Annotated in this window: 224 protein-coding genes and 8 pseudogenes (2 of these 232 cut by a window edge); 121 read left to right on the forward strand and 111 right to left on the reverse strand. The window is 73.1% G+C overall.

Features of this window, described 5'->3' with window-relative positions; genetic code table 11:
- The 3 genes from ACPU2J_RS00540 to ACPU2J_RS00550 all read left to right on the forward strand — a co-directional run.
- On the forward strand, positions 1-615 hold the final stretch of the coding sequence (locus ACPU2J_RS00540) for a serine hydrolase domain-containing protein (protein WP_423832428.1). It extends 1,041 nt beyond the left edge of the window; 615 of the gene's 1,656 nt are visible here — the last part of the coding sequence; its start codon lies beyond the left edge, outside the window; it ends in the stop codon at positions 613-615.
- The gene (locus ACPU2J_RS00545) at positions 612-1,979 is read left to right on the forward strand and encodes a PLP-dependent aminotransferase family protein (RefSeq protein WP_423832429.1); all 1,368 of its coding nucleotides are present in this window, start codon (positions 612-614) and stop codon (positions 1,977-1,979) included. The genes ACPU2J_RS00540 and ACPU2J_RS00545 overlap by 4 nt, the downstream gene beginning before the upstream one ends.
- A 104-nt stretch (positions 1,980-2,083) precedes the next feature.
- The gene (locus ACPU2J_RS00550) at positions 2,084-2,956 is read left to right on the forward strand and encodes a DNA-methyltransferase (RefSeq protein ID WP_423832430.1); all 873 of its coding nucleotides are present in this window, start codon (positions 2,084-2,086) and stop codon (positions 2,954-2,956) included.
- A gap of 4 nt (positions 2,957-2,960) precedes the next feature.
- Here the strand turns inward: ACPU2J_RS00550 and ACPU2J_RS00555 are convergent, their stop codons facing one another.
- Positions 2,961-4,280: a hypothetical protein gene (locus tag ACPU2J_RS00555; protein ID WP_423832431.1), complete on the reverse strand. Its 1,320-nt coding sequence runs from the start codon at positions 4,278-4,280 to the stop codon at positions 2,961-2,963.
- Positions 4,281-4,442: 162 nt separating this feature from the next.
- On the opposite strand from ACPU2J_RS00555, the gene ACPU2J_RS00560 reads away from it, so the two are divergent.
- The gene (locus ACPU2J_RS00560) at positions 4,443-4,670 is read left to right on the forward strand and encodes a hypothetical protein (protein WP_361601849.1); all 228 of its coding nucleotides are present in this window, start codon (positions 4,443-4,445) and stop codon (positions 4,668-4,670) included.
- Positions 4,671-4,803: 133 nt separating this feature from the next.
- Here ACPU2J_RS00560 and ACPU2J_RS00565 read toward each other — a convergent pair whose 3' ends face one another.
- The 4 genes from ACPU2J_RS00565 to ACPU2J_RS00580 form a co-directional block, all read right to left on the reverse strand.
- The gene (locus ACPU2J_RS00565) at positions 4,804-5,361 is read right to left on the reverse strand and encodes a hypothetical protein (RefSeq protein ID WP_423832432.1); all 558 of its coding nucleotides are present in this window, start codon (positions 5,359-5,361) and stop codon (positions 4,804-4,806) included.
- A 26-nt stretch (positions 5,362-5,387) separates the two neighbouring features.
- Complete coding sequence (locus ACPU2J_RS00570; protein WP_420082233.1) at positions 5,388-5,681, reverse strand: hypothetical protein; 294 nt, start codon at positions 5,679-5,681, stop codon at positions 5,388-5,390.
- Positions 5,682-6,025: 344 nt separating this feature from the next.
- Positions 6,026-9,280: a tetratricopeptide repeat protein gene (locus tag ACPU2J_RS00575; protein ID WP_423832433.1), complete on the reverse strand. Its 3,255-nt coding sequence runs from the start codon at positions 9,278-9,280 to the stop codon at positions 6,026-6,028.
- 1 nt (position 9,281) lies between these two features.
- The gene (locus tag ACPU2J_RS00580) at positions 9,282-9,704 is read right to left on the reverse strand and encodes a trypco2 family protein (protein WP_423832434.1); all 423 of its coding nucleotides are present in this window, start codon (positions 9,702-9,704) and stop codon (positions 9,282-9,284) included.
- Between the two features lie 195 nt (positions 9,705-9,899).
- Here ACPU2J_RS00580 and ACPU2J_RS00585 point away from each other — a divergent pair, with 195 nt between their 5' ends.
- Both ACPU2J_RS00585 and ACPU2J_RS00590 read left to right on the forward strand, forming a co-directional pair.
- Positions 9,900-10,637: a VOC family protein gene (locus ACPU2J_RS00585; protein WP_389071852.1), complete on the forward strand. Its 738-nt coding sequence runs from the start codon at positions 9,900-9,902 to the stop codon at positions 10,635-10,637.
- A 52-nt stretch (positions 10,638-10,689) separates the two neighbouring features.
- Positions 10,690-11,862 (forward strand): cytochrome P450 family protein, encoded by a 1,173-nt coding sequence (locus ACPU2J_RS00590; RefSeq protein WP_423832435.1) that lies wholly within the window; start codon positions 10,690-10,692, stop codon positions 11,860-11,862.
- Between the two features lie 19 nt (positions 11,863-11,881).
- On the opposite strand, the gene ACPU2J_RS00595 is transcribed toward ACPU2J_RS00590, so the two are convergent.
- Both ACPU2J_RS00595 and ACPU2J_RS00600 read right to left on the reverse strand, forming a co-directional pair.
- Positions 11,882-13,114, reverse strand: coding sequence for a hypothetical protein (locus tag ACPU2J_RS00595; RefSeq protein WP_420082231.1), 1,233 nt, complete (start codon positions 13,112-13,114; stop codon positions 11,882-11,884).
- A complete protein-coding gene (locus ACPU2J_RS00600; RefSeq protein ID WP_365072454.1) occupies positions 13,111-13,326 on the reverse strand; it encodes a hypothetical protein in 216 nt (71 codons plus the stop codon). Before ACPU2J_RS00600 ends, ACPU2J_RS00595 begins: the two co-directional genes overlap by 4 nt.
- A 268-nt stretch (positions 13,327-13,594) precedes the next feature.
- On the opposite strand from ACPU2J_RS00600, the gene ACPU2J_RS00605 reads away from it, so the two are divergent.
- Complete coding sequence (locus tag ACPU2J_RS00605; RefSeq protein WP_420082532.1) at positions 13,595-14,008, forward strand: hypothetical protein; 414 nt, start codon at positions 13,595-13,597, stop codon at positions 14,006-14,008.
- A 230-nt stretch (positions 14,009-14,238) separates the two neighbouring features.
- The gene (locus tag ACPU2J_RS00610; RefSeq protein ID WP_420082230.1) at positions 14,239-14,415 is read left to right on the forward strand and encodes a hypothetical protein; all 177 of its coding nucleotides are present in this window, start codon (positions 14,239-14,241) and stop codon (positions 14,413-14,415) included.
- On the opposite strand, the gene ACPU2J_RS00615 is transcribed toward ACPU2J_RS00610, so the two are convergent.
- Positions 14,384-15,661 carry a chloride channel protein gene (locus ACPU2J_RS00615; RefSeq protein ID WP_423832436.1) on the reverse strand — a complete coding sequence of 426 codons (1,278 nt, stop codon included), beginning with the start codon at positions 15,659-15,661 and terminating at the stop codon, positions 14,384-14,386. The genes ACPU2J_RS00610 and ACPU2J_RS00615 overlap by 32 nt on opposite strands.
- A gap of 226 nt (positions 15,662-15,887) precedes the next feature.
- Between ACPU2J_RS00615 and ACPU2J_RS00620 the strand changes: the two are divergent.
- A pseudogene (locus tag ACPU2J_RS00620) lies at positions 15,888-16,199 on the forward strand (alcohol dehydrogenase catalytic domain-containing protein); the annotation flags it as partial.
- 85 nt (positions 16,200-16,284) lie between these two features.
- On the opposite strand, the gene ACPU2J_RS00625 reads toward ACPU2J_RS00620, so the two are convergent.
- Entirely contained in the window at positions 16,285-16,482 is a 198-nt protein-coding gene (locus tag ACPU2J_RS00625; RefSeq protein WP_423832437.1) for a hypothetical protein, read from the reverse strand.
- Between the two features lie 252 nt (positions 16,483-16,734).
- Between ACPU2J_RS00625 and ACPU2J_RS00630 the strand changes: the two genes are divergently transcribed.
- Both ACPU2J_RS00630 and ACPU2J_RS00635 read left to right on the forward strand, forming a co-directional pair.
- A complete protein-coding gene (locus ACPU2J_RS00630; RefSeq protein WP_423832438.1) occupies positions 16,735-16,923 on the forward strand; it encodes a hypothetical protein in 189 nt (62 codons plus the stop codon).
- A gap of 45 nt (positions 16,924-16,968) precedes the next feature.
- Positions 16,969-17,799: a hypothetical protein gene (locus ACPU2J_RS00635; RefSeq protein ID WP_420082226.1), complete on the forward strand. Its 831-nt coding sequence runs from the start codon at positions 16,969-16,971 to the stop codon at positions 17,797-17,799.
- A gap of 10 nt (positions 17,800-17,809) precedes the next feature.
- Here the strand turns inward: ACPU2J_RS00635 and ACPU2J_RS00640 are convergent, their stop codons facing one another.
- The 6 genes from ACPU2J_RS00640 to ppk2 all read right to left on the reverse strand — a co-directional run bounded on the left by ACPU2J_RS00640 (position 17,810) and on the right by ppk2 (position 23,562).
- The gene (locus tag ACPU2J_RS00640) at positions 17,810-19,213 is read right to left on the reverse strand and encodes an alpha/beta hydrolase family protein (RefSeq protein WP_423832439.1); all 1,404 of its coding nucleotides are present in this window, start codon (positions 19,211-19,213) and stop codon (positions 17,810-17,812) included.
- A 260-nt stretch (positions 19,214-19,473) separates the two neighbouring features.
- Positions 19,474-19,941: an Ig domain-containing protein gene (locus ACPU2J_RS00645; RefSeq protein WP_423832440.1), complete on the reverse strand. Its 468-nt coding sequence runs from the start codon at positions 19,939-19,941 to the stop codon at positions 19,474-19,476.
- 191 nt (positions 19,942-20,132) lie between these two features.
- On the reverse strand, positions 20,133-20,624 hold the full coding sequence (locus ACPU2J_RS00650; RefSeq protein ID WP_420082224.1) for a hypothetical protein: 492 nt from the start codon (positions 20,622-20,624) through the stop codon (positions 20,133-20,135).
- A 208-nt stretch (positions 20,625-20,832) separates the two neighbouring features.
- On the reverse strand, positions 20,833-21,816 hold the full coding sequence (locus tag ACPU2J_RS00655) for a virginiamycin B lyase family protein (protein WP_423832441.1): 984 nt from the start codon (positions 21,814-21,816) through the stop codon (positions 20,833-20,835).
- 147 nt (positions 21,817-21,963) lie between these two features.
- Positions 21,964-22,590 (reverse strand): ABC transporter permease, encoded by a 627-nt coding sequence (locus tag ACPU2J_RS00660; RefSeq protein ID WP_423832442.1) that lies wholly within the window; start codon positions 22,588-22,590, stop codon positions 21,964-21,966.
- A 183-nt stretch (positions 22,591-22,773) separates the two neighbouring features.
- Entirely contained in the window at positions 22,774-23,562 is a 789-nt protein-coding gene (gene ppk2, locus ACPU2J_RS00665) for a polyphosphate kinase 2 (protein WP_420082221.1), read from the reverse strand.
- A gap of 197 nt (positions 23,563-23,759) precedes the next feature.
- Between ppk2 and ACPU2J_RS00670 the strand changes: the two genes are divergently transcribed.
- Positions 23,760-25,493 carry a GAF domain-containing protein gene (locus tag ACPU2J_RS00670; protein ID WP_423834912.1) on the forward strand — a complete coding sequence of 578 codons (1,734 nt, stop codon included), beginning with the start codon at positions 23,760-23,762 and terminating at the stop codon, positions 25,491-25,493.
- Between the two features lie 192 nt (positions 25,494-25,685).
- Here ACPU2J_RS00670 and ACPU2J_RS00675 read toward each other — a convergent pair whose 3' ends face one another.
- Complete coding sequence (locus ACPU2J_RS00675; protein WP_365072699.1) at positions 25,686-26,132, reverse strand: pyridoxamine 5'-phosphate oxidase family protein; 447 nt, start codon at positions 26,130-26,132, stop codon at positions 25,686-25,688.
- 178 nt (positions 26,133-26,310) lie between these two features.
- Positions 26,311-26,637 (reverse strand): STAS domain-containing protein, encoded by a 327-nt coding sequence (locus ACPU2J_RS00680; RefSeq protein WP_361600836.1) that lies wholly within the window; start codon positions 26,635-26,637, stop codon positions 26,311-26,313.
- Positions 26,638-26,913: 276 nt separating this feature from the next.
- On the opposite strand from ACPU2J_RS00680, the gene ACPU2J_RS00685 reads away from it, so the two are divergent.
- The gene (locus tag ACPU2J_RS00685) at positions 26,914-27,630 is read left to right on the forward strand and encodes a response regulator transcription factor (RefSeq protein WP_361600833.1); all 717 of its coding nucleotides are present in this window, start codon (positions 26,914-26,916) and stop codon (positions 27,628-27,630) included.
- On the opposite strand, the gene ACPU2J_RS00690 is transcribed toward ACPU2J_RS00685, so the two are convergent.
- Complete coding sequence (locus tag ACPU2J_RS00690; protein ID WP_423832443.1) at positions 27,627-27,842, reverse strand: hypothetical protein; 216 nt, start codon at positions 27,840-27,842, stop codon at positions 27,627-27,629. The genes ACPU2J_RS00685 and ACPU2J_RS00690 overlap by 4 nt on opposite strands.
- A 91-nt stretch (positions 27,843-27,933) precedes the next feature.
- Positions 27,934-28,818, reverse strand: a complete 885-nt coding sequence (locus ACPU2J_RS00695) for a universal stress protein (protein WP_423832444.1) — start codon at positions 28,816-28,818, stop codon at positions 27,934-27,936.
- Positions 28,819-29,165: 347 nt separating this feature from the next.
- Between ACPU2J_RS00695 and ACPU2J_RS00700 the strand changes: the two genes are divergently transcribed.
- Complete coding sequence (locus tag ACPU2J_RS00700) at positions 29,166-30,065, forward strand: helix-turn-helix transcriptional regulator (protein ID WP_423832445.1); 900 nt, start codon at positions 29,166-29,168, stop codon at positions 30,063-30,065.
- Between the two features lie 176 nt (positions 30,066-30,241).
- Positions 30,242-30,787 (forward strand): hypothetical protein, encoded by a 546-nt coding sequence (locus ACPU2J_RS00705; protein WP_423832446.1) that lies wholly within the window; start codon positions 30,242-30,244, stop codon positions 30,785-30,787.
- Between the two features lie 111 nt (positions 30,788-30,898).
- On the opposite strand, the gene ACPU2J_RS00710 is transcribed toward ACPU2J_RS00705, so the two are convergent.
- The 4 genes from ACPU2J_RS00710 to ACPU2J_RS00725 all read right to left on the reverse strand — a co-directional run bounded on the left by ACPU2J_RS00710 (position 30,899) and on the right by ACPU2J_RS00725 (position 35,036).
- Positions 30,899-32,095: a serine hydrolase domain-containing protein gene (locus ACPU2J_RS00710; protein WP_423832447.1), complete on the reverse strand. Its 1,197-nt coding sequence runs from the start codon at positions 32,093-32,095 to the stop codon at positions 30,899-30,901.
- A gap of 345 nt (positions 32,096-32,440) precedes the next feature.
- On the reverse strand, positions 32,441-32,791 hold the full coding sequence (locus ACPU2J_RS00715) for an Mth938-like domain-containing protein (RefSeq protein WP_423834913.1): 351 nt from the start codon (positions 32,789-32,791) through the stop codon (positions 32,441-32,443).
- A gap of 227 nt (positions 32,792-33,018) precedes the next feature.
- Positions 33,019-34,098, reverse strand: a complete 1,080-nt coding sequence (locus ACPU2J_RS00720; protein ID WP_423832448.1) for a hypothetical protein — start codon at positions 34,096-34,098, stop codon at positions 33,019-33,021.
- Between the two features lie 161 nt (positions 34,099-34,259).
- Complete coding sequence (locus ACPU2J_RS00725) at positions 34,260-35,036, reverse strand: type 1 glutamine amidotransferase domain-containing protein (RefSeq protein ID WP_423832449.1); 777 nt, start codon at positions 35,034-35,036, stop codon at positions 34,260-34,262.
- Positions 35,037-35,301: 265 nt separating this feature from the next.
- Here ACPU2J_RS00725 and ACPU2J_RS00730 point away from each other — a divergent pair, with 265 nt between their 5' ends.
- Together ACPU2J_RS00730 and ACPU2J_RS00735 are read left to right on the forward strand one after the other, a co-directional pair.
- Positions 35,302-36,354, forward strand: a complete 1,053-nt coding sequence (locus ACPU2J_RS00730) for an AraC family transcriptional regulator ligand-binding domain-containing protein (RefSeq protein ID WP_423832450.1) — start codon at positions 35,302-35,304, stop codon at positions 36,352-36,354.
- A 648-nt stretch (positions 36,355-37,002) separates the two neighbouring features.
- Positions 37,003-38,571: a S8 family peptidase gene (locus ACPU2J_RS00735; RefSeq protein WP_365498155.1), complete on the forward strand. Its 1,569-nt coding sequence runs from the start codon at positions 37,003-37,005 to the stop codon at positions 38,569-38,571.
- 82 nt (positions 38,572-38,653) lie between these two features.
- Here ACPU2J_RS00735 and ACPU2J_RS00740 read toward each other — a convergent pair whose 3' ends face one another.
- Entirely contained in the window at positions 38,654-39,097 is a 444-nt protein-coding gene (locus ACPU2J_RS00740; RefSeq protein ID WP_420082212.1) for a peptidase inhibitor family I36 protein, read from the reverse strand.
- 167 nt (positions 39,098-39,264) lie between these two features.
- On the opposite strand from ACPU2J_RS00740, the gene ACPU2J_RS00745 reads away from it, so the two are divergent.
- Positions 39,265-40,311 carry a DUF2804 domain-containing protein gene (locus tag ACPU2J_RS00745; protein WP_423832451.1) on the forward strand — a complete coding sequence of 349 codons (1,047 nt, stop codon included), beginning with the start codon at positions 39,265-39,267 and terminating at the stop codon, positions 40,309-40,311.
- A 3-nt stretch (positions 40,312-40,314) separates the two neighbouring features.
- Here the strand turns inward: ACPU2J_RS00745 and ACPU2J_RS00750 are convergent, their stop codons facing one another.
- From ACPU2J_RS00750 to ACPU2J_RS00765, 4 genes are all read right to left on the reverse strand, one after another.
- Positions 40,315-42,261 carry a hypothetical protein gene (locus ACPU2J_RS00750; protein ID WP_423832452.1) on the reverse strand — a complete coding sequence of 649 codons (1,947 nt, stop codon included), beginning with the start codon at positions 42,259-42,261 and terminating at the stop codon, positions 40,315-40,317.
- A 122-nt stretch (positions 42,262-42,383) separates the two neighbouring features.
- Entirely contained in the window at positions 42,384-42,824 is a 441-nt protein-coding gene (locus tag ACPU2J_RS00755) for an STAS domain-containing protein (RefSeq protein WP_423832453.1), read from the reverse strand.
- Positions 42,821-43,858, reverse strand: a complete 1,038-nt coding sequence (locus ACPU2J_RS00760; protein ID WP_420082530.1) for a cobalamin B12-binding domain-containing protein — start codon at positions 43,856-43,858, stop codon at positions 42,821-42,823. The genes ACPU2J_RS00755 and ACPU2J_RS00760 overlap by 4 nt, the downstream gene beginning before the upstream one ends.
- 95 nt (positions 43,859-43,953) lie before the next feature.
- The gene (locus ACPU2J_RS00765; protein WP_423834914.1) at positions 43,954-45,567 is read right to left on the reverse strand and encodes a PP2C family protein-serine/threonine phosphatase; all 1,614 of its coding nucleotides are present in this window, start codon (positions 45,565-45,567) and stop codon (positions 43,954-43,956) included.
- A 321-nt stretch (positions 45,568-45,888) separates the two neighbouring features.
- Between ACPU2J_RS00765 and ACPU2J_RS00770 the strand changes: the two genes are divergently transcribed.
- The 8 genes from ACPU2J_RS00770 (at position 45,889) to ACPU2J_RS00805 (ending at position 51,903) form a co-directional block, all read left to right on the forward strand.
- The gene (locus ACPU2J_RS00770; protein WP_420082207.1) at positions 45,889-46,236 is read left to right on the forward strand and encodes an STAS domain-containing protein; all 348 of its coding nucleotides are present in this window, start codon (positions 45,889-45,891) and stop codon (positions 46,234-46,236) included.
- Positions 46,237-46,297: 61 nt separating this feature from the next.
- The gene (locus tag ACPU2J_RS00775) at positions 46,298-46,735 is read left to right on the forward strand and encodes an ATP-binding protein (protein ID WP_399822833.1); all 438 of its coding nucleotides are present in this window, start codon (positions 46,298-46,300) and stop codon (positions 46,733-46,735) included.
- 230 nt (positions 46,736-46,965) lie between these two features.
- Complete coding sequence (locus ACPU2J_RS00780) at positions 46,966-47,382, forward strand: phage holin family protein (protein ID WP_365072246.1); 417 nt, start codon at positions 46,966-46,968, stop codon at positions 47,380-47,382.
- Positions 47,379-47,861, forward strand: coding sequence for a DUF3618 domain-containing protein (locus tag ACPU2J_RS00785; protein WP_423832454.1), 483 nt, complete (start codon positions 47,379-47,381; stop codon positions 47,859-47,861). Before ACPU2J_RS00780 ends, ACPU2J_RS00785 begins: the two co-directional genes overlap by 4 nt.
- Entirely contained in the window at positions 47,858-48,124 is a 267-nt protein-coding gene (locus ACPU2J_RS00790; RefSeq protein ID WP_420082205.1) for a DUF4235 domain-containing protein, read from the forward strand. Before ACPU2J_RS00785 ends, ACPU2J_RS00790 begins: the two co-directional genes overlap by 4 nt.
- A 53-nt stretch (positions 48,125-48,177) precedes the next feature.
- Positions 48,178-49,938: a diacylglycerol kinase family protein gene (locus ACPU2J_RS00795; RefSeq protein WP_423832455.1), complete on the forward strand. Its 1,761-nt coding sequence runs from the start codon at positions 48,178-48,180 to the stop codon at positions 49,936-49,938.
- 98 nt (positions 49,939-50,036) lie between these two features.
- Positions 50,037-50,990: a YihY/virulence factor BrkB family protein gene (locus ACPU2J_RS00800; protein WP_361600652.1), complete on the forward strand. Its 954-nt coding sequence runs from the start codon at positions 50,037-50,039 to the stop codon at positions 50,988-50,990.
- A 73-nt stretch (positions 50,991-51,063) separates the two neighbouring features.
- Positions 51,064-51,903 (forward strand): phosphatase PAP2 family protein, encoded by an 840-nt coding sequence (locus tag ACPU2J_RS00805; RefSeq protein WP_420082203.1) that lies wholly within the window; start codon positions 51,064-51,066, stop codon positions 51,901-51,903.
- A 38-nt stretch (positions 51,904-51,941) separates the two neighbouring features.
- Here ACPU2J_RS00805 and ACPU2J_RS00810 read toward each other — a convergent pair whose 3' ends face one another.
- Positions 51,942-52,145, reverse strand: a complete 204-nt coding sequence (locus tag ACPU2J_RS00810; protein ID WP_420082202.1) for an EF-hand domain-containing protein — start codon at positions 52,143-52,145, stop codon at positions 51,942-51,944.
- Between the two features lie 197 nt (positions 52,146-52,342).
- Positions 52,343-52,864: a DUF6924 domain-containing protein gene (locus ACPU2J_RS00815; protein ID WP_420082201.1), complete on the reverse strand. Its 522-nt coding sequence runs from the start codon at positions 52,862-52,864 to the stop codon at positions 52,343-52,345.
- Positions 52,865-52,993: 129 nt separating this feature from the next.
- Between ACPU2J_RS00815 and ACPU2J_RS00820 the strand changes: the two genes are divergently transcribed.
- Entirely contained in the window at positions 52,994-53,668 is a 675-nt protein-coding gene (locus tag ACPU2J_RS00820; protein WP_423832456.1) for an adenosylcobinamide amidohydrolase, read from the forward strand.
- Between the two features lie 54 nt (positions 53,669-53,722).
- Here ACPU2J_RS00820 and ACPU2J_RS00825 read toward each other — a convergent pair whose 3' ends face one another.
- Entirely contained in the window at positions 53,723-54,652 is a 930-nt protein-coding gene (locus ACPU2J_RS00825; protein WP_423832457.1) for an AraC family transcriptional regulator, read from the reverse strand.
- A 111-nt stretch (positions 54,653-54,763) separates the two neighbouring features.
- Here ACPU2J_RS00825 and ACPU2J_RS00830 point away from each other — a divergent pair, with 111 nt between their 5' ends.
- Together ACPU2J_RS00830 and ACPU2J_RS00835 are read left to right on the forward strand one after the other, a co-directional pair.
- Positions 54,764-55,444: an NAD(P)H oxidoreductase gene (locus ACPU2J_RS00830; RefSeq protein ID WP_365498194.1), complete on the forward strand. Its 681-nt coding sequence runs from the start codon at positions 54,764-54,766 to the stop codon at positions 55,442-55,444.
- A gap of 129 nt (positions 55,445-55,573) precedes the next feature.
- On the forward strand, positions 55,574-56,200 hold the full coding sequence (locus ACPU2J_RS00835; RefSeq protein WP_423832458.1) for a hypothetical protein: 627 nt from the start codon (positions 55,574-55,576) through the stop codon (positions 56,198-56,200).
- Positions 56,201-56,267: 67 nt separating this feature from the next.
- Here ACPU2J_RS00835 and ACPU2J_RS00840 read toward each other — a convergent pair whose 3' ends face one another.
- The 4 genes and pseudogenes from ACPU2J_RS00840 to ACPU2J_RS00855 all read right to left on the reverse strand — a co-directional run bounded on the left by ACPU2J_RS00840 (position 56,268) and on the right by ACPU2J_RS00855 (position 59,225).
- Entirely contained in the window at positions 56,268-56,765 is a 498-nt protein-coding gene (locus ACPU2J_RS00840) for a hypothetical protein (protein WP_420082197.1), read from the reverse strand.
- A complete protein-coding gene (locus tag ACPU2J_RS00845) occupies positions 56,762-57,442 on the reverse strand; it encodes a DUF998 domain-containing protein (protein WP_423832459.1) in 681 nt (226 codons plus the stop codon). Before ACPU2J_RS00845 ends, ACPU2J_RS00840 begins: the two co-directional genes overlap by 4 nt.
- A 99-nt stretch (positions 57,443-57,541) precedes the next feature.
- Positions 57,542-58,452, reverse strand: a pseudogene (locus tag ACPU2J_RS00850) (methyltransferase).
- A gap of 413 nt (positions 58,453-58,865) precedes the next feature.
- A complete protein-coding gene (locus tag ACPU2J_RS00855; protein ID WP_420082195.1) occupies positions 58,866-59,225 on the reverse strand; it encodes an SH3 domain-containing protein in 360 nt (119 codons plus the stop codon).
- A gap of 446 nt (positions 59,226-59,671) precedes the next feature.
- Here ACPU2J_RS00855 and ACPU2J_RS00860 point away from each other — a divergent pair, with 446 nt between their 5' ends.
- Positions 59,672-60,205, forward strand: coding sequence for a hypothetical protein (locus tag ACPU2J_RS00860; protein ID WP_423832460.1), 534 nt, complete (start codon positions 59,672-59,674; stop codon positions 60,203-60,205).
- A gap of 34 nt (positions 60,206-60,239) precedes the next feature.
- Here ACPU2J_RS00860 and ACPU2J_RS00865 read toward each other — a convergent pair whose 3' ends face one another.
- Positions 60,240-64,211: a hypothetical protein gene (locus ACPU2J_RS00865; RefSeq protein WP_423832461.1), complete on the reverse strand. Its 3,972-nt coding sequence runs from the start codon at positions 64,209-64,211 to the stop codon at positions 60,240-60,242.
- 177 nt (positions 64,212-64,388) lie between these two features.
- On the opposite strand from ACPU2J_RS00865, the gene ACPU2J_RS00870 reads away from it, so the two are divergent.
- From ACPU2J_RS00870 to ACPU2J_RS00895, 6 genes are all read left to right on the forward strand, one after another.
- On the forward strand, positions 64,389-64,949 hold the full coding sequence (locus ACPU2J_RS00870) for a hypothetical protein (RefSeq protein WP_423832462.1): 561 nt from the start codon (positions 64,389-64,391) through the stop codon (positions 64,947-64,949).
- Positions 64,950-65,167: 218 nt separating this feature from the next.
- Positions 65,168-65,503, forward strand: a complete 336-nt coding sequence (locus ACPU2J_RS00875; RefSeq protein ID WP_420082192.1) for a hypothetical protein — start codon at positions 65,168-65,170, stop codon at positions 65,501-65,503.
- Between the two features lie 154 nt (positions 65,504-65,657).
- A complete protein-coding gene (locus tag ACPU2J_RS00880; protein ID WP_423832463.1) occupies positions 65,658-66,032 on the forward strand; it encodes a hypothetical protein in 375 nt (124 codons plus the stop codon).
- A gap of 222 nt (positions 66,033-66,254) precedes the next feature.
- Entirely contained in the window at positions 66,255-66,863 is a 609-nt protein-coding gene (locus ACPU2J_RS00885; RefSeq protein ID WP_423832464.1) for a transposase family protein, read from the forward strand.
- 510 nt (positions 66,864-67,373) lie between these two features.
- The gene (locus ACPU2J_RS00890; protein ID WP_423832465.1) at positions 67,374-67,808 is read left to right on the forward strand and encodes a DUF6228 family protein; all 435 of its coding nucleotides are present in this window, start codon (positions 67,374-67,376) and stop codon (positions 67,806-67,808) included.
- 319 nt (positions 67,809-68,127) lie between these two features.
- A complete protein-coding gene (locus ACPU2J_RS00895) occupies positions 68,128-69,210 on the forward strand; it encodes a hypothetical protein (protein WP_423832466.1) in 1,083 nt (360 codons plus the stop codon).
- A 54-nt stretch (positions 69,211-69,264) separates the two neighbouring features.
- Here the strand turns inward: ACPU2J_RS00895 and ACPU2J_RS00900 are convergent, their stop codons facing one another.
- Both ACPU2J_RS00900 and ACPU2J_RS00905 read right to left on the reverse strand, forming a co-directional pair.
- Positions 69,265-69,777, reverse strand: coding sequence for a DUF3995 domain-containing protein (locus ACPU2J_RS00900; protein ID WP_420082187.1), 513 nt, complete (start codon positions 69,775-69,777; stop codon positions 69,265-69,267).
- The gene (locus ACPU2J_RS00905) at positions 69,774-70,124 is read right to left on the reverse strand and encodes a DUF6191 domain-containing protein (RefSeq protein ID WP_420082528.1); all 351 of its coding nucleotides are present in this window, start codon (positions 70,122-70,124) and stop codon (positions 69,774-69,776) included. The genes ACPU2J_RS00900 and ACPU2J_RS00905 overlap by 4 nt, the downstream gene beginning before the upstream one ends.
- Before the next feature lie 198 nt (positions 70,125-70,322).
- On the opposite strand from ACPU2J_RS00905, the gene ACPU2J_RS00910 reads away from it, so the two are divergent.
- Entirely contained in the window at positions 70,323-70,985 is a 663-nt protein-coding gene (locus tag ACPU2J_RS00910) for a hypothetical protein (RefSeq protein ID WP_420082186.1), read from the forward strand.
- 74 nt (positions 70,986-71,059) lie between these two features.
- On the opposite strand, the gene ACPU2J_RS00915 is transcribed toward ACPU2J_RS00910, so the two are convergent.
- On the reverse strand, positions 71,060-71,902 hold the full coding sequence (locus ACPU2J_RS00915) for a MerR family transcriptional regulator (RefSeq protein WP_423832467.1): 843 nt from the start codon (positions 71,900-71,902) through the stop codon (positions 71,060-71,062).
- Between the two features lie 222 nt (positions 71,903-72,124).
- On the opposite strand from ACPU2J_RS00915, the gene ACPU2J_RS00920 reads away from it, so the two are divergent.
- Complete coding sequence (locus tag ACPU2J_RS00920; protein ID WP_420082184.1) at positions 72,125-72,403, forward strand: Imm32 family immunity protein; 279 nt, start codon at positions 72,125-72,127, stop codon at positions 72,401-72,403.
- A gap of 26 nt (positions 72,404-72,429) precedes the next feature.
- Here the strand turns inward: ACPU2J_RS00920 and ACPU2J_RS00925 are convergent, their stop codons facing one another.
- From ACPU2J_RS00925 to ACPU2J_RS00940, 4 genes and pseudogenes are all read right to left on the reverse strand, one after another.
- A complete protein-coding gene (locus ACPU2J_RS00925; RefSeq protein ID WP_423835051.1) occupies positions 72,430-72,765 on the reverse strand; it encodes a hypothetical protein in 336 nt (111 codons plus the stop codon).
- Between the two features lie 18 nt (positions 72,766-72,783).
- Positions 72,784-72,900 (reverse strand): annotated as a pseudogene (locus ACPU2J_RS00930) (hypothetical protein); the annotation flags it as partial.
- A 662-nt stretch (positions 72,901-73,562) separates the two neighbouring features.
- Complete coding sequence (locus ACPU2J_RS00935; protein WP_423832468.1) at positions 73,563-73,691, reverse strand: hypothetical protein; 129 nt, start codon at positions 73,689-73,691, stop codon at positions 73,563-73,565.
- Between the two features lie 6 nt (positions 73,692-73,697).
- The gene (locus tag ACPU2J_RS00940; protein ID WP_423834915.1) at positions 73,698-74,528 is read right to left on the reverse strand and encodes an aldehyde dehydrogenase family protein; all 831 of its coding nucleotides are present in this window, start codon (positions 74,526-74,528) and stop codon (positions 73,698-73,700) included.
- Here ACPU2J_RS00940 and ACPU2J_RS00945 point away from each other — a divergent pair.
- The 3 genes from ACPU2J_RS00945 to ACPU2J_RS00955 all read left to right on the forward strand — a co-directional run bounded on the left by ACPU2J_RS00945 (position 74,456) and on the right by ACPU2J_RS00955 (position 77,411).
- Positions 74,456-75,034, forward strand: coding sequence for a TetR/AcrR family transcriptional regulator (locus ACPU2J_RS00945; RefSeq protein WP_423834916.1), 579 nt, complete (start codon positions 74,456-74,458; stop codon positions 75,032-75,034). The genes ACPU2J_RS00940 and ACPU2J_RS00945 overlap by 73 nt on opposite strands.
- A 104-nt stretch (positions 75,035-75,138) precedes the next feature.
- Positions 75,139-75,762, forward strand: coding sequence for a hypothetical protein (locus tag ACPU2J_RS00950; RefSeq protein ID WP_423832469.1), 624 nt, complete (start codon positions 75,139-75,141; stop codon positions 75,760-75,762).
- 584 nt (positions 75,763-76,346) lie between these two features.
- Positions 76,347-77,411 (forward strand): NAD-dependent epimerase/dehydratase family protein, encoded by a 1,065-nt coding sequence (locus tag ACPU2J_RS00955; RefSeq protein WP_420082180.1) that lies wholly within the window; start codon positions 76,347-76,349, stop codon positions 77,409-77,411.
- Positions 77,412-77,556: 145 nt separating this feature from the next.
- Here the strand turns inward: ACPU2J_RS00955 and ACPU2J_RS00960 are convergent, their stop codons facing one another.
- Positions 77,557-78,666, reverse strand: coding sequence for a sensor histidine kinase (locus ACPU2J_RS00960; RefSeq protein ID WP_365134806.1), 1,110 nt, complete (start codon positions 78,664-78,666; stop codon positions 77,557-77,559).
- Complete coding sequence (locus ACPU2J_RS00965; RefSeq protein ID WP_423832470.1) at positions 78,659-79,555, reverse strand: response regulator transcription factor; 897 nt, start codon at positions 79,553-79,555, stop codon at positions 78,659-78,661. The genes ACPU2J_RS00960 and ACPU2J_RS00965 overlap by 8 nt, the downstream gene beginning before the upstream one ends.
- Positions 79,556-79,669: 114 nt before the next feature.
- Between ACPU2J_RS00965 and ACPU2J_RS00970 the strand changes: the two genes are divergently transcribed.
- Genes ACPU2J_RS00970 through ACPU2J_RS00980 form a run of 3 tightly spaced genes read left to right on the forward strand, consistent with a single transcriptional unit; the run spans position 79,670 to position 81,701 of the window.
- Complete coding sequence (locus ACPU2J_RS00970; RefSeq protein ID WP_420082178.1) at positions 79,670-80,392, forward strand: glycosyltransferase family 2 protein; 723 nt, start codon at positions 79,670-79,672, stop codon at positions 80,390-80,392.
- Positions 80,389-81,009, forward strand: coding sequence for a TIGR04282 family arsenosugar biosynthesis glycosyltransferase (locus tag ACPU2J_RS00975; RefSeq protein WP_423832471.1), 621 nt, complete (start codon positions 80,389-80,391; stop codon positions 81,007-81,009). Before ACPU2J_RS00970 ends, ACPU2J_RS00975 begins: the two co-directional genes overlap by 4 nt.
- Positions 81,006-81,701 carry a methyltransferase domain-containing protein gene (locus ACPU2J_RS00980; RefSeq protein WP_423832472.1) on the forward strand — a complete coding sequence of 232 codons (696 nt, stop codon included), beginning with the start codon at positions 81,006-81,008 and terminating at the stop codon, positions 81,699-81,701. Before ACPU2J_RS00975 ends, ACPU2J_RS00980 begins: the two co-directional genes overlap by 4 nt.
- 130 nt (positions 81,702-81,831) lie before the next feature.
- Here ACPU2J_RS00980 and ACPU2J_RS00985 read toward each other — a convergent pair whose 3' ends face one another.
- Entirely contained in the window at positions 81,832-82,224 is a 393-nt protein-coding gene (locus tag ACPU2J_RS00985) for a hypothetical protein (RefSeq protein WP_420082175.1), read from the reverse strand.
- A complete protein-coding gene (locus tag ACPU2J_RS00990; protein WP_423832473.1) occupies positions 82,224-83,366 on the reverse strand; it encodes a molybdopterin-dependent oxidoreductase in 1,143 nt (380 codons plus the stop codon). Before ACPU2J_RS00990 ends, ACPU2J_RS00985 begins: the two co-directional genes overlap by 1 nt.
- 114 nt (positions 83,367-83,480) lie before the next feature.
- Here ACPU2J_RS00990 and ACPU2J_RS00995 point away from each other — a divergent pair, with 114 nt between their 5' ends.
- Positions 83,481-84,929: a glycosyltransferase 87 family protein gene (locus ACPU2J_RS00995; RefSeq protein WP_420082173.1), complete on the forward strand. Its 1,449-nt coding sequence runs from the start codon at positions 83,481-83,483 to the stop codon at positions 84,927-84,929.
- A 148-nt stretch (positions 84,930-85,077) separates the two neighbouring features.
- Positions 85,078-85,950, forward strand: coding sequence for a DUF4394 domain-containing protein (locus ACPU2J_RS01000; protein WP_420082172.1), 873 nt, complete (start codon positions 85,078-85,080; stop codon positions 85,948-85,950).
- A gap of 121 nt (positions 85,951-86,071) precedes the next feature.
- Here the strand turns inward: ACPU2J_RS01000 and ACPU2J_RS01005 are convergent, their stop codons facing one another.
- Entirely contained in the window at positions 86,072-86,719 is a 648-nt protein-coding gene (locus ACPU2J_RS01005) for a fasciclin domain-containing protein (RefSeq protein WP_420078445.1), read from the reverse strand.
- A 100-nt stretch (positions 86,720-86,819) separates the two neighbouring features.
- Positions 86,820-88,409, reverse strand: a complete 1,590-nt coding sequence (locus ACPU2J_RS01010) for a molybdopterin-dependent oxidoreductase (RefSeq protein ID WP_420082171.1) — start codon at positions 88,407-88,409, stop codon at positions 86,820-86,822.
- Positions 88,410-88,622: 213 nt separating this feature from the next.
- Here ACPU2J_RS01010 and ACPU2J_RS01015 point away from each other — a divergent pair, with 213 nt between their 5' ends.
- On the forward strand, positions 88,623-89,039 hold the full coding sequence (locus ACPU2J_RS01015) for a hypothetical protein (protein WP_420082526.1): 417 nt from the start codon (positions 88,623-88,625) through the stop codon (positions 89,037-89,039).
- 99 nt (positions 89,040-89,138) lie between these two features.
- Positions 89,139-89,549 (forward strand): ATP-binding protein, encoded by a 411-nt coding sequence (locus ACPU2J_RS01020; RefSeq protein ID WP_420082170.1) that lies wholly within the window; start codon positions 89,139-89,141, stop codon positions 89,547-89,549.
- Between the two features lie 192 nt (positions 89,550-89,741).
- Here ACPU2J_RS01020 and ACPU2J_RS01025 read toward each other — a convergent pair whose 3' ends face one another.
- A complete protein-coding gene (locus tag ACPU2J_RS01025; protein ID WP_361600434.1) occupies positions 89,742-89,981 on the reverse strand; it encodes a chaplin in 240 nt (79 codons plus the stop codon).
- Between the two features lie 430 nt (positions 89,982-90,411).
- Complete coding sequence (locus ACPU2J_RS01030; protein WP_423832474.1) at positions 90,412-90,918, reverse strand: hypothetical protein; 507 nt, start codon at positions 90,916-90,918, stop codon at positions 90,412-90,414.
- On the opposite strand from ACPU2J_RS01030, the gene ACPU2J_RS01035 reads away from it, so the two are divergent.
- On the forward strand, positions 90,917-91,267 hold the full coding sequence (locus ACPU2J_RS01035) for a 2OG-Fe(II) oxygenase (RefSeq protein ID WP_423832475.1): 351 nt from the start codon (positions 90,917-90,919) through the stop codon (positions 91,265-91,267). The two genes, ACPU2J_RS01030 and ACPU2J_RS01035, sit on opposite strands and share 2 nt — an antisense overlap.
- 330 nt (positions 91,268-91,597) lie before the next feature.
- Complete coding sequence (locus ACPU2J_RS01040; RefSeq protein WP_423832476.1) at positions 91,598-92,338, forward strand: AAA family ATPase; 741 nt, start codon at positions 91,598-91,600, stop codon at positions 92,336-92,338.
- A gap of 367 nt (positions 92,339-92,705) precedes the next feature.
- On the opposite strand, the gene ACPU2J_RS01045 is transcribed toward ACPU2J_RS01040, so the two are convergent.
- A complete protein-coding gene (locus ACPU2J_RS01045; protein WP_420082167.1) occupies positions 92,706-93,305 on the reverse strand; it encodes a helix-turn-helix domain-containing protein in 600 nt (199 codons plus the stop codon).
- 144 nt (positions 93,306-93,449) lie between these two features.
- Here ACPU2J_RS01045 and ACPU2J_RS01050 point away from each other — a divergent pair, with 144 nt between their 5' ends.
- The gene (locus ACPU2J_RS01050) at positions 93,450-94,436 is read left to right on the forward strand and encodes an alpha/beta fold hydrolase (RefSeq protein ID WP_420082166.1); all 987 of its coding nucleotides are present in this window, start codon (positions 93,450-93,452) and stop codon (positions 94,434-94,436) included.
- 90 nt (positions 94,437-94,526) lie between these two features.
- Here the strand turns inward: ACPU2J_RS01050 and ACPU2J_RS01055 are convergent, their stop codons facing one another.
- The 8 genes from ACPU2J_RS01055 to ACPU2J_RS01090 all read right to left on the reverse strand — a co-directional run bounded on the left by ACPU2J_RS01055 (position 94,527) and on the right by ACPU2J_RS01090 (position 100,550).
- Positions 94,527-95,156, reverse strand: coding sequence for a GOLPH3/VPS74 family protein (locus ACPU2J_RS01055; RefSeq protein WP_420082165.1), 630 nt, complete (start codon positions 95,154-95,156; stop codon positions 94,527-94,529).
- 174 nt (positions 95,157-95,330) lie between these two features.
- The gene (locus ACPU2J_RS01060; RefSeq protein ID WP_423832477.1) at positions 95,331-95,837 is read right to left on the reverse strand and encodes a TspO/MBR family protein; all 507 of its coding nucleotides are present in this window, start codon (positions 95,835-95,837) and stop codon (positions 95,331-95,333) included.
- Between the two features lie 98 nt (positions 95,838-95,935).
- A complete protein-coding gene (locus ACPU2J_RS01065; protein WP_423832478.1) occupies positions 95,936-96,706 on the reverse strand; it encodes a phosphatase PAP2 family protein in 771 nt (256 codons plus the stop codon).
- Entirely contained in the window at positions 96,699-97,379 is a 681-nt protein-coding gene (locus ACPU2J_RS01070; protein ID WP_423832479.1) for a DedA family protein, read from the reverse strand. The genes ACPU2J_RS01065 and ACPU2J_RS01070 overlap by 8 nt, the downstream gene beginning before the upstream one ends.
- Before the next feature lie 199 nt (positions 97,380-97,578).
- Positions 97,579-97,971 (reverse strand): hypothetical protein, encoded by a 393-nt coding sequence (locus ACPU2J_RS01075; RefSeq protein WP_423832480.1) that lies wholly within the window; start codon positions 97,969-97,971, stop codon positions 97,579-97,581.
- 291 nt (positions 97,972-98,262) lie between these two features.
- Positions 98,263-98,625 carry a hypothetical protein gene (locus ACPU2J_RS01080; protein WP_361600393.1) on the reverse strand — a complete coding sequence of 121 codons (363 nt, stop codon included), beginning with the start codon at positions 98,623-98,625 and terminating at the stop codon, positions 98,263-98,265.
- 187 nt (positions 98,626-98,812) lie between these two features.
- Positions 98,813-99,226 (reverse strand): hypothetical protein, encoded by a 414-nt coding sequence (locus tag ACPU2J_RS01085; protein ID WP_420082159.1) that lies wholly within the window; start codon positions 99,224-99,226, stop codon positions 98,813-98,815.
- 1,168 nt (positions 99,227-100,394) lie between these two features.
- Positions 100,395-100,550, reverse strand: coding sequence for a hypothetical protein (locus ACPU2J_RS01090; RefSeq protein WP_423832481.1), 156 nt, complete (start codon positions 100,548-100,550; stop codon positions 100,395-100,397).
- 351 nt (positions 100,551-100,901) lie between these two features.
- Between ACPU2J_RS01090 and ACPU2J_RS01095 the strand changes: the two genes are divergently transcribed.
- Entirely contained in the window at positions 100,902-102,866 is a 1,965-nt protein-coding gene (locus ACPU2J_RS01095; RefSeq protein WP_423832482.1) for an acyl-CoA dehydrogenase, read from the forward strand.
- Between the two features lie 402 nt (positions 102,867-103,268).
- Here ACPU2J_RS01095 and ACPU2J_RS01100 read toward each other — a convergent pair whose 3' ends face one another.
- The gene (locus tag ACPU2J_RS01100) at positions 103,269-104,219 is read right to left on the reverse strand and encodes an NADAR family protein (protein WP_423832483.1); all 951 of its coding nucleotides are present in this window, start codon (positions 104,217-104,219) and stop codon (positions 103,269-103,271) included.
- A gap of 178 nt (positions 104,220-104,397) precedes the next feature.
- On the opposite strand from ACPU2J_RS01100, the gene ACPU2J_RS01105 reads away from it, so the two are divergent.
- The 6 genes from ACPU2J_RS01105 to ACPU2J_RS01130 all read left to right on the forward strand — a co-directional run bounded on the left by ACPU2J_RS01105 (position 104,398) and on the right by ACPU2J_RS01130 (position 111,277).
- Complete coding sequence (locus tag ACPU2J_RS01105; protein ID WP_423832484.1) at positions 104,398-104,895, forward strand: hypothetical protein; 498 nt, start codon at positions 104,398-104,400, stop codon at positions 104,893-104,895.
- The gene (locus ACPU2J_RS01110; protein ID WP_420082154.1) at positions 104,892-105,197 is read left to right on the forward strand and encodes a transcriptional regulator; all 306 of its coding nucleotides are present in this window, start codon (positions 104,892-104,894) and stop codon (positions 105,195-105,197) included. The genes ACPU2J_RS01105 and ACPU2J_RS01110 overlap by 4 nt, the downstream gene beginning before the upstream one ends.
- A 644-nt stretch (positions 105,198-105,841) precedes the next feature.
- Positions 105,842-106,783, forward strand: coding sequence for an RNA-binding protein (locus ACPU2J_RS01115; protein ID WP_423832485.1), 942 nt, complete (start codon positions 105,842-105,844; stop codon positions 106,781-106,783).
- A gap of 391 nt (positions 106,784-107,174) precedes the next feature.
- Complete coding sequence (locus ACPU2J_RS01120) at positions 107,175-108,395, forward strand: hypothetical protein (protein WP_389072165.1); 1,221 nt, start codon at positions 107,175-107,177, stop codon at positions 108,393-108,395.
- 164 nt (positions 108,396-108,559) lie between these two features.
- Complete coding sequence (locus ACPU2J_RS01125; protein WP_420082151.1) at positions 108,560-110,701, forward strand: tetratricopeptide repeat protein; 2,142 nt, start codon at positions 108,560-108,562, stop codon at positions 110,699-110,701.
- Positions 110,702-110,710: 9 nt separating this feature from the next.
- Positions 110,711-111,277 (forward strand): flavin reductase family protein, encoded by a 567-nt coding sequence (locus ACPU2J_RS01130; RefSeq protein ID WP_423832486.1) that lies wholly within the window; start codon positions 110,711-110,713, stop codon positions 111,275-111,277.
- A 174-nt stretch (positions 111,278-111,451) separates the two neighbouring features.
- Here ACPU2J_RS01130 and ACPU2J_RS01135 read toward each other — a convergent pair whose 3' ends face one another.
- A complete protein-coding gene (locus ACPU2J_RS01135) occupies positions 111,452-112,240 on the reverse strand; it encodes an AfsR/SARP family transcriptional regulator (RefSeq protein WP_420082149.1) in 789 nt (262 codons plus the stop codon).
- A gap of 535 nt (positions 112,241-112,775) precedes the next feature.
- On the opposite strand from ACPU2J_RS01135, the gene ACPU2J_RS01140 reads away from it, so the two are divergent.
- The 5 genes from ACPU2J_RS01140 (at position 112,776) to ACPU2J_RS01160 (ending at position 117,398) form a co-directional block, all read left to right on the forward strand.
- The gene (locus ACPU2J_RS01140) at positions 112,776-114,260 is read left to right on the forward strand and encodes a M28 family peptidase (RefSeq protein WP_420082148.1); all 1,485 of its coding nucleotides are present in this window, start codon (positions 112,776-112,778) and stop codon (positions 114,258-114,260) included.
- A gap of 238 nt (positions 114,261-114,498) precedes the next feature.
- Positions 114,499-115,461, forward strand: a complete 963-nt coding sequence (gene pip / locus ACPU2J_RS01145; RefSeq protein ID WP_423832487.1) for a prolyl aminopeptidase — start codon at positions 114,499-114,501, stop codon at positions 115,459-115,461.
- Positions 115,462-115,577: 116 nt separating this feature from the next.
- Complete coding sequence (locus tag ACPU2J_RS01150; protein ID WP_420082146.1) at positions 115,578-115,973, forward strand: hypothetical protein; 396 nt, start codon at positions 115,578-115,580, stop codon at positions 115,971-115,973.
- Positions 115,974-116,149: 176 nt separating this feature from the next.
- Positions 116,150-116,419: a hypothetical protein gene (locus ACPU2J_RS01155; protein WP_423832488.1), complete on the forward strand. Its 270-nt coding sequence runs from the start codon at positions 116,150-116,152 to the stop codon at positions 116,417-116,419.
- 232 nt (positions 116,420-116,651) lie between these two features.
- Positions 116,652-117,398, forward strand: a complete 747-nt coding sequence (locus ACPU2J_RS01160; protein WP_420082144.1) for a DUF6193 family natural product biosynthesis protein — start codon at positions 116,652-116,654, stop codon at positions 117,396-117,398.
- Between the two features lie 77 nt (positions 117,399-117,475).
- On the opposite strand, the pseudogene ACPU2J_RS01165 reads toward ACPU2J_RS01160, so the two are convergent.
- Positions 117,476-117,968 (reverse strand): annotated as a pseudogene (locus ACPU2J_RS01165) (formylglycine-generating enzyme family protein).
- Between ACPU2J_RS01165 and ACPU2J_RS01170 the strand changes: the two are divergent.
- The 7 genes from ACPU2J_RS01170 (at position 117,922) to ACPU2J_RS01200 (ending at position 120,806) form a co-directional block, all read left to right on the forward strand.
- On the forward strand, positions 117,922-118,047 hold the full coding sequence (locus ACPU2J_RS01170; RefSeq protein ID WP_420082546.1) for a hypothetical protein: 126 nt from the start codon (positions 117,922-117,924) through the stop codon (positions 118,045-118,047). The pseudogene ACPU2J_RS01165 and the gene ACPU2J_RS01170 overlap by 47 nt on opposite strands.
- Positions 118,048-118,133: 86 nt before the next feature.
- The gene (locus ACPU2J_RS01175) at positions 118,134-118,538 is read left to right on the forward strand and encodes a hypothetical protein (protein WP_423832489.1); all 405 of its coding nucleotides are present in this window, start codon (positions 118,134-118,136) and stop codon (positions 118,536-118,538) included.
- A 178-nt stretch (positions 118,539-118,716) separates the two neighbouring features.
- Complete coding sequence (locus ACPU2J_RS01180) at positions 118,717-119,133, forward strand: hypothetical protein (protein ID WP_423832490.1); 417 nt, start codon at positions 118,717-118,719, stop codon at positions 119,131-119,133.
- Between the two features lie 187 nt (positions 119,134-119,320).
- Positions 119,321-119,665: a hypothetical protein gene (locus ACPU2J_RS01185; protein WP_423832491.1), complete on the forward strand. Its 345-nt coding sequence runs from the start codon at positions 119,321-119,323 to the stop codon at positions 119,663-119,665.
- Positions 119,666-120,034: 369 nt separating this feature from the next.
- Positions 120,035-120,196 carry a hypothetical protein gene (locus tag ACPU2J_RS01190; protein WP_423832492.1) on the forward strand — a complete coding sequence of 54 codons (162 nt, stop codon included), beginning with the start codon at positions 120,035-120,037 and terminating at the stop codon, positions 120,194-120,196.
- A 51-nt stretch (positions 120,197-120,247) separates the two neighbouring features.
- Complete coding sequence (locus tag ACPU2J_RS01195; RefSeq protein WP_423834917.1) at positions 120,248-120,490, forward strand: hypothetical protein; 243 nt, start codon at positions 120,248-120,250, stop codon at positions 120,488-120,490.
- A gap of 61 nt (positions 120,491-120,551) precedes the next feature.
- Entirely contained in the window at positions 120,552-120,806 is a 255-nt protein-coding gene (locus ACPU2J_RS01200) for a DUF6193 family natural product biosynthesis protein (protein WP_420082139.1), read from the forward strand.
- A gap of 94 nt (positions 120,807-120,900) precedes the next feature.
- On the opposite strand, the gene ACPU2J_RS01205 is transcribed toward ACPU2J_RS01200, so the two are convergent.
- Together ACPU2J_RS01205 and ACPU2J_RS01210 are read right to left on the reverse strand one after the other, a co-directional pair.
- Complete coding sequence (locus tag ACPU2J_RS01205; RefSeq protein WP_423832493.1) at positions 120,901-121,782, reverse strand: virginiamycin B lyase family protein; 882 nt, start codon at positions 121,780-121,782, stop codon at positions 120,901-120,903.
- A gap of 25 nt (positions 121,783-121,807) precedes the next feature.
- Complete coding sequence (locus ACPU2J_RS01210) at positions 121,808-123,472, reverse strand: ABC-F family ATP-binding cassette domain-containing protein (RefSeq protein ID WP_423832494.1); 1,665 nt, start codon at positions 123,470-123,472, stop codon at positions 121,808-121,810.
- A gap of 113 nt (positions 123,473-123,585) precedes the next feature.
- Between ACPU2J_RS01210 and ACPU2J_RS01215 the strand changes: the two genes are divergently transcribed.
- Together ACPU2J_RS01215 and ACPU2J_RS01220 are read left to right on the forward strand one after the other, a co-directional pair.
- Positions 123,586-124,242 (forward strand): TetR/AcrR family transcriptional regulator, encoded by a 657-nt coding sequence (locus tag ACPU2J_RS01215; RefSeq protein ID WP_420082137.1) that lies wholly within the window; start codon positions 123,586-123,588, stop codon positions 124,240-124,242.
- Between the two features lie 514 nt (positions 124,243-124,756).
- On the forward strand, positions 124,757-126,277 hold the full coding sequence (locus tag ACPU2J_RS01220; RefSeq protein ID WP_361596501.1) for a catalase: 1,521 nt from the start codon (positions 124,757-124,759) through the stop codon (positions 126,275-126,277).
- Between the two features lie 493 nt (positions 126,278-126,770).
- Here the strand turns inward: ACPU2J_RS01220 and ACPU2J_RS01225 are convergent, their stop codons facing one another.
- Entirely contained in the window at positions 126,771-126,932 is a 162-nt protein-coding gene (locus tag ACPU2J_RS01225) for a hydrophobic protein (RefSeq protein WP_423832495.1), read from the reverse strand.
- A gap of 292 nt (positions 126,933-127,224) precedes the next feature.
- Between ACPU2J_RS01225 and ACPU2J_RS01230 the strand changes: the two genes are divergently transcribed.
- The gene (locus tag ACPU2J_RS01230; RefSeq protein ID WP_326479435.1) at positions 127,225-127,398 is read left to right on the forward strand and encodes a CsbD family protein; all 174 of its coding nucleotides are present in this window, start codon (positions 127,225-127,227) and stop codon (positions 127,396-127,398) included.
- A 110-nt stretch (positions 127,399-127,508) separates the two neighbouring features.
- Here the strand turns inward: ACPU2J_RS01230 and ACPU2J_RS01235 are convergent, their stop codons facing one another.
- Entirely contained in the window at positions 127,509-128,417 is a 909-nt protein-coding gene (locus tag ACPU2J_RS01235; RefSeq protein WP_420082136.1) for a GNAT family N-acetyltransferase, read from the reverse strand.
- Between the two features lie 330 nt (positions 128,418-128,747).
- Between ACPU2J_RS01235 and ACPU2J_RS01240 the strand changes: the two genes are divergently transcribed.
- Complete coding sequence (locus ACPU2J_RS01240; protein WP_423832496.1) at positions 128,748-129,053, forward strand: hypothetical protein; 306 nt, start codon at positions 128,748-128,750, stop codon at positions 129,051-129,053.
- 294 nt (positions 129,054-129,347) lie between these two features.
- On the opposite strand, the gene ACPU2J_RS01245 is transcribed toward ACPU2J_RS01240, so the two are convergent.
- The 5 genes and pseudogenes from ACPU2J_RS01245 to ACPU2J_RS01265 form a co-directional block, all read right to left on the reverse strand.
- Positions 129,348-130,382, reverse strand: a complete 1,035-nt coding sequence (locus ACPU2J_RS01245) for a hypothetical protein (RefSeq protein ID WP_423832497.1) — start codon at positions 130,380-130,382, stop codon at positions 129,348-129,350.
- A gap of 698 nt (positions 130,383-131,080) precedes the next feature.
- Entirely contained in the window at positions 131,081-131,326 is a 246-nt protein-coding gene (locus tag ACPU2J_RS01250) for a hypothetical protein (RefSeq protein ID WP_420082133.1), read from the reverse strand.
- A gap of 610 nt (positions 131,327-131,936) precedes the next feature.
- Positions 131,937-132,410: pseudogene (locus tag ACPU2J_RS01255) on the reverse strand (LuxR C-terminal-related transcriptional regulator); the annotation flags it as partial.
- Between the two features lie 610 nt (positions 132,411-133,020).
- Positions 133,021-133,683, reverse strand: coding sequence for a hypothetical protein (locus ACPU2J_RS01260; protein WP_423832498.1), 663 nt, complete (start codon positions 133,681-133,683; stop codon positions 133,021-133,023).
- A 165-nt stretch (positions 133,684-133,848) separates the two neighbouring features.
- A complete protein-coding gene (locus tag ACPU2J_RS01265; RefSeq protein WP_423832500.1) occupies positions 133,849-134,238 on the reverse strand; it encodes a VOC family protein in 390 nt (129 codons plus the stop codon).
- A gap of 255 nt (positions 134,239-134,493) precedes the next feature.
- On the opposite strand from ACPU2J_RS01265, the pseudogene ACPU2J_RS01270 reads away from it, so the two are divergent.
- Positions 134,494-134,943: pseudogene (locus ACPU2J_RS01270) on the forward strand (DUF5959 family protein).
- A gap of 795 nt (positions 134,944-135,738) precedes the next feature.
- On the opposite strand, the gene ACPU2J_RS01275 reads toward ACPU2J_RS01270, so the two are convergent.
- Together ACPU2J_RS01275 and ACPU2J_RS01280 are read right to left on the reverse strand one after the other, a co-directional pair.
- On the reverse strand, positions 135,739-135,888 hold the full coding sequence (locus ACPU2J_RS01275) for a hypothetical protein (RefSeq protein WP_423832502.1): 150 nt from the start codon (positions 135,886-135,888) through the stop codon (positions 135,739-135,741).
- Positions 135,876-136,559, reverse strand: a complete 684-nt coding sequence (locus ACPU2J_RS01280; protein ID WP_423832503.1) for a DUF1963 domain-containing protein — start codon at positions 136,557-136,559, stop codon at positions 135,876-135,878. The genes ACPU2J_RS01275 and ACPU2J_RS01280 overlap by 13 nt, the downstream gene beginning before the upstream one ends.
- 151 nt (positions 136,560-136,710) lie before the next feature.
- Here ACPU2J_RS01280 and ACPU2J_RS01285 point away from each other — a divergent pair, with 151 nt between their 5' ends.
- From ACPU2J_RS01285 to ligA, 5 genes are all read left to right on the forward strand, one after another.
- Positions 136,711-137,448: a DUF6193 family natural product biosynthesis protein gene (locus ACPU2J_RS01285; protein ID WP_423832504.1), complete on the forward strand. Its 738-nt coding sequence runs from the start codon at positions 136,711-136,713 to the stop codon at positions 137,446-137,448.
- A gap of 234 nt (positions 137,449-137,682) precedes the next feature.
- Positions 137,683-138,405 (forward strand): SMI1/KNR4 family protein, encoded by a 723-nt coding sequence (locus ACPU2J_RS01290; protein WP_423832505.1) that lies wholly within the window; start codon positions 137,683-137,685, stop codon positions 138,403-138,405.
- Positions 138,406-138,635: 230 nt separating this feature from the next.
- Complete coding sequence (locus ACPU2J_RS01295) at positions 138,636-139,976, forward strand: DUF6348 family protein (protein ID WP_423832506.1); 1,341 nt, start codon at positions 138,636-138,638, stop codon at positions 139,974-139,976.
- Positions 139,973-140,494 (forward strand): hypothetical protein, encoded by a 522-nt coding sequence (locus tag ACPU2J_RS01300; RefSeq protein WP_420082124.1) that lies wholly within the window; start codon positions 139,973-139,975, stop codon positions 140,492-140,494. The genes ACPU2J_RS01295 and ACPU2J_RS01300 overlap by 4 nt, the downstream gene beginning before the upstream one ends.
- Before the next feature lie 125 nt (positions 140,495-140,619).
- Positions 140,620-142,668, forward strand: a complete 2,049-nt coding sequence (gene ligA, locus ACPU2J_RS01305) for an NAD-dependent DNA ligase LigA (RefSeq protein WP_420082523.1) — start codon at positions 140,620-140,622, stop codon at positions 142,666-142,668.
- Between the two features lie 31 nt (positions 142,669-142,699).
- Here the strand turns inward: ligA and ACPU2J_RS01310 are convergent, their stop codons facing one another.
- Positions 142,700-143,278: a hypothetical protein gene (locus ACPU2J_RS01310; RefSeq protein ID WP_423832507.1), complete on the reverse strand. Its 579-nt coding sequence runs from the start codon at positions 143,276-143,278 to the stop codon at positions 142,700-142,702.
- A gap of 441 nt (positions 143,279-143,719) precedes the next feature.
- The gene (locus tag ACPU2J_RS01315) at positions 143,720-145,876 is read right to left on the reverse strand and encodes a hypothetical protein (protein ID WP_423832508.1); all 2,157 of its coding nucleotides are present in this window, start codon (positions 145,874-145,876) and stop codon (positions 143,720-143,722) included.
- Between the two features lie 181 nt (positions 145,877-146,057).
- Between ACPU2J_RS01315 and ACPU2J_RS01320 the strand changes: the two genes are divergently transcribed.
- The 4 genes from ACPU2J_RS01320 (at position 146,058) to ACPU2J_RS01335 (ending at position 149,504) form a co-directional block, all read left to right on the forward strand.
- Positions 146,058-146,588: a hypothetical protein gene (locus tag ACPU2J_RS01320; protein ID WP_423832509.1), complete on the forward strand. Its 531-nt coding sequence runs from the start codon at positions 146,058-146,060 to the stop codon at positions 146,586-146,588.
- 63 nt (positions 146,589-146,651) lie between these two features.
- Positions 146,652-147,122 (forward strand): hypothetical protein, encoded by a 471-nt coding sequence (locus ACPU2J_RS01325; RefSeq protein ID WP_423832510.1) that lies wholly within the window; start codon positions 146,652-146,654, stop codon positions 147,120-147,122.
- Between the two features lie 310 nt (positions 147,123-147,432).
- On the forward strand, positions 147,433-147,840 hold the full coding sequence (locus tag ACPU2J_RS01330) for an NUDIX hydrolase (RefSeq protein WP_423832511.1): 408 nt from the start codon (positions 147,433-147,435) through the stop codon (positions 147,838-147,840).
- Positions 147,841-148,325: 485 nt separating this feature from the next.
- The gene (locus tag ACPU2J_RS01335) at positions 148,326-149,504 is read left to right on the forward strand and encodes a cytochrome P450 family protein (protein WP_423832512.1); all 1,179 of its coding nucleotides are present in this window, start codon (positions 148,326-148,328) and stop codon (positions 149,502-149,504) included.
- 242 nt (positions 149,505-149,746) lie between these two features.
- Here ACPU2J_RS01335 and ACPU2J_RS01340 read toward each other — a convergent pair whose 3' ends face one another.
- The 6 genes from ACPU2J_RS01340 to ACPU2J_RS01365 form a co-directional block, all read right to left on the reverse strand.
- Positions 149,747-149,914: a hypothetical protein gene (locus ACPU2J_RS01340; RefSeq protein ID WP_420082117.1), complete on the reverse strand. Its 168-nt coding sequence runs from the start codon at positions 149,912-149,914 to the stop codon at positions 149,747-149,749.
- Entirely contained in the window at positions 149,914-150,120 is a 207-nt protein-coding gene (locus ACPU2J_RS01345; protein WP_423832513.1) for a hypothetical protein, read from the reverse strand. Before ACPU2J_RS01345 ends, ACPU2J_RS01340 begins: the two co-directional genes overlap by 1 nt.
- Before the next feature lie 73 nt (positions 150,121-150,193).
- Entirely contained in the window at positions 150,194-150,574 is a 381-nt protein-coding gene (locus tag ACPU2J_RS01350; protein ID WP_423832514.1) for a hypothetical protein, read from the reverse strand.
- Complete coding sequence (locus ACPU2J_RS01355) at positions 150,571-150,885, reverse strand: pentapeptide repeat-containing protein (RefSeq protein ID WP_423832515.1); 315 nt, start codon at positions 150,883-150,885, stop codon at positions 150,571-150,573. Before ACPU2J_RS01355 ends, ACPU2J_RS01350 begins: the two co-directional genes overlap by 4 nt.
- Positions 150,780-151,232, reverse strand: a complete 453-nt coding sequence (locus ACPU2J_RS01360; RefSeq protein WP_423832516.1) for a pentapeptide repeat-containing protein — start codon at positions 151,230-151,232, stop codon at positions 150,780-150,782. The genes ACPU2J_RS01355 and ACPU2J_RS01360 overlap by 106 nt, the downstream gene beginning before the upstream one ends.
- A 392-nt stretch (positions 151,233-151,624) precedes the next feature.
- A complete protein-coding gene (locus tag ACPU2J_RS01365) occupies positions 151,625-152,065 on the reverse strand; it encodes an SsgA family sporulation/cell division regulator (protein ID WP_420082113.1) in 441 nt (146 codons plus the stop codon).
- Between the two features lie 315 nt (positions 152,066-152,380).
- Between ACPU2J_RS01365 and ACPU2J_RS01370 the strand changes: the two genes are divergently transcribed.
- Entirely contained in the window at positions 152,381-153,673 is a 1,293-nt protein-coding gene (locus ACPU2J_RS01370) for an MFS transporter (RefSeq protein ID WP_423832517.1), read from the forward strand.
- A gap of 228 nt (positions 153,674-153,901) precedes the next feature.
- Positions 153,902-155,122 carry a DUF418 domain-containing protein gene (locus ACPU2J_RS01375; RefSeq protein WP_420082111.1) on the forward strand — a complete coding sequence of 407 codons (1,221 nt, stop codon included), beginning with the start codon at positions 153,902-153,904 and terminating at the stop codon, positions 155,120-155,122.
- A gap of 127 nt (positions 155,123-155,249) precedes the next feature.
- Here the strand turns inward: ACPU2J_RS01375 and ACPU2J_RS01380 are convergent, their stop codons facing one another.
- Positions 155,250-155,516 (reverse strand): DUF3817 domain-containing protein, encoded by a 267-nt coding sequence (locus ACPU2J_RS01380; protein WP_423832518.1) that lies wholly within the window; start codon positions 155,514-155,516, stop codon positions 155,250-155,252.
- A 5-nt stretch (positions 155,517-155,521) separates the two neighbouring features.
- On the reverse strand, positions 155,522-155,959 hold the full coding sequence (locus tag ACPU2J_RS01385; protein WP_420082109.1) for a hypothetical protein: 438 nt from the start codon (positions 155,957-155,959) through the stop codon (positions 155,522-155,524).
- 89 nt (positions 155,960-156,048) lie between these two features.
- Here ACPU2J_RS01385 and ACPU2J_RS01390 point away from each other — a divergent pair, with 89 nt between their 5' ends.
- The gene (locus tag ACPU2J_RS01390) at positions 156,049-156,387 is read left to right on the forward strand and encodes a helix-turn-helix transcriptional regulator (protein ID WP_361600322.1); all 339 of its coding nucleotides are present in this window, start codon (positions 156,049-156,051) and stop codon (positions 156,385-156,387) included.
- Positions 156,384-157,094 (forward strand): permease prefix domain 1-containing protein, encoded by a 711-nt coding sequence (locus ACPU2J_RS01395; protein ID WP_423832519.1) that lies wholly within the window; start codon positions 156,384-156,386, stop codon positions 157,092-157,094. Before ACPU2J_RS01390 ends, ACPU2J_RS01395 begins: the two co-directional genes overlap by 4 nt.
- Positions 157,095-157,420: 326 nt before the next feature.
- Here the strand turns inward: ACPU2J_RS01395 and ACPU2J_RS01400 are convergent, their stop codons facing one another.
- The 3 genes from ACPU2J_RS01400 to ACPU2J_RS01410 all read right to left on the reverse strand — a co-directional run bounded on the left by ACPU2J_RS01400 (position 157,421) and on the right by ACPU2J_RS01410 (position 160,024).
- Positions 157,421-158,812, reverse strand: coding sequence for an amidase (locus ACPU2J_RS01400; RefSeq protein ID WP_423832520.1), 1,392 nt, complete (start codon positions 158,810-158,812; stop codon positions 157,421-157,423).
- Complete coding sequence (locus ACPU2J_RS01405) at positions 158,799-159,008, reverse strand: hypothetical protein (protein WP_420082106.1); 210 nt, start codon at positions 159,006-159,008, stop codon at positions 158,799-158,801. The genes ACPU2J_RS01400 and ACPU2J_RS01405 overlap by 14 nt, the downstream gene beginning before the upstream one ends.
- Before the next feature lie 722 nt (positions 159,009-159,730).
- A complete protein-coding gene (locus ACPU2J_RS01410; protein WP_361600298.1) occupies positions 159,731-160,024 on the reverse strand; it encodes a DUF1905 domain-containing protein in 294 nt (97 codons plus the stop codon).
- Between the two features lie 136 nt (positions 160,025-160,160).
- On the opposite strand from ACPU2J_RS01410, the gene ACPU2J_RS01415 reads away from it, so the two are divergent.
- Both ACPU2J_RS01415 and ACPU2J_RS01420 read left to right on the forward strand, forming a co-directional pair.
- A complete protein-coding gene (locus tag ACPU2J_RS01415; RefSeq protein WP_423832521.1) occupies positions 160,161-162,488 on the forward strand; it encodes a bifunctional serine/threonine-protein kinase/ABC transporter substrate-binding protein in 2,328 nt (775 codons plus the stop codon).
- A 208-nt stretch (positions 162,489-162,696) separates the two neighbouring features.
- A complete protein-coding gene (locus ACPU2J_RS01420) occupies positions 162,697-163,197 on the forward strand; it encodes a hemerythrin domain-containing protein (RefSeq protein WP_420082104.1) in 501 nt (166 codons plus the stop codon).
- Between the two features lie 40 nt (positions 163,198-163,237).
- Here the strand turns inward: ACPU2J_RS01420 and ACPU2J_RS01425 are convergent, their stop codons facing one another.
- Complete coding sequence (locus tag ACPU2J_RS01425; RefSeq protein WP_399819920.1) at positions 163,238-163,738, reverse strand: MarR family winged helix-turn-helix transcriptional regulator; 501 nt, start codon at positions 163,736-163,738, stop codon at positions 163,238-163,240.
- 100 nt (positions 163,739-163,838) lie between these two features.
- Here ACPU2J_RS01425 and ACPU2J_RS01430 point away from each other — a divergent pair, with 100 nt between their 5' ends.
- The 9 genes from ACPU2J_RS01430 to ACPU2J_RS01470 all read left to right on the forward strand — a co-directional run bounded on the left by ACPU2J_RS01430 (position 163,839) and on the right by ACPU2J_RS01470 (position 172,327).
- Positions 163,839-165,053, forward strand: coding sequence for a PP2C family protein-serine/threonine phosphatase (locus ACPU2J_RS01430; protein WP_420082103.1), 1,215 nt, complete (start codon positions 163,839-163,841; stop codon positions 165,051-165,053).
- 38 nt (positions 165,054-165,091) lie between these two features.
- Positions 165,092-165,652 (forward strand): MarR family winged helix-turn-helix transcriptional regulator, encoded by a 561-nt coding sequence (locus tag ACPU2J_RS01435; RefSeq protein ID WP_423832524.1) that lies wholly within the window; start codon positions 165,092-165,094, stop codon positions 165,650-165,652.
- A 169-nt stretch (positions 165,653-165,821) separates the two neighbouring features.
- Positions 165,822-167,114: a PP2C family protein-serine/threonine phosphatase gene (locus ACPU2J_RS01440; RefSeq protein ID WP_423832526.1), complete on the forward strand. Its 1,293-nt coding sequence runs from the start codon at positions 165,822-165,824 to the stop codon at positions 167,112-167,114.
- Positions 167,111-168,805 (forward strand): sensor histidine kinase, encoded by a 1,695-nt coding sequence (locus tag ACPU2J_RS01445; RefSeq protein ID WP_423832528.1) that lies wholly within the window; start codon positions 167,111-167,113, stop codon positions 168,803-168,805. Before ACPU2J_RS01440 ends, ACPU2J_RS01445 begins: the two co-directional genes overlap by 4 nt.
- Entirely contained in the window at positions 168,802-169,260 is a 459-nt protein-coding gene (locus tag ACPU2J_RS01450; protein WP_420082101.1) for a response regulator, read from the forward strand. Before ACPU2J_RS01445 ends, ACPU2J_RS01450 begins: the two co-directional genes overlap by 4 nt.
- A gap of 57 nt (positions 169,261-169,317) precedes the next feature.
- The gene (locus tag ACPU2J_RS01455; protein WP_365072684.1) at positions 169,318-169,680 is read left to right on the forward strand and encodes an STAS domain-containing protein; all 363 of its coding nucleotides are present in this window, start codon (positions 169,318-169,320) and stop codon (positions 169,678-169,680) included.
- A gap of 27 nt (positions 169,681-169,707) precedes the next feature.
- Positions 169,708-170,211: an ATP-binding protein gene (locus ACPU2J_RS01460; RefSeq protein ID WP_423832530.1), complete on the forward strand. Its 504-nt coding sequence runs from the start codon at positions 169,708-169,710 to the stop codon at positions 170,209-170,211.
- A gap of 116 nt (positions 170,212-170,327) precedes the next feature.
- Complete coding sequence (locus ACPU2J_RS01465; protein ID WP_423832531.1) at positions 170,328-171,086, forward strand: restriction endonuclease; 759 nt, start codon at positions 170,328-170,330, stop codon at positions 171,084-171,086.
- Positions 171,083-172,327 (forward strand): phospholipase D-like domain-containing protein, encoded by a 1,245-nt coding sequence (locus ACPU2J_RS01470; protein ID WP_423832532.1) that lies wholly within the window; start codon positions 171,083-171,085, stop codon positions 172,325-172,327. Before ACPU2J_RS01465 ends, ACPU2J_RS01470 begins: the two co-directional genes overlap by 4 nt.
- Before the next feature lie 32 nt (positions 172,328-172,359).
- Here the strand turns inward: ACPU2J_RS01470 and ACPU2J_RS01475 are convergent, their stop codons facing one another.
- From ACPU2J_RS01475 to ACPU2J_RS01515, 9 genes are all read right to left on the reverse strand, one after another.
- Complete coding sequence (locus ACPU2J_RS01475) at positions 172,360-172,707, reverse strand: hypothetical protein (protein WP_420082097.1); 348 nt, start codon at positions 172,705-172,707, stop codon at positions 172,360-172,362.
- A gap of 77 nt (positions 172,708-172,784) precedes the next feature.
- On the reverse strand, positions 172,785-173,888 hold the full coding sequence (locus ACPU2J_RS01480) for a hypothetical protein (RefSeq protein ID WP_423832533.1): 1,104 nt from the start codon (positions 173,886-173,888) through the stop codon (positions 172,785-172,787).
- Positions 173,889-173,904: 16 nt separating this feature from the next.
- Entirely contained in the window at positions 173,905-175,188 is a 1,284-nt protein-coding gene (locus ACPU2J_RS01485; RefSeq protein ID WP_420082095.1) for an MFS transporter, read from the reverse strand.
- A 93-nt stretch (positions 175,189-175,281) separates the two neighbouring features.
- Entirely contained in the window at positions 175,282-176,151 is an 870-nt protein-coding gene (locus ACPU2J_RS01490) for an ABC transporter permease (RefSeq protein ID WP_423832534.1), read from the reverse strand.
- On the reverse strand, positions 176,148-177,224 hold the full coding sequence (locus ACPU2J_RS01495) for an ATP-binding cassette domain-containing protein (RefSeq protein ID WP_423832535.1): 1,077 nt from the start codon (positions 177,222-177,224) through the stop codon (positions 176,148-176,150). Before ACPU2J_RS01495 ends, ACPU2J_RS01490 begins: the two co-directional genes overlap by 4 nt.
- A gap of 329 nt (positions 177,225-177,553) precedes the next feature.
- Positions 177,554-177,709, reverse strand: coding sequence for a VenA family class IV lanthipeptide (locus ACPU2J_RS01500; RefSeq protein WP_167350579.1), 156 nt, complete (start codon positions 177,707-177,709; stop codon positions 177,554-177,556).
- Between the two features lie 46 nt (positions 177,710-177,755).
- Complete coding sequence (gene lanL, locus ACPU2J_RS01505; RefSeq protein WP_423832536.1) at positions 177,756-180,440, reverse strand: class IV lanthionine synthetase LanL; 2,685 nt, start codon at positions 180,438-180,440, stop codon at positions 177,756-177,758.
- Between the two features lie 684 nt (positions 180,441-181,124).
- Positions 181,125-182,183, reverse strand: a complete 1,059-nt coding sequence (locus ACPU2J_RS01510; RefSeq protein ID WP_423832537.1) for a DUF1152 domain-containing protein — start codon at positions 182,181-182,183, stop codon at positions 181,125-181,127.
- On the reverse strand, positions 182,180-183,619 hold the full coding sequence (locus tag ACPU2J_RS01515) for a coproporphyrinogen-III oxidase family protein (protein ID WP_423832539.1): 1,440 nt from the start codon (positions 183,617-183,619) through the stop codon (positions 182,180-182,182). Before ACPU2J_RS01515 ends, ACPU2J_RS01510 begins: the two co-directional genes overlap by 4 nt.
- A 217-nt stretch (positions 183,620-183,836) precedes the next feature.
- On the opposite strand from ACPU2J_RS01515, the gene ACPU2J_RS01520 reads away from it, so the two are divergent.
- The 6 genes from ACPU2J_RS01520 to ACPU2J_RS01545 all read left to right on the forward strand — a co-directional run bounded on the left by ACPU2J_RS01520 (position 183,837) and on the right by ACPU2J_RS01545 (position 190,138).
- Positions 183,837-185,090 carry an ATP-grasp domain-containing protein gene (locus tag ACPU2J_RS01520; RefSeq protein ID WP_420082088.1) on the forward strand — a complete coding sequence of 418 codons (1,254 nt, stop codon included), beginning with the start codon at positions 183,837-183,839 and terminating at the stop codon, positions 185,088-185,090.
- Between the two features lie 5 nt (positions 185,091-185,095).
- A complete protein-coding gene (locus ACPU2J_RS01525) occupies positions 185,096-186,346 on the forward strand; it encodes an ATP-grasp domain-containing protein (RefSeq protein ID WP_420082087.1) in 1,251 nt (416 codons plus the stop codon).
- On the forward strand, positions 186,343-187,593 hold the full coding sequence (locus ACPU2J_RS01530) for an MFS transporter (RefSeq protein ID WP_420082086.1): 1,251 nt from the start codon (positions 186,343-186,345) through the stop codon (positions 187,591-187,593). The genes ACPU2J_RS01525 and ACPU2J_RS01530 overlap by 4 nt, the downstream gene beginning before the upstream one ends.
- Entirely contained in the window at positions 187,590-188,594 is a 1,005-nt protein-coding gene (locus ACPU2J_RS01535) for a peptidogalycan biosysnthesis protein (protein WP_423832541.1), read from the forward strand. Before ACPU2J_RS01530 ends, ACPU2J_RS01535 begins: the two co-directional genes overlap by 4 nt.
- A 208-nt stretch (positions 188,595-188,802) precedes the next feature.
- Positions 188,803-189,723: a CDP-diacylglycerol diphosphatase gene (locus ACPU2J_RS01540; protein ID WP_423832542.1), complete on the forward strand. Its 921-nt coding sequence runs from the start codon at positions 188,803-188,805 to the stop codon at positions 189,721-189,723.
- 115 nt (positions 189,724-189,838) lie between these two features.
- On the forward strand, positions 189,839-190,138 hold the full coding sequence (locus ACPU2J_RS01545; protein ID WP_420082083.1) for a hypothetical protein: 300 nt from the start codon (positions 189,839-189,841) through the stop codon (positions 190,136-190,138).
- A 107-nt stretch (positions 190,139-190,245) separates the two neighbouring features.
- On the opposite strand, the gene ACPU2J_RS01550 is transcribed toward ACPU2J_RS01545, so the two are convergent.
- Positions 190,246-192,015: a BCCT family transporter gene (locus ACPU2J_RS01550; RefSeq protein WP_420082082.1), complete on the reverse strand. Its 1,770-nt coding sequence runs from the start codon at positions 192,013-192,015 to the stop codon at positions 190,246-190,248.
- 245 nt (positions 192,016-192,260) lie between these two features.
- The gene (locus tag ACPU2J_RS01555) at positions 192,261-193,133 is read right to left on the reverse strand and encodes a C40 family peptidase (protein WP_423832543.1); all 873 of its coding nucleotides are present in this window, start codon (positions 193,131-193,133) and stop codon (positions 192,261-192,263) included.
- 333 nt (positions 193,134-193,466) lie between these two features.
- On the opposite strand from ACPU2J_RS01555, the gene ACPU2J_RS01560 reads away from it, so the two are divergent.
- The 3 genes and pseudogenes from ACPU2J_RS01560 to ACPU2J_RS01570 all read left to right on the forward strand — a co-directional run bounded on the left by ACPU2J_RS01560 (position 193,467) and on the right by ACPU2J_RS01570 (position 196,744).
- Positions 193,467-193,805 (forward strand): STAS domain-containing protein, encoded by a 339-nt coding sequence (locus ACPU2J_RS01560; protein ID WP_420082081.1) that lies wholly within the window; start codon positions 193,467-193,469, stop codon positions 193,803-193,805.
- Between the two features lie 391 nt (positions 193,806-194,196).
- On the forward strand, positions 194,197-195,831 hold the full coding sequence (locus tag ACPU2J_RS01565) for a protein kinase domain-containing protein (RefSeq protein WP_423832544.1): 1,635 nt from the start codon (positions 194,197-194,199) through the stop codon (positions 195,829-195,831).
- Positions 195,832-196,442: 611 nt separating this feature from the next.
- Positions 196,443-196,744: pseudogene (locus tag ACPU2J_RS01570) on the forward strand (RNHCP domain-containing protein).
- Between the two features lie 672 nt (positions 196,745-197,416).
- Here the strand turns inward: ACPU2J_RS01570 and ACPU2J_RS01575 are convergent.
- The 4 genes and pseudogenes from ACPU2J_RS01575 to ACPU2J_RS01590 all read right to left on the reverse strand — a co-directional run.
- A pseudogene (locus tag ACPU2J_RS01575) lies at positions 197,417-197,650 on the reverse strand (TIGR04222 domain-containing membrane protein); the annotation flags it as partial.
- 362 nt (positions 197,651-198,012) lie between these two features.
- A complete protein-coding gene (locus tag ACPU2J_RS01580; protein ID WP_420082077.1) occupies positions 198,013-198,594 on the reverse strand; it encodes a TetR/AcrR family transcriptional regulator in 582 nt (193 codons plus the stop codon).
- Positions 198,595-198,661: 67 nt separating this feature from the next.
- Positions 198,662-199,552, reverse strand: coding sequence for an SDR family NAD(P)-dependent oxidoreductase (locus ACPU2J_RS01585; protein ID WP_423832545.1), 891 nt, complete (start codon positions 199,550-199,552; stop codon positions 198,662-198,664).
- A gap of 141 nt (positions 199,553-199,693) precedes the next feature.
- The gene (locus ACPU2J_RS01590) at positions 199,694-200,203 is read right to left on the reverse strand and encodes a PaaI family thioesterase (protein WP_420082075.1); all 510 of its coding nucleotides are present in this window, start codon (positions 200,201-200,203) and stop codon (positions 199,694-199,696) included.
- A gap of 227 nt (positions 200,204-200,430) precedes the next feature.
- Between ACPU2J_RS01590 and ACPU2J_RS01595 the strand changes: the two genes are divergently transcribed.
- The 3 genes from ACPU2J_RS01595 to ACPU2J_RS01605 all read left to right on the forward strand — a co-directional run bounded on the left by ACPU2J_RS01595 (position 200,431) and on the right by ACPU2J_RS01605 (position 203,408).
- The gene (locus tag ACPU2J_RS01595; protein WP_423832546.1) at positions 200,431-201,219 is read left to right on the forward strand and encodes a linear amide C-N hydrolase; all 789 of its coding nucleotides are present in this window, start codon (positions 200,431-200,433) and stop codon (positions 201,217-201,219) included.
- A 168-nt stretch (positions 201,220-201,387) separates the two neighbouring features.
- On the forward strand, positions 201,388-202,131 hold the full coding sequence (locus tag ACPU2J_RS01600) for a rhomboid-like protein (protein WP_423832547.1): 744 nt from the start codon (positions 201,388-201,390) through the stop codon (positions 202,129-202,131).
- 59 nt (positions 202,132-202,190) lie between these two features.
- On the forward strand, positions 202,191-203,408 hold the full coding sequence (locus ACPU2J_RS01605) for a hypothetical protein (RefSeq protein ID WP_423832548.1): 1,218 nt from the start codon (positions 202,191-202,193) through the stop codon (positions 203,406-203,408).
- A gap of 243 nt (positions 203,409-203,651) precedes the next feature.
- On the opposite strand, the gene ACPU2J_RS01610 is transcribed toward ACPU2J_RS01605, so the two are convergent.
- The 3 genes from ACPU2J_RS01610 to ACPU2J_RS01620 all read right to left on the reverse strand — a co-directional run bounded on the left by ACPU2J_RS01610 (position 203,652) and on the right by ACPU2J_RS01620 (position 205,681).
- Positions 203,652-204,254 (reverse strand): TIGR03086 family metal-binding protein, encoded by a 603-nt coding sequence (locus ACPU2J_RS01610; RefSeq protein ID WP_423832549.1) that lies wholly within the window; start codon positions 204,252-204,254, stop codon positions 203,652-203,654.
- A 72-nt stretch (positions 204,255-204,326) separates the two neighbouring features.
- Entirely contained in the window at positions 204,327-205,241 is a 915-nt protein-coding gene (locus ACPU2J_RS01615; protein ID WP_423832550.1) for an NAD(P)H-binding protein, read from the reverse strand.
- Positions 205,238-205,681 (reverse strand): nuclear transport factor 2 family protein, encoded by a 444-nt coding sequence (locus ACPU2J_RS01620; RefSeq protein ID WP_423832551.1) that lies wholly within the window; start codon positions 205,679-205,681, stop codon positions 205,238-205,240. The genes ACPU2J_RS01615 and ACPU2J_RS01620 overlap by 4 nt, the downstream gene beginning before the upstream one ends.
- Before the next feature lie 86 nt (positions 205,682-205,767).
- Here ACPU2J_RS01620 and ACPU2J_RS01625 point away from each other — a divergent pair, with 86 nt between their 5' ends.
- From ACPU2J_RS01625 to ACPU2J_RS01650, 6 genes are all read left to right on the forward strand, one after another.
- Positions 205,768-206,361: a TetR/AcrR family transcriptional regulator gene (locus tag ACPU2J_RS01625; RefSeq protein WP_420082067.1), complete on the forward strand. Its 594-nt coding sequence runs from the start codon at positions 205,768-205,770 to the stop codon at positions 206,359-206,361.
- Between the two features lie 331 nt (positions 206,362-206,692).
- The gene (locus tag ACPU2J_RS01630; RefSeq protein ID WP_423832552.1) at positions 206,693-208,225 is read left to right on the forward strand and encodes an ATP-binding protein; all 1,533 of its coding nucleotides are present in this window, start codon (positions 206,693-206,695) and stop codon (positions 208,223-208,225) included.
- A 3-nt stretch (positions 208,226-208,228) separates the two neighbouring features.
- A complete protein-coding gene (locus ACPU2J_RS01635; protein ID WP_389072395.1) occupies positions 208,229-208,639 on the forward strand; it encodes a roadblock/LC7 domain-containing protein in 411 nt (136 codons plus the stop codon).
- Complete coding sequence (locus ACPU2J_RS01640; RefSeq protein WP_365071938.1) at positions 208,636-208,995, forward strand: DUF742 domain-containing protein; 360 nt, start codon at positions 208,636-208,638, stop codon at positions 208,993-208,995. The genes ACPU2J_RS01635 and ACPU2J_RS01640 overlap by 4 nt, the downstream gene beginning before the upstream one ends.
- A complete protein-coding gene (locus ACPU2J_RS01645) occupies positions 208,976-209,596 on the forward strand; it encodes a GTP-binding protein (RefSeq protein WP_361607102.1) in 621 nt (206 codons plus the stop codon). Before ACPU2J_RS01640 ends, ACPU2J_RS01645 begins: the two co-directional genes overlap by 20 nt.
- Positions 209,593-211,014 carry a cytochrome P450 gene (locus tag ACPU2J_RS01650; RefSeq protein WP_423832553.1) on the forward strand — a complete coding sequence of 474 codons (1,422 nt, stop codon included), beginning with the start codon at positions 209,593-209,595 and terminating at the stop codon, positions 211,012-211,014. The genes ACPU2J_RS01645 and ACPU2J_RS01650 overlap by 4 nt, the downstream gene beginning before the upstream one ends.
- 57 nt (positions 211,015-211,071) lie before the next feature.
- On the opposite strand, the gene ACPU2J_RS01655 is transcribed toward ACPU2J_RS01650, so the two are convergent.
- Positions 211,072-212,172 carry a terpene synthase family protein gene (locus ACPU2J_RS01655; RefSeq protein WP_361607096.1) on the reverse strand — a complete coding sequence of 367 codons (1,101 nt, stop codon included), beginning with the start codon at positions 212,170-212,172 and terminating at the stop codon, positions 211,072-211,074.
- Positions 212,169-213,101 carry an SAM-dependent methyltransferase gene (locus ACPU2J_RS01660; RefSeq protein WP_420082064.1) on the reverse strand — a complete coding sequence of 311 codons (933 nt, stop codon included), beginning with the start codon at positions 213,099-213,101 and terminating at the stop codon, positions 212,169-212,171. The genes ACPU2J_RS01655 and ACPU2J_RS01660 overlap by 4 nt, the downstream gene beginning before the upstream one ends.
- 384 nt (positions 213,102-213,485) lie before the next feature.
- Here ACPU2J_RS01660 and ACPU2J_RS01665 point away from each other — a divergent pair, with 384 nt between their 5' ends.
- The 4 genes from ACPU2J_RS01665 to ACPU2J_RS01680 are packed head-to-tail and all read left to right on the forward strand — an operon-like array spanning position 213,486 to position 214,620.
- Entirely contained in the window at positions 213,486-213,653 is a 168-nt protein-coding gene (locus ACPU2J_RS01665) for a hypothetical protein (protein WP_423832554.1), read from the forward strand.
- The gene (locus tag ACPU2J_RS01670; protein ID WP_423832555.1) at positions 213,650-214,168 is read left to right on the forward strand and encodes a hypothetical protein; all 519 of its coding nucleotides are present in this window, start codon (positions 213,650-213,652) and stop codon (positions 214,166-214,168) included. The genes ACPU2J_RS01665 and ACPU2J_RS01670 overlap by 4 nt, the downstream gene beginning before the upstream one ends.
- 9 nt (positions 214,169-214,177) lie before the next feature.
- Positions 214,178-214,450, forward strand: a complete 273-nt coding sequence (locus ACPU2J_RS01675) for a hypothetical protein (RefSeq protein ID WP_423832556.1) — start codon at positions 214,178-214,180, stop codon at positions 214,448-214,450.
- Positions 214,447-214,620, forward strand: coding sequence for a hypothetical protein (locus ACPU2J_RS01680; RefSeq protein WP_423832557.1), 174 nt, complete (start codon positions 214,447-214,449; stop codon positions 214,618-214,620). Before ACPU2J_RS01675 ends, ACPU2J_RS01680 begins: the two co-directional genes overlap by 4 nt.
- 20 nt (positions 214,621-214,640) lie before the next feature.
- Here ACPU2J_RS01680 and ACPU2J_RS01685 read toward each other — a convergent pair whose 3' ends face one another.
- The 3 genes from ACPU2J_RS01685 to ACPU2J_RS01695 form a co-directional block, all read right to left on the reverse strand.
- Positions 214,641-215,867 carry a PP2C family protein-serine/threonine phosphatase gene (locus tag ACPU2J_RS01685; RefSeq protein ID WP_420082060.1) on the reverse strand — a complete coding sequence of 409 codons (1,227 nt, stop codon included), beginning with the start codon at positions 215,865-215,867 and terminating at the stop codon, positions 214,641-214,643.
- 115 nt (positions 215,868-215,982) lie between these two features.
- Positions 215,983-217,014, reverse strand: a complete 1,032-nt coding sequence (locus ACPU2J_RS01690) for a hemolysin family protein (protein WP_420082059.1) — start codon at positions 217,012-217,014, stop codon at positions 215,983-215,985.
- Positions 217,011-218,275: the 3' portion of a hemolysin family protein gene (locus ACPU2J_RS01695; RefSeq protein ID WP_423832558.1), read on the reverse strand. Its footprint extends 73 nt past the window's final position; only the last 1,265 of its 1,338 coding nucleotides appear in the window; its start codon lies beyond the right edge, outside the window; the stop codon is at positions 217,011-217,013. Before ACPU2J_RS01695 ends, ACPU2J_RS01690 begins: the two co-directional genes overlap by 4 nt.

Raw genomic sequence — 218,275 nt, forward strand, 5'->3', positions numbered from 1 at the left:
CCGCGGCGGCGGCCGCCCGTCGGCGGCCCCCCGGGCACGGGCCACCCGGCACCCGCAGACCCCGGGGCCCTCGTCGGCGTGTACGTGGGGCAGGCCACGGGCCTGGTTCGGCTGACGGCCGAGGGCCCGGACCTCACGGCGGAGATCAACGGACGGCGCGTCGCGCTCCGCGCCACGGGCGACGGACGCTTCGAGGGCGACGGGCCCGAGGAGGGGTCCGTCGTGTCCCTCGGCTTCCCGGACACGGCGACCGTACCGACCGCCCCGGCAGCCCGTCTGATGGTCGACGGCGAACTGTGCGAGCGCTTCGACGAGGCGCGGCTCACCACGCCGGATCCGGACGACCTCGCCCGCTACACCGGCACCTACACCCGCGTCGACGAGGTCTCCGTCTTCGTCCGGGCCGGAGAGCTCTTCCTCCACTCCCAGGAGGACCTCCGGGAGTTCCGGTGCACACCGCTGACACGCACGATGTTCGCCTTCGAAGGAGGGGTGATCGAGTTCATGGTCGACGAGAGCGGCCGGGCCGGGGCCATCCGGGCCCGCAACGCCGTCACGCTGCACAGGACCGGTGCGCGGCCGTGCGCCGTCCCGGCGCCGGGAGGTGACCGGTGACGGCGTTCCTCACCGCTCCGCGCGGCCTGGACGCGGCACGTCACGATCCGGGGCGGGGCAGCGGGTTCCGGCTGGACACGGCGGGGCTCCACGCCTCCGTCACGGATCCCGCCCTCACCTCGATGACGCTCCTCAACGACATCGCGGGACGGTATCCGCAGGCCGTCTCGTTCGCCGCGGGCCGCCCGTACGAGGGCTTCTACGACACCGGCGACCTCCCCCGCCAGCTACGGGCCTTCGAGGAGTACCTGGCGCGGGAGCGGGGCCTCGGCCCGGAACAGATCCGCAGTGTCTTCTTCCAGTACGGCCGTACCAAGGGTGTCATCCACGAGCTGATCGCCAGGCACCTGGAGATCGACGAGGCGTTGACCGTCGACCCGGAGTCCGTCGTGGTCACCACGGGCGCGCAGGAGGCGATGGTTCTCGTCCTGCGGGCCCTGCGCCGTGACGCGAAGGACGTCGTGCTGGCCGCCGTACCCGCCTACGTCGGGTTCCTCGGCGCCGCGCGGCTGGTCGACATGGGCCTCCGGCCGGTCCGTGAGGGCCCCGACGGCATCGATCTGGACGACCTCGCCGAGCAGATCCGGCGGGCCCGGCGGGAGGGGCTGCGGCCGCGCGCGTGCTACGTCGTGCCGGACTTCGCCAATCCGAGCGGCGCGAGCATGACCCCGGAGGACCGGCAGCGACTGGTGGACCTGGCGGACGACGAGGACATCCTGCTCCTGGAGGACAATCCGTACTCCTTCTTCCACGCCGGCACCCCCAGGACGCCCACGCTCAAGTCCCTGGACCGGACGGGCCGGGTCCTCTACTTCGGGTCCTTCTCCAAGACGGCCTACGCCGGCGCCCGCATCGGCTACGTGATCGCCGACCAGCCCGTGGAGGGAGACGGCTCGGGGGCCGTCGTCCTCGCGGACCAGCTGGCACGCCTGAAGAGCATGCTGACGCTCAACACCTCGACCGTCGCGCAGGCGGCGATCGGCGGCTTCCTCGTCGAGAACGGGTGCAGCCTCGAACGCGCCACCCGAAGCGTCGCCGCCGTCTACCGCAGGAACCTGCGGGCCGTTCTCGACGGCCTGGAGGAGCGGTTCGGCGGTGGGTCCGGGCCCGGCCGGGCCGGCCCGGTCTCGTGGAACGCACCGAGCGGCGGCATGTTCGTCGTGGTCACCCTGCCGTTCGTCGCGGACGACGCGGCGCTGGAACGCTGCGCCGCGGACTTCGGGGTGCTGTGGACACCGATGCACCACTTCTACGGCGGTGCGGCCGGGTTCCGCCAGATCCGGCTCTCGTTCAGCGTCCTGTCCCCGGAACACGTGGCCGAAGGGCTCGACCGGCTCGCCGCGTTCGTCGCTTCCGGTCCCTGAGCCGGCCCGCCGTGCCACTGCCGGCCGCACCGCCGCCTGGCGCCCTCCGCCCCTCCCCGCCCCGCCACGCTCGGCCTTCGCGCCGTGACCGAACGGAACTCCGTATGCCTCCCTCCCCCCGCACCGACAGTCCCGACAGCCCCGCACTCGTCACCGTCCACACGACGGAACTCGGCACCCTCACCTGCGGTGACGCCCTCGACTGCCTGCGTTCGCTGCCGGCCGACAGCGTCCGGCTCGTCGTCACCGCCCCCTGGTTCCAGGGGCCTTACACCATCGATTCGACCGACCCCGTCTCGCCCCGGTTCGGAGACTGGCTGCTGGAGGTCATGCAGGAGTGCGAGCGGGTGCTGCTCCCGGACGGCAGCGTGGTCCTCGAACTCGGCTGCACCTGGGCGGCCGACCGCCCCGTGCGCACCGTCCAGCACTACGCGGCACTGTCACGGCTCGTCGGCGAACACGGCTGGCACCTCCTCCAGGAGCTCTACTACTACAACCCCCACCTGATGGCGGCATGGGACACCTGGGGAGGACCGGGAGCCTCACGTCTCAACGACTGCGTGAGCACCTTCTACTGGCTGGCCCGCACGCCTGACGTACCCGTGGACACCGGGCGCGCGCTCGGCTTCCAGAACACGCTGGTCGACCAGTCCGGAAATCTGCTGGCGCTGGGCGACACCTACGCCGACCTCGTCTACCTCCGCCGCCGCGCGGCCGAGGGCAAGGCTCCGGAGCCGGAGCGCAACCCGGTATCGGTCCCGCTGTACTTCGTGGAACTGCTCACGCAGCCGGGCGACCACGTGGTCGACCCGTTCGGCGGCACGGGTTCGGCGGCGATCGCCGCAGAACTGTCGGAGCGCCGGTGGACGTGCAACGACCTCTCACGGGAGGCCGTCGACGTCGCGCAGGAGCGCCTCGCCACCCTGCGGCCCACGCACCGGGCTCCGGCCGCACCCGGCCCGGCGGCGACTCGGTAGCCGTCTACATCAGAGGAGGGAAGCCGCACGTGTAGGGGTACGAGTCGTCCGGGTCGACGGAGGGGGCGCTGTGCACGTCGCGCGCTGCCAGGACGATGAGCCCGGCCACGAGCAGGAAAATGCCGACGCCGAGGAGCCACCCCACCCCGGTCGACGGGCGGGCCTGTGACGTCGGGCCACCGGTGTGCAGGAACAGTCCGATGAGCACGAGCAGCAGGCCGAACGCGGCGGTGCCCCCGGACACCCACTTCAGCCCGGCGGGACTGTCCATCGGATCCGGCTGCGGGGCGCCGACCCCGGCGCCGGGCCGGGTTGCGCCTTGGTCGACCTGCGCCGTGCCTGCTGTTTCACCGCTCCCCCGGTCATCGGGGGAGCGGTCGAGGACCTGGCCGACGGCCAGCAGCGCCGGGGTGAGCGTCCCCTCCTCGACGTGTGTGTCCTGGCCGGCTTCGGCTGCCGCGAGTTCCACCTGAAGTCCCACCAGGTCCTCCCGCAGCCGGGCGGATTCCACGCGGAGCCGGTCGCGTTCCTGCCGCAGGACCGTCGCCTCGGCGGCCGAGTCGTCCAGCAGGCCGCGGACGGTGTGGATCCTGTCCTCCTGAGCGAGCAGGTCGCGGCGGAGGCTCTCCTCCTGCGTTTGCCTGGCTCGCAACTGCTCCTCATGGCGGGCCCGTGCCTGGTCGAGCCGGCCGTCGAAGGCGGTGCGGTCGCTCCGGCGGGCGTCCTGTTCCTCGCGGAGCAGGTCCTTCAGACGGGCGGTCTCCCGCTGGTGCTGCTCTCGCCCCGTTCGGAGTTCGTCCTCGGCGGTGGCGAGGGCCTGGAGCGTCGTCTCGTGCCGGACCAGGAGGTCGTCGTAGTCGGCCTGCCGGCGGCGGTGCTCGCCGAGGGCTGCCGCCAGCCGAGTCTGGGCCCGGTCGTGGAGGAGGACCGTCTCCTCGTAGGCGTCGGCCAGCACCAGGCGCTCCGCGAACGCCGGGTGCGCCTCCCCCAGGGCCGCGGTGTGCAGGCGCAGCGACTGTGCCCGGACCTCCTCGGCGGCCCCGCAGAGCTGGATGATCGCCTCGACCGTGGAGCGGTGGGGAAGCCGGTCTCCCGACAGGTTCTTCGACAGGGCCGAGGCGCTCAGGGACACACCGGGGGCGAGGTGCTTGCTGGCCAGGTCCGCCGCCTCGATCAGGGATCGCAGGTGCTCGACGAGCGCCCGCTTGTGCGGACGGTTCCGGAAGACCTCCGGCTTCAGCGGGTTCAGCGGCCGACGGGCCGGCCGGCCCTCCCCATCCGGCGGTGTCCCGTCGCCGGTTCCCTCGTCGGCAACACCCGTCATCGCTGTTCTCCCGGTTGACCGTTGCGGAAAGAAGATCGTTGCCCTTGGCGCACCCGCTGCTGCGCCGCGACGCTCGCACCACACCCCGCGGCACGCCGCTCCCACGGCGGACGTCCGCGGTGGTGACGTCCTGCGACCTTCCCTGTACTGAGGAGAACCATCGTGCCGAGTCGTCGTACCGCGCGTGGCCGCTTTCCCGTAGATCTCGTCGTGTTCGTGGCGATCCTGGCCACCGGCGTCGTCCTCATCCTCGTCGGCCGTGTCTCCCCCGAGGCCCTCGCGGGCTACGCCTCCGCGCTCGCCGGCCTCTACGCGGCCTGGCACCACCGCCCGCAGGGCGCAGAAACGCGCCGCACCCCGCCCGAAGACCCGCCCACCTCCGAACGCTAGACACCCCAGCCCCGCTCCTCCGGGGCGAGGACACGAGTTCGGCGTCCGCTGTCCCATAGATCCACAGGTGGCGTGCCCGCCCGGACCGAACACAAGGCTCGTGATCACCGCCGGCTTCGCGGGCTCCGAAGCGTCAGCCGCCGTCCTGGCTCGCCTTGCGGCCCCGCTCCCGGTCCGGCAGGCAGCCACCGCCCGGGTGCCGGCCACTGACCGGGACCGGCGACTCCAACGCATCCTGCGCACCACCCTGCACCACCTTGACGCAGGCGCGGTCAGCCCGGTCGCGGCTGCCCTCCCGGCGGCCGTCGCCCGCGCCTTCCTGCCGTGGCACGGCACGCCGAACCCACCCGCCGCAGCGGCGGCCCCGCGCTACGGGCCCCGACTGGCGCGTGATCGCTCTGGGCTGCCCGTGCGGTGTGGTGACCCACGAGCACGGCCTCGCCTTCTCCGCAGTGTGGCTCCTCGTGGCGGAGCGAATCCTCGACCAGGGGTCCGTCTCGACGAACCGGAGGGGTTGTCGGTCCAGGATGAGATCCTTCCCCGCATGGCCGACAGCGGCCTCGGCGAGCCGAGCCAACGGCAGGCCGTCCGCCGGTCTCAGCGCCTGCTGGCCGAGGCGATCAAGCAGGCCGGCGTCGGCGAGTTCGACGGGAACGAGTACGGAGGCGGCGAGGTCGTCCTCCTGCGCCACGGCTCCGTCGATGACCCAGCGGCGTGTCAGTCGAATTCGGGGGTCCCCGTCACGTCCCCGCGCGTACGGATGCGGTAGCGGATCCGGACTCCCTCGGGCCCCTGGGCACGGATCGCACCCCAGGGAAGGGTCTGTCCGGTCTTGAGCGTGGTGAAGTTCGGATCGTCCACCACCTGGATGGAGACCGCGTTGACCTTGCGGCTGAGGGTGAGCTGGTCCCGCGGTTCGCGGATCTCGACCGATGACTTGTGGCCGACCGCCACGTGCAGCACCACCAGGCCGTTGGGCCCGATGACCTCGCTCTTGTCCCGAACCGCCATGGCGCCACCTCGTCCGTCAGGGTGCTCGCCGCGCCATCGGCGCGGTGGGTACTGCGCTGCGCCGGCGAGCGTAGCGCGCCCGCGCAGCGACGAGCGGGAGGCCGAGCCAGGGTGGCGCGCCGCCGCCCATCGCCCCTGCAGGCAGCAGCGGTCGGCGGGGGCGTGAGCCGGGGCCGTCATCGGCCCCGGGCGCTGTCACGTTCCACCGGGCAACCCCCGAGGCACCGAGATCGTCCAGCCGACCGAAGCCTCGTGGATCGAGACGCAAGCGTCGCGCCTGCGTACGGAAGGCTTGTTCCACACCACGGTGCGGGCCACCGACCGCTCATCGGGTCGCGAGCGCCCTATCCCTCCCGTTGCCGCGCGATGGTGAGGTTCTTCCGGGCGCGGATCGTGTCGGGGTGACCGGGGCGCAGAACCCGCTCCCGGTCCGCGACCACCCGCTCAAGCAGGTCGATCCCCTCTCGGACACGGCCCGCCTGGCAGTACATGATGGCCAGGTTGGCACGGCCGGTAAGGGTGTCGGGGTGATCGGGACCGAGCAGCCGCTCGAAGTCGGCAGCGACCCGCTCCCCGAGGCCGATGGCTTCCTCGAGTCGGCCCGCTCCGTGGTACGAGGCCGCCAGATTGGATCGTGCGGTGAGAGTGCCGGGATGATCGGGGCCGAGCACTCGTTCGAGGTCGGCGAGCACCCATCGTTTGAGGTCAGTGGCTTCCTGGCTCCGGCCCGCCTCCTCGTAGGCGGAGGCCAGGTTGGCACGGGCGCCGATCGTGTCGGGGTGCTCGGGCCGCAGAACCCGCTCCCGATCCGCGACCACTTGCTCCAGCAGCTCGACGGTTTCCTGGAATCGGCCTGCCTGCTCGTAGGAGGTCGCCAGGTTGCTCCGGGTGGTCAGTGTGTCGGGGTGGTCGGGGCCGAGCAGCCGCTCGAAGTCGGCGACCACCCGCTCGCCGAGTTCGATGGCTTCCCTGGTGCGGTGCGCCCGCCAGTACGAACTGGCCAGGTTGCTCCGGGTGGTGAGGTTGTCCGGGTGATCGGCACCGAGGAGACGCTCGCGGTCCGCGACCACTCGCTCCTCGACGGCTATGGCCTCTTCGGTTCGTCCCGCCCGGTCGTACGAGATGGCCAGGTTGGAGCGGGCGGTGAGTGTGTCGGGGTGGTCCGGTCCGAGCAGCCGCTCGAAGTCGGCAGCCACCCGCTCGCCGAGTTCGACGGCTTCCCTGGTACGGCCCCCCTGCTGGTACGCGCTGGCCAGGTTGTTCCGGGCGGCGATCGTGTTGCGGTGGTCGGGGCCGAGGAGACGTTCTCGGTCGGCGACGACCCGCTCGCCCAGCTCGATGGCTTCCCGGGTGCGGTTCGCCCGCCAGTACGAGAGGGCCAGGTCGGTCTGGGCGCCGAAGGTGTCGGGGTGGTCCGGGCCGAGCGATCGCTCCCGGTCGGCGACGACCCGCTCACCGAGATGTATGGCTTCCTGGTCTCGACCCGCCCGCCCGTGCGCGGTGGCCAGGTTGGAGCGGGCGGCAATGGTGTCCGCATGGTCGGAGCCCAGTTGCCGTTCGGCGCTGAGGAGATGCTGCTGCCAAAACGCGGTGGCAGCGGTGGTGAGACCTGCGTCGAGGAGGCTGCGGCCGGCACGGCTGAGGACCGGGTGGGCCCGGGAGCGCCAGAGATGACGGTCGGCGTGGTGCGCGAGAGATCCGGCATTGGCTCGCAGGACGGCGGCCAGGTCGCGATGGGGCTGGTCGATCTCGGGCCAGACGTGGAGGAGAGCGTCGGCGGCTGTCGAGGCGAGACGGGGGAATTCGGGCTCGGGGATGTCCTCTCTCACGGCGTGGGCCGTGAGGGGGTGGATCCGCACGCTGCGAGGTCCGGTACGAGATTCCTGGGACGTGAGTGCGTAGCGGTGCAGGAGTGCCAGGACGGCGTGCGTCTGTCCGGCAGCGATCTGCCCGCCGTCCGGGTGGTACTGAGCGAGGTGGTCGAGCAGGAGTGGGGTGGTCCAGAGGTTGTGGGGATGCCCGGCCGGGTCGAGGAGGGCTGCCAGGCGTAGTGCGGGGACGGCCAGACCTGTGATGTCGGCGGCTTCGACGGCGTCGAGGGAGAGCTTGACGACGGTGGCGATCCTGCGGCCGTGGTCTTCGGGGGCGACCGCTTCGGACGGTGCGGGGTGCGGGTGTGCGGCACGTTCGTTGAACAGGTCCAGGTACGCCGTGCAGGTGAGTGCTTCGTTGAGCAGGTGGGCGGATGCGAGGCCGAGCGCGAGGGGAAGGTGACCGAGCGCTTCGGCGAGGGCGGTGGCGCGGCCGTCGAGAAGATCGCCCCGGCCGTCAGCGGTGAGACGGTCCCGCAGGTAGGAGGCGGACTCCTCGGGGCCGTAGACGGGCACTTCGATACGGCGTCGGCTGCCACCCGTCCGACCGACGTCGTGGAGCCGGGTGGTGGCGAGGACCCGGCCGGTTCCGGTCCGGCTCACGGGCCACCAGGCACCGAGAGCGGTGGGATCGGTAATGCCGTCGAGGACCAGGAGCCAGCGCCGCGATGTCGTGGCCAGCCACTTCAGCAGGGCACGGGCATCGGCCTCCTGGTCTTTGCCGGTCGTCCCGTTCAGGCGGAGGTCGGCGGCGGCCTTGGCGTACTGGGCGACGACCCGCTGCACCGTGGCGGCCGACGCCCACACCACCAGCTCCGTGCCTCGTCCAAGGGCGTCAGTCGCGCAGGCGGCAGCCAGTTGGGTCTTGCCGACCCCGCCCGCGCCGGAGAGCACGGTGCTCGTAACCACCGACCCCCCGGACGATCCGGCCGCGTCGATGTCGTTCCGCAGAGCTCGGCGCGGCTGAAGGGCAACGGGCTCAGGGGGTATCTGCCCTACGACGACCGGCCACGCCTCATCCGTTGTGCCCGGGGTGCCGCCGGCGGTGGTCACTTCCTCGACCGTGTCGGACGTTCCCGGGTGCCCGTGGCGGCTGACGAGCCGGTTGAAGTCGGGCAGGCCCAGTACCTGCTCGATGGGGGCAGCGTGCAGGCGGCGCCACTCCATGGGCCGGTTGTCCTCGACCGCGACGCCCACCAACCGGCCGTGGCAGAAGATCGCCGAACCCGATGCTCCGGCCCACGGCCGCTGGCCCTCTCGACCGGGCGCGGGCCAGACCTGGCAGTCCAGCACCCAGCCGGCCGACGAGGTGGACAGCGCGGACACCTCACCGCGCAGTGCCTCGACCTGTGCGGGGCTTCCGGCATCCGCAGCGAACGCAGGAAACCCGGCCCCCTGATACGGGACCGGCCTCGTGCCGCCGGGGCGGCCCCACGCCACCGGTTTGCCGGTGGTGCTCACAGGAGCGTCGAGCCACAGCAGGGCGATGTCGGGAGCGTCCGGCGAAGGAGCCCCCTTCTGCGGATCGGGCCAGCACACCTGCGCACGGCGCCGTTCCAGGCCCCCGAACCGGGGATGGCCGATACGCGTCCGGACCTGCGTGGCCCACCGACCCCCCTCCGCCACCACGTGCAGAGCCGTCAGTGCCAGTTGTGGGCCGATCAGGTAACCGGAGCCGGACCCCTTCGGGTCGCCGGTGCCAACCCACACCAGGCGCTGTGGGTCCACGTCACAACTCCCACTGCCGCAGTCCGGCACCCTGCCCCGAACTCGGGTCGCCACCCGGCGATGCTTCGTCCCCCACGCGCGACTCTGCCGTGTCGTGGTCTGCCGCATCGGAGCCCGCGTCAGGTCGTCGGATCTTCACCCGCTCACCGCCCCGTGCCTCGTCATGGACCTGGAGCGTCAGGGTGAGGGTCTGGCGCCGCGTGCTGCCGGCGCCACCGCCTGCCTCACCACCGAACTGGGAGCCGAAGGCGCCGCCTTCGACGTTCACCTTGCCGTTGCCGTCCCGCCGGAACTCCACCTCCAGCGTCAGTTCAACCTGTTCCACCTCGAACCGGAACTGTTCACGCGTCGCCTCGCCCTGCGCTGCGTAGAGCTCCTGCCGGACCTCACGCAGTGCCTCGTTCAGCGAGATCGTCCTGTCCACGCAACTCCCCCTCGTCCGCGGGCGCGCCCGACCGCGGCGCCGTCCTGCCGTCAGTGTGTCCCACGGCCCTCGTTCAGCGCAGCGGTTCACGATCAGTCGTCATGACCCGCCTCACGCCTCGCCGCAGCAGTCTCCACGAGTCCCCGTCGGCCACCGCCGGATCAGCTGCTGGGACAACCTCCTAGGATCCGCTGCATGGCAACACGATTTGTTCAGATCAACATGAAGGCCCATGACGACTCCGCGCTCGGCCGGTTCTGGGCCGAGGTCCTCGGGTGGGGGGTGGACAGTGAGGGGCCCGGGGTGACCAACCTCGAGCCCTTGGGCTTCTCCTACCCCGACCCCTCGGCCGTCTGCATCGACCTCATCGCCCGCCCCGAGCCCAAGGTGGGCAAGAACCGGGTGCACCTCGATCTGGCGACCACTTCGGCCGCCCATCAGGCCGAGCTGGTCGCCCGGTTGAAGGGCCTCGGCGCCACGCTCGCGGACGTGGGTCAGGGCGATGTCCCCTGGACGGTCATGGCGGACCCGGAGGGCAACGAGTTCTGCGTCCTGGAGCCCCGGCCGCTGTACCGGGACACCGGGCCGATCGCCGCCGTCGTGGTCGACTGCGCCGATCCGGCGGCCATGGCCCGCTTCTGGGACGAAGCGATGGACTGGACGCTGCACGAGGTCACGGCCGACGGCGCGCGCCTGCGCTCCGCCCAGGGCGTGGGACCCTACCTGGAGTTCGTCCGCACCCCCGACACCAAGTCCGGGTGGAACCGGGTCCACATGGACGTCGCCCCCTACCGCGGCGACGACCCGGCGAAGGAGGAGGCCCGCCTGCGGGCTCTCGGCGCCTCCGATCCCGGCATCGACCAGTCCGGGATCCACTGGCGGATCCTCGCCGACCCGGAGGGCAACGAGTTCTGTCTGCTCTCCCCGCGCTGATGTCGCGCTCGACCGACGCCGGGAACCCGGCCGACGCAGCAGTCCCGGCGTCATGAACGACCCGTTGCAGGATGCCGAGTTCTTCCAGGATCCCTATCCGGCGTACGCGCGGCTTCGGGGCGAATGCCCCGTCCGCAGGATACCGACGGGCTCGGGGGGTCACTCCGCCTATCTGGTGACCGGCCATGCGGAGGCGCGGGAGGCGTTCGTCGACCCGCGGCTCTCGAAGGACACGGCGCGCTTCTTCGCCGGGCGGGCGTCGCAGCGCGATCTGCACCCGGCGGTCTCGCGGAGCATGCTCGCCACGGACCCTCCGCAGCACACCCGGCTGCGGAGGGCCGTGACCCCGGCGTTCACGGCGGGGCGCGTGGCCCGCATGCGCCCGCACATCGCCCGCGTGGTCGACGGCCTCCTCGCGCACTGGGCACCCGGGGCGGAGGCCGACCTGATGGCGGTCCTGGCCGTCCCGCTCCCGGTCACGGTGGTCTGTGAGCTGCTCGGCGTCCCGGAGCAGGACCGCGGCCGGGTGGCGCGGTGGTCGGACGAGCTGTTCGCCGCCGGACGGCCGGAACGGATCGATGCCGCGTCCCACCGGCTCGCCGATCACATGGCGGGGCTCGTGGGGTCCGGGCGGCACGAGGACGGGAGTCTGCTGCACGAGCTCGTCGGGCGGCACGACGCCGGCCTGCTCACCGAGGCCGAAGTGGTCTCCCTCGCCGTGCTGATGCTGGTCGCCGGGCACGAGACGACCACGCACTTCCTCGGCAACTCCCTGCTCGCGCTGTTGCAGCACCCGGAGGCGATGGCGCGGCTGCGCGAGGATCCGGACCGCATCCCGGGGGCACTCGACGAGCTGCTCCGCTTCGACTCCCCCATGGGCGTCGCGACGTTCCGGTACAGCACGGAGCGACTCACCCTGGGCGGTACGGAGATCCCCGAGGGCGTGCCCGTGCTGATCGCGCCGGGTGCGGCCAACCGCGACCCCGCCGTGTTCCCCGGGCCGGACCGGCTCGACCTCGACCGGAAGTCCCCGCCGCACCTGTCCTTCGGGCACGGCGTCCACCGCTGCCCCGGCGCCCCGCTCGCCCGGGCCGAGGTGGAGATCGCGCTGCGTGCGGTGCTGAGCCGCTTCCCGGCGATCCGGCTCGCGGTGCCCGCCGAGGAGCTGCGGTGGCGCCGTACCCGGCTGGTGCGCGGGCTGGAGTCGCTGCCGGTCGTCCTGTGACGGCGTACCGGCAGCGGGCTCAGACGATCGACCTGATGGTCCTGTCCGCGTAGCGCAGCGTGTCGTCGTTGGCCCTGTTCAGCTCGCGCAGCGCGCCGGGCTCCGCCGAGAGGAGGGCGCCGACGTTGATGCTGCTGACGGCGAGGAGGCAGCCGGCCACGGTGACGAACTGCCCGTACCGTTCCTGCTCGTCCGGGCCGAGCGCGTCCCAGTCCCGGGGCCGGGGTGGGAGGCCCGCCTTCCACCGGCCCAGGGCGTGGATGCCGTGGACGGTGAGGTACTCCATGACGGCCGTACCGCGGTCCAGTACGTCGATCATGGCGTCGAAGCCCTGCTGGGACGTGTCCAGTGCCGTCTCCGCGGCCTCCACCCCCGCGCGGAGCCGCTCCTCCTCGGCTTTGGTACGGCGCTTCCTCAGGACGTAGAACCCGGCGGCTCCCAGCGCCGCCACCGGGGCGGCGACCATTCCCGTCAGCAGGAGGATGCCGCCCGCCATGCCGGCGCCTCCCGCGGCCAGGGTGCCGCCTCCCAGCAGGGCCAGGGCCGCGTTGGTCGCGGCGACCCCGGAGAGCGTCGAGATGGCGGCCCCGGTGGAGGCGGTGCCGAACATCGCGGCTGCGGTGAAGGCACCGTAGGCCGCGGCCCCGCCGACCGCCGCCCCGGCCGCACCGCCGACCGCCGCCCCCCGCGCGTCGCGGATCACGCGGGCGACCCCCGCGGACATGGCCTCGATGCGGATCGCGGCCGGGATCCGCCCCGTGCCGTCGACCTCCGCCTCGTGCGGCCGCTCGGGCTCGGGGGCGCCGCCGATGTCCTGGGCCAGTGCGACGAACTCCATGAAGAAGCCGTCGCGTGCGATGTCGTGGACGGTGTTGAACGCCTCCACGTGCTCCTGGGTGATCTTCGCCCGCTGGGCCGTCCTCTCGGTGACCTCGGCGTGCCGGCGCTTGGTGTCGGCGACCTGGTCGCGCAGTTTCGCCGGGCGGCGGCCCCGTTCGTCCGCGAGGGACCTGGTCCGGTCCTCCGCCGCCTGCTTGAGCTGCTCGGGCGTGAGCCCGAGCGCGAGGGCGAGGGCGGCCAGCCGGTGCTCCCCCGGGCTGATGAGCCCGCGCTCGATCCGCGAGACCGAGACCGCTCCGCCCTTGCCGTACTCGGCGCGCGCGGCCAGGTCCTCCTGGGTCATCGGGGGCGTCAGGGCCAGCCGGTGCTCGCGGACCACGAGCCCCATCGCCTCGGCGCTGAAGTCGCTCATCGGTCCCGGTCCCCCTCGGCGTCGGGGCTGTGCCGGCGCCAGGAGGACGCGGCCTCGCGCGCCAGCTCGCGACCGGAACGCAGCGCCTGTGCGCCGTCCTGTGCGAACTGCTTGGCGGCCTTCACGACGGCCGGGTCGCGGCTGACCTTCCCCGCCGTCTCGATGTTCTGTGAGGCTGCGGCGGCCAGTTGGGAGATGTTCAGACGAGACATGACGGTGCACCTTTCGCGGCGGTGTTGCCCATGTCCGAGCAACATAGCGCCACTTAGTGTCCTGCGGAGGCACTATGCGGGAACCGGCGGTGCGCCTTCGGTCGCGGAGCCCTCCGAGGTCGCGGAGCCCTCCCAGGCCGCCGAGGCCGCCGAAAAGCAGGCGGTCGCGCTCGGCCCCGTTCCGTAGGATCACTCCATGACCGCTGATGAGCGCGTGACCCGCGCCACGTTCCGCCGTGCCCTCAAGCCGATGTCGAAGCCCCGACCGATGTCGCTGCTGCCCGGACGGATCTGGTCGGACGAGGAGTGGGAGCGCATCCAACGGGGCTGCGTCGCTCAGGACATGGACCAGAAGTGGCACGTCCTCGTGGAGGGCGACACCGCCTTCCTGCACCGGAGCTGGACCCGCTTCGGCGTCTACGAGGCGACCTTCGCACCGGTCGACGGCGGTGGCCGGCGGATCGTGAGCGCCCTGGTGGAACGTGACGGCGACCGCTACCGGAACACGGACGACGACTACGACAGCGTCATGCTGGAGCTGGTGATCAGCGCCATCGTGCTGGGCGAGCCGGCCGCGGAGCTGCGTTCCCGGTTGGTCGAGTCGACCAACCGCAAGGCGGGCACCGACGCTCCGGCCGCCGTGGTCCAACACAGCGCTCTGGGCCTGCGCTCCGACTCCTAGAGCAGGACCGCCTCCCCGCCGTCGGTTCCGTTCATCCGCGCGGACGCTGTCGTGCGTGCGGAGCGTCGGTGGCGGTACGTGCGGGCGCCGGAGGACCGATCGGGCGAAGGCGGTGTCCTCCACCCGGCCCGTCGGGTTCCTCCACCCGGTCCCCCGTTGCGCCGCTGTTCGCGGGGCACGGGGGGCGGCAGGCTGGAGGGGACCGGGGGACGCAGGAGAGGAGGAGAACGATGGAAGCGCACCGCACCGCCCCGCTCCGTGCCCGTACCACCGCCGGACCGACGCCCGCCGCATCGGCCAGAGGCGCGATGCGCACGCACGGCCAGGTCGTGGCGGACGCCTACGACTACATCGTGGATTCCTACCCCACGCAGGTCACGGCCCGTTCGGCCCGGCGCGCGGCGTAGTCGCCGGTACGGCACCGCCGCGCAGCAGGACACCCGTCGCGGTCGCGCCGGCGACGGCGAGAAGCAGCGGAATGACCACTTCCTGCTGGAAGCCGGTGAACTCCAGGGCGAGCACGATCGCCGTCACGGGCATCCGCTGGGACACCGCGAGGAACGCTCCCGCGGCCACGACGGCGTAGGACGCCAGGAGGGTGCCCGGCCAGATCAGTTCCCAGAGCCGGCCGGCCACGATGCCGAGCAGCGCGCCGTTGGCGAACGAGGGCGTCAGGAGGCCGCCGTAGGCTCCGGCCCGGAGGCACAGGGCGACGACCGCCGTACGCAGCACCAGGAGTACGGTCGCGAGCGCGAGCGTGGGGTTGCCGGTGAAGGCGACCTCGGCGGGCCCCTTCCCGTTCCCCAGCAGTTGCGGGAACGGGATCGCCAGCAGGCCCAGGGCCAGGAACGCGGCCGGTGCGGTCCACAGCAGGGCGTTGCCGCGCGGGGCCCGTGCGCTCGCGGCCGACATGAGCCGGGAGAAGCCGTGGGCGCACGCGCCCACCAGCGGTCCGGCCAGAAAGGCCCACAGCAGGAGGGAACCGCTGAAGGGCAGGTCAGGCAGCTGGTAGACCGGTTCGTCCGGCACCACCAGGCGGGCGACGAGGGTGGCCACCGCCGCGGTCAGTACGGCCGGCGCGACGGAGCGCAGGGCCCAGGTGCCCAGCAGCACCTCCAGCGTGAAGACCACGCCGCCGAGGGGTACGTCGTAGACCGCCGCGAGGCCGGCGCCGGCCGCGCAGGCCACGAGGGTGCGGCACTGGGCCGGACTGAGCCCGGTCCTGCGGACGATGCCGGTCGCGAGGACGGCGGCGAGCTGCCGCGGGGCCACCTCCCGGCCCAGGGGTGAGCCCAGCCCGATCGTCACCACCTGGAGCGTGGCGTGGGCGGTGGTGGTGAGCGCCGGCATGCGGGGCGACTCCATCCGCAGCGCCTGCCCGATGTCGACCAGGGGCCGCGCGTAGCGGTGCAGCAGCCACCATCCGAGACCGGCCACCACGCCCGCGAGCGTCACGCACACCAGTCGGCGCTGCGGCGAGGCGGCCTCGACCCCGGCGAGGAAGGTGCCGCTGTCGTACCCGAAGGCGAGGTGCTGCACCGTGTGCAGGAGCAGTGCCAGCGCGGCTCCCGCCGCCCCCGCGGCCAGCCCGACGACGAGGACCGCGGCGGCGAACCGGAGCCGCCGGACGGCGGCACTGTGATCGACCGGCATGGGGGAACAGTAGACGCAGCCGGGGATCCGGACGGGGCGACGCTCGGGCCGGGCCGGGTGAGTCTGCCGACCACGGACCGCGGACGGCGTGCCGGCGTCACCGCGCGGCCGAACAGCCCTGCGCACCGGCACGTCCCGCCGCCGGTGGGGGTCGTGCCGGGGTCGTTGCGCGTGACTCGGTGCAGGCGCGCCCGGGGTGGTGCGGGAACGAGGAAGGGCGGCGGACGTGGCGACGATGCTGGCCGGAAGGCTGACCACGGAAGGGGGCGGCTTCGCCGTCGAGGAGGTGCCCGTCCCCGAGCCCGGGCCGGGCCAGGTCCTGATCCGCGTACGGGCGGCCGGCGTCTGCCTGTCGGACGTCCACCTCATCCAGGGCATGCCGGCACCACAACCCCTGACCGGCAGCAAGGTGACGCTCGGTCATGAGACCGCGGGCGAGGTCGCCGCTCTCGGTGCGGGCGTCACGGGTCTTTCCGAGGGCGACCGCGTCGTCCTCCAGGCCGGTGAGGTCCGCGACGGTGTCTCCTGCACGCGGGGGGCCTCTCCCCGACCGTCCTCTCCGCCGTCCTCGGCTGCTTCGCCGCCTACTGGCACATGAGCTCCCAGCTCACCTGGGTGCCCGACTACCTGAGGACCGATCTCGGCTGGAACGGGACCCTCGCCGGGCGGCGGTGGCCGCGGGAGCCCTCGCGAACGGCGCGATCCTCCTCGGTCACGGGCTGGACGTACTCCCCCCGGATCCGGCCCTCCCGCGTACGCACCTCGTAACGGTCGGCCATCCGGTGGATCTGGTACTGCGCCGGGCTCTCCGTGGGGATCATGGTCCCGCTCCTTCGCGAGGGTGCGGACGGTCACGCGCGCCTGTCCTCCCGCGGTGCGGCAGCGGCGCCGTCGACCGCGTCGGCCGAAAGCACGGTCCGCCGGACGACGCGGGGACCTCCCCCCGCCGCCCTGTCCGCAGCACCTGCGGACCGGTCCCGATGGTCCTGCCGGATCGTCCGTTCGGAGGACGGGGCCCGAGTCCCGCGTCGCAAGAATGGCGTCCCCCATCAGCCGATCCGGGAGGAACCATCATGAACAGCACGATCTCCGTATCAGGCTCCGTGTCGCCCCGGCACCCCTCCATGTTCCTGGACCTGCTCGACGCGCGGGAGGACGCGGCGAGCCGGCCGAAGAAGGGCTGCGCCTTCTGCACGCTGTGCATCGCCGCCGCCGGTCCCGTGCCCTCCCCGCACCGGAAGGAGCGTAGGCCGATCCGCTGACCGGCGCCGGGCCGGGACCTCGACGACAGGACCTAGGGTGACGTCGTGCACCCGATCCGGTTCGAAGCCGCCCGACTCCGCGACGACCACGGCGTCGTCCACGCCTTCCACCACCTCCCCGGCGACGAGGTGGCCGTGTCCCGCAACTGGCCGGGGCTGTACGACGACTGGCCCGACGGGCGGACGCCGTTCTCCGAATGGGCGGTGAACAACAACAACGCGGAGGAGGTCGCCGTCTACGTCGGCCTGCTCTGGCGGCTGAGCGCCGGCCTGGCCCGCTACGCGATCCCGGCCTACTACCGCGACGACGCCGCGCGGGCACTGGGACGCGAACCGGTCCTCGTCGACTGGGAGTACGGGATCGACGCGGAGGGAACGACCGCCGAGGCCCGGGACAACGGCTTCGTCCCCGGGCGTTCGGCGGTCCGGATCCGCCCCGAGCCCACCGCGTGGGAGGTGGAGAACGCCGGTCGCGCGGGCCTGTTCCCCCTGGCCACCCCCCGGGACCTGGTGTGCGCCCTGCGCGCCGTGGTCTTCGACGCCTCCTCGGAGGTCACGGTGTTCGCCGTCCCACCGGGCCCGGAACGTTTCGAGCGCCTCGCCGCCGCGCTCCGGGGCCCCGTACGGCCGTCGCTGGGGGACGTCCTCGGGGACGACGGGATCCTCCTCGACCTCACGATCGGCTCCGACCTCGGCACGTACGACTCGCTGCTCGTCGCGTCGCGCACCGATCTGCGGGAGCGGCTGGCCGCCCTCGCCGCGGACTGCGACCGGCGGGTGGACTCCTACGAACAGGCGCTGGACCGGCTGCGCACCGTCCCCGACTTCCTGCGCGCGATGCCCGACCTCGCGGGCGTGCGGCTGGACGTCCCCTGACCGGGCCCGTTCAGCCGGCCGCCATGGTCTCCTGGAGCCAGTCGAAGACCACCTCGCAGTGCAGTTGCGGCGCCATCGGGGAGCAGTGCAGCTGGGCGCCCTGTGCCGCGGTGAGCTTGAGGTAGTCCTTCGGCGAGGTGAGCGCGTCGTACATCTGGCGCGGCTGGCCGGGGTAGAACTGCTCGCCCTCGTAGTCCAGGACCAGGGTGGGCGCCTTGATGCGGCCGACGACATCCTTGATGGTCAGGGCCTGGATGCGGGTGGCGGGCGTGTAGAAGTCCGTGAAGAGCTTGCCCTGACGGGCTTCGAGCATGGCCGGGATCGAGAACGGCTCGAAGCGCTTCTTCATCACGTCGGCCGCGTCCGGGGGGAGTTCGGGGACGACCTCCTTGTTCCAGATGTCGTTGGTCTCCTGCTTGTCCGGGGTGAGGATCTGCCGGATCTCGGGCGGGAAGCCCAGCCACGGTTCCACGCAGCCGGGCATGGCGACGAGGGCCGCGATCCGGTCCTCGAAGGCCGCGGCGCGGGGCGCGAGGTCGCCCGCCATGCTCAGGCCGGTCAGGGCGAACTTACCGGGGTCCACGTCGGGGCGGGCCGTCAGCCAGTCGACGAGGGGCGTGACGACCTTCTCCCAGGTGGGGGTGAACACCACCTGGTCGACGAAGAGCAGTTGTCCCTGGCCGGGACCGTCGTAGACCAGCGCGTTCCATCCGCGGTCGAGGGCCGCGGGGACCCCGTAGGTCCACATGTCGACGTTCTGGCCGTCGCTGCCGTTGGTGAGGATCACGGTGGGGCGCGGCGTGTCGGAGGTGTCCGGCCGGAAGAACCACACCGGCAGCGGTGTGGCTCCGTACGGCACCCGGGCCTTCACGGGGGCAGGTTCGCACAGGTCGCAGAAGGCGTCCCAGGCTCCGCGGCCCGCCTGGTACAGCTTCTCCTCGGAGCCCGGGTCGTCGGAGCCGAGGACGAAGAACAGCGCCTGGCCGTAGTACTGGGCGGCGCGCAGCGCGCGGAACCGCTTGGTCTGGCCGTCCGCCGGGGCTCCGGGCGGGGCGGCGAGGAGCTGGTCGCCGAGCTTGCGGAAGGTCTCCACGTACGTCTGCGCGCCCAGTCCGGCCTGGTTGATCGTGTTCACCGCGGTGAGGACTTCGCCGACCTCGGCGGCTCCGGCGCCCGAGGCGCCGAGCGCGAGGAGCCCGTTGAAGTTGTAGCCGGGGTCCTTGAACAGCGTCATCGCACCCGGGGTGATGCCGGTCGCGGCGGGGCTGGGGGTGACGGAGCCGGTGGTGGCCGCGGCGGGTGCCCCACCGGCGCCGCCGCGGGCACATCCCGTCACGACCGCGGCGCCTGCGCCGGCGAGGAGAAGGGCGCGACGGGTGGGGCCGGAGTGCCGTTCGCCCGATATGTGCGTCATGGCACCGGAACGTATCCCCGGCCGGGCGGGACGACATCCCGGCGGCGGGGGGCCGCAGGCCGGCCACCATGCACGGCCGGGACGCCGGCCGCGCCGACCGGCCAGGTCATGGCTGCCGCGGCCGCCCGGTCCGCACGGCGCCCGGGGCCCGGCCCGCATTGGGCCGTTCGGTGGACCGGGCCGGGTCCCGTCGGGGCCCCCGCCCCGGTCCGCCGCGTCGCCCGCCCCACCGGTCGCCGGTGGGGCGGGGACGGGGGCGGTCAGCAGCGGGGGCAGGCCTCGCGGATCACGCGCCAGGTGAAGACGGTGGAGGCCGAGGCGCCGGAGGCGTCGGTGGCGGTGACCGTCACGGTGCGGGTCCCGCTGCCGCGCAGGAAGCCGGAGATCAGCCCCGTGGAGGCGTTGATCGAGGTGCCCACGGGCAGGTTGACGGCCGACCAGGTGTACGGGGCCGAGCCGCCCGTGGCCGTCATCTGCAGGTGCACGCTGTCGTACTGGTAGTCGACCCGGTTGCCCGGGTTGACCACGGACAGGGCGGCCGTGGCGGCCTGGGACGCCGGGGCCGCGGCCGTCGGGGGCGCCGCCAGCGCGGTTCCCGCCGGGAGGGCCAGCAGGGCCGTCAGGCCGAGGGCGAGGGCCGCGGCCCTGCGCGGGACGCGTACGGACCCGCGCGCGGCTGCGTGCGGGCCCGCGGCCGCATCTCTGCCCGTACGTAAGCCCGTACTCAAGCCTGTACGTATGCCTGTGCTCAACGTGACCTCCGAACTCGTCGGGTGGCGAGGCGGGTTCCGGCGGGGTTCCCGGACTCCCTCACCCCCGGTAACGGGTATGAGTGTTCGAAGTGCGATGGGGCGTCGGAATCCTAGGCGACCGCCGCCGCGGCGTCGATGGCCCGGGAGCGGGGCTCCACGGGCGTGGTCTACGACGTCGAGCGGGGCTCCAGCGGGGTGCCGCATCCGGTGCAGAAGCGGGCGTCCGCCTCGATCGCGTGCCGGTGGCAGCGGCCGCACACCAGGTGCAGGGCGCACGGTTCGGGGGGCGTGGCGGGGGTGGACCGGCCGATGCTCATGCCGCGGCGTCTGCGGTGCACGGTCAGGACGAGCAGGCCCTCGGGTCCGGCCAGCAGTGCCCGGGAGGTACCGCGGGGCAGCAGCCCGAGGAAGCCGGGGGCGAGCTGGATCTGCGTGCCGTCGAGGGTGAGGGTGCCGCCGCCGAGGACGACGACCAGCATCACGTCGACCTCGTCCTCCGTGTACGCCTTGCCGCCGGTCCCCGGCAGGTGCCGCACCAGGTTGGCGTCGAGCTGGCGGTCGACGCCCTCGGGGCGCCACAGTGCGCCGCTCGTCCCCTTCTCCAGCGCCGCGATCAGATCCGCGACCTTCGCGAACTCCGCCTCCCGCACAGCCTCCATCGACGTACCTTTCGTGCCCGTGCCGTTCCCCACACCAGCATGATCGCCCACTCGGGGCACTGCGGGGCGCCGGCCGGCACGGCCCGGTGGCCGTGCACGACCCTCAGGATGGCCTCCGGCCCCCGTTTCCGGGGAGTTCGGGGCCCCGGACCGTACGGATGTTCCGTTCGCCGGGCCGGACGGGAAGCGGCCGTCGCGGGGCTGCCCGCTACGGGGCGGGCCGGACCGGGCCGGGCGGGAAGGCGAGTCCTGCCGGGGTGTTGAGCCCGGCGGAGGGGAGGGTGGACTGGCCACCGCCGGACTCCGGGACCCGCACCACACGGTTGTTGAAGCCGTCGGCGATGTAGAGGCTTCCGCAGCCGTCGAGGGCGAGGCCCAGCGGGTCGGAGAGTCCGCTGGTGGGGACGGTGGACTGGCCACTGCCGTCCGCGGGGATCTTGACCACCCGGTTGTTGCCGCTGTCGGAGACGTAGAGGTCCCCGGCCGCGTTGAGGGCCAGCCCGGTGGGCTGGGAGAGGCCGGTGGCCGGGACGGTGGACTGGCCGCCGCCGTCCGCCGCGACCCTGACGACTTGGTCGTTGACGAAGTCGGCGACGTACAGGTTCCCGGCGGGGTCGAGCGCCAGGCCCCACGGGTGCAGCAGGCCGGTGGTGGGGACGGTCGTCTGGGCGCCGTCCGCGGCGGACACCTTCACCACGCGGTCGTTGAAGCTGTCCGCGACGTAGAGGTCGCCGTTGCGGTCGACGGCCAGTCCCAGCGGGCGGGACAGACCGTCCGTCGGCAGGACCTGCTGGTCGCTGCCGTCGGCGGCCCCGACGACGATCCGGTTGTTGCCGGTGTCGGAGACGTACAGCCGCCCCTCGGCGTCCCACGCCAGCCCCGTCGGGCGGACTAGCCCCTCGAAGGGCACGGTGGTCTGTCCGCCGCCGGCGGGGGCGAGGGTGACCACGCGGTTGTTGCCGTAGTCGGAGACGTACAGCGGTGCCGCGACTCCTGGCCGGCCGTCCCCGGTCGGTGCCGGGCCCGCCAGGCCGTCCGGGCCCGCCGCACCCGCCGCGCCGGCCGGGAGCGCGCAGAGGACGGCGATGCCGACGGCCGCCGCCAGACGGCCCGCCCAGCCGCGCCGCCCGGTCCCCTGCCGGGCTGCCGGGAGCTCCTGCCCATGTCGCGTCGCGTCCGTCGTTCGTTCCACGGCTCACCCCACCGGTTCGCTCGGCGCGGCCCGCTGCCGTGCCCCCGGCGACCCTAGGGACCACCGCCGGGCAGGGGGGACACCACGCCGCCCGGCGTCCGTCGGCCACTCCAATGCCCCAGGGGACGGCCGCGGCGCGGCGCGGCGTCAGCTCCGGCGGTCCGGTGCCGGCGGGCGCAGCCGGCGGTGTTCGAGGACGGTCGCGACGGCGTAGGCTCCGCCGCCGGCGACGGCCAGGACCCAGGCGGGGCCGGGGACGTCCAGGGCGAGGGCGGCCGAGGAGGTCAGGGCGAGCCAGACGCCGAGCCCGTAGTGCAGCGGATTGCGGCGTACGGCCCCTTCGGCGAGGTAGAGCAGGCCGACGATCAGCCCCGATCCGGTGGGCCACAGCAGTGTGTGCACCTCCGGGGCCCCGAGGGTGGAAGCCAGGCCGGTGACGGCGAGGCCGAGCGCGGCGAAGGCGACGATCCAGGCGGCGCCGAGGAGTTTCCCGGAGAGGACCTCCGGCGCGGTGGCCGTGCGCTGGACCCGCAGCGCGGCGAGGGTCGCCAGCGTGATCCCCGCGACGAGTCCGGTCCCGAGCAGGGTCGCGGGGAGCGGGCCGGGCAGGTCGAGCAACGGGCTCTCGCCGCCGGACGCGGCGGCGGTCCCGTGGCCGAGCAGGTAGGCGAGGGCGAAGGCGGTGTAGGCGGCGCGGTTGTCGACCTGCTCCGGTCGACGGGCCGGGGGCGCGCCGGAGGCGGTGGGCGGCGCCAGTGCTGCGGTGCGGGTCACGGTACGGATCTCCCTACGGGTGGGGGACGGATGTGCGCACAGGCTCGCGCCGCGAGGTGTCCACATTCCATCTCCGCCGCGAGCCCGCACTGTCCAGTGCTGACCGCCCCCGTCCACGCCCGGGCGCTGCCCGTCACCCCGGCCCGCCCCGGTCCACCCGTCGCGCCGCCCCGTCGACCGCCGCTACCCGAGCGTGGCCGCGTGGTCGGGCACGACCGTCTGGAGCTCCTTGGGCGGCCTGCGGTATCCGGTCGACGGAGGCCGGGCCGGAAGGACGAGCGGCGGCAGGGCCACGTCCTCGTAGGGGATCGTGGACAGCAGGTGCGCGATCATGTTGATCCGCGCGCTGCGCTTGTCGTCGCTCTCGACCACGTACCACGGCGCCTGCGCCGTGTCCGTGTGGACGAGCATCTCGTCCTTCGCCCGCGAGTACGCCTCCCAGCGCGTCAGGGACTCCAGGTCCATCGGCGAGAGCTTCCAGCGGCGCAGCGGATCCTCGGCGCGGCGCCGGAAGCGCTCCTCCTGGACCGCGTCGCTGACGGAGAACCAGTACTTGCGCAGCAGGATCCCGTCGTCCGCCAGCATCCGTTCGAAGACCGGGCACTGCCGGAGGAAGAGCTGGTGTTCCGCGGGAGTGCAGAAGCCCATGACGTGCTCGACCCCGGCGCGGTTGTACCAGCTGCGGTCGAACAGGACGATCTCGCCGGCCGCGGGCAGGTGCGCCACGTACCGCTGGAAGTACCACTGGGTGCGTTCGCGCTCCGTCGGTTTCGGGAGGGCGGCGATGCGCGCCACACGGGGGTTGAGGTGTTCGGCGACGCGTTTGATCGTGCCTCCCTTGCCCGCCGCGTCACGGCCCTCGAAGACGACCACGAGCCGGGCGTCCTCCGCCCGTACCCATTCCTGCAGCTTGATCAGCTCCGTCTGGAGCCTCAGCAGCTCCGCCTCGTAGACCGCCTTGCCGAGTCTCACGGGTCCTTCTCCTCCCCGCCGTCCACCGGGTGCTCCGCACCAGTCAGTCACGGCGCGCATCCGCGCGCAACGGCACCCTCCGGGCCCCGGCGGGTCGATACGCTGACCGCAGGCCGGGAACGGACCGGCGTTCGGAGGGGAAGTGCGTGGTTGTGGGGGATCCCTTGCAGCGGGTGCCGCTGACGCGGGTACCGCGGATGCGGCTGGACGAGCTGCTGGACGAGCTCCAGGTGCGCATCGACGAGGTGCGCGGCACCCGCGACCGGGTGAACAGCCTGCTGGAGGCCGTCGTGTCGGTGGGACGGGAGCTGGATCTCGCCCAGGTGCTCCGGCGGATCGTGGAGGCGGCGGCGCTGCTGGTGGACGCCGAGTACGGGGCCCTGGGGGTGATCGGGCCCGACGGGCGCCGGCTCGCCCAGTTCCTGACGGTGGGGCTCACGGAGGAGGAGATCGCCGACATCGGGCCGCTCCCCGCCGGCCACGGCCTGCTGGGTGAGGTCATCCACCACCCCGAACCGTTACGCCTGACCGACCTCAAGGCGCACTCGTCCTCCCACGGGTTCCCGGCCCACCACCCGCCGATGCGCAGCTTCCTCGGCGTACCGATCCGGGTCCGCGACGAGGTGTTCGGCAACCTCTACCTGACGGACAAGCGGGGCGGGGTCGACTTCGACACCGAGGACGAGACGGTGATCTCCACGCTGTCGGTGGCCGCCGGTGTCGCGATCGACAACGCCCGGCTGTACGAGGGGGCGCAGCGGCAGCAGCTGTGGTTGAGGGCGAACGCGGAGATCACCGAGAGCCTGCTGTCGGGCAGTTCGCGCCCCGCGGTGCTGGAGCTCATCGCCCTGCGCGCGCAGGAGATCACCGGAGCGCGGCTCGCGCACATCGCCGTGCCGGTGGAGGGGGTCGACGGCCTGGTGGTGGAGTTCGCGTCCGGCACGGACGGCGCCGACCGGCAGGGCCTGGTGGTCCCCGTCGACGGCACGCTCTCCGGGGCCGCGCACCGGTCGGGCAAGCCGGTGACGGCCATGCGGGCGTGGGACGACGGGCGGTACCCGGCGCAGGGGCCCGAGCCCGGGCCGCACGCGCCCGGAGCGGACCGGCTCGGAGCGGACGGGCCGGGGCCGGACCGGCTCGGGCCCGCGGTGGCCGTCCCGCTCGGCACCGGGGGCGGTGAGAGCCGGGGCGTCCTGCTGCTGTCGCGTCCGGCGGGCGAACCCGCCTTCGGCGAGGGGGAGCTGGAGCCGCTCGTGGCCTTCGCGGGTCAGGCGGCGCTCGCCCTGGAACTGGCGGAGCGCCGCCGGGACGCCGAGCAGATAGCTCTGCTGGAGGAACGCGACCGCATCGCCCGCGACCTCCACGACCTGGCCATCCAGCGGCTGTTCGCCACCGGGATGACCCTGCAGAGCGCCGCGCGGCTCGTGGAGCACGAGGGGGCGGCGGAGCGGGTCGGCCGGGCGGTCGAGGACCTGGACGAGACGATCAAGATCATCCGATCGACCATCTTCGGGCTGCGGACCAAGGACCGGGAGAGCGGACCGGGCCTGCGCGCCCGCGCGGCCCGTGCCGTGGGGGACGCGGCGGCCGCCCTCGGCCATCCACCGCAGCTGAGCATGGAGGGCCTCCTCGACACGGAGGTACCGCCGCAGACGGCTGACCACGTGGTGGCGGTACTCGGCGAACTCCTCAGCAACGCGGCCCGCCACGCCGGGGCGACGCGGGTGGGAGTGGCCCTTCAGGCCGGGCAGGGCGAGATCGTGCTGACCGTCTCCGACGACGGCTCGGGCATTCCGCCGCAGGGGCGCAGGAGCGGCCTGCGCAACCTCGACGAGCGGGCCCGGAGCGTGGGCGGCAGTTTCACGGTCGAACTCCCCGAGGAGGGCGGCAGCCGACTCGTCTGGCGGGCCCCCCTCACCGAAGGCATCTGAGCCGGCGCCCGGCCCGCAGCCACCGGAGGCGGGCCGGCCGAGGAGCCCCGGTGACGGCCGGCCGGCCGTCACGGCGGGCCGGCCGACCGGCACCGGGCTCGGCAACAGGCCGCCGAGGGCGGACGAACGCTCCGGCGTCAGCCGCCGGGGCGGTGATGCGGCCGGAGCGCGGCGTTGGGAGGCGGGGTGGGGTCAGCGGCTGGTGGCCGGGACGGGTTCGGCGGGGGCGGGTTCCAGGCGGAAGCCCGTGACGAGGTCGGGGCGGATCCGCAGGACCCTGGTCATCGGCCGGCCCACCCAGGGCCGGAGCGTCTCGGCGTACCGGGCGGCGTCCTCGGTGTCGGCCACCGGCCGCGCGTAGCCCGTCACGACGACGCTCCACCCGAGGTGCGTCTCGGGGTCGATGGCGTCCGCCTCGTACGCGACCACGACCCCGGGGACGTCGGCCGGTGCCGCGAGGGACGCGAGGGCCCCTCCTTCGCTGATCCGGACGACGATGTCCCCGGCGTCGACGAGGTGGTTGACGGGCCGGACGGCGGGCAGCGCGTGCTGGGTGAAGACGATCCGGCCCAGCGAGACGGTGGCCAGGAGGCCCAGCGCCTCGGCCCGGTCGAGTTCCCGCATGTACCGCACCGGCATCGTGCCCTCCAGCCGGACGGTCCGGCCCCAGCGTCGCTGATCCATGAAGTGTGCCTCCGTCCGGTCCCGCCCGGTCCTCACTGTTTCGGTACCCCAGCCTCCCCCGCCCCGGCCCGGCGGGGACAGGGCCGTACGTCCCCTCTCCGGCCCCGGCCCCGGCCCCGCCCCGGCTCCCCGCTCACGAGACGACGAACCGCAGGCCGCGGTCGGCACCGAGCACTCTCATGGACTTGGCCACGAGGGGTGGCACGTCGCAGAGGAGGAGACGGGTTCCGGCCCTGCGGCAGCGGCCGTCGAGCCGTACGAGGAGTTCGATGCCCGCGCTGTCGCAGAAGGAGAGCCCGTACAGGTCCAGGACCAGGTTGCGGCAGTCGGTGTCGGCGAGTTCGCGCAGCCGGGGCTGTACCTGCCGGGCCGTGTAGAAGTCGAGCTCCCCGGCCAGTGCGACCCGCAGGTCGCGGTCGTCGCGTGCCACGGTCCTCAGGTCGATCAAGGCGGTCGTCATGCGTCCTCCGCGCTGCGGGCGGCTCCGTCGAACCGCGCTGTTCCCCGTGCGGGAACAGTCCATCGGGTCCCGTGCGCCTCGCGATAGGCCCTGCGGTCCTTCCGGCAGGGCCGAAGGTCCCTTTCCCGGGCGGCCGGCCGGTGCGCACCGGCCGGTACCCAGCGGCCGAAAACCGCCTGCGACCAGGGCCGATCGGCCCTGGTCGGCCGGGCCTTCCGGCGGGCAGGATGCGGATGTCCGTCCTGCCCGGACGGTGCCAGGCGAAGGAGTTGCGCGATGACCGCCAGCAGTGCCCCCTCCCCCGGGACGGAACCGATCCGCGTGTTCCTGCTCGACGACCACGAGGTGGTCCGACGCGGGGTGCACGACCTGCTGGACGCCGAGCCCGACCTCACGGTGGTGGGTGAGGCCGGCACGGCCGAGCAGGCGCTGGTCCGCATCCCGGCCCTGCGCCCGCAGGTGGCGGTCCTGGACGTCCGGCTCCAGGACGGCGACGGGGTGAGCGTGTGCCGTGAGCTGCGCTCCCGGATGCCGGAGCTGGCGTGCCTGATGCTCACCTCGTTCGACGACGAGGAGGCGCTCCTGGACGCCGTGATGGCGGGCGCCTCCGGCTACGTCCTCAAGCAGATCACCGGCACCGACCTGGTGACGGCCGTACGGACGGTGGCCTCCGGGCAGTCGATGCTGGACCCCGGGGCCACTTCCCGGCTGATGGCCCGCATGCGCGGGGACGTGCCCAAGGAGGAACAGGCGCCGGGTCTCCCGGGATTCACCGACCGTGAGAAGGAGATCCTCCTCATGGTCAGCGAGGGCCTCACCAACCGGGAGATCGGTCAGCGGTTGTACCTCGCGGAGAAGACGGTCAAGAACATCATCTCGCGGCTGTTCATCAAGCTCGGGGTGGAACGCCGGGTCCAGGCCGCGGTGATCGCCAGCCACGCCCTGACCCCGCCCGGCCGCCAGCCCCTCCCCGGCCCGCCCCCTGCCCCTTAGCCCCCCCTGCTTCGCGCCTCTGCGGAACCACGCCGCCCGCCGGCCCACGCAACTCCTCGCTGCAGCCGCACCTCGTCGACAGAGCGCAGCTCTGCGTAGAGGGAGACGTCGGTGTACGCGCAACGGCCGAGCTCCAGGAGGCGGCGGGTCATGCTCAGGGCGGGCACGGGGTCGGGGCTCTGGAAGACGGGATAGGCGATGTCGTTGGACATGGCGGGACTGTGCCACGGCCCGTCACCGCAGGTCATTCGCATTGTCGGCCCGTCCTGCGCACGGATCCGTCCGTGAGGTGAGCAGCAGGGCTCAGGCGTGGGGAACGACGGCGACGGGGCAGGTCGCGTGGTGGAGGACGGCGTGTGCCGTCGAACCGGTACGCGCGCCCAGCGCCGACGCGCGGGCCCGCCGGCCGACGACGAGCAGCCGGGCGGCCGCGGCGGCGGCCAGCAGGGCGTGCCCGGCGCTGTCCTGCTCCACCCGTGCCTCGACCTCCACCTCGGGGTACTTCAACCGCCAGGGCTCCAGGGCCTGTTCCAGCGCGGCCCGCTCGTACGGCTCCAGTCCGCCCAGGCGGCCGGCGATCCACATCGATCCGGGGCTGTAGCCGTACACCGGGGGCAGGCTCCAGGCCCGGACCGCGCGCAGCGGCGCCCTGCGGGCGGCGGCGGCCTCGAAGGCGAAGCGCAGCACGTAGGCGGACTCCTCGGCGCTCCCCTGCTGTCCGACGACCACCGCGCCCCCGCCCGTCGCCGCACCGCCGCTGCGGTCGCGTACGGAGACGACCGGACACGGGGCCGAGCCGATCAGCCGCTGCCCGGTGGAGCCCAGCAGGAACCCGGCCAGTGCGCCGCGCCCGCGGGTCCCGAGCACCAACGTCTCCGCGTCCCGCGCGGCGTGCAGCAGGGCCGGTACGGGCGCGTCGGGCACCAGCTCCGCCGTGACCGTGAGCCCGGGGTGCCGGCAGGTCACCTCGGACATGGCCTCGTCCAGGACCTCCTGGGCGCGACGGTCCCCGCTCGCGCGCTCCTCCCTCGCCCGGTCCTGGGCGACGGGCAGCGAGAGCGGCTGCCACAGCCAGGCGTGGACCAGGCGCACGCGCAGGTCGCGGCGTGCGGCTTCGCGGGCCGCCCAGTCGGCCGCGGCCCGGCTCTCGGGGGATCCGTCGACCCCGACGACGAGGGTGCGTTCCACAGGTCTGTCCTCCGTACTGGTGCACGCGGCACCGGGATGGTCCGGCAGGGACGGGTGGCGCGCCGGCCGGGGGAAGGACCGGGCGCCACCGGCTCCACTCTTCCCGGGGCGCACGGGGGCGGCCAAGGGCCGAGGGTCCCTGCCGGAGGGACCCTCCTCCCCTGCCGGGTCCTGTCGGGGTCACGGCCTCATGCCTGGTTCTCCGCAACAGTTCTGACGCAGCGTCCGCCGGCGAGCGTTCCTTGGTCGTCACGCGCGTTCCACCGACCGGTACGCGACGCGATCAGGCCGGAATTCCCGCAGCCCCCGGGGCGGTTCCTCCGCCACGCTGGGCGCGGAGGTGACCCGTGCACCACTACGTCTCGGACCCGGACCTCGGCTGGGAGCTGGCGCGGGCCCGGCCGGACCGGCGGCTGCGTCCCGGGGTCGTGCAGTACCGGGGGTACCGGCTGTCGCTGGCCAGGCCGCGCACCAGGCTGGAAGTGCCGGACGGAGCGGTGACGTTGGTGCTCGGCTTCGAGAGCGGGCTGCGCGTCCACGACGTGACCGCGGAAGCCGGCCCGGCCGACGGCGGGATGCCCCTGCGGCACGGTTCCTCGCTGGTGTCCGCGCTGCGCACCCGGGCCACGCTCGGCCGACACGGCGGGCGTCTGCACGGGATGGAGGTGACCCTCGCCCCTTGGGCGGCGTACACGCTGCTGGGAGTGCCCATGCACGAATGGGCCGAGCGGATCATCGACCCCGCCGAGCTGGTCGGCCGGCGGGTCGAGCTGCTGGCCGAGGCGCTGGCCTGTCTGCCCACGTGGGAGTCGCGGTTCCGGCTGCTGGACGACGTGCTCCGCTCCTGGTGGGAGGAGGGGCCGGTGTGTTCTCCGCGGGTGGTCTGGGCCTGGCGGGAGCTGCACCGTTCGGGAGGGGCCGTGCCCATCCGCCGGCTGGCCGAGCAGACGGGCTGGGGATGGCGGCAGTTCGACAGCCGGTTCCGCCGCGAGATCGGCCTGACGCCGAAGGCCGTCGCCCGCATCGTCCGCATGCACCGCGCGCTGCGCCTGCTCAGCGCGGGGCGTTCGGCGGCGGAGACCGCGATGGCCTGCCGGTTCTCGGACCAGGCGCACATGAGCCGCGAGCTGAAGCGGATGACCGGGTTCCCGCCGTCGCGGCTGCTCCCCGCCCGCATGCCGGTGGCCGCCAACCCCCTGCACGAGCGGATCCACGGCCGGGTCACGAGCTTCGACTACCCGCAATGACGCCGGGCGCGACCGCGGTCATGGCGCTGTGCAGGGCGCCTGGTGGGCAGTGCGAAAACCTTCAAGACGCCGCTCCCGAGCGGCCGCCAGGATGTGTCCGCGGCGGAGCGGGTGCGGCAGGCCCGCCCGCCGGTCGGAAGTCCTTCACGGCAATTGTCGACTCGAGGGGAAGACCAGTGGGGAAGCAGAAGTTCCTGGCAGTGGCGTGCGCGGCGGCGGCGATGGCGGGGGCCGGATGGGCGGCCGGTGCGCCGGCAGCCGCCGCGCAACCCGCCCAGCGCGGCGTGGTGGCGTCCTTCGACGGCACGGCGATCGACCTCTCCCGGGGGTGGGGTGCCGCGCGGGCGTGCGGTGTGTGGCAGGGGGCGGTCGCCTGCTTCCGGAGCGTCGAGGAGCTGGACCGCAAGGCCGCCGAAGAGGCCCGCAGCCGCCTGGCGAGCGGGGCCCTCGCGGCCTGTTCGACGCCCCTGCAACTGGGCGAGCACAACGACCTGAGGGGCCGTGTGCTGCGGTTCTACGACCGCGGGTTCTGGCAGAACCTCGGCGGCTACGGCTTCAACGACCAGACCTCGTCCTACCGGACCGGCGCCTGCACGGCCCACCTGGCCGAGCACAACGACGGCCAGGGCTACTGGTATCCGGGCAACACCGGGCCCAACCACTACGAGAGCGGCATGCGCAGCGGCTGGAACGACCGCGTCAGCTCGATCAAGATCGACTAGCCGGGCGGCACGGGCGGCGCCGGCCGTGCTCCGCAGCACGCGGGGCACAGTCGGCGGTGCGCACGGTGTCCGCGGGATCCAGGGGACCGCGGGGCCCCTGGATCCCGCGGCTCACTTCTCCTTGAGGAGGGCGCAGGCGAAGTTCTCCTGCACGGTGCGCAGGCGCGCGAGCAGTGCGGGCTTGTTGGCCTTGTTGGTCTGGGTGTTGATGGAGAAGGTCAGCGAGCGGGTGCCGTCGGGGGTGGTGGCCGCGAGCTGGGTGTAGCCGGGGAAGTTGCCGGTGTGGCCGTAGAGGACCCCGCAGCGCGTGGTGTACTGGAAGATCGCGAGCCCGGCGGCGTTGGTGCCCGGGCCGGCCGGCTCGGAGGAGTCCCCCGGCCGGAAGGTCAGCTGCTGTTCACGGGTCTCCTCGGAGAGCAGCTCCGGGCCGCCGTACGCGCGGATGAACGCGCCCAGCTCCCTCGGCGTGGACACGATGCCGCCGGAGGCCCAGACCCCGGAGGCTCCGACGGCCTCGCTGACGTCCTCGGGCGCGGCCGGCGGCGTGACGTTGTAGCCGTGCAGGTAGGGGCGCGGGAGCCGGTAGCCCAGGGGCAGGCTGGTGCGGCGCAGCCCGAGGGGGCGGTAGACCAGATCCCTCAAGAGGTCCTCGTAGCGGGCCCCGGTGACGGCCTCGGCCATCAGCGCGACGGCGATGTTGTCCGAGTTGGAGTACTCGTACAACGATCCGGGGGTGAACAGGAGCGGCTTGTCGGCCACGAAGCCGAGGAGCCGACGCGGGTCGAAGAGGTGCCGCGGATCGGCGGTGAGGATCTCCAGGAAGTCCGGGGCGGCCGAGTAGTCCGGCAGGCCGCTCGTGTGCTGGAGGAGCTGGCGGAGGGTCACCGCGTGCCAGGCCTCCGGCTGCGCGGGCAGGCGTTCGCCGATGGTGTCGTCGAGGGAGAGCCGCCCCTGGTCGACGAGGCGGAGGGCGACGGCACCGCTGAAGGCCTTGGCGATGCTGGCGATGCGCATGTGGTCGTCGGGGTGCGGGGGGCGGCCCGTCTCGATGTCGCCGACACCGGCGGTGTACACCTGCGTACGGTCTCCGCGGGTGAGCAGGGCGATCACACCGGGCGGGCCGTCCTCCTGGGCGACGAGCCGGTCCAGCTGCTGCTGGAGCTTCCGGTCCTGGTGCGGGTGCCCGCCGGACGGGCCGGGGTCCCCGGCGGCCTGCGCGGGCTGCAGCAGCCCGCCGAGCGCGGCGGCGGTCAGGACGGTGGCGGACAGGACGCTGCGGAGGCGGCGTCCGCGGGCGCGGGTCGGCACGTGCGTCTCTCCTGGTGTGCGGTGGCCGGCGGGACCGGTGACGGCACCCGGCCGGTCCGTCGGCTCCGCCCGGTGCCGCGGCCTCAGGGGTTTCGCCCGGGAGGCGTGCGGGTCGGGGCGGAGGCGCGCGGCCCGTACGGGACGTACGGGCACGGCCCGAGGACGCGGTGGGTGCCGTGCCGGGCTTGGCGGCACGATGGACCATTGCGGTCACAGCACTAGCAGCCCGTACGCCGGGGGCGGCCCGCGGCGCGCGCTGCCGCCCCCGGATGTCCTCCGGTCAGGCGTGGCGCGGTGACGGATCCCCGCCGCGGGAACCATGGGAACCGCGGGCTCCCGTGCGCGTCAGCAGGTGGAGTGGAAGAGCCCTCCGACGGGACGGGTTCCGGCCGTCAGCGCGTTGTAGATCTCGACGGCCTCCGGGGTCGCGGCGGCGTGCACCTCCGCCCCCGCCTCGCGCAGCAGTTCCACCGTCTCGGGGGCGATCTGCAGTCGCGACTGCATGCCGAGACCGAGGACGACGACCTCGGCGCCCTGCGCGAGCAGCTCCCGCACGTCCCCGGGCCGGATCCCGGGGACGTGGCGGGTGCCGTGCAGGCCCCAGTCCCAGGGGTGGCCCCCGCCGGGGTGGAGGACGAAGTCCTTGCCCGGGGGCATGCCCTCGACCTCGGTGCGCCCCCATTCCAGGTGGAGGATCCGCGGTGAGCGGCCCGGTCCGGGTCCGGGTCCGGGTCCGGGTTCGTGCCCGGTCGGGGGTCGGCGGCGTCGGTCGTACGGTCGTCCATAGGGTGTTCGTCCCTGCGGTCGGCATGCGTCATCGCGTCGGCATCCCCTCGTGGTGGCGCGTCACCCGCACCGGGCGTGCGGGGGGTGGTACGGCGGGTGGCCCGGGCGGGCACCGGCTCAGGCGCCGTGGACCGGGCTCAGGCGCCGCGGGCCCGGCGGGCCCGGTGGGCGGCACGGTCGCGCCAGTGGCAGAACGCCGCCGCCGGATCGCTCCAGTACCTCCAGGGCAGGGCGTCCACATGGCCGTCGACCAGCCGGAACTGCGCCAGCGCCGCGTCGTGGCGCTTCTGGCGGACCAGGAAGTAGGCCAGCAGGTGACGGACCTCCGCGGTGTTCGGGTGGCCCGGCGGGGCCGCGGCGACATCGGCCAGGGCGGCGTCCACCAGGGACATGACGTGGGGCGAGCGGAAGTCGGCCGTACGGGCGCCGGTGTCGCGGTGCTCGTACCACGCGATGAGCGGCATGGCGGAGAGCAGGCTGCCGAGAGGTGCGGAGGCGGCCGCCTCCTGGGCGAAGGACATGGCGCGCCCTTCCGAGCCCCGCCACTTCGCGCACCAGTACTGCAGCGCCGCGTAGTGCGAGGCGTAGTGGTGGGGGTCGCGGGCGGTGATCTCCTTCCAGATCTGCCGCATGTCCTCGGACGAGTATCCGAGTCCCAGGGCCACCCATATCTCGTTGGCGTACGGGGTGGGGTCGTCCGGGTTCAGTTCGACCGCGCGGGCGTTCGCCTCCGGGGCCCGGACGAGGGTCGCGTGGAACCCGGCGAACTGCTCGGCGCTGGTGTCCTTCGCCCAGCCGCCGCCCCGCTGCTTCCAGGCCAGATCGACGGTCGCCTTGGCGCGTACGAGCGCGACGTCCGGGTCGTCCGGCCCGGCGGCCGCCTCCCAGGCGTCCAGCCAGCCGCCGGGGCGCGCGGCGCGGTGGGAGCCGAGGGCGGACGCGTAGGAGGAGCGCCGCGCCCAGTCGCGGCGCTCGCGGGTGGCGGCCATCAGCCGGGCGGCCGGTTCCCAACTCCCCCGGGCCGCGGCGGCCTCCGCCGACTCCAGTTCGGGATCGGGCGCCGCACGCCCGGTGTTCTGCCGGGACTGCGGCAGGAGGCCGGCCTTCCGGCCGGCCCGGGACGAACCCCCGCTCGTGTCGTCACCGGTGGTGCGGCGGTAGAAGACGACCGCCACGGTGATGGCGAGCGCGATGACGACGAGACGTGCGACTTCCAAGGTGCGGGCCCCCGGTGAAGAATGTTCGAATACGGACAAGCCTTGGAGTGTCACCCGGAATCGCCCTCCTCGCAACTGCGTTGTCGCAGGTGGCAGGGGCACCGGGCACCGCGGGACCGCCGGGGGCGGTCGCCGGCTCGTCCTGCACGGTCCGGCAGGGCTCACCCGGCCCGGCGGGCCGCGGGTCCCGCGGCGTGGGTGCGGACCAGGTCGAGGTATTGCGCGGCCAGGCGGTGGCAGTCGCCGGGCCAGCGCGCGGAGACGTAGTTGCCGTCCCGTACGGCGAAACCGCGGCCGGGGCGGGCGGCGGTGTCGCGCAGGGGCAGCACCGGGCCCGCGAGGAAGTGGCGGGGGTCGGCGAGCGCCGCGGTGACCTCCTGCTGCACGGTGGTGCGGTACGTCCGGTAGTAGCGGCCCAGCCAGAGCCGGGTGAGGTTCCAGCCCGTCAGCTCCAGCAGCGACGTCAGGGCGGTGGTGCGCCGCCCGTGCAGGACCGACCGGCCCGTGGCGGGATCGGTCGCCCGGGCGGCGAGCAGTACGCCGTGGCAGACGGCTCCCACCGGCAGCCCCCGGGTGAAGACGTCGGCGAAGAGCCGCTGGGCCGTGGTGTCCTCCAGCAGGGTCCGCATGCCGGTGGCGTGCCCGCCCGGAACGAACAGGCCGGTGACGTCCGCGGGGTCGACGGCCTCGTACGCGACGGGGGCGAGGAAACGGGGGTCCTCGGTGAGGCGGCGGTAGGCGGCCAGTTCGGCGCGGCGGGTCATCAGCCAGGGCGACAGCCAGGAGAAGCCCAGGTCGGTGAGCCGGGGGTCGGCGAGCGCGACCTTCCCGTCGGGGGTGGCGAACCGCACGTCGAACCCCGCGTCCTTGAGCGCGGCCCAGGGCACCGCCGCCTCGGTGGGGTTGTAGTCGCCCGCGGGCAGCAGGAACAGGATCACGGCGTACTCCTCTGAACGACGGGGCGGGGGACGGTCGGCGGTGTGTCGCCCCGCGGTCTGCCCGAAGCCCGCCCGGCGCCTCCCCGGCCCGTCGTCGGCCCCCGGGGTCCGAGGGCCGACCCTACGGGCGGGCGCGGGGGCCGTCATTGACCCCGGCGGCCAGGACGTTGACCCCCCGGGCCCGTCGCGGCGCCCGGCACTCGGGCCCCCCCCCGCCCGTCGGCCGCCCTTGACGGGGCCGGACCGCGCCCCTTGACTGGCGGCCGTGTCCCGCCTCGAGTCCCCCTCCGTCACCGCCAGCTACGCCCAGGCCGTCCTGGACGCCGCCGCCGAGGACTCCGGTGCGCCCGTGCCGTGGGAACTCCCCGCGGAGCGGCTGGAGTCCGCGGAGATGCACGCCCTGTGGGACGCGGTGCTCGGTGCCGGGGGCGCCGCCCCGCACGCCGGACTCCTCATGGGCGACCGGATGCGGCCCGGCGCCCTGCACATCCTGGGCCACCTCCTCCTGACCTGTGCGAGCCTCGCGGACGCCGCGGCGGCGGCCGAGCGCTACCACCCCCTGGTGAGCCAGATGGGCACGGTGACCCTGCACCGGCACGGCGGGGCGCCCGGCACCGGCCGCGTCCGCTACCGGCAGGTGCCGGGCGCGCAGGCCATGCGCCCCCAGCAGGTGGAGGCCGTCGTCGGCTGCATCGTGCGGGCGGGCCGCTGGATCGCGGGCGACGACTGGACGCCGGTGGCCGTGTCCTTCTCCCATTCCCGCACCGGTCCGGCCGAGCCCTACGCGCGCGTCCTCGGCTGCCCCGTCGCCTTCGACGCCCCCGAGACGGCCGTGACGGTGACCGACGAGGACCTCGACCGGCACCGTCCGGTCCACGATCCGGCGCTGCACGCCCTGCACCGGGCGTACGCCGACGGTCTCCTGGACCGGCTGGGCGCGGCCGCGACGGTGTCCGGGCGCGTCCGGGACTGGCTGGCACACGCCGAACTCGGGGACGTGGGCGCCGAGGGTCCGGCCCGGGAGCTCAGTCTGAGCGTGCGGAGCCTGCGCAGGGCGCTGCACGCGGAGGGCACGTCCTGGCGCGCCCTCCTCGACGCCGCCCGGCACGACCGGGCCCGGAGGCTGCTGGAGACGACGGCGCTCCCGCTGGACCGGATCGCCCCGCTCGTCGGCCTGAGCGGGGCGACGGCCCTCGTGCGTGCCTTCACGCGCTGGGAGGGCATGTCGCCCGGCGCCTACCGCGTCCGCCGGCCGGGCCCGCACGGCTTCCGCGGGGTCCGCCACGCACCGCCGCCGCGACGCGGGGAGGGCCCGTAGCGGGCCGCGCACACGAAAATTTCACAACTCGGCCGCGGGCGGCGGTGACGGGCCCTGCACGGCTCCCCCGCGCCGCCGCGCTCAGGGGTCCTGCCGCCGCCCGGATCCGTCCGCCGCCAGCGGTCCCCGCCCGGCCGGCGCCCCGGCCCCGCGCGAGGCGGACGTCGGCCGCGAGAGCCAGTATGGCGTGATCCCGCCGGTCCCCCCACCCGGTGGAACCCGCCGCTCCAACGGGCGTTCCGCGCGGGGTCGCTGGCCGCGGCGATGACCTCCGGGCGGCGGCGCGCGGTCGGCCGCCGTCAAGACCCGTGCGGCGTCTCAGCCGGTCCGGCGCGAAACAGAGCCCCGCGGGCCACGACCGCGCCAGGCCCCCGGACGGGAGGGGAGGCCGCGCGGCACGGGGCCCGGCCGTACGAACGATCTCTCCGGCCGTGCCCGCGTCATGTGCGGCGCGGCTTTGCTGATTAATGACCGGAGCATGGCAAGGATGTTACGCGCCCGTCGTCCTCTTGTGGCTCGGCCTGGGGTGGGTCAACCTACCCAGGGCGAGGCCCAGTTGACGGCTTGTCATGCACACGCCTGCGCTCTGCCGTCGGCCTGCCCCGCCCCGATCCCCGACGTGCACCACCCACAAGGAGGACCCCCCACATGTCCGTGATGCGTCACACCCGCAGAAGGCTCGCCGGCATCAGCGCGACCGCGGTCGCGGCCCTCGCGCTCGGCGCGGCCGCGGCCCTGCCCGCCTCCGCCGACAGCGGCGCCCAGGGCGTCATCGAGAACGCGGGCGCCGCCGGAACCATCTCCGGCAGCTACATCGTGACCCTGAAGGACTCCGCGGCCCGTTCCACCGCCGACAGCGGCAAGGCCGTCGCGAAGCGCTACGGCGCGCAGATCGACCGGACGTACAGCGCCGCGCTCAACGGATACTCCGTCAAGGTGTCCGAGGCGCAGGCCAAGAAGCTCGCCGCCGACCCCGCGGTCAGCTCCGTGGTGCAGGACCGCGTCTTCACCGTGGACGCCACCCAGCCCAACCCGCCGTCCTGGGGCCTCGACCGGATCGACCAGCGGGCACTCCCGCTGAACCAGAGCTACACCTACCCCGACAAGGCCGGTGAGGGCGTCACCGCATACATCATCGACACCGGTGTCCGCATCACCCACCAGGATTTCGGCGGCCGCGCCTCCTACGGCTTCGACGCCATCGACAACGACAACACCGCGCAGGACGGCCACGGCCACGGCACGCACGTCGCCGGCACCGTCGCGGGCAACGCGTACGGCGTCGCGAAGAAGGCCAAGATCGTCGGCGTGCGCGTCCTCGACAACAACGGTTCCGGCACCACCGCGCAGGTCGTCGCGGGCATCGACTGGGTGACCCGCAACGCCGTCAAGCCGGCCGTCGCCAACATGTCGCTCGGCGGCAGCGCCGACTCCGCGCTCGACACCGCCGTCCGCAACTCCATAGCGTCCGGCATCACCTACGGCCTCGCGGCGGGCAACGAGTCCACCAACGCCTCCACCAAGTCCCCGGCGCGCGTCGCCGAGGGCATCACCGTCGGCGCCACCACGAACACCGACGCCAAGGCCAGCTACTCCAACTACGGCACGGTCCTGGACATCTTCGCGCCGGGCTCCTCCATCACCTCGGCGTGGGCCACCGGCGACACCGCCACCAACACCATCTCGGGCACCTCCATGGCCACCCCGCACGTGGTGGGTGCGGCCGCCCTCTACCTGTCGCAGAACACCTCCAGCACCCCGGCACAGGTCCGTGACGCCCTGGTGGCCGCCGCGACCCCGAACGTCGTGACCAGCCCCGGCACCGGCTCCCCGAACCTGCTGCTCAACGTGGGTGAGGGCGGCACCGTCCCGCCGGGCAAGCGCTTCGAGAACGCCGCCGACTACGCCATCGCCGACAACGCGACCGTCGAGTCCCCGGTCACCGTCAGCGGGGTCACCGGCAACGCCCCGGCGGCCCTGACCGTCGCGGTCGACATCAAGCACACCTACATCGGCGACCTCAAGGTGGACCTGGTCGCGCCCGACGGCAGCGTCTACACCCTGCACAACCGCAGCGGCGGCAGCGCCGACAACATCATCAAGAACTTCACCGTCAACGCCTCCTCCGAGGTCGCCAACGGAGTGTGGAAGCTCCGGGTGAACGACAACGCGAACCTCGACACCGGAAAGATCGACTCCTGGGCGCTGCAGTTCTGAGCGCGCGGAGCGGCAGTGCGTGACTCCTGATCCGCGATGAACAGGCGGGGGCGACCACGGGGCGGTCGCTCCCGCCGCACGTTCACGGGAGCCGGCAGGTGTGGAAGCGGTTCGACCGGACGTTCCCGAAGGACGCGGGCAGCTCCGCGATGCCCTGGCCCGGCAGGACGGTCCGGCTCTGCCCCTGGTAATCCGTGCGGTTGTACACGGTGACGCACCGGCCGTACCGCCCGCCGTCCCGGCTCCGGCCGACGGAGCCGTTCCACACCGAGGCCCCGCCGTTGAAGCCCACGTACGCCGTCGTCTCCGGGTACGTGCGCATGTCCTGCGCGACGAAGCTCGCCACCCCCGTGTACCCCGCTCCGGTCCAGCCGCACAGCCAGCCGGCCGGGCAGGGGTCCGCGGGCACCGGGGCCGCGGGCACGGCGTGGGCGGTGCCGGGGAACAGGCCGAGTGCCAGGCAGGCCACGGCGGCCGCCGTCCACCGCCCGGGGCACCCGGGCCGCATGCGTACGGTCGTGGCCACGCTCACCACCCCTTCCGGTGGTCCGCCGGGACGGCGACTCCCCCGCACCTCCATCGCACCTCCGTCGCCCCTTGATCGCACCAGGACCCCGCCGGCCCAGGCGGGGGCCGGCGGCGGGGACCGCACACCCCTCGACCGCCGCGCGCACTCCCCCGTAGGGTCCGCGCATGGCGACGTACGAACGTGAGATCACCGGCCCGGTCGGGCTGTGCCTCCCGGACGGCCGGCTCGATCCGGCCGCCGTCGGCTGGTCCCGCCGGCCCCTGCACCGGTCGGCGATCCCCGGCTGGGGACGCACCAAGCGGTGGGAGTACTGGTGCGTCACGACGCCGACCCACCTGGTCGCGCTGACCGTCAGCGACCTGGACTACCTGTCGCTCGACTCCCTCTACGTCCTGGAGTTCGGGACCGGCCGGCCGCGCGGCTTCGAACGGACCTCGATCCTGCCCGGCCGCGGCGCCCGGTTGCCCGACACCGTCGCCGGCCACGACGGCACCGGACCGCTCGTCGTGGGGCCGGAGCTGCCCGGCCGCGGCCGGGTCCGCATCGAGATCGGGGCGGAGCCGGGTGGGACCAGGCTGCGGGCGCGCTGCCTCGGGCCGGGTCGGGTGCCCGTGGAGGTGGACCTGTTCGCCGCGCTGCCCGAGGGGCACGAGACCCTCTCGGTGGTCGTGCCGTGGAGCGACCGGCGCTTCCAGTACACCTCCAAGCACACGGCGCGCCCCGCGTCCGGCACCGTGACCGTCGGCGGCGAGGTCCTGCCGTTCGGGGAGGGGGCCTGGGCCGTTCTCGACCACGGGCGCGGGCGCTGGCCGCGGCGCGTGCGCTGGAACTGGGGTGCGGCCTCGGGCCGTACGGACGGCCGCACCGTGGGGATCCAGCTCGGCGGCGAGTGGACGCGGGGCACGGGCTCGACCGAGAACGCGCTGTGCGTCGACGGCCGCCTCACCAAGATCGGGCAGGAGCTCGTCTGGCGGTTCGAGCCCGGCGACCCGCTGGCCCCGTGGACCATCGACGACGGCAGGGCCGGGCAGGTGGACCTGCGCTTCACCCCGTTCCACGTACGGCGCGTCCGCACCGACGCCGGGCTGCTCGGCAACCGCACCGACCAGTGCTTCGGCCGCTACTCGGGCACCGTACGCGACGACGGGGGCCGGCGGATCGCGGTCGACGGGCTGCTGGGCTGGGCGGAGGACGTCCGCATGCGGTGGTAGCCGTCAGTCCCGCCCCCCTCCGGCTCCGTCGAGTGCGGTGACGGTGCCGCCGCCGTCCAGGCTCCCCCGCAGGGACACCGGACCGTCGGGACCGGTCCACGGAGCGGCGAGGGTGCGGCCGGCGGTGTCGGTACGGACGGCTCCGTCGGCCGCGATGCCGGTGACGTGGCGGCTCCCGGCGGCCAGCAGGTACCAGCGGCCGGCCGGTGAGCGCCAGCGGAACCCGGCGAGCAGGTGCTGCCCGAACCGTCCGCACGCGGCGGTGGAGCGGGCCCGTGCCACCTCCTGCGGGGCCGCGGCCCCGACGCGGAGCCGGACCTCGACGTCACCGGCGCCGGTCCAGCCGGAGGCCCGCGTGCAGGACCAGACCGCACGGCCGGCGCCGTCGGGCAGCTGGGCGGCGGCGAAGTCCCAGACGTTGACGGCCCGGTACCCGCCGCTGCGCAGTGCACCGAGCCCGCAGGCCAGCGGCGCCCAGGCCGCGCGGGCCTCGGGGCCGGTGACCTCGCGGGGCTGGCGGGCGGGGGCGCCGGGGCCGTCCGGCAGCGGGGTGTAGGTGAGGTGCGCCGGGGAGGGCGCGCCGAGGTCGGTGAGGACGAAGGAGTGCTTCTCGACGATGCGGGCCGAGGAGGTCAGTTCGAGGACGGGCCAGGAGGTGCAGCCGGCTCCGGCCGGGGGCACGGCGGCCGGGGCGGTGACGCCGTCGGCGGCGACGGCGAGCGGCCGGCCGCCGTCGTCCGTCCGCAGCAGGTCGCGGGTGGCCGCGGTGGCGATCCAGGGGGCGAGGAGGTAGCGGGCCGAGGCCCCGTCGGCCGTCCGGGACAGGGTGAGCGCGGCGGCGGTGGTGACGCCCGCGTCGTCGGTGCGGGTGATGTCGAGGGTGCGGCCGCCGGACCCGGCGGCGGCCTCGGTGTAGCGCACGACGCGGTCCCCGTCGCGCAGGAACACCACCGCCCGGCCGTCCGCTTCGCCGGCGTACAGCAGTTGGGGCGGCCGGGCGGGCGGCTCGGCCGTGGTGCCGGGTGTCGCGGTGACCGGGACCCGGCCGGGTGCGGCCCAGGTGCCGAGGGCCCGCGCGAGCAGGGCGCGGTCGCCGGTCCGCGAGCCGCGGGCGGGCCAGGCCGTGAAGTCGACGCGCGCGGTGTCCGCCCAGGCTTCGGACGACACCCGCTGGAGCCGGGCGGGGTCGAGCACCCCGGCGGCCGCGGGGCCGGCGGCCGGCCGCATGTCCGGGTCCGGGGGCACCGCACGGACGGAGAGCACCCCGGCGGTCAGGGCCAGGGCGCCGAGACCGGCCCAGCAGGCCCGGGCCCTGCGGCGCCGGCGCAGCAGGTCGGTGGGGCGGGCGCTGACCACGCTGGCGTCGAACTCCGGCCGGCGCAGGGCCCGGAGGAGCTCCTCCCCGACGGGAAGGGCGAGGGCCTCCCGTACGGCGCCGGCCGGGTCGGCGGCCCCGGCGCGGCCGAGGAGGCGGACGGCCTCGTCGGGGGCGAGGTCGTCCAGGCGGTGCAGGACGAACGCCGCCCGCACGGCGGCCCCGACGCCGCCCAGTGCCTGCGCCGCCTCGTCGATCCCGCCCGCGGGCGGCCAGAGTCTCAGCCCCCACACGAAGGGCGGGGCGGGCGGCCGGCCGAAGCGAGCGCGGACGGCCCCCATCGTGCCGGTGGCTCCCGAGGGGGCGAGGGCGGCGCGCAGGACGCGGGTGCGGACCAGCGTGAGATGCGGGTCGGCCGTGTCCGGGACGCCGTCGTCCGGGGCGGGCCCGGCCGGTGTGCCGGGGCGGGGCAGCGCGTGCTGGACGGCCTTGTGGGCCAGCAGGACACGGGTGTGCCGGCCCAGCGGGTCCGGGAGCGTCAGGTAGGCGAGCCGGACCAGTCGGGGGTAGTGCTCGACAAGGACCGCCTCGGCCTGTTCGACGGCGGCCGAACCGAATCTCTGAGAGGTGCTCACACCCGTGTCGAACGAGTGAATCCTGCGATGGTCACACACCGTGCTCCCGCGCGCCGTCCGCTGCGCGCCGTGCTCCCGCGCGCCGCGCCCCTGGGCCGGCCCGTACCGCGCGGCCGGCGGGCTCAGGCGCGCGGCTCCGGGCTGCCGGAGGGCGCGGTGGGCCGGTTCTCCTCCGTCGGGCCGCCGCGCCGGCCGGTGGCACCGGTGCGGCGCAGGGAGTGCCCGCCGGCTCCCGGCGCGGTGAGGTGCTCCAGGGTGCCGGTGATTTCCAGCAGGCGGTTCAACTGCACGGTGCGGCCGTCGAGGTGGAGCCCCGCGCCCGCCTTGTCGGTGCGCCGCCGGACCATCAGCAGCGCCGCCAGGCCGCTGGAGTCGACGGCCGACAGCCCCCTGCAGTCCAGCCACAGGTCCCGCACCCCGGGATGCGCGGCGAGCAGCCGGTCCACTGCTTCGACCAGGCGGTCGGCGTGACGGTGGTCGAGGTCGCCGCTCAGTTCGACGCGCACGGCCTCGTGCGAGGAGGCGTACGTCAGGCCGAGCGGGGCGGAGGGCAGGCGTGTCATTCAGCGGTCCAGGCAGGGGTGAGAGGGGTTCGGGTCAGGCGGGCGGCACCCGCCCTCAGGGTGGCGGCGGTACGGGGGAAATCATGCAGTTCGCGCTCCAGGAGGTCCAGGGTGGGCAGCAGGGAGGCGGCCGGTACGCCGCGGGCCTCGAGGACCTCCGCGGTCCACAGCAGGAAGCCGGAGAACAGTTTCTCGTCCCCGGTGTAGAGGGCCGCGGCGAGGAACTCCACGATGTGGGAGAGGTCCTCGGCGGTGCGCTCGCGCTGCGCCTCGGTGTAGCCGCGCATCGCCGGATAGGCCTCCTCCAGCTGCGAGAACACCGCCCGGACCAGTCGCTGTCTGCTCCGGGCGACCAGGGTGTACTCCTGGTCGTTCAGGTGCGGCAGGTCGTCGATGGCCTGGTGGCCAGGCCGGGGCCGCGGCAGCGGGCCGCGGGCCAGCCGCTCGGCCGCGGCCCGCGCGTCGGGGGCCCAGGCGTCCGCGCCCAGCAGGCGGGCGTACCGGCCTCCGGGACCGAAGGCGGCCCCTCCGACGATCACGGGGGTGCCGACGGCCTGGCAGGCCGTGATGGTCGCGTGCGCGGTGGGCAGCCGGGTCGCGAGGGAACCGGAGAGGGCGACGGCGTCGGGGCCGGTGCGGTGCAGGTGCGCGACGAGGTGGTGGGCCGGCACCTGGGCGCCGAGGTAGTCCACGTGCCAGCCCCGGATCCGCAGGGTCTCGGCCAGGAGCCGGGCGGGCAGCGCGTGCCACTCGCCGTCCACGCAGGCCACCGTGACCCGGCCGCGGGTCGGTTCCCTGCATGCCTTCGGGTGCAGGACGACGGCGGCGACGGCGCGGTCGTTGATGGCGGTCGCGGCATGTTCCTGGGCGACGGTGATGCGGTTGGCCGCCCACTCGCGGCCGACGCGGCCCTGGACGGCGGCGATGACGTCGAGCAGGATCTCCTCCGCGGCCGTGCCCGCGTCGAGTGCGCGCAGCAGTGTCGCGACCGTGGAGGCCTCGTCGAACGCCATCACCGACTCCCAGACCCGCACGCGGAGTTCCTCGGTGTCCGGGGCCGCGGCCGGTACGGGGGCAGGGACGGTGGTGCGGGCAGGGGCCGCGACCGCCGCCCGGGTCTCGTACGGGCTCACGCGGTGAACCGCCCGCGGGTGTGGCCGTCGACTGCGCTGAGGTGGTTGGTGCGCGGCGCCGAGATCACCACGACGGCCATGTCGTCGTGCCGGCCCGGCCCCACCCACTGGGAGGTGAGCATCTGGAGGTGCTCCACGACGGCTTCGGCGGGCATGGCCGCGCACTCCGACAGGGCGCGGCGCAGCCGCTCCTCCCCGAACATCGCTCCGCCCATCGGGCCTCCCCGTGCCTCGCTGATCCCATCGGTGTACAACACGCAGGTATCCCCGGGAGCGAGGGTCACACGTGCCGTCTCGGTGGTGATCTCGGGCAGTGCCCCGACCAGCGTGCCCTTCGTAGGGACCTCCTCCACCCGGCCGTCGGAGCGCAGGATCAGCGGAGCCGGGTGTCCGGCGCTCGTCAGCCGCAGCCGGACGGCGTTCCCGTCCCGGGTCGCGGAGGCCAGCACCATGGTGGCGAAGCGGGTGTTCTCGGAGTTGAGAAGCGAGGTGTTGAGCAGGCTGAGCATGCGGTGGTGGTCGTCGGCCATCGGCAGGAGAGCGTGCAGCGTGTTGCGGATCTTCCCGGTCATCACCGCGGCTTCCAGCCCCTTGCCGCACACGTCCCCGAGGACGACCAGGGAGGCATCGCCCTCGTCGGCGGCGGGGTGCACGTCGTAGAAGTCGCCGCCGACGCGCTCGTGGTCCTTGGAGGGCCGGTAGCCGCCGGCGTACTCCACCCCGGACACCTGGTGCAGGGCGGGGGGCAGCAGCTCGCGCATCAGGGTGTCGGTGATCGACGCCTGCTCGGCGTAGAGCCGCGCGGCCGACATCGCGGCACCGGCGCGGGCCGCGAACAGGCGCGCGAACACCTCCTCGCCCTCCGTGAAGGCCTTCTCGCCGGCGGCGCGCAGCAGCACCAGGGCGCCCGCGGGCACGCCGTGTCCCGGCAAGGGGGTGATCACGATCGAACCGAGCGCCTCCATGCCGTCCGGCACCAGCCAGGCGGGCGCGGCGGACGGGTCGATCCACCGGGAGGGGACGGGCGGGAAGCCCTGGAGCGCCTCGGCGAGCCCCGGTACGTCCTCCGGGTCGACCGCGGCGCGGAACACCGACGTACCGCGGCCGCGCAGGCAGGAGACGACGGGCAGTTCGGCGCCGGCCGCGGGGGCGATGACCAGCGCCGCGTCGGCGAGGTGGTCGGCCGCCATCTGGGCGGTGACGTCCATGCACCGGTCGAGGTTCAGGGAGGACAGCAGGAGGTTGGAGGAGCGGACCAGGAACTCGGTGCGTTCGCGTTCGGTCCACAGGGCCTCGCGGGCAAGCCGGTGGTCGGTGTCGTCGACGAGCCACCACACGACCGTGCCGTCGCCGCGGGGGGTCGGATGCGCCTCGTACGAACGGTCGTTCACGGGCCCCTGGACGGGCGCGGACCCTGCGGGCGGGCGCTGCGCGGGCAGCGGAGCGGTGAACCGTGCGTGCGCCGAGACCAGCCAGCCGGGGACCGCGTCCGCCAGGGCAGCGCCGGGGCGGGCGTCGGGGAAGACGAGCCCGGCCGCCTCGTTGACGTGGACCAGAACCGATTCGGCGTCGGCGAGCAGCACCGGGTAGGGGGCCTGACTCCACGACAGGCCACCGGGGGGCGAGCCGGGGGATGGGCTCGGCGTCGTCTCGGTGGAAGGAACCAAACGTTGAAGGCCCGCTGCGCGGACCCCTCACCTCTTCATCGCGTCGGTCACGTCAATGACGTCGGTCACGTCGCTCGCATCGGAACGGCCTCGGTACAACAGTTGTCCTCCGGCAACCATCCTCCATGAGACGTCCACAGTGCAACCGCGCACCCTGGGGACGGATGAGCGAAGACTCACACGTCCGGGTGAGCGGGTGGCGGACCGGCCGCCCGACCGGGTACCCGGTCACCGGGCCCGCCACCGATGTAGGAGGATGTCCCGGTGATCGGAGAGGAAGCGGTCGTCAGCACGACCACCACACGTGACGCGACCGTCATCAGCCTGCGCGGCGAGGTCGACGAGGACAACGCCCCCCTGCTGGCCAGTGCCCTCGCACAGGCCCTCGCGAGCGGCCCGCCGCGCACGGTGGTGGACCTGTCCGGTACTCCCTTCGTGGACTCCTCCGTCCTGCACGCGCTGCTCGACGCCCGGCGGGCCCACGCGGCCGCCGGTGTGCCGCTCGTCCTCGCGGGCCCGCTGCAGACCGCCGTGCGACGGCTGTTCGAAGTCACCGGATCGGCAGGGGCGTTCCGCATGGCGGACAGCCTGGCGGCCGCGATGACATGCTGACCACCACCCCCCGTCCCCGAACGGGTCGACACGGTACGGACCGTGCGGCCATGGGCAGGCGATGAGTATGAACCCACCCCCGCCGTCCGAAGCGCCCCACGGGTCGCATCGGCACCACGAGGACGGCGCCGGCCGCCGGCCCGCCGGGCCGCCCGACTCGGCGGCGACGGCTCGCGAGCGCGTCCGCGAGCTGCTGGTCCTCGCGGGTGTCAGCCTCGACAGCGTCACGGCCGCGGACGCGCTGCTCGTCACCTCCGAGCTGGTCACCAACGCGATCCGCCACGGCGACGGCGTCACCGCGTTCCACGCCGACATCGCGGGCGGAGTCCTGCGCCTGTCCATCGCCGACGCCAGTCCCCGCCTCCCGGCCGCCCGTACGGGCACGGTCGAGCACCCCGGCGGCTACGGCTGGCCGCTCATCCAGCGTCTGGCGGAGCACGTCGACTGCAGCGCCCGGCCCGACGGCAAGACGATCACCACCGCCCTGCGCCTGAACTGACCCGGGCCGGGCCTGCCCGGCTCGGCCCGATCGTGCCCGCCTGCCCTGCCCTGCCCGCCGGGGCTCGCCCCGACGGCCCGGCGGGCCCCTCCCCCGCCCTGCGCCCGGCCGCGGCCGGGCCCCCGCCTCCGGTCGCGTTCCGTGATCGCCGCAGCCCACGGGTGAGCCCCGGGGCACGGGGTAGGCGCGCGTGTGACACCCACCGCAGTCGGAGGAAGGTGAGGAACACGATGAGCGCAGGAGGAAGCCGCCCCGCGGCCGGCAGCGACGCATCGGTGGGCGAGCTGGTCTCGCGGGCGTCGCAGCAGGTGTCGGAGCTGGTGCGGGAGGAGATGCAGCTGGCGCGGGCGGAGATGACCCGCAAGGGCAGGCGTTTCGGCAGGGGCGGAGGCCTCATCGGTGGCGCCGGGCTCGTCGGAGTCCTGGCCGCGCAGGCGCTGGTGGCGGCGGGGATCGCCGCCCTCGCGCTGGTCCTGCCGTTCTGGGCGTCCGCCCTGGTGGCAGCCGTGGCGCTGGGCGCCGTGGCCGCCGTACTGGCCGTGACGGGCCGCAAGCAGGTCGCCGCGGCCGGCGCTCCCGCACCCGAGCAGACCATCGACAGCGTCAAGGCCGACGTTGCCCTGATCAAGGAGAAGGCACACCGATGAACGACCGGACCCAGGGTGAAGGATCCGCCACTCCCGAGCAGCTCCGCGAACAGGTCGAGCACACCCGTGAGGAGCTCGGCCGGACGGTGGAGGCGCTGGCGGCCAAGGCCGACGTCGGGGCACAGGCCCGCGCGAAGGCGGCCGAGGTCCAGGAGAAGGCGGCCGAGATCAAGGAACAGACCGCGCAGAAGACGGCGGAACTGAAGGAACAGACGGCGGAGAAGGCCGCGCTCGTGACCGGACGGATCCGGGAGAAGGCGGCTCAGGTGGCCGGGGCGGTCAAGGACAGGACCCCCGACCCGGTCCTCGACCGGGCCGAACGGATCGCGCGGGCCGCCGCCGAGCGGACTCCGGACGAGGTGCGTACGGCGGCGGACGACGTCGTGCTCGTGGCGCGGTCCCACCGCACTCCCCTGCTTGTCGGGGCCGCAGTGATCGTGGTCCTCCTGCTCGTCCGACGGAGCCGGAGGCGGAAGTGAACACCGCGAAGATCGCCTACCGGCCCGTCGGCCTGACGCTGGGTGCCCTCAGCGGCCTGGCGGCCGGCGCGCTGTTCAAACAGGTGTGGAAGATCGCCGGTCACGACGACGAGGCCCCCCACCCCACCGACGAGAACCGTGCCTGGCGGGAGGTGCTGCTCGCGGCGGCCCTGCAAGGTGCGGTCTTCGCCGTGGTGAAGGCCGCGGTCGACCGGGCGGGCGCCGCGACCACGCGCCGCCTCACCGGCACCTGGCCGGGGTGATCAGGCCGCCCGGCGGGCGCATCATCGGGGCGTGACGGGCAACAAGGCCCTCCATGACGACGGAGAACGCTGGGCCCGCGAGACGCTTCCGGCCGGTATGGCTGCTGGCACTCCAGACGGCCTCGATGGTGCTGCTGGGCCTGTGGGTGACCCGTACCGGGGCCGGCCACTGGCCGCTCACACTGGAAGACGGCCTCACCGAGGCCTTCGCGACGCACCGCACCCCGGTGGGCAACGCGATCTCGGCGGGGCTGTCGCTGCTTGCGAACACCGAGACCGTCGTGGCGGTGACGCTGGTCTGTGTGGCCGTACTGCTGGCACGGCGGCCCGCGCCCCGGTGGGCGGAGGCGGCCTTCCTCGCGGCCTCCGTCGCCGTCCAATCGGCGATCTTCCTCGCCGTCACCTCCGTCGTGGAGCGGCCGCGGCCCGACGTACCCCACCTGGACGGGGCGCCGCCCACGTCCAGTTTCCCGTCGGGGCACGTCGGCGCGTCGGTCGCCCTGTACGGGGGGCTCGCGGTCCTGGTGCTCGCCCGTACGCGGGGTTCCCGGCGGTACGTCACGGCCGCACTGCTGCTGCTCGTCCCGGCCGCGGTCGGGCTGTCCCGGATGTACCGCGGCATGCACCACCCGTCCGACGTGCTGGGCGGCCTGCTCAACGGCGCGCTGACCCTGCTCGTCCTGGGTTCCGTGTTCCTGTCCGGCCGCACCAGTGACGACGACGGGGACGGGGACGACGGCCGGACCGAACGGGCCGCTTCGGGCCCACGGCCCGACGGCGCGACCCCGGACGGGGCGAGCGGCGGCCGCAGGGTGGTCGTCGTACGGCATCCCCACGGCTGCCCGGACGAACGGACCGCCGAGGTACGCGCCCGGCTCCACCGCCACGGCTTCACCGAACAGAGCTGGACCGACACCTCCACGGAACGGCCCGCCGGGAACCTCGCCGAGGAGTGCGCGGCCGGCCGTACGGACCTGGTCGTCGCCTGTGGCGGCGACGGCACCGTACGGGCCTGCGCCGACGTCGTCGCCGGCACCGGTGTCCCGCTGGCACTCGTACCCTGCGGCACCGGCAACCTGCTCGCCCGCAATCTGGGCCTCCCCACCGACCCGGCGACGGCCCTCGACGAGGCCCTGGACGGCGACGACTTCGGCATCGACGTCGGCCGGGTCGAGGGCGACGGTCTCGCGGCGGGCCGGTTCACCGTCATGGCGGGTGCCGGATTCGACGCCGCCATGGTCCGCGACGCCTCCCCGGCCCTCAAGTCACGCCTGGGGTGGCCCGCCTACGCCCTCTCGGCGGCCCGGCACCTGGGCGATCCCCGCATGCGCGTGACCCTCCGCATCGACGGCGGGCGCAGGATCCGGCGCCGCGCCCGGATGGTCGTCATCGGCAACGTCGGCACGCTCCAGGCCGGGGTGGAGCTGCTCCCGCGGGCCCGCCCGGACAGCGGCCGGCTGGAGGTCGTGCTGTTCGCACCGCAGGGTCCGGCCGGCTGGCTGGCCGCGGCCGCGCACCTGGCCTCCCGGCTCGTACGGCGTCCGGCCGCGACGGCCGGACCGGCGACCACGGACGGACGGGTTTCCGCCGCCGCGGGATCGCTGGAGTACTTCGCCGCCACCCGGGTCCAGGTCCGCTTCGCACGGCCCCAGAGCCGCGAGGTGGACGGCGACACCGTCGGCGAGGGCACCGGGCTCACCGTCACCGTCGAACCGGGCGCCCTGCGGATGAGGCTGCCCCGGCCGCCCGGCGCGGACGCGCCGTCGCCCGTACCCGCCGGCGGTGCGCGGCCCGCACACGCCGCCCACCGCTGACCGCCTACCCCGCCCACTCCGCCGACCCGATCCTCACCGTGCCGCGCTCGATGCCGGGGTGCCGGGGCGGGCTGCGTACACCCCCAGGAAGGGGACCCATGGGAACCGCCACCAAGGTGCCGCAACGACGCGACGTGCGCGGTGACGAGCTGTCCGGCGACGAGGCCTGGGAGGCGCTGCGCCGGTACGGCGGCTGGCGGCTGGCCCGTGACTCCTTCGTTCGCTTCCGCTACGCCGACGGCTTCAGCCACTCCCGCGCCCTGGCCCTGCAGACCGTGCTGTCGATCGTCCCGCTGGCCATCGCCGCGATAGGCCTGTCCAGCGTCCTGCACACCGAGGACATCGGGCGGGTGGCCGAGCTGACGATCAGCCGGATGACCAGCGGCCCCAGCCGGGAGGTGGTCGACGAGGCGCTGCGCGAGAGCCGTCGGCACGCCGGAGACGGCGGCCAGGCGGCCCTGTGGCTGGGCCTGTTGTTCTCCCTCATGAACGTCACCACGAGCCTGTGCCAGGTGGAGCGCGGGGCCAACCGCATCTACGGCAACGAGCGCGACCGGCCCTTCCTGCGCAAGTACGCACGCGGCCTCGTCATGGCGGTGCTGGCCGGGCTCCCCCTGGGACTGAGCTTCGTGGTCACGGTCCTCGGCTCCGACCTGACCCGAGCGTTCGCGGAGGTGTACCACCTCGGCCCGGACACCATCAGGGCCTGGGACGTCCTGCGCTGGCCCGTCGGCGTCCTGCTGGCCGTCCTCGCCACCAGTGCGATCTTCCGCCTCTCGCCGCGCCGCGCCCAACCCGGCTACACCTGGCTCGCCTTCGGAGCCGTGGTCCACCTGGTGCTCTGGCTCGGCGCGACCTGGGGGCTGAGCCTGTACGTGGGCGCGAGCAGCTCGTTCACCAGCGTGTACGGGCCCCTCAGCGCGATCGTCTCCCTGCTGCTGTGGTCCTACCTCACCTCGCTGGCCCTGTTCCTCGGCCTGTCCTTCGCGGCGCAGCTGGAGGCCGTCCGCGCGGGCACGCGGGACCCGGTCACCCGGGACCCGGGCGTCTGACCCCGCCCGCACCCACTCCCCACTCCCCACTCCCCACTCCCCCCGATCCCCTCGCGAAAGAAGGTCGCCCTCCATGGCACAGCGCACGGCCCGTGCCCGCCGTCTCACCGCCGTCCGGGAGCTCCTCGCCCGGCAGTCGGGGCCCGACGCGGCCTTCGGCCGCAGAATGGTGCTGGCCGTCGCGGCCACCGCGGCGGCGGCCGTGCCGTTCGCCCTGGCACTCGTACTCGTCGAGTCACGCTGGGAGCCGCTGTACCGGCTCGACCGGACCACGGCGGAGCGGCTGCACCGCACCGCTCTGGAACACCCGTCCTGGGTGCGCGTCCTGGACTTCTTCACCGGTGTGGTGTGGGACCCGGTGACCATGCGCCTGCTGGTGGCGGCGCTGGTGGTGTGGCTCCTGACGCGTCGGGCGTGGCGGCTGGCGGCCTGGGCCGGCGTCACGGCGACCGCCGGGGCGGCGATCGGGTTCCTCGTCAAGAACGTGGTGGAGCGGGCCCGTCCGCACCTGCCGGATCCGGTCGCGCACGCGCCCGGCTTCTCGTTCCCGTCCGGCCACGCGATGGCCGCCACCACCTCGTGCGCGGTCCTCCTCCTGGTCCTGCTCCCCCTCGTACCGCGCGCCTGGCGGCCGCTGCCCTGGGCTCTCGCGGTCACGGCGGTGGTGGGGGTGGGCTACACCCGGGTCGCGCTGGGGGTGCACTGGGTGAGCGACGTGGTCGGGGGCTGGCTCCTCGGGATCGCCGTGGTCACCGCGACGACCCTCGCCTTCGAAGCCTGGCGAGCGGACACCGGCCGCCCCCGCACGGCCGTGAACGACGGCCTGGAACCCGAGCTCACCACCACGCCCGACCCGGAAGCCACCCCGCAGAACCCGCCACCCCCTCGGCCGGACGGTCACCGCATTGAGTGACGGAGGGCCGGACGATCGCGCGCCGTCCGGCCCAGCCGCTACTTCAGCAGGGTGCGGAACTCCTCGAAGTCGAGGACCCCGTCGTGGTTCGCGTCGGCCTGCATGGCCTTCTCGACCTCTTCGGCGAGCTGCTCCTGGGCACCCTCGGCCTTGAAGCCCTCCACCAGTTCGGCCACGCTGATCCGCCCGTCGCCGTCCGTGTCGATCTCGTCGAACAGCGACTTGAGCTCGGCCTCGTTCATGTCACATCCCTTTCGCGTTCACAGGCCCCGAGGGCCACATGCCCCACCACCCTGCCACACCGTCACCACCCCGCCGACTGCCTTGCTCTCGGACGGCCCGGCTCCCGCGGGTGTCCCAGAAGGCCGGCGAGGGCCACGGACGGCAGGCGGACACCAGCGGATCGGGACACATGAAAGTCCGTGGGCAGCGTCAGCGCTCACGCGCCTCGACTACCCCCACTACCCCGTTCCGGTACTCGGCCGGCGAATCCCCGGAAGACTCCCTCGGGGTCGTCCCGGGCCACGTCCGCGAAGTCACCGAAGTCCAGATTGGCGATCATCAGGTTCGCGTTCATCTCGTGCATCCCGTACGGCACCACGCGGAACGAGCCGCCGCGCTCCTCGAACTCCTCGTCACTGTCGCACTGTTCCCTCGTCCTCAGGGACAGCGCGAGCAACGTGACGGGCCGCTCCCTCATCGAGGCGCGGTCGGCGAGATGGGCCACGCCCAGCCACTCGGCATGTGCGGACGCCTCGGAGAGGACCTGCGCGGGCGTGAGGCCGGCCCACTTCGGATCGTCGACGATGTGAACGTACGGCTCGAAGTCGTCCTCCTCGCCCCACGTCATCAGCAGCGCTTCCTTCACGGCCGACCACGCCTGCTCATCCCCGTAGTGGGTCCTGATGATCAGCGCGGCGTCCTTGTCACGGTCCGCCGGCCACTCCACGCGGCCACCCATCACGTTCTCCCCCTTCGTCCGCGTAGATCACCACCCCACGCGCGTCACATCCACCGTACTCACGGCCGCTGCACCACCCCCGGAGCGTCGTAGGATCGGTCGGTCCCGCCCCGCAAGGAGTCTCGTTCGGTGCCCGCTTTTCTTTCTCCGCGTCGTCCCGAAGCCGGGCTGCTGCCTGTGCAGGTCCTCAGCCGCACCGAGGGCGGAGAACGCCTGCACGGCCTGCTGTGGCGTGCCGGCCCGGGCTGGCGGATGATCAGCAGCGCCGTGCTCGGAGGGGGCATGGGGGAACGCCGGTGGATCCTCAACGCCCAGGTCTCCCACGGCTACCGGCGCACCGACCCGGACCGCCACCTCGCCGCCCTGGCCCTTGACGCAGGCGCGCACGGAAACGGGGTGGGACTGATGACGGCCGCCGACGTCCGAGCGTACGGACACGCCTGCGACGGCGGCGTCGAGGCCACCGCCACCGCCGGGCTGGGGGTCCGCGGGTGGGCCGCGGCCCCGGCGGAAGACCCGGCCGCGGTGGTGCCCGGCACGGTCAACATCGTGGTCGCGCTGCCCGTGGCGCTGACCGATTCGGCCCTGGTCAACGCCGTGGCCACCGCAACGGAAGCCAAGGTCCAAGCGCTGCTGGAGGGCGGCTACAACTGCTCCGGCACTCCCACGGACGCCGTCTGCATCGCCGCACGGGCCCCGGCCCCGGACACCGCGGTCCACGCCTTCGCCGGGCCCCGCTCCCTGTGGGGAGCACGCCTGGCCCGCGCCGTCCACCAGGCCGTAGGCGCCGCCGCGCGGCCATGACACGTCTCCGTCCCCAAGGCGAGGTGTCCACGGTTTCCAGTCGCAGTCCTGGATTCACGCCGCCCGGGCGCGGAAGGTGCTGGGGCTGAGGCCCTTCTGGCGTTTGAAGGCGGCGCTGAAGCCGAAGGCATCGGCGTAGCCGACGTTCCTGGCGATCTGGGCGATGCTGAGATCGGTGTCGGCCAGGAGCGCCTCGGCGTCGTCCATGCGGCACTCGGTGAGGTAGGCGAGGGGCGGGCGGCCCATCAGTTCGGTGAACCGCCGGGCGAACAGGGCCCGGGACACGCCTGCCTGGGCGGCCAGCGAGGCCACCGTCCAGCTCTCGGCGGGCCGCCCGTGGAAGGCGTGCAGGGCGGGGCCGAGGACCGGGTCGGCGAGGCCGCGGTACCAGCCCGGGGCATCGGCGCCCGCCCGGTCGAACCAGGCGCGCAGCGTGCAGACCAGGGCCCAGTCCAGGAGCCGGTCCATCAGTGCCTGCGAACCGGCGGAGAGCCGGGCGGCGTCGGCCGCGGAACTCTCCAGCCAGGCGCAAACCTCGGCGTCCTCGGTGATGACCAGGACCGGCGGCAGCGCGCGCAGGAGCCGTTCGTGCCGGTGCCCCGAGGCCCGGTACGCGCCCACGATCAGCGCGGTCGCGCCCTCCGGGCCCGTGCCCCAGTGGATGCCGTCGAGTTCCTCGCCGGCGCACGCGGCGTCCGCGGTGAAGCAGTTGATCTCGTAGGCCGGGTGGGGGCGCTGGACGGTAGCGGCCTCGTCGGCGAGGCGGAACCGCGCGGGCCCCCGGATGACGGCCGTGTCGCCCGCGCCGATCGCCCGCTCCGTGCCGTCGGCGAGCAGCAGCGTGCCGCCGCCGCGCAGCACGCTGACCATGGTGAGCGGAGCGGCGTCGGCGAAGGTGATGCTCCAGGGCGCGGTCAGGACGGCATGGCTGACGACCGAGCCTTCGGCCCGGATGCCGCTCAGCAGTGAGCTCAGGGGATCCACGGCCCCATCGTAGACGTTCTCCTATGTTCTGGAGAGTTTCTCCCATGGATCATCTACGGCGCTCTGCCTTTACTGGACTCACTGCACAAGATCGAGCCTTCGGGAGACACCGTGCCGCAGCACAGCAGTGACGCCAGGACCGCCCTCGTGGTCGTCGCTCACCACCGCAGCGATTCCCTGACCGCCCACACCGCCCGCCGCGCGGCCGCCCGGCTGGAGGCCGCCGGATACCGCATCGACCTGCTCGACCTGCACGCCGAGGGGTTCGACCCGCGGATGAACGTGGAGGACCAGCCGGACTGGGGCAACCGGGAGAAGCCGTACTCGGACGAGGCGCACGCCCATATGCAGCGGATCCTCGATGCCGATGTCGTCGTCGCCGTCTTCCCGGTGTACTGGCAGAGCGTGCCCGCCGTCCTCAAGGGGTGGATCGACCGCGTCTGGAACTACGGGTTCGCCTACGGCCGCAGCAAGCCCCGTCTGGCGGGCAAGCGCATGCTGTGGCTGGCGCTGGCGGGCGCCACCGCGGACGACCCCATCGCGGGGGCGATGCAGTCCGCCCTCGAAGCCAACCTGAGCGACGGCATCGCGTACTACTGCGGTTTCTCCCGTTCCGCCGTGGGCCTGCTCCTGGACGCGGAGGAGCGCCCCCAGCGCATCGACGCCGAGGGCCGGCTGCTGGTCGGCGAAGCGGCCGCCGGCGCCGAGCGGGACGCGCAGTACGCCGATTTCGACCGTCGGGCGGAGAAGTTCGTGGACGAGTTCCTCGCGGACGAACTCGTCGCGGCCTGACGGCCCCTCCTCAAGGCCCGGAGCGTGATCGCCGCACGCTCCGGGTCATACTTCCCGGGTGAAGACCGGATCCGAGGGAGCAGCGCGGCGTTGGCTGGCTGACCAGGGTGTCAGCCAGGTGCCCGACGGGTGGGTGAGCGACGAGAAGCCGGACACGTTGCTCACCGCCAGGTGGCGCACGCGTGGGCCGGTGATGTGTTCGCCGCGGACCTGGATGCGGCCGATCGGGTGCGGCTGGCCTCCGCGAACGAGGGTGCGGAGGGTCCCCTGCCGTCCGACGTGCTGTGGGACGGCTACCGTCGGCGGCTGGAGGCGGACCGGGACGCCGAGGCCGTCACCTACTCGCTGTGGGTGGACTGGTTCGAGGACCCTGCCACGTCCGCGACCGCCTTCGCCGAGGTCCTCGGTGACGACATCGGCCGGGTGGTGGCCGAGCCGTCCGAAGCCGTGCTGCTTCGGGCCCGTCGGGTGCTGGAGTGTTCGGGGCCGGTGTCCTGGACGGTGAAGGAGTCGACGTACCGCACCGCCGTGCGGCTTCCCGCCCTGCACGCGGCCGTCTTCCGCGGCCTGCTGGCGGGCTTCCACGACGTGTACGGCGACCTGGAACCGGCTGCCGCCCTGGCTCTCCTCGGCCCGCTGGACCTCCCCGCGGACACCCGCCACCCGGCCGAACTGCGCAAGGTCCTCGCCTCAGGTCACAAGAACCACTACCGCAGCCCGGGCGTCTGGGACGAAGCGGTTCGCTCCTGCTCCTGAGGCGGCGGACCGGAGACGAATCCCGCCGGCGTACCGCCGGGAACTCTTCCCGGTGTTGCCCGGCGGGTCAGGCGCCGTCTCCGGGAGCACCGTCCCGTACGGCGTCCAGCGCGGTCCGCAGGCCGACGGCGGCCAGGAGTTCCATGGGGAGTTCCTTGTCGGCCTGGCCGATGGCCAGGCCGAGCCAGCGGTCTCCTCCGGGGAGCGGCCAGGCGTGCAGGCTCGTGGTGACCGCGCTGAGCGTGCAGAACGGCTCGGGCATGTCCTCGTGTCCGGCCCAGAGGTCGATGACGAGCGGGTCGCCCCAGCATGCGGTGTACGCCGCGAGCAGGGCGTCCCGGCAGGCGCCGAGCTCCGCGTCCACCTGCTCCCAGACGTCCATGTCCTCCGCGTCCCAGAAGTCCCTGCTCCGGTGCAGGACACGGATCAGGTGCTCGGGGCCGCCGTCGCCGGTGGCGTCCTGGAACACCCCCTCGGGGAAGGGCTGCCCGGCGAGGTCGTCGATCAACGGCAGGTAGGCCTCGGGCGGCGCGGCCGCGGCGGATCCGCAGTCGTTGCTGTTCATGGGCGGAGCGTAGAAGACGGTGGCCGGCAGACCGCAGGCGGCACGTGCACCGCTGTCGGACGGGTGTGCACGTACCGGCCGAGGAGGCCCAGCAGGACCACTTCGCAGCCGAGCAGGAGGCGTTCCACCAGGCCGATCAGCTCCCGGCCGCCCGGACCGGCCGAGTAGGCCATCAGGACGGCGCCCGCAAGCGCCGCGCACGCCAGTGCACGCAGCCACCGGGCCGTGCCCCGGGCGTGGTCATCGACCTCGAACCGCCGGGCCAGGAGGAGTCCGGCGGCCGGCAGCGCGACGAACGCGGCGATCGAGGCGTAGCGGTGGACGAGGGCCGGCCCGCCCACGTGTGCCACCAGCGGGTCGGTCGGGACCACCGCGGCGACGACGAGCCCCACGCCCCACACCGCCAGCAGTACGGACGGCAGGCCGCGCACGGAGGCGAGCCGTGCGCGTGCCACCACGAGCAGGGCCAGGGAGGCGATGCCCAGCACGGCCATCGTCGTCTCGATCGGGCCTCCGCGGTCGAGGGCGGCGAAGTCGCTGACGGTCAGGGACCAGGGGCTGAGGCCGGGGTCCGTGTCCGAGGGCGCCCACACCGCGGCGGTCACCGACAGCACCACCGCGGTCCACACGGCACGGGCGAGGAAGCGGCCCGGGGAGCGGGTTCTCGTGGTCTTCACGCACCGATGCTCGGTCGAGGGCCGTGCCACGGCACCCGGGCCGACCCCGAAAGTTCCCTGACCCGAACCCCGGCCGGAGTCAGGGGACTCGGGGACCGGTCACCCGGTGACGGCGACGGCGACGGCTTCGATCAGCGAGTACGGGGCGGCATCGGGGAGCGGGCTGACCGTGGTGACGCGCAGCCCGGCCCGGCGGCACAGTTCCCCGAAGTCCGCACGGGTGCGCTCCCTTCCGCCGATGTCCACCATCATGTTGAGGTCGCTGAGGTACACGCCGGCGTCCTCCGCACCGACGACCTCGGCCCGTACCGGCTCCACGATCAGGACGACGCCGCCGGGCGGCAGTGCCCGCCGGCAGTGGCGCAGGATCGCGACCGCCTGGGCGTCCGTCCAGTCGTGCAGGACGCTCTTCACCAGGTACACGTCGGAACCGTGCGGGACGGAGTGGAAGAAGTCCCCGGCCACGAGGGAGCAGCGCTCCTCCAGCCCGTGACGTGCCAGCGTCTTCGCGGCCTCCGCCAGGCCGTCGGCGGTGTCGAAGACCACGCCGGTGAGGTCCGGGTACGTGGCGAGGAGGGCGGCCATGAGGGTGCCGCTGCCCCCGCCGACGTCGGTGACCCGGGCGTACCGGCCGAAGTCGAAGGCCCGGGGCAGGACGGTGGCGGTGTCGGTGACGACCTGGCTCATGGCCGTGTTGAAGTCGGCGGACAGCTCGGGATACCGGGCGAGGTGGCTGAAGAAGTCCGTGCCGAAGACGGTGTCGAAGGCGACCTCTCCCGTACGGATGCTGCCGTCCAGGTGTTCCCTGCGGTACGCGCGACGTCGGCGGCGGTGCGCGGGCCGTCGCCGATCAGTTCGACGATTCCCAGCCGGACGGCCGCGCCCAGCGTGTGCGCGGCCATGGTGCCGAATGCGAGCCGGACAACGAGTTCCCGGCCGGTGGCCGCCGTCCGTGCTTCCGCAGGCCGATCTGGGAGGTGAACCTGCTCCGGAGACGTTTGCGGCTCCACCCGCAGGAAGCAGCGAGGTCGCCGACCCGTACGCGGCCCCGCCCGGCCACGATGGTGTCCCAGGCGGCGGCCACCTCGGCCGCCAGGGGTGGGGCCCCGGCGGCCCGCCGCCTCAGGAATCGTTCCGTCAGCGCGAGCCGTTCCTGCCAGGACCCGGTGGCGGCGAGTTCGGGCGGGGGTGCGTCCAGCAGGGCGTGGGCGGCTCGGGGCGACAGCTCCACCTCGATGCACGCGACACCCTCGCCACGGACTCGGGTCGAGCCCGGCGACATCGCTGCGACCATTCCGTCGGGTTGCACCCCACCGGACCGACCGCCGGCTCAGCGACTCGGGCTGGCGGCGGAAACGGTGATGGTGACGGTGGTGGCGGTCAGATCGGGATGGGCCGAGTGGCCCACCGGTGCCGGACGTTGTCAGTCGAGCTGCATCGGCACGTTGATGTACTGAGCGGCGACCCAGCCCTTCTTGCCCTTGTGGGCACCGGACTTCACCGTGACGTAGCCCCAGGCTCCCGGCTTGCCGTTGTCGCCCTTGTTGCACTGCCAGTACACATCGGTGCCCTTGGCGAGCAGGCCGGTGGCCGTGTAGCCGGTGCCGGGGCCGGTACGGAAGTTGACGGCCGTGTACACGTCGGTGTTGATCTTGATCTGGTGGGTGCAGGCCCCGCTGCCGATGGTGGCGGCGCTGGCGGAGGAGGCGGCGAGGGCGGACCCTCCGAGCAGCAGCGCACCGGCGGTCGCCACGGTGGTGAGGCGGCGGGCGAACATGTTCATATGCAATTTCCTCCTGGCACAGTAGCGTCGAATCCGATCACGTGGACCACCCCCTTCCCCCGGCGCGATACACCCAAGGGGAGAGAGGAGAGAAGATCGAAAACGCGATCAACGCGATCGGTTCGTCATCTTTCCACTCATGATCATACGCACAACTGCACAGTTGATGATCAGCCAGGTGCGGAGACGGCAGCCGAAAGGCGCCCGCACCCCGCCCCCTGCATGCGTGCCGGGCGAGATGCGAACCCACGCGATCGCCTGCCGCCGACGCTCAGCGCAGTGGTTCCGTTCGCAAAGACACCCTGGTCCGACGGAACCGGGGACAGCCGGAGCCGGACAGCGGTCCGCGTCCCGGCCGAGCCGCCCGGACGCGCCTTAGGGCACTCCTGGTGCCGAGGGGCGGGAGCGCACCAGAATGGAGCGACGCGAGAGGAGGGGACGACATCGTGGATCCGATCACACTGGCAGGTATCACCGCCGTTGCCCTGAACGAGGGAGTCCGGTTCCTGTACGACCAGGCCGGCGAGGTCCTGCGGAACTTCCGCGAACGGCGCGCGGCAGCAACCTCGTTGCCCGCGGAGCTGTTCGAGGGGGCTCAGGCAGAACTCGTCGCCGACCCGGAGCGGGTCGCCGTACTCGAACCCGAACTGCGTCTGCTCCGGCGCGACCTGGGCGAGTACGCGCACGGCGTGGACCCCGTCGACCCGCGAGACGCCGAGCTCCTCGCGCTCGTGGACGGGCTACGGCGCACTCTGGAGGCGGTCTACGGCGCGCCCATCCTCTTCCGTGGCGAACAACAGCGGCCGGAGGACGGGCCCCGGATCCGCGGTGGGGTCGAGGTGAAGGAGGTACGCGGCTACGTGGCGGGCGTCCGCGCCCGCTCGGCCGCGTCGGGAGAACTCACGGGTTCGGTCCGCGTCGACAGTGTCGAAGAGGGCGGCCGGGCCGTCGGGGTCGATCTCGGGGGCGACCCGGGCTGATCTCGACGAGGCAGCCGCACAGCCGCCGGGGTGCTCAGTGCCCGGACTCGGCCGTCCCCGCCGCCGCGAGGAGCTGCTCCTCGATCTCCGCGCCGGGAGTGATGACGGCCAGCGCGGCGAGCAGGTCCACGTGGTCGAGGTGGGGCAGGCCCGGCGAGCCCACGATCTCCTCCAGCGCGCGCCGGGCGCCGGCACTGTCCGGGCCTCCGCGCAGCACCGTCACGGCCAGCGTCTCGGCCACGTCCCCGAGCGATCCACCGTGCGTCCGGGCGGCCTCCGGCCGGAGCAGCCGCAGATCGTCGTAGCGGCCCCGGCGGGCCGCCGTACCGGCCAGCTCGGTGAAGGCCCGGATCCGGTGCCCCGGGTCCGAGATCTCCCTCGCGGCGGCGACCGCGTGGGCGAACCGGGCTCCGGCCTCCCCCTCGTCGCCGATGTCGTGGAAGGCCTCGGCGAGTTCGGCTGCGGCCTGGACACTGCGGCGCAGCAGGACGTCTGCCTCGGCACGGATCTCGACGTCGCGCGGGCGATGACCGACGGGGTGCTCGAAGCCCGCGCTGAACATCGCCCTCTCGAGTGCCCTGTTCCACTCCCGCGAGGCCGCGGCGCTGCCCTCGGGCCACTCCAGTCCGACGGCCTGGAGCAGACACCAGACCGCCCCCTCCTCGTCGGCACCTCCGGGGATCCAGACGTCCTCGGGCAGCCGGGCCAGACTCCCGAGGATCCCCTGCACGGTCCGGCGCAGTGCGACGCGACTCTCCTCGAAGGCCTGCCGGTCCTCGCCGGCCCGACGGACACGCATCGTCAGGGCCTGCTCGTACGGAGAGGGCTTGCCCGCCGGATCCGCCGGGTCGGCCGGATCCGCCGGGGCGGTGGCGCCCTCCGCCTGCCGGAGCAGGGTCAGTTCCGTGTGCTCGGCATGGGCGGCAAGCCGGTCCCGTACGTCGCCCAGGTTCATCAGGCCGACCTCGCCGCCAGTCGTCGGCGTACGGGTCACCCTGGCGGCCTCGGCGGGCAGCCGCGCCCGCAGCAGGTTCTTGACGAGGCGGTCGGCGTCCTGCTGTCGGCGCCGGTCGCGGGGCAAAGCGCTGAACCAGGCGGCAGCCTCGGCCCCGAGGGTCTCGGCGCGCCGATGGTCACCGCGCAGGTGGGCGGCCCAGGCCAGCGCCGCCCGGGCGGGGCCGGACACCACCGGCTCGGGCCTGCGACGGCCCGCGGTGCGGGCCAGGGTGTCCGCCAGGCGTGGGCGGTCCGCGTCGGCGAGGACCCGGTACGCCTGCGCGCACAGGCTGTGGGGGATCCGGTCGGCGGCTTCCCGTGCCGCGGCGACCAGGGCACTCCGGGGGCCGGGCCGCGTCTCGTCGCGGGCCATCCACGCGAGGGCCCGTACGTGTTCGGCGGGATGGTTCGTGCCGAGCCGGTCGGCCTCCCGGCGCGCCCGGTCGCCCTGCCCGGCGGCGGCCAGGAGGCGTACGACGGCCAGGCGCAACCCGACGCCGCACCAGCCGTGGAAGCCGTCGACGTGTCCGGCGTGCAGGTCGTACTCGTAGGCGGGCAACTCCTCGACCAGGGCGTCGAGCAGCCCGGGAGCCGTCGGGTCGCCGATGCGGACCATGGTGGCGGTGTGGTGCAGCAGGCCCCGGATGTCCCGGCGGGGGTCGGCCAGTGCGGCACGGCCGGCCGCGCGCGCCCTGGCGGCACCGGCCGGGCCGAGCCGCGCGGCCTGGACGATCCGTGCCAGCAGGACGGCGGCGTCACTCAGCTCTCCGCCGGCGCGCGCCGTGCGGTCGGCGAGTTCCGGGAGGCGCCCGTCGAGTTCGCCCCGTGCCGCGTGCACCAGCAGGACGGAGTCGGCGACGTCCGGCTCGACCGGCGGCGACGCCCAGGGACGCGCATCGTCCGGCTGCGGCAGGTGACCCGCCGCGATCAGCGCACCCAGCCGGCCCAGCCCGCCCGGGTCCGTTCCCATGGGGCCGGTGAGCGCCGACAGAGCCGCCCGCGTGAGGATCCCTTCGACGGCTCGGGCCCTCGCGACGTTCTCACGGATGCGCAGGGCCGGCGGCACGGCCGCCTCCGGTCCGGCCTCCTCGAGCAGGAACGCCGCCAGATGGCCCAGCAGGTCGTCGTCGGCGACGTCCATCACGGCACCCGCCTGCTCGGGCCTGAGGCGGGGCAGGAGCGGGGCGAGCAGCGCCGCGACCGCCGGAGCCCAGCGCTGTCCGGCCACGCGGCGGCCTCCGGCCGCGATCTCCTCCAGGGGTGCGGTGGCCTCGTCGGGCGCCCGGGCGCCCAGGGCGGCGACGATGAGCAGCAGCCACAGCAGGGCGGTGTCCCGCGGATGGGTACGCGCCTTGGCGACGCCCGCCGCGGCTCCCCAGCGCAGCGCGGCCTGCACCGGGGTCTCCTCGTCCGCCTCCGCGCCCGCCCGCACCAGGCGGAGCGCCAGCTCTGCCGACCGGGGGTAGGCGTGGGCGGCCAGGGAGGCCCGCAGCGCGCGGTGCAGTGTGACCAGGTGCAGCTCCCGGCCGGGGGCGACCGCGCGCTGCGCGGCGAGGTAACCGGGGGACGAGGCCAGGGTGTACAGGCGGTCCTGGAGCGTCCGGCTCCGGCCGGGACGGCCCGTGGTGCATTCCGCGGCGGTCAGCAGGTGGTCCGTGAGGTGCTGCAGCAGGTACGGGTCGTCACAGCCGTCCCACGCGTCGGCCCAGGAGGTGAACGCGTGGTCGGCGATGCGCCGGTGTCCCTCGCCGGCGTCGAGGTGGGGATCGTCCCCGGACAGCAGGAACTCCTCGAAGGAGCGGTGGAACAGCGTCCACGGGCCGCGCCGGTCACGGCCGCGCAGGTACTGGCCGAGGACCCGGACGGTGTCGAGGACCTCCTGTTCCGTGCGGTCGAGGAGGTCGGCCAGGCGGCCGGTGGTGAATCCGTCCTCCCGAGCGGCGACCAGCAGGTCGAGGACGGGCCTGAAGGCGGTACGCCAGCGCTCCTCCGCGTCCGCGCTGCCGACCGGCCGGAGCTCCCGGCGCATGAACTCCCGGTAGACGCCGTCGAGCCCGTACGGGAGCGCAGCAGCGGCCAGTTCGTCCACCGTCCGGGCTCCGTCGGCCACCTCCTGGGTGAGGTGGAGCACGTACAGGTAGTTGCCCTCGCCGGCCGCTGCCAGCCTGCGGGCCGCCGCCTCGCGGGCTTCCCGGGGCGGCCCGGCGCCCCGCGGGCCGCGTAACCGCTGGCGTGCGTAGGCGAGGAGGTCGGCGTCGGGGTGCGGTGCGTCGTCGACGAGGTCGAGCAGGACGGCGTCCGGCAGGTCCCGCACGACCGCGGTGATCCGGGGGTCGTACCGTGTGGTGAGCACGAACCGCAGCGGGAGCCGGTCGACGCCGCTGAGGACGAGTTCGGCGATCGTACGGCTGCCCCGGTGGGTGAGGGCTTCGTCCAGGGCGTCGACGACGGCGACCGGCCGCTGCGCCGGGGCGAGGAGCTCCAGCGGGCGGCAGACCAGTTGTTCGAAGGCTTCGTCCGCGGTGACGTGGGAGAGGGAGAGCGAAACCTGTGCGCCGATGACGCTCGCGTGCGGGTGGACCGTGCCGGCGGTGGCCGTGCCCTCGATCCGCAGATGACCGGGCTGCCCCGGATGCCCAGGCTGCCCCAGTGGTCCCAGTGGCCCCGCGGGCCGCAGGGCCCCCGCCTGCCCCGACCGCTCCCCCGCCACGCGGACCAGGGCATCGGCGAAACCGGGCACGGTCGTACTGAACTGCTCGGCGAACGACGCGGCGAAGCGGACCGGGTCGACGCTGCCGCGGCTGGTGGTACGGCAGCGGTGGACCGCGGTGCCCGCCACCGGGTCGCGGCCCCACAGGTGGTCCACGACGGCGGACTTTCCCGTACCCGGCCCACCGGTGAGGAAGAGGTACGAGGACCCCGACGCGGCCCAGTCCCGTACGGCGGCGACGAGCCAGCCCCGCCCGACGAACTCGGTGGCGGCATCGGTCGACGGCGGATCGGCTGCCATGGCCGAAGCGTAGACGCGCCCGGCGCCCGTGAGAACCCGCGTGGGGTCGGCCCGACCCGGCACGACCCGGCCCGGTGCCCTTGGCCGGACACTCCTCGTGCTGCGGGAGTAGGCCGTGCGAGGATCCGGCCCAGGATTCCCCGGCCCACTCTCACGGAACGCCGCTCGCCCTGGGGCGTGTTCACCTCCCCGGCCGACCCGTGGCCGGCCTCGGAGACGACCGCGCTCGCGCAGCGGAACGGCATGGTCCTGCGCCTGGACGGCCGGGAGATGCGGGATCCGGCGTCCGTCTTCCGCACCTTCGCGCGAGAGTTGTCGTTCCACGGCCACGGCCACGGGAAACAGGACCTCGCGATTCTGATCGAGCACGCGGACGGACTGCTGGAGGCGGTGTTCCTCGGGCTGTTCGTATCGGTCCTCGCCCAGGCGGCCTGGAACTCCAACCTGCGCCTGGACGGCGACGGCGAGCTCGACGGGTGGCGGCCCCGCATCGCGCAGCACTTCGTCTTCCTCCTCGACCACACCTCACCCGCTGCCTTCGCGGAGAAGGCAGCCCGCGGCACGGACGTGGCGGTGGCACTCTCGGACGGCCGCCTGCTGGCCGCCCTCACAGACGCCGGCCGGCCCGGCGAAGACCCCGCGTCCGCGCCCTGGACGGCCGGCCCCCTCTCCTTCACGGACACGGAGATCCTGAACGGCATGACCATCAAGGCCATCACGGAGCCTTCGCCAACTTGAAGTCGCAGGTCGAAGGACTGGTGTGGTTGGCGCTCGGGATGCTTGGGCTGGTCACAGGCGGCTGTCTGAGGTGTAGATCGTCTGTCTGGTTCTGCGGCAACCCGTACGACTGAATGCGGACAGTAGTCCGTTTTGGTCATGGTGCGACGGTGCTGCGCCCTCTATTGTCCGGGCCAGGCCGCTGGCCTATTGCTCGACCAACATGACAGGGGACTCACATGCGTCTGGGTACAGCCCTCGCCGCAGTCACCGCCGCCTTCGCACTCGTCCTGTCGGCCGCGGGTTCCTCCTCCGCGGCGACGGGAGACTTCCTCTACGTCTCCCTTGACCTGAACAACGTCCAGATCCAGCAGGAGCTCAGCAACCCTGATAGCGGGGTGTGCATCGATCTTGAGGGCACGGCCAACCTGCCCGCCCTCCTCGGCCGAAATCTCACCACCAGTGTCGCCACCGTCTTCCAGGACTCTAACTGCGACGGCGACACCTTCTGGGTCGTCGGCCAAGGCGCCTTCGTCCCGCTGACCGCTCGGTTCCGCTCCGTCGTCTTCAGCTGAGTTTCGCCCATCGGGCCTTCTTCAGAGGCAGGCTGGGCCTGCCTCTGAAGAAGGCTTCCGCTCGGGCACGTGGAGCAGCTGCCGGGGATGCCCGGCACGACGTCTACCGGCGATCTCGGTCCCTTGCGGACCGGCGGTCTCCTACGATCCGTGCATGCTGGATCCCGAGCTGCTGGAACGGATCACCGCGCGGCGCGCGGAACTGGACGAACTCGAAGAACAGCTGGCCACCCAGCTGGCCCGAGTACGGGCCGAGCGAGACGAACTCGCCACCGCTGAACGCGTCCTTGAACGGATAACTGGGCAGCTCGCCGAGGAACGCGCCTCGGCCGGGCCGATGCCCGGGCAGGTAAGGCCAAGCTGGAACCGCTGCGCGGCAAGCTGGTCAGACTCGTCGATCGCGGCTGGCTGCGCAAACTCCCCGACGGCCGCTTCATCAACCGCCGCCTGTGACCAGGAACACCGCCACTCGGAGCGGCACCGAAGGGGCGTAACCGGGTGGCCCCCCGAGCCCGTTGGAATTGTGTGACGAATACCGAAGACCGCGCCGAGGACACCTGCCCGATCGTCTATCAGTGCCGTCTGCCGCTGTCCACGCGCACCGTCAACCACCTCGCCGATCTGCCCAGGCGCCATCTGAAGGCGATCCGGTCCAGGTGGCGCATCCTGCCGCCGGGGAAGATCGCGGTCATCGTGCTGGCCGTACTGCGCCACGACCAGCGCCTGGCCGACATGGCCGGGCGGCAACGACGTGTCCGAGTCCAGCGTCCGCCGCTGGCGCGACGAGCTGATCGGACTGCTCGCCGCCCGGGCCCCGCGCCTGGACCGCGCCCTGAAGAAGGTTGCCAAGCAGGGCGGGGAGCTGGTCTTGATCGACGGCACCCTCATCCGCACTCGCCGCCGCACCGGCAAGGCCGACCGACGGAACTACTCCGGCAAGCACCGCAGCCATGGCCTGCACCTCCTCGCCCTGACCGACGAGAACGGCCGTCTGATCTGGATATCCGCCGCCCGGCCCGGCCGCACCCACGACAACACCGCCGCCCGCCACGACCACACCCTGGCCCACCTGCGCGCCGCCGACCTCGGCGCGCTGGCCGACCTCGGCTTCCGCGGCCTGGACAACGACATCCTCAACCCCGTGATCGTCACCGGCTACGCCGCCAGCCGCACCCACAAACTCACCCCAGGCCAGAAGGACGCCAACCGCGTCCTCGCAGTCGGACGCGCACCGGTCGAGCACGCCTTCGCCCACCTCAAGAACTGGCGGATCCTCACCAAGCTCCGCACCGACCCCGCCAGCGCCACCCAGCTCCTGCGAGCCCTGCTCGTCCTGACGAACCTCGAAGTCAACCGCTGACGGATGATCTTCTCCGTGGGCTCCTGCCCACGACCAGCCTGAGTACCCCGAGCGCCGGTCACACCAGCCCTTTTGAGCTGCGCCTTCAAGTTAGCGGCAACTCACGGTGTTCCGGGACCACCTCGGCTGCTCGATCCACGAGGCCATGGACGTCCTCCGGTCCCGCTCCGCGCACCTGAACCGCACACATCGCAACGGCTGCACGGGTGGCGCCCCACGATGACGGACATCTCGCGAGGTGGATCCTTCAGAAGGGGGGATCCATGAGATCCCCGGGGGCAGGGGCGGACTCCGGCCGGGCGGCACACTGATCGGCGACCGGAGAGCCACGCGCGGTGGCCGACCCGGTCGTCGGCCGCCATGGCCTCACGCATCACGGCCTCGGCCCGTTCGGCGTGACCGTGGTCGCGCAGTGCTCCGGCGTAGAGGCCCACCTGCACCGCCGTGGTCACCGGAACAGTGCGGGGAAAGCACTTGGTCATCGCACCCCACGACTTCTAACCTGCTCGAATGATCGAAGACAGCCCTGTGGTGCGGGTGGGAGACCCCGGATCACACCCGGTCCACCTGCTCTTCTCCGAGCCGACACGACCGTTCGACGACGAGCCCACCCTCGACATCCTCGTGAGGGCACGCGGACAGCGGGTGAGCGTCGAGACCCTGGTGCGCACGTGGGACGGCGACGGCCTCGACGTCTTCCTCTTCTCGTTGGCCGAGGACTTCCGCGGCTGGGACGGAGCGCGCGCGTGGCGCTCTCTGGAGCGCGGCCTGACCATCTCAGCGGAACACCACTCGGGCGGCTACGTCCACCTGACGTGGGGCATCCACGACCGGCCTCCGTCCGAGGAGTGGCACTTCGAGACCACGACCGTGCACGCGGCCGGCGAGGAGATGCGCAACCTCGCAGCCGAGGTCCGCACGTTCCTCACGAGCAAGGTCGGGTAGCCGAAGCAGCACCAGGTGAGGCAGCGGGGACGAGTACGGCAGGAGGCCCCCGGCCTCGACATCGGCTACCGCCAGTCCCCCGCCCCCGGTGAACGAAGCCGAGCAGCCGTGTCCACGCGACAGCGCCACGCACCACTCACGAGTCACGCCGGGGGCAGACACCCGGGAGGGACCCCGAGCCTCGGTCGGCGCCCCTCCCGGGTGTCTGCCGCGTGAAAAACCGTTGCCGTGGCCGGTAGTTGGGTACTGTCCCTTCGGTCCGCTGGATCACGTCAGCCGAAGATCGCACGCTGGCCGTGCACAGGACGCTGGGAGACACGTGCTGGGCGACGACGAAGTCCTCAAGGCCGTGCAGAGCCACATCGAAAGTCGAGGCAAACCCCTCGCAGGTCCCTTGCCGGGCGCTTCCGCCCTCACCTGGCACTCGCTCCTCAAAGGGCAGATCGTACGCAGCATCGAGTCCCGCTCGGAGAAGAAGCGCCTCCACCGCGGGCCTCTCGACCTCTCCGACCGCCCGGTCTACGACACGCTCGGCGACCACCGCGTGCCACCTCCCCGGGACCCTGCCAAGCCGTACAGCCGGAAGCTGGTTCGGCGGGGGTCGATCGACGACCGCCTGTGCGAGTGCGGCAACGGCGTCGTCCGCTGCCGGCGCTGTGAAGGCGAAGGCACGATCCGCTGCGCGCCGCGCCAACGCTGCCACAGCTGCCGGGACACCACCTGCTGCCTGCTGTGCGGTGGCGACGGCCGCTCGGCCCTGAAAACCCCCGGGAAACAGGCCGGACCCCCTGCGCACACCGCAGCGGATACCGCCGACCGCGGCCGATGCCTGGAGTGTGGTGAGCCCGGTGTCGCCTGCGTGACCTGCCGCGGCCGCGGCCGCGTCACGTGTCCCACCTGCCAGGGCGAAGGGTCCAAACCGTGCCCCGACTGCGCCCAGGACGGCACGGTCACCCACACGCACTGCGCGGGCACGGGCAGGACCGTCGAATGGACGGAAGGCATCATCACCCGAACGCCCAGCACCGTAGAGGTCAGGCTTCCGGTGTCCGGACCGCTCTCCTGGGCGCGGAAACTCGCAGATCAGCATGCGGCGTGGACACCGACGACACTGGCTGACGACGATCCTGAGCGCGCCCGCGTCGAGAAGGACTTCGGAGCAACCCTGCAACCGCTTCTCCGGACGCACGACCAGGAGATCGCGCGCCGGACGGAACTCGCCTACGTGCGGTTCGCGAAGGTGGCAGTGCATGAGCACCCGCACAGGATCTACTACGTCTTCCCCACGCACGGCCGTCCCACGGTCGTCGGGCGCCCCTCGCCGAAACGCCTCTGGCAGATCGCGGGAATCGCCGCTTTCGTGATCGTGCTCCTTGCCCTCCTCAACGGACTCCTCGCCTGACCATCGGAAGGGACACGGGCGGACGCAGGGGAGGCGGCACAAGCATCAGAGCGCTCAAGGCCCGGACGCGGGTGGTGGTTCCGCGTCCGCGTGCCTGCCGGCGCGAAGGGCGGCGAGGCCGAAGGCCAGACCTCCGGCGATGAACCAGGGGTTCCACAGGGCCAGCGTCCAGAACCGCTGCCCCTCGCTCACGGAAGCGTCCAGCGGCGCGGCACCGGTCAGCAGCATCACCTCGACGCCGACACCACGCATCAGCAGGACGGCGCCGACGCCCCATCCCAGCCACCTCACCAGCGCAGCGGGGCCTCCCCGGAAGTCAGAGCGGATCAGCAGCCGGGCGAGGACGGCGCCGAGGACGCAGAGCCCTCCCACGCCCCACAGGCCGGCGACGACGAACCACAGCGGACGCTCGGTGGCCAGCGGCCCGGCGGAGACGCTCAGCCCCACATCACCGCCCAGGCCCCAGTAGAAGTGCAGCACCGCGAAGGCGACCGCCCACCCGCATGCGATACGCCCCCACAGCATGGACCGGGCGGGACCGCCCGTCCCCTCCCGCTCGCGCTTCATCCCTGGCCCTCCCGAGCCTCGCGTGCGCCGGCGCGCGGGCCGCCCGGGTCCTGCGGCACCACGATGAACGCCGTGCCCTTCGCGAGGTCGATGCTGGAACGCGGAGGCGCCCCGTCGCTCTCGTCGTCCCGCCGCAGCAGCTCCACCCGCCGCTGCTCCAGCTCTGCCGCCTTGTTGCCGTTCACCGTCGCCGTGAACTCGTCGAAGGCCACGCTCGACAACGACCGACCCGTGCGCCTGCGGACCCACGGCAGCAGACCCAGCCCCGTGAGCCACCGCCACGTACCCTCCACCAGCGCGCACAGCACCAGCAGACACACGAACGCCGGTAACGACGCAGCCCACATCGCCACAGCTGCCCCCCATTCACCTCAACACAGCCGACACCCGAAGAAACGGCGCGAGGGGCGATGCCGTTCCCACCGCACGCGCGCAGCGGCACAGACGGTGGGTGCGGCGCCTGCCGGGCGGTCTACGATCACGGTTCGGCGATCACGCGGGACGCCGTACGAGGACCGGACGAACCGGACGGACTGGGGGACGCAATGGCGATCGAGAGGCCTGGCCGGCCGGAGGACCTGCCGGCGGCCGAGGTGCTGTGGGCACGCTGGGCCCTGGTGGCCGTGCTGGAGGCCACGGCGAAGGCAGAGGCGCAGGACGTCCGCCGCGGTGGAACGTGGATCGACGGCGAGGGTCTGCACCTCGACGACCGCGGCTGCACCTGGTGGACGTTCGAGCAGCTCGGCGAGGGCCGCTACCTGCTGTACGGCCAGGACGAGTCCAGTGCCGTGAAGTGGCACGAACCCACGATCGACATGCTGGCGCAGGCACCGGACTGGCTGCCTTTCGAGCGTCTGCGGAAGATGCTGGAGGGCTGGGAACTGGGCTGCGTGTACTGGTTCGAGAACGGTGCCTGGGCACGCGCGCCCTACCCGGACGACCTGGACGACGACGGCCTCGACTGCGGGATGAGCCGTTACGCGGTGCGTGAGGAGGCGCTGTGCGATCTGATCGCCTCGGAACGCGGCCTGCCCCGCGGACGTGCCGACGACCTCCTGGCGGCAGCCGAGGCCCGCAGCCTCACGGGGTCGGAGGTCCAGGAGTTGCTGGACGCGGCTGCCGCGGCGGAAGAGTACGTACCGGCGGACCGGGAAGCGATGCTGAGGTCCCTGGAACGCGCGGCCCTTCGCCGGTCTCCGCAGGGCTGACAGGGGTCGGCCGGCAGGCTCGTCGCCGGTGAGGGCCGACGGATCGGGAACCCCGCACGGCCGCCGGACGGCAGTCAGCCGGCCGCGGAGTGGTCCCCGTAGAGGAGACGTGCCGTCAGTTCCATGCACCGGGTGCGGGCCGCGGAGAAGCCGTAGGGCATCTTGGTCACCGCTTCGAAGGCACTCATGCGGACGTCCTCCTCGCCCGCCGCCTCGGCGTCGTCGTCCCCGAAGAGCTTCTCCTCGTCCGCGTCCAGCCCGGCCGCCTCGATGGCCTGAAGCAGTTCCTCGTGGTGGGCGCAGTGCTGCGCGGCGAGCTCCTCGACCCGCGGGTCGTAGGGGTCCACGGTGTCGTCGAGGGCGGCGTCGGCCGCGTCGAGACGGTCGGCCTCGGCCCGTAGGGCGGGATGGGTCGCCAGGACGATGAACACGCTTGCCTGAACCGCGGCTCCCAGCGGCCCGAAGATCCGTTCCGTGACCAGCAGGGTGTCCAGGTCGGAGGGGCGCAGCGCGCCGGAGGGAAGGTGGCCGAGCCGGTCCGTGACCAGCGGGGAGAGCAGGCCCAGCGGACTGCCAACGGCCCGCAGCCGCTGGACCGCCGTGCGCTGACGCCGGATCTCGGCCTCCTGGGCGGCCAGGGTCTCCTCCAGCCGGCCCAGGACGTCCTCGACATCGCGGGCTTCGTCGAAGGCCGCCCGCATGTCGTCCAGGCCGATGCCTGCCTCGGACATCCTGCGGATCCACAGCAGGCGGATCATGTCGTCGTAGCCGTAGCGGCGGCGTCCGTCTCCGCCCCGCACGGGCTCCGGGAGCAGACCGATCTGGTGGTAGTGGCGGATGGCGCGCGGGGTGGTGCCGGCGAAGGCGGCGGCATCGCCGATCTTAACCTCGCGGGGAGGCGTCGCGGTGGGGTACATCGCAGGGAGGGCCTTTCGTGCTGTGGTGCCCCGACCACACCACATGCCGCTACGGCATGTGCAACCCCCTGCCCCGGGCCATCGGCGACCTCTTTAGGATCAAGCGGGACGGAGGGGACGTGATGTTGCAGGTTCTGTGCAGCGAGGACGATGGCGAGCCGGAGCTTTCCAGGACGCGTCAAAGGCGGCTGGTGCTGGCTCAGTTGCTGAGCGGGAACACCGGTGGCTTCTCTCTCGGAAGCCCCGGACCCCTTTCCCTACGAGAGGTCACTGTCCGACATCGTCGTCCATGAGGATCCGGAGCGCGACACCGCTTCGATCATCGTGGAGGAGCAGATCCTGAGGATCTGGGGAGGGCGGGAAGCCCTCGACCTCCTTGCCCGCAACATTGCGGGCTTCGCCTCCGAAGCCGATGCGAACCACCATCTCCATCTCGACTACCCGGCATGCGACTACATCGCGGAGGAGTCGGTCCCCTTGGTGGTCGCGTTCACGAAGTGAGCAAGGTCTCTGCGTTTCTCAGCCGGTCACAGCCGGGCGGGGATGAGTGTCAGATGTCTCTGCCACAGTGGCGGGGCATGACCACCGCCGAGGCCTCTGGGGCCATGCCACTCCACTGCTTCTGGCAGCTCGTCGATGCCGCGCGGGCGGAAGCCACGTCGGACCGACCGTTCGCTGACGTGCTCGCCGACCTGCTGGCAGCACGCTCGCGGCGCGAGATCGTCGCCTACCAGCGGACGTTCGAGCTCCGGCGCGCGGGGGCTACGCAGCCGCTTCAGGCGCCCGCGCTCCGCGATACGGGCCTTGAGCCACACCGCGTTGAGGTCGGCCGGACGGCTGCCGCACGCCGAGACGAACGCCATGGCCGTCTCCCGGGACGGCGCGGTCCGGCCCGAGGCCGCACGCTTGAGTGTGGCCGGGGACCGGCCGGTCTTCGCCGCCAGTCCGTCGTACGTCAGGCCGGCAGCCGCAGGCAGTCCGCGCAGCGCCTCGGCCAGTACGCCACGGCCAGGACGAGCACCACGCACACGACCGCGGCCTGCGACGGTGTCATACCACTCGTCAGCGCCGGCCGCTCCCCCGCCTCACGCCGCCGGCCTCGGCCCTGTGGAGGGACCAACTGCTGCTCCATGCACATCTCCCAGGTGGAGAGCGCGGAACGGCCCGGCTCCCCTCGTGATGGCGAGAGGGCGCAGCACGCACCCTCTCACGCTGGTGACTTCACGCCGAGTGACGCTTCCCCGACGGCGATTGCAGTCGCCTTCCCGGTGGCCCACATGATGTCAGGGTTACCCCTTCCGATCTGAGGAAGAGCATCCACCTCAAGCCGCGAATGTTATGTATGTCCCTTCATTCGTTCACCTGCGTCCATACGTTCCACGCGTGATACGAACTGCCGGGAACGCTCCTCCACCAGCGAGTTCTGCGGATTTCGCGCGCATGTTTCCCTCCCATCCAGCCGCGGGAAACCTGCACCAACCTTGTGCCGAAGAAATCCGTGGGGAGACCCGCGGAGCCCCTCGCATGCTGGTGACTTCGCAGACAGGGACAGGAGCGGCACCGCGTTGCAGCGCGAGTACCGCACGTGACAGGGCCGACCCGGACACTTCGGGCCGGCCCTGTCCTCGTCCGCGGTCGGCTGACGCCGCGGAGCTGCGCGTCACATCAGGCGCTGGAGGAGGCGCAGCCCGCGGCGGGTGAACGGCGGCTGCGCCAGGCGCAGCGTGTCCATCGTGAGGGGTTTGTGCAGGACGGGCTTGAGGTCGGTGAAGGACCGCCAGGAGTACACGCCGTGCTAGGCGACCATGCCGCTCGCACCCACCCCGCCGAACGGCAGGCCCGTGGCGGCAACGTGGACGAGGCTGGCGTCGTGCACCACGGCACCGGACGAGGTGTGCTGCTCGAACAGGCGGCGCGTGCGGGCCGACGACGTGAAGACGTACAGGGCGAGCGGTTTGTCCCCGCGGTTGATCACTTGGGCGGCGTGCTCGGCGGAGTCGACCAGGAGGATGGGCAGGACGGGCCCGAAGACCTCTTCCCGCAGCAGAGGGTGGACTGCTGCCGGGCTAACGGTCGGATGGTCCGCGGTGGGGAGGGTCACCACCGCGGGGGCGATGCAGCGTTCGGCCCGGTCGCACTCGCCGCCGATGACCGCCTCCGTGCCGTCGAACAGCGCGGTGAGGCGGTCGAACTGCCGCTCGTTGACGATACGCCCGTAGTCCCGGCTCGTCCGGGGGTCCGCACCCCACAGGTCCGTGATCGCCTGCTGGAGCGCGTCCACGAGCGCCGGGATCCGGCCGGGCGTGGTCATCACGTAGTCCGGGGCGACGCAGGTCTGGCCGGCGTTGGTGAACTTCGCCCACGCCAGGCGCCGGGCGGCCCGGTGGAGCCTGGCATCGTCGTCGAACCAGACCGGCGACTTGCCGCCGAGCTCCAGCGTCACGGGGGTCAGGTGCCGGGCTGCTGCCCCCATCACGATGCGGCCCACGCTCCCGCTGCCGGTGAAGACGATGTGGTCGAACCGCTGGGCCAGGAGGTCCGTCGTCCGCGGGGCTGGACGCGGCGCGCACCGTGTTCGCCGAACAGGGAGCCGGCGCCCCCGTCGCGGACATCGCCGCCCTGGCAGGGGTGGGCATCGGGACCCTCTACCGCCGCTACGGCAGCAAGGAGCAGCTCCTCCAGCACCTGTGCGCGATCTGCATCGCCCGGACGATCGCCGACCTGGAGGCCGCGCTGGCGTCGGAGGGCACCGGAGGGGAAGCCCTGACGCGCTACATCACCGCCGCCGTCGACGCCAGGGCCGGCGCCTTCGCGACCTTGGCCGGAACGTTCAGCGTGCCCGAGGAGGTGGCCGCCTCGAACGAGCAGGCCAAAGCGCTCGCCGAACGACTGCTGCGACGGGGCCACGACGACGGGACCGTACGCGAGGACGTCACGACGCTCGAACTCAGGCACCTGGTGGAGATGTTCAGCCGCTACCCCCGCCGGACCGAGCAGGACGACCACGCACGCAGCCGGCTGCTGACCCTGGCTCTGGACGGGCTTCGCACCGCCCACACCGCGCTGCCGGGACCACAGCCGGACTGGGCCGCGTACCACCGCAGTTGGGACGCTCCCGACCGGACCTCCTGACGCCGGCCGCGGGCGAAGTCCCACCTCTGCGGCGGGCGGCAGGCCACCGGAGGCGCGTACGCCCTGGTGGCAGGCCTGTCCGGGCCGGTGGCTAGCATCGGCGCATGGGTGTGGACATAACGGTCCTGGTCGTCGACTGGGCACACGTGACGGATCTGGCCGCGGAGGACCGGCTGCGGGTGCTGCAGGAGTCGGCGTACGCGGACGACGACCCCGACGGGGACGGTGACGTCGTCGACGGGTGGGTGTGGCCGGCCGCCGGGTCCGGGCGGGACTGGCTGGGGCGGTACGAGTTCCCCGGCACGCTCGGCTCGTACGAGCCGCACTTCTGGGCCGCGCAGTGCTGGGAGAACGTCCGGGGCGCCGCCGGGGACGGGCTGCGGCCGGCGCTGGACGAGTTCCTGGAGGGGCTGATCTGGTGGGGGCCGCGGGCCGACGTCGACGCGGAACACGTCGACCCCGGGGTATTCCCCTCCCTGGAGGGACTGTGGAGGAGCGGGCCGCTGATCGTGCGCGGCCCGGCGACCGTGGAACGGCTGAGGCAGAGGTGGCACGCGGCCGCCCCGGAACTGGAGGGGCTGCGGTTCCCCTACGGGGAGCTCGCGGGGCGGGAGCCGGGCCAGTGGGTCGCCGGCTTCGACGAGTTCGCCGAGCTGCTGACGGGCTGGGCCGAGGTGGTCGGCGAGGCGGAGCGGCGGGGCTGGGGCGTGATCGGCCTGCCCATCTAGACCGGCGCCTAGCGGGCCTCCGCACTCCACCACGGGTTCCCACCGCCCCGTCGCAAGGGCGTCCGCAGCGACGGCTGCTGCCGGGGCGATGTGAGGAACAGCCGGCCGGCAGCGCACGGGCGGGCGGGCCGCGGATACGGGCTGTCGCGGACCACGAGGGCTCCGACGAAAGCCGGATGGCAAGTCCCGGAGCACCCCGTCGACGGCGATCCGCACGCCCGGCGGATGGATGCCGGTCTCGATCTCGCCGGCTGCCACGACGCTCTCCAGGCCGTGCCGACCGGTCCACCCCCTGTACAGGCCCGGCCGCAGGATCCGCGAGGGGACAGAAGGGTCGGGCGCCCCAGCGCTCAGGTCTGCCAGGCGTGGCCCGGGCCCCGGTCGGGCGGAGAGCGGCCAGGTCGTCGGCCCGTGCAGAACCGGCGAGGGGCGGCGGTCGAAGTCGCTGCGTGGACTCCGGGCCCGCGGCCCGGCGCACTCGGGCGATCGGAGACTCCGGCCCACGCCGCGGACCGCATGACGGAAGTCTTACGTCCGCGCGTGGGAGACCGCCCCGGCCGTCGGGAGTGCGTAGCGTCCGGGGCATGCGTGTACTCGTCACCGGAGGGGCCGGGTTCATCGGCTCCCACATCGTCACCGTCCTCAAGGACCGCGGGCACGAGCCGGTCGTCCTCGATGCCCTGCTCCCCGCCGCCCATCCCGATGTCCCCGCGCTGCCGGACGCGGAGTTCGTCCGTGCCGACGTGCGGGACGCCGACGCGGTCCGTGCGGCACTGTGCGGGGTGGATGCGGTGTGCCACCAGGCGGCAATGGTCGGCCTCGGCAAGGACTTCGCCGACGCTCCCGCGTACGTCGGCTGCAACGACCTCGGAACGGCGGTCCTGCTGGCGGAGATGGCGGCCGCCGACGTGCGGGACATCGTCCTCGCGGGCTCGATGGTCGTCTACGGCGAGGGCCGTTACACGTGCGGACGGCACGGGACGGTGCGGCCCGGAGCGCGCCGGGTCGAGGACCTGACGGCGGGCCGTTTCGAGCCGTGCTGCCCCGACTGCGGGGCGCAGCTCGCGCCGGGCCTGGTCGGCGAGGGCGCGCCGACGGATCCGCGCAACGTGTACGCCGCGACGAAGCTGGCGCAGGAGCACCTGGTGGCGTCCTGGGCCCGCTGCGTGGCAGGTCGTGCGGTCTCGTTGCGCTATCACAACGTGTACGGGCCGGGCATGCCGCGGGACACCCCGTACGCGGGTGTCGCGTCCTTCTTCCGCTCCGCCCTGGCCCGCGGCGAGGCTCCGCGCGTGTTCGAGGACGGGGCGCAGCGGCGGGACTTCGTGCACGTACGGGACGTGGCATCGGCGAACGCCGTGGCCCTGGAGGCCGTCGGGGGCGCGGCCGCCGGAGCGCTGACCGCGTACAACACCGGCAGCGGGGAGCCGCATACGGTCGGCGAGATGGCGTCGGCGCTCGCTTCGGCGTACGGGGGGCCCGCGCCGGTGGTGACCGGCGAGTTCCGGCTGGGGGACGTGCGGCACATCACCGCGGATTCCGCCAGGCTGCGGGGCGATCTGGGCTGGCGTCCGGAGGTCGGTTTCGAGGACGGCATGGCCGAGTTCGCCCGGGCCGGTCAGCGGGCGTCGGCGGGCTCATTCGGCTGAGGCGGCGGCCTCCCGCGAAAGCGCAGGCGATGCGGTGCGGCCGGCGGGCGGGCGGGCGGGCGGAGTCTGTCGGTCGGCCCACACCTCTCCCGGTCGCGGGGGCCGGGTGGGCGGGATCGGGTCGCCCGGCCCGGCCCCGCGGGGCCTAAGCGGGGGCCGGGAGGGTCAGTTCGAAGCGACAGCCGCCGGGCACGTTGTGGACGTCGGCGTGCCCGGCGTGCGCCTCGACGATGCCGCGGACGATGGCCAGACCCAGGCCCGCGCCCGACGGAGGCGTCCGGGCGCGGCTTCCCCGCCAGCCGGTGTCGAAGACGCGAGGCAGGTCCTCCTCGGGGATGCCGCCGCAGGCATCGGTGACGGACAGCACCACCGCGTCGGCACGGCGTTCCGCTGCGATCGCGACGGTGCCGTCCGCCGGGGTGTGACGGATGGCGTTGACCAGGAGGTTCGACAGGACCCGGGTCATCTCCTTGCCGTCGACCTCCACCGGCAGCGGGTCGACGGTGCCTCCGGCCAGCCGCACGCCGTGCTGCCGGGCGAGGGCGTCGGCGCCCGCCAGGGCGTCGCCGACGAGGTCGTAGAGGGAGATGCGGGTGGGGCTGAGGGAAAGGGCTCCCGCATGGATGCGGGAGAGCTCGAACAGGTCGGTGACCATGGAGTTGAGTCGGTCGACCTCCGCGCGTATCTGCCGGTGGTAGCGGACGGGATCGGCCACCACACCGTCCTCCAGGGCTTCCGACATGGCGCGGAGCCCGGCCAGCGGGGTCCGCAGGTCGTGGGAGATCCAGGCGACGAGTTCGCGCCTCGAGGTCTCCAGGGCCCGTTCGCGTTCGCGCGAGGCGGCGAGGCGTTCGCCGGTGAGGGCGAGCTCACGGCTGAGCGCGGCCAGTTCGGCGGGTGCGGGTGCGGCCGGCGGTGTGAAGGATCCCGCTTCGCCGAATGCGTGTGCGGCACGGACGAGTTCCCGGCAGCGCAGCACGACCTGGCGTCCGAGCAGCAGAGCGGTGCCGAGCGACACGGCGGCGGCCATCGCGACGACCGTGGTCACCACGGCCAGGTCGTGGGGCGACAGGAACATGGCCCACGCCACGGTGAGCGTGCCGGCGAGCATCGCCGACACGGCGACCCCGGCGACGACCGCGAGGGAGACGGCGACGCTCCGGCGGCGCACCGTGCGCAGGGTGACGGCCCCGAGCGTTCCCGCGGCCGCTGCCCCGAGGAGGGCGTACAGGGCGATGAGCAGCAGGTCACGCATGGCCGTCCGCCGTTCCGGTTCCCGATCCCGTTCCGGGTCCCGATCCCGTTCCGGGTCCCGTTCCCGATCCGGTTCCGGTTACCGTCGTGGCAGGAGCCCGTTCGGGCGGGCAGGGGTCCGCTTCGAAGCGGTAGCCGGCGCCCCACACCGTGCGGATCAGCTGCGGATCGGCGGGGTCCTGCTCGATCTTCGCCCGGAGTCTGCGGACGTGCACGGTGACGGTGGACAGGTCGCCGTATTCCCAGCCCCAGACCTCGCGCATCAGCCGCTCCCGGTCGCAGACCTGCCCCGGGTGCCGCAGGAAGTACACGAGGAGGTCGAACTCCCTGAGGGTCAGGGCGAGTTCCGATCCCTTCCGGGTCGCGCGGCGGGCGGCGCGGTCGACGCAGAGGCCACCGAACTCGAGCAGCGGTTCACCGACCGGCGTGGCCGACGAGCTCCTGCGCAGCACCGACCGGACGCGCAGCACGAGCTCGCGGGGGCTGAAGGGCTTGGTCACGTAGTCGTCGGCGCCGACCTCCAGGCCCAGGATCCGGTCCTCCTCGTCACCGCGGGCGGTGAGCATGACCACGGGCAGGGTGTGCGTCCTGCTCCCGTTCGCGCGCAGCCGGCGGCAGACCTCCAGGCCGTCCATGCCGGGCAGCATCAGGTCGAGGACGACCAGGTCGGGCCGGTGGCGGGCCGCCGCTTCCAGGGCGGACGGGCCGTCCGCGGCCCGGTGCACGGTGAACCCGGCCCGCTCCAGGTAGCCGGCCGCGATCTCCGCGACGGTCGGATCGTCGTCCACGACCAGGACGCGGCCCGCGCCACCGCCGGAAGCGGTGCTGCCGGAAGCGGTGCTGCCGGGCGTGATGTGCCGGCCCGGGCCGGGTTCGTTGCTCATTGCCATGCCCCCAGGGTGGCATCGCGGCGCACCGCGCGGACCAGTGGCTGCCGCCGTGCGGCGCGCTGTCCGCGTTTCGTAAGGTCTCAAAACGCCCTTCCCGGCCTTCCGGTTCCTACGGTGTGGAGGGTGACTCCTTCTGCTCGTCCGCCCCGCGCGGACCTCGTACTTCCCTGCCTCGACGAGGCCGAGGCACTCCCCTGGGTGTTGGCGCGGGTGCCGTCCGGATGGCGGGCCATCGTCGTCGACAACGGCTCCACGGACGGTTCCGCCGAGATCGCCCGTTCCCTCGGCGCGACCGTGGTGCACGAGGCCCGGCGCGGTTTCGGCGCCGCCTGCCATGCCGGGCTGCTCGCCGCCCGCGCCGACTTCGTCTGCTTCTGCGACTGTGACGCCTCCATGGACCCCGGTCTGCTCGCGCCGATGGCCGAACGGGTCGCCGCCGGCGAGGCGGACCTGCTGCTCGGCCGCCGCCGTCCGCAGGGCCGTGGTGTCTGGCCGGCCCACGCGCGGGCCGGGAACATCGCCCTGGCACGGATGCTGCGCCGCCGTACCGGGCTGCGCCTGCACGATCTCGGCCCGATGCGGGTCGCCCGCCGTGAGGCGCTGCTCGGCCTGGAGCTGACCGACCGGCGCAGCGGATACCCGCTCCAGATGGTGGTGCGGGCTGCCGACGCGGGCTGGCGGGTGGCCGAGACGGACGTCCCGTACCTGCCGCGTTCGGGGAAGTCGAAGGTCACGGGGACCTGGCGGGGCACCTGGAACGCCGTACGCGACATGCGCCGGGTCCTGGCCGAACCGCCGGTCTCCCGGCCCCTCGAGGCCGAGGGGGTGTCCGCATGAGCACCCTGCTCGTCATCGCCAAGGCCCCCGTGCCCGGCCGGGTGAAAACACGCCTGACCACGCAGTTCACCGCGGAGCAGGCTGCGGATCTGGCGCGGGCGGCGTTGGAGGACACGCTCGCGGCGGTCCTGGCCACCCCGGCCGACCGGCACGTCCTGGTCCTCGACGGTGAGCCGGGGGCATGGGTGCCGCCCGGCATCGAGGTCGTCGCCCAGGGCGCGGGGGGCCTGGACGTCCGGCTGGCCGCCGCCTTCTCCCTGGCCGAGGGGCCCGCCCTGCTGATCGGCATGGACACCCCGCAGGTCTCCCCCGGCCTGCTCGCGCAGGGCCTCGACTTCACGAAGGCGGACGCCTGGTTCGGGCCCGCCGACGACGGCGGGTTCTGGGCCCTCGGCCTGGCCGGACCCGACCCCGCCCTGCTGCTCGGCGTTCCCATGTCCGCGGCGCACACCGGCGCGGTGCAGCGGCGACGGCTGACGGGCGCGGGGCTCGCGGTGCGCGATCTGCCCGGGCTCTGCGACGTGGACACCCCGGCCGACGCGCGGCGGGTCGCCGCGGCCGCCCCGGGGACCCGCTTCGCCGCCCTGCACGCGGGCCTGTGTGCGGTGACGCGATGACCGCGCAGCTCACCGAACCGGCCGCCCGGGCCTGGCGGGCCGACCCGTACGCCGACGCCCTGCGCGCCGGCCGGGGCCCGCTCTACCTGCGGCGTCACGACGGCTGGCTGCTCCCCCTCGACGTCGAGCGGTGGTGCGCGGAGCCCGACGCGGCCGACGGTAGCGTGCTGGCCCGGTGCACCGGGCCCGTCCTCGACATCGGCTGCGGGCCGGGTCGCCTGGTCGCCGCGCTCGCCGGACTGGGGCACGCCGCACTCGGGGTGGACGTCACTCCCGAGGCGGTGGCGCGCACCGTCCGGGCCGGCGGCAGCGCGCTGTGCCGGTCCGTCTTCGACCCGCTCCCCCGCGAGGGCGGCTGGGGCACGGTCCTGCTCATCGACGGCAACATCGGCATCGGCGGCGACCCGGCCGCCCTGCTGTGCCGGGCCGCCGCGCTCGCCGCACCCGGCGGTTCCCTCCTCGTCGAAGTGGCGGCAGCCGATGTCGACGAGTGCGTCGAGGTCTGCGTCGAGGACGGCACCGGCGGCCGCGGGGCCTCCTTCCGGTGGGCCCGGCTCGGGTCCCGCGCCCTGTGCGCCGGGGCGAAGGCCTCGGGCTGGAGCCCGTACGACACCTGGCAGGCGGCGGGCCGGCACTTCGTGCACCTGACCCGCCGAACGGCGCTGACCCACCGAACGGCCCCGACCCGCTGACCGCGAGCCTGCCTGCCACGGGGCAGACCTTCGGGGCGGAGTCCGCACGGCTGCGGACTCCGCCCCGGCGGTTCTGCTTGGCGGTTCTCCGTGGCGGTTCTGCTTGGCGGCTCTCGTGGCAGGTTCGCGGTCAGGCCCGGCGGGTCAGGGACCGCAGGACGGCGTGCAGGACGGTGAACAGGGCGATGGCCGCCATGGCCAGCAGCCAGTTGCGCAGGTAGTCGAGCGGCAGCACCGTCGGGTTGGCTGCGGGGCCCGGTCGCAGGAGCGGGGGGAGCGCGATCGCCGTCAGCGAGCCCGCCACGATCAGCGCAGCCCGCGGGACGGCCCGCAGGCGCAGACCCGCAGCGGCGGCGAGGGCCCCGACGGCGAACACGAGCGGCGCGACGAACCCGTCGTGCACCACGACCGCGCCCCCGAGCCACACGGCGATCCGCCACGGCTCGGGCTGCTGGAGCAGCAGCCATCCACCCCATGCCGCGCACAGCAGCCCGAGTCCGCCCGTCACGTGCCGGAACCCCATCACGCCACCTCCAGTCGGCCGACCCACTTGGTCTGGAGCACGCCGGGCCGGTTCGGTGCGATGATCCGCGCCGGATAGCCGTGGTCCAGGGAGAGCACCTCGCCGTTCAGGCGCAGCGCCAGCAGGGTGAGCGGGTCCTGCGCGTACAGCCGGCCCATCTCCATCACCCGGTAGGCGCCCGCCTCTTCGAGGGAGACCACCCGGGCGCGCGAGCCCGGGCCGCCGCCGGCGCGCTCCAGGAGGTCCCGTACCCGTACGCCGGTCCAGTGGGCGGATTTGCTCCAGCCCTCGACGCAGGCGATGGGCAGGGTCACCTCGTGCTGCTGCATCGCGCGCAGCTCCTCCAGCGTCAGGGTGTACGGGCGCGGCCCGTCCACGGTCAGCCGCCAGTCGGCGAGGGAGGCCCGGGTGACGCGTGCGGCTGCCGCCGTCCTGTTCACCGGGAGCCCCTGTACTCCGTGGGAGGGGCTGCGCGGTGCGAACAGGTCGAGCGGGCCGAGGGCGGTGACGGACTGTCCGACGGTGGTCACCGTGACGGCTCCGACCGCGGCGGTGACACCGAGGAGGAGCCGGCGCCGGTCCGGTCCGTCCGCCTCGGGCAGGGCCAGGGTCCCGGGGGAACGGCGGGTGAAGTGGTCCCGGATGCGCAGCCATTGCACGGCGAGGTGCAGGAGCAGCGCTCCGAGCAGGAGCCAGGCGACCGCGTAGTGCACGGGGACGAAGCTGAAGGGCCACGGGTACCACTGAAAGGTGTTGAGCAGTCCGGTGAACAGCTGGAACAGGGCGGCCGCGACGAGGACGGCCACGGAGATCCGTTCCAGGGCGTGCCGCGGGGACCGTACCGGCGGCCAGGTGAACAGCCGGGGGTAGACCGCCCACAGCTTCGCCAGCAGCAGGGGTACGGCGGCGATGCCGGAGGCCACGTGGAGGCCCTGGGTGAACCGGTAGCCCCAGGAGGGGCGGCTCGGCAGCCGGTCGGCCAGCCATCCGGGCGGGTGCTGGAGGTAGTGGCTGAGCAGGCCGGTGGCGAAGCAGACGATCACGGCGAGGCCGAGCCAGCGGCCGATCGCGGTGGCGGTGCGGGCATCGTGCAGGCGCGCCTTGAACGTGACGGGCGGCCCGGGGGGCAGGGTGAAGCGCATGCACCCATCACACCCCCGCAGAGGGCCGTGCGGTGGGACGGGACGCCTTACGAAACGCGGACGTCCGAGGCGGCGTGCCCCATGGCAGGGCCGATTCCTGGAACGCTTCCGCAGGTGAAACCCCTTCGTCCCCTCACCCCGCGCGCCGCACTCGTGGCCACCGCCCTCGCCGTCGCCGCACTCACGACCGTGCTCGCCCTCACGGTCTCCCGCGGGGGTTACGTAGACGACCCCGCCGGACTCTTCGGGTGGTACCTGCTCTGCTGGGCGCTCTTCACCGTCGCCCTGCTCGCGCTGCGCCGGGTCCGGAGCCGGCATGCCGTGGTGCTGGTCGTGGCGGGGGCCGTCGCCGTCACCGTGACCGGACTTCTGGGGCCGCCCCGGACCAGCACCGACTCCTACCGCTACGCCTGGGACGGCCGTGTCCAGGCGGCCGGCATCTCCCCGTACGACCACACCCCGCAGGACCCGGCCCTCGTTCCGCTGCGCGATCCCTGGCTCTTCCCGACCGGCTCGGCATGTGGTGGCCCGGACCTCGCACCCCTCCCTGCTGCCGACGGCACGTCCCGGTGCACCCGCATCAACCGGCCCGCTGTGCACACCATCTACCCGCCCGTCGCCGAGGTGTACTTCCTGGCCGTCGACCGGCTCTCCCCCGCGGGCGCCCGGCACGAGCCGCTCCAGACCGGCGCCGCCCTGGTCTCCCTCGGCGTCACGGCCACGCTGCTGCTGATCCTGCGGCGGCGCGGGGACGACCTGCGCAAGGCGGCGTACTGGGCCTGGTGCCCGGCCGTCCCCCTGGAAGCGGTCAACAACGCGCACATCGACGTACTGGGCGTGCTCCTCGCGGTCGCCGGACTCGGCCTCGTCGCCTCCCGGGCCCTGGGCCGGCGGGCGGGCGGCGGCCTGCTGATCGGCGCCGCCGTCGCCACCAAACTCATGCCGGCCGTCGTCCTTCCCGGCGCGCTGTCCGGGGTCCGGCGTGTCCGGGACGCGGCCGCCGTCGTCCTGCCCGCTGCGGCCTTCGTCGCCCTCGCCTACCTCCCGTACGTCCTCCTCTCGCACGGTTCGGTCCTCGGCTACCTCGGCGGCTACGTCGAGGAGGAAGGCTACGACGATCCGTCGGCCGGGTCCCGCTACGGACTCCTGCGTCTGCTGCTGCCCGACGCCTGGGCGTTCCCCGTCCTGGTCGCCGTGGTGGCGGCCCTGGCCCTGTACGTGATGCGGCGCGGGGATCCGCGGCGTCCGTGGAGCGGCGCGCTGCTGGTCACCGGCTGGTCCTTCGTCCTCCTCACCCCGGGCTATTCCTGGTATGCCCTGCTCCTGATCGCCCTCGTCGCCCTGGACGGACGCTGGGAATGGCTCGGGATCCCGCTCGCGGGCGCCGCCGTCTATGTCCTCGCCCCGGCCCTCGGCTACCACCCCGCCGTGACCGACCTCGCCTACGGCTCCGCGGCCGCCCTCGTCCTCGTGATGAACCGGATCAGAAGGCGATCGGGCCCACCGGGAGCCGCAGGACCGGCCCCCGTGCCTCCTGTCGGCGCCGCTCGCGCACCGCGCTGAGGGCAACCCGGTCGGAGCAGTCCGGACCGTTCTGTGTGGGCCATGCGGGTGGCCTGCCACGGCTGCACCTGTCCGGCGTGGACTCGGTGCCGAAACCCCAGACAAGACATCGGCCGCCCCGGCCGACGCGCCCGATCCGGGAGTACCCATGCGATACCGCTCCACCGCCGCCGCTGCCGCCGTCGTACTGGCCGCCCTGTGCGCGGCGCCCGCGCTCGCCGCCGCCGACCCCCCGCCGCAGACCCTGCCCGCGATGGAGGGCAAGGGCGGCCTGAGCGCGATCGGGCTGACCGGTGACCAGCGCCTGGTCGAGTTCGCCGTCAACAACCCCTCCAAGACCTGGTCGCTGGGCGGGGTCTCCGGCCTGTCCGGCGACACGAAGCTGGTCGGCATCGACTTCCGGGTACAGAACGAGAAGCTGTACGGCGTCGGCGACCGCGGCGGCGTCTACACCCTGGACACCACGAACGCGGCGGCGGTGAAGGTGTCGCAGCTGACGGTGGCGCTCGCCGGGACCGCGTTCGGAGTGGACTTCAACCCGGCCGCGAACCGGCTGCGGGTCATCTCCGACACGGGCCAGAACCTGCGACACAACATCGACGACCCGGCAGCCCCGCTGACGACGACCGTCGACGGCACCCTGACGAACCCGACCACGCCGCCGTCGACCGCGACGGGTGTCACCGGCGCCGCCTACACCAACAACGACCTGAACGCGGCCACGGCCACCACGCTGTTCGACCTGGACACGATGGCCGACCGGATCTCCCTGCAGTCCCCCGCGAACGCCGGAACCCTCGCACCCACCGGGATGCTCGGCGTCAACGCCGACCCGGACGCCGGGTTCGACATCCACTACAGCCCCGCGACCGGGGTGAACCGCGGGTTCGCCGCCATCGGCACCGCCGGCACCTACCGCCTCTACGCGGTCGACGTGCTGACCGGCAGGGCGACCGACAAGGGCGCCTTCCCGAGCCGCTACCAGGTCACCGACCTCGCCCTGCCCATCAACCAGAACTAGCACCGCGGACCCTGCCGGGTCCGGCGTAGGTGCTGTTCCCGTGGCGCCGTACAGGCCGGTGGCCCCGCCCCCTCGGAAGGGCGCGGGGCCACCGGCCGTTTCCCGTGGCCGCGTGTTCCGGCTACTTGGGCATGAGGACGGTGTCGACGATGTAGACGTTGGCGTTGGCGGTCTTGACGTTGCCGCAGACGACGTTGGAGGTGTCGTTGACCTTGTAGGCCTCTCCGGAGCCGGAGGTGGTGACCATGCCCTTCTGCAGGGTCTCGAAGCTGCCGTTCTCCAGCTGCTGCGGGGTGAGCTTCTGGCCGACCACGTGGTAGGTGAGGATCTTGGTCAGCTGCTCCTTGTCGGCGAGGACCTTGTCGAGGTCGGCCTTCGGGATCTTGGCGAAGGCGTCGTTCGTGGGAGCGAAGACGGTGATGTCCTTGGCGTTGTTGAGGGTGTCGACCAGGCCGGCCTGCTTGACCGCGGCGACCAGGGTGGACAGGGCCGGGTTGTTCGAGGCGGCGGTGGCGACCGGGTCCTTGGCCATCCCGTCGAACGAGCCCGCGCCCTCCTTCGGGACACCGGCACACGCCGCGCCGAACGGCTTGTCACCCGTCATCGCATCGTCGGCCGGGGTGCTCTCTCCGGTCTTGGCCTGGTCCCCGGCGGCCGCGGTCGGGGCGGCCTTGGTGTCACCGGAGTCGGAGCAGGCGGCGAGGGTGAAGGGCAGCACCGCGGCTGCGGCGACGGCGACGGCGGTACGGCGGATCTTCAGGGCGTTCATGATCGGTTGCTCCCCTTGAGCTTATGTCGATGGATGGATGGATGGGGGTTCAGGGGTGGTGCTGCCGGACCGGGCCCTGTGGTGGGACCGGCCCGGAGGTCTAGGGGACGGTGACGAAGACGCTGTGCCAGCCGCTCGCTCCGTCGGGGATGGTCCGGGCGCGCTCTTCGGTCTGGACCTGTCCGGTGCCGTCGGTGGCACGAACGGTGATCGTGTGTCCGCCGGGGGCGGTCTGCCACGGGTAGGACCACTGGCGCCAGGTGTCGACGGTGTCCTGGACGGCCAGGTCGGCGTCCCGCCACGGTCCGTCGTCGATGCGGACCTCGACGCGGCTGATGCCGCGCCTCTGGGCCCACGCGACCCCGGCGACCACGACCGTGCCTGCGGCGGGGCGGGCGAAGGGCTTGGGGGTGTCGATCCGGGACTGGGTCTTGACGGGTGCGCGGCGGGCCCACTTCCGCTTCACCCAGTACGGGTCGTAGGCGTCGAACGTGGTGAGCTCGATGTCGGTGATCCACTTGCAGGCCGACACGTATCCGTACAGGCCCGGCACCAGCATGCGGACGGGGAAGCCGTGGTCGAAGGGCAGCGGTTCGCCGTTCATGCCGACCGCGAGCATCGCGTCACGGCCGTCCATGACGTCCTCGACCGGGGAGCCGAGGGTCATGCCGTCCACGGAACGGGCCACCAGCTGGTCGGCCGGGCCGCCCTTCGACGGCGGCCGGACGCCCGCTTCCCGCAGCAGCTCGGCCAGCGGTACGCCGAGCCAGCGGGCGGTGCCCAGGTAGGGGCCGCCGACCTCGTTGGAGACGCAGGTCAGGGTGATGTCCCGCTCGATCAGCGGACGGTCCAGGAGCTCGTCGAAGGTGTAGGTACGGGGCCGGGTGACGCCCTTGCCGTGGATCCGCAGTCGCCAGGTGCCGGCGTCCACCTGCGGGACGGACAGGGCCGTGTCGACGCGGTAGAAGTCCCGGTTCGGGGTGACGAAGGGGCTGATTCCGTCCACCTTCAGCTGGACTCCCGCCGGTGCGGCCGGAGCCGGGGAGGCCGGCGCGGGCAGGACCAGGCCTGCACGTGAGGCGACCGCTCCCTGGCCCTGCCGGCCGGAGAGGAAGCGTCCGAGCGCACCCGCTCCGATGGCTGCGGCGGCGGTCGCGGCCGCGGCGGTGAGGAAGCCGCGCCGGCTCCACCCGTCCTCGTCCACGGCCCCGCCGGCCGGATCCGGGCGGTAGGGGGCCGCTCGGGAGCTGAGGTGGTAGAGGGTGCCCGCGCCCGCGACGGCCCCTGCGAGGGAAGGGAGTACGTCTGCGACGCCGGCCGAGTCGGGTCGACTGAGGGCCGCGGCGGCGCCGACGATCCCGAAGAGCAGCACTCCCGCGGCACCGGCCCGCCGCCGGTACAGGCTGAGCACGCCCAGACCCATCGCGATGAGTGCGAGGACGACGAGGATGCCGAGCTGCAGGACGGCCTTGTCGTTCTCCCCGAAGGTGCGGATCGCGAAGTCCTTCACGGCGGCCGGAGTCCGGTCGATCACGGCCCCGCCCACCACGGTCACCGGCCCGGCGGCCGGCCGGACCAGGCCGGCGAGCAGCTCGGCCACGGCGAGCGCCGTGAAGGCGGCCAGGAGTCCGGCCGCAGCACCGAGCGCGGTGCGGGAGAGGGTGTTGCGGAAGCTGATCACACCCGGCATTCGGACAGGCCCGCCTGGCGGATTGCCCTTTCCCCGAAAGAGTGAACCGCCGACCGGCGCCAGCCCCTACCCATGCCCATGCAATGCGCTCGGAGTGCTTCTGGGGAGTCGACGCAATCCTTCCGGCGCTTCGATCCGAATTGCCCACATATGACTCCTGAAGGTGAGGAGCCACCGAATACACCGACCAAGGATCTGGAGGAGGTGAGTGCGATGACCGTGTCCGTGCGCGCACGACGGCTGATCGCCGGGGCAGCGTCGGCGGGGCTCATGGCCGGAGCGTCCGTGCTGGGTGTCTCCGCCACGGCGAACGCCGCGACGGTGCCGTCCGCGGTGGCCTCGACCGTCACCAGCGACCGGGACCACCGCAGCGACCGGTGGGACCGCCACGAACGCCATGACCGCAACGACCGGTGCACCTGGGTCAAGGGCCACTGGGGCAAGCAGTGGGTCAAGGGGCACTGGGAGTGGAAGTGGCAGCAGGGAACGTGGCACCAGGGCTACCGCGACCATCACGGGAACTGGCATGACGGCTGGTGGGGCAAGGGGCACTGGGGCAAGCAGTGGGTGCCCGGCCACTACGTGAGCCACTGGGTTCCCGGCCAGTGGAACTGCCACCACAAGTGGTAACACCGGTATGCCGACGCGGGGTTCCGGCATCACCGGAGCCCCCGTCGCGCGTTCCCCTCGCCCTCGGTCACGGGGGCGACGTCACCTTGAGAGGTCACCATGGACACCGCCATCGCAGCCCGCGCGTGTCCGGCAACGCTGCACATCCCGCTCCCGGCCGGCGCCCAGGCGCCGCTGCGCGCCCGCCAGGCCGTCGCCCGCACCCTGGCCCTCCGAGGGGACTGCTGCCCCGCGGCAGTGGCCGACGACATCGTGCTCATCGTCTCCGAGCTCGTGACCAATGCGGTCCTGCACGCCCGGGGACCCTACGCACTCACTCTGAGCCTGGAGGCCGGGCGAGCCCGTGTGGAGGTCGGCGACGGATCGGCCGGACTGTTCGGGCACCGGCCCGCCGAGGACCGGCCGGCGCCCGGCGGGCGCGGTCTGAAGATCGTGCGGGCACTGGGGGCGGACCTCTTCACCCGCCCGTCCGGCCGGGGCAAGCAGGTCGTCGCCGTTCTCACGTGGTGAGGGCGCGGCAGGCCGCACGGTGCTGCGGAGGCTGGGCCGACAGCCCCCGCAGCCGCCCCGACCCGCACGCGGAACGACGTCCCGCACGAGGCGCCCCGAAGGCGGTCTCCTGCAGGGTGCCGGACGGGGAACCGGTCCGTGCCGCCGCGTCTACTCGGCAGCACGGACCGGGGTCTTCGAGGTGGTGCCGGGTCAGGCGTTGACGCAGGTGTTGCCGAACGCCGGGTTCAGCAGCCCGATGACACTGACGCTGTTGCCGCAGGCGTTGACCGGGATGTGGATCGGCACCTGGATCAGGTTGCCCGAGCCCACGCCCGGCGAGCCCGCGGCCACACCCTGCGCACCCGCGTCGGCCGCAGCCAGGGAAGCGCCACCGATCACCACGGCACCGGTCGCAGCGGCCACCGCCAGGCTCTTGAGCACACGCACCATCGTCTTGCCTCCATGGGGAAGAGGTTCTCCCGGCCGGTGCGGAAGTCCCGAACGGCCGGTGAGGAACCGGGGTTTCCCCCGGCCCTCATCCCGTTCTTCGCGCTCCCCCGGCCTGCGGCTGGGTCCGGACGGCCGGATTCACCCGCGCGGGGGAACGGGCCGCGCGCCGGGTGACGGCGCCATCCCTCCGCCACGACGGCGGTGTACCGGGTCCGTCCGGCCCGCCCAAGCCGTGACCGACCGGGAGCGGGACCAAGCCGCTCCCCGGCAGCCCGGGGCGGGCCCGCCCTTCCTCGGTGTCCACCGCGTCGAACTCCCGCTCCGGACCGGGCCGCCACCTCGACGAGTCGGTCGGCACGGAGCACCACCAGCGCCTCGCCATCGCACGCGCTGCGCGGCGCTGTGCCCCGTACAAGCCCCCCCCGTCGCGTCAGCGGGCGCCGATCAGGGTCTGCGTCGTCCCGTCCGGGTAGGCGGCGACGCTGATCGTGCCGGCCGCGCATGCGGACCGGCCTCCCGGGCCGACGGGCACCGGCCGGAAGAGGTCCCAGGTGCCGTCAGCCCGCCGTACGGTGTGATCGGCGGTCCCGTCGGCGCCGATCGGCAGGATCCGGCTCTCGCCGGCGGAAGAACCGGCAATGGCCACGGCCTGGCCGGCCATCGCCGGGTTCGTCCCGGTGCCCGCCGGAGCGCCCCAGCCCTGGAGGCTGCCGTCGGCGCGGATCAGGTTGTGCCAGACGTTGCCGTCGAGCCCGACGGCGACGATCTGGGCCTGCGGGCCCACTGCCGCGATGGCCAGGTCGTGACCCGCGAACTCGGGTGCGCCCACTCCGGGGACCTTGGTCCAGGGACGCCACGAGCCGTCGGCCGCGCGGGTGGTGAGGCGCATCGCCCCGTCGGCCCCGAAGACGACCACCCGGATCGACCCGTCGGGCATGCCGCTCGCCGCGGCCCGGCTCGCCCGGACGGCCCTCGGGAAACTCGAGCCGGGCACCATCGTCGACGACGCCATCATGGAGATCCTGCCGTCAGTGGAGAAGGCACTCGGCGACTACTACCGCGCCCACCAGGACGTCGGCACCCAGGGCTTCGCTTCCAGGCGCCTGCTCACCTTCGTCCACTACCTGCACCGCACACCCCGCCCCTTCGAAGGCGGAGCCCTGCGCGTCTACGACGGAGCAACCTCCATGCACGACGGCGGACGCCCCCTGACCCGGGAGGACCGCGCCTGGCAGGACTGGGGGCCCGACCACGACAGCATCGTGTTCTTCCTCCCCGACAAGTAGCACGAGGTACGCACCGTCACCTGCCCCGGCAAGGACCCCACGGACAGCCGCTTCGCCGTCAACGGTGGCTCTGCACCCCGGCCGACTGAACACGGGATCGCGGCATCACCCGCCTCGTCGATCGGCGCCCGCCGCCGCCTCTGCGCGCTACCGTCCTCCGCGCCGACGATGGTGGCGGGCCGCCTCGGCACCCGGCAGGATGTGCCCGTGCCGAAGAACCCACCGGAGTCCGTACAGCAGCAGCTGCGTCGGCGTCTGAACCGCCATGCCCGCGCATGCCGGCCCCTCGTGGATGCCGTCACGGTGAACTTTCGCGCGGGATTCGCCTATGTGGCAGCCGAGTTGCCGGGGCACGAGAGCCTGCCGCTGTGCCGACTGCGTTTCACCGGCGAACCCCACGCCTGGGGCTTCGCCCTCTACCGGGCCGACAACGACGGCTACCGGGACACCCTGCCGGCCGGCTCCCCGGAGGAGGCGCTCGACTGCGCGGGCCACCTCCACCCCGGAGTTCTCCTGCCCGTCGTCCAGGTGCCGACAGGGCTCGTCGTTCTCGTCGGCCCGCCGGCCTCGGGCAGGACCAGCTTCGTCCGGGCCCTGGTCGAGCGGCGGCAGATCGCCGCGGAAGCCGTGGTGGCCAGCGACGAGATCCGCGCGGAGCTCTTCGGCACCTCACCCGCGCACGCCACATCGGACGCGGCCGACGCGGAGATCTTCAAGGAACGCGACCGCAGGATCGACGCCCGCCTGGCCTCCGGGCGCACCGCGGTCGCCGAGTCCACCAACGTCACACCACAGGCACGTGCGCGACTCGTCGACATCGCCCGGCGCTTCGACGTCCCCGTCACCATGCTGCGATTCGACCCGGACGTCACCGGCCTCCTCCAGCAGTACACCGAGAGGGGCCGCACGGACCTCACCGCCGAGGATGTCGGCACGTACGCCGCCGTCATGGCGCAGCAGGCCCGTACCGACCAGCTCCTTTCCGAGGGCGCAACGGCCGTCCACGACGTCCCCGGACGTCGCCAGTCAACCTCCCCCACGCAAGCCGCCGCGCGCTTCTCCTTCGCCTGACACATCCAAGGCGCCGGCTCCCGACGCGCGTTGCCGTCCCCGAGGACCTCGCCCGGGACGGCGTGCTTCGGGCCGCATCGCGCGGGCGGGAGGACGGAGGGGCCCCGACCAGCCGGGGGGGGAGGGCTGGCCGGGGCGGCGCCCATTCCGGCGGGGGGGGGTGCCGGGCAGGGCGGTACGAGGTGTGGGGGCGGGAAGGGTGGTCGCCTCACGGCGGAGGGCTCCGAGGGGCTTCAGCCGAACGATCTTCCCCGCAGGCTCAGGTCGGGCCCGGGGACACAGACCCTTCCCGCATCCCACACGTACGTAAACGGGCAACCAAACCGGAATGTTCCCGGCCACCGGCAGGCCGGGCTTCCCGTCCGGATCAGAAGCCGGCCTGGAGGGTGCGCGGGCGTGGGCGTTCCCCTTGGGGCCCGAACATGACCAGGTACTCGACCGGTCCGGCGGATCCGGCGTTCGCCACTCCGTGGGGGGTGCGGGTGTCGAACTCCACGATGTCCCCGGCGGTCAGGACGAGGTCCTGGGTGCCGAGCGCGAGCCACAGCCTCCCGTACAGGACGCACAGCCATTCGTACCCCTCGTGGGACACCTGGCGCGGCCGTCCGGGCGGCTCGGCGACGGCCGGCAGGACGTGCTTGTGAGCGTGCAGGCCGCCGACGTACGGGGTCAGCGGCAGCACCGCCTTGTCGTCGCCGAAGCCGTGTCGTGCCGTGCTTCGGGGCCCGGCCGCCGGCGTGGGCGTGGTGCCGGCCAGCTCGTCCAGGGGGACGCCGTACTCCTTCGCCAGTTGCAGCAGCACCTCGAGGGTGGGCTTGCGCCGGCCCGTCTCGATCCGTGACAGCACGCTGGGCGAGATGCCGGTCGCACGGCTGACATCGGCGAGTGTGGCGCCACTGCGCTCGCGCACGAGGCGCAGCCGCGGACCCATCGTCGCCAGCGTCCGGGCCACGTCGTCCCCCGCCATCGTCACCGTTCCTGCCCTCGTGCCGCTTCACCGCCCTGTCCTGCAACCTTGCCAGAACGGCAATGCCGATCGCGCCGAGCGGCCGCGGCGTCGCATGATCGACGGGTTCCCGCCGACCGCCCGCGAACCGAGGAGAAAGTCCCCATGCGATCCGAGCCGACCGCCGCTCTCCGCCACCGCACCGTCGAAGCCCCGGCCGGGCGTCTGCACCTGGCAGAGCAGGGCACGGGCCCGTTGGTTCTGCTCGTGCACGGCTTCCCGGAGTCCTGGTACTCCTGGCGCCGGCAGCTCCCGGCCCTCGCCGCGGCCGGGTACCGGGCCGTGGCGATCGACGTGCGCGGCTACGGCCGCTCGTCCAGGCCCGCCGCGACCGACTCCTACCGACTGCTCGACCTGGTGGAGGACAACGTCGCCGTCGTGCACGCCCTCGCCGAGGAGAGCGCGGTGATCGTCGGCCACGACTGGGGCTCACCCATCGCCGCCACCTCCGCCCTGCTCCACCCCGAGGTCTTCCGGGCCGTCGCCCTGCTGAGCGTCCCCTACGCGCCGCCCGGCGGCCCCCGGCCCACCGAGCTCTTCGGCCGGATCGGCGGCCCCGAGCAGGAGTTCTATATTTCCTACTTCCAGGAGCCCGGCCGGGCCGAGGCCGAGATCGAGCCCGACGTCCGGAGCTGGCTCGCCGGCTTCTACGCGGCCCTGTCCGCCGACACCATGCCCGCCGGGGACGAGCCCGACCCGCACTTCGTCGCCCGTGGCGGCCGGCTGCGCGACCGTTTCCCCGCCGGCCGACTCCCCGCTTGGTTGAGCGAGGACGACCTCGACGTCTACGCCGGGGAGTTCGAGCGGACCGGCCTCACCGGCGCCCTCAACCGCTACCGCGCCGTGGACCGCGACTGGGAAGACCTCGCCCCGTACCGCGGAGCGCCGGTCGAGCAGCCGTCGCTGTTCATCGGCGGCGCCCGGGACGCCTCCACCGCCTGGATGTCCGACGCCATCGACGCCTACCCCGCCACACTCCCCGGCCTGTCGGCGTCCCACCTCCTCGAGGGCTGCGGCCACTGGATCCAGCAGGAACGCCCCGACGAGGTCAACCGCCTGCTGACCGACTGGCTCGGCACGCTCCGGAGCTGAAGCGGGCGGGACCCGGATGCGGGCCGGATCGGTGTCGCAGGTCCGCGGCGGGGGTCGTCCGTGCGCGCGGGCGCGCGCACGCAGTGCTGGTCACGGGCCGCGCCAGAGGTTGGCGAAGGCGGCGTTCTCGATGGACCGCCTGTGGCGTACGGCCGCGAGCTCCGTCACCGCGTCGTGGACGACGGCCAGGACGGTGGTCACCGCGCCGTCCGGGCTCCCGGGCGCGATCGGCTCCCCGGCGTCGGCTCCGGCCTCGTCCTCCGCGTCCCCGATACCCACGGCAGAGCCGAGCGAGAGCAGGACGGGCTCGCCCTCCTCCCAGCGCCCGTGCGCCCGACGCCGGACCGGCGTGTCCGCCGGTTCCAGCCGGTCGTTGCCGAAGGGCAGCAGACCGCGGCGCCCGCGCGTGAGCTGGCCGTCCTCCTCCAGGGCTGCCTGGTACGTCGCCGACAGGTCCCGGCCGCGGCGCCACAGCCAGTCCTCGACCCGTTCGTACGGCACCTGCCGGGTGAGCACCGCCGCCGCCTCGGCCAGGAGGGGGTCGTGCGGCTCGGTGGCGGCGCCCGGCACGATGCGGTCGCCGTCCAGGGATGCGACCTGCGCGCCGAGGAGGTCGATCAGCTCGGCGCCCGCGAGCGCCAGTGACAGGTCGCCCTGGCCCACGGGGCTGTCCGGCTCCTGGTCCATGGCGATGATGAACAGGTCCTTGGCCGTGCTCATGAATGCTCCCCATCAAGGTCAGCTGAGGGCGGCACCGCGCGTCGCCCTCGTAGTGGCACCAACGCCCACCACAGCGCCCACGTTCCCCGGCTCGCCCGATCCACTCCTGGTCGCGGCGAGGAATCGCGTTTCCGCCCGACCCTCCGGGAGCAGCCCGCAGAGCGCCGTTCAGGCTCAGGCGTTGAGCCGCCAGATCGACGCGTTCAGAGCGGCCGCGTAGGCCACCCACAACAGGTAGGGCAGGAGCAGCAGCGCGGCGCGGGGGCTTGTCCGCCGGAACTGGACCACGGTCACACAGAGCGCGGCCAGGAGGAGGACGATGTCCAGCAGCGCGAGTCCGTACTGGCCGGCCGCGAAGAACAGCGGGGTCCAGGCGAGGTTGAGCGCGAGCTGGACGGACCACCAGACCAGTGCCGTCCGTGCGCGGGCACGGTCGGGGTGGCGCCAGACCAGCCACGCAGCGATGCCGATCGTGGCGTAGAGGACGGTCCAGACGGGCCCGAAGAGCCATGCCGGTGGGGCCCACGGGGGCCGCTCCAGGGCTCCGTACACCGCGCCCGCATCGGCGGAGGCGAGGGCGCCGAGAGCAGCGACCCCGTAGCTCACGGCCATGAAGAGCAGAAGTGCTCCAAGACTCCTTGCCCTGCGGCGGTGCACCGGCGGCACGGGGGTGATGGCCACGGCCTCTCCTGGGGGGCTCGACGGGTCGAAAGCGGCTGGGCGCACACGGGACCCTCGACCGCTGTCCCGCTTCTGCCCTCTCCTCCGTCCTGCACGCATCACCGGCCCCAGGTGGTCCAGGCGAGGCGGGCCTGGTGTGCGCTCTGCCATCCGGCCAGCGACGCCAGGCTCAGGCCGGTCCCGAGGAGGACTCCGGCGACGGTGTCGGAGGGCCAGTGCACGCCCAGGTACATCCGTGTGAAGGCGACCCCTGCCACGGAGAGCGCCGCGGCCGTCACGGCCGGGATCCAGACGGCGGGCGGCGGGTGGGCCTGGCGGACCAGCCACAGCAGCAACACGCTGCCGGCGGCCATCGTCATCGCGTGCCCGGAGGGCATGGAGGCGAAGGAGGCCGAGTCCACGGGGTCCTGCCACACCGGCCGCGGACGGCCGATGGCCCACCGCAGTACCGCGCGCAGGACCCATTCCACGGCACAGGTCCCCGCGACCCACAGGGCCTGCGTCCGGCGCCGCTTCGACCACAGCAACGCGACGGCGCCGACGATCAGCAGCCGCACCGTCCACGGGTCCCACACCCAGTCCGTCAGGATGCGGACGGCCCGGGTCCAGGACGGGTGCTCCACTGCGAGCCCGTGCAGCCCCGCCGCGAGGGTCCGGTCGAGGTGGAGCAGCGGGCCGGCCCCGGACGCGGCCGCCGCCATGACGGCCACGGCACCGGCGATCAGGACCAGCGCGGGCCGCGCCAACGGATCCGCCGACCAGGCGGCGCACCAGGACCTCGACGCACCGCCCGCCTCTCCGCTGTACGGACCGGAGTCCGGGGTGGAGGGGCGGGCCCGCGCACCGGCGCGTTCCGGGCGGTCAGCCACCGTGCTCCCGCGGCCCCGGGGAGGCGGTCACGGGCGGGACGGGCGGGACCCTGCGGCTCCGGACCTTCCGGACGATGAAGAGGACCAGGCCCAGGACGGCGAGGCCGAGGACGACCTTCGAGAGCACACCGACGTACTGCTCGACCAGCCCCCACTGCGCACCCAACGCGTAGCCGGCCATGATCAGGGCGAGGTTCCAGAGGAAGCTGCCCAGGGCCGTGAGGCTCAGGAATATGGGGAGCGGCATGCGTTCGAGGCCCGCAGGAACGCTGATGAGACTGCGGAAGATCGGCACCATGCGGCCGAAGAACACGGCTTTCGTGCCGTGTTTGGCGAACCAGCGTTCCGTCTTCTCCAGGTCCGCGGTCTTCACCAGGGGCAGGCGCTCCCACAGGGCGTACATCCGCTCCCTGCCGAAGAGCCGCCCGATCTGATATAGCGCGAAGGCACCGATCACGGAGCCCGCTGTGGTCCAGATCAGCGCGGACGCCATGCTCAGCGCGCCCTGGCCCACGGCGAAGCCGGTCAGGGGCAGGATGATCTCGCTGGGCAGGGGCGGGAACAGGTTCTCCAGGGCGATGGCGATACCCGCGCCGGGCCCGCCCAGCGTCTCCACGAGATCCGTGGCCCAGCCGGCGATCCCGCCGGACGCTCCACTGGTATTCGCGCTCATGCTTTCTCCTCGTCAAGGGGATGTCGGACGGCCACGCCCGCGGCGGGTGTCGGTTACGGGGTTCACTGCGGGCCCCGCGAGGAGACCTGATGGCGATCGCGGTGAAGGTGCCACCGGCACCGGGCAACGCCGGGCCGGCGGCGGACTCTGCACACGGCAGGGGGGCCGGCCGGCTCCTGGGTCCGAGCCGACCGGGGGATCAGGGCGAGCAGACCTTGGTCAGGTCCCCGGCAGCGGTCTGGACGGCGACGATGTCCGGGTTCGTGTTGCCGTCGCGCAGGGCGGTCCCGACGTCGGCAACGGCCTTCTTCAGGTCGGCCGTCGCGGTCGCCAGGTCGGCGTTCTTCGTGGTGTCGCCGATCTCGGTGAGGCTCTTGTCGATGTCGGCGAGCGACTTCTGGGCATCCGCGGGGTTGTTGGACGCCTGTCCGACGGCCTGCTGGAGGTCGTTGACGCTGGCCGTGACCGCGTTCGCCACGCGCACGCAGTCCATCGCCGTGCTGACCGACTCGCAGCCGGTCGTGGCACCGATCCCGAGGACCACCGTGAGGACGGTCCCACCGATCACGGAACGACGCTTGAGACGAGACATTACAGATCCTTTACCTGGGGTGAAAGCGAAGAAATGACACACCGGCGTACCGCGAAACGGGTACGCGAAGAGACGCGCCGGCGCGCCCTGAAAAAGCGCAGCAAAAAGCGCAGCATCTGTCTTTGATCACAGAGAGACCCGGGATGCGCCGAGCCCGAGAAGGGCGACGGGAACGAACGGGCCACGAAAAGCGAGGCCGCGTCCGACGGCCGTCAATTCACCGAACGGCTCGCCCCGCCGCAGCACCGCGGCGTACCAACAGACCGCACGAGGCCCGGAAGGCCTCGGCCCTCAGCAGCGACGAACCTGCTCCACAGCCGGATCGGCAACCACCACGGTGACACCCGGCACCCCGGCCGGAACCCTGTCCGCACGGTCCGGTGAGGCCAACACAACCACGGTGGGGGAAGCGGGCGCAGCGGGCTCGGAGTCATCGGCGCCGGAGCCCCGGAGCCTCAGGGCGCGGGCGTTGTCCCGGTCGTCCGTGGGCACTTCCGGAGCGAGGCCGTGCCACCCGGAGGCGGTGGCCGAGACCGGACCGGCGGAGACTTCGACGGGCTGGACCGTCGGGGTCAGAAACCCGAGGGCAAAGACGGAAACGACCAGGAAAGCAGCAAGGGCAGCGCAGAGCGCGAAGGCATTCTTGCCGCGCATCGCTCACTCCCCACGCAATTGATCCCGCACGGCAAATGAAGATCTGCCTACGTTGAGCCGCTTCTGGAGAACTGCACTATAACAGTCCTGCATGAACTGCCGATCCGCCGATCTGCCGCCTGACCCGTCATTCACAGGACCTCATTGCCGGGGAGACGACACGGCCGGGCGGCAGGGCTCCCGACCGTCAGTCGACCGTCAGGACGAACACGATGAAGGCCAGGCCTCCCAGGACCGCGGCCACGACGAGGGCAACAGCGGCCGTGGCGGCACCGTAGACCAGCACCTTGAACCAGAAGTCCCGAAACCGACCGATGGCCGTGTCGGTGCGCCAGCCTGCCGGGATCTCGATGCGCCCTTCGGCGAACTCCGGCGTGGCCCTGGCCACGTCCCCGGGATGGAAGGAATAGGAGGTCGGGCCCGACCCCCACGTCCCCATGTTCCGCCCGCTCGTCGACCGGACGCGGACATCCGCCCGATACGCGGCGTCCGGCAGCCACGCCTCACGCACCGGCCAGAGCTTCGCGACCTTCCTGCTGCTCAGCCACTCCAGCGCCTCGTCCTCCGGCTCGGGTGCACCAGGATCTTGCGTACTCGGCACGCTCTTCCCCCCTCGACGCGGCAGACCTCCAGTACACACCCGCCGTCCGACCCACGGACAGACCACGGGCACAGCCGAAGCGTTGATGGGCCACGAGCCTGACCGCGCCAGGACACCCTGCACGAGGTGCCCTACCCGGCTGCCTTCCCGCCCTACGCCCTGCCGCACCACCCCCACAGGCGTGACGGCCCGAGACCACCGCGCCGCGCCGGGCCGTTCGCACTCCGTTCCGGCGTGGGTGGCGCCGGGCCCGGTGTGGTGGACGGCGCGGCCCTCTGGGGGCACAGCCAGTCGTGCGGCCGTCCCATCCGGCAGGCGGGGCGATGGTCTTCAACCTCCTGGTGACCGGTGCGGACCGAGGTGGCCCTCAACGGGCAGCCGCTGGAGGAGTCGTACGTCCTTGACGGCGACCACGCGGACCACCCGTGAGTAGTCGGTCTGCGATCGGCCGCGCCCACCGGAGGAGCGCGCTGCTGGCGGCGCCTGCTCGGCCTCGGCGTAGTGCCCCTGCGCCTGCGCCGCCGGGCGTTGACGGTTGCCGCACCGACCGCGGACGCGAGTGTCAGGGATCCGAGTACCGGCCGACACGGCTGAGAGACGTGGACCAGGCGTGCGCAGGCTCCTCGTCGGCGGATCCCGGGACGGGTGATGTGCAGGGCGGAAGGGCCGACGGCCCGTCAACCAAGGGCCGGCGTCTCGGCTCGGGCTCGGACTCTCGGCGACGGCCGCTCACCCCCGCTCTGAAAGCAGAAGGCACCACAGGCGGCGACACAGAGTTCCTGCTCCTGTGCGTACCTGCTGGACATCACCGGGATCCGAAGCAGTTCCAGGAAGTCGGGTTCCGGCTCACGAAGAACAGCGGGGGAAGTGGCAGTAGGCATGGGGATCTCCTGCGGACGGAGGGGGAAGGGGACCCCTCCATCTCACCGACCTTCCTTGTTCGTCCCGTCCTCCGAACGGACGAAGCAGCGGACGACCCTCGCGACGCCACGGGGTCGGACGCGGCCGAGGGCCGACCCGGCGCATGCGGGCGGCGAGCAGGAGCCCGGCGCCGGCGACGAGGGTGGTGCCCGCGCCACCCGCCATCAGGGTCGCGTGCGGCGCTCGCCTGCCCTCTCCGCGCCGGCACGGCTCCTCTGCGGGAACGCGGGAGGGTGGCCGCCGGGGGTCAGAGCATGCGGCGGAGCAGTCCGTCCCGGTCGCGGAACTGGTGCTTGAGCACCAGTCCGACGTACACGGCGAACGTGAGCGCGTAGAGCAGTACCTCCGTCCGGTGGGCCAGCCGACGCTCGCACCGCGTGAGGGTCGGCGCCCAGGAGCACATGGGCCGTCAGCAGGGAGTCCTCGCGGAAGGCGTCGTACCCGCCGCCACGGCCTCGGCCCCGGCCGGATCCGTCCCCGCGGCCCCCGGCCGCGGCCGTGCCCGGACGCCGAGGCGTCCAGCGCGTAGCCCAGCACGAACTGGGCGCCGAACGCGACGGCGACGGCCCAATGGAGGACCTTCGTGAGAGGGCGATAGCCGGCACTGCTGTCCATGCCCCCATCACAACCCACCGCGCCACCCGCCACGCTCCTGCCAGGCGCCCCTCCCCCACCTCACCGAGGAGGTCGCCCCTGCTCGCCGGCCTCTCCGTCACCCCTGGTTGATCCTTTCGCGACGGGGTAGCCAAGCCACATGGCCCTCGACAACACCTCCAGCCCCACCACGACCGGATACGTACAGCCCGACATCGATGTGCGGGCACTGTCCGCCGTGCTCGACGGCGAGTACGCGGAGATCCGCGGTCTCGTACGGACCAACCTGTCCACGTACGCCTCCGTACTCGAAGAAGCCGAGGAACTCGGACTCGACGCGTTCCGCGAGCGGGTGCGGGAGGTCGTGGTCGAGATGGCCGCGACCGGGCAGACCGGCATGGGGTTCCCGGCCTCCTACGGGGGTGGCGGCGACGTTGGTGCCTCGATCGCCGCGTTCGAGACGCTGGCCTTCGGCGATCTGTCGGTCCTGGTGAAGGTCGGCGTGCAGTTCGGGCTGTTCGGCGGCGCGATCCTGCACCTCGGCACCCGGCGTCACCACGACGCCCTGCTGCCCCGGCTGATCACGGGCGAGCTGATGGGCTGCTTCGCGATGACGGAGACGGGGCACGGCTCCAACGTGCAGGCACTCGGCACGGTCGCCCGGTACGACGCGGAACGCCAGGAGTTCGTCATCACCACACCCGGTGACGCGGCACGCAAGGACTACATCGGCAACGCGGCCCGGCACGCCGAGCTGGCGGTCGTCTTCGCGCAGCTGGAGGTGGCCGGGGAGTCCCACGGCGTGCACGCCTTCGTCGTGCCCGTCCGGGTCGGCGGCGAGCCCGCGCCCGGCGTCCGCATCGAGGACGACGGCCGCAAGATGGGGCTCAACGGCGTGGACAACGGCCGGATCCGGTTCGACGACGTGCGGGTGCCGCGCGAGGCGCTCCTCAATCGTTTTGCCGACGTCAGCCCGGAGGGCGTCTACGAGAGCTCGATCGACAACCCCCACCGGCGGTTCTTCACCATGCTCGGCACGCTGGTGCAGGGCCGGGTCAGCGTCGGGGGCGCCGGCATCGGCGTCGCCAAGGTCGCCCTGGCGGTCGCCACCAAGTACGCCGTGCGCCGGCGGCAGTTCTCGGCGGCCCCGGACGCCGAGGAGCAGGTGCTGCTCGACTACGGCCTGCACCAGCGCCGGTTGCTGCCGCTGATCGCCCGGACGTACGCCCTGCACTTCGCCCAGGACGTGGTCCGCTCACAGCTGCACGACGTCTTCTCGGGCGTCACGGACGACGCCGAGGAGCGGCGGCGCCTCGAGTCCCGCGCCGCGGGGCTTAAGGCGCTGGCGACCTGGCACGCCACGCGGGTCGTCCAGGAGTGCCGCGAGGCCTGCGGCGGCGCCGGATACCTCGCGGTCAACCGGTTCGCCGCGCTCAAGGCCGACAGCGACGTCTTCACCACCTTCGAGGGCGACAACCACGTCCTTCTGCAGCTCGTCGCCAAGGGGCTGCTCACCGATCAGGCGAGCGCTTTCGAGGACCTCGACCAGGCGGGCATGATCCGCTTCGTCACCGGCCTCGCCGTCGAGACGCTCCTGGAACGGACCTCCGTCCACAAGCTGCTCGAACGCGTACGCGATCTGTTGCCCGGCGGCGACGAATGGGACCGGGAGGCCGGACTGCTCGACTCCGACTACCAGCTCGCCATGGTCCGCTTCCGGGAGGAGCACATGCTGGCCGGCCTGGCCCGCCGGATCAAGAACGGAACCGACCAGAAGCGCGACCCGGGTGCGGTCTTCTCACAGGTGCAGGACCATGTCGTCGCGCTCGCCAGCGCCCACGTCGAGCGGCTGGTGACGGAGGCGTTCGTGGAGAAGGTGCGCGCGATGCCGGAGGGCGACGAGAAGGTCGCGCTGGCCTTGCTGTGCGACCTGTTCGCCCTGTCGACGATCGAGGCGGACCGGGCCTGGTTCATGGAGCACGGGCGGTTGACCGTGCAGCGCTCGAAGGCGATCAGCCGCGAGGTGAACGACCTGTGCCGCAAGGTCCGGCCGCTCGCGCTCGACCTGGTCGACGCCTGGGGCATCCCGCCCGAGATGCTGCGCGCGCCCGATCTCGTGGGCTGAGCCGGGCGGGCCCGCGCCCGCTCCGGCGGGCCGGCCTCCCGAGGGTCGGGCCGGGGGCGTCTTCGGATCGGTGGGCGCGCCGGGAACGAACCTACGGCCCGAGGATCTTGATCGAGCGGATCGGGGCCCCGCCGAGGGACATGCCGTAGCCCATCGGCGACGTCGGCGTCGGCGCCCGATGCTCCCGCGGGCAGCACGTTCAGCTTCGTCGGCAACCACTCCACGAGGCCGATCAACGTCTACGAGGAAACAGCTCGCTGACGGTGCAGGGGTGGTGGTCCACGGGGTCCTTGATGGTGACCCTCGGGGCAGTGTTCGGCCGCTCGCTCGCGCAGGCGCCGTCGGCCCGGGTGCCCGGTCCGTGGCTCCGGATGGCGGGCGGACGATTCCCCCCTGGCCCGTTCACACGTCGAAGATCCCTGCCCCCCGCATGCGCAGTTCGGAGCGCACGAGGTCGAGCAGGCGTCCCGACCAGTTGCGGCCCTGGCCGCTGTTGTCACCCCAGAAGGCCGAGTTCACGTCGTCGTAGATCACGGTGGCGTCGTCCGTCGCCAGCAGGACCTCGGCCAGCTCGGGGTGCTGGTCGTACTTGGCGCGCAGCAGGTGCGTCATGACGGCGGTCCGGACGTGCTCCCAGTCCTCGCGACGAGGCAGCCCGGCCGCGAGCGTGCGCGCGGCGGGGGCGTTCTCCGCCGCCGCGATCGTGTGCCGGGACTCGGGCTCGGCGACCGACAGGGACCAGTACGCGTGGGCGACGGAGGGGTATGCGGTGTCCGCGACCGTGATCGGGGCAGGGTAGTCGTGCCGCAGGCCGAGCTTTCCGGGATCGGCGACCCGCTTGCCCGGATACGAGTGGTTCAGCTGGATCGCCGGTGCGTGCGGTGTCACCGGTCCGTCCGCAGGGACGTGGTTGGCCCTCTGGGTGTTCCAGCGGGCTCGCTCCTCGAAGTACGCGAGTGCGCCGTCGTACTTCTCCTGTGTGACCGTTCCGTCGAACTCGAGGTACGTCCGGCCGCCGGGCCCTGCCACGAGCACGCGGAGCGGCCAGTCCTTGCGGTCCATGTCCCCCAGCGCGAAGCGGCGCGGCGGCTCCGGGACGGCAAGGAACGCGGCACGGGCCGCTTCCCGGTTCTCCTCGGTCCGGTCGGCCAGGAAGACGTCCACGGCGGCGAGGCAGCGATCGGTCGAGTCGGGCCGCCCGTTCAGCTCGTCGATGGTGTCGCGGACTTCGGCGACCAGCAGCTCGGGCGTGATCCAGCTCTCCGGCTCCCCGAACTTCCAGTCCGCCAGCTCCGCGGCAGCTCGCGACAACTCCGGGTCCGGGTCCAGGTCCGGGTCCGGGTCCGGGTACAAACCACCGTCCCGCACTGGAGCTGTACGCCGATGCGGCCGGGTTCTCGTCGCCGAGGTGGCGCCGGCCGACCATCCCGACGTGGCGCGGCGGACCGCGGGCCGCGGACCGGTGGAGAATCTTTCCAGGACGGAAAGTTTCGACTTGCCGCATCGGAAACACGGCACTAGTCTTTCCGTCATGGAAACCAACGAGGACGCCCTTCGCCCGACCGCGCAACAGGCACGCGCCGCGCTGGCCGAGACCGAGCAGGTCCGGGCATCCGTCACCGCCCTGTCCGCGACACCCTGGCCGCGCTGGTTCGCCATCACTCTCACGCTGTACATCGCCGCCCTACCGCCGGTCTACGGGGGCACGCTGGCGAGTCCCCGTTGGCTGCTTCCCAACCTCGCCTGGGGCGTCATCATGGTGCTGATGACCGCGGCGTACATGGTGCTGTTCACGGTCGCGGGCATGAACTGGCGCAAGAAGACCGGCGTGGCGCTGCGCTTCGACGTGCTGCCCAAGCGCGCCACCGTTCCGCTCGGAATCGGGCTGCCCGCGCTGCTGGTGGGCTCGGCTCTCGCCTTCCGCGCCAGCCGGGAGCCGCTGTGGCTGCTCGCCGCCTCCGCCATCGGCGCCGCGGTGTCGATCGCCTTCCACCTCGCCTTCGTGCGCATGCACCGGAAAACCTCGTGAGCGGCGCCGACACCGACCCCATGGACGGTTTCGACGCCACCATCCACGCGCCCAACCGGCTTCGTATCTGCGCGTTGCTCGACACGGCCGGCGAGGCCGAGTTCGCCGTGGTCCAGCGGCAGCTCGACGTCTCCGCCTCCGTGCTGAGCAAGCACGTCACCGTGCTGATGGACGCCGGCTACGTCGAGCAGCGCAAGGCCGTGCGCAACACCCGGCAACGCGTCTGGCTACGCCTGACCCGGCACGGGCACGAGGCATACCAGGCACACCTCGCCGCCCTGCGCGCCATCGTCGGTCCGTAGCGAAGTGTCGGGTCCGGTCACGTCGTATCCCACGTGGACACCGGCTGCCATGGCGAGACGCCACTAGCCCGACGGGACGGCACACAGGGCGATCGCGTGGGCCGCGCGCCGAGCCCAGACCCGTGCAGGAGGCGGAAGCAGAGAGGTCGCTGTCGTCATGCCCCGCATCCTGGCCCCGGGGACGGCCGCCGCGCTTCATCCGCTGCGGCGGACCCTGTCCGCCCCGGGGAGGAGACATCGCGGCCGCCGAGGGCTACCTGAGGAGGGCCCCACTGCCGTTGCCCGCCCGGCTCCGCCACAGCTTGCCCCGCCTCACGACGGCTGCGTTGTCAGTGGCTCGGCATACGCTGCGGTGCGATGGGTCGGACGGAGATCGTAAGGGACTCGCGACCATGGGGGGTGGGTGAGAAGGTCCCCGGCATACCGCCCGGCACCCGAGTCAGCGTCCGTGGCCCCACCCCCCACCTCCGCCCTGGATCGCCCGGGGAGGTCAAGTGGTCGGTGTGCTCACGTGCTCGAAGCAGCCCCGAGCAGCCCCGTCGACCGGATCTGTCGGGTGTGCCACGGAATGGGGGTGGGGAACAGCGCCCTCAGCCGGAGACCTACGCTGACGCCACCTTCCACCATCTCCAGGAGTAGCCGGCGTGCCACCTGCCTTCGTTCACCGCATCACGAAGTACGACCCCACCGACCGTGACGCATACGGCACGTACCAGGGTGTGGAGGAGGCGGTCAGCGACCACGGGCCGGTTGAGGCCGCCTACCTGGAAGCGGTTTCCGCGTTCGCGCAGGCTGCGGGCATCGACCGGCTGGAGATCCGTGAGCCCTCCGTCACCGGGTTCGTCCACTTCGGCGCCCAGCCGGCGGTCGAGGAGCACGGGCTCGGCGGGCTCTTCCCGGCTGACCTCTCCGGATACCACGACGGGGCCCAGGTCTCCCTGGCGGCGGCCCTGGAGCTGGTCCGCGTCATGCTTCGCGAGCAGGGCGCCTGGTGCCGACTGGAGGAGCGAGACGCCTTCACCGTGCATGTCGGATGGGACCAGTACGTGTACGTGGGCAGTGACCGGCCCTGCACGGACGCCGTGGCCCGTACGCGGGAACTCGGCCTCTTCGCGGAACCGGTGGAGGCTTCCCCTTACGCTGCGGAACCAGAGGTGAAGGACGCCGCCGACGAAGCCTTCTGGACGTCGGTGCGCACCGAGCTGGCAACGCGACAGGGCTTGCTCCTGGAAGAGACTCCCGTCGTCAACGCCTCACGCTGGCACCGTCTCACTGAGGAGAACCTCGATGCGGTGCGCGCTGGTCTTCGCCCGCGCGCCGTGCTGACCGTCTGGCCCGACCTTCGACCCGATGTCGATGCTGTCCTGAACGCACTGCCGTCCGAGTGGCACATCGAGTTCGTCTGGGAATCGAAGGACGGAACGATCAGAGAAGTGACGGTCGATGAGACCCGGTACCGGGAGCTTGCTGCCCTGGCGGCCCATGCGCGGGCGGCGCGCGCCCTGTCCCTCTACGCCGATGGACGCAATCCACTGCTCCACGCCGTGCTACCCGACAGCGACGGTGTGCTGCGCGCACGATGGTGACCTCGGCAGTTGACGGCCTGGGTCGGGGTCCGGTCGCCGCGGCGTCCCCTGCGCGCCCCGTGCGGCGTTTGGCGGAGATTTGGGGAAACGATGGCGGCCCTCGCCAGGATGGACGCGTCCGCATCACCCACCTATGTGAAGGAGATTCCCATGAAGAAGATCCAGGTCCGCAAGGCCGGTCCGGTCCGTCTGACCTCCTCGGCGTGCGACGTCTACACCAACCCCAGCTGATCCGAGGTCAGTTGAGCCCCGGCATCTGAGCGGCCGGGGCCCGGCGCCGTCGTGCCCCGGACCACCCGAGGCGACTCGGTCCCGTCCGCCGGCACGACGGCGTCTCCCGGGCGGCGGGCCCCGCCCGCAGCCGGTCCGGACCGCATGCCGAGGAGGCCCCATGCCGGAGCACGGCATCCGCAGCGAGGCGGACACGCCCCTGCCGTTCCACCCGCTGGTCTACCTGGAGGACGGCGAAGAGGTCACCATCGGGCGGCCCGACACGGACTCCTACGGGATCTTCCCGGTCGACGGCGCCCAGCTCGTGCGCCGCCTCGAGGCCGGCGCCACCCCGTCGCAGGCCGCCGACTGGTACGCCGCCGAGTACGGCGAACAGGTCGACGTCGAGGACATCATCGGCGCCCTGCGCGAACTCGGCTTCGTCCGCGAGGAGGGCGAGGAGCCCGCGCAGACGGGCCCGGTGCGCTGGCAGCGGCTCGGCCGCGCCCTGTTCTCCCCGCCCGCCTGGATCTGCTACGGGCTGATCACCGCCTGGGCGCTCTGGCGCGTGATCCGCTCACCGGACCTGGTACCGACCGCGCAGGACATGCTGTTCAGCGAGTACTACGCCGTCATCAGCCTGGTCATGCTGGTCGCCGCGATACCCCTGATCGCCGTCCACGAGGCCTTCCACGCCCTGGCCGCCCGGCGTCTGGGCATCGGCTCCAAGACCAGGCTGTCGCACCGCTTCTACTTCCTCGTGGTCGAAACTGCCCTGGACGGGCTCGTCGCCGTGGAACGCCGCAAGCGCTACCTGCCGATCGTCGCCGGGATGGTCGTCGACGTCGTCCTCGTCTCCCTCCTCATCACCGTCGCCGACGCCGCCCGCGGCCCCGGCGGTGCCGAGACCACCGCCAGCCGCGTCTGCCTCGCGGTGGCCTTCGCCGCCGTGCTGCGGGTGCTGTGGCAGTTCTTCCTCTACCTGCGCACCGACGTGTACGTGCTGATCACCACCATGCTCGGCTGCGTGGACCTGCACACCACGTCCGTACGCCTGTTGCGCAACCGCTTCCTGCGGCTGCGCGGGCGCACCGAGGGGCTGGCGGACGAGTCCCTGTGGCACCCCGTCGACCGCCGGGCCGCCCGCTGGTACTCCTGGCTGATCGTGGCCGGCTACACCTTCAGCCTCAGCACCTTCCTGCTGGCCCTCGCCCCCGTCTTCGTGGAGATGGTCTCCGGGGCCGTCAGCCGCTTCGGCGGCGAGGGCGCCGGCTGGGTCGAGCTGCTGGACTCCTCGGCCTTCCTCGTCATGGCCTTCTGGCAGACCGCCCTCACGATCTGGATCGCCGCCCGGGAGCGCCTGCGCGCCCGCGCCTCCCGCACCCGCCACGTCATCGGCTGACGGAGGCCCCCCGTCGGCTCGGCCCCCACCGCGACGAGTCGCGCCCGCCCGGGCGTGCGCCTCGCGTCGGTGGCGGGCGAACCGGCTCCCCCGCTCCCGCACCGCGGGAGCCAGCTCCGTATCCGCCCCGGCCCGAAGGCCGCGGTATCCACGAAGGAGTCCTGATGACCGGCCACTACTGGATCGCGGCGCCCCTGCGCCGCGAACGCGACCGTCTGCGGGCCGGACTCGGCCTGCCCGCCCCCCTGACCGTGGTCGACGCGCACCGGCGGCTGCGCGGCCCCTACTCCGCGGCGGGCGCCCTGCTGCGCCAGGTCGCCCCCGAGGCGCTGCGCCGCATGCCCGAACTGGCCGCCCGCCACTACATCGAGCTCCAGGAGAGCACCCCGGAACTGGCGCCCCTCGTACCGCAGAGGACCCGTGCCCTGGAGAAGATCGCCAACGCCCCCGGCGAGGCCAGCCGCTACCCGGCCCGGCTGCACTCGCTGCGCGTCTCGCACGGGATCGTGGACTTCCTGCTCGCGGCCCTCCCCGGATCCGGGGACGGCCCGCGCACCCTCGTCGTGGAGAACGTGCAGCACGCGGACGTCACCGACCACGAGTTCCTCGCCGCCGCCCTGCGCCGGATCCCCGCCGAGCTCCTCACCCTGGTCGTCGCCACCGACACCGCGGAGCTCGAGGATCCGCCGGGCATGGTCTCCGTGTCCCTGCCCGCGGAACTCGCCGTACGCACCACCCGCGTCCACCACCCCGGCGCCCCCGCGGGCGCCGAGCCCGACGGTCCGGCCCCCGACGGCGCCGCGTCCGGCAGCCTGGCCGAGGCCGCCGCCCGGTACGTGGCCGGCGACTGCATCAGCGACGAGCCCGCACTGCGCGCCGCGTACGAGGCCCTCACCGGCCCCGAGCGCGCCGCCCTGCACGACCGCCGGGCCGAGGAGGTCGCCGCCCGCGCCGAGGAGGAGCCCTCGCTCCGGCTGGGCACCCTTCCCTACCACCTGCTGCGGGGCAGCGACGGCGACGGCGCCGGACTCGACGCCCTGCGCTGGGCCCAGCTCCGCTGCAAGTACCTGGGCCTGTACCACGCGGCGGCCGAGATGGGTGAGGAAGGTCGCCACCGTACGGGCCCCGACGTCCGGCCCGACCTGTGGTGGCCCTTCACCCGCGAGACGGGCGTGTGCCTGGCCGCCGCCGGACGGCCGGAGGAGTCCGCCGCCGTCCAGGAGGAGGCGCGCTCGCAGACCACCATGCCCAAGCACCACATGAGCCTCGCCTACGAGACGGGCATGCTGTACGCCCGCCATTTCCCGCCGGAGCTGCGCGACGAGCGCAGGGCCCGCGCGTACGTCAACCAGGCCATCGCGATCTCGGACCTGCTGCCGGACCTGAAGGAACGCGCCTTCTTCTCCGTGTTCAACCGCAACGGCCTCGCCCTGGTCGAGGTCCGCGCCGGCCGTCCCGACGAGGCCCTGCGGCTGCTGGACGAGGGCATCGAGCGGCTCGACCGGGAGCTCGGCATCGGCGAGCGGACCTGGCACCGCGTCGGCCTGCGCTACAACCGCGCCCAGGTCAACGGCATGAGCGGCCGGCTGGAGGACGCCCTCGAGGACTACGCGTCCATCATGGACCTGGACCACGACTTCGCCGACCACTACTTCAACCGCGGGAGCATGCTGCGCCGGCTCGGCCGCATCGAGGAGGCCATCGCCGACTACGAGCGGGCCATCACCCTGGAATCGCCCTTCCCGGAGGTGCACTACAACCGCGGCGAGGCCCGGCGCGAACTCGGCGACCTCGACGGCGCGCTGGCCGACTTCGACCGGGCCCTCGAACTGGAGCCGGGCAACCTGGAGGCCCTCCTCGCCCGCGCGGGCCTGCTGGCCGACCAGGGCGAGGCCAAGGCGGCCCTGGCCGATGTCGAGGCCGGGCTGCTGGTCGACGCCGAGCACCCCCATCTACTGTGCCTCCAGGGCCGGTTGTGGGGGGAGGAGGGCCGTACGGCCGAGGCCCGCGACTCCCTGGACGCGGCCCTGCGGCATGATCCGGAGCTGGCCGAGGCCTGGGCGATCAAGGGCGAACTCGCCTACGTGGAAGGCGACCTGGCGGCCGCGCTGGCCGACTTCGACCGGGCGGTGCAGCTGGAGGCCAGGCCCGAGTTCCGGTTCAACCGGGGGGTCGTCCACGAGGCGGCGGGCAGCCTGGCCCAGGCGGTGGCCGACTTCGACGCGGTCCTCGCCGTCACCGACGACGAGGAGGCCCGCAGCCGCCGGGACACCTGCCTGCGCGCGGCCGAGCGGGCGCACCCGTAGGGGCCGGGGATGGACCTCCGTCAGCAGGAGAAGCGGCAGGAGAGGCGGGAGCGCGGGCGGGAGGAGCAGCCGGAGCACGGGACCGGCGGGGGCGGGGTCGTGTCGGGAGCCGCGTTCACCGAGGCCATGTCCCGGCTGGTCTCGGGGGTGGCCGTGGTCTCCGCCCGGCGGGGCGACGGCCGGCCCTCGGGGCTGCTCGTCTCCTCCGTCTGCTCGTACAGCGCGGACCCACCGTCGGTGCTCGTCGCGCTGGCGCGCACCTCCCGGACCTGCCGGGAGATCACGACGGGGCCGGACGTGCACTTCGGCGTCCACCTGCTGGCCCGCAGCCACGCGGCGCTGGCGCGGACCTTCGCGGGCAGCTCCGGGGACAAGTTCGCGGACGTGCTGTGGGACTGGGACGGGACGGTGCCGCGGCTGGCGGGCGTCCCGGTGTACGCGAAGTGCCGTACGGGGGCGGTGCTCCCGCACGGCGACCACGTGATCGTGGTGGGCGAGGTGGTCGGCTGCGCGGTGGCGGAGGACGACCCCCTCGTGTACTTCCGGCGGCGACTCGACTGGAGCCTCGGGGGCTGAGCGGGGCAGGCGGGTCAGGCGAGGCGGCAGGGTGAGTACGCCGGTACGCGGAGCGCGCGTACCGGCGTACCGCTGTCTGCGCGAGCCGGTGTACGGCCGGGTGCGCGTACGGTGACCACCCACAGCCACAGCCGTACGCGCCCGTGGCCCGGCGGATGCGCAGCCGTGCGGCCCTCAGCCACCGAGCGCCGCGGGGTGGAGCGTGCCCTCCGGGCGGCAGCCGTCGTGTCGGGTGTCGTCGGGCCGGGCCCCGCTGAGCAGGGCCTGCTGGGCCGCTCGCAGGCCCGGTCCCGGTTCGATTCCGGTGTCCTCCACCACGGCGCGCCGGGCCCGGGTGTAGGCGTGCAGGGCCTCGGCGCGGCGGCCCGCGGCGGCCAGGGCGAGCATCAGCTGTTCGTGGAAGTCCTCGCGCAGCGGGTGGCGCGCGCACAGCTCCTCCAGCTCACCGACCACCTCGCGGGCCCTGCCGGTGCAGATGTCGACGCCGATCCGGTCGTGGACGAGGGCGAGCCGCTCCTCTTCGAGCCGGACGGTGTAGTGCGCGGGCAGGCAGGCCGGTCCGAGGTCCCCGAAGGGGGTGCCCCGCCAGAGGGCCAGGGCCCGATGAAACGATTCTGCTGCGGCGGTGCAGTGGCCCGCGGCCCGCAGTTCCCGGCCGCGTGCGGCCAGCGTGCGGAACCGGTCGAGGTCCAGCTCCCCCGGCTGTACGCGCAGCAGGTAGCCGTTGCCGGAGGTGAGCAGCAGCGGGTGTCTGCGGGGGTCGCCGCCCCCGCGGCTGTGCTCGGGGGCGAGTACGCGCCGCAGCCCGGACACGTACATCTGCACGGTCGCCACGGCCGAGCGCGGCGGCCGGTCGTCCCACAGCTCGCCGATCAGGGAGCAGGTCGGGAAGCGGCGGTTGGCGTGCAACAGCAGCAGGGTGAGCAGGGCGCGCCGCTTCAGTGAGGTGGGCGTGCACGGCACCCCGCCCCGGTGGACCTCCAGGGGCCCCAGGATCCGGTACGTCGGCCCGTCGGCCGGCCCGCCCCCGCCGGCCGGGTCGAGGGCGGGCCCGGGACAACCGGGTAAGTCGGGGTCCGCCGGAGGACCGTGGACGGGATCTGCCGAGGATCTTTCGGTTCTGGCCAGCACTGGTCTGCCACCCCCGCGCTACCGGCGCCCTCGGGCGCACTGTCCTGTCGGCACGCGGTGGGGCTCACCGGCGCTCACGACAATGGATACGGGATGACGCGAGAGGGTGTCAGGGGCGCGAACCAGCCAATTCCCAGAAAACTCAGACAAGTTGTGAACCGGGAGCCGTCCTCGGCCGTGTGCCCCGCGCATCTCGGCCAATAATCGGGGCGCCCGGCCCGGCTCGGATCGTCTCCTTGGCAGGGGCCCGCCGCAGGGTTAGCGTGCCTCGATCTCCTCCCGACACGCACGTTCTTCCCGATCGTCGACCGCCGACCACGGCCCTGCCGACCGGTCCGTTCGACCTGCCGTGAGAGGGCACCCAGCCATGTCCGCACGTCGTACCGCCGCGGCGACCGCCATCCTGGCCGCCGCCGCACTCGTCTCCCCGCTGCTCCTCGCCGGCCCCGCCGCCGCGGGCGCCGAAGCCCCGGGCCGGGCGGCCTCCGACCGCGGCGCGGCCCTGGCGGCGCAACTCGTCCGGGAGTCCACGGCGAAGGACGCCCTCCGGCACCTGCGGGCGTTCCAGTCGGCCGCGGACTACAACGGCGGTGACAGGGTCGCGAGTTCGAAGGGCCACGAGGCCTCGGCCGCGTACGTGGAGGGGGCGCTGCGCAACGCCGGCTACCGGACCTCCCGCCAGGAGTTCGACTTCGTCTACACCGAGGACCTCGCCGAGTCCCTCACCGTCGACTCGCCCACCCCGCGCGAGGTAACCGTCCAGCTGATGGCGTTCACCGCCCGCAGCCCCGAGGGCGGGGTCACCGGGGAGCTGGCCGTGGTCCCCGTCGACGCCGACAACACCCACGGCTGCGAGCCGGGCGACTTCGCGGCGGGCGCGTTCACCGGCAGGATCGCCCTGGTCAAGCGCGGCGGCTGCTCCTTCGCCGTCAAGCAGGGCAATGCCCACGCGGCGGGCGCGCTCGGTGCGATCGTCTACAACAACACCTCCGGCAAGATCAACGGGACCATCGGGGACTCCTCCCTCGCCCGCATCCCCACCGGCGGGATCAGCCAGGAGGACGGCGCGGCACTGACGGCGGAGGCCGCCGCGGGGCCGGTGACGGTCACCCTCGACATCCACGAACTGCGCGAGAACCGCCGGAGCTTCAACGTGGTCGCGGAGACCCGCGGCGGGGACGCCGCCCACACCGTCCTCCTCGGCTCCTACCTCGACTCGCAGCACGGCACCCCCGGCATCAACGGCAACGGCTCCGGCTCGGCCGGGCTCCTCCAGGTCGCGCTGAAGCTCGCCAAGTCCCAGGACAAGGTGGGCAACAAGGTGCGGTTCGCCTGGTGGTCGGCACAGGAGTTCGGCGTCGCGGGCTCGCAGGCGTACCTCTCCGCCCTGACGCCGGAGCAGCGCGCGCGGATCCGGCTCTACCTGAACTTCGAGACGATCGCCTCGCCGAACGGCGCGTTCTTCGTCAGCGACGGGGACGACTCCGACCGCGTCGGCACGGGCCCCGGCCCCGAGGGCAGCGCTCAGATCGAGAAGGGCATCACCGACTTCCTCGACGCGAAGGGCGTCGCGCACGAGGGCACCGACTTCATCAGCCTGTCGGACTACGCGCCCTTCCTCGCGGCGGGCATCCCCTCGGGAGGCACCTTCACCGGCTCCGACGGCCTCAAGACGGAGGCCCAGGCGGCCAGGTTCGGGGGCCGGGCGGGCATCGCGTACGACGTGAACCACCACCAGCCGGGCGACGACCTCGCCAACATCGACATGCGTTCCTTCGACGTCAACATCGACGTCATCGCCGACGCGGCCGGCCGCTACGCGCACGACCTCGGGGCCCTCGGCGGCAACTGACCGCCCGACCGTGGGCCCTGCCGTGCCCTGCGGTGCCGTGCCGCACGGCAGGGCCCAGGAGGGTGCCGGCCAGGCGGCAGCCGGGGGCGGTCCGCTCGAATCTGCGGCCGCTCCCCCGGTCTGACCGACGCATGCCCCCGACAGGTGGGTGCCGGGCTCTCCGACGGCGTCACCTCGGTCGTGTTGTGTACTGCAAGACCTTGTTCACGTTGCATCCGGGCGCCAGGAGGTCTCGAGAATGGGCGAGCTGTACCCGCCGGTCGAACCGTACGAGAGCGGGATGCTCGACGTCGGCGACGGCAACCTCGTGTACTGGGAGGCCTGCGGCAACCCGGCCGGCAAGCCGGCGCTCGTCGTCCACGGCGGACCGGGATCAGGATGCGGGACCGGTGCGCGCCAGTACTTCGACCCGGACCGCTACCGGGTCGTCCTGTTCGACCAGCGCGGCTGTGGCCGCAGCACTCCCCACGCAAGCGAACCCACGACCGACATGCGCCACAACACCACCGGGCACCTGATCGGCGACATGGAGCGACTCCGCCGCCACCTGGGCATCGACCGCTGGCTGCTCTACGGGGGCTCCTGGGGATCCACGCTGATCCTCGCCTACGCCGAGACCCACCCCGAGCGGGTGTCGGAAATCGTCATCGCAGCCGTCACCACCACCCGGCGCTCCGAGATCGACTGGCTCTACCGAGGTGCGGGCCGGTTCTTCCCCGAGCAGTGGGAACGTTTCCTCGAAGGAGCACACGGCACACCGCGGGACGGCGACATCGTCGCGGCCTATGCCCAGCTGATGGAACACCCGGACCCCGCGGTGCGGGAGAAGGCGACAGCCGACTGGTGCGCCTGGGAGGACGCGGTCCTGTCCGGCGAAACGAACGGCACGTCCCACCCGTACGGCGACCGCCCGCCGGCCGCGCAACTGGCCCTGGTCCGCATCTGCTCGCGCCACTTCGCCCATGGCGCCTGGCTGGAGGAAGGGGCGCTCCTGCGCGATGCGCACCGCCTCGCCGGCGTCCCCGGCGTACTGGTCCACGGCAGGCTCGACCTGGCCGGCCCGCTCGACACCGCATGGGAACTCGCCCGCGCCTGGCCCGACGCCCGGCTGACCGTCGTCGGCACCGCAGGCCACCTCGGCAGCGACACGACACGCGCCCACGTGCTCGAGGCCCTCGACCGTTTCGCTCGCGCGACATGAGGCCACAAGTGAAGCCGTGCTCACGGGCTTCTCGTCCATCAGGACGTGGACGTGGGCGATGGCCGAGCATCCCTTCATTATCGTCAATCAGACGAAAATAGGTTAGGGTCGGGACCGTGAACGACAACACGACGAACGAAGCCGACACCGAACTCGCCACGCGCGCGGCCGAACTGGTGAGCCGCTGGGTGTCGGCGGAGACTCCCCTGACGGAGAGCCAGGGATGGGAACTGGTCGGCCTCCAGCACCCGGGCTCAGGTCACGGGGAGATGTACGCGTGGGGCAACGTCCGCGCATGGGAACGCGAACTGGCCGCCGTCCTGGCCACCGACGACGGCACCCCTGAGAGCAGTGAGCGCATCGCACACGCCAGGGCCGCAGCCGTGACGGCCATGCGCGACATGCTGCTCGGCGGCATCCCCGCGGGGGAGATGGAGAACCGGATCTGGCGAGGGGGCGAGGGCCCTGACCCCCGCGAGCAGCTCCGCCACTTCGTCGCCACCCACGCATAGCCCCATCACCTGGGGACAACCGCTGGCGCAACCCCGCGGCGGCCCGCCCTCCCCCGGCGCATCGTCCAAGGCGAGCCGGGAACAGCGGATGATCAACTCATGCCCATGAGCCGAAGTGCCTTCGACGGCGTCCCTCTGACCACGCTCTCCCCTTTCCTGTCGTGGAGCGTGCGGCTATGGGCGATCAGCTGGCGTTCCGGCTCTGGGTCGTGTGGACGGGCGAGGGCCGGCTCGCCGTCGAGGCGGCGGTGAGTGTGGCCTGCTGGTGCGACACGGATCACACCACCCATGACGTGGACGCTTTCAGACTGCTCGTCGGCGAGGAGAACTCGCTGCCCGGCGCCTTCCGGGCACGCGCTGAGCGTCTGACCGGATGGCTGGCCGACCCCGGCGACGCCGACCACTGGCGAACCCGTGCAGGTCTGCCCACCCGACGTCCAAGGTGACGACCGGCTCGAGCCGTTCACGGACGCCGGCCAGGGACAGGCCGTGGGCGAGCACCGGGAGCACCTCGCCGTCGCCCCGCCCGGCTCGCACGGCCCCGCTCGACGGATACGCCGCCGGCGTGCTCTTCCCCGTGCCCGCGCGCCCAGGGGTGCAGGGAACGGGCCGTGACGCCCGGTTCGGCGGCAGCGACGCTCGCACACGTGACCGACCCGGTGGGGCAGAATCAGGCCCGTGACCACAGCTTGGGACCCCGCCGTCCTCTACCCCGACATAGCGGCGCACGGAAGCCTCGCCGCAGCGCTTCGGGCCGCGGCGGGCGGTCGCCTCGACGGCGTGCGACTCACCACACCGAAGTACGCCCCGCTGCGTGGTGTCAAGGTCCACTGCCCCCTGCCGCACCGCAGACCCCTGGGGGTCGATGCGGCTCACCGCGAACGGAAGTGGTCGATCCGGGGCGGCGACGGCTTGGAGGACATGACGCTCCTCGACGGCACGACAGACGACCTGGAGGAAGTCGCCAAGGCTGCGCTGGCCTGGCATGACGGGGTCGCGCTGAAGGACATCCGCGGGGTGGCCCCGTTCGTCCACCTGACGGGCCGCTTCGAGGTCCCGGACCTCGACCCGGCGGGCATGGCAGAGAGCGCCTGGCAGCACCTGCTCACCGAGGCGCGTGAGCTGGAGTCCGCCTGGCAGCCCGCCTACCAGGCCCTCGTCCAGGCGGCCCACGCCGAACCGGCGCTGCGGCGGCTCTACCCGTTCGCCGGCCACGGGATACTCCGCTTCTCGACCAGGACACGCCCGGGCCTCGCCGCCGTCGGCGCGTCCCTGGTGGTCGGCGACGGCGACCGGTACGCGGTCACCGAGGACTTCCCCTTCCCGAACGAGGACGACCCCGTCTTCAGTACGGCGGCCCAGGCCGTGGCGGCAGCCGTACGCCGTCTCCCGACAGACCTCGGCCCGGTCGTACTCGGCTGCTGACCCGGAACTCCCCGTGGATCACGCCGTCGCCCGGTCGACCCCGCGAGGGCCGGGCCGCACACGACGTGGACCAGTGATCAGCGCACGACGGAACGGGCCACGCGGAGTCCCACGTCGTCGACCTGGAACGTCGGGTGGCTGCAGCGACACACGGAGGCCCGGCAGCTCCAGGGCTCATCGAACCAACCACCGCCGCGGAGCACCCGGTAGGTGCCATAGACCTCGGGGTCGTAGACGTCCCAGCACCAGTCCCAGACGTTGCCGAGCATGTCGTGGAGCCCCCACGGGTTGGGGCGTTTGCCGCCCACCTCGTGGATGCGCTCGTGCGAGTTGCCGCGGTACCAGCCGATCTCGTCGAGTTCCCCGTAGCGCGGCCCGGTCGTCCCGGCACGGCAGGCAGGCGTGCTCCCACTCGGCCTCGGTCGGCAGTCGGTACCCCTCGGCGGACGCGTCCCACTCGATGCCTTCGGCCTCGGTACGGAAGTGGTACGCGGGCGTGAGGCCGGCGCGCCGGGACAGGGCGTTGCAGAACCGCGCCGCGTCCCACCAGGAGACGGACTCGACGGGCAACCGGTCCAGGGTGCTGCTCGGCCGCCGGCCGGTGATCTCCGCGTACCACACCTGCGTGACCGGGAACGCCGACCAGTGAGCGGACCGCCTCCGTCGGCTCCCGGCCATGGCGAGCCGGTGGGGGTCGGTTCCTCCTCGTGGGGTGCTGTCGGGCAGCATGGGCTGATGGAATTCGATCAGCCGGTGCCGCGCGAGGTGAAGGTCATCGACACGGCCTCGCTGTGCAGGCTGCAGGAGCGGGCAGGGGACCTCAGCCTGAACGCGCGACTGGACCCGTCGTGGGTGCGGGCCAATGCGGCGCCCGACGGCACCCACTACCTGTGGCCGGCCTTGTGGAACAGCCTGTCCCACCGCCCGGACGTTCCCCGTCAGCTTCGGTGCGAATTTCTGATCACTCTGCATGCCGGAGACCACGTGGTGAGTTGGCTGGACGTGCTCCCCGAAGACTTCGCCCCGCTGCCGCGGGTGACCTCCCGCGAAGTAGGCATGCGAGTCAGCCGGCTCCTTGACCGTTCTCCTTCGGTCAGGGATTGGCTATTGCGGGAGGGCGGGGGCCCAGGCCGGCTGTGACAGGTGTCGTCGACGGATGAGTGCACCTCCGAGGGAGGAGGAAGGTTTCCCCGGCACCTCACAGGCCTGAAGATGGAAACATCATGAGTCGCACACCAGATCCAGCCGTCCTCTACCCGGACGTGGCCGCCCACGGCAGCCTTGCCGCTCACTCCAAGCCGTAGCTGCCGAACAAGGCATGTCCCTTCCCCTGGCCGTCACCCCGTCCGATCCCCTGCGTCATGCCACGATCACCAGCGTCGTTCCGCATCGCCACTCGTCTCACGTCACGGCGTGGCCTCACGAGCGGCGCTGGAGCGTCCACGGCACGTCGAACGGCAGACGCATGATCTGCGGCGACACCGGGGGCATCCATGCGCTTCCCTCCGTGATCCACGCCTGGGCGGAGGGGGCCGGCCTCGACGACATCGGGCAGGCCGCGACCTTCGACCTCCTGACGGGACGTGTCGAGGTCCCCGACAACAACCCCGCCGACGTCATCGCCTCGGAGTGGCAGTGGTTGAGCCTCTGCCAACTTGAAGTCGCAGGTAAAAGGGCTGGTGTGATCGGCCTTCCGCGTGCTCGTGCTGGTCGTGGGCGGTTGTCTATTGTGTAGATCGTTTGCCAGCGGTCGGCTGTCGGTTCTTGACGTACGTCTCGTGATCTCGAACCCTCGGCGGATTCGTGCAGGTCCAAACGGGTGAGGGTGAAACCTTCCTGCAGACGGAGACGCAACCGGGGCGGTCCCGGGCGGGGAAAGGGGTGCTGACAGCACATCCTCCCTTTCAGCGAAGGACCAACCCATGCGCTTGCGCAACACCGTGGCCGCCGCCCTCGGCGCCCTCCTGCTCTCCGCGGTCCTGCCGACCTCGCCCGCCTCGGCCGCCACCGGCGACTTCGTGTACACCTACGTCGGCCTCAACGGCCTCAACCTGCGAGGTGAACTCAGCAACCCGGACAGCGGGCAGTGCATCAACATCCCCGAGACGGTCGGCTCGGCCCTGCCCGCCCTCGCCCCCCGCAACTACACGACATCCACCGCCACCGTCTTCCTCGAAGCGGACTGCGACGGCGACGTCTTCCGCACCCTGGCCCCCGGCCAGAGGCTCGGCAACAGCCTGCGCCTGCGCTCCGTCGTCTTCAGCTGACACCCGCCCCACCCCGCGACAAGGCCGGGCCCCTTCCACGAACGGGCCAGGCCCCACGACAGATACATGCCTCGCCTCGGGGGCGTACCGGCGCCGCGAAGACGCCACCTGAGCGGGATCCGGACGGGGCGGCGGATGTCCCTGGGCCCGCGCCCCGGACAGCCCCGCGGGCCGGATCCCGCCGCCCCACCCGAGGAACCCGCACTCGCCGCCTGACTGCACGGTACCCAGTGCAAGGGCATCGACGAGACCGTGGACTACGCGGCGGCAAGGCCGAGCGCCTGCGCCATGGCTCCTTTCCCAGCCCTGGAGCGGCGAGCACTCCAGTTCCTGCCCGCCGGGGCCGGACAGCCCTCTACGATCCGGTGCATGCTGGATCCCGAGCTGCTGGAACGGATCACCGCGCGGCGCGCGGAACTGGACGAACTCGAAGAACAGCTGGCCACCCAGCTGGTGGAAGTGCGCGCCGAACGGGACGAACTCGCCGTCGCCGAAAGCGTTCTTGAGCGGATAGCCGGGCAGCTCGCCTAGGAACGCGCCTCCGCCAGGCCGCTGCCGGGGCAGGTGGGCGGCCAGGCGGTGATGCTGATCCCGCACCGCGAGCCGGGCCAGGAGGAGGACACCCTGGCGCGGGACTACCAGCGCATCATCACCGCCGTGCAGCAGGCCGCCAGACCGGTCATGGCCCGCGAGGTCGGCGAAGTGGTGGGGGTGGACGTCAGCGTGAAGTCCAAGCTGGAACCGCTGCGCGGCAAGCTGCTCAGACTCGTCGACCGCGGCTGGCTCCGCAAACTGCCCGACGGCCGGTTCACCACCCGCCTGTGACCAGCAGCACCGCCACTCGGAGCGGCCCGGCACGGGCGATACCCGGTTGCTCCCGAAAGCCGTGCTCCGCGGACTCTACCCCTCCACCAGCCACCGGTCCCTCGGCTTCTCCAACACGCCTGAGCCCCCGCTCTCCCCGTCCTTCGTCTCGATCGACTCCCCCAGGGGGACGGGCGGCTACACCATCAGGGAAGGGGGAGGCGGCCCCGCCCTGCATCACGTGTCCACGGCCGCCGAAGCGATCGTCATCGCCGTCGACCGGATGCCCGCCGACCTGCTCCAGACGTCCTCAGACACACCTGCCCGCACCATCTGAGGAGCGGTACGGGCCCGGTCCTCGGGGGCGGCGGGCGCCTCAGGCGCGCAACGGGGCTTCCACCACGCCCACTTGTCGGCCAGGGCCGGCACCGTCACCGGCTGACGTCCCAGCGGGTGACCTCGCCGTTCTCCTGGGCTACGTACAGGGTGCCGTCGGGGGCGAAGGCGAGGCCGTGGGGTTCGCAGGCGGGGGTGGGGAGGGGGAATTCCACGACGGTGCCGTCCGGGGCGACGCGGCCGATGCGGCCGGTGGCCCATGCCGTGTACCAGCAGGAGCCGTCAGGAGCCACCGCCACGGCGTGCGGGCGGCACTGGGGGTCCGGCAGCGGGTGTTCGGTGATTCCGGCGGGGGTCAGGTGACCGATGCTGCCGACGGCGATCTCGGCGAACCAGAGGGTGCCGTCCGGAGCGGCGACGAGTCCGACGGGAGCAGCGCCGGGGGTGGGCAGGGGGTGGAGGGTGGTCTCGCCGGTGACCGTGGTCCGGGCGAGGGCGTTGCCCTGGTTGAGGGTGCACCACAGGGCGTCGCCGGTGGTGGTGGCGAAGGACGGGAAGGAGCCGTCGGGGAGCGGGTGTTCGGAGAGCTCGCCGGACGGGGTCAGGCGGGTGAGGGTCGCGCTGTGCAGGGTGGTGAACCAGACGGCACCGTCAGGGCCGGCGGTGATGCCGTACGGGCCTGGGCCGGAGCCGGGGACGGGGTAGGAGCGGGCTTCGCCGTCGGGGGTGATGCGGCCGATGCGGTGGTCGCGGTTGCGGGTGAACCACAGGGCGCCGTCGGGGCCGGTCGTGATCAGGGTCGGCCCGCAGTCGGGGGAATCCAGGGGGAACTCGTCGGTCCGGCCGTCGGGGGTGAGGCGGGCGATGCGGCCGGCGTGGACCAGGGTGCACCAGATGTTTCCGTCGGGGCCGGGGGTGAGGGCGTAGGGGCCGGCACCCGGGGTGGGAAGGGTGTACGTGTGGATCAGGCGGGTCAAGAGGAGGCCTTCCGGAAGGGGTGGTTCAGGCCGCGATGGCGGCGGCCGGGACGGGGGCGCGAAGGATGAGGCGGTCACCCTGCCAGCGGGCGCACAGGCGGCGGTCGTGGCTGACGACGGCGACGGCGCCGGGGAAGGCGGCCAGGGCCTCGTCGAGTTCTTCTGCCAGCGCGGGCGAGAGGTGGTTGGTCGGCTCGTCCAGGAGGAGGACGTCGGCCGGTTCGGTGATCAGCCGGGCCAGGGCGAGCCGCTGTCGCTGGCCGGCGGAGAGGGTGCCGACCGGGGTGGTGAGCTGTCCGGGCGCGAACAGGCCGAGCGACAACAGCTGTTCGGTGTGTTCCTCGGGCGTGCCGGGGCGGCCCGCTGCGAAGGCCGCGAGGAGCGGGCGGCGGGCGGGTCCCGGGTGGTTGTGCTGGGTCAGCAGTCCGGTACGGGCGTGGCGGACGACGCGGCCCCGGTCGGGGGTGACGGTGCCCGCCAGGACGCCGAGCAGGGTGCTCTTGCCGGCGCCGTTCGGCCCGGTGATCAGGAGACGGCCGCCGGCCGGCAGGGCGACGTCCACCGGTGCCAGGCGGCCTGCCAGTGACACTCCCTCCGCCGTGAGGGCGGGGCCAGGGGTGGCGGCAATGGTGGCTGTGTCGGTGTCGGTGTCGGTGGCAGTAGTGCGTGGGACGGCGGTGAGGCGGAGCGGGTCGGCCGGTGCGGGGACCGGGTGGGCCAGCAGGCGGGCGAGACGTTCCTCGGCGTTGCGGACCCGGCCGGCCAGGGATTGCTGGACCCGTCCGGCCGCACGGTTGTAGGCCATCTTGTTGCCGTCCTCCATGGCCCGGCCGGGAGCCACTCTGCGAGCGGTGACGGCGGCGGACTGCCGCAGCCGGCCGATCTCCTCGCGCCATGCGGTGTGGGCCTGGGAGCGGCGCCGGTGCTCGGCGGCGCGGCCGGCGAGGTAGCCGGCGTAGCCGTTGCCGTAGCGGACCGCGCGGTGCGGGTCGCCGCCGACCTCCAGGAGGACGGTGGTGGTGCGTTCCAGGAACCGGCGGTCGTGGGAGACGGCGACGGTGATGCCACGCCGGGTGCGGAGGTGCTCCTCCAGCCAGGTCAGGGCCGGGTGGTCGAGGTGGTTCGTGGGTTCGTCGAGGAGCAGGATCTCGGGAGCGGAGGCCAGCAGGGCGGCCAGGCGCAGGCGGACCTGTTCGCCGCCGGAGAGGCTGCCGACGGTGCGGTCACGGGCCAGTCCGAACAGTCCGAGGCCGTGCAGGGCGCGTTCGATGCGGGCGTCGGCGTCGTAGCCCCCGCGCAGTTCGAAGGCGGTGAGGAGGTCGGCGTAGGCGGTGAGGGTCTCGTCCGCGGCGTCACCGTCGGCCATGCGGGCCTCGGTGTGGCGTAGGCGGTCCTCCAGGACGCGGAGTTCGGCGAGGGCGCGGTCGAGGACCTGCTGGACGGTGAGGTGGGCGGGGAGGTGCTCCGCCTGGGCGAGGTAGCCGATGCCGCCTTCGGCGCGGACGGTGACCGTGCCGCCGTCAGGGCGTTCGGCTCCGGCGAGCAGGCGCAGGAGGGTCGACTTGCCGGATCCGTTCTCGCCGACGATGCCGAGGCGGGTTCCGTCGGTGACGGAGCAGTCGACGGAGTCGAGGACGGTGCGGCCTGCGTAGGACTTGCCGAGGTCAGTCGCGGTGAGCTGTGCGGTCATGGAGCGGCTCCGGGGGTTCGGGGGCGGAGGAGAGTGCGGGAGCGGCGGCGTGGTGGCGGATGAGGGTCATCGAAAGCTCCTTATAGCGACGGATGTTGCTTTAAGATCGTTCCATGGATGTTGACGCACAGGCAAGCGAGAATTCCGGCCATGGGGACCATCCGGATCCGGCCGCACCACGACGTCGGACGGGCGGGCGGAGCGCCCGGGTCCGGGCCCAGGTGCTGGCCGCGGTGGGCGAGCTGCTCATGGCGGGCGGGTACGACGGGCTGACCGTCGAAACGGTCGCCGAACGGGCGGGCGTGCACCGCACCACCGTCTACCGGCGCTGGCGCGACGTCGGCGGACTGCTCGCCGACGTGCTCGACGCCGCGTCCGACGACGCGTGGAGCCCGCCCGACACCGGATCGCTGGAGGGGGACCTCACCGCACTCAACCAGGAGGTCTACCAGGCCCTGGCAGGCGGCGGACCCAACCTGACCACGGCACTGATCGCCGCCGGATTCCGCTCGGCCGAGGCGGCGGGCGCCCTGGCCCGCTTCTGGGAGGACCGCTACGCACGCTGCGCGGTGGTCGTCACCCGTGCCACCGGGCGGGGCGAGCTGCCGGGCCCCACGGACGCCCGCGCGCTGCTGGTCGCGGCGACCGCCCCGCTCTACCACGAGCTGCTGCTCCTACGGACGGCCCCCGACCCGGCCCTCCCCGGCCGCGCCGCGGCGGGCGCCGCGGCGGCGGGGCGAGCGGGCGCCTACGGGGTCCCGGAGGCCTGACGGCGGACGCGTTCTCCCGGCGGAGCCGAGGGCACGGGGGTCTCCCCCGCGGGCCGGGCGCTTCGCTCCGAGGCGTGCGGTCGGACCGGACAGCACTCTCTTGGGCGCGGTGGGCGCCGTATCGGTGCCCCGTCATGTACGCGGGCACTCTCGGATCTTCGGTAACGGGCCGCGAGCCTGCCCCCGGCAGGACACCCGGTCAGCGAGGACCTTCCACCGAGCGGCCTGACCGCGCCACACCGCGGTCCAGGAGTTCCGGGAGTTCCGCGTCGACCGGCGGCATGCCCGAACACAGCCCGACCGGGCGGCAGGTGCACGCACGCGCCGTTTCACCCGGAAGGCCGTCGACGGGAGGCCGGGCGAGGTGACTGTCCGTACATGCGTTTGCCATCGGCAGGACGGGGCTAGGCGTAGAGCTGCGGGTGGTGGTCTTCGCGGAGCGGACGTTCACGGGACTGCCACCGGGGACGCTCCTGAACCGCATCGGCGTCCTGCTCCGAGAAAGGAAGGCTCCATGACCAACGTGACACCGGCCACCACCACCGATTCGGGCGCGCCCGTCGAGAGTGACGAGCACTCGCTCACCGCGGGTCCCGGCGGGCCGATCCTGCTCCAGGACGCCTACCTGATCGAGCAGATGGCCCAGTTCAACCGGGAGCGGATCCCCGAGCGGCAGCCGCACGCCAAGGGCAGCGGCGCCTTCGGTCACTTCGAGGTGACCCATGACGTCAGCGCCTACACCAAGGCCGCCGTCTTCCAGCCGGGCGTACGGACCGAGCTGCTGGCCCGGTTCTCGACCGTCGCGGGCGAGCGCGGGAGCCCGGACACCTGGCGCGACCCGCGCGGTTTCGCGCTGAAGTTCTACACCAGCGACGGCAACTACGACATGGTCGGCAACAACACGCCGGTCTTCTTCGTCAAGGACCCGATGAAGTTCCAGCACTTCATCCGCTCCCAGAAGCGCCGCGCCGACAACAACCTCCGCGACCACGACATGCAGTGGGACTTCTGGACCCTCTCCCCCGAGTCGGCCCACCAGGTGACCTGGCTGATGGGCGACCGCGGGATCCCGCGTACCTGGCGGCACATGAACGGGTACACCTCGCACACGTACATGTGGATCAATGCCGCCGGTGAGCGGTTCTGGGTGAAGTACCACTTCAAGACCGACCAGGGCATCGAGTGCTTCACGCAGGACGAGGCCGATCAGATGGCCTCGGCCGACACCGACTACCACACGCGTGACCTCTTCGAGCACATCAGGGACGGGGAGTTCCCGAGCTGGACCCTGTACGTGCAGGTGATGCCGTACGAGGAGGCCGAGGGGTACCGGTTCAACCCGTTCGACCTGACGAAGGTGTGGCCGCACGGCGACTACCCGCTGATCCAGGTCGGACGGATGACGCTGGACCGCAACCCCACGGACCACCACGCCGAGATCGAGCAGGCCGCGTTCCAGCCGAACAACTTCGTCCCCGGCATCGGCCCGAGCCCGGACCGGATGCTGCTGGGCCGGCTCTTCTCGTACGCCGACGCGCACCGCCACCGCATCGGCGGGAACTACCAGCAGCTCCCGGTCAACGCCCCGGTCGTGGACGTGCACACGTACTCCAAGGACGGCGCGATGGCCTTCCGGAAGACGACCGACCCGGTGTACGCGCCGAACTCCAAGGGCGGTCCGGCGGCCGACACCGAGCGGTACGGGCAGCCGCCGAGCTGGGAGACCGACGGGGCGATCACCCGCAGTGCCTACGTGTCGCACGCCGAGGACGACGACTGGGGCCAGGCGGGCACGATGGTCCGCGAGGTCCTGGACGACGCGGCCCGCGACCGGCTGGTGGAGAACGTCGTGGGGCACCTCCTGAACGGGGTGACCGAGCCGGTCCTGGAGCGCGCCTTCCAGTACTGGTCCAACATCGACAAGTCGATCGGCGAGCGCATCGCGCAGGGCGTGCGCGCCAAGGCGGCCGAGAAGGACCCGAAGGCGGCCCAGCAGGGCAACCCGGCGCGGAGCAGCATGCAGGACAAGGCCTGAGCGTTCACGTGCGGGCCTGCTCCGCGGGCGCGCGGACCCGAGCGCGGCGCCGCAGCACGGTGTGGGCGGGCTGAAAGGCCCGGAGGGGCCGGCCACTCTTGTGATGGCCGGCCCCTCCCGGGCCTTTCGACTGCCCGGCTCTGGCTCGCGCTCTGACGAGCTCGTGCTGGTCGATCTGAGCTGCCTGACCAGGAAGTTGATCCACCACTTCAGGGCCTCACACACGCACTCGGCTTCGTCGCCATGTCCCTGGCCGACCGCATCGTGGCCGACTGCAGCCGCGTCACCACGCCCCTCCGGCAGGCCCCGACCGGGGAACACCGCCGATGGCCACGGGCGACGAACCGGGACGGCCGCTGCCCGTGGAGGTCAGCAGGCTCCCTGCTGCGTCACGACGACCGGCCCGGCCACCGACATGACCATGGCCTGTTGCTTCCCCACTCGGGGAAGCAACAGGCCATGGATCCCGACCGACAGCCGGTTCGCTGCCGGGCTACCAGCGGTACCAGCGGCCGCTACTGCCCTTGGGACGGGCGACGAAGCCGACCAGCCAGAGCACCAGCACCGCCAGCGCAACCCACCACAGGACCTCCATGGCGAAACCGGCACCGAACAGGATCAGAACGAGAAGCAGAACAAGAAGCAGGGGAACCATAGTCATCAACCTCCGACCCACCGAGTGCCCGGCCAACCCACCCGCCATGCGCACGACTTTTACGGGTTCTTATCCACGCAGGCGGGCAGCAGGAACAGCCCCTCCTCCGGCCGACCGATGCCCCGCACGGCGCGGGGGCACCGATACCCAGACCCGCCCTGCGGAATGCGCGTCGGCCACGCAGCGCGGCCGCCCCGATCCGCCGGCCCGCCAGAACGACCGGGTTTACCGGCCGGGATCGTGAGCAGGCGAGTGGTCACGACCAACCCGGTACAGCAACGAGGAGGTCCCGATGTCGGGCACGGAGAAGACCAAGGCACACGCCGAGCAGGCCAAGGGCAAGGCCAAGGAAGCCCTGGGCCGCATGACCGGCAACGAGCGGATGACCGCCGAAGGCCACGCCGACCAGGCCAAGGGCAACGCCCGCCAGGCCAAGGAAGACATCAAGGACACCTTCCGCCACTAGACCTTCGGACACACCCCCGTGCTGAGCCCCGACCCCCTTCCCCCCGGGTCGGGGCCCAGCCACGTTCCGCCGGCCCGGCCCCGTTCTCGGGCCGGACCCCTCAGTGCGTGCTACTCCTCGCCAGGCCGCGGGGCCCGCGGGTGGAAGTTGATGCGTTCACGTATGACGGGGAAGCCGGCCTTGGCGAAATTCGCGGCCATGGGGAAGTTGCCCTGGTCCGTCGCTCCGCTGACGAAATCCGCGCCCTGCTCGACCAGGAGGTGGGTGCACTCCGCGAGGAGGTCGTAGGCGTAGCCGCGACCACGTTGTTCCGGGACGACTCCGATGAAACCGATGGTCGGGCCGGAGGGGTTGTGGGCCGGGATGTGGATGCCGGCCAGGTCGCCCTCCGGCGTGTGCGCGATCTGCCACCACTCCCGTGGGGAGGGGCACCAGTGGAAGAAGTCGATTTCCTCCTGGGCGGCACGGTCGAGGCCGCCCTCCTCGATGGCCCTGAGCGCGTGGGCGTCCAGGGTGACGGAGTGGATGCGGCGCAACGCGTCGAAGAACACGGTGTCGTCGGGTTCGGCGCTGAAGCGCAGGCGTCCGGGCCGCTCGGGCAGACCTCGCTGCGGGGTCCAGCGGTACAGGAAGCGTTCCACCAGGAGTTCGTACCCTGCGGCGCGTGCGGCGGCGAATCGCGCCTCGGCTGCGACGCGCAGGTCAGTGGCTTCCCGCCAACCGCCGGGCAGGTTGATCTCGAGTTCGACCCGCCAGGGCGCGGAGCGAAGGAGTTCGGCTCCGGCCTCCTCCTCGCCCTCGGCCACATCGAACCAGTTGATGTTGACAGGCTCCGAGTCGTCGGGTCCGCCCCACCACGCACCACGTGCGACGACCTCGCCGTCGCGCAGAGCGACGCGCTTCCAGTCGGGGCGGAACCGGGTACGCCGATGGCTTTCGCCGGCCCCGAGAGGGTCGGGGTGTGCGTCGAAAAGATGCGCGTCGCTCGCGGAGAGCGCGCGGATGACCGTATCGGTCATGGATTCCTCCGGGATCAGGCTGCTTGAAAGCGCTCCCGGTCAGGACTGACGAACTACGCCTGGACAGCGGAAGAGGGAGCGCGGGAGAAGTGTGGACTGCACGACACTCGCCTCCTTCCGTTCGTCTCAGGGCGTGAAGCCACACAATACGCAGGCTTCCGCAGGTCCGTCCACGAATTTCCTCGCCACTGCAGGAGGGGTTCGCGGAACGATGCAGAGCTGTGGATTGTGATGCGCGGACCAGGCCCGTGATGGACGCGAACGCGAGCCGGCCGTGCCGGGGCGCCGCCACCGGTCCGCCTGTCCCACCACAGCACTAGGCTGCACGGCATGTCCGCGAACATCTCCTTCACCTTCCGCGTCACCGGCATCGAGGACGAGGCCCAGGCACAGGCGGTCGTCGAGGAGCTCCTGGAGCTGATGAGCGACGAGAGCATCGGCGGCCAGGTGAGCATCGGCATCGTTCCGGAGCTCGGCAGGCACGTCGTCAGCGGCGGAACCGACTTCCCGGTCTCCGTAAGCCGCGCCCACCTGTGGTGCCCGGAGTTCGAGAAGTCCGTCGCCTGGTACGCAAAGGAAGCCGCGCCCGCCGCGACGTGCGCGGTCGAGTGGAGCTACCCGGACGAGGAACACTGACGCGGGGCCTGCCACCGATCCGGTCCGGAGTGCCGGGCCGCTCCAGGCCTCGGCACCCGGGCCGCCCTACGCCGAGGAACCAGCCGGGGTGGTCGCGCGCGCCCGCGATGCGGCGGCCGGCCGGCAGCCGGCCCCGGGCAGCGATCCGGGCCCGGCCCGACAACACCCGCCGGCCCCGCCGCCCCGATCCGGAAGCGGAGCGGCCTCACCACGCACGCCCCGCAGGGGCGCAGCCGTACTCCCAGGGCCACGGACCGGCCCATGCTCCGCGTCCCGCACGACGGGAAAACCCCGCTAGGGCTGGGCAAGCTCCTGGAAGAGCGCGCCGATCTCCACCCGGTCGGCGACCAGCGGGAGGGTGTCGAAGTACAACTCCCACTCACCGCCCGAGCCGAAGCGCTCCACGATCCCGAACGGGATGTCCTTGCCCTTGGGCCCGGAGACCGTGCCGTGCCACTCGACGTAGGTCGTGGTCCCGCCGAAGGCGACCTGGCCGGCCTTGAAGCGGACGTCCGCCGTACCGAAGAACCGCTGGAGGTAGGCCCGCTTGCCGGCCTCCGTCGCCAGCGGAGCGTACAGCCCCGGCCCCGACAGCCGCGCGTTTCCCATCCGGGCCAGCAGGGCCTCGACGTCCTCCCCGTTCCATGCCGCCAGGCGGCCCGGGATCTCCGCAGCCCTCAAACGCCCAGGTGCCGGGCCCCGGGAAGCAGCCGGGCCGGAGTCCGCGATCCCCTCGAACAGGCCCCCGGGCACCAGCTCCGGGACCGTGTCCCGGAACAGGGCGTAGCGGTCGTAGTAGCGGCGGGCCTGGAGACTCTTGCCGTCGTCCCCCAGGACATTGCGCGCGATCTGCGGGTAGGCCACCTTGTGGCCCTTCAGCGTGACCTCGTTCCACTGGCCGAACATCATGACGCCGCCGTCGACCACCACGTCCGTGCCCCGGTAGCGCAGGTCGGGTACCAGCCTCAGGGATCCGGTGATGGAGGTGCCGATCACGGTGTGGCCGCGCTGGGGAGCGCTGCCCGCCTCCCAGAGGGTGGCCTCCTCGTCGAAGATGTCGAGATAGGCCTTGACCCGGGGGTGGCTCAGATCCCCGATGGCCGGCAGGGCGCCGGTCGGCAGTTCACCGAAGGCGATCTGGCGCCGCATGAACGCGCAGGCGTTCGGGGTGATCCGGCCCTCCAGCCGCTCGACCTTGGCGCGCGCCTCCGGGCAGTCGCCGCGGGCGGCGGCCTCCCCACCGGCCGGCAGCGCCGCTGCCGAGGTCGCCACCCCCGCGACGACCGCCGCCACCGCGACTCCCACCACACCACGCCGACCCGCGAACATCCGTACCTCGCCTCGTTCCCGCCCGATGCGGCCCGTTGCCGCTCGTGCGGGGACCAACATGCCCGTCCGCCGGGGCAAGGGTCGATTACTCCTGAGGTAATGGCCCAGGCCAGAGAGGGTGCGAGCCTTCTCCCCAGGCGGGCCTGGCGCAAGGAGCCGCGGCCCGGGTAGCAGTCGTCGCTCGGCACCGGCTGATACGACGGCCATGCGCACCAGGAGCAGCACGATTGAGCGGCACGACGGGCCACATCCAGGAGTCGGCGGGCTGCCGCGGAAGGCAGACCTGGCGGCCGCCCAAGAGGTGTCCTGAGTACGGGAAGGGGGCGCCCATGCCGGCCGTCAAGCACAGGGACGGTGCAGCCCATCCAGACGATGTCCAGAACGGACAGGGGCCGCAGCACACGGTTGGCGAAGCAGATGACGGACAGCCGGCCGGCGGACACGATGCGGATCTTCCTTCAGGGCTCTGAGAACTGTGGGGTTGCCCCCGATCGGCTCCAATGGCCGCGTCGGTCGACGGCTGGGGCCGGTCGGCCAGGTCGCGGCGGCGCGCTTCGGCGTCCCGGGCACGGGCGGCAAGGCGTGCGACTGCGGTCAGGACCGGTCGGCCTCCGTCATGAGCAGGCGCAATCGGCGTACGGCTGCGGTCACGGGAGAACGGTGCGTCGACCGCGTGTCTCCCAGCGGGCGCCGATCCGTCAGGGGGCCGTACGGGCTTTCAACCGGGCTGCGGCAAGGACGAGTTCTTCCGGCGTGGTCGGCTTGTCCAGGAAGAAGGCGATGAGGGGCCCTTCCTGACCATGGACGATCACCTGGTCGTCTCCTTCGGCGGTCAGGTGCAGCTCGCGCCAGGGCCTGCTGAACACCAGGGCGGTGTCCAGCCACAGCTGGAGCCGGCGGCTGGTGAGCTGCAGGTGACACGGGTCCCGGACGTCCGGCGCCACGGGATGGATCGGGCTGGGCCGCACGGGGCATTCAGTGAAGAGAACTTCCCCCGGTTCGAGCGAGTCGACGAGGGCTTCACGCCGGATCCCATCGGACCCGCCTTCCCGGGCGCCGCCCCACGCAGCCGCCGCGGCCACCGCAGCGGGCAACGGGACGGTGAACCACGCGCTGATACCGAGATCCCATCCCTTCACAACGAACGAGAGCCCGACCCCGGCGACAGCCAACAGCCCACCGACCGCACCCCACAGCATCGAACGGCGGACGCGCCGTCCCCGGGCCGCTTCCGCGTGATCCTCTCGGGCAGAATCACCTACGGCCACGTCTCCCCCACCTCCCGCCCCGCCGCAGCCACGGCTGTCTCGGCCGCGGGAAATCGGCCATGCGTACGAACCCGTGGCAACCGTACGCTCCTCACTGCACATCAGAGCGCCGAAGGAGCACGATCCTCCTGCCCGTGTGGTTAGGCCGCGACGCCGCGGAGGACCTCCCCGCCGTACGGGACGGCGGGCGCCGGAGCCGTGGTGGGGGCGGGGCCGAAACGGCAGCGGCTCGTTCACGAGACGTGAGCGACGGGCGTGTCCGAGAATCCGGGAGCCGGGGACACCGTCAGCGAGGCAGTGTGACGAGCCCCGTCTCATAGGCGGTGATGACGAGCTCGACGCGGTCGCGGGCGCCCAGTTTGGTGAGCAGCCGAGACACGTGCGACTTGGCGGTGGCCACGGTGAGGAAGAGGTCCTCTGCGATCTCGGTGTTCGACCGGCCGCGTCCGACCAGGGCCAGCACTTCCCGTTCCCGTTCGGTGATGCCTTCGACCGGCTGTGGTGAGCGCTCCGGGACAGTCGCGGGGCGCCCGATGAAGTCGGCGATCAGACGGCGCGTCACACCCGGGGCGATCAGTGCGTCGCCGGCAGCGACCACGCGGACCGCCGCGAGGATGTCGTCCAGGGCCATGTCTTTGACCACGAAGCCGCTCGCGCCGGCCCGGAGCGCTCCGTAGACGTGGTCGTCCTCGTCGAAGGTGGTCAGGATGAGGACGCGTGAGGTCGCCGGGCCGGCTGTGATCAGGCGGGTGGCCTCGATCCATGGCACTGGGCGTCCGCGGCACCGGGCGCACGATGTGGCCGGCCGCGCTCGTCCTCACCGTCGCGGCCGCCGTCGCCTCGACCGGGCTCGGCAGACAGGACCACGCCCTGGACCGGACCGCGGCGATCCGCTGGTGGACCCGCAGGACGGCGCATGTCCTGCTCGCGGGCACGGCCGCCTGCGGCAAGGTCCTCGGGCTCCGGGTCCTGGGCGCAGACCTGGGGACCACCGCGTTCGTGGTCCGGGACGCCGCCGGGCTGATGGGACTCGCGGCCCTGGGAGCCGCGGCGGTGATGCCTGTGACCCTCCTGCGCAGGCCCACGGATCGAATGCGTAAGCTGTGCACACCGCGGCGGGGGGACCGTAGCGCAGAGGTGGACGCGCCCCACTCATCAGGAGGGGAGGACGCCGGTTCGAATCCGGCCGGTACCCCCCGCCGTGCGTACTGCGGACGTCACGGCCAGAGAACCGTGGACGAGGTCTCGGCGGTCCGTTCGGCTCGCACGCCGCCGGGGTTTCGTGGTGTGGTCCCCGCCCGAGGCGGGGACCGAGCCGTTCCGCAGACACTGCGGGGGGGGCGGAGCAGGGGCCGGCGCCGGATGTCTGCTCAGCCGAAGCGCTTGATCTTGGGGAATTTCGCGTTGGTGTCGACGTAGTACTTACGGACCAGCGGACCGAAGCCGCCCTCCTCGTCACCGAGGATCATCGACCTGACGACACCCAGACTCTTCGCCGGGGTGAACTCCTCCGGCTTCGTCTCCGGCTCCCCCGCGACCAGCGCCTTCCACGCCGCCCGGGATTCCGTCGTCGCGCTGACGTCCGGGTCGAGGCCCAGGTAGTAGACGCGGTCGTCGGCGTCCTTCCCGACGGCCAGGAAGACGATCACGTGGAATCCGCTGGTGAACTTGCTCGTGGTCCCGCCCACGTGGTCGGCCGGACCGTTGACGTACACGGCACGCTCGGCCTTCAGGGCGATGTCGATGCCGGCCCACGCGGCCGAAGCACTGAGCACCGACCCGAGGTCGGCGGGCGTGAACAGCCCCTCCTTCGTGGGGCTGAGCAGAGCGCCGACCTTCTTGGCGCGCCCCTGACAGTTGCTGTCCATCATCTTCCCGAACCCGGAATCGACCGGCATCTGCAGCCAGCACACGAGGCGTTCGAGCCCGGTGCTGCCCTCGGTCGCGTCCACCGCCTTCGCGATCCGGTACCTGATCTCCTTGAGCGCCGGTGCGGGCTTGTCACCGGCCTGAACGTACGCCTGCTCGATCACGAAGCATCCCCCACGTCCGGGCTCCACGCGGTGCCCACCATGACGCACGGAGCGTACCCGCGAAGAAGCGGAGCGTGAAGACCCCGGTCCGCCCAACACCGACCCGCATCCCGGCAGTTGGCACTTCGCCGGCCCCCGATCTCGCTTCCACGCCGGGAACGCCGGTCAGCCGAGGTAGTCCGCGCGCCCCTCGTCATCGAGCTCGAAGGGTCCGTCCGGGATGATGCAGAACTCGTTGCCCTCGGGGTCCGCCATCACCAGGAAACCGCCGGAGTCGTACTCGTCCAGCCGGTGTCCACCGAGCGCTTCGACACGTGCCTGCTCGGCGGGAGGGTGGGGCGAAGTGATGTCGAAGTGCATGCGGTTCTTGCCCGACTTGGGCGTGCCGGTTCGCTGGAAGCCCAGTCCCAGCCCGTTCTCGCGCTGCAGCCAGACATAGGGCCCCATCCGGCCCACGACCGGCCGGCCGAGCAACACCGACCAGAACGCCGCAAGCCGCTCAGGGTCAGCGGCGTCGACGATGAGGGCATTGATGTGCAGAGGTGAGTCAGCCATGCCCCGATCCTCTCAGGACACACAGCGCCACTCAGCGTCGACTCATGTCTGACGCCGCGAAAGCCGTCTCCGCACGACCTGTATCACCCCGGCTTGGAACCTCACGAATATCTCGCCCCCCGCATCATGAAGTCCCTTGTCGAGCAAAGCACTTGGAAATTCCATCGAAACGCCTACGAGGGCCAGAACGCAACTCGTGCATGATGACCGAGAACGCTGACGATTTCGGGAGGGCGTGTGGGTGAGAACGCGGCAGTGGACCTGATCTGCCTGGTCGACACGGACAGCAGCGTTCGGGTACGCGTTCTGGGGCGGAACAGGCCCGGGGCCACGCCGTACAACGACTACCTTGATGCCGAGCTCGTCATCTCGAGCGTCTTCGTCAGCGGGCGCCTTGGGCTGTGCGTGTCGCCGGAAGCCATGGACGACTGGTGAACGGCCCTGAATGAGCTCTCCGACAGGCGGGAAATCTGCTGGAGGGCCACGGGCGACACCGAGATCCGGATTGATTTCGACAGGCAATTCTCGGTGCCCCGTCCCCTCGTCACGGTGGACGACGGTGGCGAGTCCGGGGTTTCGGTCCGCGTCGCCCTGGATCCGGGGGACTGCTGGGTGGACGAACAGCGTGAGCAGCTCGGACGGGTCCGGCAGACGTGGCCGAACAAGGTGGTGACGACGCCTCGGTCAAGGGACTACTGGCAGTGAGTTCAGGCGTCGCCGGCAGACGAGTGCCCATCCCAGGGTGAGGAGGGCTTCCTTCCAGGACCACGGACCTGCGGCAGGCCGTCCGCACAGTCCGCCCTCCTCAGGACGCGGGTTCATCCGGATGAGCCGAAGACCCACGGCCGCGGGCCCTCCGCAAGAGGTGCCTCGCAAGCAATGTGATCCAGACCGCCAGAAAAAGGGTCGCGACTGCCCTCAGCCAGGGGCGGTGCTGCCACTGGCCGCTGTCCACCCGCAGAACACGATGCTCAAGCACATCCAGCCAGGGCCGTTGAAGAACTCGGCCCTCGGGTCTTTGGGCATCCCGCCCTCCTCATTCCTCGTACGTCCCCACCCACGCGACTCCGGGTCTTGTTCAGGATCCGTTCCCTGTCCCCAGACGCTCGAGCCTGCGCTGCCGGAGTCGTTCGAACACTGCCGTGAGGCCGAGAACAGCGAACAGGAGACTTGCGGGCTTCTCGGTATCGGTCGACAGCGCCGAAAGGAGCACGAAGAGGAGCGTGACGGGGACGGCCACGCACAAACCGGCTTTGGCCGGATGTCGAGCCACACGTTTCTGGAGCATGGTCGGACGCCGCTGCCAGCCCAGGGCCCGGTCCGGAACCCAGAACGCCTGCCCGAAAGACCGCCGCCAATTCGCCACGAGAAGAAGAACATGGCAGCCGATCTGCCGGCCCCTGGGCGGCCGTGGCACCACCGCGTTCGGACGGATACCAGCTCCGCATTGCGTACGGCGGATTCACCCGCCGCCCGGCAGGCGGAAGCAGCACGCGGCGCTCAGGAACAGTCGAAGCGGTCCCGTACCGGGCGGCCCGGGCAGCGTCGACACTCGAAGAGGTAGACCCCTCCCGCGTCACCGAGCATGAGACCGGCGTCCTCGTACCGGACCCCCTGGTCCTCCACGGGAGTCCACGTCAGCCGGGACACGGCGTCCGCCTCCCAGCGCTCTCCACCGTCAGCAGGTGCTCCATCCGCTCCCCGCACCCGGCACAGTCCGGCCACTGCGGATCCTGGCACCAGCCGGGGTACCCGCCCAGCTTGGTCCCGGGCGCGGTGGCCAGGTGTCGCTGGTAGTCCCAGCCCGTCGCCGCTTCCACCTGCTCGAACCGCAGCTCCAGCCGATCCCACAACTCCTCGGGCAGATCCCAGCTCGGGTACTCGTCGACCAGTTCCGGGTGGACGACGCACGGCCTCGGGATCCTTCCGGACGGGACCTCGCCATCCACCACCGGTGCCTCGCGGACGGCACCGACGGCCGCCGCGTCCCGCCAGCGCACCTCGGGAAGCACCCAGCAGCCGTCGTGACGCCGCGGGCACCACAGCACCTGCAGCAGATCACAGCCGGCCGGGAACGGTACGAGCCCCAGGGCGTCGGCCGCGTGCACCTGCACGACCGGCACCATCGGAGACCGGTGGTGCTCCGGACACACGGGCCACTCCTCCTCGGCCGGCCAGAGCAGCGGACCGCCCACCGAACTGTCCCGGACCGTCGGAGCACCGGCGCGCGGATGCAGCCGCACCGTCCGCCTGCGGAGCGGGGCGACCTCGGGAAACAGCTGCTCCACGTCCAGCGGGCGGGGAGGGGTACGACGGGGCATGGGGCTCAGGCTACGTGCCAGCCCGCCGCAGGTGGGAGGGGATATTTTCGGGTCCTACCCGCGGCCGCGCCGTGGACGTGGACGTCGGGCCGGAGTTCCCCGGGCCCTGCCCCCGTTCAGGGGCGTGCTCGCGGGACGGCACACTGGGAGGATGCATTCCGACTCCGGCCCGCAGCCTGACCCGTACCCCGACCTGGACGCCATGGGCGGCCTCCTCTCGGCCCTGGAGCTGGCCGCGGCGGATCTCGGCGTCGAGATCGCGGTGGTGCCGGGTGACTGGGGGCCGGCGATGTCGGCCGGGATCGTCGCCTCGCATCCCGGGCGGAAACCGCTGTCCGTGAGGGTCAGACCCTCACGGCGATGGTTCGACGTCGCCGGCTGGAGCGAAGGCGTCGAGCTCGTCACGGGAGCGACCCCGGACCTCCACGACGTCGTGCGGGCGGGTGTGGCGTGGGGAGCGGGGAAGCGCCTCGCGGAGTTGACCGCCCTGTTGCCGTTCCTGCAGTTCGGTGAGCTCGCCGCGGCACACGAGCGGGGCCCTGCCGCCGTGGTGGACGTGCAGTGGCGCCTGATGCGGGAACAGGCAGCCACCGCGACGGAGTTCCGGGAGTTCGGCCTGCTCCTGGAGGCGGCTCACGCGGAACCGCGCTTGCGGCAGCTGTACCCCTTCTCCAGCCACTGGACCCTGGGCTTCGCCGCCCGTACCGGTACCCCTTGCCCGCCGGTGGTGGCCATCAGCCCGGCGTACGGCGACCGCCCGTACCGCGTCCGGGAGTACCCGCAGGGCGACTGCCTGGCCGAGGCCGCCACGGCACCGGAGGCCGTCGCCCTCGCGGTGGCCCGGCTGCCCGCCGGTCTCGGCGCCGCCGTCGCAGGCGCCGCGGAGTGAGCCGACGGGGATGGCCGTGGCCGCCGGCCGCCCGCTGTGCCGCGCGCGGTCGCTGACGGATAGGTTCCCGGGATGCCCGTGGAGCAATACGTCTACTTCGCCCTGTCCAGCAATCACATGTCCGCCCAGGAGATGACGGCGGTACTGGGGGTGGAGCCCGACGAGAGGTCGGTGAATTTCGTTCCTCCTCGCCACGGGAGCCGTCCTGGACGTCGACGCGTACGACATGACGGCATGAGCCGGGAGTTCGATCTGGCCGCGTCGCTCGCCCGGGGCATGGAGGACCGCAGTGGTGCGTGGAGCTTCATCGAGGGGTTCGCCGCCCACTGGGCCGAGCCCCTGCAGAGTGGTGACGGGTGGCCGGAAGAGGAACTGGTCGCGGCGGAGGAACGGTTGGGCGTCCGGCTGCCCGCGGCCCTGCGCGAGGCGTACCGGCTCTTCGGGCGCCGCCGGGATCTCACCGGCAACCACGACGTGCTTCTCGCCCCGGCCGCGCTCTACGTGGACGACTCCGGGGAAGCCCTGGTCTTCCGCGACGAGAACCAGGGCGCGGCGTCCTGGGGCATCCTCCTCGACGAGCTCACCGACGACGACCCCGCGGTGTTCGTCCGGCCCGACCTGGCGGTCAAGTCGGCCGAGCGGTGGGAAGCGTGGCTGGAAAAGCTGTCCCTCTGCTTCGTGGAGATCGTGCTCTCCGAGTCCGTGCTGGCCGACCGCAAGTGCTGCGACTTCCTCTACTCCGAGGACGACAGCATCGAGTTGCTGGAGCGGCACTGCGCCCGGTTGCACTTTCCGGCCTATCCCATCGGGGAGGAGGGGAACGGGATCCGGTGGTTCCTGGGCCCGGACGTGCTGCTGCGCGACGACCGCGGCCTGGCGATCCTGGCGCGCGGCCGGAAGGTGGAGGACCTCGACCGGTTGCGCGAGCTGATCCCGGGCGAGTGGCTCAACGCCTAGCCCAGGGCGGCCTGCCCTCCACAGCTGCCCACTGCACGCACCCGCGCAGGTGCAGGCGCCGTAAGCCGCGCGCCGTAAGCCTCACCGGAAGTACATCCGTCAGCACCTCGCACCGCCTGCCCGGCCCGATCCGCAGGCTCTCCGGCAGCGGGCACTCCGCCGCTGCCGCACAACGCCGGTGCGGAGACGCAGGTGGATCACCGGCGCCGCCTCCTCCGTATGATCCCCGCATGTCCTGGATACGCCGCCGCCTGCGCCGCACCGAGCACCGCACGGGCCGACTGCCCGATCTCGACTTCCTCTCGCTGGTCCGCGACGCCTTGGAGGAGCTCGCCCCCGGCTGTACGGCAGGCGCCGAACTCAAGGGCAACTCGCTACTCAGCCCGCACGGTTGGGCGGTCGCCGTCGGACCGCCGGGACACGGGGACGACCGGCACTACGACCTGATCGCCTTCCCGGACGTGAGCATCCAGCCCGACGTGCCCTGCTTCGTGGACTGCGTGGTGGTGGTCACCACTGCACGCGACGCGGCCGGCCTCTGGGCCCGCTCCGCCGGTGCCTGCCTGCTCGAGCTGCTCTACGAGCATGAGGAACTCGCCGAACGCCGGGGCCCCGATGACGAGCACGGTGTGCCGGGATGGCAGTCCATCACCTCGGGCGTGCTGGCCTACGGGCTCGCCGACCGGGAGAACGCCCGGCTCCAGCAGGCGCTGGTGGAGGCGGACGTACTCCGCGAGATCGCCGACTCCTTCACGGCCGACTTGGAATCGCCCTGGTTCAACGGCGTTCGGGTCTTCTACGGCGGTGCGCCGGGCGCCGTGGAGGCTGAGGTACGGGTCAACGGCGAGCGCCACGAGGCCGCCTCCGCCGCGCTGGCCGCGCTCGGCCTGCCGGAGCCGACGGTCTTCACCGTCGCCCGGTCCTTCACCCTGCTGCTGCCCGCAGACGCCGGCCAGGGGGCTCACGGCGACGGGGCCGACGGGTGTGGGTGCGGCGGCTGCCACTGCGGCGGCGCCCTGGACCCGGAGCATCCAGGCTTCGCCCACCTTCTGCCCCACCTCATCGGCGAACTCTCCCCGGCCGAGCAGGCGGAGCGGGTGACCGTCGACACCGGCGCGGTGATGGTCGCCCGAGATGTCGGCAACTTCCTCAAGGTCCGGCTGCCGATCCGCCTCGACGACGGCCGCACCGTGGTCCACCTGGCCTGGGTGGGCCTGGCCGCCGAAGTGATCGAGGACTACACCCGCCGGGTCCACGACGGCACCTTGGAGGGACACCGCTTCGAGGGACGGCTCGGCAACGCCATCGAGCCGTGGGGCGAGGAACTGCTCCAGGCACCCGTCCTCCTCGGCGGGCAGCGGGAAACGGCGGACGGGGGGATCCGGCCCAGCGAGGTCCTCGACTCCGAGCACCCGCTCCTGGCCCGGATCCTGCACGAGAGCTGGCCGGCCACGTTCGTACTCGGCGACCGCGCCCCGGGCCGGCCCTTTCCTGACCAGCGCCAGGTGCCCCACCCCGTGCGCCGTGGCCACGAAGCACCGGCCGGGGCAGCCGTAAGCTGCGCGTCATGAGCATGTGGGATGTGCTGCCGGACAGCGAGCGGCAGCGGTGGGTCCTCGACCCCTTCGTGGCCGTGGGCCCGTTGCGGTTCGGCATGAGTGCGGACGAGGCGTCGTCCGCACTCGGCTGGACCCGTGGGGTCGAGTACCAGGACGTTCCCCGGCTCGGCATCGCGCGCCACACCCACTTTGAGGCGGGTCTGAGTCTCTACTTCGCTGCCGGAGAGGGCCTGTGCGGGGTCGCGGCCGACGCCCTGCGAGGGCCGCAGATCGTCGTGGAGGGGACCGCGCTGGTGGCGCGGGTGCCCTCGGAGCTGGAGCAGTGGCTGTGCGAGCGTGCCGATGCACGCGAACCCTTCACGGAATTGTTCTCCATGCCGGGAGGGCAGGCGGGGTCGCTCACCCTCGGGGTCGTCCTGTGTGTGCAGCGGGCCGGCGACCGCTTGCTCAGCAGTCCGCTCTTCCTCACAGGCGACCTGCTGGACGACGCCTACCACCGCCTGCCGGCCGAGGCCTGGGCCATCCGCTGACCAGGAGTGTCTGCGGCCCGGGGCCCGGGGGTGCCGCCGGGGGGCGGCAGATCGACCGGAGAGTTCGGCGCAGGAGCGGACGCGACACCGGCGTGATCACGGCATTGTCAGTGGTGGGCAGCATGATGACCTTCATGACCGAAAACAGTGCCCTGCTCTCCCCTGCCTCCTACGTCGAGGCCGTGACCACCGCCGTGGCGGCCTCGGCCGCGTACTACGGCGACGGGACCACCCCGCTCGGCGACGACGAGTACGACGGGCTGCTGCGTGCCATCGCGGCCTACGAGGAAGCCCACCCGGACGAGGTGCTCGCCGAGTCGCCCACGGGCAAGGTGGCGGGCGGGGCCGTTCAGGGTGATGTGCCGCATTCGGTGCCGATGCTCTCCCTCGACAACGTCTTCGACGCCGACGAGCTGGCCGAGTGGGCCGCGGGGCTGGAACGCCGTCTGGGGCACCCGGTCGCCGGGTGGTGCGTGGAGCCGAAGCTCGACGGCCTGGCGGTGGCCGCACGCTACCGGGCCGGGCGGCTCGTGCAGGTCCTCACCCGTGGTGACGGGCTGGCCGGCGAGGACATCACCCACGCCGCGGACGCCGTCCTCGGTCTGCCGCCGGTCCTGACCGAGCCGATCGACGTCGAGCTGCGCGGCGAGGTGCTGCTGACGACGGCGCAGTTCGAGGAGGCCAACCGGATCCGCCTCGCCCACGAGGCCACCCCGTTCGCGCACCCGCGCAGCGGAGCGGCCGGCACGCTGCGGGCCAAGGACCGGCCCTACCGGGTCGAGCTGACCTTCTTCGCCTACAGCGCGGTCGGCCTGGACGACCTCGGCCACGCCGCCCTGCTGGAACGGCTCGCCGTGCTCGGCGCGAACACGGCCGCCAGCACGGCCGCGGCCCCGCTGCGGTGCGAGACCGTGGAGCAGGTGCAGGAACGTATCGACGTGATCGCCGGCCTGCGCGGGGAGCTGCCGTTCGGGATCGACGGCGTCGTGGTCAAGGCCGACTCGGCCGAGGACCAGCGGCAGGCCGGAAACGGCTCGCGGGCCCCGCGGTGGGCGGTGGCCAGGAAGCTGGCCGCCGAGCACAAGGTGACGCGCCTCGTGGCGGTGGAGTGGAACGTCGGCCGGACCGGGATCATCGCCCCGCGCGCCGTCCTGGAGCCCGTGGTCATCGACGGGGTGACGGTCACCTACGCCACGCTCCACAACCCGGCCGACATCACCCGCCGCGGGCTGATGATCGGCGACCAGGTGTTCGTCTACCGGGCCGGCGACGTGATCCCCCGGGTCGAGGCCCCCTTGGTCGACCAGCGCACCGGTGCGGAGAGCCCGATCGTCTTCCCCGAGGCCTGCCCGCGCTGCGGTGACGCGATCGACGCCTCCGAGCAGCGGTGGCGGTGCGTACGCGGCCGCAGCTGCCAGGCCGTGGCCTCGGTGATCTACGCCGCCGGACGCGACCAGCTCGACATCGAAGGCCTCGGCGGCACCCGCGCGATCCAGCTGGTGGAAGCCGGGCTGGTCAAGGACATCGCCGACCTGTTCACGCTGACCCGTGAGCAGCTCCTCGGGCTGGAGCGGATGGGTGAGACCAGCGCCGCCAACCTCCTGGCCGCGATCGAGACCGCCCGCGGCGCCGCCCTGAACCGGGTGTTCTGCGCACTGGGCGTCCGCGGCACCGGGCGCACGATGTCCCGCCGGATCGCCGCGCACTTCGGGTCGATGGCCGCAATCCGGGCCGCCGACGCCGACACGCTGGCCGGGGTCGACGGCATCGGGACCGAGAAGGCCCGCGTCGTCGCGGCCGAGCTCGCGGAGCTCGCCCCGCTTCTCGACAAGCTCCAGGCCCAGAAGGTCGGGATCCAGGTCACCGAGCCGCAGAAGCCGACTGCCGAAGCGGCGGAGGACGAGCAGGTGGCGGGCGGGCCGCTGGCCGGAGAGGCCGTCGTGGTGACGGGCTCCATGACCGGCCCTCTCGGCGCGCTGTCGCGCAACGAGATGAACGAGCTGATCGAACGGGCGGGTGGGAAGGCGTCGTCGTCGGTGTCGAAGCGGACCACACTCCTCGTCGCGGGCGAGAAGGCCGGCTCCAAGCGCGCCAAGGCCGAAGAGCTCGGCATCCGCATCCTCGACCCCGAGGAGTTCGCCGCCCTCGTCGCCGACTTCCTGCCCACCGCGTAGACGCCGGGTCGGCGCACGGTTCGCGGGCCGGTCAGAGGGACGGGCTCGCCGGTCCGATGAGCCGCAGGCCGGCCCGGGAGGCGAGCCATCCGGCACGCTCGTGATCGCCCTGCCGCGTACAGACGTACAGCATGTGTCCGGTCGCCGGTCGGTCCAGGCGCAGATCACGGGAGTTGAGGCACAGCTGCGCCCCGCAGTACTGGACCTCGGCCTCCCTGCCGGGCCTGGCCGGCCAGCCGGGCAGCTCCCAGTAGAGCCAGCCGGGCGCCGGCCCTGCCGCTGTTACCAGGGCCGCCTCGAACGTCCCCACCGGGACGTCCTCCGGGAGCTCCCGTGTGGCCGGGAGCATCGCTTCCACGGCTTCGAGGTCCCGTGGCAGGGCCTCCGGCGCGGTCCAGAAGGGGCGGTCGTCCCCGCCGGATCGGAAAACGGAGCCGAGGGGCAGGAGCCCCGCGATCCGCCTGGCGGACTCGGCGGTGTGGACCCGTACCTCTCCGGCGAGCAGGGTCCCCGGTCCGGACACGGCCAGCTCCATCAGCCGACCGGCCGCGGCCAGGGCCTCGACCGGGTCGCTGGTTTCCAGTACGGGGTAGGCGTAGGAACCTCCCATTGTGCGTCCTTGCTCGGGTCCGGGGTCAATCTGCAGGCGTGGGGCGTCCATGACATCGCGGCGCACCGGGCCCGGGCTCCGGGGGCCGCGCTGTGGAGGCTCGGCCGCGGTGCGGTGGCGGTCCCAGGGTTTCGGTGGTCGGGGCGTGATGCGGGGCGCTCGGTGCCCTTGCTCCCGTCGCGAACGGCGGGATGCTCGTGGTGTCCCTCCGGCGGGAGTGTCAGTGGGTCGTGCCACATCGGTGCAGACCTGGCCGACTCACAGTCGACTGCGCGGTCCCCCCGGCCCCGGAGCGAACCGTTGCGACCGGCTCCCGCGTCCGGTGACGTACGTAGCGTGCGGGGCGCCGGCCCGCCCCGGTCCCGGCATACGTGCGTCACCGCCGACACGAATCGGGTCTCGCCGCTGTGCCAACCCGGAGGGTGCGACCCGGGCCGGGCCTCACTCGACCCGGTCGAGGACGGAGACCAACGCGGCGCGCAGTCGTTCGTCCTCGTGGATCATCGTGTCGTCGAGCCCGAAGAGCACCAGACGGCGGTCCCCGCCGGCGAGCGCAGCCAGTCGGTCGCGCTGTTCCGGCGTCAGGGCGGCGCACCCGAGCGCCCGCAGGGCTTCGCAGGCGCCCTTGACGTCGGCGCGGGTCTCGGCCGAGTGCAGCACCGCCTCGGCGAGCCGGGTGCGGTCGAGGCCCGCGGGATCGGCGGGATCGGCGACGGCGAGCAGTCCGAGGGCGGCGGACGGCGCTTGGGCCGGGTCGTCGAGGAGAGCACGGAGCCGGTCGGCCAGTGGCCGCCCGGCCGGGCCCAGCGCGGCGGTCTCCCGGGCGGCTCGGGCCGTCGTCCACCGGAACCACTGCAGGCCGTCGCTCCGGTCGAACACCGAGGCCAGCACCGGTACGACCTCGGACGCCTCGCCGGTGATCCGCCACAGGGCGAGTGCCAGGGCGAGCTCGGTTTCGACGTCCGCCGTGGTGTCCTGGTCGAGGGCGTGTCCGAGCGCTGCCCGGAGGACCGGGGCGATACGGGCGGCGGCCGGGCCGAGTTCGGCCACGGCGTTGGCTCCCTCGGCACGGCCGCGCCCACCGGTGGCGATCGCCGCCTCGGCCGCGGCGAACAGCGGCCCGGTCTCGCCGGTCAGCTCGTACAGCGCCCGCGCCACGAAGAGCCTCTCGGCCTCGGCCAGCAGGGCGGTCGCGGCCTGCTCGCGCTGCTGCGGCCCGAGGTGCGCGGCCACGGCGGTGATGGCGGTGGCGGCGTGGTGGAACCGGGGCAGGGTGGCGCAGAGTTCGGGCAGCGCCTCGACGGCCTGCGGGCCCCATTGCCTCAGCAGGTGGACCAGCGCGGCGGTGTCGTCGCGGTCCGCGGTTGCCGGGCAGCCGCATTCCTTCCTCGTTTCAGGGCGCTCCAGTGCCCTGGCGGCGAGGCGCGCACGGACCGCGGAGAGCAGTTCCGGGTCGTACGGGAAGGGCGCGCCGGCGGGGGCGTGGGACCCGGCGGCGCACTGCAGGGCGTACGGGCGCCGGCCGAGGGTCCGGGCCAGCAGCGGGGCGGCGGCCTCGGGCGCCACCAGGACGAGCGTGGCCAGGGCCTGGTCGGCCGCTTCGTCGTCCGGCTGCGCGGCGAGCTCGATCAGGAGCGGCGCGGCCTCGGCGGCGGCCGGGCCCATCTTGCCCAGCAGCCGGGCGGCCGTCCGGTCGGCGGCGAGCGGGGCGAGGGCGGGCATCAGCCGCGGCGGGGCGCTGCGGGACAGGGTGCAGGCACGGTCGGCCGCCCACAGCGCCTCGTCCCGCACCGCGGGGCGCTCGTCGCGCACTGCGGCATCGAGCAGTGCGAAGGCGCTCTCGCGGCCGGCGTCGGTGTCCCGCCCGAGCAGGTGCTCGACGACGGCGCTCAGGGGTTCCCGATGCTCGTCCGCGTGGCCGGACCCTGCCGTCTCGCGTGCGGGCAACAGGCCGAGGACGGCGTCGTGGTGTGCGGGGAGCCACGGCTGTTCGGGGTCCAGGGCGGCGAACACGGCGGCCAGGCGGAGCGGCGCGGGCGTGTCCGGACCGAGCAGGGCGGCGGACTCGGCGATGGCGCCGGGGCGGTCCATCCGGCTGTATGCGGTGAGGAGTTCGGCTCGGACGGCGGGTTCGGTCTCGGCGGCCATGCGGGCTCTGACTGCAGGCAGGGCAGTGGAGGTGTCCCTCGTGTGGCCGACCGTCCAGCCCGCTGCCTGCCGGACGGCGGCGTCCGCGTCGTCCAGCAGCGGTACGAGCAGCGGCAACTGGGCGGTCACGGCGGCGCGGACGGCGCCCGGCTCGACGTCGTGCTCGTCCTCGCTCTCGGCGAGGCAGCCGAGCAGCCGGAGCGCGTCGGCGGTCTGCCGGCCGGAGGCTGCGATGCGGGCGAGGTACGGGGCGGCAATGACGCTGGCCGCGTACACGGTGCCCTGGTGCACGATCGAGCTGTACAGCTCCCCCAGCGCCTCCTCGGCGTCCTCGCCGCCCTCGGCGAAGGCGCGCAACAGTCCGGGCAGGTCTTCGGCGGAGCCGTAGGCGTGGTCGACGGTGGACCAGGGGTGGGTGTCGAGCCCGGCGAGGGCGGTGGGGAGATCCATGGCCGTGATCTTCGCAGGGGCCTCTGACAGCCGCTCCGGCCAGGCGCCGCAGGTCGGACCAGGGCGGTGAGGGGATGGGGGTCCGTTCGGCCCCCGCCACGAGGCCGCGGCGTGAGCGCTCGGTAGGGTTCTGCGTCGGAGCGGCCGCCGGTCCGGCGGCCGGCTGCAAGGGGGAGCATTCATGCCGTTCGGCGACTTCGACGCATGGCAGCGAGACCTGCTCCTCAACGGCAGGTTCGTCCAGGACGGCGACATATCCGAGTACGGGCCCGAGGCCCAGGCCCGCTTGGAGCGATTCCTCGAACTGGCGGACATGGTCGACGGAACCGAAGGCCCCGCGGCGGTCAGAGCCCTGATCGCCTCCCTCCGCGCCGAGGACGACCACGGTGCCCACGAGGCTGTCCACGGCGCACTGTCACGCTTTCCCGGCCGAGACCTCGTCAAGGGCGCCACCCTGGCAGTCGTCGACCTCTTGGAGATCCCCCGGGACAACAGCGGCAACGTCCTCCGGCTCCTGACCCTGCTGGCCGGCGACGAGGACCTTCACACGCTTCGTGCCGCCTTCGGTCAGCTGCAACCCGAGATCCGCGCGAGCCTGGCAGCACTCATAGCCCACCACGAAGCCGATGAGTGGCTCGCGGACGAACGTTGCATCGGCCGGCTCCGGCCTGCGAACCGCTCGGGGATGCCCGGCGGATCAAGCGTCGGGTGATCCCTGGCCTCAGCAGCGATATTCGCTGGTCGTCGGCCTGACGCACCTGCCAGGCTCGGCGTCATGGGCACAGACATTCATGGATACATAGAGGTCAGGAACCGCTTCATCGACATGTCCGAGCCCGATGACGATGAGCCGATCCTCCGCTGGCACCCGGCAATCGCTCTGGACCACGTCTATGACGGCCGGTCCTATGCCGCCTTCGGCTGCCTGTTCGGCGTCCGCGGGCGGTCCTTCGAGCCACTCGCAGCGCGGCGCGGTATTCCCCAGGATGCCTCACGCGCCACGACGCGGTCCTTCACAGAGGAATCGGATGCGCACAGCCCCTCGTGGATCGGTTGGGCCGAGCTCGAAGGGGCCGACTGGAACAGCACGGAGTCGGCCAAGTACTTGCCCGTCTCCGAGGTGCTCCGCACCCGACGTGACGTGGTGCACGACGAGGACTGGGGTGACGTCTGGGCGGTAATGGCTCTGCTCGCCGAACGGCACGGGGCGGAGAACGTCCGTCTGGTGGTCTGGTTCGACAACTGAGGGCGGCTGCGCGGATCCGTGCCTGAGTCATGTCCGGATGGCGGCTGTCGAGACGGCGCCGTGGAGACAGTGCCTGGGAAGACGTGGGACCACCTGTCGTAACGGGCCGCGACCGCTCGCGTGTGTGCGGCCGGCGCGGCGACGGGCTTGGTTGCGGGCCGGCGGTGTCGGTGGCGGTCCATGGCCTGTCGCCATGATCCGTAGTGAGTTCGAGCAACGTCCGCTTGATGCCGCCGTCGCTGATGCCGGGAGCGCGACGCTGGAGTTCGACCGGGCCAGGGCCTGGTTGCGTGCTGCGCTGGTTGGCGCTGTGGAGCCGTTGGGCGCGGAGGTGTGGGTGCTGGACGCCGCCCTGGAGCAGATCGTGCTGGTGCGGCATCCGTGGCGCGGGCTGGTCCCACCGGGTGGCAGGGTCGAACCGGGTGAGTGTCCGCGTGAGGGCGCGGCACGGGAGCTGGCCGAGGAAACCGGCCTGCGACCGGGCTTGTCGAAGCACCCTGCCGCGGTGGCAGTGCGGTCGTTCGGCCCGGGTGTGCCGGAGACGCTGTCCCTCTCCTACGCCGCGATCGGCGACCCGGAGCAGCCGCTGGTCGCGGAGGAGGGGCAGCATGCCGCCTGGATGCGGCTGGACCTGGGCTGGGAGAGCTGCTTCCCCGATGACCTGCTGCGCGTCCGCGCGTACGTGGAGCTGCTGAGGTCGGGGTCCGTCGCCTGGTGACCGCGGCCGTGTCCGTTTCTGCGGTCGGACGCGCCGCTCCCCACCTCACTAGCGCGTGGCATGAACAGGCCTGACGAATGAGCAGCAACGCGTAGTCTGTCGATCTGTTCGAACGGTGTGAGGGGGCGCGGGCGGATCGTGAACGAATGCTCCGCGCAATGCGGCTCCTTGAACGGGCGGCCTGGCGGGACCGGCGGCGCCTCGGCTTCGTCCCGGAGTCGGTCCTGCGCCCCTGGCGCGCGGGTGCGGGCCCGGCGCTGCGGTTCGTGCCGTCGGAGGTGTACGTCGGCACGTGGGACGCGTACTGCGCCGCGAGACCGGCTGCGGGATTCCCCCGGCACTTCGACCCCGCGACACGGCCGACGGCCACAGGCCGCGCAAAGTCGGCCCGCTCGTCCATGGAGCAGAGGCGTGCCGCACGTCGGCGTGGCGGCAGCAGTCCTCTCCGACGCGCGGCTCCCCCATCTCGACGATTCGGCCCTCTCATGAACCAGTCCCTCTTCGACGCCTCCCTGCTCGCGGACCCGCACGGCCGCTACGCCGAGCTCCGGGGCATGGGTCCCGTACACAGAACGACGACTCCGGAGGGCGAGCCGGTGTGGGTCGTCACCGGCTACGCCGAAGCCCGCGCCGCCCTCGCCGACACACGGCTGTCCCTGAACAAGGCGAACGCCCGCACCAGCGACTCCTACCGCTCCTCGATGCCACCCGAGCTGGACGCCCACCTGCTCAACATGGACGCCCCCGACCACACGCGGCTGCGGCGGCTGGTCTCGAAGGCCTTCACCCTCCGGCGCATGGAGGATCTGCGTCCCCGCATCGAAACCCTCGTCGACGAACTCCTCGACGCAGCCCCTGCCGAAGGCACCGTCGACCTGATGGAGGTCCTCGCCAACCCGCTGCCGATGAACGTCATCTGCGAACTCCTCGGAATCCCAACGGCCTCACGGCAGGACTTCCGCGCGTGGACGAACACCCTGCTCTCCCTCGAGCCGGGATCCGCCACCGACTCCCGCACCGCCATGCGCAGCATGTACCGCCACCTCGTCGACGTCATCCAGGCCAAGCGTGCGGAGCCCACCGACGACCTCCTCTCGGCCATGATCGAGGCCCGGGACGACCGCGACAGCCTGACCGAATCCGAGCTGGTGTCGGTTTCGTTCCTCATCCTCTTCGCCGGCTACGACAACGCCGTCCACCTCATCGGCAACACCCTGATGGCCCTGCTCCACCACCCCGAGCACCTGGAAGCGGTACGCCGGGGAGTGCTCTCCGTACGGAGCGTCGTCGAGGAGACCCTGCGCACGGACCCCCCTTTCCCGCTGGCCGTACGACGTTTCGCGCTGGCGGACCTCAGCATCGCCGGGGTCACGATCCCGCAGGGCGGAAGGGTGTGGGTCTCGATCATCTCGGCGCACCGCGACGCCGCGCAGTTCGAGGAGCCGTCCACCTTCGACCCCGCCCGCGCCGCCTCGCACCTGGCCTTCGGGCACGGCGTCCACTACTGCCTGGGCGCCCCGCTCGCCCGCCTGGAAGCCGAGATCGCCGTCGAGCGCGCCCTGCGCCGCTTCCCGCACATGAAGCCGGCAGGACGGCAGAGCGAACCCGACTGGTGGCCCTCGTTCCACAAGCGCGGCCTGCGGTCGCTGCTCGTCGCCAGGTGATCGCGCACGACCACTGATCCGCGGACCGGCGCGGTGGTCACGCCGCGCGGGACGAGGAAGCGGACCTGGTTCATCGCGGGCGTGAGCGTGTTCATCGCCACCTTCGGAAGCGTAGTGTGCAGGCCTTCGACGCCTTCGACCCCGAGCCCCGCACTGGCGAGACGCGTGCTGACCGAAGAGTGCTATGGCTCCCCGGGGGCTGCCGAGCGGGTACGTGAGCTGGGTGCTCGTTCTGCTGCCGATCACCGGATGACGAAGGCGGGCAGGCGTCCGCTCACGACTGTGTCGCGGGGGAGGAACCGCCCGAACCGGGTCTCGATGAGCGCCAGCGTACGCCGGTCCCGGTCGCGGTGGTCCTCGTACTCCGGTCGCGCGTCCTGGCCGTCCGGGCTCAGCACACCCGCAGCCATCAGTTCCGGCAGCAGCCGACCTCCACACCGTTCACGGAGAACTCGGACAGCCGGCCGCCCCCACCGCCGCCCAGACCGTATTCGATGGCGAAGGACCAACCTGCACACGCCCCGACCCGCACGACGTCGTCATCGTCCGTGCCGAGGTCCAGGACCATGTCCCACGCTTCCGCCTGCGTGATCGGCGACGCGACGGACCCCGGCACCCCGCCCCATCTCCGCAGCGCCCATCGGTGTGGTGCGGCAGGCGGATCCGGGTCGGGGGCGGGGGCGGGGCCGTCAGTCCTCGTGGCTCCCGGGTACGGGCGAGTGGCCGGGGGCGCGGGCCCGGAGGCGGTTCGCGGCCAGGATGAGCTCAGTGGCCCCGTCGTTCCTGCCCAGGACGAAGCGGCCGACGGGGCCCTGCGGCCCGGTGATGACCACGACGTGGCCGTCCAGGGTCAGGCTCAGGTCCCTCCACGGGTGGCTCCACTGCGGCACGTAGTCGAATTCCCACAGCTGGAGCCGACGCGTGGTCGTGGTCGGGGAGTAGGACGTGTAGTCGTCCACCTTGAACGGCTCAGGCGGCTGGGCCCCTGCGGCTCCCGCCACCCCTCCCCCGACGACACTGCGCCGCACCCGCTTGCGGCGTGCCGCGTCCCGGTCGTCCGCGGCGGTCACCTCACTGGCTTCGCTCCTGCGCTTCCCCCCAACCACTGGCCGTCGTTGGTGACGGTCACCGAATCGACCTTCTCCTGGACGACCCCGTCGGGCCGGCACGTGTGGGCGTCGACGGACGCCCCGTGGAAGGTGGTGCCTTCGGCGTTGACCACGGCGCGGGTGAGGTTGACGCTCTGCGGTTCCGCCCCGTCGAGGCGGGCGTCCGTCAGATTGGCCTCGTAGAAGTTGGCCCCGTCAGATTCGCCCCCTGGAGCTGGGCTCCACTCAGGTCCGCCCCGGTGAAGTCGGTGTCCCGGAGCTGGGCGTGGCACAGGTCGACTCCTCGGAGGTCGGCGTTGTGGAGGGATGTGCCGCTGAAGTTGATGCCCTCGATGTCCCGGTCGCCCGGAGAGAACCCCGGTATGCTCGCGGCGATTTCCACGTTGGCGCGCCATGTCGCGTACCGCTGGGACTCCTCCAGGGCCTGTTCCAGGAACAGGGCCGACACACCGATGGCTATCCCGGTGATCAGCCCGCCACCGATGCCGGCGAGGACTTCGGTCCTCGGTTCGCGTTCCGGCTCTTTGACGGCCATCCGCCAGGCGAAGGCCGCGCCGAGAACTCCGAGCAGGATCAGCACCCCGAGCAGGGCCCACCCCGCGTCGGGCATGGGGATCATCCCCAAAAGGCTGGAATCGGGACACTTGACCCTCTTCCTCCGTACACCCGCGATCATCAGATCGCAAATGCGCCGAAGCTGACCGGACCGGCTGCTCCCCCACCCACTCCGCCGCCAACACCCGCCCGTACGGCACGACCCGGCAAAGCGCCCCCTGCCCCTGCCTCCGCTTCCTCGTCGGGGAGGGCGGCCCTGCGCAGCGGCCCCTTCGACCCCCGGAGCGCCTCCTTGACACGGAACACGGATCGCCAGGCTCGGACCGGACTCGCCCCGCGCCCAAACAGGCGGAGCTGGTGTCCATGTGGTCCGAACGGCGCGCGGACGGAGGAAGCAGCGGTGTCGTCTCCAACCGGTCCTGGGTAGCAGGGGCGCGGGGGCGCGGGGGCGGGCGGTCAGTCGTGCGGGGTGAGGAGGCGGTGGAGGGGGGTCCAGTCGAGGTGGGCCTCCTCCGTGCCCGGCGGGACGAGGAGGTACGTGGTCTCGATCCAGGCGGTCAGCAGGATCCGGTCGATGCTGAGCAGCGCCTGGTCCGCATCGGGGGGACCCAGGCGCAGCCACAGCCGGTCGCCCGAGGCCTCGGGCCAGGCGAGGACGTCGCTGCCGCCGGAGAGGGTGCGGGTCGCTCCGGCGAGCATGTCCCGGCCGAGGTCCCAGACGACGTCGTTGTCCCCGGTGCAGTGGAAGACGGCACGGATGCACAGCGGGTCGCGGCGCCGGTAGGAGAAGGTGACGGGAGTGGTCAGCGGCATCCGCTCGTGGGGGAGGTACTGGCGGGCGACGGTGGTCCAACAGGCATCCGGGCGTGCGGCGCTGGAGTGAGAGGTGGTCTCCACGGCGTCCAATCCTGGGCGAGAGCAGGGAGTGTGCCCCGCGTCTGCCCCCGAATCGCGCCGCCACTGTCGGCCGCCCGGGTGAATGGTGAATACGGGTCGGCACTGCCCCACAGCCCGTCCCCACTGCCCGTCCCCACTGCCCGTCCGCACGGTCCGTTCGCGTTGGGCGTGAGCTTTGAGCCGAGCGGTGAATGCGCGCTCGTCCGCCGCCGTCCGGGGCAGGGTCGTGGCTCTGATCCGACGATGTGTGGGGGTGGGCCCGTGGGCTCGAATCCGAATCCGAAGGGTGCGCCGCGGTCGGCGCCGTACCGGCGGGTGATCGGTCATCCGACGCTGCGGCGCGTCCTCCCGGGGTTCGCCGTCTCGTCCCTCGGCGACGGCATGGCCGTGGTGGCGGTGAGCTGGCTGGCGATCGACCTGGCGCCGGCCGCGACCCCGGGGATATGGGTGGCGCTGGCGGCAGCCGCCTACACCCTGCCCGGGGCGGTGGGCGGCCTGCTGCTGGGGCGTTTCCTGCGCCACCGACCGCCCACCCGGCTGGTGGGCTGGGACGCGGCCCTGCGGGTGGTGGCGCTGGGGTCCGTACCGGTGCTGCACGCCTTCGGGGTGCTGGGCATCGAGGGATACGTCGCGTTGCTCGCCCTGTCCTCCGTGCTGCATTCCTGGGGGCAGGCGGGCGTCTACACCCTGATCGCCAGGGTGCTGCCGCAGGCGGACCACCTGGCGGGCAACGCCGTGCTGTCCGCGGTGGGGGCGGTCGCGACGGTGGCGGGGCCGCCGCTGGCCACGCTGCTGATCGCGTTCGGGGGGCCGGCGACGGTGCTGGCCGTGGGCGCGGCGACGTTCCTCGTCCTGGCCGTCACCTTCCTGGTGGCCGTGCCCGGGGACGCGGTCCCCGCGCCGGAGGGCGACGCGGCTTCGCGGACGGCCGGGCTCACGGTGATCCGGCGCATCCCCGCCCTGTCCGGACTGCTCGCGCTGAGCTTCGCGTTCTTCTTCCTCTTCGGCCCGGTGTACGTGGCCCTCCCGCTGCACGTGTCGGGCGGCCCGGGTGCCTCCGCCGGGGTGCTGGCGACGTTCTACACGGCGTTCGGCGTGGGTGCGGTGCTCGGGTCGGCGCTCACCGGTTTCCTCGCCGGGTGGCGGCTGTGGCCCACGACGGTGGGCATCGTCGTCGCTTTCGGCGCGCTGGTGCTTCCCCTGGGGCTGGGCGCCCCGACGGCCGTCTCGGTGGCCTGCTTCGGGGTGGCGGGGCTGCTGTGGCCGCCGTACTCGTCGCTGTCGACCACCCTGTTCCAGCGCTCGACGCCCGACGCGCTGCTGCCGCAGGCCCTCGCGGCGAGTTCCGCCGTCCGCGTGCTGGCGGTGCCCCTGGGAACGGCGCTGGGCGGGCCGCTGGTGGCCGGCTTCAGCCCGGCCGGAGCGCTGCTCGTGTCCGGTGCGGGCATCGCGGCGGTCGGCCTGGCCGCGGCGGCCACGTCCGCGCTCCGCGCCGCCCGCGCGAGCCACGGGCCCGGGCCGGACCCGACGCCTCCGGCGGACCCGATGCCTCTGGCGGACGCGGGGCCGGAGGCCGGGGCGCCATCGGGGGTCACCGTGCGCCCGTAGGCCGCGGCCGGGCCCCGCGCCGCCGCCCCACGTCGTCACGTGTCGTCCGGCGCCGTCACGTGTGATCCGGCCTCGTCCCGCTTCGTCCCGGGTACGGCGCCACGCGCCGACTGTGGTTGGCTCCTCCTGGCGGCGCGACACCACGCGACGCAGAGCGGCGCAGAGCCGTGCGTCACCGCGACCACGGCGACAGCCACGACCACGACCACGACCACTTGGGGGGAAACGGTGCCCGTCACAGCGGCACGCAGCCGGAGCGAACAGCCCGGGCGGATACAGGCGGTCGACGCCCTGCGCGGATTCGCGCTGCTCGGCATCCTGCTGGTCAACGCCCACATGATGGCCGGCCCGTACGGCCTGGGGACCATCCCCGACCCGGACTCCTCCGTCCTCGACCGGAGCGTCGAAGGCCTCGTGCAGACCTTCGCCGCCGGCAAGTTCTTCCTGATGTTCTCGTTCCTCTTCGGCTACAGCCTCACCCTCCAGGTCGCCTCCGCCGAGCGCGCCGGGGCGCGGCCCGTCCCGCGCCTGCTGCGCCGCTCGCTGGGGCTGCTCGTGCTGGGGGTCCTGCACGCCGTGTTCCTCTACACCGGCGACATCCTCGTGAGCTACGCGCTGCTCGGGCTGATCCTCGTCGCCGCGCGCGGCTGTTCGCCCCGAGCGGCGCTCCGCGCCGCCGGGATCGTGTACGGCCTCCTCGGCGCGGCGTTCCTCCTCCTCGGGGCGGGAACCCTGCTCGTGCCGGCCGCGGAGACGGCCGAGGCGGACGCCGAACTCGCGCAGGGGGCCCCCGCGCTGGTCGACGGCTACCGCGGCGACGCGGCGTCCGTCGTGCGGACCAACGTCGCGCAGATGCCGGAGCAGTTGCTGGCCGCACTGCTGCTGGGCGGTTTCGTGGTGGCGGCCTTCCTGGTCGGACTGCACTGCGGCAAGCGGCGTCTGCTCGCGGACGGGCAGGTCTCCAGCGCGCGGCTGCGCCGCGTGGTCCTGCTCGGTGTCCTCGCGGGTCTGCCGGGGAACGTCTTCATGGCCCTGTCGGTCGGCGGCGCGTTCGGTCCCCGGTGGCCGGTGTTCGGGACGATGGTGGGAACGGTCACCGCCCCCGCCCTGACGGCCGCGTACGTATGCGGAATGCTCCTGCTCCTGCGGTCCGCCCGCGGCCCGCGCGTCGCGGCGGTCCTCGCCCCCGCCGGCCGGATGGCCCTGACGAACTACCTCAGCCAGTCCGCGGTCCTGGCCCTCGTCTTCACCGGGTACGGCCTGGCGCTGTACGACCGCCTCGACCCGCTCGCCGTCACGATCGGCGCGCTCCTGCTGTACGCCGGCCAACTCGTGCTCAGTGCGCGGCTCATGGCCCGCCACCGGTACGGGCCGGTGGAGTGGCTGCTGCGGACGGTCACCCTCGCACGGCTGCCGCACGACCTCGACCGGTCGGCCGCCGCCCGCTGACCCGCCGGGCCGCCGCTCCCGCGCTGACCGCGCTGACCGCGCTGACCGCAACAGCCGCACCACAGCCACCACGGCCCGGGCAGGGCCGTCCCCGCCGTCACCACGGCCACCACCGCCACGCCCCCGGTCAGGTCGGCGGGAGCAGGAGTTCCGCCGGCCGGCGGCACAGGCTCCGGAGGGCCAGGAGGCCGCCGATGCCGGGGATCCAGGCCTGCGCCCTCGCCGTCCCTCCGGCGGTCGTCCGCCGGACGGCCAGGACGACGACCAGGTACGCGGTGCCGTGCACGGGGCCGCCCAGGGAGGCGACGGCTTCGGCGTGGACGGTGAGGAGGTTCGCCAGGAGCAGGCCCAGCGAGGCGGCTTCGACGTGGGCCGCGGTCCGCAGGAGGCGCATCCGGCTCAGGCTCCCGTGGTGGAGCCGGGCCGGACGATCATCAGCACGACGACGATCGCCCAGAGCAGGTTGAACACGCCCGTGCTCATGGCGAGCCGGGCGGACGCCGCCCGGTCCGGGGCGCCGAGCAGCCGCTGCTGCCGGGGCAGGATCACCACGACCAGCAGGGCCGCCGCGGCGGCGGTGAGCACGATCGAGGCGAGCAGCCAGGCGTCGGTGAGGACACCGAGCCGGGCGCCGGTCGCGACGCCGAAGACCGGGACCGCGATGCCCAGGACCGTGTAGGCGCGGCAGATCCGGTGCAGCACCGCGGCCGTCTGCCGCCCCTCCCCCTCCTCGGCGGGGCGGCGGGTGTGGCGCGGGAACATCGAGGCCGCGACGGCGATCGGCCCGACCGCCAGGATCGCCGCCAGCACGTGGACGGACAGGAGGAACTTGGTCACCGGGGTCCCCGCCTCTTCATGGATCGACTGCCAATGGATTGGTTGGCAACCTATACGACGGTCCGGCGCTTTGGGTAGGCTGCCTGACCATGAAGGCCAGCGAGGTACGCGGACACCTGGACGGACTGCTGCTGTCCGTCCTCGAATCGGGCCCCCTGCACGGCTACGCCGTGATCACCGCGGTCCAGGAGCGCAGCAACGGCGTCCTGGAGCTGCGCAAGGGCACCATCTACCCCGCGCTGAACCGGCTGGAGCGGCTCGGTCTGCTCGACAGCACCTGGGAGTCCGTCGGCGAGCGCCGTCGGCGCTGCTACGAACTGACCGACGCCGGCCGGCGCAGCCTGGACACCGAGCGGAAGGTGTGGCGCGAGTTCACCGCGGCCATCGGCTCGGTGCTGGAACCGGTACGGCCGCGGACGGCGACATGAGCGCGCGAGGCCGCTCGGGGGCGACGCCTCCGCACGGCGCGGACCCCGCCGACCCCGCCGACCCCGTCGAACGGCACGTCTCGGCACTCGCCGCCGTCCTGCGCGGCGCGGACCGGGACAAGGCGCGGATGCTGGACGAGCTGCGCGCGGGACTCCTCGACGCGGCCGCGGACCTGGCCCCCGAGCACCCCTCCTCCGAGGACGCGGCGCGGGAGGCGGTGCGCCAGTTCGGCGGCGTGGCCGAGCTGGCGCCGGATTTCCAGCGCGAACTCACCGTCGCCCAGGCCCGCCGCACCTCCCGCAGGATCCTCCTGCTCGTCCCCCTGCTGCTGTCCTGCTGGTACGCCCTCGCCGCGGCCGCTCCCCCGGCGCAGGGACTGCCCGTCCCGGTCCAGGTCCTGCTCGCGCACCTGGGCGGCGCCGCGGCCGCCGCGGCCCTTGCGGCCGTGCTGTTCCTGGCCGCCACCGGGCGGGCGGCCCGCCGGGTGAGCGTTTCCGACCGGCTGCCGGTCATGGTCGGCTGGGCGGGCACCACGGCCGCGGTGGCCCTGGCCCTCGGGGCGCTCACCCTGGGCGTCGCCGCGCTGCTCGCTGCCGCCTGGCCGCTGTGTCTCCTGGCCGGCGCGGTGGCCCTCGCCTGCCACGCGCAGATCGCCGCCTCGGCCCGTGCCTGCCGCCGGTGCGCCCGGCTCCCCGCGGCCGCCTGACGGAGTGTCCGCCGCGACCGGACCCGACCCTCGGGGGCCGAGCGGGGACGAGCGGGCCGAACGCCCGTAACAGCAGCACTCCGTGACCCTCCTTCACATCTACCGCGGGCGGACGTGTTTGAAGGCGCGGATCCGGGTCAGACGCGGAACATCGGAAGCGAACGGCTTCCGGTACGGGCTCGGCCGCACGGCACCTTCCCCCCGCGCCGTGCGGCAGGCCCGGCTGAACGACGGGCTGCCGCCCCGGCCACGGCACCCCGCGGGCCGTGTGGACACCGGGCAAGGGGTGGCAGCCGTCACCCTGCGCAGGCCGTGCCCGTGGTCGTTCATGCGGCGGGCGCGAGCGAACGGGCGGGCTGTGCCTGTTCGTAGGCATGGCCGACGCGCAGGAGCACGTCTTCTCCGAGCGGTCGCCCGAGGAGCTGCATACCGATCGGCAGACCTGCCTCGTCGTGACCGACGGGGAGGGACAGGGACGGCACCCCGGTGATGTTGGCCGGCGAAGAGAGGCGTACGTATGCGTCGGAGACGCCCTCGACAGTGCCGTCGGCCCAGGTGATGGTCTCCTGGCCGGCGGCGACCGCGGTGGCCGGGACGGTGGGGGCGGCGATCAGGTCGACCTCGTGCAGCATGCGCGCCCACTCCTGCCGCATGAGGGTGCGGGCGCGCTGGGCGCGCAGGTAGTCCCCTGCGGGCAGCGACTCGCCGGCCTCCAGGAGGACGCGTACGTCTGCCTGGTAGAGCTCGGGGACCGTGCGCAGGGTCCGCTCATGGTAAGCGGTGGCCTCGGGCACCATCAGGCCCCATTGGGTGGCCTGGATGTAGCGGGCCATCGGGATCTCGACCTCGACGAGGCGCGCGCCGAGGGCCCGGAGCTGCTCGGTGGCCCGCCGTACGGCGGCCTCCACCTGCGCATCGACGTGCTCGTGGTAATAGGTGCGGGGGACCCCCACGCGCAGGCCGGTCAGGTCCGCGTCGGCGCCGAGCCGGTAGTCCGCGGCCGGAGTGGTGAGGGACGCGGGGTCGCGCGGGTCGTATCCGGCCAGGGCCGCCAGGACCAGGGCAGCGTCCTCGACGGTCCGGGTGATCGGGCCGACGTGATCCAGGGACCAGGACAGGGACGTGACGCCGTGGCGGGAAACGAGGCCGTAGGTGGGCTTGAGGCCGACCACTCCGTTCAGTGCGGCGGGCACCCGGATGGATCCGCCGGTGTCGGTGCCCAGTGCGAAGGTGGCGGTGCCCGCGGCGACTGCCACGGCGGAGCCGCCGCTGGAGCCGCCGGCGACCCGGCCGGTGTCCCAGGCGTTGTGGGTCTGCGGCGTGGTCAGGCCGTAGGCGAACTCGTGGGTGTGGGTCTTGCCGACCAGGACGGCTCCGGCCGCCGACAGACGTGAGGCGACGGCGCTGTTCGCCGGTGCCCGGTGGCCGGCCCGCACGCGGGAGCCGGCCGATGTAGCCGTGTCGGCGACGTCGATCAGGTCCTTGAGCCCCATCGGGATGCCGTGCAGGGGGCCGCGGTGGCGGCCGGCGGCGATGTCGGTCGCGGCTTCGCTCGCGGCCCGGCGGGCGTGCTCGGCGGTGATGGTGGCGTAGGCGTTAAGGCGGGGCTCGACCTGTTCCAGGCGCTCCAGGACCGAGTCCGCCAGCTCGACGGGGGACAGCTGCCGGGCCCTGATCGCGTTGGCGGCTGCGCTCAGCGACAGCTCATACGGCTGCATCGGGCATCTCCTGTTCCGCGCGGTAGGAGGGAGCGGGCGGGGTGTCCCCGAAGTCCAGCTCTCGCAGGATCGCGACGACGGAGTGGATGTGGCGGGCGGTGGCTGCGACCGCGGCATGACGGTCGGCAGGGAGTGGGAGCCCGGCGCGGGCTGCCCAGCGGGCCGCTTCCGGCGGGGTGAGTTCAGCGGAGGACATGGGTTTCCCTCTGCTCGGGGCTGGAGGGCGGGGCCGCCCGTACCAACAAACGCTAATAATTCGCGTTAGGAGACCATAGGACCCAACCGCGCCTTAAGGCAAGCCAGTTGCTTTTACGAGGAGGGGCCCTCTTCCCGCCATGCCTCTCCCGCCTGTGGCATCCAGCCATGGAGCGGGGAACCCGCCCTCGGGGAGGGGGCCGGGGTCCGTGGTGCGTACCGAGCCGAGGCCGGCGCGGCCCGCCACCGGCGCGCAGGCCCTGAGGGCCAGGCAGCAGGCAGGCACCGGCTGCCGTGCCGGCCGTTTCCGCCTACGGACCGGCCAGCCGGCGAAGTGCGGTGTCCGGGAGGGCGGGTTGATCAACACGTTCCACCGGACCCACAAGTCCGCTTCCTGTGCGCCCCGGTCCAACGCACGGGACGGTGTCAGGGCGCTCCGCGCCGTCCACAGTCACACCGGTCGTATCCCGTCGCCCTCGAGGACGCGGAGGTGTCGACGAAGTCGTTGGGGCTCCCCTTCACACCACTCGCCCGCTCACGGGCCTGGTGATGCCACAGGCAGTCTGCCGTGTACACAGGAGGTCACGGTCAGGAAGGCCCTGACAGGCCCGGTGTCCGGAGATCCCCCGGCGCCGGCGCTCGTACCGCCGCCTCCCGGCTGCGGGCCACCGGCGGCAGCGGTCGGCGGGCTCCACGCACCCTTCAACCGGAACGTACCGACCGTCAACCCGGCAGGCGGACGGTCATCTCCACCGTGACCTCGTCCCCCGCAGCCAGCCCCAGCGGCGTCCGCACGGCGTTCTTGACCGGCAGCAGGTAGCCCCCGTCCCTCGGGAACAGCGACGTCTCGAAGGCGACTTCCCCCATACGGGCCTCGACCGGGACGACGCCCCAGCCGTACGTGGCCATCGCGGCCACCTGCCGCACGTCCGCGGACTCCTCCTCCGGCACCGGCACGAAGTAGTAGGGCGCGGGCCCACGCCACTCGATCACCCGGCTCACGAAGACCACGTGCATGGGGAGCTCCTCCTCGGGACCGCGGTCGTCGGTGTGCGGGGTCTGCCCGTGATGTGCCGGGACGCCCGGTCTCGCCCGTCGGGACCGCGGCGGCTTTTCGTCACCCTACCGGCCCAGCAGGACCTACAGTGTGCGCGTGACCGAGCACGATCCCGAACTCATCGCCGGCCGTTACCAGCTGGTGGAACGCATCGGCCAGGGCGGCATGGGCCGCGTCTGGCGCGGCGTCGACCAGCAGCTCTTCGGGCGCGAGGTCGCCGTCAAGGAGATCCTCTTCCCGCCGGGCCTGGAGGACGAGGACCGGGCCGCGCTGCTCCGGAGGTTCACCGGCGAGGCGCGGGCGGCGGTCACTCTCAGCCACCCGGGCATCATCACCGTCCACGACGTCGTGGAGCACCGCGGCGCCCCCGTCATCGTCATGGAACTGGTCCGCGGCGAGTCGCTGGCCGCCGCTCTGCGCGGCCGGGGCCGGCTGCCCGTGCGGCGGGTGGCGCAGATCGGCGCCGCCGTGCTGGACGCGCTGGCCGAGGCGCACCGGGCCGGCATCGTCCATCGCGACATCAAGCCGGACAACGTGCTCCTGACCAAGGACCGTGTCGTCCTCACCGACTTCGGCATCGCCCACGTCGCCGACGCCACGACCAGGCTCAGCCACAGCGGGACCGTCATCGGCACGCCCCACTACATGCCGCCGGAGCAGCTGGAGGGCAAGCGGCCCACGGCCGCCAACGACCTGTGGGCGCTCGGCGCCACCCTGTACCACGCCGTCGAGGGGTGCCCGCCGTTCGAGGCGGAGGGGCTGCACGCCCTGGCGGTGGCGGTGTTCACCCGCCCCCACCGGCCGCCGGTGCACGCCGGTCCGCTGGCGCCCGTGCTCGACGCGCTCCTGACGAAGGACCCGGCGCAGCGCGTCGGCGCGGCGGAGGCGGCCGCGATGCTGGCGTCCGTGCTGGGTGCCACCTCGGACGCACCCGGCCTCCCGGACGTCCCCGATCCGGGCAACGGGCCCGGCAGCGGGCCCGACACCGCTCCGGACACGGGCCCCGCGTCGTCCGGCCCCGCGTCGCCCGTCCCCGACCCCAGGACACCGCACGTGCCCCGGCCGGAGCAGTCCCCGGTCCCACGCCCCCCGACGGCACCTCCCGTCCCCGTTCCGACTCCCACGGTCCTGGACACCGGGTCCGGCACGGGACTGCCGCCCGGGCGCCGGTCGTTCGCCCGCCGCTCGGTCGTGCTGGGCACGGTCCTGGCGACGCTCGTCACCGGCTCCGTGCTCACCTGGACCCTCACCCGCGACGACGGCGCACGCCACAACGGCGGGGCGGCGGGCAGCGGGCCCGCCACGTCCTCCGTCACGGTGGTGATCGGGGTGGACGCACCGCTCAGCGGCGGGATGTCGGCCATGGGCGCCGGGATCAGGAACTCCGCGGACCTGGCCGTCCGGACCGCCAACGAGGGCCGGCACGTGCCCGGCGTGCGTTTCGAGGTGAAGGCGCTGGACGACGCGGCCGACCCGGCCAAGGGCGCGCCCAACGCCGCCCGGTTCGTGGCGGACGAGACGGTGCTGGGGGTCGTCGGCCCCCTCAACTCCGGTGTCGCCAAGACCCTGGTGCCGCCGCTCGCGCAGGCCGGCCTGGCCGTGGTGTCCCCGGGCAACACCGACCCGGTGCTGACGCTCGGCCCGGACTGGGCGGCGGGCAGCAGGTCCCGCCCGTACCCGACCTATTTCCGCACCGTCGCCACGGACGTCGACCAGGGGCCGTTCGCCGCCCGCCACCTGTACGGCGAGGCGAGGAAGACCAAGCTGTACGTGGTCGACGACGCGAGCGCCCACGGGAGCGCCCTCTCCTCCGGGTTCACGGCCGAGTTCACGAAGCTGGGCGGGACCGTCGTGGGCACCGAGCGGGTGGACCCGGACGAGCGCACCTTCACGGGGCTCGCCGAGCGGGCCCGCTCCGCCGGCGCCGACGCCGTCTACTTCGGCGGGTACTACGACACCGCGGCGCGGCTCTCCCAGCAGCTGAAGCAGGCGGGGGTGAACGTGCCCCTGATGGGCGGCGACGGCATCTTCGACCAGCAGTACCCCGCCTCGAACCCGAAGGCGGAGGGCGATCTCGCGACCAACATCGGGGTACCGGCCGAAGAGTCGGCGAAGGGCCGGGACTTCCTCGCCCGCTACGGCGAGGCCGGGTACCCGGAGGCCGCCGGCTGGTACGGACCGTACGCGTACGACGCGACCTGGAGCCTCATCGAGGCGGTGAAGTCCGTCGTGTCGGAGCACGGCGGCACCCTCCCCGGCAACGCCCGGGCCGAACTGCCGCGGGCCGTGTCCCGGCTGGCCTTCGACGGGGTCACGGGACGGGTGGCCTTCGACGGGAACGGGGACACCACGGAACGCCGGCTGACGGTGTACGCGGTACGGGGCGGCAGCTGGACGGCCGTCCGCGGAGCGACCACCCGCTGACCGGCGGACCGGCGGACGGGTGACCGTGCGGCGCGGCACGCCGCGGGAGCGGACGCGGCACCGAGCATGGACGGGTGCTGCGCGAGCCGGGCCCGCGGGGACGGGGTCGCCGGCCGACGGGTCCGGCCGGAAGCCGGGACCGGCGTTTCAAAGACCCGCGAGCGAGCAGCTGCGCAGGTGACGGGACCGAACAGAGGAGGCTGGTCGCATGTCGGGCGCAGGTCAGGACGAGGACGTCGTCGCGTTGATCCTGAAGGACCACCGGACCATGGAGGAACTGTTCCGCCGGATGCGGAGCGTGGAGGCCGACCGCGCGGCGGCCCTGGAGAAGTTCTCGGCGCTGCTCGTCGCCCACGGTGAGGCCGAGGAGAGCGAGGTCTACGGTGCGCTGAAGCGGTTCCGGGACATCGACAACGAGGAAGTGGAACACGGCACGGAGGAGCACGCCGAGGGCAACGAGGCGCTCCTGAAGCTCCTCGAGGTGGAGGAGGTGGGCTCCGAGGAGTGGGACGAGCGGCTGGAGGACCTGGTCAAGGCGGTCAACCACCACCTCGACGAGGAGGAGCGGACCATCCTCAACGGTGCGCGGGAGAACGTTCCCGACGAGCGGCGGGCCGAACTGGGCGCCGCGTTCCTGCGGGAGCGCGAGAAGCACCTCGCGGCGGACTGCGGCAGCATCGAGAACGTGCGCAGGATCGTACGCGGCTGACCCACACCCCCGACCGCCTGTCCTGCCCGCCCGGTCCGGGTCAGGCGGTCCGGGTGGTGAACGGCTCCGCGGAGGGCAGCCTGAGCGGTCCCGCGACCGCCGCGCAGAAGTCGGCGAGCCCCGTCGCCAGGGCTGCCCGGGAGGCTGCCGGCATGGCGGCCATCGCCTCGGCCAGTACCTCCTGCCGGCGGGCCCGCAGGCGTTCGAGGTAGGTCCGGCCGGCGGGTGTCAGCCGCAGCAGGACCTCGCGCCGGTCGTCCTCGCCGGGCTGGCGTTCGAGGAAGCCGACGGCCTGGAGGCGGTCGCAGAGCCGGGTGACCGACGGCGGGGCCGCCTCCAGCAGCCGTCCGAGCTCCCGCAGGTTCAGGTGGTCGTTGGCCTCGACGAGGAACAGCACCCGGGCCTGCGCCGAGGAGACGGGCGGGGCGCTGGCGGTGTCGCGGCCGCGTTCCCAGACCACTTCCAACAGCTCGATCAGCTCGCTCATCCCCGCCACGGCCGACGCATCGGGCCGCGGGGAGCCGATCGGCCGCTGACTCATGTGACACTCCCTACCGGACGTACGCGCAGCCTTCCCGGGCGGACAGGCGGCTGCGTCGTCCCCCATCTTGGCAGTTGCGAGAGAGACAGGTGCGGGTCCGGTGAGCGAAGGCGAGCGCGGAGCGGGTGCGGGGGGCAGAGGGGACGTCGAGCGTGTGCTGCGCGAGGCCGCCCCGCACGAGCTGTTCGAGGTGGTGCGCGGCATCCTGGCCCGCGACCACGGGGCGGCGGGAGCGGAGCTGTTGATGGCCGACTACGCCTCTGCTCGCCTCCAGCCCGTCACGGCGCGGCCCTACACCGCCGATTCGGTGTCCGCGTACAACAGCGTGGAGGGCCGGGCCTTCGGTTCCCAGGAGCCGCACGTGGTGGCCGTGTCGGACGGGACCACCGTCCATCTGCCGGTGAGCGTGCGAGGCGACCGGCTGGGGGTGCTGAGCGTGCGCTACCCCGCGGGTGTGCGGGTCGGCGGGCTCCTCGGCGCGTTGCAGGACGTGGCGGACGCGCTGGCCCACGAGATCCTCGTCGCCGACCGTGACACGGACTTCTTCCTCCAGGCGCGCCGGACGCAGCGGCTCACCCTGGCCGCCGAGATGCAGTGGCAGCTGCTGCCGGGGCGTTCCTGCTCCCGTCCCGAGTACGACCTGGGGGCGCAGCTGGAGCCCGCGTACGCCATCTTCGGCGACAGCTTCGACTGGTCGGCCTCCCCCGACCACCTGACGCTGACGGTCAACAACGGCATGGGCGAGGGGATCGACGCGGCGCTGCTGACCGGCCTGGCCGTCAGTGCGCTGCGCAACGCCCGGCGGGCCGGTCTCGGTCTCGCCGACCAGGCGGCGCTGGCCGACCAGGCCCTCTACGGGCAGTACCAGGGCCGTCTGCACCTGGCGATGCTGCTGCTGCGGTTCGCCCTGGACACCGGTGAGGTCGAGGTCATCGACGCCGGGTCGCCACGGATGTGGCGGCTGCGCGGGGGCACGGTGGAGCAGCTCGGTCTGGAGGCGCAGTTGCCGCTGGGCATGTTCGAGGACACCGTCTACACCTGCCAGCGGTTCCGGATGCTGCCCGGGGACCGGCTCTTCTTCCTGAGCGACGGGGTGTACGACGTGGTCTCCCCGGCGGGCGAGGCGTACGGTCTGCACGCTCTGACCCGGGCGGTCATGAACACCCGGCTGCTGCCGCCCTCGCAGGTGCCGAGGGCGCTGCTGGAGGAGCTCCCGGGGTACCGGGGCGGCGGGGACGCCGCCGACGACGCGATGGTCGTGTGCCTGGACTGGCACGGCCGTCCCGGTGCGGATTCAGGCGGGGCCGGGGGGTAGGGGCCCGCCCGCCCGCCGTTCGATGGCACAGTGGTGACATGCCCAGCCCCGGCCGCTCCGGCGCGTACGAGGATCCGGCCGCGGCGGTCGTCGCCGCGGCGGAGCTCCTCGCGGTGCTGCATGCCAGGGGCCAGGACGGGGTGGCGCCCGCCGTGTCGCCGTCCCAGTTGCGGGCGCTGCTCGCCGTGGAGGGTGCCGAGGGCGCGAACCTGCGGACCCTGAGCGGGGTGCTCGGGGCCCGGCCCTCGTCGGTGACCCGGCTCTGCGACCGGCTGGAGGCCATGGGGCTGCTGACGCGTTCGCCCCATCCGTCGCGGCGGCGCGAGGTGGAGGTCCGGCTCACTCCCCGGGGGCGGGAGCTGCTGGCCGAGCGGCGGGCGGTGCGGGTGCGCGAGCTGTCGGCGGTGCTCGGGCGGATGGCGCCGGACGCGCTGGACGCTCTGGTGACGGGTCTGGGGGCGTTCCGGGAGGCTGCCGAGGGGCCGGCCGCGTCCGGTGGCGGGCCCCCGGGCGAGGACGCCCAGGAGGACCCTGCTGCGGGGCGGGGGGGCCCGGCAGAAGCGGCGCCCGGGGCGTCTATGGTGCCGGACAGCGCCTGACGGCGCCCTCGGCAGGGGGTGCCTGCCCGGCCCGTCCGCGGGGATGTCAGACTCATTGAGTTCGTTAAATATTGCCTAACGGCAAATGATCACTCTAGGCTTACCCGACGCAACCAGGCGTCCGCCGGGCGTCCCGCCGTCCGCGACGAGAGAGGACAGACGCGACGCCATGGTGAGCATTTCCGGGCTCGGGGCCCAGCGCCCGGTCGCCCGCACACCGCAGCAGGCGGTCGCCCCGCCCCGCGAGGTGTCCGCCGGGCAGCCGGACGACTCGCTGGCGCTGTGGAACGGCGTACCGCCGTACGTCCTGCTCATCGAGGACGACGAGGGCGACGCCGTGCTCGTCGAGGAGCTCGTGGAGGACAGCGGGATCGAGGTCCGGCTCGGCCGGGCCCGGTCGCTCGGCGACGCCCTGGACCTGCTGAAGGCCGAGGCCCCCGAGTGCGTCCTGCTCGACCTGCACCTGCCCGACGCCCAGGGCCTGGACGGCCTGAAGACCGTCCTCGACGTGTCCGCCGAGTCCGCCGTCGTCGTCCTGACGGGCCTGTCGGAGGAACGCGCGGGCCTGACCGCCGTCGCCGCGGGCGCCCAGGACTACCTGGTCAAGGGGCGGCTCGAGGCCGACGTCTTCATGCGGGCGATCCGCTACGCGATCCAGCGCAAGCGCACCGAGCTGGCCGCGGTCGCCCTCCAGGCGGGCAAGCTCCGCGCCGAGGAGAACGCACGCCTCGAACGCGGCCTGCTGCCCACCCCGCTGCTGCTCGACGACGCACCCGACACCGTCAGCGTCTGTGCCCGCTACCACCCGGGACGCGCGCAGACCCTGCTCGGCGGGGACTTCTACGACGTCGTCCAGACCCCCGACGGGGCCACCCACGCCGTGGTCGGCGACGTGTCGGGCCACGGCCCCAGCGAGGCGGCGCTCGGCGTCTGCCTGCGCGTGGCCTGGCGTTCCTTCGTGATGGCGGGCGCTCGCGGCGCCGAGCTGCTCGGACTGCTGGAGCAGATCCTGCTCGCCGAGCGCTCCGGCCCGGAGATCTTCGCCACCCTGGTCTTCCTCACCCGTCCCGCCGGCGCCGGCGCCGTGTCAGTGCAGCGCGCCGGCCATCCCGGTTTCCTGGTCCGCTCCGCCGCCGGGGTGGAGCTGCGCACGGTGCCGGGAGGGCCTGCGCTGGGCATCGTCCCCGGCTGGGGTCCCGGCTGGCCCGTCACCGAGGTCCCGCTGGAGGCGGGCGGCGCCGTGATGCTCTTCACCGACGGCCTCATCGAGGGGCGCATCGGCCCCGGCTCCGACCGCCTGGACGAGGCGGGGCTCCTGGAGATCGCCCGTCGGCACGCCGACCTGCCCGCAGAACCGTTCGTCGACTCCCTCATCCAGACGGCGCAGGGCCTGGCCGCGGACTGGGGCGGCCTGGCCGACGACGTCGCCGTCCTCCACCTGGAATGGAACTCCCCCACGTGACCTCCCCCGCACAGCCCCCCGAGACCCGCCCGGGACGGACCCCGGACCTCCGGGGGCCGAGCCTGCAGACCTGGCTGACCACCGTGCTGGCGGTGCTCGCACTGATGGTCGTCGGCACGGGCGCGGTCGGCGCCGCCCTCCTGTCGCACACCACCACGGCCGGCAACCGCCTCGTCGACGGGATCATGCCCGCCCAGCGGGACGCACTGCGGCTGGAGACGGCGCTCCTGGACCAGGAGACCGGGATCCGCGGCTACCTGCTGGCCGAGGAACCGGCCCTCCTGGAACCCTACGAACGGGGCCTGGCCAACGAGACCTCGGCCGCCCGGCGCCTCGCGGCGGTCCTCGACGGCGACGCGGACGTCCAGGAGGACCTGGCGGCCGTGCAGGAGGCCGCGCGCACCTGGCGCGACGAGTTCGCCGCGCCGGCCATCGCCTCCGTCGAACGGGGCACTCCCCCGCCGTCTCTCCAGACCGGCAAGGAGCGCTTCGACGAGGTGCGCCGCCGCATCGCGGTGCAGCAGGAACACCTGGACCGGATACAGGCCGACGCCCGCACCACCTTCGGTGAGGCCCGCTCGCAGCGCGACCACATCCTGCTCGCGATCGCCGTGGCCTTCCTGCTGGCCGGCGCCGCGCTCGCCGTCCTGCTCCACGTCGGGGTGCTGCGCCCACTCGCCCTCGTGCGGACCGCCTCGCGGCGCGTCGCGGACGGCGCCTTCGACGCCGAGATCCCCCTGCGCGGCCCCTCGGACCTCCGGGCCCTGGCCGGCGCGGTGGAGGCCATGAGGCACCGCACCGTCGCCGAGCTCAACGCCTCGCGCCGCACCGCGGAGCGGCTCGACCGCACCGCGGCCGAACTGGACGCGCAGGCGGTGGAGCTGCGCCGCTCCAACGCCGAGCTGGAGCAGTTCGCGTACGTGGCCTCGCACGACCTCCAGGAGCCGCTGCGCAAGGTGGCCTCCTTCTGCCAGCTGCTCGAGAAGCGCTACGGGGACCAGCTCGACGAGCGCGGCGCCCAGTACATCGGCTTCGCGGTCGACGGTGCGAAGCGGATGCAGGTGCTGATCAACGACCTGCTCGCCTTCTCCCGGGTGGGCCGCGTCCAGGACGCGCGCGAGACCGTCGCGATGGACGGTCCCCTGGACCGGGCCCTGCGCAACCTCGCCGCCGCCGTGGAGGAGAGCGGGGCCGAGATCACCCGGCCCGAACGGCTTCCGGAGGTGGTGGGCGACCCCACCCTGCTGACGATGCTGTGGCAGAACCTGGTGGGCAACGCGGTCAAGTTCCGCTCGCCCGACCGTGCTCCGCGGGTCGAGGTCGCCCTGCTCGAGGGCCCCGGCGCGGAGGAGGGCTTCCACACCTTCACCGTCACCGACAACGGCATCGGCGTCCCGGCCGAGTTCGCCGACAAGGTCTTCGTCATCTTCCAGCGGCTGCACGCCCGGGAGACCTACGGCGGGACCGGCATCGGCCTCTCGCTCTGCAAGAAGATCGTCGAGCACGCGGGCGGGCGCATCCGGATCGACACCGAGCACCGCGACGGCACCCGTATCGTTTTCACCCTGCCCGTCGCGGGCACCGCCCCCGGGAACGGGGCGGACACCACCGCCGCCGGCCCGACCGACACCGCGGCCGGCACCGACGCCGGGCCGTCCGCCGCCGTACCCACCGAAGGAACCCGCCGATGAGCACCCCCGCAGAGCGGCCGCAGGCCACCCCCGCCGAAGTCCTGCTCGTCGAGGACGACGCGGGCGACGAGCTGATGACCCGCGAGGCCTTCGAGGACAACAAGATCGGGAACACCCTGCACGTGGTGCGGGACGGGCTGGAGGCGCTGGACTTCCTCTACCGCCGCGGCGAGCACGCGAACGCCCCGCGCCCCGACCTGATCCTCCTCGACCTGAACCTGCCCAAGTACGACGGCCGGCAGGTTCTGGAGCAGATCAAGACGGACCCGGAGCTGAGCCACATCCCCGTGGTCGTCCTGACCACCTCGGCCGCGGAGGAGGACATCCTGCGCAGCTACAAGCTGCACGCCAACGCCTACGTGACGAAGCCGGTGGACCTCGACCAGTTCATCCGGGCGATCCAGCAGATCGACGACTTCTTCGTCACCGTGGTCAAACTGCCGCGGACGCGGTGAGGCGGGAGTGACCGAGGGAATGCGAGAGGAAATGCGGGGAAGAAGGCCGTGAGCAGCATGGACACGCAGTACGCCGAGGCGCGCAGCCGCGTCGAGACCCGGTCCGAAGGCGACGTGCGCATCGTCGTGATGGCGGGTGAGTTCGACATGGACAACGTGGCCGACCTGCGGACCGCGATGGACCCCGGAGCCCCCGGGATCGCGCGGTTCGTCCTGGACGTCGCCGGGGTGACCTTCGTCGACTCGACCGCGCTCAGCATCATGCTGCAGCCCGCCATGGACCGGCCGGTGGTCCTGGCCGGGACGGTGCCGGGCAGGCTGGCCCGGCTCCTGGAGATCACCGGTGCCGACCTGGCCTTCGCCACCGCGCCCAGCGTGGCCGAGGGCATCGTCATGATCGTCCCGCCCCGACAGGGCTGAACGGCGTTCCCCGTCAGGAGGTGGAGGGTGCTGCACCACGCCGGTGCGAGCGACAGCAGGACGGGCCCGGGCGGGCCGCGCAACGCCATGCAGGCGCGCGACCTCGTACGGGCCCTTCTGGAGTCCTCCGGAATCGTGCGGCCCGGCAGCGCCGCCGGGGACTCGCTGCTCACCGACGCCCTGCTGGTGACCTCGGAGCTGGTCACCAACGCGGTCCGGCACGGCGGCGGGCTGCTCGCCTTCGACGCCGCGCTGTGCGCCGGGGGAACCGGTCTGCGGATAGCCGTCACCGACGCCACCAGCGCCCGTCCCCCGGACCCGGCGTCCGCCGCGCCGGGGGCGATCACGGGCCAGGGCGGCTTCGGCTGGCCGCTGATACGCCGTCTCACGCGGAGCGTGACGATCACTCCCGCCGCGCAGGGCGGGAAGCGCATCGAGGTCGTGGTCCCGCTGGACGGCGGCGCCGGGCCGCACGGGGCGAACGGCCCTGGGGCGGCGGGCACCGGGGCGGAGGGCACCGCCCGGGTTTGAGTCCCGCGATCGCGGCCATACGGGCGTCGAACAGGCTTCGGCGTCCGCCGCGGTCCCCGTCCCGGCACCGGCCGGGACAGGGACCGCGGTGGGCCGGGGCGAGAGGGGGAACTCGTATGACCACACCGGAGCAGGACGCGCCCGCGGCCGTGCGGCGGGCCGGATCCATGGGCCGCCCCGGCAGCCTGGGGCGCGACGCGGTGCTCGCGCTGGGACTGCTCGGCATCCCCGTCGCGGGCCTGGCGGCCTTCCTGAAGGCCGCCCCGTCGGAAGGGGTCCGGCTGCCGGTGGCCCCGGTCACCGCGCTGGTCGTCCTGCTGCTCGGGGCGCTCCTCGCGAAGTGGGCCTTCGCCCCGGCCCGTCGCCGGATCCGTGCCCCGCACCCGGTCGCTCCCGCGGAGGTGCCTGCGGAGGTGCCCGACATCGGCGGTGAGGCCCTCGACCACGCCGCCGTCGACGCCGACGGCTTCGAACACGCGGTGGCCGCCCTGTGCGCACGGGACGGGTGCACCTCGGTCGAGGTGGTCGGCGGCGCGGGCGACCTGGGCGCCGACGTCCTCGCCACGACGGCGGACGGGCGGCGCGTGGTGATCCAGTGCAAGCACTACGCCGAGGACAACCGGGTCGGCTCGCAGGACCTGCAGCGCTTCGGCGGCACCTGCTTCGCGGTCCACGAGGCCGACGTCGCCGTCATCGTGACCACCAGCTCCTTCACCGCGCCCGCCGCCGAGTACGCGGACACCTGCGGGATCGTCACCGTCGACGGCGAGGCCTTGGCGGCCTGGACCGAATCGAGGGCACGGGCCCCGTGGGAGTCAGGCGCCGCGGCGCCCGCCGCCGGCCCGTCCAGCACCTTCCGAGGAGGATCCGCATGACCACCACCGACGCCGCCCCGTCCCCCGTCCCGGGTGTCCGGGCCCCCGCCTCGGCGGTCGGCCCGACCGAAGGCGCCGACGCGGCGCAGGAACGCATCCACCGCATCCGGCGCCGGCTGGAACGGCTCATCGGGATCGCCGCCACCGAGGGGAACTCCGTACGCCCGCTCCGCAACGGCGACGAGATCTTCGGCGCGATGCTCGACGCGGTCGCGTCGGCCCGGCACACCGTGGACATGATGACCTTCGTCTACTGGAAGGGCGAGATCGCCCGCCGGTTCGCCGAGGCACTGGCCGAACGGGCCCGCAACGGGGTGCGCGTACGGCTGCTCCTGGACGGCTTCGGCAGCCGGCTGATCGAGCAGGACCTGCTGGAGCGGATGGGCGCGGCCGGGGTGGACGTGGCCTGGTTCCGCAAGCCGGCCCTGGTCTCCCCGCTGAAGCAGAACCACCGCTGCCACCGCAAGGTCCTCGTCGTCGACGAGAAGATCGCCTTCACCGGCGGCGTCGGCATCGCGGAGGAGTGGTGCGGCGACGCCCGCAACCCGCAGGAGTGGCGCGACACCCACGCCGAGGTGCGCGGTCCGGCCGTCGACGGGGTCGCCGCGGCGTTCGCCCAGAACTGGGCGGAGTGCCATCCCGAACTCTTCGACGACCGGGACCGCTTCATCAGCCACGAGCCGGCCGGGTCGGCCGTCGTCCAGGTGGTGCGCGGCTCGGCCGCCTTCGGCTGGCAGGACATGCAGACGCTGATGCGGGTCGTCCTCGAATCGGCCGAGGAACGCGTGCGGCTGGCCACCGCCTACTTCGCCCCCGACGACTACTTCGTCGAGCTGCTGTCCGCCACCGCCCGCCGGGGCGTGACCGTGGAGATCCTGCTGCCCGGCCCGCACACCGACAAGCGGGTGTGCCAACTGGCGGGCCAGCACCACTACGAGGCGCTCACCGCCGCGGGCGTCCGCATCCACCAGTACCAGCCGACGATGATGCACGCCAAGATCATGACCATGGACGGGGTGGTCTCCCTCATCGGCTCGTCCAACTTCAACCGGCGCTCGCTCGACCACGACGAGGAGGTCATGCTCGCCGTGATGGACCCGGCCGTCACCCGGACCCTGGACGAGCACTACGACGAGGACCTCCGGGCGAGCGCCCGCATCGCGCCGCAGCGCTGGCGCCGCCGCTCCCTGCTCCAGCGGGCCCGCGAGCTCGCGGTCCGGCCGCTGCGCCGCTTCCTCTGAGCGGCGGGCGGGCCGCCCGGGACTCCCCCGCCTCAGCGGCCCCGCCAGCCCGCGGCCGCGGCGAAGGCCAGGGCGGCGAGGGCCCCGCCGGCGACGGCACCGGTGGCGAGGAAGGCACCCCGGGAGTTCCAGGACAGGACCGACCAGCGCGAGCGGGCGGACAGCACCGATCCGAGGCTGAGCCAGGAAGCCGTCGAGAAGGCGGACTGCGAGGAGCCGATCGACCCGACCGAGAGGGCGCTGCCGACCGATCCGACGGACAGCACGGAGCCCACGGAGCCGATGGAGAGCACGGAGCCCACCGAGCCGATCGACAGCACGGAGTCGCGCGACCAGAGGGACAGCGCCGCGTACCCGGTGGTTCCGGCATGCTTGGTCATGGACCGATCGTACGACCGCGGCGCCCCGGCCGCCGGGTCGAGTCCACGGCCTCCGCTCCCGTGGGCGCCGCGTTCCGTCAGTCCGCGGGTGGCCAGGGGCCGGCGAGCAGCCGTTCGGCCTCCGTGACGATCGCCCGCTCACGCACTCCTCGCCGGGTCCCGTCCGCCGTGTGGTGGGCCTCGACCGTCTCGACGAGCGGCCGGAGGGGCTCGGGCCGGTCCAGGGCGCCCCAGCCCTCGTGGGTGATCAGGTCACCGCCGTCCGCAGGGGCCATGCTCCCGCCGACGATCATCCGGAGCCACCAGCGCACGAGTTCCCAGCGGGCCGCCTCCGCGGTGACACCGGTTTCCGGCAGGGCGAGTTCGGCCAGGACCCGGCCGAAGAGCGGCTCGGCGCGCTCGTGTTCGGCACGTGACAGCCCGGCGAGCACCGGGACCGACTCGGTCTCGACGCCCAGGACCAGTGCCGTGAGCCCTGCTTCGACCAGTTGGTGGGGGTGGTGCCGGCGGCCGATCAGGCGCTCCAGGGCCAGCATCCGCAGGTAGTCGACGGCCTCCGGCGCGCTGGTGGCGCAGGGGCTGTGCGGTGTGGGCGCGGTGACGTCGATGCCGGGGCCGCCGTTGACGAAGTACGACCAGAAGCCGACCGTCGCGCGGGCGGGCAGACCGCTCGACCTGCCGGTGAACTCGCGGCGGACGTAGTCGGAGAGGTCGTTGCCGTAGAAGATGACGTCGGTCTGGTGCACGGACAGCACGGGGTGCCCGGACTCGCCCGCGGTGCCCGGCAGGTATCGGTGACCGTATACGGGCACCAGCTGCGGTACGGACGCCAGCTCGGCCCGTGCGATCCGCAGTGCTTCGGCGCGTGCGGCGGGCTTCGCGGGCCAGTCGGGGTGCCAGAAGCCGTGTTCGACGTCGAAGAGCACACCGTCGACCGGTGCGGAGAGCCGCCCGGCCAGGTCCTCGGGGTCGCCGCCCCGCCAGTCGGGCCAGCTGCGCGAACCGTGCGGGAGCCCGACGGCGAGGAAGACCCGGTGGTCCGCCGAGAAGGTGAAGCCGAACCGTGCCTCGACCGCGTCGAGTTCCCGCTCGGTCAGGCCCGGCGCGATCTCGGCCCGGTGCATGCGGTGCAGGTCCCGGGCGGCTTCCGGGGTCAGCGGTTGGGGTGGATGCGTGGCCATGCGGCCAGGATAGTGATCATGACGCCGGGCCGGCCTGTGCGGTGGCGGGGACGCCTTCGCCGGCCGGGTCCGGCGCCTGTGCCGGGAGGCGTCGTACGGCGGGGACGCAGAGGAGCGCGAGGGCGGCGGGGACGGCGAGGAGCGTCATCGCGTACAGGGTGGGCCGTACGCCGAAGGACGCGGACACCGGGCCGGCGAGTGCCAGGCCGAGCGGCATGAGTCCGGTCGACAGCAGGTGGTCGTAGGAGCTCACCCGGGACAGGGCGGCTTCGGGTACATGGGTCTGCAGCGCCGTCTCCCACAGGACGAAGAAGAGCGAGACGGCGACGCCGGTGACCGCTTCGAGGACCGCGATCACGACGAGGGGGGCGCCGGATCCGATGATGACCGCCTGGCAGGAGGCCACCGCGAGCGCCGCGGCGGCCAGGGCCATGGGGCGCGCGACCTTCAGCCGGTAGGCGCACACGTCCCCGAGGACGGCTCCCGCGCCGAAGGCGGCCACCACCACCGACCAGCCTGCCGCGCCGCCCCATTCGCGCGCCGCGAGGACCGGGCCGAGGACGTAGACCGACGGCAGCACGACGACGTGGTAGACGGCCATGCCGGCCATGCCGGACCACACCCAGGTCCGGCTGCGCACCTGGACCCAGCCCGCGCGCAGCTCCTCGAGGAACGTCCCCCCGGCCGTGTCCTTCTCCGCCGCGGACGCCGTCTCACGGGGCCTCAGCCGGGCCAGGAACGCGGCGCTGACGGCGAAGGTCAGGGCGTCGAGGGCCAGGGCGCCCCCGGGGCCCGCCAGGGCGACCAGCCCGCCGGCCAGGGCCGGACCGATCACCAGACCGGACGACTGGACGAACCCGCGCAGGGCGTTGGCCTCCCGCAGCCGGTCCGGGCCGACCACGAGGGGCATCAGCCCGGTGGCGGCGGGCATGAAGAACGCGTCCGCCGTACCGAACACGATCATCAGCAGGACCAGGTGGCGGATCTCCGCGGCACCGGTCGCCAGCAGGACGGCGATGAGCCCCTGGACGGCGCACCGCACCACGTCGGAGAGCATCATGATGCGGTGGCGCGGGAAGCGGTCCGCCCAGACCCCGCCCACCAGGGTGAACAGCAGCATGGGCACGAGCCCCGCGGCAGCGACCAGGCCGACGTCGGAGGCGGAGCCGCCCACCGCGAGCACGGCGAAGGGCACGGCCACGAACGCCACGCGGTCGCCCAGCACCGACAGCGACTGCCCGATGAACAGGCGGGCGAACTGCGGCTCGTCGCGGAGCACGCCGGGGATCAGGGTTTTCATGGCCGGCCGTTCAGGGTGGGAGCGGGGGGTGTGCAGCGCCCGATGGTAGGGAGGGCCGCGCCCGCCGGTCACCTGAATTTCGGCGGCCCGCGCTCAGTCCGGCCGCTTGAACCGGTGCGCGGCCCAGACGAGGGCGAGGACTCCTGCCCCCAGCAGGGCGGCGGCCTCCAGCGCCGGCGGGGGCGGGCTGCCGAACCACTCGATGCCGGACACGGCCGGCCGGTCGGGCATCCGGAGCGTGATCGAGCGGCGGAGCAGGTCCACCCCGTACGCGATCGGGTTCACGGCGGCCAGGGAACGGGCCCAGCCCGGCAGGGCGTCGAGCGGGAAGAAGCCGCCCGAGAGGAACAGCAGCGGCATCATCACCACGCCGAGCAGCATGTGGAACACCTCGGCCCGCTGGAGGGTCACGGCCAGGGCCAGGGACAGGGCGGTGAGGGTGAAGGACGCGAGGATCATGCCGGCCATCAGGAGCGCGAGCAGCGCCGGGTCGTAGGGCAGGCCCACCGCGCCGGCCAGGGCGAGGAGCACGGTGCCCTGGACCGCGGCGACGGTGGTGCCGCCGGCGCAGCTCCCCAGGAGCAGGGTGGTGCGGCTGACGGGGGCCATGAGGAGTTCGCGGAGGTAGCCGCTCTGGCGGTCGGTGATCAGCCGGATGCCGACCATGATGGCCGGCGTCTGGACGGTCATCATCAGCATGCCCGGGAACAGGTAGGTCTGGTAGCCCACGCCGAGGGTGGAGGTGGGGATCAGGGCCGCCAGGCCGCCGCCGAGGATGAAGAGGTACAGCACCGGCTGGAGCAGCATCAGGGCGGTGTGCGTGGGCTGGGAGGACAGCCGCAGGAGGTCGCGGTGGACCAGGCCGTGGACCGCGCGCAGCTCGCGGCGCACGCGCGTCGGGCCCCGGCCCGCGGTGTCGGCGTGTTCCGCGGTGCCGGGGGCCGGGGGCGCGCCGGAGGTCATGCGGTCCTCCCGGTTCCCGGCGCGGGCCGGGCGGTGTTGATGCTGCGGCCGGTGTGGTGGAAGAAGACGTCGTCGAGGGTCGGCGGAGTCGCGGACGCGGCCCGTACGGGGATGCCGTGGGCTTCGAGGGCCGCGCACAGGCGGGGGATCCACGCGCTGCCGTCGGGGACGCGCAGGCACAGGCCGTCGGTGTCGGCCGTGAGGACGGCCCCCGGTGGGGCGGCGTCGCGTACGACGTGCTGCGCCGCGGTGTCGTCACCGGTGCGCAGCAGCACCCGGTCGTCCCCGATCGCGGCCTTCAGCGCGTGGGGGGCGCCCTCAGCGACCAGGCGGCCGCCGTCGATGATGGCGAGGCGGTCGCAGTTCTCGGCCTCTTCCAGGTAGTGGGTGGTGACGAACAGGGTGGTGCCGTGCCGGTCGCGCAGGGCGCGCAGGTGGTCCCAGACCTGGGCACGGGCGTGCGGGTCGAGTCCGGTGGTGGGTTCGTCGAGGAAGAGGATCCGGGGCTCGTGCAGCAGCCCGCGGGCCAGTTCCAGGCGCCGGCGCATGCCGCCGGAGAGGGTGCGGACCGGGGAGCGGCGGCGGTCGGCGAGGGCGACGGCCTCGAGGGTCTCGGTCACGCGGCGGCGGGCGTGGCGGCGGCCCATCCCGTAGAGGCGCGTGTGGATGTACAGGTTCTGTTCGGCCGTCAGGTCCGGGTCGAGTGCGCTGTGCTGGAAGAGCATTCCGACGTGCCGCCGGACGTGGTCGGGCTGGCCGGGCACCTCGGCGCCGGCGACGAGGGCCCGTCCGGCGGTGGGGCGGGCCAGGGCGCACAGCATGGCGATGGTGGTGGACTTCCCGGCGCCGTTGGGTCCGAGGAAGGCGAAGGTCTCTCCCTGGCGGACGTCGAGGTCCAGGCCGCGGACGGCCTGGACGGTGGTGCCGTCGGGGCCCGGGTAGGACTTCACCAGGCCCCGTGCGCTGATGGCGTACGCCGGTTCGGGCGCGGACCGGTCGGTGTCCGGGGCCTCGGGTGCGTCGGTCAGGAGGAGGGCCCGGGCGGGGGCGTCGTCACCGGCGTGCGGCTGCATGCTCGTTCCTCGTCTGCGGGGTGTGGGCTGCGGACTCGGGGCGTACCGGTTCGGGGGGAGGCGGCGCGGTCGGTGTGGCCGGCGCGGTGGCCGGGTGCGCCCCCGGGGGCGGGGGGCTGGTGCTCCGGCCGGTGGCTGCTGCGTGGCAGCCACCGGCCGGAGGTTCTTCGAACCCTCTCGTGCGGCTCCGGTCGGACGCCCGAGGGAGCACGGGGCGTTCCCTACGTGCGGCGCAGGGGGTGCGGCGAGGGGTCAACGAGACTTCCGTCGACCGTCCCGCCGCGCCCTGCCGGGGCCGGGTCCGGGGCCGAGAGGGCCCGCTGTACGGGTCAGGCGCAGCTGATGCCCACACAGACGGTGTTGAGGAGCGTCAGCAGGCCGACGCACTCACAGGTCGCGGCGAACGGGGCTCCGTCGACGCCGACCGGGTCGGTCTCCGGAAGGGCGTGCAGGTGAGCCAGCAGTTCGAGGTCGCGGTTCTCCATGACTTTCTCCTTCTCTGTGACGTGGCGACAGGGTCTTCCCTGCCGCTCAGACCGGCTGCCTGAACATCCAGCGCCGGGGTTCCGGGTGGCGGATCCGCAGGAGGAAGGCCAGGATTCCTGCGGATCCGTCGCTCCAGCTCGTCGAGACGTCCCCGTATTCGTTGGGGAAGACGACGTGTCCGGAGCGGTCGGCCCGTTCGGTGACGACGAGGCGGGCCAGGTCTTCGGCCATCGCGCGGTACGACGGCTCCCCGGTGGCCTCGGCCATGTCCAGGAGGAAGTCGCCGTTCCCGGCCAGGCCGTGGCATTGGGTGAGGGCCGCGCGGGAGGCCCGTTCGACGACGGCGCGGGTGGCGCGGCGGGCCAGGTCGCCGAAGCGTTCGTCGCCGGTGGCCCGCCAGAGCCGGACCAGGAAGGTGCCGATGCCGGCCGAGCCGTGGCACCAGTACGGGGCGGTGGGCGGGTCCGTCGCCTGGGCCGGCCACTGGGCGGCCTCGTCGACGAGCACGGCGTGGGCGACCAGGTGTTCGCCCGCCTCCACCGCGAGCCGGGCGAATTCCGGCCGGTCCGAGACGGTCGCGGCGGCGAGGAGAAAGCAGCCGATGCCGGCGGTTCCGTGGGCGAAGCCCAGGTAGCGTTTGCCGGCTTCCTCGGCGACGGCTTCCGCGGGGACCGGCCAGCTCACTCCGGACGGCTCGCGGCGCGCGGCGGCGGCCAGCCGGTCGGCGGCGTCCGTGACCTGCTGCGCGAGGCGCGGGTCGCCCGTGCGTTGCCACAGGTGGGCGGCGGCCAGGCCGCTGCCCGCGGAGCCGTGGGTGATGTCGTGGCTGGGGGTGGGTTGCTGGGGGGCGAGGGCGAGGGCCAGCGCGTGGTCCACGAGGGTGCGGTCCGCGACGGCGCGGCCGGCGTCGTACAGCGCCCAGGCGGTGCCGCGGCCTCCGAAGTGCAGTCCGGGGCGTACGGATCCGGGGTCGGTGCGGGCCGCGATCCAGTGGCCCGCGGTGGATATCGCCGCGGGCAGGCGCGGGTCGCCAGTGAGTTCGAAGTGCTGGGTCAGGACGGCCAGGACTCCGGCCGCGCCCTGCTGCACCGTGCACGGGTCGGTCTCCCCCGCCATCGTGGAAACGGGCCAGAGCCGCCGGGGGTCCTGCGGGGTCATCGTGTCGACGAGGTGTTCGACGATGCCCGTCACGGCGGCCGCGACCGGGTCGCGGGGTGTGTCGGTGCGGCCGGTGGTGCCGGCTCCGCGGGCGGGGTCTGCGTGACGCGGTGTGCCGGTGCCGCGGCGCAGGGCGGCGCGCGCCCGGGTGGGGTCCCAGCGCTCGGCGGGGTCGTCCCGCATCAGCCCGAGGATCGTCTCGTGCAGGGCGGCGGGCAGGCCGAGCGTCGCGTCGCAGGCGGTGAGCCATGCGGCGAGGCGTTCCTCGGGAGTCCTGGTGGCGGGTTCCTCGGGCAGCAGGTTGGGGACCTTGCCGGCGAGGACGAAGCACACGGTGGCGCCGAGGCTGTAGTAGTCGGCGGTCGGTGCGACGGGGGCGCCCGCCAGTCGTTCGGGAGCGCTGAAGCCGGGTGTTCCGACCGTCGTGGGAAGGGCGTCGTCGCCCTTCAGGACGGCCAGTTCCAGGTCGATGAGGCGGAGTTCGCCGTCCGGCCGGACCATGATGTTGCCGGGGGTGAAGTCCCGCAGGACGCAGCCCTCGGCGTGGGCCGCGGCCACGAGGTCGACGAGGCGGGCGGCCTGGTCGAGCGCGTCGGTGCGGTAGCGGGCGCTCCCGGCGTCGCGGAAGTGCTCGGCGACCCAGGTGCGCAAGGGGACGCCCGGTACTTCCTCCTGCGCCAGGAAGAGGTGTCCGGCGTGCTCGAACATGGCGAGGGAGCGCGGTGCCAGCCCGGTTCCGTCGAGCTTCTCCAGGGTCCGGGCCTCGGCGCGCAGCCAGTCCCGTACGTCGGCGCCGGAGGCGTCGGCCTCCACATGCGGGCGGGCCTCCTTGATGACGACGGGTGCGCCGGTGGTGACGTCCGTACCGCGGTAGACGCCGCCCTTGTTGGTGTGGCGGATCGCCTCCCGCACCGAGAAGCGGCCGCCGAGGAGGACCGGGCCGCCCGGTGCCTTCCGGTCGGGCGGCGGGGCGGGGACCGTGGCGGGAAAGGGGCTGACGGCCCAGGGGGGAGGAGAGTACTGGCCGGTGCGCTTGTCCTCGACGGGGTTGCCGTCGGGGTCCTCGATGTACCAGACGAGCAGGCCCTGGTCGGAGAGCCGGCGGCGGCCCACGAAGGCGCCGTAGCGGTAGTGCACCAGGCTGTTCGCGGCGTAGGGCTGGTCCGACAGGATCCGTGGGCCGGCGAGCCCGGCGGTGGCCCCGTGCAGTTCCCGTGCGATGCGGACGGCGTCGCCGTCGGAGCGGGGGTAGACGGTGAGGAACTTGCCGGAGCTCCCGCGGGGTGTGGCGCGGGAGTTGAGCGCGCTGACCTGGTCCAGGGACCGGGCGAACTTGAACGCCGACTCCTCCCCCAGCAGGACGTCCAGGGCCTTGGCGAGGACGGCCGGCGCGGAGGCCGACGTCGCCGACACGTGCAGTTTCCATCCCTGGTCCCGCTGGGTGGCGGCGACGGGTGTGAGGCGGCACCACATCTCGTCCGCGTCGGTGGTCCAACGCGCCCCCGCACCGGAGGCGTCCAGCGCCCGGCGGAGCAGTTCTTCGAGGTCGACTTCGGTTGCGTGGCTCGTCATCCCTGTCCCTCTCAACGGCGAGGACCGCTGGTTGGAATATGCCTTCGGGTAATGAAGAACGTAGAGGCCGCGTCGGACGGGCGTCACTGGCTGCGACGAGCGCACGGTGTCGTTGCGCGGCCGGCTGGGGTCAACCGGCGCAGAAAGGAAGCACAGGGGAGTGCGCGGGGTCCGAAGGGGCCCGTGTGCCTGCCGGGTGGGAGCTCCCCGGAGAGTTCCGGGGCCCGCGAATTCCCTGGATCGCGTATACGGGAGATGAATTCCGAGAATGCTCCGCCGGTATGCCCGACGGTATGCAAGCGCATTTCCTTGCGGTCACGGAGAACATTGCCGGTGCGTCACTGCCGCCCTAAAGCTTTCCCGTCCGCCGCCCCGCCGTAAAGGGACTTCTGCGCCGCGGCACCGACCAGCGCCGGAATGCCTCCGGTGGGCCGCAGGGTCCGGCGGACACCCGTATGAGCTGCACACCGACCGATCGTTGTGCGTTCAACCGCTCTCGGGTGATCTCCTGACATTGACCGAAAACAACGACTGCGTTCCACGCGTCCCGTGCGGGGGAATTCATGGCTCGTGGGGTGCCCGGTGCGGCTGGGGAATGCGGTGCCCGTTGTATCGGCGGGGCCCGGAAACGGCGCACCCGGACCCCGGCGGCACGGTGGTGCGACCGGGGCCCGGGCGGGGGTTTCAGGAGAGCCGGAGCAGCGGGGTGCCGCTGCCGAGGACGTCCCGCAGGGCCGGGATGTCGGTCCAGGCGAGGCCCAGGGTGCGTGCGGCGTACCGGAGGGTGACGTGGTCCGCTCCGGGTGCGGCGGCGCGGAGCGTCTTGAGTGCCACCTCCCGGTCGGGGAGGGGGGCGAGGACCGCCGGCGGGTCCTGCCGGGGTGTCAGGGGCCGTTCGGGCGCCAGTCCGGGGATGCCGGTGAGCCGGTGGGAGAGGTCGGCCGCCTCCTGCAGGGTCGCGGGCCGTGCGTCGATCAGGGCGCGTGCGACCGGGTTGTGTCCGACGGCATCCTCCAGCGGCATGCGGTACAGCCTCGGCGAGGCTTCGCCGAGCACGGCCGTGTGGCTGACGGCGCGGGCCGTGCCGCGGGCGCCCAGGACGGCGGCGGCCCAGAGCGCGGACGCCTCGGACGGGTGCCAGGCCAGGGCCCGGGCGGCCGCCGGGACCGCCGCGGGTGTCGGGTCGTGGTGGCCGTGTCCCCGGAGGCGGCCGAGCAGGGTGTGCTCGTCGATCTCCCCGTCCAGGCCCGGTCCGGCGACGTGGACGGTGGTCGGGACGCCGGACAGGTGGCAGGCGGCGAGGGTCAGGGCATCCCCGAAGGGGCTGCACAGGCCGGGTTCGTCTCCGTGCGTGAGGATGTCGCCGCCGATGTCGACGATGCGGACGTGTCCGCCCGCGGCGGCTGCCGCGGCACCGATCCGCCGGGCGAGCGGGGCGAGTCCGTCGGCGGGGTCGAGCAGCAGCAGCCGGGCCGGCAGGTCCCGCGCGAGGGCGGGCAGGGTGGAGCCGGCCGGGGGCCGGGGCCGGGTGTCCGGGGTGAAGGCCGGTGCGCCGTGGGCCCCTTGGGAGAGCCCGGCGAAGTGGCGTTCGCCGAGGGGTTCGGTGAGGGGGCTGACCTCGGCACGTTCCCAGGCGTAGGTGGCGATCACCGGTGGATCGGCGGAGGGGGTGAGGGTGCGCGCGGCGATCAGGGTGCCCAGCGGATCCCCGCCGCCGCCCGCCGCCACGTACAGGTCGCTCACGCGGCTCCCTCGCGCAGGTCCACGCCGGTGATCCGCACGGGGGTGGCCCCCATGTTCCGGCGGGCGCGCGCGTTCGCCGCGTGGAGGTCCTCGTAGTACTCCCGGTCCAGGCCCTTGATCCGCTCGGAGTAGAACATCCAGGACAGCACGTCGCGGTACTTGAAGCCCTTGGGGGTGAGCTGGACGCGGCGGCCCAGCCGGTGCAGGAGGCCGTTGGCCTCGGCGGCGTCCAGGACCGCCTCGAACTCGGCGGCGTGCTTCTGGTAGCCGAACCGGTCCAGTTCGGAGAGGTCCAGGTCGAAGGTGTCGAGGACGAGGCGCTTGCGGACCAGCTCCTCGCCGGTCAGCTCGATGCCCGTGACCGGGACGATCTGGTGGTTCCCGGCCTTCCTGATGTAGTCGGCGACCTCGGCGGTCGAGGGCTTCACGCTGCCGGTCATGTAGTCGAGCACGCTGGTGTACGAGCGGGCGCCGACGCCGAGTCCGAGCAGGGGCACCCCGTGGAAGGTGAGGACCTTCTGGGCGTAGCCGCCGCGTCCGGGGATCTTGTAGCGGACCGAGCCCTCCTGGACGTAGCCGTGGTCGAGGAAGACCTGCCGGGCGTAGTCGTAGCGCTCGTACAGCTCGGGCTGCCACATGTACTGGTAGGCGCCGGTCTTGGAGAACCACGCGTCCGGGCGCACCGTCAGGAAGTAGGTGCTGATGGTGGTGGGCCGCAGGGCGGCCAGTTCGTCGACGCTGTGCCGCCAGGTCTCGGGGGTCTGCCCCGCGAAGCCCATGATCAGGTCGGTGGAGAGGTCGGGGAGGCCGAGCTCGTGCGCGGTCCGGATCGCGCGCCGGATGACGGCCTCGTCCTCGCCGCCGCGGCCGGCCTCGCGGATCTCGCGGGGCACCAGGGACTGGATCCCGACGTTGGCACGGGTGAGGCCCATGTCGATCAGGGCCTTGAACTCCTCGGGGGCGTCCGCGATCGAGGACGGCGTGGCCTCGACGGCCACTTCTTCCACGGTGGAGCGCCAGTTGGGGTAGATCCGGGCGAGGGTGGTGAAGATCTGCTCGAAGTGACGGGGCTTCAGCAGGGCGGGGGTCCCGCCGCCGATGTAGACGGTGCGCAGCCGGCGCGCCCGGATGATCTCGGCATGGTCCTGGAGCTGCGTACAGAGCGCGTCGGTGTAGGCGTCGAAGACGTCCTCGTCGGTGCTGATGATCGTGTAGAGGTTGCAGAAGCCGCACTTGCGGTCGCAGAAGGGGACGTGCAGGTACAGGTTGAGTTCGGGGACGGGGTGGTTGGCGAGGTCCGCGGCCCAGACCTCGGGGATGCTCCACCTGCCCTGCGGCAGGGGGCGGTAGGTGGAGCGGGGCGGGTAGGAGTACTGGTAGGGCGGGATGACTCCCTGGGCGATCTGGTCGGCGAGCTGCTGGCGCAGACGTTCCACTGTGCTGGTCCCCGTTCGGGTCGCTGTGGCGGGCTTACCTGGCCCGGCGATCCGACCACGGGACTCTTGTGCGGCTCCATGGGCGATGCGCACCAAATGCCGTTCGGTTACTGACCAGTTGCTTGTCATTTGCTCCAAGTAGGCATGCTCTGCGGCAAGTTATTTTCGTTTGTCAGGCCCATAGCAGCCTCGTCCCACCTGCGGGTTTGCTGGGCGGATGACTATCGGTGCGGGCCCGCGCGGTCCGGGAGTGCTGGTGATCGAGCCGATGGGGAACGCGGGACGTTTCCTCGTCGAGGCCGCCGACCGGCTGGGACTGCGCTTGTACGCGGCGACCCACGCGGAGGTCCACGACGCCTATCCGCCGTGGCTGCGCTCCGCGCTGGCAGGGGTGTGCGCGACGGACCTCACGGACACCCCGAGGGCGCTGGACGACATGGAGGCCTTCTGCCGGACCCACGCACCGGCGGGCGTCGTGGCCTGCTTCGAGCTGTTCACCCCGCTGGCCGCGCTGCTGGCCGAACGGGTCGGACTGCCGGGCAACGACCCGCGGCTGGCCCGGGCGGCCCGCAACAAGGTGCTCATGGGCGAGGCCTTCGCCGCGGCCGGGGTCCCCGCGCCCCGCTGGGCGGTGGCCCGTGACCCGGACGAGGCCGGCCGGGTCGCCGCGACGGGCGCCCTGGGCTGGCCCTTGGTGGTCAAGCCCGCGGAACAGGGCGGCTCCTGGGGGGTGTCCGTGGTGGACGGACCCGGAGCGCTGGCCTCCGCGGTCCGGGCCGCCCAGCGGTTCACGCACGCCCGGCCGCACGGACTGGCGCTCGACACCACGGCCCTGCTGCAGGAGTACATCGACGGGGCCGAGTACTCCTGCGACACCGTGGTCGCCGACGGGGTGGCCCATCCGCTGCCGGTGGTCAGGAAGGACACCACCGGCGGCCGGCACCGCATCGAGACCGGCCACACCTGTCCGTCGGGGCTGGACGAGGAGCTCGCCCGGGTGGTGCAGGACACCGCGGCCCGCGCGGCGCTCGCCGTCGGCGTGCGCAACGGCATCGCGCACACGGAGCTGAAGATCCCGCCGGGCACCCGGACGCCGTACGTGATCGAGACCGGCGCGCGCCTGCCCGGGGACAACCTGTGCGAGCTGGTCGAGGCCGCGACCGGGGTCAGCGAGGCCGTCGCCTGCCTCCAGGCCGTGCTCGGCCGGGTCCCCGAAACCACCCCCACGGCCTCCGGCGCCGCCGCGATCCGCTTCCTGCTGCCCGACCACGGCGGAGTGCTGCGCCGGACCTCCGTACCGCCGGCGCCCGGCACGCACTCCGAGTTCCACCTGCGTCCCGGGGACCGGGTGCCCGAACCGGCGGACTCGGCCTGCCGGATCGGGCACGTCCTCGCCCGCGCGGCCACCGCCGCCGGTGCGGGCGACCTGGCGGCCTCGGTCGTCGCCCGGTCCCGAGTGGAAGTGGGCTGACTCCCGTGCGGAAGATCGCGTTCCTGCGGTCGGTGGGCATCCGCCGCGCCGACCCGTACATCCAGCAGGCGGTCCGCGGCCTGGCCGCCGAGGGGATCGAGGCCGGCCTGTTCCACACCAGCGGCACCCCCGGCGACGACGACTTCCCCGGTCACCGGCACCGGCTCGACCGGGGGATCACGCCCCGCCGGCTCGCCGGTCTGGTCGCCGACTGGGGAGCGGACGCGGCCGTGTCGATCTCGCTGCCCTGCGAGAACGCGCTGCGCGACGCCGCGGCCGCCTCCTACCTGGAGGCCGTCGGCATCCCGACGGTCATGACCCCGCTCGCGTCGACGATGCTGCTCGTGGACAAGTGGGAGACCAAGCAGCTCTGCCGGCGGGCCGGGCTGGCGGTGCCGGACGGCTTCCGCGCCGACGCGGGCCTGCTGGCGGACCGCGGGCTCCCGGTGCCGGGCTACCGGGACGCCCTGCGGGCGGAGGCCGCGCGGATCGGCTACCCGCTGATGGCGAAGCCCGTCTGGGACTCCACGAGTACGGGCATCCGCACCCTGCGCACCCCGGCCGCGCTGGACGCCTGGCTCGCCGGCCCGCCGCAGCCCTCCGCAGTGCTGGAGGCGGTCGTCGAGGGCGACCTGTGCAGCGTCGACATCGTGGGACGGCCCGGCGCCTACCAGGTGCTCCCCCTGTGCTGGACCGGGCGCGCCGGCGCGGAGCCGGTGTTCACCTTCGCCGACCTGCGCTGGTGCGGCCCCCGCCCGGAAGCCGACGCCGCGTTCGAGGCGGTGGCCCGCGACCTGGTCGCGCTGTGCGGGCAGCTCGGCGTGCACGGGTCGGTCAACGTGGACCTGGTCCACGAGGACGGCGGGTTCACCGTCCTGGAGGTGAACCCGCGGGTCGGCGGGGCGACCACCCTGTCCTGCGCGGCATCGGGCACCAACACCTACGCCACGCTGGCCCGCATGGCCCGCGGCCTGCCGCCCGCGCACGGTCCGGTGCGGCGCGCCGGGTGGGCCGTGGAGTTCCTCGCCGAGGAGGGGATCCCTCCGCGGGCGCGGGCCGCGCTCCGGGAGGCCGTCGACGTCGTCACCGTGCACGAGCTCGTCATCGACGGCGTCTCCCGCGGCGACATCGCCGTCCTCACCCTCCCCGAGGGTGAGGAGGCCGCCACCGTGCGGGCCCTCACGGCGCTGCACGCGGCGACCGGCTTCCCCGGACCCGACGTCCTGGCCAAGATCACCCGGCTGCTGGTCCCATGAGCACTGCCACCGCCAACCGGCGCCCGGGCGCCGCCGCGCGCCTGGGTGTGCCGCCGCTGCGCGGGCACGGCCGCTTCGTCACCGGCAACCTGATCGACTCCGTCGGCAACGGCATGCTGCTGCCCCTCGGACTGCTGTACTTCACCGATGTGCAGGGCCTGCCCGCGGCGCACGTCGGCGTGGCGATGACGGTGGGCCAGGCCGTCGCCCTGCCCGTCACCTTCCTCGCCGGGCGCCTCATGGACCGGATCGGTCCGCGCCCGGTCGTGGTCGCCGCGAACGTCCTGTCGGCCGTCGGGTTCGTCCTGTTCCTGTTCGCGGACCGGCTGTGGCACGTCGCTGCCGTGCACGTGCTGGTGCAGGCCGGCATCAACATGTACTTCACCGCCCAGCGGACCCTGATCACGCACGTCACCGGAGCCGACGAGCGGCGCGCGTGGTTCGCCTTCACCGGCTCGCTGCGCAACGTCGGTCTCGCCGCCGGTTCGGCCGCCGCCGCCGGGGCGCTCGTGGTCTTCGGGAAGGGCGCCCTGTGGTGGCTGATCGCGGCCGACGCCGCGACCTACCTGCTGGCCGCCTTCTGCTTCGCCTCCCTGCGGACCACTCCCCCGCAGCCCGAGGAACCCGCACCGGACGACCTGGCGGCGCGGAGCGACCACACACGGCGCTATCTCCTGCTCGTGGCCGTGAACCTGCCCTACGTCCTCGCCCAGGCCGCCCTGTCCGTGCTCGTCGCCCTCTACACCACCCGCGCCCTGGGTCTTCCCGCGTCCGCGGCGAGCCTGCTGTTCGTCGTCAACACCGTCCTCGTGTCCGGGTGTTCGACAGTGATCACCGCCCATCTCGCACCGAAGGCACCCCGCCGGGGCGTGGTCGCCGGACACCTCGTCATGGCCGCGGCCATGACGGCGTTCATGCTTCCGGCGCTGCCCTCGCTCGCGTTCACCGCCTGGGCGGCCCTGCTCGCCGCGATCATCCTGTTCAGCGTCGCCGAGATCCTCCTCGGACCGGCGCTGAGCGAGCTGTCGGTGACCCTCACCCCCGATGCCGCCGGGGGCTTCGCCCAGGGCCTGTACCAGTTCTCCTGGGCGGTCGGCATGGTCGCCGCGCCCGCCCTGTTCACCCTGCTGCTGGAGGCCGGGCCCCTGCTGCCCTGGGGGGCCGAGGCGGTGGCCTGCCTGCTCGCGGCGGCCGCCGCCCCCGCCCTGAGGGCCACCAGCCGTCACCGCCGGAGGAAACCCCGTTGATCACCACGCTCGTCGACTCCGTCCGCGCCGTCCCCGCCGCCGAGTGGGAACGCCTCGCCCACCCGGCCGGGCTGTACCTCTCCCACCGGTGGCTCGCCGGGGAGGAGGACGACCCGACCGCCGACACCTCGTACGCCCTGGTCCGGGACCACGACGGCACGCTGCTCGCCGCCGCTCCCCTGCACCTCGTGCACACCGAGCCGAACGACGCCTACCGGCCCGGCGGCCTGCTGCCCCCGCGGAGCCTGCCGCCCCGGGTGATCGCCGGGGCCCGGCGCGGCTACCGCAACACCCCGCTGACCGCTCCCGGCCTGGACCCCGTACGCCGTGACGCCTGCCTGGCCCTGCTGCGCGACGCCGCGCGGCGGCTCGCCGGCCGGAACGCGACCACGCACTGGTGGCCCTACCTCACCGCCGGGGCCGCCGGCCGGCTCGCCCCGCTCTATCCGGACGCGGCCGTGCACCTGGAGGACGACGCCCTCATCCCGCTGCCCGGGCGGGACTTCGAGGCCTACCTCGCCTCCCTGCCCTCGCGGCGGCGCGTCGGCATCCGCCGGGAACGCCGCGAGTTCACCGCCGCCCGCCCCGACGTACGCCGCCCTTCCCTCGCGGAGTGCGCGGCGGACGCCGGGACGCTGCTCGCCGGACACCAGCAGGGCCACGGCCACGACCGGGACGGCGTCGACGCCATGACGGCCCTGCTCGCACGGCAGGCGGAGACGATGGGGACCGACGCGCGCGTCGTGGCCGCGTACGAGGGGCGGCGGATGGCCGGCTTCTGCCTGTACTACCACTACGCGGGGACCACGTGGATCCGGGCGGTCGCCGTCGACCGGAGCTCCCCGGTGCCCCACCTGTACTTCAACCTCATGTACTACCTGCCGGTCGAGGACGCCTACGCCCACGGCACGACGGCGCTGCACGCGGGGATGACGACGATCGAGGCCAAGCGCCGGCGCGGCGCCGAGGTCACGGGCCTGTACGCGCTGGCCGACCGGTGACGGGGCCGCGGGCGCCGGGCGGCCGGTCACGGGCCTGCGCATGACGGCCTTCCGGCGTAATACCGGGCGCTCCCCCACCGCGTTCCCGGGACCGGGCCGGGACGGAGCCTACGTTGTGAGCGCATCAGCAGGCCCTTCCCGGGCGGGAAGGCCGCCGCCCGCCCGGCCCGGGCCCGTACCGGCGGCCGTAGACCATCGGAGCTCACAGATGAATGCCATCGGCAAGGCGAACGACATGCCCCGCCGTCAGTTCGTGGCGCTGTCCGGCGCCCTGGGTGCGGGGGCGCTGCTGACCGGCGCGGGCGGCCGCGCGTCCGCGGCGACGGGCGCCGGGCCGGGGGCGGCAGCGTGCTGTCCCTGCCCCACGGACCCCAATCCCCCCGGCGGCGGCCAGAGCCCCTGCCCGCCGAACCACATGCAGGGCCTCTGCGGCAGCCCCGCCGACACCGACCCGCTGTGGCAGGACGTGCAGTACTGCACCCAGGGAATCGTGCCGCCGAGCGGACAGCGGCCGAACTGCCTGAAGACCACCCAGAACTACGTGGTCCTGCACGGCAGACCGCAGAACCAGCACAACTACCTCCTCGTGCCGAGCTGCCGCATCACCGGCATCGAATGCCCGTTCCTCGTGACCTCCGGCGTCGCGAACTACTGGCACGAGGCGTGGGAGAACGCCCGCAGCGGAGGTGACGTCCCCGTGCAGTACCCCTACATCGGGCTCGGGATCAACTCGCAGACCGCCCGCAGGCTCAACCAGCTGCACATCCACATGGCCGGAATCCGCGACAGCACGCAGGCGCGGCTGCAGGCCCTGGAGGCGTCCGGACGGGTCGCGCCCCAGCCCGCGGTGTGGGGCGACGCGCAGTACCAGGCCCCGGTGACGGGCACTCAGGGCTCGGGCGACCGCACCTACCGCATCCTGCGCCTGGACTCCCTGACGGAGAACCTCTTCGAGCTGCTGTACGTGCACGTGGTCCGGCGGTTCAGCCTGGACATGGCGGGTCAGACCCTGATCGTCGTCCCCAAGGCCCCGCAGACGGGCCCCACCAGGACCTTCTACGTCCTCAACAGCGACTCCTCGCTGCACGACGGGACGAACACCTGCGACCACCTGCTCGTGTACACGTGAGCCGGGGGCGGTGACGGCTCCACCGTCACCGGCCTTCGTCCCCATGGTCGAAGCCTGTACGGCATCCGCCCGGCCCGGCGGGTGTCGGGGGCCTCTTGCGGTTACGGTGCGTGCCATGAACGTCGTACTGGATTCCTGCCCGGAGTGTTCGCGCCTGCTCGGGACCCAGCGGGGTCCGGCACAGCCGGATCCGCACGGGGCGGCCGGGGGTGGCGGTGCCGGGCCGGAGAGAGGGCTCGCCCGGCACCTGGCCAACCGGCACCCCCACCTCATCCCGGGATGGGACCCGGGGTGCGCACGCTGTACGGAACTCGCCGCGGTGCTGCGCCAGGCGCAGGAGCAGGGCCTGCTGGGGGCGGGCGCCTACCAGGTGGGCGCCGAGCACCGGGCCCTGCACCTGCTGGGCGGGGTCTAGGCCCGCACTTCCGGATCGGGCCGGACCGGGGCCGCGGCCGGGGGCCGATCCGCACGGGGTGGGGTCCGGGCGGCGGGGGCCGGCCGCCACCGCCCGGACCGGGCCCTTCAGGAGGCCGGGGGCGGTGCTCCCGGGTCGGTGCCCTCGCCGCCGTCCTTCGGCTTCCGGGGGGTCTCGTCGTGCGCGGGGCCGATGCGGATCTCGAAGTCGCCGTACTTCTCGTGGCCGGCGACCACGGCGTCCTCCACGGCCTCCTCGGCCAGTTCGACCCGGACGATGAGCGGATCCCTGCGGAGGTCCCGCAGCAGGGCCCAGCACATGCCGATCATCACCAGGACGAACGGGGCCGCGACGAGGATCGTCAGGTGCTGCAGGCCCGCGAGGGCGTCGCCCTTGCCCTCGCCGACGAGCAGCATCACGGCCGCCACACCGCCGGTGACGACGCCCCAGAACACGACGATGAACCGGGCGGGTTCGAAGGACCCCTTCTGCGAGAGGGTCCCCATCACGATCGACGCAGCGTCGGCGCCCGACACGAAGAAGATGCCGACCAGGACCATCACGACGAGGCTCATCACGCCGGCGATCGGGAACTCCTGAAGCACCCCGAACAGCTGCGCCTCGGGCGTCGTCGCGGCGCCCAGCTCGCCCTGCTCCTTCAGCTGCATCGCCGTGCCGCCGAAGATGGCGAACCACACCAGGCTCACGGTGCTGGGCACCAGGATGACGCCGCCGACGAACTGACGGATCGTACGGCCCCGGCTGATGCGGGCGATGAACATGCCGACGAACGGGGTCCAGGAGATCCACCAGGCCCAGTAGAAGACCGTCCAGCTGCTCAGCCACGCGGCGACGTCCCCTCCGCCGGCGGACGCCTCGGTGCGGCCGACCAGCTGGGGCAGCTCCTCGAAGTAGGCGGCCAGGGAGGTGGGGATGAGGTCGAGGATGAGGATGGTGGGGCCGACGACGAACACGAAGACGGCGAGGATCACGGCCAGCACCATGTTGATGTTGGACAGCCACTGGATGCCCTTCTCCACGCCGGAGACGGCGGAGAAGACGAAGCAGACCGTCAGGACGCAGATGATGGCGACCAGCAGCCCCGTACCCGCCTTGTCCAGCCAGCCCACCTCGTGCATGCCGCTGCCGATCTGGAGCGCGCCGAGCCCCAGGGAGGTGGCGGAGCCGAACAGCGTGGCGAAGATGGCGAGGATGTCGATCACCCGGCCGGGAGCGCCTTCGGAACGTTCCTTCCCGAGGAGCGGGACGAAGACGGCGCTGATCGTCTGCCGCCTGCGGCGCCGGAAGGTGCTGTACGCGATGGCCAGGCCGACCACGGCGTAGATGGCCCACGGGTGCAGGGTCCAGTGGAAGAGGGTCGTGGCGAGCGCCGTCTGCATGGCCTCCGCGGCGTCGGCGGGGTCGGTGCCGGGCGGCGGGTCGGTGAAGTGCGCGAGCGGCTCGCTGACGCCGTAGAACATGAGGCCGATGCCCATGCCGGCGCTGAACATCATGGCGACCCACGAGACGGTGCTGAACTCGGGCTTCTCGTGCTCCTGGCCCAGCTCGATCCGTCCGTAGCGGCTGATGGCGAGCCAGAGCGCGAAGACCACGAACCCGGAGGCGGCGAGGACGAACGCCCATCCGGCGTTGTGCATCAGGCCGTTCAGCAGGGTGTCGGAGACGGTCTCCAGCGAACCGGTGGCGACGACGCCCCAGATGACGAAGCACATCGTCAGGACCGCCGTCACACCGAAGACCACCCGGTCGGTGACCGGCTCGCGGTCCTCGTGGGGGTGACGGCCCGGCAGGGCCGCCTTCACCGGCAGCCGCAGCCTCTGCCTCCCTTTGCGTTGCTCCTGAGACACAGGCGGCACCTTCCCGATCGCGGCCGATGGTTTCCCGTATCCCGTACCACGGCGTGCGCGCCGGTCCCGGCATCAACAGGCCCCGGCCGGACGCCCCGTGCGGTGTGCTGGGCCGTACGGGTGGTCCCGTCCGGAAGGCGGGGATCCGAGGCGCACGGCGACGGGCCCCCACCGGCCGTGCCGGTGGGGGCCCTCGGGGCCGTCTGGAAGGGTGCCCTGCTCGGGGCGCGGTGGCCGGTGCCGCACGGTGGCGCTCAGCGGCAGGTGGGTACGCCGTCCAGCCAGGCGCCGCCCCTGATGTAGATGTTGGTGATCCACGCCCGGTACTCGGGCAGGTAGGACCAGGCGTCGTTGGTGTAGCCCTCGGCCGTCACCGTCTCCGCGTGCTTCTGGCACTCGATGCGGACGGTGGTCGGACCGGGGAACCGGTGGACGCGCGGGCTGCTCGTGGACGCCTCCTCGTGGGTCCACACGTCGGTGCCCCAGGTGCTGAACGTGCCGGAGCCCGCCGACGCCGCGATGCGCACCGCCCCCGCGTAGTCGCCGCCCAGCCGGACGTCGCTGACGGTGATCCGGGTGCCCGACTCACGGGCCTCGACCATCTTCCCGGCGCCCAGGTAGATCGCGATGTGGTGGACGGAGCCCCCCGACCCCCACGCGAGCAGGTCCCCGGCCAGCAGCGGTCCGGTCCCCTGCGCGGCCGTGAACCGCTGGCTGACCTGCGGCGAGTGGAACTGGTGGTACGCGTTGCCGGGCAGCGGGTCGCCACCGGCCGCGCGGGCGTAGGCGTAGCGGACCAGGCCCGAGCAGTCGAAGCCCAGCCGCTCCGGGTCGTGGGCGCTGTCCGGGTCGCTCGGGTCGACCTGGCCGTACGTGGGCCCCGGCTGGGGGCCGTGGCCGCCGCCCCAGGTGTACCAGACGCCGATCTGTTCGCACGCCGCCCGGACGGCCGCTTCGGCCGTCGCCGAGGCTCCCGGGGCGAGCACCGCGCACGTCGCCGCTGCCGCCCGGGGCGCCCCGGCCGGCGTGACCGCCGTCGCCGCCGTGGCACCGGCCGCTCCCGCCCAGGTGAGCAGCAGCATGAGCGCCGTCACCGCAGCCTTCGTCGCCGTTCTCCGCATCCGCATGTCGTTCCCCCGTCCTCGTCGCGGTCTCCCGCGGGGCGCGTTCGTCGTGGGGCCGCGCCGTGCTCGTCGTACGGCGCCGCAGCCGGCGGTCCGCCGGGCCTTCCGAGCGTCCGCCCCGCGGCCCCGGGGTGTCGAGGAGGCGCGGGTCGCCCACTGCGACGGGAAACGGGAAACCTCCGGGAAACCCCCTGTGGCCTGCGGTCCTGACCGGGCGTCAGCCGGTGTCCGGCCACCGCCCTCGTCAACGCGACACCCCGACGGTTCACACGTTCGAGGAGGAGTGGGTCCGGTCCGGTGGTGTGGCACCCACGGCACTGGCTCATCATGAAGGACGTGGAGGATCGAGAGAACAGCGAGCCGGGCGCGTGGGTGGGCGGCGAGGACCACCGGCTGGTGGTGCACGTCGGCGGCGAGATGGACATCGACCGGGCCCCGATGCTGCGCAACGCCCTGCACGCCGCGATCGTCCAGCCCGAGGGCCCCGGCGACATCGTCGTCGACCTGGCCGGTCTGTCCTTCTGCGACTCCTCCGGCCTCATCGCCTTCATCGAGGCCCAGCAGACCGCGGCGGAGAACGGGCGGCGGATCGTGCTGCGCGACCCGCAGCCCCAGATACGCCGTCTGCTGTCCATGACCGGAGCCGACTCCCTCTTCCCGATCACCGACACCTGACCGACACAGCCATCGAGCATGTGCATCGTGCTCATACAGGTCGGGCCGGCGCCTGGAATCGCAGGGAGGATACAGGCCTGTCCAACCTGGAGGAAACGACATCGCGTCGCATCGAACTGGTCTGACTGACAGAGGAGTTGGACGGGTGATGTCCGGAGATCAAGGCCGAAGGAGAACAGTTCGGAATCGCTGGGAAAATCCTGCGCCGCCCGACCGCGCAGGACACGCAAGTGTCAACGACTGCACGGGACTCGCTGTGGCCACCGGGTGTGGGACATCGACAATCGTTTGACAGACCCGCCCTACGTGGTAGGAGTTGCAGAGGCCATCGGGAACGATGTTGCATCCATCCAGGGCAGCGGCCTCGGGGCCAAAGGGGCGGGGGCGTGGGATGGCAGTGTTCGAAGCTCTGAAGCCGGAGGATCCGCCGCTCGTGGGGCGGTACCGGCTTGTCGCACGGCTTGGCGCGGGTGGCATGGGCCTGGTGTATCTGGCGCGTTCGCCCGGCGGACGCCCTGTCGCGGTGAAAGTGGTTCGGCCGGAGCTGGCCGAGGACGGCGACTTCCGGCGCCGCTTCGCCCGTGAGGTGACCGCCGCCCGCAGGGTGAACGGAGCCTTCACCGCCGGTGTGATCGACGCCGATGCGGACGGCTCCCCGGCCTGGCTGGCCACCCTTTACGTCCCCGGCGTCTCCCTGAGCGAGGCGATCGCCGGGCACGGCCCCTGGCCCGCCCCGCCCATCTTTGCCCTGGGCGCCGGGGTCGCCGAGGCGCTGGAGGCGATTCACGCCGTCGGCGTCGTCCACCGCGACCTCAAACCCTCCAACATTCTCCTGGCTGCCGACGGCCCGCGCGTGATCGACTTCGGCATTTCGGTCGCGAGCGGGGCCGGCACCCTGACCCACACCGGCACGACCATCGGTACTCCCGGCTTCATGTCCCCCGAACAGCTCACGGATCAGCCGGTCGGACCTGCCAGCGACGTCTTCGCCCTCGGTGCGGTGCTGGCCTACACCGGCACCGGCACCGGCCCGTTCGGCACCGGCACCGCTCATGCCCTGCACTACCGCGCTGTCCACGAAGCCCCCAACCTCGCCTCCCTTGCACCCGATCTGCGCGAGGTTGTGGCCGCCTGCCTGGACAAGGATCCCGACCGGCGCCCCACCGTCGCGAACCTCCTCGCCCGACTCGCCTGCGCGAACAGAACCGGCGGGGGCGCGGACACAGCCACGGTCGCACTGTCGGCCGAACCCTGGATGCCCGACAGGGTGGCCTGGTTGATCCAGTCACACACCGCCAACGACCTGCCCGGCAGCCCGCCAGCCGAACGGCACAGCCCCGCACCGCCCGTCGGTCCGTCGCCGGCCCCCGGTCCGCACCGGTCAACGTCCGGGACCACAGGGCATCACCACCCCGGCCCCCCAGTTCTACGGCAGCCCGCACCCGCCGGGCCCACCCCCGTAGCAGAGCCGCTGGATGTCATCCCGCCAGGTTCAGGACGCAGCCCCGAACCCGGGCGCCCGATGGTTCGGCGCCGCACCGTGCTCGGCCTGGCAGGCACCGCTTTCACTGTGGGGGCCGGCCTCACGGGCTGGAAACTCACCAACGGCACCTCGGACTCGGGCGCCAGGACTTCGGGGTCGCCGAGCAAGTCCTCCTCGCCGAACCGCACCGGTTCCTCGGACGCCGGCAGCACCGGCGGCGGCAACTCCAGCAGTCCTGGTGGCGGCAAGGACGCTGGCACTGGGCTCGCGAGAATCACCGACATTCCAGAAGGCGGCGGCAAGATCTTCAAGCGCGAGGGCGTGGTGATCACCCAACCCGAGGCGGGTGCGTTCATGGCGTTCTCGGCAACATGCACCCACGCGGGCTGTCCAGTGACGGAGATCGCCAACGGTGTCATTCGCTGCCCCTGCCACGGCAGCGAGTTTTCGATCATAGACGGCAGCGTGCAGAACGGACCGGCGACAAACCCGCTGCCCCCTCAGCGGATCTCGGTGGACGGCGAAGCGATCACACTGGCCTGATCGCGCCGACACCCGTCTGTTCCGTGTCCGGGCAGCGCCGCCCCGTCAAGGCGCCTCCGGCGCCGCTCACGCGAGGCGCGCACCCTGTACAGCGGCTCATCCGGCCGACCGGGGTGGACAGGTGGGCCTCGACCGCCGCTCCCCGCCCCGGACCGAACACCTATCCCGGACGGGAGTCCCCGGGGCCGTGCCGACGGTCCGCGAGGTGACGGCGGACCCGAGGGAGGTGGCGTGATCACGCTGAAGCATGCCTCTGCCGACGCTGCCTGACGGGGGACGACGCCCACGGCAGTGAGACCGGACGGACACCTACCGGCGGCACGTGGCACACCCGCGTGACAGTGGCCGGGACAAACACACAAACCCGGTCGTGGTCCGGATCCGGGTGCTCGCGCACCCGGTGAAGCTGGAGCCGGAAGTAAATCGCCCGCAGCGGCGGTGAACCTCGTCACTCCCCGGTCGAGCCTGCGAACCCTGCGCCTGTCAGGGGGAGAGCGAACGGAACCCTGCGCCTCCGAGTTGAAGACCCCTTCGACTCGCCGAGGAGCAGCGTCATCAGCAGAACAACCGAAAACACCGGCTTCACCTGCGGAAACTGCGGCAGGACGGCGGTGCGGCTGATCAACGAAAGCTACCGCAACCACGGCCCGCACTGCCTGCACTCGCTGCATGGGACGTCTCGCCCGGAGACCGTGCCAACGACTGCCGCGCGCTCATGCGCCCGGTGGCCGTCAAGCACCACTCCGCAAAGGGCTACGTGATCGTCCACCAGTGCACCGGCTGCGGTGCACGCGGCCGCAACCGCATGGCGGACGACCCGCACCAGGGTGACGACCTCGACGTCGTCCTCGCCCTGATGAGCGCGGGCCGTCCCGAGGCCGGGTACGGCAAGCGGCGCCGGGCCCAGGCCTGACGCCGGTCCCAGCGGCTCCCGCCCCCGGCGGGGGCCGCGCCGTCTTTCACAGGCCGCCTCCGCACTCGGCGCAGCCCGCGCACCACACGCCCAGGGACGGGGGGCGAAGACCGTGTTGCCGCCGTGGGAGGGGACGAGCGGGAGCGGGCGCCCCCGGCGTCCTCCGCGGCCCGTACGGGCGGCTCGGGCACGGGCCGGGGACCGCCCACCACGGCCAGGGCGAGTGCGGGCAGGGTCACGGCGTCCAGTCCGTGCCGGCTGGCCTCCGCGACGGTCCTGCGGGTGCGGGCGGGCAGGCGGGTGGCGTGGTCGGGGCGCGGTTCCCAGGAGTCGTCCGCCACGGCCCTCGCGCACAGGGCCCGGCCGGCCGCGCTGCCGCCGCGGGTTCGGGGCCGCGGGTCGCGCAGCACGTGGAGCACCCCCCACCCGCACAGCAGCAGGGCGAAGGCCAGGAGCGGCCGGAGCCAGTGCCAGGGTCCGCCCGTGACGGCGGACCAGATCACCGCCGTCACGCCCAGGATGGCCGCGAGCATCGCCGTCGCGGCCTCGAATCCGTCGGCCTCGCGTACGCCCCTCTCCCGCGCCGGGTCCACGGCCAGCCCCTGCTCGACGAGGCGCTCGGCCACCTTGGCCACGGCTGCCGAGCCCCTCATCCCGTACGGCGGCGGCGGGCCGGACGTTCCCGGCGGACCTGCGGGCGAGGACGGCGCGCTGCACCGGGTCGCGCGGGCTCCGGCCGGTCAGGTCGAGCCGGTGGTCGGCGGTGATCGGCAGGCGCCCGGCGAGGTGCAGCGCGGCCATCGCGGTCTCCGCGACCGCGGTGGTGCCGCCCCGCAGGTAGGCCACCTCGTACATCGTCAGCGGCTGGCGCGACGGCCGGGGCGTGCGCGCCCGGGGCTTTTCCATGCGGCGCCGGGCGGCCAGCCGCCCGGAATCCCGCCGCCAGGAGCAGGGCAGCGGGCAGGAACAGGAACGGAAGCCACACGATTACCCCCCGGTGAACGTGCCTCACGGAGAGTGTGGCGCCGCTCGCGGAGCGCGGCAACATCCCGGGCGGCCGGGGGTTGAGGAACATCGGAACGAAAACCGGCGCTGAGCCATCGCCCCTGATGGTGTGAGCGGTCACTTGATTCCCCGCCTTCAGCCGGTTCTGCGTCACGGAATTCCCCGCCCCTGCGGTCACGATTCCCCAGGGGGAAGGCGGTCGCCGAGGTGCGCCGGAGGTGCCGCTGGGCGCAAGGATTGCCCTGGGCGGCTGAGGGGAGATCTCACACCGCCGTTGGTGTGGCTCGCAGGCCGCCGAGCAATGCGGCCAGGTAGCGGTGGGCGGTGTCGATCCGGTCTGCGGGAGCGCTGCCGTGTACGTCTACGGCGTAGGCGATGCCGCACACGAGCGGGACCAGATCGGTTGCGGCCAGGTCGGGACGGACCGCCCCGGCCGCGCGGGCCCGGTCGAGAAGTGTGGTGCCTGTCGACCACAGGGATTCCTTGAGTTCCGTGGTGCGCGGCAGGGCGTCGACGGAAGCGGCGGCGACCGGCGCCAGTGAGGCGTCGGTGACCTGCGCCTCGACGGTGCGGGTCAGGAAGCTCTCCAGGGCCCGCCAGGCGTCGGTGTCGGCCAGCGCCTGCCTGCCGTGGGCGGTCAGGGCCTCCAGGCGGGGGGTGGCGACGGTCTCCAGGAGCGCCTCGGGCGTGGCGAAGTGGCGGTAGACGGTGCCGACTCCGAGTCCGGTGCGGCGGGCGACGTCGTTGAGCTGCAACGGCGTTCCCTGGTCGACCAGTTCGCGGGCGACGGCCACGATCCGGTCCCAGTTGCGGGCCGCGTCCTTGCGCAGTGGTGTCGTCGTCATGGGGACATGCTAATTGGACAGCTCATCCGGATGCCCCCGCCGCCCGTGCCGGGCCGGGCCTGGCGGGTCAGGGCGCCAGGAGGGGCGCGTGCTGCCGGCTGAGTCGGCGCACGGCATCGGCGACGTGGGGGTCGGTGGCCGCGCGGAACGGCGCCGCCGGGCGTGCCGTGGCGCCGATGACGATGCCGGTCCGCCCCGCCAGGGACTCGTCGGTGGCGGCGACGATGGAGGGCTTCGCGGCCTCTGATGCCGGGCCCGCGGTGGAGCGTTCGAACTTGCGGCGCACCAGCGGCCACAGCAGCCGCAGGGCCGGTGAGACGATCTTCGGGTCGGTCAGAGTGCCGTTGGTCATGTCGGTCGCGGCGCCCCCGGGGTCGGCGGCGAAGACCGACACGCCCGTGCCGTCGAGCCGTGACGCCAGGTCGAGCGTGTAGGCAAGGTTCGCGAGCTTGGCGCGGCCGTACCAGTGGAAACCGTAGTAGCCGCCGGGCGGCTCGACGGCGTCGAACACCCGCTTGGCGGCACCGACCGCACCCGAGGTCACGTTCACGATCCTGCTCGGCGCACCGGCCGTGAGCGTGGGCAGCAGCAGTTCCGTCAGCAGGTACGGCGAAAGATGGTTGACGACGAACGACGCCTCCACGCCGTCCAGCTCCTGTCGATCCGCGAACATCGCCCCGACGTTGTTCACCAGCACGGTCAGCGGTTCACCGGAGGTGGCGTGGTCGCCGGCTATCCGACCAGCGAGCGCGCGCACGCCGTCGAGCGAGCCGAGATCGGCGGGCAGGAACCGGGCAGGGCGCGCCGGGTTCACCGCGCCGATCCGGTCGACGGCCCGGGCGCCCCGGTCGGCACTGCGCCCGACCACGGTGACCGAGAATCCGGCGGCGGCCAGTCCCAGAGCCGTCTCCAAGCCGATGCCGGCGGTCCCGGCCGTGACCACAGCTGTCTTCCCCATGCGTTCCTCCAGCCCAGCAATCCGGATAGATCATCCGCTTGATGGTGACGGTACCACAAGCGGATGACTCATCCGCTTGTGGTGAAAGACGGGGCTGCGCCATCCCGACGAAGCCCTCACAAGCACCAGACTCCGAAGCCCTCAAGGAGCGGGTGCGGCGCTGCCGCAGCGACGGTCGTCCCGCGGAGCGGCGTAGACATCCACCGGCCGGCGCCCCCAGCGGGCACCTGGGGAATTGCGTGACGCTTGCCCTGGGGAAATACGTGACCGTCGACACGGTGAGACGAAGACTCCCTCGGCCGCCACCAGGACCGTGGGGAGGTCTTCTTCGGTGGCGATCGAACCTGTCACGTACACCTTGCGGCCCTCGGTGCCCGTGACATGGGCGAGCACGCGCAGCGGGGATTCCAGCGGAACGGGGCGGTGGTAGCGCGTCTGAAGGGAGACGGTCACACCCGGCATTCCCGCGGTGGCGCAGACCCAGCCCATCAGCTCGTCCAGCAGCATGGCGCTGATGCCGCCGTGTCCGTAGCCGGGCGGCCCTTCGTGGGCGACGCCCAGGGCGCAGGTGCCCGTGGCGCCGCGGTCGAGTCGTGTCACGTGCAGGGGCGGCGAGAGCGGGCTGCCGGTCCCGGTGACGAGGCTGTACATCCGCACTCCGCCCGGGAACTCTTCGACCTCAGGGACTTCAGCTCGGGTGCGGTGATGTCCGGTCAGTTGCGCAGTGAGCCGGTGTACGCCGCCTGACACGCGGTTCAGGGTGTTTGGTGCGGCTGTGGTACGGACGGCCGCGTCGACCAGGGCGCGCAGCTCGTGGCCGAGCGCGGTGATCGCCGCGGGGGCTGGAACGCGACGGCGGCAGGCTCGCCGGCGACACGGTGGTTCCCGAGAACCCGCTGCGGTGGACGAGCCGGTACGGCAGCCTGGTAACGACCGTGTACGGCGCGGGCACGGCCGACGGGATCAACGAGGCCGGGCTGGCCGCGCACATGCTCTACCTCGACGAGAGCGACCCCGGACCCCGCGACCCGGCGCCCCCCGGCCTGCAGATCGCGCTGTGGATCCAGTACCTCCTCGACTGCGCCGGGAGCGTCACGGAGGCCTTGGAGCTGCTCGCTGCAGTCCAGTTGGTGCCGGTCGAGATGCGGGGCTTCGCGGCCACGGTCCACGTGGCACTGGAGGACCGCTCCGGTGACTCCGCGGTCGTCGAGTACCTCGGCGGCGAACAGTGCGTCCACCACGGACGCCAGTACACGATCATGACGAACGCGCCCGCGTACGACGAGCAACTGCGGCTGCTGGACGAGCAGGTGAGGACCCTGCGGGAGCTCGGGCACGACGCGCCCGACAGCGACGTCCCGCTGCCGGGGAACGTCAATCCGGTCGACCGGTTCCAGCGCGCCGCCTACTTCGGCGCCCTCCCGCCCCGGCCGGCCGACGAGCAGCAGGCCGTCGCCGCCGTCCTGGCCGTGACGCGCAACGCCTCCGTCCCCTTCGGCGCCCCCTACCGCTCGGGGCGGTTCGCGACCTACAACACCGAGTACCGCACGGTCTGCGATCTCGCCGGACGGCGGTACTTCCTCACTTCCTCGAACTGGCCACCAGCCCGCACCTGTTGTGGGCGGAACTGGACCGCTTCGACCTTTCCCCCGGCGCGCCCGTCATGACCCTGGACCCGCACGACCTGATGCTCGTCGGCAACGTGGCGGGCGCGTTCGCTCCGGCGCCCGCGCCGTTCTGCCTGCCCCCGGCGCCGGGTCCCGAGCCGACCTGGAGAATTCCAGGTCATGAACTCTCAGTCCCCGCCGGTTCCTTGGCGCGGAGCGCTCCGTGCCATGCGGAACCTGCCGCGCCGGGCACCGCTCACCCTCGTCTACGTCTGCGTGCTGCTGGCCGGCCACGTCTGGGTCGAGCGCGGCCCGGCCGCCGACCGGGCCGCCGCCGTCCTGCGCCACGTCAGCACCAACCTGGACAACCTCCGGGACCATCCGGTCGCCGCGCTGCTCGGCAGCGCCCTGTTCTTCGACGGCACGCTCACGGACGTCGCGTCCACCGACTTCGTGGGCACCTTCCTCACCCTCGGCCTCGGGGTGTGCGTCTTCCTGGCCTGGGCCGAACACCGCTGGGGGACGCTGCGCGCCGTGGCGGTCTTCCTCGGCGGACACGTCGCGGCCACCCTGCTCACCGCCGCCGTCATCGCCTTCGCGCTGCACCGGGGCTGGTACCCGGCGGAGGTGCGGCAGGCGTTGGACTTCGGGGTCAGCTACGGCGCCCAGACGGTCCTGGCGCTCGGCACGCTCGCGCTGCCGCGCCGGGCCCGGCTGCCCTGGGCCGCCTTCGTCCTGGCCTGGCCCCTCGGTGGCGCCGAATGGCACGGACCGCTGCCGGACTTCACCACCGTCGGCCACCTCCTGGCGGCGGTCATCGGTTTCGGCCTGGCGGCCCTCCCCGCCCTCCGGCGCCGGCGGAGGAGCGAGGGCGGGACGCCCGCCCCGGCGCTCTCCGACGCCCAGGAGCGGGACGGCGTACCGCGCGCGGAGGTGGCACCGGCCGCGGCTCAGGCACCTCCCCCGTCCTGACGGCGGCCGGCCGGGAAACCGCTTCGGGGCGGGCGCCGGTGGCGTTGTAGCCTCGCCCGATGCAGCGGATCAAGACCTTGACGCCCGAGGCCGGACGGATCGACAGCACGGGCCTGCGCGCCTGCGCCCCCGGCCGGCTCGTCCGGTACGCCGTCGACCCGGCGCAGCCGTGGTGGCGCCGGACGGCCTGCGCTCAGGCGCTGACCGGGCGGGTGCCCGAGGCACGGTTCGGCGAGCTGTTCGCCTGCGTCCGTGACACCGGGGACTCGGGAACGGTCCGCAAGGCGCTGCTGGAGCTGCTGGCGGACCGGGTGGAGCTGCTGCCCTGGCTGCGGGAGGACGAGCGGCGCGAGGAGCAGGCGTACGGGATGCCGGAGGCGGTGCTGCGGGCCCGCGCGGGCCTGGGGGACCTGACCGCCGCGGCCGGGCTGGCCGCCCTCGCGTTCAGCCCCTGGCGGGACCGCCGGAAGACCGGGGAAGCCGGGCTGGACGTGCTCGTGGAACATCACGGGGCCGCCGCGGTGCTCGGGCAGCTCTCCGGCGACGGGCCGGCGGACCGGGCCGCGCGGGTGCTGGTGCGGCACACCGAGGGCGAGGACGTCCTCGAGGCCCTGGCCGACCCCGATCCGGGCGTCGCCCACCTCGCGCAGTCGCTGGCGGCCGATCCGGACCGGCTGCTGGCGTTCCTCGCCGGGGCCCCCACGCCGGACGCCGCGCTCTGGGCCGCGTACGCCCTGCACGGGCTGACCGGGGACGCCGGGCGGACGCGGGCGGTCTACGAGGAGCTGGGGAGGCCGCGGGTGGAGGTCCCCGGTCTGGACGAGGAGCTGCGCCGGGCGATCGTGCACGAGTACGCGCCCGAGTGCGAGAAGCAGAGCGACCCGCGCTGGCGCCTCGAGGGCCTGTGCACGGAGCCTCCGGAGCCGGTCGACGAGGAGCGGCAGCTGGCCCTGGCCACGGCCGCGCTGACCGCCGCGGGGCTGGCGCCCCGGGCGCCGCTCTCGTGCGGGCAGGCCAACCGGCAGGGCGGGGGCACCTATCACGTCATCGGGTACGGGGAGGGCGGCCGGAGCGAGGTGCTCATCAGCACGCTGGGGCGTTTCGCCGGCGACCATGACGACGACGACCCCGCCGCCCGCGCGGCCCTGGAGGCGGCCGGGTTCCGCTGGATCGACGCGGACACCGGATCGATCGGTGTGAGCGGCCTCGGGGTCTACTACTTCGGAGCGCGCGAGCCGCTCGACGTCCAGACCCTGCTGTTCTACTGGCAGGACTGAGCGGCCGGCGGGACCGAGCTGCTCCCGACAGGCCGGCGGCGCGGTGCTCCGGGGCCCGTCGCAGGAGGAAGGTTTGAAGTCGCGGAGAGGGGACAAGCGCGGAGTGTCGGCGCGTTGCTCACTTTGAGCGGTGTGGTGACGCCCGAGAGCGGTGGCCGCACTCGGCTCTTCCTTCCCCCCGGAAGCCGAGTGCGGCCACCGTCGGCCGTCCGAACGCCACCGACGCCCCCGGCCGGCCCACGCTCACGATGGCGTGGGCGGGCTCCAGTCCGGGGCGCGCCCGCTCAGGCCGACGGCACGGTCCAGCAGCGACGCGCCGTCGGGCACGGGGACGACGGGGCCGAAGATCCCTCCCCCGCCGCTGCCGTCCCCGGCCGCCTCCTCGAGGAAGGCGTGCGCCACGCCCAGCGCTACCGCGTCCGGTGTGTACTCCTGTCCCGTGGCCACGGCCAGGTCCCAGCCGTGGATCACCAGCTCGTCGACCGCCACCGCGGCCGCGACCGCTCCCGGCAGGTCCACGCCGCCCGCCCGGGTCGTCTCGGTCCAGGCGGCCGGCTCCCGCCAGGCCTCGGCCAGCTCCTCCAGCCCACGGGGCAGCGCCTCGCGCCAGTCGGCCGGCAGGCCCGCGGCGGCGGGCTCGGGCGCCGAGTCGGTGGTGGGGCCCAGCCGCTTGAGACCCGCGTCACGGAAGGCGACGGCGAGCCCCCCGGTGTGGTCCAGCAGGTCGCCGACCGTGTACGCGGAACAGGGCGTCGGGTCACCGAGACGGGCGTCGGGGACCGCCGCGGCCAGGCGGGCCACGATCCGGCCCTGTGCTCCGAGGTCAAAAGTCGTCGTACCGGACATCTGCCGCTCCTCCCGGGGTGCTCCTGAAGGGTGGACCGGCCTCGGCGCCGCAATTCATCGCCACACGGGCGGTCATTCCGCGGCGGCGGGACCGGCCGGGGCACCTGTAGAGGTGGGCGGCAGGTCCAGCTCCCGGGCCACGACGGCGTGCAGGCCGTTCGGGGGCCGCCCGGTGAGGCGTCGTACGCAGTCGGTGACGCGGTCCTCCGCCCCCGCGGCGATGGCCAGGTCCATGTCGGCGAGCAGACCGGCGAACTCCGGCGGCATCAGGGCGGCAAGCCGTTCGCGCAGGGCCTCGCGGGACAGCCGCCGGTGCGCCACGGGCCGCCCGGTGGCTTCGGCGAGGACGGCGGCGACCTCGTCGTGGCTCAGCGCCTCCGGCCCGGTCAGCACCAGGTCGGTGCAGGGCGCGCGGAGGTCGGTGAGGGCGCGGACCGCGACGGCCGCGATGTCGTCGGCGTCGACGAATCCGACCCGGCCGTCCCCGGCGGCGGTCAGCAGCTCGCCGTGGCGGCGGATGCCGTCGGCGTGCAGGTGGTCGCCGGTGAAGTTCTGCATGAACCACGACGGCCGCAGCACGGCCCACTCGTCGAAAATCCCGGGCAGGACGCGGTGCACCCGGCCCACGGCGGGTCCGCCCTCCGGGACGGAGGAGGCGCTCAGCAGTACGGCGCGGCGGACCCCCTGGGCGCGGGCCCGCCGCAGGAAGGGCAGGACGACGCGGGCGGGGTCCGGGTCGCCGACGGGCGGGACCACGTAGACGCGGTCGACCCCGTGGAGGGCGCCGGCGTGGCTCCCGGGCTCGTACCAGTCGAAGGCGACGGGCTCGGTGCCGGGGACCGGCGTGGCCCTGCGGCCGGCGGCCCGGACGGCGTGGCCTTCGGCCACCAGCCGTGCGCAGGTGCGGCTGCCGGTGGTTCCGGTGGCGCCGATGACGAGGGTGACGGCGCGGTCGGGGGTGGCGGTGGCGGGAGCGTCGTGCGTCATCGGTCGCCCCCTGCCGGGCCGAGGGCCCGGCCGTCGACGGCGAGGGGGTTCCAGTAGTCGCGGTAGGAGGTGAAGCGGCCGTCCTCGACGGTGACCACGGCGACGTACGTCATGTCGAAGGGGCCTCCGGTCGCGACCAGCCTGCCGACGCCGCGCATCTCGACCACGATCGTCCGCGGGTCCTCGGTCCGGTGGATCCGCAGGTCCTCCTCGGGGAAGTCGTGGAGGTCGACGGTGAGGGGGTAGGGCGCCATGTAGTCGGCGACGGCCGCCCTCCCCTCCAGTCGCCGGGGCCGTCCCGGGGGCGCGAACGGGAACTCCATCACCCCGTCCTCGGCCCACAGTCCGACCCAGCCGGGGATGTCCCCGGCGAGCAGGAGGCGCAGGCCGTGGCGGTAGAGCTCGGACGGGGAGGTCGCCGCGGGGGCGGGCAGGGTCATGGGTATCCTCCATCTCAGCAATACGGACCGTCGGTCCGCATCGAACAATACGGACCCCTGGTCCGTTTTTCAATCGGAGGTGTCGCATGCCGGACCGACCCGAGCGCCGGACCCGCAAGGACGCCGAGCGCAACCGACAGGCCGTGCTGGCCGCCGCCGACGCCCTCTTCTCCCGCTCGGGAAGCCCCGAGGACCTGACGACGGCCGCCATCGCGGCCGAGGCGGGCGTCGGCAAGGGGACCCTCTTCCGCGCGTTCGGCGACCGCGCCGGCCTGCTGCGCGCGCTCTACGAGGCCCGGCTCGAACCCGTACGGCGGGCCGCGGAGACCGGGCCGCCACCGCTCGGACCCACCACCCCCGCGCGGGAACGCGTACCGGCCCTGCTCGACGCCGTCCTGTGCTTCAAGCTCGACAACCGCCGGCTGGCACTGGCCCTCGAGGACGGCGGGGGCGGCAGCCCGTACCAGGCCGAGCACTACGAGCGGTGGCACGACCTGCTCCGCTCCACGCTGGAGCGGATCCCCGGCCTGCCGGACGCCGACTTCACCGCCCACGCGCTCCTCGCCGCGACCCGCGCCGACCTGGTCGAGCGCCTGGCCGGACAGGAGGGCGGCGGCCGCGAGGAACTGCGGGCCCGGCTGGCCGCCTACGCGCACCACGTGGTCGCGGACCGCTCCTAGAACGGACGTACGCACCGCTCACCCGCCCGCATAGCGCATTCCCCGGCACCGCGCCACTCCGCCGCCCGGGTGGTGCGGCCGGATCCGGCCGCACCACCCGGACCGCACACGCCTGCCCGGACGGGGCGTCAGGCCCCCGACCTCCCCTGCTCCGAGGACGAGGGCGCGCCCCGGACCTCCCCCGGCGGCCGGACGCCCCACCGGGCATGGCGCATATCCGATCGCCCGGTCCGATGAACTCCAACGAAACCCTGCACTGCGGCAGTTGCACACAGCTACGCTCCGGCGCACCGGTCAGAAGGTCCCCCTTTTCGATAGTTCGAGGACGCCGATGGAGCAAAAAGACATTCCCCCCGAAACCGCCCACCCCTCGGTGGGGTCGCGCCGGACGCTGTCCGCGATCGGCGCCGTGGCCCTCGGCTGCCTGGCCGGGACGCTCGTCTCCTCCTCGGGGCCCCTCGTCACCGCCTTGGTCGCGCTGTCCGCCGTCTGCACCGCCGCGCTGTTCGTCGAGGCACTGCGCCGCGGCCGGGCGCTCACCGCCCAGCGCGCACAGGTGGCGGCCCTGCGGCACACGGTGTCCCGGCAGGAGGACGAGGCGGTCCGGCTGTCCTCCGTCGTCCTGCCCGAAGCCATCGAGCGGCTGCGCAAGGGCGAACTGCCCGAGGAGGTGCTCACCGCACTGGGCGGCCGCCGCGGCCAGGGCGACCGCTGGGGCAACGACACCGACCTGACACCCCGCTTCAGATCGGCCCTGCAGGCCGTACTGGCGCACTCCGTCGACGCGGTGGACAACGAGGAGAGCCTGCGCGACTCCGCGCAGCGCGCCTTCGTCAACATCGCCCGCCGCGTCCAGGCCATCGTCCACCAGCAGGCCCACGAGATGCGCGAGATGGAGGACCGGCACGGCCGCAACCCGGACGTCTTCGGCGACCTCCTGCGCCTGGACCACGGCACCGCGCTGATCGGCCGGCTCGCCGACTCCATCTCGGTGCTCGGCGGCGCACGCCCCGGACGCCAGTGGAGCCGCGCGGTCACCCTGTACAGCGTCATGCGCGGCGCGATGTCGAGGATCATCGACTACCAACGGGTGGAACTGCACTCGGTGTCCGAGGTCGCCGTCGTCGGCCCCGTGGTCGAGCCGCTGATCCACACCCTGGCCGAGCTGCTGGACAACGCCACCCGGTACTCCCCGCCGCACACCCGCGTCCACCTCACGGCCGTCGAGGTGCAGTCGGGCATCGCCGTGGAGATCGAGGACGGCGGACTGAGCATGAGCGAGGAGGCCCGCATGCGGGCCGAACGGATGCTCGCGCAGGCCCAGTCCGGCATCGACCTCAACGACCTCGGGGAGACCCCGCGGCTGGGCCTCGCGGTCGTCGGCCGGCTGGCCCAGGCGTACGGCTTCCAGGTGTCGCTGCGCTCCTCGGCGTACGGCGGCGTACGGGCCGTCGTCATCGTGCCGCAGCACCTGGTCACCACGGCGGCCGCGGCGACCGGACTCGCCCACGGCATCGGCTCCTCCTCCGGCCCCCGCGCCGTGGCGGCCGTACCCCGCGAGCACCCCGTCGACCGCCCGCCGGCCCCCATGCCCGCGCCGCGGCCGGAGCCGGCCGCCGCGAGCACGGCGCCGTTCGAGGCCGGCGAGCCGGTGACCGAGCGCACCGCGAACGGTCTGCCGCAGCGACGCCGCAAGGACCGTGTCACCACCTCCGACATCCGGCCCGCTGCGCAGCCGCACTCCGCGCACGACAGCGGCCCCGGCATGTGGCTGGAGGCGTTCCACAGCGGACTGTCCGGCGAGAGCGGCCGCGAGGCACAGGGCGCCCAGGACGCACCGGACTCAGCGACCAAAGGGGCGTAGACGATGATGACCCAGCGAATCAGCAGCATGGACTGGATGCTCAAGGACCTGGCCGCGGGCGTACCGCAGACGCGGCACGTGATCGTGCTCTCCGCCGACGGACTCTGCGTGGCGCAGTACGGGGCGGAGACCGACACGGCCGACCGCCTGGCCGCCGCCTGCGCGGGACTGCAGAGCCTGGCCGGGGCGGTCGCCGCCGAACTCCCGCGCTCCGAAGGGCGGATGCGCCTGGTCGTGATCGAGATGGACGGCGGGTTCTTCTACCTGATGGCCGCCGGCGACGGCTCCTACCTGGCGGTCCTCGCCGACGAGGGCGTCGACGCGGGCCTGATGGGTGCACAGATGCGCAACCTGGTGACCCGGATGGGGGAGCACCTGAGCACTCCGCCACGACATGACGGGCAGCCCGCGTGAAAGAGCCGCCCCCCAGCTGGGAGGACAGCAGTCCCGAACGGCTCTACGTCATCACGGGCGGACGCAGCGGGCCCTCCACCTCGGTCCATCTGGACCTGGTGACCCTGGTCGTGGCCAAGGCGTCCGCCCTGCCCGAAATGCAGCCCGAGCAGGCGACCATCCTGCGGCTGTGCCGCTCACCGCTGTCGGTGGCGGAGATCTCCGCGTACGCGGGTCTGCCGGTGAGCGTCGTCACCGTGCTCGTCGGAGACCTGATGGCGGACCGGCGCGTGCACGTACGCCCGCCCGTCCCCGCCGCGCAGCTACCCGACCTTGCTCTGATCGAGGCAGTGATAGATGGACTTCAGAAGCTCTGACGCGCCCGCCGGGCCGCGTGGTGCGGACGTCCTCCCGCAGACGGCCAAGGCCGCCGTGAAGATCGTCATCGTCGGCGGCTTCGGCGTCGGCAAGACGACGATGGTGGGCGCCGTCAGCGAGATCAAGCCGCTCACCACCGAGGAGACGATGACCCGGGCGGGTGTCGGCGTCGACGACACCCGCGGTGTCGACCGCAAGGTCACCACCACCGTGGCCATGGACTTCGGCCGCATCAGCGTCAACGACGAACTGGTGCTGTACCTGTTCGGCACGCCCGGTCAGGAGCGGTTCTGGTTCCTGTGGCGGGGTCTGTTCGAGGGCGCGCTCGGCGCGGTCGTCCTGCTCGACACGCGTCGGCTGGAGATCAGCTTCGACGTCATCGGACGGCTCGAGGAGCGGGGCGTCCCCTTCGTCGTGGCCGTCAACTCCTTCCCCGGCGCGCCCCATCACCCCCTGGAGGAGCTGCGCCAGGCCCTCGACCTGCCCCCCACCGTCCCGATCCTCGACTGCGACGCCCGCCGCCGGGACTCCTCCCGCGACGTCCTGCTGACCCTCATGCGCTACCTGCACTCCCAGGCAGCCACCCAGGAGGCAATGTGAGCACCTCCCCCACCCCGCCCCCGCAGTGCCCCGCCCACGCGGCGGCCACCGTGGACGGGCTCCACCGGCTGCACGGCCCCGAGGCCCAGGCAGATCCCCTCGCGCTCTACGAGAAGCTGCGCGCCGAACACGGCCCGGTGGCCCCCGTGCTGGTCAGCGGGGACCTCCCCGCGTGGCTGGTGCTCGGCCACCGGGAGAACCTGGACGTGGCCCGCACCTCCTCCCGCTTCGCGCGGGACCCCCGCGGCTGGCGGGACATGCGGGAGGGGCGGGTGCCCGCCGACACCCCCCTCGGCCCCATGGTGTCCTGGGTCCCGGTGTGCAACTTCACCGACGGGCCGGTGCACGAGCGGCTGCGCGCGGCCGTGGTGGAGTCCCTGGACCGCTTCGACAAGCGCGGCATCCGCCGCTACGTGACCCGCTTCGCGAACCAGCTCGTGGACCGGATCGCCGGAGAGGGGTACGCCGACCTGGTTCCGGCCTTCTCCGAGCAGCTCCCGATGCTGGTCATGACCCAGCTCCTCGGGGCCCCGGACGAACACGGGCCCCGGCTCGTGAAGGCGGCGCGCGACATGCTCCAGGGCACCGAGACCGCGCTGGAGAGCGACCGCTACGTCACGGCCACGCTGGAACAGCTGGTGGCGGACCGCAAGACGGAGCCCGCCCGCGACCTCGCGTCGTGGCTGCTCGAACACCCGGCGAACCTGACCGACACCGAGGTGCTGATGCACCTGCGCGTCGTCCTGATCGCCGCCTACGAGACCACGGCGAACCTGATCGCCAACACGCTCCGGACCGTCCTGACCGATCCGCGGTTCCGTGCGAGCCTCTCCGGGGGCCACATGACCCTGCCGGACGCCCTGGAGCAGGTCCTCTGGGACGATCCGCCCATCAACACGATCATCGGACGCTGGGCCACCGGTGACACCCTCGTCGGGGGCCAGCAGGTCAAGGCCGGGGACATGATCCTGCTCGGCCTGGCCGCCGGCAACGTCGACCCGGCGATCCGGCCCGACCCGGAGGCCTCCGTCCACGGCAACCGCTCGCACCTCGCCTTCAGCAGCGGTCCGCACGAGTGCCCGGGCCAGGACATCGGCCGGGCCATCGCGGACACCGGCATCGAGGTCCTGTTGGACCGGCTCCCCGACCTCCAGCTGGCGATCGACGCCAGCGAGCTGCGCTGGCGCGGCACCCTGATGTCCCGTCACCTGCTGTCCCTGCCGGTACGATTCGCCGCGCGTCCCGTCGCGTACGTGGAGTCCGGGCCCGACCGGCCCGCGGAACACCCCGTGCACGCTCCGGTCCCGCCGCAGCCGGTCCCGGCGGCGGTGGTTCCCCCGCAGCCGGCGGGCCCGCCCGCGACGGGTTCCCGCCGGCGCCGGCCGAGCTGGTGGCGCCGCCTGCTCGGCCTGGGCTGAGCCGTCCCTCGGCCCCGGGGCCCCGTCCGCACCTGCCGCGGACGGGGCCCCGCCCGTTCAGCCGTCCAACGGGCGCCACCAGGAGGCGAGGGCCGGCAGCCCGGCCGGCGGCTCGGTGCCGTCCGCCGTCGGGGCGTCGGAGTACCGGATCTCGAAGCGGGCCTCCGCGCGGGGCAGGGCGTTGCGGTTGCGGGGGCTCGCGTACCGCGGGGCGCGCGTCTGCCAGGCGATCGAGCCGGCGACGTAGTGGCACAGCGCCCGTACGTGGGCGTCCAGCCGGTCGTCGGCCCGTTCCTCGATGCGTTCCCGCAGCCGGAGGAAGAGCCCCATCACCCGGTCGCGCAGGGCGACCGCGAGCGGTACCGCCTCCTCCGGCGAGCAGCGTTCCCGGTGGGCGAGGACGTTGACGAGGTTGATCTCGCGCGGCTCCAGATGGTCGTCCTTGTCGTAGGAGAACAGGTCGTTGTCCGCGCTGACGACGAACCCGGCGGCGTCGGTGAGGGCCATGACGGCGGGAGAGCAGAGCAGGTCCGCGGGCAGCCGTTCCCCGCGGGCCACAGCCGACCAGGTCATGGAGAAGCGGGTGCCGTTGGCCAGGGGCCCCATCGCGACGAAGTCGTTCAGGCCCGGCATACCTCCGCTCTCCGCCCGTGCGGCCCGCCACGCCGCTCCCAGCAGCCAGTCCCGGGTGCCCTCAGTGAACCGGCGCAGCTCGTAGGGGGTGAGCAGGGCGTGGGTGCGGTGCACGAGGTCCAGCAGGGCCCGGGTCATGGGGCCTTCGGGGAGCACGGCTGCCCCGGGGTCCTCCACGGTCCGCAGGAGCCGCACCCCGTGCTCGACGACGGCTCCCGTGCCCACCTCGGGGGAACCGGAGTCCTGCCAGTCGTCGACCGCGTTGGCCCAGTAGTTCCACTCGGTGAACAGCAGCAGGGCCTCCGGGTCGCCCTCGGGGATGATGCGGGAGGAGAAGTCGGCGCTGTGGGTGGCGAGTCCCCAGGCACGCTCGACCGGATCGGGGTACAGGCCGAAGGAGTCCAGCCACTCGACCGCGCGGGCCTCGACCTGCTTCGCCTCGGGATGGACCCGGTCGCGCTCCAGGGGGCAGTAGAAGGGCGGAAGGGAGGGGCCGAGCAGCGAGGGGCGCGGGGAGGCGGTCATCGGCCGCCCCCGATCCGGAAGCGCAGCAGTCGTGTCTCCACCGCGTGGTCGCGCCAGAGCCGGAAGAACCTGCTGTGCGCGACCGTCGACTGCTGGAGCCGCTCCGCGGTCCAGGCGCCGGGCTCGGGTCCGGATCCGGCGGTGCCGCCGAGGGAGCGCAGGCGGTCCAGCTCGGCGGTGTTCCAGGCCAGGGACTGCATCCAGAACTCCGCGACCTCGTGGGTCACGTCCTCGTCCTGGACCAGCTCGAATCCGGCCGCCTCCGCCGCCGCCAGGTACTCCTCACGGCCTCCGAGGCGGGTGCGGTAGTAGCCGTCCATGAAGTCGCGCCACTGCGAGCGGCCCGCGAAGTGCTCCTGGATGCCGAACCAGCCGCCGGGTTCGAGTGCCTTCGCCACGACCTGGAAGAGCCGTTCCCGGTCGGTGTAGCCGCTGCTCTCGTTGGCGTAGACCGCGTCGTACGCCGCTCTCGCGTCGAGGTGGTGGACGTCCGCGAGGACGGGCCGGACTCTGCCGTCGACCCCGGCCTGGCGGGCGAACTCACGTACCAGGGGGATGTGTTCGGCGGCGACGGTGAGTCCGGTGACCGATGTGCCGTGCTGCTCGGCCCAGTAGAGGGAGGTCCCTCCCAGGCCGCAGCCGATGTCCAGCAGGCGGCGGGGCGGCTCGTCGTACGCGCCCCAGGAGCGCGCCGAGTGCTCGACGATGCGCTCCTGCGCCTCGAACAGGCCCCGTTGGAGGGCGCTCTGGGGGACGGTGGTGTCCGGGAAGCCGTCCGGATAGAGCCCTACGTGGAAGTGGACGCGTGGGCCCGGACCGTACTTCTGCATGATCTCCTGTGTCTTGCGGCTGTAGTACAGCCGCACGGCGTCGTCCGCCTCCGACTCCTGGCCGGTTCCTAACGACGATACGAAGGGTATGGCGCGCATGGGATGTCCGCCTCTCGGGGTGATCCGGCCTGCGCGACGCGGTCCTCGCTGCCGATCGCGTTCGCACGTTGACAGTTGAAGCACGGATCATCGTGGCACTTCACGGGCTCCTCGTCAGCCCACTGAGCAGCACGGACCTGCATCGGGCCCCGTCGGAAGCACGGATTCCCCGAAGGGGTCGTGCGCGGGCGTACGCCGGTGCCGACGAAGGCCCTGCGTTCGAAATCACCTTGCCTCGCGCGGTGGGGGGTACGAGGCTGCCTCCATGGACCGTCCGCCGCACGTGATCGACCTCGGTGACCTGATCCTGCGCCGCTTCGCGCGGGATGCGGACCTTTCCGAACTGTGGCGGGTCATCGAGGAGTCCTCGGAGCGCCTGCGCCCGTGGATGGCGTGGGTGGCCGGCCACGACGGGCCGCGACCGCCCGGTTCCTGGACCTTCGCCACGAAGCCTGGGAGGAGGGCATGTGGGAGGGAGCCGTGGTCGGCGCCTGCCAGCTGTTCCGGCGGGACGGCTGCCGGGGCGAGGGCCTGGAGGCCGACCCGCCATGAACGACACCTTCCGCTTTTCCCGCCGCGGCCTCATACGGGCCGGTGCCGGCGTCTCGCTCGCCGCGCCGGGGCTCGGCGCCGGTGCGCAGTCGGCGTCCGCCGCGGTGGCCGTGACCAAGCGGTTCGACCTCGCCGAGCCGTCGTACGACCTGTTCCGGTCGAAGGACACGCACGGTGCGCGGGTCCAGCAGAGCTTCGCGTTCGACTGGAAGAACAAGTTCCTGTACGTGGCGACGAAGCGGAGCGGCAGCGCGGAGTCCGACGGCGACCTGTGCATCAACAAGATGGACTTCGACGGGAACTACCTGTCGTACATGCACCTCGACGACTTCGGCCACGGCGTGGCCTTCGCGGCGGTGCCGGACGGCTCCGACACCGAGCTGTGGATCGAGTGCGCCGCGAACTCCGGCGGCTACGGCACGGCCCTCGCGCCCATCACCTACCGCGGCGGCACCACCCTCGGCTCGCCGGCCGCCTCGGCCGCGTACCGGCCGATCGCGGGGGCCAGTGAGTAGACCTGTTCGGTGGACCCGGTGCACGAGCGCATGATCGTCCGCTACCACACCAGCGCCGGCAAGCGCATCGCCGTGTACCCGCTGTCCGCGTTCACGACGCGCAGCTTCGGCACGCCGCCGGCCGACTTCAAGCAGCCGTCGATCCCGGGGACCGCACAGGGCTACACGCTCTACGGCTCGTACATGTACTTCCTGACCGGTGACGCGTACCCCGGCGACGCACTCCCACGGGCGACGGCAACACGTACGTCACCAGCGTCGACATCAACACGGGCGCCGTGAAGCAGGGCCCCGTCCTGACCAAGGCAGGCTCCACCCTGCACCATCGCGAGCCCGAGGGCCTGGCGATCTACCGCACCGACGGGGGCGAGCCCCGGCTCTTCATCGGCTTCGCCACCGGGCAGGAGGGCGACCGCCGTTCGAGCATCTTCTACAAGAACGCGCTGGTCTGAGCCGCTCCGGTCGGGCGGCGTCACAGACGGACGATCACGAGGGCCGTGTCGTCGGTGGTGCCCCCGGCCGGGAGGAGTTCGAGGAGGAGGGAGTCCGCGAGGGCTTCGGGGTCGGCCGCGCGGTGACGGCCGAGGGAGTCGGCGAGCCGGGCGAGGCCGGTGTCGATGTCCTCGCTGCGCCGTTCGATGAGGCCGTCGGTGTAGAGGACCAGGGTGTCGCCCTCGGAGAAGGTGAGGCTCGCCTGCGGCCGGGGCACGTGCTCGGGGCGGGCGCCGAGCGGCGGATCGGTGGCCTCGTCCAGGAAGTCGACGGTCCCGTCGCGGTGGAGCAGGGCGGGCGGCAGGTGGCCGGCGCTGCTGTAGGTGATGGTGTGGGTGTCCCAGTCGATGCAGGTCTCCACGGCGGTGGTGTTCTCGGCGCCCTCGACGGACCGGGCGTACAGACCGAGGACCTCCAGGGCCTGGGCCGGGCCGTCGGCGACGCGGGAGGCGGCGCTGAGGGCGCTGCGGAGCAGGCCCATGACGCCGGCCGCCTGCAGGCCGTGGCCGACGACGTCGCCGACGGCGACGCCGATGCGGTCGCCGGGGAGGTCGACGAGGTCGTACCAGTCGCCGCAGACGTTGAGGGAGCCGACGGCGGGCCGGTAGCGCACGGCGGCGCGGTGGTGTCCCACGGGGCCGGGGGCGGGCAGCATCACGGCCTGGAGGGCGAGGGCGACCTCGCGTTCGCGGGCGTGGGCCTCGCGCAGCCGTTCGTTGACGGCCTGGAGTTCCCGGGCCCGGGTGTACAGCTCGGCCTCCAGCACCCGGGTGCGGCTGTCCTTGGGGCCGGAGCGGGCCTTGATCAGGGCCGTCACCTCCTCGACCCGGTGGATGAGCAGGACGACCCGCCCGTCCGCGTCGAGCACGGGGGCGTTGACCGGGCTCCAGTAGCGCTCCTCCCACTCGCCGGGGTTGTCCACGGACTCCACGTCGTAGCGCTGGAGGGCCATGGTGTCAGGTTCGCCGGTGGCGAGGACCCGGCGCAGCGAGGCTCCGAGGTTGCGCGTGCCCGAGGCGGCGGGGTCGTCCGGGTTGTCGGGGAAGACGTCGAACAGGTAGCGGCCGACGAGGTGCTCGCGGGTCCGGCCGGATCCGCGCAGGAACTCGTCGCTGACGTCCGCGTACCGCAGGTCGGGGGTGAGCAGGGCCACCATGCCGGGCAGTGCGCGGAACACCGCCGCGTAGTCGATACCCGTCTCCGCCATGACAGCCTGCCCGGAGCTCGATCGCGTACGTGCCTGCCTCCACGATAGGAGCCGGGCGGCACGCCTGCCCGGCACGGCCCCGCCGAACGGGGACGGGGCCGTGCCGGGTGGAGGTCTAGCGGGTGCTGCCGGGGGCGGCGGCTTCGCCGACCAGCTCCTCCAGGACGTCCTCCATGGTCACGTAGCCGACGACGGTGCCGTCATCGTCCGTGACGGCGGCGAGGTGGGTGCCCGCGTCGCGCATGGCCGTCATGGTGTCGTCCAGCGGGGTGTCGACCGGGACCCGGGTGACCGTGTGCAGGGCCGTGCGCGGGAAGGGCGCGGACCGGTCGGTGGCGGCGAGGGCGTCCTTGATGTGGAGGAAGCCCAGGATGCTGCCGCCCGTCCCCGTGACCACCAGCCGGGAGAAGCCGTGCCGGGCTGCGGTGCGCTCCAGTCCGCGCGGGGTGATGTCCTGCTCCACGGTGACGAAGTCGGCGCGCGGGATCATGATCTCGCCGACCTTGCGGGTGCCGAGTTCCAGCGCGTCCTGGAGGCGTTCGCTGTCCTCCGGGGCGAGGAGCCCGGCGTCGCGGGAGTCCTTCACCAGCCGGGCGAGCTCGCCGTCGGTGAAGACCGCGGCGACCTCGTCCTTCGGTTCCACCTTGAGCAGGCGCAGCAGGGTGTTCGCGAAGGCGTTGATGCCGAAGATCAGCGGACGCAGGGCCCGGGTCAGGGCGACCAGGGGCGGTCCGAGCAGCAGCGCCGTCGGGGCCGGTGCGGCCAGCGCGATGTTCTTGGGGACCATCTCGCCGATCAGCATGTGCAGGTACGTCGCCAGGGTCAGGGCGATCACGAAGGCGATCGGGTGGATCAGCGCCTCGGGCACGCCGATCGCGGCGAACGGCGGTTCCAGCAGGTGGGCGATGGCCGGTTCGGCCACGGCGCCCAGGACCAGCGAGGACACGGTGATGCCGAGCTGGGCGGTGGCCATGAGCGCGGACAGGTGCTCCAGGCCCCACAGGGTGGTCCTGGCCCGCCGGTTGCCCTTGAGCGCCGCCGGCTCGATCTGGCTGCGGCGCACGGAGATCATGGCGAACTCGGCGCCGACGAAGAAGGCGTTGGTGACCAGGGTCAGGGCACCGATCAGCAGCTGGACGGTGGTCATCGGGCCTCCTCCACGGTCTCCTCGGACAGGGCCGGCGCGGGCGCGGTGATGGTCACCCGGTCGGCGCGGTGGTGCTCGACGTCGAGCACGGTGAATGCCCAGCCGTCGACGTGGACGGTGTCGCTCTCGACGGGGATGCGCTCGAGCCGGGTGGCGATCAGGCCGGCGAGGGTCTCGTACGGGCCCTCGGGCGCGGCGAGACCGATCTGTTCCAGCTCGTCGAGGCGGACGCCGCCGTCGGCCTCCCAGACCCGTCGGCCGTTGTCCTCCGGGGCCTCGATGAGGTCGGGGACCTCCAGCGGGTCGTGCTCGTCACGCACCTCGCCGACGACCTCCTCGACGATGTCCTCGACGGTGGCCACGCCCGCGGTGCCGCCGTACTCGTCGATCACGACGGCCATGGTGCGGGCCTTGCGCAGCCTGCCCAGGAGGGTGTCGACGGGGAGGGAGTGCGGGACCAGGAGCGGTTCGCTCATGAGGTCGGTGAGGGGGGTGTGGCGGCGCTCGTCCTCCTCGACGGCCAGGACGTCGCGGACGTGGACGGTCCCGATGACCTCGTCGAGGGTGTGGCGGTAGACGGGGAAGCGGGAGATGCCGGTGGCCAGGGCGAGGTTCGCGGCGTCCTGCGCGGTGGTGTGGGCCTCCAGGGCCTGCACGTCCACGCGCGGGGTCATCACGTTCTCCGCGGTCAGCTCGGCCAGGTGCAGGGTCCGCACGAACAGCTCGGCCGAATCGGGCTCTATCGCGCCCTCGCGGGCGGAGTGCCGGGCGAGAGCCACCAGCTCCTCGGGGGTGCGGGCGGAGGCCAGCTCCTCGGCCGGCTCCAGCCCGAAGCGGCGCACGAGGCGGTTGGCGGTGTTGTTCAGGTGCCGGATCAGCGGCGCGAACAGGGCCGTGAACGCACGCTGCGGACCGGCCACGACCTTGGCGACGCCCAGCGGGTGGGAGATCGCCCAGTTCTTCGGGACGAGCTCGCCCACCACCATCAGGACGATCGTGGAGAGCGCCACGCCCAGCAGGGTCGCGGTGGTGGCGACGGCGCCCTCGGGCAGGCCGGCCGCGGTCAGCGGGCCGCGCAGCAGTGCCGACACGGACGGCTCGGCGAGCATGCCGATGACCAGCGAGGTCACGGTGATGCCCAGCTGGGCGCCGGACAGCTGGAAGGTGAGCCGCTTGGCGGCCTTCAGGGCGCTCTCGGCGCCACGCTCGCCGGCCGCCGCGGCGCGCTCGAGCTCACCGCGCTCGACGGTGGTCAGGGAGA

Origin of the sequence: Streptomyces manipurensis (assembly GCF_049570255.1) — a bacterium.
Taxonomy (GTDB): Bacteria; Actinomycetota; Actinomycetes; order Streptomycetales; family Streptomycetaceae; genus Streptomyces; species Streptomyces manipurensis.

What these genes read in the sequence shown, in the direction of transcription:
- ACPU2J_RS00550 (WP_423832430.1), top strand. Translation starts at nt 2,084, where the DNA reads ATGCCTCCCTCCCCCCGCACCGACAGTCCCGACAGCCCCGCACTCGTC.
- ACPU2J_RS00555 (WP_423832431.1), bottom strand. Translation starts at nt 4,280, where the DNA reads ATGACGGGTGTTGCCGACGAGGGAACCGGCGACGGGACACCGCCGGAT.
- ACPU2J_RS00570 (WP_420082233.1), bottom strand. Translation starts at nt 5,681, where the DNA reads ATGGCGGTTCGGGACAAGAGCGAGGTCATCGGGCCCAACGGCCTGGTG.
- ACPU2J_RS00585 (WP_389071852.1), top strand. Translation starts at nt 9,900, where the DNA reads ATGGCAACACGATTTGTTCAGATCAACATGAAGGCCCATGACGACTCC.
- ACPU2J_RS00590 (WP_423832435.1), top strand. Translation starts at nt 10,690, where the DNA reads ATGAACGACCCGTTGCAGGATGCCGAGTTCTTCCAGGATCCCTATCCG.
- ACPU2J_RS00595 (WP_420082231.1), bottom strand. Translation starts at nt 13,114, where the DNA reads ATGAGCGACTTCAGCGCCGAGGCGATGGGGCTCGTGGTCCGCGAGCAC.
- ACPU2J_RS00600 (WP_365072454.1), bottom strand. Translation starts at nt 13,326, where the DNA reads ATGTCTCGTCTGAACATCTCCCAACTGGCCGCCGCAGCCTCACAGAAC.
- ACPU2J_RS00605 (WP_420082532.1), top strand. Translation starts at nt 13,595, where the DNA reads ATGTCGCTGCTGCCCGGACGGATCTGGTCGGACGAGGAGTGGGAGCGC.
- ACPU2J_RS00610 (WP_420082230.1), top strand. Translation starts at nt 14,239, where the DNA reads ATGGAAGCGCACCGCACCGCCCCGCTCCGTGCCCGTACCACCGCCGGA.
- ACPU2J_RS00615 (WP_423832436.1), bottom strand. Translation starts at nt 15,661, where the DNA reads ATGCCGGTCGATCACAGTGCCGCCGTCCGGCGGCTCCGGTTCGCCGCC.
- ACPU2J_RS00625 (WP_423832437.1), bottom strand. Translation starts at nt 16,482, where the DNA reads ATGATCCCCACGGAGAGCCCGGCGCAGTACCAGATCCACCGGATGGCC.
- ACPU2J_RS00630 (WP_423832438.1), top strand. Translation starts at nt 16,735, where the DNA reads ATGAACAGCACGATCTCCGTATCAGGCTCCGTGTCGCCCCGGCACCCC.
- ACPU2J_RS00640 (WP_423832439.1), bottom strand. Translation starts at nt 19,213, where the DNA reads ATGACGCACATATCGGGCGAACGGCACTCCGGCCCCACCCGTCGCGCC.
- ACPU2J_RS00650 (WP_420082224.1), bottom strand. Translation starts at nt 20,624, where the DNA reads ATGGAGGCTGTGCGGGAGGCGGAGTTCGCGAAGGTCGCGGATCTGATC.
- ACPU2J_RS00670 (WP_423834912.1), top strand. Translation starts at nt 23,760, where the DNA reads ATGCGGCTGGACGAGCTGCTGGACGAGCTCCAGGTGCGCATCGACGAG.
- ACPU2J_RS00675 (WP_365072699.1), bottom strand. Translation starts at nt 26,132, where the DNA reads ATGCCGGTGCGGTACATGCGGGAACTCGACCGGGCCGAGGCGCTGGGC.
- ACPU2J_RS00680 (WP_361600836.1), bottom strand. Translation starts at nt 26,637, where the DNA reads ATGACGACCGCCTTGATCGACCTGAGGACCGTGGCACGCGACGACCGC.
- ACPU2J_RS00685 (WP_361600833.1), top strand. Translation starts at nt 26,914, where the DNA reads ATGACCGCCAGCAGTGCCCCCTCCCCCGGGACGGAACCGATCCGCGTG.
- ACPU2J_RS00690 (WP_423832443.1), bottom strand. Translation starts at nt 27,842, where the DNA reads ATGTCCAACGACATCGCCTATCCCGTCTTCCAGAGCCCCGACCCCGTG.
- ACPU2J_RS00735 (WP_365498155.1), top strand. Translation starts at nt 37,003, where the DNA reads ATGTCCGTGATGCGTCACACCCGCAGAAGGCTCGCCGGCATCAGCGCG.
- ACPU2J_RS00745 (WP_423832451.1), top strand. Translation starts at nt 39,265, where the DNA reads ATGGCGACGTACGAACGTGAGATCACCGGCCCGGTCGGGCTGTGCCTC.
- ACPU2J_RS00755 (WP_423832453.1), bottom strand. Translation starts at nt 42,824, where the DNA reads ATGACACGCCTGCCCTCCGCCCCGCTCGGCCTGACGTACGCCTCCTCG.
- ACPU2J_RS00775 (WP_399822833.1), top strand. Translation starts at nt 46,298, where the DNA reads ATGAGTATGAACCCACCCCCGCCGTCCGAAGCGCCCCACGGGTCGCAT.
- ACPU2J_RS00780 (WP_365072246.1), top strand. Translation starts at nt 46,966, where the DNA reads ATGAGCGCAGGAGGAAGCCGCCCCGCGGCCGGCAGCGACGCATCGGTG.
- ACPU2J_RS00785 (WP_423832454.1), top strand. Translation starts at nt 47,379, where the DNA reads ATGAACGACCGGACCCAGGGTGAAGGATCCGCCACTCCCGAGCAGCTC.
- ACPU2J_RS00795 (WP_423832455.1), top strand. Translation starts at nt 48,178, where the DNA reads ATGACGACGGAGAACGCTGGGCCCGCGAGACGCTTCCGGCCGGTATGG.
- ACPU2J_RS00800 (WP_361600652.1), top strand. Translation starts at nt 50,037, where the DNA reads ATGGGAACCGCCACCAAGGTGCCGCAACGACGCGACGTGCGCGGTGAC.
- ACPU2J_RS00805 (WP_420082203.1), top strand. Translation starts at nt 51,064, where the DNA reads ATGGCACAGCGCACGGCCCGTGCCCGCCGTCTCACCGCCGTCCGGGAG.
- ACPU2J_RS00810 (WP_420082202.1), bottom strand. Translation starts at nt 52,145, where the DNA reads ATGAACGAGGCCGAGCTCAAGTCGCTGTTCGACGAGATCGACACGGAC.
- ACPU2J_RS00815 (WP_420082201.1), bottom strand. Translation starts at nt 52,864, where the DNA reads ATGGGTGGCCGCGTGGAGTGGCCGGCGGACCGTGACAAGGACGCCGCG.
- ACPU2J_RS00840 (WP_420082197.1), bottom strand. Translation starts at nt 56,765, where the DNA reads ATGAACAGCAACGACTGCGGATCCGCCGCGGCCGCGCCGCCCGAGGCC.
- ACPU2J_RS00855 (WP_420082195.1), bottom strand. Translation starts at nt 59,225, where the DNA reads ATGAACATGTTCGCCCGCCGCCTCACCACCGTGGCGACCGCCGGTGCG.
- ACPU2J_RS00865 (WP_423832461.1), bottom strand. Translation starts at nt 64,211, where the DNA reads ATGGCAGCCGATCCGCCGTCGACCGATGCCGCCACCGAGTTCGTCGGG.
- ACPU2J_RS00875 (WP_420082192.1), top strand. Translation starts at nt 65,168, where the DNA reads ATGCGTCTGGGTACAGCCCTCGCCGCAGTCACCGCCGCCTTCGCACTC.
- ACPU2J_RS00880 (WP_423832463.1), top strand. Translation starts at nt 65,658, where the DNA reads ATGCTGGATCCCGAGCTGCTGGAACGGATCACCGCGCGGCGCGCGGAA.
- ACPU2J_RS00890 (WP_423832465.1), top strand. Translation starts at nt 67,374, where the DNA reads ATGATCGAAGACAGCCCTGTGGTGCGGGTGGGAGACCCCGGATCACAC.
- ACPU2J_RS00900 (WP_420082187.1), bottom strand. Translation starts at nt 69,777, where the DNA reads ATGAAGCGCGAGCGGGAGGGGACGGGCGGTCCCGCCCGGTCCATGCTG.
- ACPU2J_RS00905 (WP_420082528.1), bottom strand. Translation starts at nt 70,124, where the DNA reads ATGTGGGCTGCGTCGTTACCGGCGTTCGTGTGTCTGCTGGTGCTGTGC.
- ACPU2J_RS00910 (WP_420082186.1), top strand. Translation starts at nt 70,323, where the DNA reads ATGGCGATCGAGAGGCCTGGCCGGCCGGAGGACCTGCCGGCGGCCGAG.
- ACPU2J_RS00915 (WP_423832467.1), bottom strand. Translation starts at nt 71,902, where the DNA reads ATGTACCCCACCGCGACGCCTCCCCGCGAGGTTAAGATCGGCGATGCC.
- ACPU2J_RS00925 (WP_423835051.1), bottom strand. Translation starts at nt 72,765, where the DNA reads ATGGCGTTCGTCTCGGCGTGCGGCAGCCGTCCGGCCGACCTCAACGCG.
- ACPU2J_RS00950 (WP_423832469.1), top strand. Translation starts at nt 75,139, where the DNA reads ATGGGTGTGGACATAACGGTCCTGGTCGTCGACTGGGCACACGTGACG.
- ACPU2J_RS00955 (WP_420082180.1), top strand. Translation starts at nt 76,347, where the DNA reads ATGCGTGTACTCGTCACCGGAGGGGCCGGGTTCATCGGCTCCCACATC.
- ACPU2J_RS00960 (WP_365134806.1), bottom strand. Translation starts at nt 78,666, where the DNA reads ATGCGTGACCTGCTGCTCATCGCCCTGTACGCCCTCCTCGGGGCAGCG.
- ACPU2J_RS00965 (WP_423832470.1), bottom strand. Translation starts at nt 79,555, where the DNA reads ATGGCAATGAGCAACGAACCCGGCCCGGGCCGGCACATCACGCCCGGC.
- ACPU2J_RS00975 (WP_423832471.1), top strand. Translation starts at nt 80,389, where the DNA reads ATGAGCACCCTGCTCGTCATCGCCAAGGCCCCCGTGCCCGGCCGGGTG.
- ACPU2J_RS00980 (WP_423832472.1), top strand. Translation starts at nt 81,006, where the DNA reads ATGACCGCGCAGCTCACCGAACCGGCCGCCCGGGCCTGGCGGGCCGAC.
- ACPU2J_RS00985 (WP_420082175.1), bottom strand. Translation starts at nt 82,224, where the DNA reads ATGGGGTTCCGGCACGTGACGGGCGGACTCGGGCTGCTGTGCGCGGCA.
- ACPU2J_RS00990 (WP_423832473.1), bottom strand. Translation starts at nt 83,366, where the DNA reads ATGCGCTTCACCCTGCCCCCCGGGCCGCCCGTCACGTTCAAGGCGCGC.
- ACPU2J_RS01000 (WP_420082172.1), top strand. Translation starts at nt 85,078, where the DNA reads ATGCGATACCGCTCCACCGCCGCCGCTGCCGCCGTCGTACTGGCCGCC.
- ACPU2J_RS01005 (WP_420078445.1), bottom strand. Translation starts at nt 86,719, where the DNA reads ATGAACGCCCTGAAGATCCGCCGTACCGCCGTCGCCGTCGCCGCAGCC.
- ACPU2J_RS01010 (WP_420082171.1), bottom strand. Translation starts at nt 88,409, where the DNA reads ATGCCGGGTGTGATCAGCTTCCGCAACACCCTCTCCCGCACCGCGCTC.
- ACPU2J_RS01015 (WP_420082526.1), top strand. Translation starts at nt 88,623, where the DNA reads ATGACCGTGTCCGTGCGCGCACGACGGCTGATCGCCGGGGCAGCGTCG.
- ACPU2J_RS01020 (WP_420082170.1), top strand. Translation starts at nt 89,139, where the DNA reads ATGGACACCGCCATCGCAGCCCGCGCGTGTCCGGCAACGCTGCACATC.
- ACPU2J_RS01025 (WP_361600434.1), bottom strand. Translation starts at nt 89,981, where the DNA reads ATGGTGCGTGTGCTCAAGAGCCTGGCGGTGGCCGCTGCGACCGGTGCC.
- ACPU2J_RS01035 (WP_423832475.1), top strand. Translation starts at nt 90,917, where the DNA reads ATGCCGCTCGCCGCGGCCCGGCTCGCCCGGACGGCCCTCGGGAAACTC.
- ACPU2J_RS01030 (WP_423832474.1), bottom strand. Translation starts at nt 90,918, where the DNA reads ATGCCCGACGGGTCGATCCGGGTGGTCGTCTTCGGGGCCGACGGGGCG.
- ACPU2J_RS01045 (WP_420082167.1), bottom strand. Translation starts at nt 93,305, where the DNA reads ATGGCGGGGGACGACGTGGCCCGGACGCTGGCGACGATGGGTCCGCGG.
- ACPU2J_RS01050 (WP_420082166.1), top strand. Translation starts at nt 93,450, where the DNA reads ATGCGATCCGAGCCGACCGCCGCTCTCCGCCACCGCACCGTCGAAGCC.
- ACPU2J_RS01055 (WP_420082165.1), bottom strand. Translation starts at nt 95,156, where the DNA reads ATGAGCACGGCCAAGGACCTGTTCATCATCGCCATGGACCAGGAGCCG.
- ACPU2J_RS01070 (WP_423832479.1), bottom strand. Translation starts at nt 97,379, where the DNA reads ATGAGCGCGAATACCAGTGGAGCGTCCGGCGGGATCGCCGGCTGGGCC.
- ACPU2J_RS01075 (WP_423832480.1), bottom strand. Translation starts at nt 97,971, where the DNA reads ATGTCTCGTCTCAAGCGTCGTTCCGTGATCGGTGGGACCGTCCTCACG.
- ACPU2J_RS01080 (WP_361600393.1), bottom strand. Translation starts at nt 98,625, where the DNA reads ATGCGCGGCAAGAATGCCTTCGCGCTCTGCGCTGCCCTTGCTGCTTTC.
- ACPU2J_RS01090 (WP_423832481.1), bottom strand. Translation starts at nt 100,550, where the DNA reads ATGTGCTCCTGGGCGCCGACCCTCACGCGGTGCGAGCGTCGGCTGGCC.
- ACPU2J_RS01095 (WP_423832482.1), top strand. Translation starts at nt 100,902, where the DNA reads ATGGCCCTCGACAACACCTCCAGCCCCACCACGACCGGATACGTACAG.
- ACPU2J_RS01105 (WP_423832484.1), top strand. Translation starts at nt 104,398, where the DNA reads ATGGAAACCAACGAGGACGCCCTTCGCCCGACCGCGCAACAGGCACGC.
- ACPU2J_RS01120 (WP_389072165.1), top strand. Translation starts at nt 107,175, where the DNA reads ATGCCGGAGCACGGCATCCGCAGCGAGGCGGACACGCCCCTGCCGTTC.
- ACPU2J_RS01125 (WP_420082151.1), top strand. Translation starts at nt 108,560, where the DNA reads ATGACCGGCCACTACTGGATCGCGGCGCCCCTGCGCCGCGAACGCGAC.
- ACPU2J_RS01130 (WP_423832486.1), top strand. Translation starts at nt 110,711, where the DNA reads ATGGACCTCCGTCAGCAGGAGAAGCGGCAGGAGAGGCGGGAGCGCGGG.
- ACPU2J_RS01140 (WP_420082148.1), top strand. Translation starts at nt 112,776, where the DNA reads ATGTCCGCACGTCGTACCGCCGCGGCGACCGCCATCCTGGCCGCCGCC.
- pip (WP_423832487.1), top strand. Translation starts at nt 114,499, where the DNA reads ATGGGCGAGCTGTACCCGCCGGTCGAACCGTACGAGAGCGGGATGCTC.
- ACPU2J_RS01155 (WP_423832488.1), top strand. Translation starts at nt 116,150, where the DNA reads ATGGGCGATCAGCTGGCGTTCCGGCTCTGGGTCGTGTGGACGGGCGAG.
- ACPU2J_RS01175 (WP_423832489.1), top strand. Translation starts at nt 118,134, where the DNA reads ATGGAATTCGATCAGCCGGTGCCGCGCGAGGTGAAGGTCATCGACACG.
- ACPU2J_RS01180 (WP_423832490.1), top strand. Translation starts at nt 118,717, where the DNA reads ATGTCCCTTCCCCTGGCCGTCACCCCGTCCGATCCCCTGCGTCATGCC.
- ACPU2J_RS01185 (WP_423832491.1), top strand. Translation starts at nt 119,321, where the DNA reads ATGCGCTTGCGCAACACCGTGGCCGCCGCCCTCGGCGCCCTCCTGCTC.
- ACPU2J_RS01190 (WP_423832492.1), top strand. Translation starts at nt 120,035, where the DNA reads ATGCTGGATCCCGAGCTGCTGGAACGGATCACCGCGCGGCGCGCGGAA.
- ACPU2J_RS01195 (WP_423834917.1), top strand. Translation starts at nt 120,248, where the DNA reads ATGCTGATCCCGCACCGCGAGCCGGGCCAGGAGGAGGACACCCTGGCG.
- ACPU2J_RS01210 (WP_423832494.1), bottom strand. Translation starts at nt 123,472, where the DNA reads ATGACCGCACAGCTCACCGCGACTGACCTCGGCAAGTCCTACGCAGGC.
- ACPU2J_RS01215 (WP_420082137.1), top strand. Translation starts at nt 123,586, where the DNA reads ATGGATGTTGACGCACAGGCAAGCGAGAATTCCGGCCATGGGGACCAT.
- ACPU2J_RS01220 (WP_361596501.1), top strand. Translation starts at nt 124,757, where the DNA reads ATGACCAACGTGACACCGGCCACCACCACCGATTCGGGCGCGCCCGTC.
- ACPU2J_RS01225 (WP_423832495.1), bottom strand. Translation starts at nt 126,932, where the DNA reads ATGGTTCCCCTGCTTCTTGTTCTGCTTCTCGTTCTGATCCTGTTCGGT.
- ACPU2J_RS01230 (WP_326479435.1), top strand. Translation starts at nt 127,225, where the DNA reads ATGTCGGGCACGGAGAAGACCAAGGCACACGCCGAGCAGGCCAAGGGC.
- ACPU2J_RS01235 (WP_420082136.1), bottom strand. Translation starts at nt 128,417, where the DNA reads ATGACCGATACGGTCATCCGCGCGCTCTCCGCGAGCGACGCGCATCTT.
- ACPU2J_RS01240 (WP_423832496.1), top strand. Translation starts at nt 128,748, where the DNA reads ATGTCCGCGAACATCTCCTTCACCTTCCGCGTCACCGGCATCGAGGAC.
- ACPU2J_RS01245 (WP_423832497.1), bottom strand. Translation starts at nt 130,382, where the DNA reads ATGTTCGCGGGTCGGCGTGGTGTGGTGGGAGTCGCGGTGGCGGCGGTC.
- ACPU2J_RS01265 (WP_423832500.1), bottom strand. Translation starts at nt 134,238, where the DNA reads ATGGCTGACTCACCTCTGCACATCAATGCCCTCATCGTCGACGCCGCT.
- ACPU2J_RS01280 (WP_423832503.1), bottom strand. Translation starts at nt 136,559, where the DNA reads ATGCCCCGTCGTACCCCTCCCCGCCCGCTGGACGTGGAGCAGCTGTTT.
- ACPU2J_RS01285 (WP_423832504.1), top strand. Translation starts at nt 136,711, where the DNA reads ATGCATTCCGACTCCGGCCCGCAGCCTGACCCGTACCCCGACCTGGAC.
- ACPU2J_RS01290 (WP_423832505.1), top strand. Translation starts at nt 137,683, where the DNA reads ATGAGCCGGGAGTTCGATCTGGCCGCGTCGCTCGCCCGGGGCATGGAG.
- ACPU2J_RS01295 (WP_423832506.1), top strand. Translation starts at nt 138,636, where the DNA reads ATGTCCTGGATACGCCGCCGCCTGCGCCGCACCGAGCACCGCACGGGC.
- ACPU2J_RS01300 (WP_420082124.1), top strand. Translation starts at nt 139,973, where the DNA reads ATGAGCATGTGGGATGTGCTGCCGGACAGCGAGCGGCAGCGGTGGGTC.
- ligA (WP_420082523.1), top strand. Translation starts at nt 140,620, where the DNA reads ATGACCTTCATGACCGAAAACAGTGCCCTGCTCTCCCCTGCCTCCTAC.
- ACPU2J_RS01310 (WP_423832507.1), bottom strand. Translation starts at nt 143,278, where the DNA reads ATGGGAGGTTCCTACGCCTACCCCGTACTGGAAACCAGCGACCCGGTC.
- ACPU2J_RS01315 (WP_423832508.1), bottom strand. Translation starts at nt 145,876, where the DNA reads ATGGATCTCCCCACCGCCCTCGCCGGGCTCGACACCCACCCCTGGTCC.
- ACPU2J_RS01320 (WP_423832509.1), top strand. Translation starts at nt 146,058, where the DNA reads ATGCCGTTCGGCGACTTCGACGCATGGCAGCGAGACCTGCTCCTCAAC.
- ACPU2J_RS01325 (WP_423832510.1), top strand. Translation starts at nt 146,652, where the DNA reads ATGGGCACAGACATTCATGGATACATAGAGGTCAGGAACCGCTTCATC.
- ACPU2J_RS01335 (WP_423832512.1), top strand. Translation starts at nt 148,326, where the DNA reads ATGAACCAGTCCCTCTTCGACGCCTCCCTGCTCGCGGACCCGCACGGC.
- ACPU2J_RS01340 (WP_420082117.1), bottom strand. Translation starts at nt 149,914, where the DNA reads ATGGCTGCGGGTGTGCTGAGCCCGGACGGCCAGGACGCGCGACCGGAG.
- ACPU2J_RS01360 (WP_423832516.1), bottom strand. Translation starts at nt 151,232, where the DNA reads ATGATCCCCATGCCCGACGCGGGGTGGGCCCTGCTCGGGGTGCTGATC.
- ACPU2J_RS01380 (WP_423832518.1), bottom strand. Translation starts at nt 155,516, where the DNA reads ATGCGCCTCCTGCGGACCGCGGCCCACGTCGAAGCCGCCTCGCTGGGC.
- ACPU2J_RS01390 (WP_361600322.1), top strand. Translation starts at nt 156,049, where the DNA reads ATGAAGGCCAGCGAGGTACGCGGACACCTGGACGGACTGCTGCTGTCC.
- ACPU2J_RS01395 (WP_423832519.1), top strand. Translation starts at nt 156,384, where the DNA reads ATGAGCGCGCGAGGCCGCTCGGGGGCGACGCCTCCGCACGGCGCGGAC.
- ACPU2J_RS01400 (WP_423832520.1), bottom strand. Translation starts at nt 158,812, where the DNA reads ATGCAGCCGTATGAGCTGTCGCTGAGCGCAGCCGCCAACGCGATCAGG.
- ACPU2J_RS01405 (WP_420082106.1), bottom strand. Translation starts at nt 159,008, where the DNA reads ATGTCCTCCGCTGAACTCACCCCGCCGGAAGCGGCCCGCTGGGCAGCC.
- ACPU2J_RS01410 (WP_361600298.1), bottom strand. Translation starts at nt 160,024, where the DNA reads ATGCACGTGGTCTTCGTGAGCCGGGTGATCGAGTGGCGTGGGCCCGCG.
- ACPU2J_RS01420 (WP_420082104.1), top strand. Translation starts at nt 162,697, where the DNA reads ATGTCGGGCGCAGGTCAGGACGAGGACGTCGTCGCGTTGATCCTGAAG.
- ACPU2J_RS01425 (WP_399819920.1), bottom strand. Translation starts at nt 163,738, where the DNA reads ATGAGTCAGCGGCCGATCGGCTCCCCGCGGCCCGATGCGTCGGCCGTG.
- ACPU2J_RS01435 (WP_423832524.1), top strand. Translation starts at nt 165,092, where the DNA reads ATGCCCAGCCCCGGCCGCTCCGGCGCGTACGAGGATCCGGCCGCGGCG.
- ACPU2J_RS01440 (WP_423832526.1), top strand. Translation starts at nt 165,822, where the DNA reads ATGGTGAGCATTTCCGGGCTCGGGGCCCAGCGCCCGGTCGCCCGCACA.
- ACPU2J_RS01450 (WP_420082101.1), top strand. Translation starts at nt 168,802, where the DNA reads ATGAGCACCCCCGCAGAGCGGCCGCAGGCCACCCCCGCCGAAGTCCTG.
- ACPU2J_RS01455 (WP_365072684.1), top strand. Translation starts at nt 169,318, where the DNA reads ATGGACACGCAGTACGCCGAGGCGCGCAGCCGCGTCGAGACCCGGTCC.
- ACPU2J_RS01465 (WP_423832531.1), top strand. Translation starts at nt 170,328, where the DNA reads ATGACCACACCGGAGCAGGACGCGCCCGCGGCCGTGCGGCGGGCCGGA.
- ACPU2J_RS01470 (WP_423832532.1), top strand. Translation starts at nt 171,083, where the DNA reads ATGACCACCACCGACGCCGCCCCGTCCCCCGTCCCGGGTGTCCGGGCC.
- ACPU2J_RS01475 (WP_420082097.1), bottom strand. Translation starts at nt 172,707, where the DNA reads ATGACCAAGCATGCCGGAACCACCGGGTACGCGGCGCTGTCCCTCTGG.
- ACPU2J_RS01480 (WP_423832533.1), bottom strand. Translation starts at nt 173,888, where the DNA reads ATGGCCACGCATCCACCCCAACCGCTGACCCCGGAAGCCGCCCGGGAC.
- ACPU2J_RS01485 (WP_420082095.1), bottom strand. Translation starts at nt 175,188, where the DNA reads ATGAAAACCCTGATCCCCGGCGTGCTCCGCGACGAGCCGCAGTTCGCC.
- ACPU2J_RS01490 (WP_423832534.1), bottom strand. Translation starts at nt 176,151, where the DNA reads ATGACCTCCGGCGCGCCCCCGGCCCCCGGCACCGCGGAACACGCCGAC.
- ACPU2J_RS01495 (WP_423832535.1), bottom strand. Translation starts at nt 177,224, where the DNA reads ATGCAGCCGCACGCCGGTGACGACGCCCCCGCCCGGGCCCTCCTCCTG.
- ACPU2J_RS01500 (WP_167350579.1), bottom strand. Translation starts at nt 177,709, where the DNA reads ATGGAGAACCGCGACCTCGAACTGCTGGCTCACCTGCACGCCCTTCCG.
- lanL (WP_423832536.1), bottom strand. Translation starts at nt 180,440, where the DNA reads ATGACGAGCCACGCAACCGAAGTCGACCTCGAAGAACTGCTCCGCCGG.
- ACPU2J_RS01520 (WP_420082088.1), top strand. Translation starts at nt 183,837, where the DNA reads ATGACTATCGGTGCGGGCCCGCGCGGTCCGGGAGTGCTGGTGATCGAG.
- ACPU2J_RS01530 (WP_420082086.1), top strand. Translation starts at nt 186,343, where the DNA reads ATGAGCACTGCCACCGCCAACCGGCGCCCGGGCGCCGCCGCGCGCCTG.
- ACPU2J_RS01540 (WP_423832542.1), top strand. Translation starts at nt 188,803, where the DNA reads ATGAATGCCATCGGCAAGGCGAACGACATGCCCCGCCGTCAGTTCGTG.
- ACPU2J_RS01545 (WP_420082083.1), top strand. Translation starts at nt 189,839, where the DNA reads ATGAACGTCGTACTGGATTCCTGCCCGGAGTGTTCGCGCCTGCTCGGG.
- ACPU2J_RS01555 (WP_423832543.1), bottom strand. Translation starts at nt 193,133, where the DNA reads ATGCGGATGCGGAGAACGGCGACGAAGGCTGCGGTGACGGCGCTCATG.
- ACPU2J_RS01565 (WP_423832544.1), top strand. Translation starts at nt 194,197, where the DNA reads ATGGCAGTGTTCGAAGCTCTGAAGCCGGAGGATCCGCCGCTCGTGGGG.
- ACPU2J_RS01580 (WP_420082077.1), bottom strand. Translation starts at nt 198,594, where the DNA reads ATGACGACGACACCACTGCGCAAGGACGCGGCCCGCAACTGGGACCGG.
- ACPU2J_RS01585 (WP_423832545.1), bottom strand. Translation starts at nt 199,552, where the DNA reads ATGGGGAAGACAGCTGTGGTCACGGCCGGGACCGCCGGCATCGGCTTG.
- ACPU2J_RS01590 (WP_420082075.1), bottom strand. Translation starts at nt 200,203, where the DNA reads ATGTACAGCCTCGTCACCGGGACCGGCAGCCCGCTCTCGCCGCCCCTG.
- ACPU2J_RS01600 (WP_423832547.1), top strand. Translation starts at nt 201,388, where the DNA reads ATGCGGAACCTGCCGCGCCGGGCACCGCTCACCCTCGTCTACGTCTGC.
- ACPU2J_RS01605 (WP_423832548.1), top strand. Translation starts at nt 202,191, where the DNA reads ATGCAGCGGATCAAGACCTTGACGCCCGAGGCCGGACGGATCGACAGC.
- ACPU2J_RS01610 (WP_423832549.1), bottom strand. Translation starts at nt 204,254, where the DNA reads ATGTCCGGTACGACGACTTTTGACCTCGGAGCACAGGGCCGGATCGTG.
- ACPU2J_RS01615 (WP_423832550.1), bottom strand. Translation starts at nt 205,241, where the DNA reads ATGACGCACGACGCTCCCGCCACCGCCACCCCCGACCGCGCCGTCACC.
- ACPU2J_RS01620 (WP_423832551.1), bottom strand. Translation starts at nt 205,681, where the DNA reads ATGACCCTGCCCGCCCCCGCGGCGACCTCCCCGTCCGAGCTCTACCGC.
- ACPU2J_RS01625 (WP_420082067.1), top strand. Translation starts at nt 205,768, where the DNA reads ATGCCGGACCGACCCGAGCGCCGGACCCGCAAGGACGCCGAGCGCAAC.
- ACPU2J_RS01630 (WP_423832552.1), top strand. Translation starts at nt 206,693, where the DNA reads ATGGAGCAAAAAGACATTCCCCCCGAAACCGCCCACCCCTCGGTGGGG.
- ACPU2J_RS01635 (WP_389072395.1), top strand. Translation starts at nt 208,229, where the DNA reads ATGATGACCCAGCGAATCAGCAGCATGGACTGGATGCTCAAGGACCTG.
- ACPU2J_RS01645 (WP_361607102.1), top strand. Translation starts at nt 208,976, where the DNA reads ATGGACTTCAGAAGCTCTGACGCGCCCGCCGGGCCGCGTGGTGCGGAC.
- ACPU2J_RS01655 (WP_361607096.1), bottom strand. Translation starts at nt 212,172, where the DNA reads ATGACCGCCTCCCCGCGCCCCTCGCTGCTCGGCCCCTCCCTTCCGCCC.
- ACPU2J_RS01660 (WP_420082064.1), bottom strand. Translation starts at nt 213,101, where the DNA reads ATGCGCGCCATACCCTTCGTATCGTCGTTAGGAACCGGCCAGGAGTCG.
- ACPU2J_RS01670 (WP_423832555.1), top strand. Translation starts at nt 213,650, where the DNA reads ATGAACGACACCTTCCGCTTTTCCCGCCGCGGCCTCATACGGGCCGGT.
- ACPU2J_RS01685 (WP_420082060.1), bottom strand. Translation starts at nt 215,867, where the DNA reads ATGGCGGAGACGGGTATCGACTACGCGGCGGTGTTCCGCGCACTGCCC.
- ACPU2J_RS01690 (WP_420082059.1), bottom strand. Translation starts at nt 217,014, where the DNA reads ATGACCACCGTCCAGCTGCTGATCGGTGCCCTGACCCTGGTCACCAAC.